This is a genomic window from Streptomyces sp. BJ20 (assembly GCF_022869105.1).
In the GTDB taxonomy this organism is placed as follows: Bacteria; Actinomycetota; Actinomycetes; order Streptomycetales; family Streptomycetaceae; genus Streptomyces; species Streptomyces griseoincarnatus.
This window is the reverse complement of the sequence record NZ_CP094918.1, coordinates 1937642-2168327: the sequence shown is the minus strand read 5'-3', so window position 1 is coordinate 2168327 and position 230686 is coordinate 1937642. Positions and strand designations below refer to the sequence as shown.

Below are 230686 nucleotides of genomic sequence, written 5' to 3'. Positions count from 1 at the left end.
AGGTGGTCGAGCAGCAGCGCGAAGAACTCAGGGTGCCGGTCGAGCAGTTCGGCGGGGAGGAGGTCCCGCAGCGCCTCCGCCTCGCGTACGGCGTCCTCGGCGCGGCCGGGCGCGCCGGACAGCCGGGCGACGAGGGCGTCCAGGAGGGCGCAGCCCATCCGGACGGCCGCCGCGCCCGTCTCGCCAGCGGGGCCGTCGTACCGCGCCGTCCGCTCCCGTGCCCGCCTCAGCCGTACGGCGCCTCCGGCGAGGTCGCCCCGGGAGAGCCGGGCTGCGGCGCGGACGAGTTCAGGCGCGGGTCCGTCGCCGCCCCGCGGCCCCATGCGGGAGAACAGCGCGTCGAGGATGTCGGCGCGCGGGCCGGTGAAGAACTGGCCGAGGGCGAGGTCGTCGACCAGGGCGGAGGCGGTGAACTCCCAGTCGTCGGCGGCGGCGCCGTGCCCGAGCGCCGCCGGGAGCGCCCCGGCCGTGCGGAGGCAGACGGCGGCCCGCCGGTGCAGTTCGGGCTCCAGTCCCGGGCGGCGCATCCGCAGGTGGGCGCGGAGGATCTCCGCGAACAGGGGGTGCAGCCGGTACACGCCGTGGCCGACGTGCTGGACGAAGGCGTTGCCGCGGTGCAGCCGGGCCAGCACGGCCTCGGCGTCGGCGCGTCCCGTGACGGCGTTGGCCAGCCGCGGGCCGAACCGGTCGAGGACGCTGACCCGCAGCAGCAGTTCCTGCGTGCCGTCGTCCTGCCGTTTGAGCACCTCGGCCAGCAGGAAGTCGGCGACGGCGCTGCGGTCGGCCTCGAACTCCTTGAGGCAGAGCTCCGGGTCCGGGGCCTCCTCCGCCGCGAGCGCGCACAGCCGCAGTCCGGCGGCCCATCCCCGGGTCCGCTCCACGACCCCGCGCACCGCGGCCGGGGACAGCCGCAGGCCGTGCGCCTCCATCAGCCGGGCCGCCTCGCCGGGTGTGAAGGCGAGCTCCGCGTCGCGGATCTCGGTCAGCTCGCCCGCGGCCCGGTAGCGGTGCAGGGGCAGCAGCGGCTCGGTGCGGGTGACGAGGACCAGCCGCAGCCCCGGCGCGGAGTGGCGCAGCAGGAAGTCGAGCTGGGCGGCGATCTCCGGGGCGGTGACCCGGTCGAACTCGTCCAGCACCAGGACCACCGGCCGGTCCCGCCCGCCGAGGAGAGCGGCGAGCCGGGTCGGCAGGGCGTCGCCCACCCGGTTCGCGTCGGCCGGGGAGGCGATGTCCCCGGGCAGCGGCACGCCACAGGTGCGCAGCGCCTGGAGGAGGTGCGCCCAGAACATGCCGGCGCCCTGCCCGTCGGTGTCGGTGGTGAGCCAGGCGACGGGCAGCTCCGGGTGCCCGGCCGCCCAGTCCGCGACCAGCAGCGTCTTCCCGGCGCCGGCGGAGCCGTTCACCATGGTCAGAGGGGTGCGCAGAGCGCCGTCGAGGTGCCCGGCCAGCCGCTCCCTGCGCAGGAAGGTGTCCGGTGGCGCCGGGACGGCGAAGCGGGTGCTCAGGAACGGGTCGCCGTGGGGGTCGTGGGGGCCGGTCTGCGGGTCGTAGGAGCCGGGCTCGGGGGCGTGAGGGCCGGGCTCGGGGGCGTCAGGGCCCGTCCGAGGGTCGTGAAGGCCGGGCTGCGGGACGTGGGAGCCCGTCCGAGGGTCGTGAAGGCCGGGCTGCGGGACGTGGGAGCCCGTCCGAGGGTCGTGAAGGCCGGGCTGCGGGACGTGGGAGCCCGTCTGCGGCTCGTGCGGCCCCGCGTGGTGCTCCACGGCCGGGGGGCCGCCGCCCTGTGCTGATGTCACGACACTCACCACCCTTGTCGGGCCGCGTGTGCCTCCAGCATCCCAGCAGCCGGACCGGGGGGCGCGCCGAGCCTTTGGCCTCGGTTAACGTCGCCGTATGAGCACCACGGAGTCCCTCGCCGCGGCCCTGGCGGACGGCCCGGTCGTCCTGGACGGCGGCATGTCCAACCAGCTCGCGGCGGCCGGTCACGACCTGAGCGACGAGCTGTGGTCGGCGCGGCTCCTCGCGGACGAGCCGGAGGCGGTCACGGCGGCACACCGCGCGTACTTCGAGGCGGGCGCGGATGTGGCGATCACGGCGAGCTACCAGGCCACGTTCGAGGGGTTCGCGCGGCGCGGCGTCGGCCGGGAGCGGGCCGCGGAGCTGCTCGCGCTGAGCGTGGAACGCGCCCGTACGGCGGCCGGGGGCGCCCCGGGTGCGCGCCGCCCGCGGTGGGTGGCGGCCTCCGTCGGCCCGTACGGCGCGATGCTCGCGGACGGCTCCGAGTACCGGGGCCGCTACGGACTGTCGGTCGCGGAGCTGGAGCGGTTCCATCGTCCCCGGCTGGAGGTCCTGGCGTCCGCCGCCCCGGACGTGCTCGCACTGGAGACGATCCCCGACACGGACGAGGCCGAGGCGCTGCTGCGAGCGGTGCGCGGGCTGGGGGTGCCCGCCTGGCTGTCGTACTCGGCGGCCGACGGCCGTACACGGGCGGGCCAACCGCTGGAGGACGCGTTCGCACTGGCCGCGCGGGCGGACGAGGTGATCGCGGTCGGCGTCAACTGCTGCACGCCTCAGGACGCGGACCACGCGGTCGCCGTCGCCGCGCGGGTGACGGGCAAGCCGGTGGTGGTGTACCCGAACAGCGGCGAACGGTGGGACGCCCGGGCCCGTGCCTGGACCGGCGAGCCCACGTTCTCGGCGTCCCGGGTGACGGGCTGGCGGGACGCGGGGGCGCGGCTGATCGGTGGGTGCTGCCGGGTCGGTCCGGACACGATCACGTCGATCGCGCGGACGCTGCGGGGGTCGTAGGGCGCCGCGGGCCGCCCTTGCCCCGGCGCGGCACCGTGGTACGGTGCCATGAGTGCCGTGCAGCGCCCCGCCGGGCGCCGGGCCGGTCCTCACCGCCGAAACCTTCTTCGCTTCGGCGTCTCTCCCAGCCGTCACGTCGGCTCTCGCATCGCCCGCGTACGGCTTTCCCCCACGGTCGCACGGCGACCGCAGTGAGGTTCCCCACCGCTGTGAGGCGCGCACCCGCCCTCCCTGAAGACCGCGGTTCCCCCCTTCTCGCTTTCCCCTTCTTCTTTCCGTCCCTCGAAAGGACCGACCATATGACCACCGCTCTCGACCGCCCCGGCAGCCGTCGGACCGCCGACCGGAAGAGCGCCGACCGTCCGGCCCCGGGCAGGCGGACCTCGGACCGGCAGCAGCCCCGGTCCGTCACCGTCACCGGTGTCCTCGACGTCGACGCGACCGGGAAGGGGTACCTGCGCGGCTCCGGCCTCGTGGCCGGGTCGTCCGACCCCGTCGTCTCCTCCGCCCTGGTGCGCCGGCACGGTCTGCGCAAGGGCGACCTGGTGGAGGGCGTCCTCGGCGACCGCAGGGCGCTCACCGACGTCGCCCGCGTCGACGGCCGTACACCCGGCTCGCTCGCCGGCCGTCCCCACTTCCGCGACCTGACCCCGGTCCACCCCCACCGCCGGCTGCGCCTCGAACACCGGGCGGCCGGGCTCGCCGGCCGGGTCGTCGACCTGCTGGCGCCGGTGGGCAAGGGGCAGCGCGGGCTGCTCGTCGCGCCGCCGAAGACCGGCAAGACGGTGCTCATCCAGCAGCTCGCGGCGGCCGTCGCGGGGAACCACCCCGAGTCCCGGCTGATGGTGGTGCTGCTCGACGAGCGCCCCGAAGAGGTCACCGACATGCGGCGCTCGGTCCACGGCGAGGTGTACTCCTCGACGTTCGACCGTCCCGCCAAGCAGCACATCGCGCTCGCCGAGCTGGTCGTGGAGCGGGCCAAGCGGCTCGCGGAGGCCGGCGAGGACGTGGTGATCCTGCTGGACTCGCTGACGCGGCTGTGCAGGGCGTACAACAACGCGGCGGGCCCCGGCGGCCGTACCCTCAGCGGCGGCGTGGACGCCGCTGCGCTGACCGGCCCGAAGCGGTTCTTCGGCGCCGCGCGCGAGACGGAGGAGGGCGGTTCGCTGACGATCCTCGCCTCCGCGCTGGTGGACACAGGTTCGCGTGCGGACGAGTTCTTCTTCGAGGAGCTCAAGGGCACGGGCAACATGGAGCTGCGCCTGCACCGCGAGTCGGCGTCACGGCGACTGTTCCCGGCGGTGGACATCACCACCTCGGGCACCCGCCGCGAGGAACTCCTCCTCAGCCCGGACGAGTTGACGGCCACCCAGGGCCTGCGCCGTGCCCTGACCTCCCGCGACTCGGCGACCGACCTGGAGACGCTGCTGACGCGCCTGCGGGAGACGCCGGACAACGCGACGTTCCTGCGCCAGGTACGGCCTACGCTGCGGAACGGCTGACCCCGGCCCGGGAGTTACAGCTGCTCCCCCAGCTCCGGCGTGTCCGGCGGGTGCACCCCGCCGCCGTCCTTCATGTCGTCCTCGCAGGTCCGTCGGTCCTGGGACGACTGGTCGTTGGGGATCAGCAGGACCTCGGCGACCCGTTCGGGGCTGTCGGCCTTGAGGTAGTAGTCGCCCGTGTAGGGGCCCTCCGGGCCGAACACCTCGGAGGAGTACACCGTGTGACAGCCCAGCACCTCGCGCTTGTCGTCCACCGCGCAGACGTCGACCGCGGGTTCGCTTCCCTGCCCGGCTCCCTCGAACCGGATGCCGAAGCGTATTTCGTCGCCGTCCTCGGGCACCTGCGGATGCGGTTCCCTGCGCCAGCCGGTCACCTCGGCGGTGACGCCGACGGGCCGCCCGCCCTCGTCCACGATCTCCACCCGCACATCCGCCTCCCCGCGCTCCGCGGTCGAGTCGGTGCAGTTCCACAGGAATCCGCAGCCGGACAGGCTGAGCATCGCCAGCACCGAACCGGCTCCGGCGACTGTCCGTGCGACGACCACTCGATGACCTTCCGTCAGGAGGAGGAGGAGTCTACGCCTGGCAGTCAGTCCCGCGGCGAGAGGATCTCCAGCGTCCCCGTCTCCGTGTCGAAGCTGCGCAAGGTGGTGAGGTGGGCCGCCAGCGGGGGTGGGGGGAGGAGTTCCGGGATGCGGCGGCTGGTGAAGGCGCCGGGGCGGCGGGTGCGGCCGAGGGTGATGTGAGGGCTCCAGTTGTCCGGCGCGTGCAGGGGGTTGAGGGTCTCGGGGCGGTTGTCCGCGGTCACCGCGTCCCACACCGTCCGGTGCAGGTCGGTCAGCGCGGCGTCCAGCTCCAGCGACCAGGCCAGGACGGACGTGGGCCGTTCGAAGCGGATCAGGCCGGCGAAGCGGACCGGCAGGGGCAACGCGGCTGCCGCCTCGGCCAGTTCCCACCGGATCGGGGCCGTCAGCTCCGGGCACGCGGCCAGGGTGAGGTGCGGGCGGTTGGTCGGTGAGCGGTGGCGCGCCTGGCTCGGCAGCCCGGCGTCCGCCAGCCGCCGCCAGGCCTCCCGTACCGCCGACTCCGTCGCCTCGTCCACCAACAGTTCCACTGTGCGCACCGCCAAAGCCTACGTGTGCGCCGGTGCGCCCCCTTCCGCATCGAACGGCGCGTTGCGAGTGGGTCAACGTCCGTGACGTCCCTCCCGTCCGCGCCTTCAATGGCAGGCATGGTGCGCACATCGACAACCTCCCTCGCCCTCACTGCCGTTGCCGCGGCCGTGCTCTCCCTCGCTTCCTGTTCCTCCGGTGACGGTGACGACGGTCGTGCGGGGCGGGCCGCGGGCGGGGGTGACGCCTCCGCGACCAGCACGCCCACGCCCTCGGCCTCACCCTCACCCTCTCCCTCCCCCACCGGCCCCTGCGCCGACGGCTCCTGCGAGGTCACCGTCGGCGCCGGGGACGTCGTCGAGGTCCCGGCGTCGTACGGGCTCGGGCCCATCGAGGTCACCGCGGTCGGTGGGGACGACGTCGAGATGGTCGCCCCGGTTCACGGGTCGGGGTACAGCATCGCCGGATGCTCCGGCGGCGGCAGCGTCACGTCGCAGGGCGGCGGGGGCGTGCGGCTGCGGTGCGGTACGGGACCCGCCGCGACCGTCAACGACGTCATGCGCCTCACCGTCGTCGAGGTGCGCGGCAAGACCGCCGTGCTCCGTATCGCACCCGCTTCCTGAGCGGGCGGCGGGACGCCGGCCTGGACGAGCCCGTCGGCGAGCGGACCGTGGTCGCCACGGCGGCATGCCGATGGCGTACCAGGAGGAGAAATGCCCGCTTTGACCGTGTCATGCTGTGATTCTGTTCGATCACGGGCGTGTCGGGAGGCCGAGGTGTACCCCTCGCGTGGAGGGCTGGACGAGCGGAGCAGCCGTGGCCGGCGTGCGGCTGCCGCCGGGGCCTCGCCGAGGTGGACGCGTTGAGCGAGCAGGACGCACGGGACGAAGGGGAGCGGGAAGGGACCGGCCCCGCCCCGCAGCCGCCCCCGGCCCCCGACCTCCGGATCTACCTCGACACCGAGCTGGAACGGATCGGCACCCAGCTGCGGGCCCTGGCCGACGCCAAGGACCGGCTGCAGGGGCTGCTCGACGCCGTCCTCGCGATCAGTGGCGAGCTGGACCTGTCCGCCGTGCTGCGGCGCATCGTCACCACCGCGATGGATCTGGTCGGCGCCCGCTACGGCGCCCTGGGCGTGCTCCACGAGTCCGGTGAGTACCTGAAGGAGTTCATCACCGCCGGGCTGAACGAGGAGGAGCGCGCCGCGCTCGCCGGGATCCCCTTCCCGCACGGCCGCGGTGTGCTCGGCCTGCTGATCCAGGACCCCGAGCCGCTGCGCGTCGAGAACATCCCCGGGCACCCCTCCTCGGCCGGGTTCCCGCCCGGCCATCCCCCGATGCGGACGCTCCTCGGCGTGGCCATCAGCGTGCGCGGTGAGATCTACGGCGATCTGTACCTCTCGGAGCGGTACGACAGCCGGCCGTTCGACCGGGAGGACGAGAACGTCGTCGTCGCCCTGGCCGGCGCGGCCGGCATCGCCATCGAGAACGCCCGTCTGTTCGCGCAGGAACGTGAGAGCGCCGAGCGTTTCCAGCGGCTGCTGCTGCCGTCCCTGCCCGACCTGAGCCCCTTCGAGGCGGCCACCGTGTACCGGCCGGCCACGCAGCCCAGCCGGCTCGGCGGCGACTGGTACGACGCGATGGTGCTGCCCGACGACACGGTCGGCGTGACCATCGGGGACGTCGGCGGCCACGACCTGGACGCGGCCGCCGCCATGGCCCGTATCCACAGCATGCTGCGCGCGCTGCTCTACGACCGCCGCACCCCGCCCAGCGAGGTGCTCGTCCAGCTGGACCGCGCCCTGCAGGCCACCGCGGACATCCCGGTCACCACGGTCTGCCTGGCCAGGATCGAGCCGCACGAGACCGGCTGGGTGCTGCGCTGGAGCACCGCGGGACACTTGCCGCCGCTGCTGATCACCCCGGACCTGAAGACGGAGTACCTGGACGCCGAGCCGGGCGTGCCGCTCGCGGTGAGCACCGGCATCGCGCGGCCCGACCACACGCACGAGCTGCCCGCCGGGTCGATCCTGCTCCTGTTCACCGACGGGCTGGTCGAGCACCACGCGCACTCCATCGACGAGGGCCTGACCGCCCTGGCGGACCTCGCCGCCACCCACGCGGAGCGTCCGCTGAAGGAGTTCGTGCGGGTGCTGGCGGATCACCACCCGAGCGACGGCCAGGACGACATGGCGCTGCTCGCGCTGCGGATCCCGGCCAGTACGCGCTGCCCCGAGCCGGGTCCACCGGGGGGCCCGGCCGTCTGAGCGGCGCTGCGGGGCCTCAGGAACGGCGGAGCGCCCCGTTGCGGCGCAGGCGCCGGACGACCGAGCGGAGTTCCGGCGACTGCGGTGTCCGCGCGGCCCGCTCGGCGCCGGGGGCGGTCCACAGGGCCAGTTCGCGGTCCCGGGGGCCGTGCACGACGTGCGGGGCGCCGTCGCCGTACACCTGGACCGGGTGGTGCGGGCCCCACACCTCCCAGCCAGGGGTGCCGTCGGTGACGAACCGTGCCCACGCCCCGTGCATGGCGTCCGCCAGCTCCTGCGGGGCGCCCTCGCCGGCGAGCTTTCGGGCATCGGGGCTGTCGCCGCTGTCGAAGACGAAGCCCAGCTCCAGGGCGTGGCAGGCGCCCATGCCGGGGCGGTCGGAGGGCCAGGCGAACTCGTAGACGTACGAGGGTTCCGCGCGGCCGTCGGACAGCCGGTGCAGGGGGGCGCGCAGGAGGTGGTCGGTGACCATCTGGCCGACGGTCTCGGCGGTGCCGGCGTCGGGGTGCAGGGCGCGGTAGCCGCGCGGGACCTCGCTGCCGCAGCGGCAGCGGGCCATCGCGCCGGCCAGGGCGACCGGGCCGAGACGGTCGAGGCGTTCCGTCAGACCGCCGGGGACCAGCCAGAGCCGGTACTCGTCGCGGGTCCAGCCGGTCATCAGGGTGACGCCGGGGGCCGCGCCGTCGGTGAGGGCCTCCAGGGGGTCGCGCGGGACGAGGTCGCCGTCGACGACGATGCCGAAGGCGGAGCCGCCGAGCAGCGGGCTGCCGAGCCGGCCGACGTCGGCCTGGGCGCGCAGGAGCTGCTCCCGGTCGACGGCGGCGAAGGCCTCGGCGGTGGCGGGCACCTTGAGGCGGGTGGCCATCCGGCGGACCATGCGCCGCACCTTGTCCCGCTCCGTGGACTCGGGCGGTCCGCTCTGCAGGACGGCCCGCCGTATCAGACCCTGGGACTGCGGTGCCGCGACCAGCGCGCCCGCGCTGATCGCCCCGGCGGACTGGCCGGCGAGGGTGACCCGGCCGGGGTCGCCGCCGAACGCGGCTATGTTCTCGTGCACCCATCGCAGCGCGGCGAGCTGGTCGCGCAGGCCGGGGTTGGCGGGGGTGTCCGGGAAGAGGCCGTACCCCTCCACGCCGAGGCGGTAGTTGAGGGAGACGAAGACGACGCCGTCGCGGGCGAAGGTGCTGCCGTCGTACACCGGGACCGCGGAGGAGCCCCTGGTCAGCGCGCCACCGTGCAGCCACACCAGGACGGGCAGCCGGGCGTCCGGGGACGGGTCGGGGGTCCAGACGTTCAGGTTGAGACAGTCGTCGCCGCCGATGTCGGGGTCGGAGAGGTACTCGGCGAAGGCGGCGCTGTACGGGGGTTTCGGCGCGGTCGGCCCGAACGCGCCGGCGTCCCGCACACCGTCCCACGGCTCCGGCGGCACGGGCGGCCGGAAGCGGCGCGGCCCGAACGGGGGCGCGGCGTAGGGGATGCCGCGGAACACGGCGACGGTCTTCGCCCACCGCCCCCGCACCGCCCCGTACGCCGTCGTCACCTGGGGCATCGCCCGCTCTCCCACTGCCGTCATACGCCCACCACCTTCACCCCGCGCCGGCTGCCGGCCGCCGATGCCGGTCGGCCCGGCCGATGGACCGACCACCGCGGTCGCCGCCCGACGCCCCCGGCCGCCTGGTCCGACGGCTCGGGCCGCCGAAGACCCGAACTCGTCGGTGACAACAAGAGCACCACACCACCCCCCGCTGTTCCTCCCGGAACGGCCCGCCCCCACGTCCGCATGACGGGGTTCTTCCCGTCCCGCGGCCGTGAATCGCCGACGGGAAGGGCTTTCCATCCGGTGGGAGAGGCGGTGGGCCGTTGGGCCGAACGGGGCGTGCGCGGACGGCGGGACGACGTGGTGGAGTGCGCGCACAGTGCCGTGGCGCGAGGTCAGCGGCCCGCGGCCCAGGTGATCCCGCCGCGCAGATGGGCGCGGAAGAGCGGATCGTCGTAGGCCTCGACGGGGTGACCGAGGGCCGTGTAGAAGACGCGGCCCGCGCCCTGCGTACGGCACCAGGCCAGCGGGTGGTCGTCGCCCATGGTGCCGCCGTCGTACGACGACTCGTCGGCGGACAGCAGGACGCGCGCGGAGGACCGCGGGCTGGTCCGGAAGTCGTACCACTCGTCGGTCACCTCCCAGACGGGAGGCAGGTGCCGGGTCGCCGGGTGGTCGTGGTCCTCGACGAGGGCGCGGCCGGGCTGGACCGGGGGGTGGCCGGCGAAGCGGGCGCCGAGGAGGTCGCCGTAGTAGGGCCAGCCGTACTCCGTGCAGGCCGCCGCGTGCACGCCGACGAAGCCGCCGCCGCCCTCGACGTACGCCGCTAGCCGCTCGCGCCCGGCCGGGGTGAGCACGTCGCCGCTGGTGGAGAGGAACACGACCGCCGCGTACCGGTCGAGCGGCTCCTCCAGCGCCGCCGGGTCCTCGTGGGCGTGGATGCCGAAGCCCCCGAGGGCACGCAGGGCGGCGATGCCGGCCGGGATGGACTCGTGCCGGTAGTCGGTGGTGCGGGTGAGAACGAGGAGTGCGGGATCGGCCATGCGCCGGAGCCTACGCGCGCGTGCACGGCCCCCGGCCGCGGGGCCCGGCCGCCTACGATGACGGTCAGCGCGCCGCCGCCCGGGAAGGGGATGCCGGAGCCGATGAGCCTGCGCCAGTGCGAGTACGCCCTGGCCGTCGCCGAGGAGGGCTCGGTGACCGCGGCCGCCGAACGGCTGCACGTGGCCCAGCCCTCGGTGTCCCAGCAGATCCGCGGCCTGGAGCGGGAGCTCGGGGTGAGGCTGTTCGTCGGCGGGAAATCCGCGGAAGTGGGGAATCGGGTGCAGCGGAAAAGACCGTACGTGCGCACCGGAAGGAGAATCGAAGACGAAAAGCGAGCGGAGGGTATAGGCGCCGCCTATACCCTTCGCCGGGGCCCGTGTCCGATTCGTTCAAGACGCCCTGGCCGTCCCCGACCTACCGTCGGCCGCATGAGCACACGATTCGATGCCATCGGAATGGTCGTCCCGGACATGGCCGCCTCCGTCGCCTTCTACCGGCGGCTCGGGCTCACGTTCCCGGAAGGGGCCGAGGCGGAGGGGCATGTGGAGGCGGAACTGCCGGGCGGAATGCGGTTGTTGCTGGACACCGAGGAGATGGTCCGGTCGTTCCACCCGGGGTGGCGGCCGCCGTCGGGAGGGGGCCGGACCTCCCTGGCCGTGCGGTGCGACAGTCCCTCCGAGGTCGACGCGCTCTTCGCGGACCTGGTGGAGTCCGGCGCCCGTGCCGAGCTGAAGCCGTGGGACGCGGTGTGGGGGCAGCGGTACGCCGTCGTGCTCGACCCGGACGGCAACGGGGTGGACCTGTTCGCCCCGCTCCCGACGGGCGGCTAGCCTCCCGCGCGCGTCACGAGGCCGCGTCGGGCGGCACCAGCTCCCGCAGTGCCACCCCCGTCAAGCTCCGTACCTCGCGCGACAGATGGGGCTGGTCCGCGTAGCCGGCGCGGAGCGCGGTCTCCGCGAAGGGGACGCCCGCGCGAGCCAGGGCCAGGGCGCGGCGCATGCGGAGGACGCGGGCCAGGGTCTTCGGGCCGTAGCCGAAGGCGGTGAGTGAACGGCGGTGCAACTGACGTGCGCCCAGGCCCAGTTCGTCGGCCGTCCCGGCGACCGGGCGGCCGGCGTCGAGGGCCGCGACCAGGCGGGTCAGCAGCGGGTCGGGCGGGCCGGCCGACGCGGCCAGGCGGAGGGCGACGTCCTCCAGGCCGCGCGCCGGGTGGTGAGCGGCGTGCACACGGGCGGTCGCGCGCCGCACCTCCGCCGCCGGCCACAGATCCGCCAGCTCCACCCGCCGGTCGCGCAGTTCGTGCGCGGGCACGCCCAGCAGCGTGGGCGCGGTGCCGGGGTGGAAGCGGATCCCGGACCAGGGTCCCGCCGCGCCCGCGTCGACGTGGGCGCGGGTGTCGGGGCCCGCGACCAGCAGGCGGCCGTCGTGCCACAGCAGGTCCATGCAGCCGTCCGGCAGCACCCTGCCCGTCCCGTCCTCACCGGCGGGGACGCTGGTCCACACGGCCGCGCCCGGCAGCCGTGACGCACGCTCCCTGTACACGGGTCCAGGCTACGCGGCGGCCCGGTTCCGCCACTCCTGCGGACTGACGCCGTAGGCACGCTTGAAGGCGGTGGAGAGGGCGAAGGCGCTGCCGTAGCCGACCTGACGGGCGAGGGCGGCGAGGGTGTCGTCGGTGTCGCGCAGCCGGTCGGCGGCGAGGGCGAGCCGCCAGCCGGTCAGGTAGGACATCGGGGGTTCGCCGACGAGCCGGGTGAAGCGGCGGGCGAGCGCGGCCCGGGAGACGCCGGCCTTCTCGGCGAGCCCGGCGACGGTCCAGGCGCGGGCCGGGTCGTCCTGGAGGAGCCGCAGCACCGGGCCGACGACCGGGTCGGACATGGCCTCGTACCAGGCGGGCGGCTCAGCTTCGGGGCGGGCGAACCAGGCGCGCAGGGCGGCGATGACGAGGAGGTCGAGCAGCCGGTCCAGGACGACCTCCTGGCCGGGGGCGTCCCGCCCGACCTCCTCCATCAGCAGCGGGGTGAGCGGGCACTCCCACACGTCGGCGCCGAGAGGGAGCAGCGGCGGCAGCGCGTCCAGCAGCCGGCCGCCGATCTCGCCGCGCATCCGGTAGGTGCCGATGAGCAGCACGGTCCCGCTGTCGGGGCGGTCGCCCCAGGTGCGGACGCCGAGGTCCATCGAGCCGTTGAGGGGCCGTCCGTCGGGGTAGTGGCACCGGCCGCCGGGCAGGATCAGCGCCTGCGGCGCGGTGCCGGGGGCGTCGGCGCAGGTGTACGGGTCGGGGCCGCGGGCGACGGCGAGGTCGCCGGCGCGCAGCCGGATCCCTTCGCCCCGGTCTGGCAGCAGCCAGGCGTCGCCGCGTACGAGGAGCATCACCGTCAGCGGGGCGCGGTCCTCCACCCGCACCGCCCACGGCGGGTCGAAACACGCCCGGATCATGAACGCGCCGCGGGCGCGGGGGCCCTCCAGCAGACCGGTGAGTGCGTCCATGGGGTCAGCGTAGACGCGGGCGTATGCGGGCGCGCCGCTCGACGATGGCTCAGCGCGGACGACGGCAGTTGACTCGGGGCATGGACGGGACGACACGTACGAAGGACATGACACTGGTGGTCACCGGGGCTTCCGGGCGGACCGGGAGCCGGGTGGCGCGGGCCGCGGAGGCGGCCGGGATGACGGTGCGGCCGGCGTCGCGGGCGACCGGCTTCGACTGGGCGGACCGCACGACGTGGGAGGGCGCGCTGCGCGGGGCCGACGCGGCGTATCTGGTGCACCCTGCCGACGTCGGGGCGCCGGGGACGGCCGAGGCGGTCGGCGCGCTGGCGGAGACGGCCCTGGGGGTGGGGGTGCGGCGGCTGGTACTGCTGTCCGCACGGGGCGAGGACCAGGCGCTGCCGACGGAGGAGGCGCTGCGGGCGTCCGGCGCGGACTGGACGGTGGTGCGGTCGGCGTGGTTCGCGCAGAACTTCTCGGAGGGGCCGCTGGCCGAGGAGCTGCGGAGCGGGGAGCTGGTGTTCCCGGCGGGCGAGGTGGCGGAGCCGTTCGTCGACGTGCGGGACGTCGCGGAGGTGGTCGTGGCCGCGCTGGCCGGCGGGGAGCGGTACGCGGGGCGGACGCTGACCCTGACCGGGCCGCGGCCGCTCACCTGGGCGGAGGCGGTGGCGGAGATCGCGGAGGCGACGGGACGGCCGCTGACGTACCGGGCGGCGCCGGCGGACTCCTACCGGGAGACGCTGACCGGGTTCGGGGTGCCGGACGAGGAGGCCGCGTTCCTCGTCGAGGTGTTCGCGACCCTGCTCGACGGGCGCAACGCGCGCGTGGAGGACGGGGTGCGGCAGGTGCTGGGCCGGGAGCCGCGGGACTTCTCCGACGTCGTGCGGGAGGCGGCGGCGGACGGCACCTGGACGGAGTGAGGCCCGCCGGAACCCCTCGCGTCAGTCGCGGTGCTGGTCGTCGTGGCCCGGGCCGTCCCCGTTGCGGGGCTGGACGGACTTGGAGTGGGTGCGGAGGCGGGAGGTGACGTCCTCGGGGGGCAGGAAGCGCGACCAGCGTTCGGGGAACTCGGAGGGCATGTCGGGGTCCGCGTCCCCGGACGCGGTGGTGCGGGCGACGTACTCGGCGACCTGCGCCTGCCGCTGCCGCTCGTTGGCCTCGCGGGCCGCTGCGGTGGCGGCGGCCGGCCACACCCGGTCGATGGCCGCGTTGACGGCCGCCCCGACGAGCACGGCGAACGCGGACACGCCGATCCACAGCAGCACGGCCACGGGCGCCGCGAGGGAGCCGTAGATGGTGGGGCCCTCGACGGTGTTGGTGAGGTAGATGCGCAGCAGGAAGCTGCCGAGCACCCACATCGCGAGGGCGACCAGCGCGCCCGGCACGTCCTCGATCCACGGGGAGCGCACGGGCACGGACACGTGGTAGAGCGTGGTCAGGAAGGCGACGGACAGCAGGATGACGACGGGCCAGTAGAGGATCTGCACGACCGTCGTCGACCACGGCACGATGTCCACCACCGCGTCCGGTCCCGCGACCATCAGCGGCAGCGCGACCGAGCCGATCAACAGGGCCACGATGAACAGCAGGAAGGCGAGCAGCCGGGTCCTGACGATGCCCCGGACGCCGTCGAGGCCGTACATGACGGTGATGGTTTCGATGAAGACGTTGACCGCGCGGGAGCCCGACCACACGGCGATCAGGAAGCCGAGGGAGATCACGTCGGGCCGGCCGCCCTTGGTGACGTCTCTCAGGATCGGCTCCGCGACCTCGGTGACGCCGCGGTCGGACAGCACCGTGCGGGAGGCGTCCAGGAGGTTGCGCTGCACGCTCTGGATGGTGTCCGCGCCGGTCCACGCGTCGACGTAGCCGAGCAGGCCGACGAGGCTGAGCAGCAGCGGGGGCACCGACAGCAGCGTGAAGAACGCCGCCTCGGCCGCCAGGCCCAGGATGCGGTACTCCATGCACGAGTTGACGGTGTCCTTGAGCAGCAGCCAGGCCGTCCTGCGTTTGGACACGTTCCGGTACAGGGCGCGGGCCCGGTGGAGGCGACCGGAGGGCGCGTCGGGGGATTCACTTGCTGGCTGCACGAACCAAAGGTATCCGCCACGCCCGGCGCCACTCACCCACAGGCCCGGTCCTCGCGTGAGAGGGGGCGGGGGGCGGGGTAGGTTCGCCCCATGGCAGGCATCACGCACACCGTGACCAACCAGGTTCCGCCGCTCGTCCGGTACGACGTGTTCGGCTCGGACCGAGCCCTGGTGGAGGCGGTCGAGCGGCACCTGACGCCCGAGGCCCGGGAGGACGGGCTCGCGGAGCTGTCCGCGCTGGGGCACACGTGCGGTTCCGCGCAGGTGCAGGAGTGGGGGGCGCAGGCGAACGAGAACCCGCCGCGGCTGCGCACCCACGACCGGTACGGCCGGCGGATCGACGAGGTCGACTTCCACCCTGCCTGGCACCGGCTGCTCGGCAAGGGCGTCTCGGCGGGGCTGACGGCGGCCTGGGGGCTGCCCGGCGGGCATGTGCGGCGGGCGGCGGCCTTCCTGATGTGGACGCAGGTGGAGGCGGGCAACTGCTGTCCGCTGTCGATGACGCACGCGGCGGTGCCCGCGCTGCGCACCGACCCGGAGCTGGCCGCGGAGTGGGAGCCCCGGCTGACGTCGATGGTCTACGACCGCGCCCTGCGGCCCGCCGGGCAGAAGCCCGGCGCGCTGTTCGGGATGGGGATGACGGAGAAGCAGGGCGGCAGCGACGTCCGGGCCAACACGACGGCCGCGCGGCCGCTGGCCGAGGACGGCACGTACGCGCTGACCGGGCACAAGTGGTTCTGCTCGGCGCCGATGTCGGACGCCTTCCTGGTGCTGGCGCAGGCGCCCGGCGGGCTGACCTGCTTCCTGGTGCCGCGGGTGCTCGAGGACGGCACCCGCAACGTGTTCGCCCTCCAGCGGCTCAAGGACAAGCTGGGCAACCGCTCCAACGCCTCCGCCGAGGTCGAGTTCGACGGGACGTGGGCACGCCGGGTCGGCGAGGAGGGGGCCGGGGTCCGCACCATCATCGGGATGGTGGCGGCGACCCGGCTGGACTGCGTGCTGGGCTCGGCGGGGCTGATGCGGCAGGCCGTCGCGCAGGCGGTGCACCACTGCGCGCACCGGGAGGCGTTCGGCGGGAAGCTGCTCGACAAGCCGCTGATGCGGAACGTGCTGGCCGACCTGGCCCTGGAGTCCGAGGCGGCGACGACGCTGGCACTGCGGCTGGCGGCGGCGTACGACGACGGCGGCGAGCAGGAGCGGGCGCTGCTGCGGATCGCCGTGCCGGCGGCGAAGTACTGGGTGACGAAGCGGTGCGCGCCGGTCGCGGTGGAGGCGTCGGAGTGCCTCGGCGGCAACGGCTACGTGGAGGAGTCGGGGATGCCCCGGCTGGTGCGGGAGTCGCCGTTGAACTCGGTCTGGGAGGGCGCGGGCAATGTGCAGGCGCTCGACGTGCTGCGGGCGCTGCGCCGTGACCCGGGGACGCTGGACGCGTATCTGCGGGAGGTCGGGCAGGCGCGCGGGGCGGACCACCGGCTGGACGCGGCGATCAAGGACGTGCTGACGGATCTGGCGGACCTGGAGGGCGCCGAGGGGCGGGCGCGGCGGCTGACGGAGCGGCTGGCGCTGGTGCTTCAGGGCGCGCTGCTGGTGCGGTACGCGCCGCCGGAGGTCGCGGACGCGTTCTGCGCGGGGCGGCTGGGGGGCGACGCAGGCGCCGCGTTCGGGACGCTGCCGCACACCCTGGACCTGGCGTCGGTCGCGGAGCGCGCCCGGCCGGAGCTCTGAGCTCTGCGGGACGGGGGTGGTGCTGCGCCGACACGGCACCACCCCCGCCACCACGGACTCCCGAAGAGCCGTGGACGCCGCTCGGGGCGGCGTCGCTCAAGTTTCAATCAGTGAGCGGTCGTGTCACCAGAGTTGCAGGGGGTTGCAACTTGCTGTTTCCGTTCCGGTACTGAGCGTCCTCGTCCGGGGCAGACGGCAGTATTGGGGTCCGACAGGTTTTCTTCCGGGAGGTCCGGTGGCGCTCTCGCCGATGGACGTGTCGCATCTGGCCGCCGTCGACACGGCGCGCGCGGCGCGGGTGCTCGACGAGGTCCGTTCCGCCGCGCTGTCGGGGCGGCCCGCGCCCGTCGCTCCCCGCCCGGTGATCGGGCAGTCCTGGGAGCGGATGCTGCGCAGCGGGGTGGACCCCGACCACGGCCGGCGCAGCGGGCTGCTCTCGATGGACGAGGTGCGGCGGCGCCGGGAGGCCTCGCCGCTGCGGCACGTGCTGCCGGTGCTGCGGGAGGGGCTGTTGTCGGTCGCGGACGTCGCCCGCCACATCATGGTGGTGGCCGACGACGAGGGCCGGGTGCTGTGGCGGGAGGGCAGCGCGCCGGTGCTGCGGAAGGCGGACGGGCTGGGCTTCGAGATCGGCGCGGACTGGCGTGAGGACGTCGTCGGGACCAACGGGGTGGGTACGCCCGCGGTGACCGGGCGTCCCGTGCAGGTCTTCGCCTCCGAGCACTTCGTACGGTCGCACGCCACCTGGACCTGCGCGGGCGCGCCCCTGACCGATCCGCGGGACGGGCGGCTGATCGGCGTGGTCGACGTGAGCGGCCCGCTGGAGAGCATGCACCCGGCGACGCTGGCGTGGGTGGACTCGGTGGCGAAGCTGGCCGAGGCGCGGCTGCGGGAGATGCACGTGCGGTCGCTGGAGCGGCTGCGGGCGGTGGCCGCGCCGGTGCTGACCCGGATCGACGGCCGGGCGCTGGTGGTGGACCGGCACGGGTGGACGGCGGCGGTGACCGGGATGCCGTACCTGGAGCGGCTGGCGCTGCCCAAGTCGGTGTCCGCGGGCCAGCGGTGGCTGCCGGCGCTGGGGCGGTGCTCGCTCGAGCCGCTCGCGGGGGGCTGGCTGGTGCGGGCGGAGGACGGGCCGTCGCCGCGTCCCGCCGCACGGATCGTGCTGGATCTGGGCGGGCCGCGCCGGTCGGTGCGGGTGTCCGACGGGGCCGGCGCGTGGTCACGTGAACTGAGTCCGCGGCACGCCGAGTTGCTGTATCTGCTGGCCGTGCACCGGGCGGGCCGCAGCGCCGCCGACCTGGCCCGTGACGTGTTCGGCGACCCGGCCCGCACGGTGACGGTCCGCGCGGAGATGTCCCGCGTACGGCGTTATCTGGGGGCGTTGTTGGAGCACCGGCCGTACCGCTTCACGGAGTCCGCCGAGGTGGAGGTGGTGCCGCCGGACGGTTCCGGGGATCTCTTCCCGCGTACGGCGTCCTCCCCGGGGCTGGTCCGCGGCTCGCGCTGAGGATCTGGCCGGAAACCGCCGCGCCGACGGGGTACATCTGTACGTGGGCACGTGCCCTCGGGCGGCCCGCGCGTGAAATTGCACGGTCTTCGTCCCGTCCGGCGTCCGGCTGCCGTAGCATCCGGGGACGGGCCGCCCCACCTGCTCCACGGTCAACCCGCGGATCACCGGACGCAGTTGGCTCGCTCGGGAGGACGTCATGAAGCATCGCGGCAGACACCGCCGCCGCCGCAGAGGCAGAGCGCTGCGCGCCACGCTGGCCGGTACGGCCCTGGCGCTCACCGCGGCCGCCACCATGATCAGCACCTCGCAGGCCACCGACGCCGACGACCCCGGCGCGCTGAAGCCGCTCACCGCGACCGCCGACACCGCGCCGCTGCGGCTGACCGAACACGCGGTGCCGGGCGCCGAACTGGACCGTCTCACCGCGTCGATGGGTCCCGCCGTGGGCGTGGGCGCCGTCCTCGCCGACCCGGACGGGGCCCTGGAGGACGCCGACGACTGCAGCGACGACGACCGGCGGGCGCTGCCCGTCGAGCCGGCCGTGACGACGGCGTACTGCTGGCCACAGCGGGACACCGACGGCTGGCGGGCCGGCGCGGTCACCACGTCCGGGGACGCCGACGAGGACGGCCGATGGGGCGCGCACCGGGTGATCCTCTCCGGCTGGACCCGCGGCTCCGGCACTCCCGCCGAGCAGGGGCTCGCGCGGATCGCCTTCGTGGCCGCCGACGACGACGGGACGCCGCGCTACACCTGGGCCCTGCTCGCGGTGCCGGTGGACGGCGGGCGGGACTTCCGCGGGCTGGGCTCCGACGTGTCCGGCATGGTCTGGTACCAGGACAAGCTGCTCGTCACGGCGGGCCGGGGCGAGGACGGCGCGCTGTACGTGTACGACCTGGACCGGGTGCAGCGGGCCACCGTGGACACCGGGACCGTGGGACGGGTGCCCGGCGGCTGGTCGGCGGCGGGCGCGCGGTACGTGCTCCCGGCGGTCGCCTCCTACGCGACGGCGGGCGCGGACGCGCCGCGGCCCGGCGGGATCGCCCTGGACCGCAGCACGGTGCCCGAGAGCCTGGTGGTGCACGAGGCGACGGCCCCGGACGAGGAGGGCCCGACCCGGCTGTGGCGGTACGCACTCGGTCCGCGCCCGGGATACGGCCCGCTGCTGCGGACGGAGCCGGTCGCGGTGTACGAGACGGAGCTGACGCAGGTGCGCGGGGTGCTGGCGCACCGGTCCGACTGGTACGTGAGCCGCGTTACTGGTGCGCCGGAGGAGCGCGGCACGCTGTGGCGGCAGGACACGAAGGGCGCGAGCCCGGTGCGCTGCGGGGCGGACGAGACGTACCGCTGCTGGAGCGGGCCCGCGACGTCCCTGTCGTACTGGCAGGCGACCGGGGACGTGTGGTCGCAGTCGGGGCGGATGCTGTTCGCGCTGCCGCTGGCGGCGGTCGACGAGGCGCTGGAGCGGTAGCGGACCCACGGATGTCCGACCTGGGGGCAGGCGTTCGACACGGGTGTGCGGCGGATGGTTGTCTTTCGGACATGACGACCCTCTCCGTGACCACCTGGTCCCTGGAGCAGACCGCGCCCACCGATCTCCGTCCGGCCGCCGTGCCGGAGGGGGACGTGCGGGTGGTCCGCTCCGAGGTGCCCTCGCCCGAGTTCAGCCGGTTCCTGTACGCGTCGGTGGGCGGCGACATCCGCTGGACCGACCGGCTCGGCTGGTCGTACGCGCGGTGGCGGGAGCATCTGGAGCGGCCCGGCGTGGAGACGTGGGTCGCCTACGACCGGGGCACACCGGCCGGGTACGTGGAGCTGGAGGCGCAGGACGAGGGGGTCGTGGAGATCCTCTACTTCGGACTGCTGCCCGCCTTCCGCGGCCGGCGCATCGGCGGTCATCTGCTGTCGTACGGGGTGGCGCGCGCCTGGGAGCTCGCCGACCGTTGGCCGGGGGTGAAGCCGACCACGCGGGTGTGGCTGCACACCTGCAGCAAGGACGGCGAGCACGCCCTGGACAACTATCTGCGGCGGGGTTTCCGGTTGTTCGACACCAAGGTGGAGGACGAGCCGAAGGTGGTCACGCCGGGCCCGTGGCCGGGGGCGTACTCCGCCTGAGCGGCTCCGGCAAGACCGCGCGCACCGCATGTGACCAAGGACACCCTTGTCTCGCACACTGGGACAAGGGTGTCCACATTTCGGATAACGGTGGACTGCCTCCAGATCGCCGTGCCAGGCTTCCGTCATGCCTGGAACTGGAATCGCCTTGGTGAGTCGGCGGCACGTCGACCTCGGCCGCATGTCCAGCGCCATCTGTCCGGCGCGCTGAGACCACCCAGCAGCGCCCGACACCCCTCTCCCCTCCTTTGCTGCGCAAGGACGCGCACGATTCTGCCCGCGTGCGCGTAAACGCAGGTCAGAGACGCTCCCCCGGCATGGCGCCCCCGCGCCGAGAGACCATCCACCGCTGTCCCGAAGGACGTATCAACCATGGCCGCCACCCCGCAGAAGCCTGCCGCCGCGCAGAAGCCTGCCACCGCGACCCCCCGCCGCAAGGCGAGCCGTCACCGCGGAGAGGGACAGTGGGCGGCGGGGCACTTCACCCCGCTCAACGGCAACGAGCAGTTCAAGAAGGACGACGACGGTCTCAATGTGCGGACACGCATTGAGACGATCTACTCCAAGCGGGGTTTCGACTCGATCGACCCCAACGACCTGCGCGGCCGCATGCGGTGGTGGGGCCTCTACACGCAGCGCAAGCCCGGCATCGACGGCGGCAAGACGGCGATCCTGGAGCCGGAGGAGCTGGACGACGAGTACTTCATGCTGCGGGTGCGCATCGACGGCGGCGCGCTGACGACGCGGCAGCTGCGCGTCGTCGGTGAGATCTCGCAGGAGTTCGCGCGCGGCACCGCGGACATCACGGACCGGCAGAACGTCCAGTACCACTGGATCCGCATCGAGGACGTGCCCGAGATCTGGAACCGCCTGGAGGCCGTCGGTCTGTCCACGGTCACCGCCTGCGGCGACACGCCCCGCGTGATGATCGGCTCCCCCGTGGCGGGCATCGCCGAGGACGAGATCATCGACGGCACGCCGGCGCTGGAGGAGATGAAGCGCCGCGTCCTGGGCAACAAGGCGTACTCGAACCTGCCCCGCAAGTTCAAGACGGCCATCTCCGGCTCGCCGGTGCTCGACGTGGTGCACGAGATCAACGACGTGGCGTTCGTCGGCGTCCACCACCCCGAGCACGGGCCCGGCTTCGACCTCTGGGTCGGCGGCGGCCTGTCCACCAACCCCAAGCTGGGCGTGCGGCTCGGGGCCTGGGTGCCGCTCGAGGACGTGCCCGACGTGTACGAGGGCGTCCTGTCCATCTTCCGCGACCACGGCTACCGCCGGCTGCGCAACCGCGCCCGGCTGAAGTTCCTGGTCGCCGACTGGGGTGCGGAGAAGTTCCGTCAGGTGCTGGAGGACGAGTACCTGAAGCGCAGGCTGACCGACGGCCCGGCGCCCGCCGAGCCGGTGTCGCGCTGGCGCGACCACATCGGGGTGCACCGGCAGAAGGACGGCCGCTTCTACGTCGGCTTCGCGCCGCGCGTCGGCCGGGTCGACGGCACCACCCTCACCAAGATCGCGGACGTCGCCGAGACGCACGGCTCGGGCCGGGTGCGCACCACCGTCGAACAGAAAATGATCATCCTCGACGTCGAGGAGGCCCAGGTCGAGTCCCTGGTGGAGTCCCTGGAGGCGCTGGACCTCAGCGCCCGCCCCTCGCCCTTCCGGCGCGGCACCATGGCCTGCACCGGCATCGAGTTCTGCAAGCTCGCCATCGTCGAGACCAAGGCGCGCGGCGCCTCGCTGATCGACGAACTGGAGCGCCGCATGCCGGAGTTCGACGAGCCGATCACCATCAACCTCAACGGCTGCCCGAACGCCTGCGCCCGTATCCAGGTCGCGGACATCGGTCTCAAGGGCCAGCTCGTGCTGAACGACCGGGGCGAGCAGGTCGAGGGCTACCAGGTGCATCTCGGCGGCGCGCTCGGCCTGGAGGCCGGGTTCGGCCGCAAGGTGCGCGGCCTGAAGGTCACCGCGGACGAGCTGCCGGACTACATCGAGCGGGTGCTGAAGCGTTTCGAGGCGGAGCGCGAGGACGGCGAACGGTTCGCGTCCTGGGCCACCCGCGCCTCCGAGGAGGCCCTGTCGTGAGCGAGCGCGCGGCGCCGTTCTACTGCCCCTACTGCGGCGACGAGGACCTGCGCCCCAGCGAGGAGGGGCACGGGGCCTGGGAGTGCGCGGCCTGCAACCGCGCCTTCCGGCTGAAGTTCCTCGGGCTGCTGGCCCGGGGTCTGGACCGATCCGACACGGGAGGGGACCCGGCATGACGGCCGTATCGGACGAGCGCGGCACCGTCGAGTTGCGGGAACTGGCCGAGCAGGCGGGCCGGGACCTGGAGGACGCGTCCGCACCGGACATCCTCCGGTGGGCGGCCGACACGTTCGGCAAGCGTTTCTGCGTGACCTCCTCCATGGAGGACGCGGTCGTCGCCCACCTCGCCTCCCGGGCGCTGCCCGGGGTGGACGTGGTGTTCCTCGACACCGGCTACCACTTCCCCGAGACCATCGGCACCCGGGACGCCGTGGAGGCCGTGATGGACGTCAACGTCATCACGCTCACCCCCCGGCAGACGGTCGCCGAGCAGGATGCCGAGTACGGCCCGAAGCTCCACGACCGCGACCCCGACCTGTGCTGCAAGCTCCGGAAGGTGCGGCCGCTGGAGGAGGGCCTGAAGGACTACCTGGCCTGGGCGACCGGCCTGCGCCGCGACGAGTCCCCGACCCGGGCGAACACCCCGGTGGTCGGCTGGGACGAGAAGCGGCGCAAGGTGAAGGTCTCCCCCATCGCCCGGTGGACCCAGGACGACGTGGACGCCTACGTCGCCGAGCACGGCGTCCTCACCAATCCGCTCCTCCAGGACGGTTACGCCTCCGTGGGGTGCGCTCCCTGCACCCGCCGCGTGCTGGAGGGCGAGGACGCCCGCGCCGGCCGCTGGGCGGGCCGCGCCAAGACCGAGTGCGGACTGCACGGCTGACCGCCATGACCGCGCCTTCGACGAACCAGGAGAACCACGTGACGACCGGAGCCACCGTCTGGCTCACGGGTCTGCCGAGTGCGGGCAAGACCACCATCGCGCACGAACTCGCCGCCCGGCTGCGCGAGCAGGGCCGGCCGACCGAGGTGCTCGACGGCGACGAGATCCGCGAGTTCCTCTCGGCGGGCCTCGGCTTCAGCCGCGACGACCGGCACACCAACGTGCAGCGCATCGGCTTCGTCGCCGAACTGCTCGCCCGTAACGGCGTGCTGGCGCTCGTCCCGGTGATCGCCCCGTACGCCGACAGCCGCGAGGCCGTCCGCGCCCGCCACGAGGCGAACGGCACGCCGTACGTGGAGGTGCACGTGGCGACGCCGGTGGAGGTGTGCTCCGTCCGTGACGTGAAGGGCCTGTACGCCAAGCAGGCGGCGGGTGAGCTGTCCGGGCTCACGGGCGTCGACGACCCGTACGAGGAGCCCGAGAAGCCCGATCTGCGCATCGAGTCGCAGCACCAGACCGTGCAGGAGTCCGCGGCGGCCGTTCACGCCGTGCTCAGCGAAAGGGGACTGGCATGACGACGACCGTCGCCACCGTCGAGGAAGGTACGGACAGCCCGTACGCCCTCTCCCACCTGGACGCCCTCGAGTCGGAGGCCGTGCACATCTTCCGTGAGGTGGCGGGTGAGTTCGAGAAGCCGGTGATCCTGTTCTCCGGCGGCAAGGACTCCATCGTCATGCTGCACCTGGCGCTGAAGGCGTTCGCGCCCGCGCCGGTGCCGTTCGCGCTGCTGCACGTGGACACCGGGCACAACTTCCCCGAGGTCCTCGACTACCGCGACCGCACGGTCGCCGAGCACGGGCTGCGGCTGCACGTCGCCTCCGTGCAGGACTACATCGACCGCGGCGTCCTCAAGGAGCGCCCCGACGGCACCCGCAACCCGCTGCAGACGGTGCCCCTCACGGACACCATCCGCGAGGAGCGCTTCGACGCGGTGTTCGGCGGCGGCCGGCGGGACGAGGAGAAGGCCCGCGCCAAGGAGCGGGTCTTCTCGCTGCGCGACGAGTTCTCCCAGTGGGACCCACGCCGCCAGCGCCCCGAGCTGTGGAACCTCTACAACGGCCGGCACGCCCCCGGCGAGCACGTGCGCGTGTTCCCGCTGTCCAACTGGACCGAGCTGGACGTGTGGCAGTACATCGCCCGCGAGAACATCGAACTGCCCGAGATCTACTACGCCCACGAGCGCGAGGTGTTCAAGCGCAGCGGGATGTGGCTGACCGCGGGCGAGTGGGGCGGCCCGAAGGACGGCGAGACGGTCGAGAAGCGTCTGGTGCGCTACCGCACCGTCGGCGACATGTCCTGCACCGGCGCGGTCGACTCCGACGCCGACACCATCGAGAAGGTGATCACGGAGATCGCCGCCTCCAGGCTCACCGAACGCGGCGCCACCCGCGCCGACGACAAGCTGTCCGAGGCCGCGATGGAAGACCGCAAGCGCGAGGGGTACTTCTAAGCATGAGCACCATCACGACCGAGGAGCTCTCGGCCACCACCCTGCTGCGGTTCGCCACCGCCGGCTCCGTCGACGACGGCAAGTCCACCCTCGTCGGGCGGCTGCTGCACGACTCCAAGTCGGTGCTCGCCGACCAGTTGGAGGCGGTGGAGCGCGCCTCGGCCAGCCGCGGCCAGGACGCCCCCGACCTCGCGCTGCTCACCGACGGTCTGCGCGCCGAGCGGGAGCAGGGCATCACGATCGACGTGGCGTACCGTTACTTCGCCACGCCCCGGCGGCGGTTCATCCTCGCCGACACCCCCGGCCACGTGCAGTACACACGGAACATGGTCACCGGCGCCTCGACCGCCGAGCTGACGGTGATCCTGGTCGACGCCCGCAACGGCGTGGTCGAGCAGACCCGCCGGCACGCGGCGATCGCCGCGCTGCTGCGGGTGCCGCACGTGGTGCTCGCCGTGAACAAGATGGACCTGGTCGGCTACCGGGAGCCGGTGTTCGCGCAGATCGCCGAGGAGTTCACCGCCTACGCCACCGAGCTGGGCGTCCCCGAGGTGACCGCGATCCCGATCTCGGCGCTGGTCGGCGACAACGTGGTGGACCCGTCCGCGAACATGGACTGGTACGGCGGCCCCACCGTGCTGGAACACCTGGAGACCGTGCCGGTCAGCCACGACCTGACCCGCTGCCACGCACGGCTGCCCGTGCAGTACGTGATCCGGCCGCAGAGCCCCGAGCTCCCCGACTACCGCGGCTACGCCGGGCAGATCGCCGCCGGCACCTTCCGCGTCGGCGACGAGATCACCGTGCTGCCCTCGGGCCGCTCGACCACGATCACCGGCATCGACCTGCTGGGCAAGCCCGTCGACGTGGCGTGGACGCCGCAGTCGGTGACGCTGCTCCTCGCCGACGACATCGACATCTCCCGCGGCGACCTGATCGTCCCCGCCCAGGACGCCCCGGCCACCACGCAGGACCTGGAGGCGACCGTCTGCCACGTCGCCGACGAACCTCTGACGGTCGGCCACCGCGTCCTGATCAAGCACGGCACCCGCACGGTCAAGGCGATCGTCAAGGACATCCCGTCCCGGCTCACCCTGGACGACCTGTCCCTGCACCCGCACCCGGGCCGGCTCACCGCCAACGACATCGGCCGCGTCACCATCCGCACCGCCGAACCGCTGCCCGCCGACACCTACGCCGACTCCCGCCGCACCGGGTCGTTCATCCTGGTCGACCCCAACGACGGGACCACGCTGACCGCGGGCATGGTCGGCGAGTCCTTCGCCTCGCCCGACCCGGTCGACGACCGGGCGGACGACGACGGGTGGGACTTCTGACCGTCCGCCGGCCTCCCGCCGCCTCCGTACTGCCCTGAACCCGCCGACGGCCCGGCCGCGCGACCACCGCGCGACCGCCGGGCCGCCACCGAGAGGATCGTTCCCCTTGCCTGCCACGACCGCCCTGCGCCGCGCCCTCGCGGTGACGGTCTTGCTGCCGTTGCCGGCCCTGGCCGCCTGCGGTTACGGGTCGCAGGCCAAGGACACGGGTACCGCGCGGGTCGCCTCCGGTGCGAAGACCGACGGTCTGGACGCCGTCAGGATCGGCTACTTCGGCAACCTCACGCATGGCACCGCCCTGGTCGGCGCCGAGAAGGGGTTCTTCCAGAAGGAACTCAAGGGCACCGAGGCGAAGTACGCCGTGTTCAACGCGGGTCCGTCGGCGATCGAGGCGCTCAACTCCGATTCCCTGGACGTCGCTTTCCTCGGCCCGTCCCCCGCGGTGAACGGTTGGACCAAGGCGGACGGCAAGAACCTGCGCATCGTGGGCGGTTCGGCGTCCGGCGGGGTGAAGCTGGTCGTGGACCCCGACAAGGTGAAGTCCGTCGCGGACGTCGAGGGGAAGCGGATCGCGACCCCGCAGCTCGGCAACACCCAGGACGTGGCGTTCCTCAACTGGGCCGCCGAGCAGGGCTGGAAGGTCGACCCGCAGAGCGGCAAAGGCGACGTCACCGTCGTCCGCAGCGACAACAAGGTCACCCCGGACGCGTTCAGGTCCGGTTCGGTGGACGGGGCGTGGGTGCCGGAGCCGACCGCGTCGCGGCTGGTCGCGCAGGGCGGCAAGGTGCTGCTGGACGAGTCGTCGCTGTGGCCGGACGGCAAGTTCGTGATCACCAACATCGCCGTCCGCCAGGAGTTCCTCGACAAGCACCCCAAGGCCGTCGAAGCCGTGCTGCGGGCGTCCGTCGAGGCCAACCGGTGGATCAACGCCCACCCCGACGAGGCCAAGGAGGCCGCCAACGCGCGGCTCGCGGCCGACACCGGCAAGCCGCTGCCCGCCGACGTGCTCGACCCGGCCTGGAAGTCGATCACGTTCCTGGACGACCCGCTGGCCGCCACCCTCAGGACCCAGGCGGGCCACGCCGTCGAGGCGGGCCTGCTGGAGCAGCCGGACCTGAAGGGCATCTACGACCTGTCCCTGCTCCGCAAGGTCCTCCAGGCGGCCGGCCGGCCCGCCGTCGACGACGCCGGACTCGGCGTCTCCTGAACCGGATCACGCACGCTTCCCAGGAGGTGACGACCATGGCCACGACTCTCGCCAAGGCCGCCGACGGCACGCAGTCGGCCACGCACGCGGCCCGTATCGAGCACGTCTCGAAGTCCTTCGCCGGACCCGCCGGGCAGCAGCTCGTGCTGGACGACATCAGCCTCGACGTCGCCCCGGGCGAGTTCGTCACCCTCCTCGGCGCCTCCGGCTGCGGCAAGTCCACGCTGCTCAACCTCGTCGCCGGCCTCGACCGGCCCACCGCCGGCGCCGTCACCACCGACGGCCGCCCCGCCCTGATGTTCCAGGAACACGCCCTCTTCCCCTGGCTCACCGCCGGCAAGAACATCGAACTCGCGCTGAAACTGCGCGGCACCCCGAAGAACGAACGGCGTGAGCGCGCCGAACAGCTGCTGGAGCTGGTCCGGCTGGGCGGCGCCCACGGCAAGCGGGTGCACGAACTGTCCGGCGGCATGCGCCAGCGCGTCGCCCTCGCCCGCGCCCTGGCGCAGGAGAGCCGGCTGCTGCTGATGGACGAGCCGTTCGCCGCGCTCGACGCCATCACCCGCGACGTCCTCCACGACGAACTCACCCGCATCTGGCGCGAGACCGGCCTGTCCGTCCTCTTCGTCACCCACAACGTCCGCGAGGCCGTCCGCCTCGCCCAGCGCGTCGTCCTGCTGTCCTCCCGCCCCGGCCGCATCGCCCGGCAGTGGACCGTGGACATCCCGCACCCGCGCCGCATCGAGGACACGGCCGTGGCCGAGCTGTCCGTCGAGATCACCGAGCAACTCCGTGGGGAGATCCGCCGACATGGCCAGCACTGACACCACCCCCAAGGACCCCGGGGACCTCGCCGGACTCGAAGCGGGCCTGGACGCGCTGGAAACGGTGCAGACCACCCGCAAGCCGCTGCGGCACACCCTCACGCAGAAGGTGCTCCCGCCGGTCGTCGCCGTCGCGCTCGTGCTGGCCGTGTGGCAGTCGCTGATCACCTTCAAGATCGTCGACGACCCCACCAAACTGCCCGCGCCCGCCGACGTCTGGGGCGTGCTGGAGAAGGCCTGGCTCCAGGGCGAACTCCTCGGCTACATCTGGACCTCCGTCTCCCGCGGCCTGCTCGGCTTCTGCCTCGCCCTGCTCATCGCCACGCCCCTCGGCCTCCTCCTCGCCCGCGTCAAACTGATCCGGGCGGCCATCGGCCCCATCCTGTCCGGCCTGCAGTCCCTCCCCTCGGTCGCCTGGGTCCCGCCCGCCGTCATCTGGCTCGGCCTGAACAACCAGATGATGTACGCGGTCATCCTGCTGGGCGCGGTGCCGTCCATCGCCAACGGACTGCTCTCCGGCGTCGACCAGGTCCCGCCGCTGTTCCAGCGCGCCGGACGCACCCTCGGCGCCACCGGCATCAAGGGCACCTGGCACATCACCCTGCCCGCCGCCCTCCCCGGCTACGTCGCCGGTCTCAAGCAGGGCTGGGCCTTCTCCTGGCGCTCCCTCATGGCCGCCGAGATCATCGCCTCCTTCCCCGACCTCGGCGTCGGCCTCGGACAGCTCCTGGAGAACGGCCGCAACGCCAGCGACATGGCCATGGTCTTCGAGGCGATCCTGCTCATCCTCACCGTCGGCATCGCCATCGACTTGCTGATCTTCAGCCCCCTCGAACGCCGGGTCCTGCGCACCCGCGGACTCCTGGTGAAGAGCTGAGGTGCCTGTGATGCGTCGTCCCGTCCTGCTCGTCGTCGCACACGGCAGCCGTGACCCGCGGCACGCCGCGACCGTCCACGACCTGGTGCGCCGGGTGCGCGCGCAGCGGCCCGGACTGCGGGTGGAGACCGGGTTCCTGGACTTCAACGTGCCGTCCGTCGGCGCGGTGCTCGAGTCCCTGGACGCGGAGGGGGTGCGGGACGTGGTCGCGCTGCCGCTCCTGCTCACCCGGGCCTTCCACGCCAAGGCGGACATCCCCGCGGTGCTGTCCGAGGCGCCGCCGCGGCTGCGGATCCGCCAGGCGGACGTGCTGGGCCCGTCCCCGCTGCTGCTCGCGGCCCTGGAGCGCCGCCTGTACGAGGCGGGCCTGACGCCCGCCGACAAGTCCTCGACCGGGGTCGTGCTGGCCTCGGCGGGGTCCTCCGACCCGGAGGCGATCGCAGTGATCGCAGACGTCGCGCGGGAGTGGCGGCACACCGGTTGGTGCGCCGTGCGGCCTGCGTTCGCCTCCGCATCCCTTCCCCGCACCGAGGACGCGGTGCGGGAACTGCGGGAGCTCGGCTGCGCCCGCGTGGCCGTCGCCCCGTACGTCCTGGCCCCGGGCCGCCTCCCGGACCGCATCGCCCGGGGCGCGTCCGAGGCGGACGTCCTGGCCGACGTCCTGGGCCCGGCCCCCGAGGTGGCCCAGGTCCTCCTGGACCGCTACGACGCGGCCCGGACGCCGCTGCTGACGGCGCTGGGGGCCTGATTCCGCGCGGGGCTCAGGCCTCGGTCATCTCCACCAGCTTGCGCACCGTGTTCCAGTTGCGGCTCGTCGCGACGACGCCCTTGCTCAGGCGGGGCTTCGACAGGTGCTCGGCGAGCTTGGAGCGGCCGAGGCCGTCGGGGACGTACAGGTACAGGCAGCGGTCGCCGAGGCGGAAGTCCTCGGGGACGTACGCCTCGCGGTCGATCTCCGCGAACCGGCCCTCGGTGACGGGCGCGGAGAAGTAGGTGACGTGGAGCTGCTTCGGCTCCAGATCGGCGGCCGGGAAGGGGCAGGCGTCGAGCACGCCCTTCAGATAGGCGTGGTCGCGGACGATCACCTCCACGTCGAAGCCGAAGCGGCCGGCGAGCGCCCCGGACAGGTCGGCGGCCAGCGACTCCTCGTCGCCGTGACCCGCGGTGAACGCGGCCTGGCCGCTCTGCAGGTACGTGCGTACGTCCCCGAGGCCGAGGCTCTCCAGCAGGGCACGCAGCTCGGCCATCGGGACCTTCTTGCCGCCGCCCACGTTGATGCCGCGCAGCAGCGCCGCGTATCTCGTCGCCATGGCCCCGACTGTAGTGCGGCCGTCGTGCCCCGTGGGGGTGGGCACGACGGCCGGGGCCCGCGCGCGGCGGGCCTCGCAACTCTGGCCGACGGGCGGCTCCCGAAGCAACCCGAACACGCTGCTGTGACTTGTTCGACAAGGCTGCGGAATGGCTGCGACCGGCTCCTGCACCTCCGCCCTCGGCCCTGATCCACCGTGCCGATGGCCCGGACATGTGTAGGGGGCCACGGTCCTCCCCAGTGGGGAGGCCGGGCGCACCGTCGGGATGAGCCGGGACCCGACGGCTTCACCGGGCAGCACGACGAGACGCGCTCACGCCGCCCATACCGTCGAAACGTCAGGTGGCGGCAGGGGGTCGCCGCCGCGGACGAGGGAGCGAACCCGTCATGGGGAACGGAGACGCGCGGGTACGGGGGCTCGCCGCCCGCGCCGGCGGCTGGAGCGCGCGGCACCGCTGGGCGGCCGTCGGCATCTGGGTGCTGTTCGTGGTGCTGGCGATGGGGCTCGGCTCGGCGGCGGGCCGGGTCGACGTCGAGGACAGCGAACAGCTCAAGGGGGAGACCAGCACCGCGGCCGGCATCATCGAGGAGGCCGGGATCGAGGAGCCGGCCTCGGAAACCGTGCTCGTCCAGGCGAAGGACGACGGTCTCACGTCCACGGACGCGGACTTCCGGTCGGCGGTCTCCGCGGTGATGACGGCCGTGGAGCGGACCGGCGAGGTCACGGACGTCACCTCGCCCTACGACAGCGGCACCGTCTCGGAGGACGGGCGCAGCGCGCTGGTCCAGTTCGACGTGCGGGGCGACCCGCGGACGGCCGGGGAGCGGATCGAGCCGGTGCTCGAGGCGGTCGCGGACGTCCAGAAGGAGCACGACTCGCTGCGGATCGAGGAGATCGGCGGCGCCAGCATGATGAAGACGTTCGACGACGCCTTCGGCGACGACTTCAAGAAGGCCGAGTACTCGGCCGTTCCGGTCGCCCTCGGCATCCTGCTGATCGCCTTCGGCGCGCTGGTGGCGGCGCTGCTGCCGGTCGCCCTGGCGATCACCGCGATCGTGGCGACGATGGGTCTGATGGGGCTCGTCAGCCACCTCCAGCCGATGAGCGACACCGCCAACTCGGTGATGCTGCTGGTGGGTCTGGCCGTCGGCGTCGACTACTGCCTGTTCTACCTGCGCCGCGAGCGCGAGGAGCGGGCGGCCGGACGGGACGCGCGGACCGCGCTGCGGATCGCCGCCGCGACCAGCGGCCGGGCGATCGTCGTCTCCGGTGTCACGGTGTGCGTGGCGATGGCGGGCATGCTGTTCACCGGGATCGCCGAGTTCGAGGCGATGGGCCTGGCCTCCCTGATGGTGGTGGCCGTCGCGATGGTCGGCTCCGTGACGGTGCTGCCGGCGCTGCTGTCGCTGCTGGGCGAGCGGGTCGAGAAGGGCAGGGTGCCGTTCTTGCGGCGGCGGACGAGCGGCCGGAACGACAGCCGGTTCTGGTCGGCGGTGCTGAAGCGGGTGCTGGCCCGGCCGGTGCTGTCGGTGGTCGTGGCGACCGGTGCGCTGCTCGCGGTGGCCGCGCCCGCGCTCGGCATGAAGACCGAGAACCTCACGCTGGACCAGGAGTTCGGCGACTCGCTGCCGATCGTGCAGACGTACAACCGCGTCAACGAGGCGTTCCCGGGCGGCTCGGAGCCGGCCGAGGTGGTCGTCAAGGCGGACGACATCAACGCCCCCGAGGTGAAGGCGGCGCTGGCCGACTTCCGTGAGCAGGCGGTCGGTTCGGGCGCCTCGCGCGGCCCGGTCGAGATCAAGCTGCACGACCAGCAGAACCTGGCGTTCGTCTACGTGCCGCTGGTGGGCGGCTCCGACCAGGACGCGGCGGGCGCCAGCCTGGAGAAGCTGCGCGACGAGGTGCGGCCGGCGACGCTCGGCAAGGTCGACGGGGTCCAGGCGCCGATCACCGGCCAGGTGGCGGGCAACAAGGACTTCAACGACCAGCTGGTCGGCTCGGTGGTCCCGGTGTTCGCGTTCGTGGTGGTCTTCGCCTTCCTGCTGATGCTGCTGTCGTTCCGCTCGCTGACGGTCGCGGTCACCTCGATCGTGCTGAACCTGCTGTCGGTGGGCGCCGCGTACGGCATCCTCGTGGCGGTCTTCCAGCACGGCTGGGGCGCCTCCCTGGTGGGCGCGGAGGGCGTGGGCGCCATCATCACCTGGCTGCCGCTGTTCCTCTTCGTGATCCTGTTCGGCCTGTCGATGGACTACCACGTGTTCGTGGTGTCCCGGATCCGTGAGGCGCGGGCGCGGGGCCTCGAGACGCGGGACGCGATCCGGCACGGGGTGGTCACCACGGCCGGCGTGGTCACCAGTGCCGCGGTCATCATGGTCGCCGTGTTCGCGATCTTCGGGACGCTGTCCATGCAGTCCATGAAGCAGATGGGCGTGGGCCTGGCGGCGGCGGTGCTGATCGACGCGACGGTCATCCGGGGGGTGCTGCTTCCGGCGGTGATGGCGCTGCTGGGCGAGCGGAACTGGTACTTCCCGAAGTGGCTGCACCGACTGCCCGACCTCACGCACGACGAGGCGCCGACGGCGGCCACGCCGAGGACGCGGGACGACGAGCCCGAGAAGGTGCCGGTCTGACCGGCACGGTCACCACGGACCGGGGCCCGGCGGCTGCCACCGCCGGGCCCTGCCCGTGTGTTGGTGCCGTGCGGCCGGACCCGAGCGATCGGCCCCACGCGGTCGGGCCCGTGCCGCCGGGCCCACGACAGGCGTCGCGAGCCGCAGGGACCGCCCCGGCAGCCATACGCCGTCGGATCCGGGCCGTCGCGCCGGGCCGTCGCGCCGGGCCGTCGCGCCCGGGCCGTCTCGCCCGGGCCGTCGCGCCCGGGCCGTCGCGCCCGGGCCGTCGCGCCCGGGCCGTCGTGCGCGGGCCGTCTCGCCCGGGCCGTCGTGCGCGGGCCGTCTCGCCCGGGCCGTCGTGCGCGGGCCGTCTCGCCCGGGCCGGGCAGCCGCGAGCGGCGAGTCGTCAGGCGGCCGTCAAGCCGTCAGGGCTCAGGCCTCAGGCCTCGCCCCGTCAGGCCTCAGGCCGTTAGGCCATCGCGCCGTCAGGCCGTCAGGGCCGTGTCGGTGAGCACATGGCTCAGGCGCGGTCCGGGAGTTCCGCCTCGATCAGGTCGGCCGCCCTCCGCGTGCCGCCCTCCTTCGCCATCTCCGCCTGGACGTTCTCCAGTCGGCGGGCGACCTCCGGGTCGTCGACGAGGGCGAGGGCCGCGGTGCGCAGTGCCTCGGGGGTCGCCTCCTGGGTGGGCAGGTGGCGGGCCACGCCGAGCGACTGGAGCATGTCCGCGTTGCCGAACTGGTCGACGGCCTGCGGCACCGCGATCATCGGGGTGGCCGTGGCCAGCCCTTCCTGGCTGCCACCCGCACCCGCGTGGGTGACGAACAGGTCGGCCTGCTTGAGGATCGCGAGCTGCGGCACCCAGGACCGCACCTCGACGTTCGACGGTACGTCGCCGAGCTCGGCCGGATCGACGTGCTTGCCGATCTGCAGCACCAGGTGCCAGCCGGGCAGGCCGGCGAACGCCTCGACGCACGCCCGGTAGAAGGCCGGCTGCTTGGTGAAGGACGAGCCGAGCGACACCAGGACGACCTTCTCCGCCCCGGCCGGCCGCTGCCAGTCGCCCTCGCCGCCGCGGTCGCCCTGGCAGGCGCCCACGAAGGAGTACACGCGCTCGTCGACCCGGTCGGCGTTCGGCTGGAGCGCCTTCGGGATCAGCACGACGGAGCGGTCCGGGCGGCCCCCGAAGTCCTCCGGGCTCATGGTGATCCCGTTCTCCTCCAGCCACGCCCGGAAGCGGGCCTGGTACGCCTTGCCGCGTGCTGTCCTGTTCGGCTCCTCCCACATCGGCTCGGCGACCTCCTTCTCGTAGCCCTCCCAGGCGACGAGGTTCGGCGAGAGGGAGATCGCCCGCACGCCCCAGCGGTGGGCGAGCACGCGGGCCGGGTAAGAGGTGATGTCGTGCAGCACGAGGTCGGGGGTGTCGCCCTCGTACGCCTCGATGAGCTGAGGGAGCGCCTGCACGGCGTCCGCGAGGAACGGCTCGACGTTGTCGAGGAGGGTGGTGCCCCAGGCCTCGGGGTCGTCGTCGGGGCCGGGCAGGATCGAGTTCCACAGCCTGGGCTCGGCGCCGGTCGCGGCGACCTTGTCGGCGAACAGGGGCGGGATCGCGTACGTCACCCGGTGCCCGCGTGCCACCAGCTCCCGGATCACCTCGATGCTGGGGTTCACGTGCCCGTGGGCGGCGATGGAGAACATGGCGATGTGCGCGGGAGCGGTCATGCGCCGACCTTAAGCGAGACGATACGTCTCGTACAACTGGATAAGGCGGCGCGCCCCGCTCACCGCTGGTACCGGGCCAGCACCAGGTTGCCGTCCTCCTCCAGTCGCTTCCGCAGCTCACCGAGGCCGATCGCCCCGCTGTAGTACTCCTGGAGCGCCGGGGTGGCGACCTTGTCCTTCCACTCCGGGTAGCCCCGCACCGACTGCGCGGGGGCCGGGCGGAGGTGGGACGCGAGGGCCGCTCCGACGGCCCAGCCGTGTTCGGGGGTGCGCAGGGCCGGGTCGGCGAGGGCCTGGCGGCCGGTGGGCAGCATCCAGTCGCCGAGCGCGAGGCGCACCATGTTCCGCGGCTGGAGCAGGAAGTCCAGGAAGGCGACGGCCTCCTTCTTGTGCGGGCAGTCCTCGGCGACGGACAGCGTCTGCGGGCTGACGCCCTGGGCGAGTCCGCCGGCCCCGGCGGGTGCGGGCAGCACCTGCCACTCGAAGCCCTCCGGCGCCTGCTGGACGATCTGCTGGCGGTACGAGAAGCCGAGCGGCACCATCGCGTACTTGCCGGCGAACAGGCCCGGCAGGGTGTCGGAGCCGCCGCTGCCGAGGGTGATGGGCGAGGCGCTGCGGTCGGTGTTCACCTGCTCGTGGACGGTGCGGGGGACGACCTCGTCGCCTTCCTCGAACCGCACGGTGACCTTCCCGTCGGCGCCGCGGTGGAAGAGCCGGCCGCCCGCGGAGAGTGACAGGTTGAGCGTCGCGGACACCGGCTCCTTGAGCGGCCAGGCCACGCCGTACCGGCCGTCGCCGGACAGCTCCTTCGTCACCTGGCGGAACTCGGCCCAGCTCCAGGGGTGTTCGGGGGTGGGGACGCGGACACCGGACTCCCTCAGGCGGGCGGCGTCGGCGATGAGGACACGCGGCTCCTGGAGGAAGGGCACACCGTAGACGCCGTCGCCGAAGGTGACGGACTGCCAGGAGAGCGCCGGGATATCGGAGGTGAGCCGCTCGGGCAGCAGGTCCGTGAGGTCGGCGAGGTGGCCGCCGTACGCGAAGTCGGCGAGGTCGTCGGAGGCGTCGTGGACGATGTCGGGGGCCTCGCCGCCCTCGAAGGAGGTGAGGAGCTGGTCGTGGACGCTGTCCCAGCTGCCCTGGACGTACTCCACGCGGATGTCGGGGTGGAGGGCGTTCCACTCGTCGACGAGTTCCCTGGTGGCCGCCACCGACTCCTGCTGCCAGGCCAGGGACTGGAAGCGCAGGGTGACCCGGCCGTCGTCGCGGGCGGGTCCGGAGGAGCAGCCCGCGAGGAGCAGAGCGAGGGCGATCGCCCCGACGAGCGTCCTGACGCGTGTCATGCGGTTCATCAGCCCTTCACCGCCCCGGTGAGGAGGGAGCCGGTGATGCGGCGCTGGATGAGCGCGAACACCAGCAGGGACGGAAGCGTGGCGAGGAACGCGGCGGCGGCCAGCGGGCCGAGGTCGGCGACCCCTTCCGCGCCGATGAAGCGGGTGAGGAGCACCGGCAGCGTCTGCCGTTCCGGCGTCTTCAGCAGGACGAGGGCGAAGAAGAACTCGTTCCACGCGGTGACGAACGCGAACAGCGCGGTCGCGGCGATGCCCGGCGCGAGCAGCGGCACGGTCACCGACACCAGGGTGCGCAGCCGCCCGGCGCCGTCCACGGCCGCCGCCTCCTCCAGCTCGGCCGGCACGGCGCGGACGTAACCGGTGAGCATCCACAGGGCGAAGGGCAGCGACCAGACGACGTGGACCAGCACCAGGCCGGGCAGCGAGTCGATCAGCCGCAGGTTCTTCAGCACCAGGAACAGCGGGATGATCAGCAGCACGAACGGGAACGCCTGGCTGACGACCACCCAACCGGTCGCCGCCCGCGCCAGGGCGCCGCGGTGGCGGGCCATGACGTACGCCATGGGGGTGGCCACGGCGACCGCGACGAGAGCGGCGGCGGACGCGGTGAGCAGGGAGTTGAGGGCGGCGCGGAGCAGCGGCTGCTCGTCGAAGGCCTGACGGAAGTTGGCCAGGGTGGGGTTCTGCGGGATCCAGGTGGGGTGCAGCCCGGCCAGCTCGGCGGCCGGCTTGAACGCGGTGGACGCCAGCCAGACGAACGGGAAGGCCAGGAAGACCAGGTACGCGAGCAGGGCCGCGTACTGGCCCGCGCGGGCGGCGGGACGGGTCCTCAACGCTCGTCGCCTCCCCTCAGCCGGCCCACGAGGAACACGGCGAGCAGCACCGAGATCACGGCGACCATCACACAGCCCATGGCGGCCGCGTAGCCGAACTGCCCGTACCGGAAGGCCTCTTCGTAGGCGAACAGCATCGGTAGGCGGGTGCGTCCGCCGGGGCCGCCGCTGGTGAGCACGTAGACCAGGGCGAAGGAGTTGAAGTTCCAGATGAGGTTGAGCGCCGTGATGGCGAGGGCGACGGGCCGCAGCGCGGGCCAGGTGACCGTGCGGAAGCGGCGCCAGGCCCCGGCGCCGTCCACGGCCGCGGCCTCGTGCAGCTCGCGCGGGGTGCTCTGGAGCCCGGCGAGCAGCGCCACCGTGGTCTGCGGCATGCCCGCCCACACGCCGACGACGATCACCGCGGGCAGGGCGGTGGCGAGTCCGCTCAGCCAGTCACGGTCGCCGCCGAACCCGAGGTCGCGCAGCGTCTCGTTGAGGATGCCGGCGTCCGGGTTGTAGGTGAGGCGCCACATGATGCCGACGACCACCTCGGGCATCGCCCAGGGCACGATCGCCAGGGCGCGGGCCGCCCAGCGCAGCCGCAGATCCTGGTTGAGCAGCAGGGCGAGGCCGAGCGCCAGCAGGAACTGCGGGACCGTCACGCCGACCGCCCACACCAGCCCGATCCGGAACGACTCCCAGAACAGGGTGTCCTGGAGCAGGTCCTGGAAGTTCAGCGTGCCGATCCAGCTGGTCGGCGCGGTACGGCCGGACTGGGCGTCGGTGAAGGCCAGCAGGATCCCGTACAGGAGCGGGCCGACGCTGAGCACCAGGATCGGGATCAGCGCGGGCAGGACCAGGAACCACGGGCCGTGACCGACGGCATGCCGCCCGGGGCGGCTCGGGTCGGGCGCTCGGGGCTCGGACCGCCTCGCCTCGGTCACCGACGTCACGGCATCAGCCCCTTCGCGGGTGGGGGTGGGCCCCGTCATGGTCGTGAACGCGACAACGCGCGTCAAGGGCCCGCGCACACCGCCCGACCTGTGCGAATGCGAGACTGACCGGCGAACGGCCGGACGGAGGCGCCCGGCGGGGCCCGGGACGGACACGGAGGCGGAAGCGATGGACGAGGCGCGGGCGCGGGAGGTTCTTCAGACCGCGGGGGTGCTGCCCGGGGACGCCGGGGACGCGCGGCTGCTGGCGCTCGGCGAGAACGCGGTGTTCGCCGCCGGGGACCTGGCGGTGAAGGTGGGCCGGGACGCGGAGCTGCTGGAGCGGGCCCGCCGCGAACTGGCCGTCGCCGGATGGCTGGCCGAGCAGGGCGTGCCCGCCGTGCGTCCCGCCGTGTCCGAGGCACTGCTGGTCGAGGGGCATCCGATGACCGTGTGGCACCGGCTGCCCGACCCGGTGCGGCCGACCGAGCCGAGGGACCTGGCCGTGCTGCTGCGTCAGGTGCACGCGCTGCCCCCGCCGCCCTTCGCCCTGCCGCCCCGCGCGCTGCTGGACGGTGTCGAGCGCTGGCTGCGGCTCGCGGGCGACGCGGTCGACCCGGCGGACGCGGCGTATCTGCGGGAGCGGCGCGACGGGTTCGCGGCGGCCGCGGCCGCGCTGACGCCCCGGCTGCCGCGCGGGCCGGTCCACGGCGACGCGCTGCCGCGCAACGTGCACGTCGGACCGGACGGTCCGGTGCTGATCGACCTGGAGACCTTCTCCTCCGACCTGCGCGAGCACGACCTGGTGGTGATGGCCCTCTCCCACGACCGCTACGGCCTGCCGGACGAGGCCTACGCCTCCTTCACCGAGACCTACGGCTGGGACGTGCGCGAGTGGGAGGGGTGCTCGGTGCTGCGCGGGGCGCGGGAGACCGCCAGCTGCGCCTGGGTCGCCCAGCACGCCCCGGGCAACCCCAGGGCGCTGGCCGAGTTCCGCCGCCGGGTGGCGTCCCTGAGGAACGGGGACGAGACGGTGCGCTGGTACCCGTTCTGAGCGGATCCCGCGGGGCCGGGGGCGGCTTTCGCACGGCTCGTCCCGGCGCAGCGGGGCCCGGCACGCGCTCCCCCACTGCCCGTCGCCCTCCTCCGCCCTACGGCCGCACCGCACCGCCCCGCGCTCGGATCGACCGAAGGCGCACCGCGCCTCACAGCCGGCCTGAACCGGACGGACGGCCCCGGGTGAGCCCGGGTCAGACCGGCTCCTCCGCCGGTTCGCGCAGCGGCCATGTGCCGTCGACGAGGGCGGCCGGATCGCCCTTGCGGCGCAGGAAGTCCTGGAAGTCCGCCGCCCAGGCCGCGTACCACTCGATCTGACGGCGGTGCAGCTCCGCCGGGCCGAGGGCCGCGACCTTCGGGTGGCGGTCGGCTATCGCGCAGGCCAGACGGGCGGCGGCGAGGGCGTCGGCCGTCGCGTCGTGCGCCGCGTCGAGGCGGACGCCGTACTCCGCGCAGACAGCCTCCAGCGTGCGCTTGCCTCGGCGGTAGCGGTCGACGGCGCGGTCGATGGTGTACGGGTCGATCACCGGGCCCGGGTCGGCGCCGCCCAGACGGTCACGCAGCGACGGCAGTCCGTACCGCCGCAGCTCGGCGGAGAGCAGGCTCAGGTCGAACGAGGCGTTGTAGGCGACGACCGGGACGCCGGTCTTCCAGTAGGCCGCCAGGACCCCGGCGACGGCGTCGGCCACCTGGTCGGCGGGGCGGCCCTCGGCGGCCGCGCGCTCGTTGCTGATGCCGTGGACCGCGACCGCGTCGGCGGGGATCGGCACGCCCGGGTCGGCCAGCCACTCGCGGCGCCCCAGCGTCTCCCCCGCGCGGAGCTCGATCACGGCTCCCGTGACGATCCGCGCCTCGCGCGGATCCGTCCCCGTCGTCTCCAGGTCGAAGCCGATCAGCAGCTCCCGGTGCCAGCCCATGGGCTGCCCCCCTTCTGTGCGGTGCGTTCCCCCAGTGGCTTCACCCTCGCACGCGCCACTGACAATCAGAGGATCGCATTCCGTTTCCGGGGCGGACCGGGCAGCCCCCGGAAAACCCACGGATCCGGAGGTTCAGGACACCGGCCGCGCATCCGCCCACATCTGCTCGAACTCCTCGCGGTAGGTGGGGAACAGGCCGCCTTCCTCGATCTCGCCCGGCTTGACCACCTTCGTCCCGTTGCGCAGGACCAGCACCGGCGCCTCCATGCCGCGGGTGCGGCGCAGGTGGTTCTGCACCACGGCGATGCCGTCGGAGCCGTCGCCGTCCACCAGGTAGGCCGTGCAGCGCGGCGTCTCGTCGTAGACCTGGATCTCGAAGGCGCCCGGGTCGCGCAGCCGGGACCGTACGCGGCGCATGTGGAGGATGTTCATCTCCACCGACCGGCCCAGCTCGCCCCGCTTGATGCCCAGTTCGCGCTCGCGCCGCTTGACCGCGCTGGAGGCCGGGTTGAGGAACAGCAGCCGCACCCGGCAGCCGGACTCGGCGAGCCGCACCAGCCGGCGGCCCGAGAAGTTCTGCACGAGCAGGTTCAGGCCGATGCCGATGGCGTCGAGCCGCCGGGCCCCGCCGAACATGTCCTCGGCGGGGAACTGCCGCAGCAGCCGCACCCGGTCCGGGTGCACCGCGACCACGTCCGCGTACCGGTCGCCGACCAGGTCCTCGACCGCGTCCACCGGAAGCCGGCGCGCCGAGGGCACGTCGCCGCCCGCGCCGAGCATCTCAAGGAGTCGCGCGGAGGCCCGCTCCGCCTGGTTCAGCACCGCCTCGGACAGCGCCCGGTTGCGGGAGACCACGTTGCGGGTGACCTCCAGCTCGTCCAGGGCCAGCTCTACGTCCCGGCGGTCGTCGAAGTACGGTTCGAAGCACGGCCAGTGCTGCACCATCAGCTCGCGCAGCTGCGGCAGGGTGAGGAACGACAGCACGTTGTCGTCCGCCGGATCGAGGAGATAGCCCTTGCGGCGGCTGACCTCGCGCACGGCGACCGCGCGCTGCACCCACTCCTGTCCGGCGGGCCCGGCGGCGGCGACCACCCAGTCGTCGCCGTGCACGGGTTCGTAGATCGGCCGCAGCACGGCGGCGACGACCGCGCGCAGCCGCTGCTCGACCAGGTTCAGCCAGATGTAGGCCCGGCCGGCCCGCTGCGCGCGCGTGCGCACCTCGCGCCACGCGTCCGCGCCCCAGTCCAGCTCCGGTCCGATCGCACCCGCGTCCATCGGCCGCGCCAGGGACACCGCACCGGGCGGGACGTCCGTGGAGCCGCTCCCCTCGTGACCCTCGTCACCAGGGGGCAGTTCCAGCCCTCCCGAGCCCACCCGCGCACCGCCTTCCAGTCCCCCGAGCACTCCCCGTCCAACGATCAAGGAGAGTACTCCGCATGCGGTGCGGGATGCAGCCCGATGGACAGGGTCGTTTCCCAACTTCCCCCGACCAAGCGACCGTTCCGCGCTCCGTGGTCCGGCGAGTGAGCAGGTTCATAGCGGAAATCCCGGGAGGTGCGGTCGGCGGAGGCCGGGGCATGGGTATGAGGTGGACCCGCCCTTGATCCCGCCCGTTCGGGGAGACACGGGGACACTCGGAGCCAAGGCGTCCCCACCGGCGCCGTACACCTGAAAGAGTCGTGTCCATGCAGGTCTGGCCTGGCGAGGCGTATCCGCTCGGTGCCACGTACGACGGCGCCGGAACGAATTTCGCGGTCTTCACGGAGGCCGCGGACAGAGTAGAGCTGTGTCTGCTGCACGACGACGGCTCCGAGACCGCGGTCGAACTGCGGGAGAGCGACGCGTTCGTGCGGCACGCGTACCTGCCCGGGGTGATGCCCGGGCAGCGGTACGGCTTCCGTGTGCACGGGCCGTACGCCCCCGAGCGGGGGCTGCGCTGCAACTCCGCGAAACTGCTGCTCGATCCGTACGCGCGTGCGATCAGCGGCTCGATCCAGTGGGGCGAGGAGGTCTACGGCTACCACTTCGACGACCCGGAACGGCGCAACGACCTGGACTCGGCGCCGCACACGATGACGTCGGTCGTGGTCAACCCGTACTTCGACTGGGGGGACGACCGGCGCCCCCGGACGGAGTACCACCACACGGTGATCTACGAGGCCCACGTCAAGGGCCTCACCATGCGCCACCCGGGACTGCCCGAGGAGCTGCGCGGCACGTACGCGGGTCTGGCGCACCCGGCGATCATCGAACACCTGACCGAACTGGGCGTCACCGCGCTGGAGCTGATGCCGGTGCACCAGTTCGTGAACGACCACCGGCTGGTCGACATGGGGCTGAACAACTACTGGGGCTACAACACCATCGGCTTCTTCGCCCCCCACAACGCCTACGCGTCCTGGGGCGACCGGGGCCAGCAGGTGCTGGAGTTCAAGTCGGCGGTGAAGGCGCTGCACGAGGCCGGGATCGAGGTGATCCTCGACGTGGTGTACAACCACACCGCCGAGGGCAACCACCTGGGCCCCACGCTGTCCTTGAAGGGCCTCGACAACCCCTCGTACTACCGCCTGGCCGAGGACCCCCGGTACTACATGGACACCACGGGCACCGGGAACTCGCTGCTGATGCGGTCCCCGCACGTACTCCAGATGATCATGGACTCGCTGCGGTACTGGGTCACCGAGATGCATGTCGACGGGTTCCGCTTCGACCTCGCGGCCACCCTGGCCCGGCAGTTCCACGAGGTGGACCGGCTGTCGTCGTTCTTCGACCTGGTGCAGCAGGACCCGGTGGTCTCCCAGGTGAAGCTGATCGCGGAGCCCTGGGACGTCGGCGAGGGCGGCTACCAGGTGGGCAACTTCCCTCCGCTGTGGACCGAGTGGAACGGCAAGTACCGGGACACCGTGCGGGACCTGTGGCGCGGCGAGCCGCGCACGCTCGCCGAGTTCGCCTCCCGGCTGACCGGCTCCTCCGACCTCTACCAGGACGACGGACGGCGCCCGCTCGCCTCGATCAACTTCGTCACCTGCCACGACGGCTTCACCCTGCACGACCTGGTGTCGTACAACGAGAAGCACAACGAGGCCAACGGGGAGGACAACCGGGACGGCGAGAGCCACAACCGGTCCTGGAACTGCGGGGCCGAGGGCGACACCGACGACCCGGACGTGCTGACGCTGCGGGCCCGGCAGATCCGGAACTTCATCGCCACGCTGATGCTCTCCCAGGGCGTGCCGATGATCAGCCACGGCGACGAGCTGGCGCGCACCCAGCGCGGCAACAACAACGCCTACTGCCAGGACAACGAACTGGCCTGGCTCGACTGGCCGGACGAGGAGGACGGGGCCGAAGAGGGCGACCTCCGGCGGCAGCTGCTGGAGTTCACGCGCGCGATGGTGTGGCTGCGCAAGGACCACCCCGTCTTCCGGCGCCGCCGCTTCTTCCACGGCCGTCCCGTGGAGGGCACCCACGACGACCTCTCCGACATCGCCTGGTTCACGCCCGAGGGCGCGGAGATGACCCAGCGGGACTGGGAGTCGGCGCGGGCGTCGGCGCTGACCGTGTTCCTCAACGGCAACGCCATCTCCGAGCCCGGGCAGCGCGGGGAGCGGATCACCGACGACTCGTTCCTGCTGATGTTCAACGCCTCGCCCAGACCGCTGGACTTCGTGGTGCCCGTGGACCACGGCGCGCAGTGGCAGGTGGTGGTGGACACCGCCCGCGAGGACGGCGTGCCCCCGGGCACGGGCCCGAAGGTGTCGGCGGGGACACGGCTGACGCTGGCGGACCGGAGCCTTACCGTGTTGCAACGGCCGGCGTAGGAGGCGCGCGGGCCTGAGAGTCAGCCCCTCCGGCGTTCGAGGGGCGGGGTCAGGGGCGGAGCCCCGGTTTCGGGACGGGAAGGGGCGGCGGGGGCGGGAAAGCCTCCCGCTCGCCCCCGAACGGAGCAGCGAGCGCACGAGTGGCGACTTCGCGGGTACGTACGTCCCATGACCACCCCTGAGCGTCCTGACCCGACGGTGCCCACGGCGACCTACCGGCTGCAGCTCCAGCCCGGCTTCCCGTTCGCGGCGGCGGCCGAGGCCGTGCCGTATCTGGCCTCGCTCGGCGTGTCCCATCTGCATCTGTCGCCCGTGCTGGAGGCGGTGCCCGGCTCTCAGCACGGCTACGACGTCGTGGACCCCACGCGCGTACGGGAGGAGCTGGGCGGCGAGGAGGGGCTGCGCGAGCTGTCCGGCACAGCGCGGCGGCACGGGCTCGGGCTGGTGGTGGACATCGTCCCGAACCACATGGCGATGTCCCCGCGCCACAACCCGGCCTTGTGGGAGGTGCTGCGCGACGGCCCGTCCTCCCGCCGGGCCCGCTGGTTCGACATCGACTGGGAGGCGCAGGGCGGGCAGGTGCTGCTGCCGGTGCTCGGCGGGCCGCTCGGCGAGGAGGCAGGCCGGCTGAAGGTCGACGGGGACGTGCTGCGCTACTACGACCACGCCTTCCCGCTGCGCGAGGGCACGGCGTCCCTGCCGCTGCCGCAGCTGCTGGACGCGCAGTGGTACCGGCCCGTGTGGTGGCGGCTGGCCCGCACCGAGCTGAACTACCGGCGGTTCTTCAGCATCTCCGAGCTGATCGGGGTGCGGGTGGAGGACCCCGAGGTGTTCGAGGCGACGCACGCCAAGATCCTGGAGCTGCTGCGCGAGGGCGTGGTCGACGGACTGCGCGTGGACCACCCGGACGGGCTCGCCAACCCCGGGACCTATCTGCGGCGGCTGCACGAGGCGACGGACGGGCGCTGGACCGTGGTGGAGAAGATCCTCGCCGACGGTGAGGTGCTGCCCCCCTCCTGGCCCGTCGCCGGCACCACCGGCTACGACGCCCTGCGCCACGTCGACGGGCTGTTCCAGGACCCTGGCGGATTCGGGGCGCTGGTGGACCGCTACCGGGCCCACGCGGCCCCGCAGACGGACCGGGGCGGCGACTGGGAGGCCACGGTGCGGCGAGCCGCGTACAAGGTGCTCAGGCACGAGCTGGCCACCGAGCTGGACCGGCTGACCCGGGTGGCGAGCCGGCTGTGCGCGACCGCCCCCGAGACCGCGCTGCGGGACCGTGCGCCCTGGGCGCTGCGCACCGCGCTGACGGAGCTGCTGGTGCGGCTGGAGGTGTACCGGCCCTACTCCCCCGAGGACGCGGCCACGGTGGTGACCGAGGAGGCCGCGGCCGAGGCACGGCGCGCGTTCGCCGTCCCGGAGGAGGCGGGCGCGGTCGACGTCGTACGGGGCCTGCTGCTCGGGCGGTACGGGGACGGGCCCGCCTACGTCGAGTTCCGTACGCGGTTCGCGCAGACGGCGTCGGCGCTGCGGGCCAAGTCCGTGGAGGACACGGCGTTCTACCGCTACGTGCCGCTGCTGTCGGCGACGGAGGTGGGCGGCGAGCCGGGCGACCCGGCGGTGGACCCGGTGCGCTTCCACGCGTACTGCGCGCGCGTGCAACGCGACTGGCCGGCCACCGGGACGGTGCTGTCCACGCACGACGCCAAGCGCAGCGCGGACGTGCGGGCGGCGCTGCACGTGCTCACCGAGTGCCCGGAGCGCTGGGCGGACGTCGTCGCCGAGGCGTCCCGCGCCGGGGAGGCGGTGCCCGACGGACAGACGGCGTGGGCGGCCTGGCAGACGGTGTTCGGGCTCGGCCCGGCCGAGGAGGAGCGGGTGCGGTCGGCGCTGCTGAAGCATGTGCGCGAGGCGGGCCTGTTCACCAGCTGGACGGAGCAGGAACCGCCGTACGAGGAGGCGGTGGCACGGTTCGTGACGGCGGGTCCGTGCGGGGTGCCGGGGCGGAAGGTCGCGGAGCTGCGGGAGGCGCTGGAGCCGCACATCCGGGCGAACGTGCTGGGCGCGGCCCTTGTGCACCTGACGATGCCGGGCGTGCCCGACCTCTACCAGGGCACGGAGCGCGAGTACCGGGCGCTGGTCGACCCGGACAACCGGCGGCCCCCGCAGTTCGGCGAGGACGGCGGGGACAGCGGTGACGGCGGGGAGAAGGAGGCCGTGACCCGGGCGGCGCTGGCGCTGCGGGCGCGGCGGCCGGACGTCTTCGGCACGACGGCGTCGTACGAGCCGCTGACGGCCGAGGGTCCGGCGGCGGACCACTGCCTGGCGTTCGCCCGCTCCGGCACGGTGGTCACGGCGGTGACCCGCCTCTCGCTGCGTCTCGCGGAGGCCGGCGGCTGGGGCGACACCCGGCTGCCGCTGCCCCCGGGGCGGTGGGCCGATGTCCGTGCGTCGGGGCGGGAGTTCGAGGGGGACGTGCGGGTGGCGGAGCTGTTCGCCGCGTCGCCGGTGGCGCTGCTGGAGCGGGTGCCCGGGTGACGGTGACTCCGACCGCGGGGCGCTGTGCAGGACGGTGCGCGGTCGCCGCACGGCCGGTGCGGAGCCCGCGGGACGCGTGGTGGGCTCGGGACGGCCGACGTGCGGGAAGAGGGCCGCGGCGTGCCTCTGAGCGCCCCCTGGCGGCTCCCCCGCACCGCCCTTGACACCGTCTCGCGGCCGTGGGGTACTGCGCAGTGCGAGTGCGGGCGGTGACGGGGGGTGGGTCCGCTGCGGGAGTCGCGCTATCCGACGGTGGCCGAACTGGTCTTCTCCGCCCGGGCGCTGGCGATCCAGTGGCCGGGTCTGTGTGTGCTGCGGCAGGTGGGGGCGTCCCGCGGGGGACGGCCGCTGCACCTGCTGTCCGTGGGACGCGCCCGGCACGCCGTCCTGGTCGTGGCCGGCGCCCACGCCAACGAGCCCGCGGGCAACGGGACGCTGCTGGCGCTGGCCCGGCGGACCCTGCTCGAGCGGGAGCTGCGCGACGGCGTCTCCTGGCACTTCCTGCTGTGCGCGGACCCCGACGGGGCGAGCCTGCACGTCACGCCCGCGCCGCGCAGCCTGTACGACTACCACCTGGGCTTCTTCCGCCCGGCAGGCTCCGAGCAGCCGGAGTGGGCGCCCTCGGTGCTGCCCGCCGACCGGCTGCCCCCGGAGACGCGGGCGCTGACCGGGGTGATCGACGAGCTGCGGCCGTTCCTCCAGGTGTCCCTGCACGGCACGGAACTGGGCGGCAGCTGGGTGCAGTTGACGCGGGACGTGCCCGGGCTCGCGGAGCCGTTCGCCAAGTCGGCGGCCGAGCTGCACATCCCCGTCGAGACGGGCGCCTCGGACGCGGCGGGCTGGCCCGCGTCGGGTCCCGGCGTGCACGTGATGCCCGCGCCGGAGGCGGCCCCGGCCTATCCGAGCCTGAGCGACGACGCCCGGCACAGCACCTGGTACCACGCGCACCGGTACGGCGGTCTGACGGCGGTGGTCGAGGTACCGATGTGGGCGAGCGACCTGGTCGACGACCCGGCCCCGCACCCGGCGCCGGACACCGCGATGCACGCGCTCGCGGAACGGCTGTTGCGGGACGCGGACGCGGTGCGGCACGTGCTGGAGGACGTACGGCCAGGGCCGCCGGCCACCGAGGCCGACGGTCCGCTGCTGCGGGCGGCCGCCTGGGTGCTCGAGCTGGTGCCGGGACTGGCCGCCGACCTGGTCCGCACCCCTCCCGCGGACGGCACCCGCGCCTACGTCGGCAGCGTGGACGCCTTCGCGCGCCGCGTGCCGCTGCGGGCGGCGGCGATGCTGCGGCGCGCGCTGCGCGACACCGACGCCCAGGCGGCGGCCCGCCTGGACCACCTGGTCGCCCACTGGAGCGACGCCTTCGCCACCCGCTTCCGCGCCCGCTGGGTCCCGGTCCGCCACCAGGTGGAACACCAGTCCCGCACGGTGGTGGCGGCGGCGCGGCAGGCGCGGGCGGGGCTGATGTGAGGGGGCCGGGGCGGCACGCCGCCCCGGCCGGGCGGGACGCGGGGCAGTCGTCCCGCGCCCTCGGGTGCGGGGCGCCGCCCTACGGGCCCGGCGACCCGGTCGTCACGGCCGGGCTGGCCCTGTGCAGGCGCCGTCAACCCCGCCCCGGCCATCCCGGCAAGGCGAGCCGGAGCACCCAGCGCGAACCGGGAAGCACGCCAGTGCGAGGCGCCGCCCTACGAACCCGGCCACCCGGCTGTCACGGCCGGGCACCGTGCCCCATGCAGACGCCATCAACCCCGCCGGCAAGGCGAGCCGGAGCACCCAGCGCGAACCGGGAAGCACGCCAGTGCGGGGCGCCGCCCTACGGGCCCGGCCACTCGGCTGTCACGCCCGGGCTCCGTGCCCCGTGCAGGCGCCGTCAACCCCGCCGGCCACCCCGGCAAGGCGCGCCGAAGCACCCAGGGTGAGCCGGCGCGAGCCGGGCAGCAGGGCGGGCCGTCGGCTGTCCGACGCCCCATGGCCCCGGCGTCGGGCGGCGCCCTGGGTGGCCTGACTCACCGTCAGGGTCAGCTCCCCCTCACCGAGGAAAGCGGCACGCCGGCCGGTGTGTCCTCCCGCGCCTGTCGGACGGCACCCTGCGTCTCACGTCCCGTCGAGCGCGAACAGCGCCCCCGTGTGGGCACGCAGGGCGCAGGTGTTCGGGAAGGTCTCCGACCAGGTGACCGGGCGGTCGCGCCACACGCCCTCCGCGTGGGCCGTCACCGGGGCGTGGATCATCGGGCAGAGGGTGTTCTCCGCGGGGAGGGTGGTGATGCGGCCGTCCGCGGCCGACAGCTGCGCGCAGGCCTCCTCCGCGTGCGGGTGGCCACCGCCGGGCGGGTCGCACCGCAGCAGCGTGCCGCCCTCCGCCCCGGCAGCCGGGGCCTCCCCGTGACTCACGCTGAGCATCAGCCAGTTCCCGGGTTCCGGCGAGGTGTCCGCGTGGGCGGCGGGCGTCGCGCCGGCGAGCACGAGGAGGGCGGCGGCGGACAGCCCCGCCCCTACCGTCTTCACTGAGGTGTGCGTCATTCCCGGTGCATCGGCACGGCGGGCCCGGGGCCCCAGCCCGGCTCACCCGAACGGGAGGCTCCGGGTGTCCTCCGTACGGCCAGGGCGCACACGGCGCGGACCACCCGGGCCTGGTACTCCGCCTGGCGGTCCACGGGGATCCAGCGGGCGCCGAGCGTGTCCCGGAGATCCGCGCAACGCGCGTCCATCAGCCGGTTCAGCTCGGGCAGCGCGTCGGCCGGGTCGCGTCCGGCGCGGGTGACGAGCTGGTGCAGCAGACCGGCGGTGCGCAGGGCGAGGCGCCTTCCCGCGAGGCGCAGCGCGGCCAGGCGGGCGGTCGTCATGGGCGGCAACGGACGCGCAGAATCGTTCCCGCAGTCGGGGTCCCAGGCGTCCGCGAGGCCCGGGCAGACCAGGAGGTAGTCCTCGACCGGGGCGAGCAGCCGGTCCGCGTCGGGCACGCCCGCGACGTACGGGCGGATCCGCGCCGCCAGCTCACCGAGCAGCCCGGTGTCCCGGCGCAGGGTGCGGCTGACGGACCGCAGCTCCGCGTCCGGGTCGGGGTGCGGGGCGCCGTTCCCGACGGCGGCGACGCCCCACATCGGCGCCTCCACGACCGCGGTGACCGTGCCGTACCCGTAGGGGTGGTACCACGTCGACTCCACGGCCGCCTCGGTGATGGCGGCGGCCAGGTCCCGGCGCCGCGGTGGCGGTATGAGGTAGACGGCGGGGCCGAGACCGGGCCAGTACAGCGCGTCGTACGCGCCGAGTTCGCGCGGCACGCCGAGGCGGGCGGCGACGGCGGCGACCCGGCGGTCGAGGCCCGGCAGCTCGTGGGTGAGCTCGACGAAGCCGCCGCCGACGTCCACGCCGTGCAGAGAGCACTGGAGGAAGGGGCGCAGCTCGTCCTGGAGGGCGAGCAGCGCGCGGGTCTCCGGCAGCGCGGCGGACGCGGCGCCGTCCGGCAGCCACTCGGGCTGTTCCAGGAAGCCGGGGCGGTAGAAGTGACGGAAGTGGCGGCCGAGGGTGTAAGGGCCGGTCAGCCAGCGCTCGTTGTGGCGCAGGCCGTCGGGGTCGAGGCAGAGCAGCAGGTTCCAGGTGACGTCGGCGCCGTCGGTGAAGCGGCGGTCGGCGAGGGCGTGCTCCGCCAGCCGCAGCACGGTGGCGCCGCCCACCGGTTCGTTGGCGTGGGGTCCCGCGACGACGAGGGCCTGGCGGCTTCCGTGGCCGACACCGAGCAGCCACAGGGGGGTGCCCGCGCGGGAGACGCCGACGCGGCGCAGACGCGCGTCGCGGGGATGGCGGGCGGCGAGGGAGGCGGCCCGCGCGCCGAGTTCGTCGACGGTCGGATAGCTCAGGAGGGGCGTCAGGTCACACCTCCACGAAGCGACGCCGTCGTCCACCGGAAGTACAGGCCGTGCGGGAAGCGCGGAGGTCTTCGAGCAGGAAGTACGGGGAGTGCGAGGTACCCCTACAGTCAGTCACGCGCTCGGGGCGGCGTCAACACCGTTACCCACCAACAAGGTGTATACGCCCGTCAGTTGACGGAGAGACGGTAGACGATCCGGCCGAAACCCACCTGGTCCCCCTCGCGGACCACGGCCGCGCCGACCACCCGACGGCCGTTCACCGTCGTGCCGTTGGTGGAGCCGAGGTCGCGCAGCACCCACAGGCCGCCCTGACGGGTGAGTTCGGCGTGCACGCGGGAGACCGTCTCGTGGGTGAGCCGCAGTCCGCTGGCCGGGTCGCGCCCTATCCGCAGCGGGTGTCCGTGCGCGGGGTGCGGCAGCAGCAGCTTCGGCAGCTTCTCGGCCCGCCAGGCACGGCGCAGCCGCACGGTGAACCCGGATACCGCCTCCACCGAGCCGAACACCACGCGCGAGAAACGGTTCTCGCGCGGGAGGTCGGCGGTGAGCGCGGTGAGTTCGTCGGCGCGCCGCGCCACGAGCGCCAGTTCCATGCGCCGGATGAACGTGTCGTGGGAGAGGCGGCCCTTGGCGACGCCGTCCCGCAGCACACTCAGCGCCTTGTCGCGCTCCGCGTCGGAGAGCCGCGCGGGGTACGTGGAGAACTCGAAGGACGACGTCACGCGGTCGATTGTCGGACAGCCGGGGGCGAGCTGTCCAGAAACCCCGTAAACGGAGGACAGGACCCCGTCTGTGAGGGGGTACGCCCGCTCCCCCACGGCCCCGGCACGCGCACCTCGGGCGACACCCGCCGCAAAACGGCGGATCCCCCGGCGTATTGATCTCCGATGCCGCACGATGGAGGCGCTTCATCACGGTGAGCAGACGAAGGGGAACCGTCCGTGCAGTTCGAGGTGTGGGCACCACAGGCCGGCCGAGTGACGCTCCGGTGCGACGGCGTCACGCGCGCGTTGGAGCGCGATCCCGAGCGGGAGGGGTGGTGGCGGGGGGAGGCCGAGGCGCACGACGGCTCCCGGTACGGCTTCGCCCTGGACGACGGTCCGGTGCTGCCGGACCCGAGGTCGCGCCGCCAGCCCGACGGCCCCGACGGGCTCAGCGCCGTCGTCGACCACGACCGCTTCGAGTGGAGCGCCGAATGGACCGGACGCCCGCTGCCCGGCGCGGTGCTGTACGAGATGCACGTCGGCACCTACACCCCCGAGGGCACCTTCGACGCCGCCGCCGAACGGCTCGGCCACCTCGCCGACCTGGGCGTCACCCACGTGGAGTTGATGCCGGTGTGCCCCTTCCCCGGCCGGCACGGCTGGGGGTACGAGGGCGTCTCACTGTGGGCCGTGCACGAGCCGTACGGCGGGCCCGAGGGGCTGAAACGGTTCGTCGACCGGGCGCACGGGCTGGGGCTCGGCGTCGTCCTGGACGTGGTGCACAACCACCTGGGCCCGTCGGGCAACTACCTGCCGCAGTTCGGCCCGTACTTCACCGACACGCACCACACGCCGTGGGGCGTGGCGGTCAACCTGGACGCGCCCGGCTCGGACGAGGTGCGCGCGTACCTCGTGGACAGCGCGCTGGCGTGGCTGCGCGACCACCGGATCGACGGGCTGCGTCTCGACGCGGTGCACGCGCTGGTGGACACCCGCGCGCGCCACTTCCTGGAGGAGCTGTCGCAGGCCGTGGACGAGCTGGCCGCCGACACCGGCCGGCCGCTGTTCCTGATCGCCGAGTCCGACCTCAACGACCCGCGGGTCATCACCCCCCGCGACCGGGGCGGCCTCGGCATCCACGCCCAGTGGAACGACGACTTCCACCACGCCCTGCACACCGCCCTGACGGGCGAGTCGCAGGGCTACTACGCCGACTTCGCACGCGCCCCGCTGGCGGCCGTGGCCAAGACGCTCACCGGGGGCTTCTTCCACGACGGCACCTACTCCAGCTTCCGCGGCCGGCACCACGGGCGTCCGCTCGACCGCACCCGCGTGGCCGCGCACCGGCTGCTGGGCTACAGCCAGACGCACGACCAGGTGGGCAACCGGGCCCAGGGCGACCGACTGTCCGCGCTGGTCTCCCCCGGCCTGCTGGCCTGCGCGGCGGCGCTGACACTGACCGCGCCGTTCACCCCGATGCTGTTCATGGGCGAGGAGTGGGCGGCGGGCACGCCGTGGCAGTTCTTCACCGACCACACCGACCCGGAGCTCGCGAAGGCGGTCAGCCAGGGGCGGCGGCGGGAGTTCGCCGCGCACGGGTGGGCGGAGCAGGACGTGCCCGACCCGCAGGACCCGGCCACCCGTGACCGCTCCTGCCTGGACTGGTCCGAGCCGGAGCGGGAGCCGCACGCCCGGATGCTGGCCTGGTACGGACAGCTCCTCGCGGTGCGCCGCGAGCAGCCCGACCTCACCGACCCGGACCTCGCCGACACCAAGGTGGCCTACGACGAGGACCGGCGCTGGCTGGCCTTCCGCCGCGGCGACGTCCGCGTGGCCGTGAACCTGGGCGCCGAACCGGCCGACATCCCCCTGGGCTCCCGCGAGGCCCGCGTCCTGGCGGCGTGGGAGCCGGTGGACGTGCCGGGCGCGGACGGTCTGCTGCGGCTGCCCGGGGAGTCGGCGGTGGTGCTGCTTCAGGAGTGAGGCGGGCGCGGGGCGGGTCCGCCCGCTCCGCGCCCCGGGACGCCCGCGGTGTGCCGGGTCACGGCGCCGCGTCGCTGTCCCGGAGGTCGGTGACGCGTTCCAGCATGATGGGCTCCCAGGCGCGGCGGAGGCGGGTGCGGAGCAGCGGCAGGGACGCCGTGGCGTTGTGGACGAGCGCCTCGGCGAGGTGGATGACGCAGTCGCAGCGGGCCAGCCACAGGCCGCGCAGACAGGGGCGGGCGCCGTAGCCCGCCAGCGTGGCCGCGCGGACGGCGGCGGGGGCGCCGACGGCGCGGGCCAGACCCGCGATGTCCTCGGCCGGGTCGCCGACCACCGCCGTGTCCCAGCCGAGCACCCCCCTCACCCGGCCGTCCGCGCCGACGACCAGGTTGCCGCCCGTGAGGGCGTGGTGCACCAGCACCACCGAGCCGGCCTGCGCGGCGAGCTGCACCGTCGCGGCCTGGGTGAACTGGCGCAGCCGCGCCGCCTCGAACTCGTCGGCCTTGTCGAGCAGTTCCACGGCCTCCCCGGCCGCCCGCCGCAGGGTCTCCAGCGAGCGCGGCGGCACGCGGGGCACGCCCAGCGCCTCGGCCTGCCGTACGGGCACCTGGTGCAGCCCGGTGAGCAGGCCCGCCAGGTCGGTCTCGCCGACGGCGGACACGGTGTTCTCCTCCGCCGTGCCGCCGGGCAGCCGGGTCTCCAGCGTGCACGGCAGGCCGGGCGCCCACTCGCCCTGCGCCACCCCGACGGGCAGCGCCACGGACACGTGCGGGCGCACCACCTCGCGCAGCCGCTGCTCGCGGCGCCACCGCACGCCGGTCGCGCGGTCCGGGGCGAGGTGCAGCACGTACCGGGTGCCGACCAGCCAGGTGGTGGGGTCGGCGCCGTCGCCCGCGGGCCGCACGTCGAGGGCGGCGGCGGACGCGCCCGTGCCGTGCCCGCTGTCCTTGAGCAGGGACCGGGCCAGTCGGCGGACGGTGTCAACGGTGGGTGTCGGTGCCTGGGTCATGGTCGCGCCGTAGCCGTTCGGGAGAGGCAGGGTGGGGACGGGGCCGAGGGGCCGGTCGGTGCCGCTCAGTCGACTATCACCATCCCCCGCTCCGTGTCGTTCAGCCGCCGTCCGCCGTCCTCCGTGACGGTCACGATGTCCTCGATCCGCACCCCGAACCGACCCGGCAGGTAGACGCCCGGCTCGACGGAGAAGCACATGCCGGGGACGAGCGGCCGCTCCTCGCCCTCGATCATGTACGGCGGCTCGTGGGTGGTGACGCCGATGCCGTGCCCGGTGCGGTGGACGAAGTACTCGCCGTACCCGGCGTCGGCGATGACCGCGCGGGCCGCCCGGTCGACGTCCTGGCAGGCCGCGCCCGGCCGCACCGCGCGGAAGCCGGCCTCCTGCGCCTCGCGCACCAGGTCGTGCACCCGGCGCTCCTCCTCGGTGGGCTCACCGACGTGCACCGTGCGGGAGGTGTCGGAACCGTAGCCGTCCTTCAGGCCGCCGAAGTCGAGGACGACCATGTCGCCGCGCTCGATACGGCGGTCGCCGGCCTCGTGGTGCGGGTTGGCGCCGTTGGGGCCGGAGGCGACGATGGTGAAGTCGACCTGGGAATGGCCGAAGCGGCGCAGCAGCGCGGCGAGGTCGGCGGCCACCTCGGACTCCGGACGGCCGGAGAAGCGGACTTTCCTGATCTCCTCGAACGCGGCGTCCGCGGCGGCGCCGGCCGCGGCGAGCCGCTCCAGCTCCGCGGCGTCCTTCACGGCGCGCAGCATCGGCAGCGCGTCGGTGAGGGAGACGTACGAGGTCCCGGGGAGCGCCTGCTGGAGTCCCAGCAGGTGCAGCGCCCAGGCGTTGTCGCTGACGCCGAACCGCCCCCGGTCGCCGAGGAGGGCGGCGGTGAGGGCGTAGGGGTCCTTGCCGTCGGTCCAGTCGCGCAGGGCGAGGGCGGGCGCGCCGGTGGCCTTCTCGGCGTCCGGGGCCTCCAGGGTGGGGACGACGAGGACGGGTTCCCGGCCGGCGGCCAGGACCAGCAGGGTGAGCCGCTCGGTGACGGCGGGCGGCGCGTACCCGGTGAGCCACACCAGGTCCGGGCCCGGCGCGACGAGCAGCCCGGCGAGCCCGGCGTCGGCGGCCTGCCGCGCCGCCCGGTCCATACGGTCCTTGTAGTCGTCGGCGGTGAAGGGCACGGGCGCGGTGCCGGTCATCCGGGTGCCTCCCAGGGGCGGACGTCGGGGCTACGGGCAGCATCCTGCCCGCCGAACGGGTACGGCGCGAGCCGGTTGCCGGGGTTGCCCCCGCAGTCGCCCCGCCCGGGGGCGGGATCGCCTGTACCGCTTCCGGTACGGCGCGGGGGCCGGACGCCCCGGAGCGCCTGCATAGCCGCGCATTCACGGGCGCACCCCCGCGGCGCACCGGTGTGCACGCGGGGCGCTCCGCCCCGACCCCACGCCGGTCACCACCCGCCGCGCCCGCCGGACGCGCCATGCGCCGCGGCAGGGCTGTCGCCGCCGCCCGGGAAGCCGGAGCGCCCTCCCGGACCGCCCGGCCAGGCACGCCGTGCCACCCCGGAGCACCGGACGGCTCACCGGACGCCCGGCACGCGAGGCAAGCGGACATGCCCGTCCCACACATTGCCGCCGACGGACACACCGCGCACCGGCGGCGCCGTCCGCGAAGGGGTGGGCGCACGGAGGCCCTGGCCCACGGACGTCGCCGCGTCCGGCAGGCACGCAGCAAGCCGTGTGGCACCGGACAGCACGCGGACGAACCGCGTACGCCCACTCTCCCCGTCCGTCCTGCGTGCACCGGCGTCCGCAGGCGACGGCACGGCTCCCAGTTCCCGTGGGCGGGACACGCGCGCCGGAGGCCGCCGCCGCGGGCCCCGCGCCTCGCGGCAGCGCTACGTGAGGATCCCGGGAACCGCCGTCAGCTGCTGGTAGCCGCCCGTGGGATGCCGGACGGTCAGGCGGACGGGGGTGCCCGGTGGGATGCGGAAGACCTCGTGGGCCAGGTCCGCTGCCGTGTCGACGCGGGTGGCGCCGACGGCGAGCAGCAGGTCGCCCTCGCGGAGGCCGGCCGTGTGTCCGGGGCCGGGGTTCTGCACGCCGACCACCAGGGCGCCCGGCCGGCCGGCGTCGGTCACCTCCACCCCGAGCCGGGCGGAGAGGGCCGGCCCGGACGGCGGGGCGGGGCCGGCCCACGCGGCGGCCAGGACGCCCAGGGCGGCTCCGGTCAGCAGCAGGGCCAGCCCCGCCGCCGCCCGCCGGCCTCGCGGGCGCCCGGCGGGCGGATCCTCGGGGACGGCGGGAGCGGGGTCCGGCCGGGGCCCGGCGTGGTCGCCGGGCATCGGCCGGGGGCGGAGCGCGGGGGGTTCCACGGCGGCCCGCCGTCAGACGAGGACCGGGGGCGCCGGGGACCGGTGCGGCAGGAAACCGTGCACCCGCCCGGACAGGTACTCGTCCTTGTACCGGTCCACGCTGCGGTGCCAGTTGAGGATGCCCGCCATCCAGTTCTGCAGGTCGGTCACATAGCCCCGCATGACCGCCCGCGCCTCCTCGGAGAGCTGGAAGTCGTCGTAGACGACGGGAAGTTCGTGCTCGACGACATGCTCGAACTGCCGCATGCGCTGGTTCATCAGGTCCGCGACCACGGGCAGCGCGGTCGCGTAGTCGATGCCGAAGAAGTTCTGCACGACGAGGACCGCGTTGTGCATCTCCCCCTCGAACTCGATCTCCTTCTGGTACGAGAACACGTCGTTGAGCAGGCAGGCGAAGTCGATCGCCGCGTTCTCCAGGGAGCGCACCGGACCCGTGCGGTACACCTCCGGCGGGACCGCGGGGCCGTGTCCGGCGCGGCACAGGCCGAGCGTGAGGTCGGAGCCGAAGGTGGCGCGGCGCATCTCCAGGTAGTCCACGGGGTCCGGGACGCGGTTCTGGATCTGGTTGGACAGCTCCCACACCCACGACTCGGTCATCGTGTCGACGGCCGTCCGCAGCGGGCGGCGCTGCTCGGGCGTCATCCCGGCCGTGGTGCGGGCCCACAGGTCGATCAGGGACCGCTCCATCGCGTTGGCCGGCAGGGGCACCTCCTCGCCGTCGAGCGGCATGCAGGCGGACAGCCGGGCGGTGGTGAGCCGGGCGGCGGCCAGGTCGCGGCGGTGGCCGTGGACCAGCGGGTAGTAGTCGTCGCCGTAGGTGCCGAAGGCCAGCCAGCCGGAGGCGAGGTCGAGCTGCTCCTGGGTGGCGTCAGGGTCCAGGCCGGCCGCGCACAGGGGCAGGTCGCAACTGGCGAGCTTGTCCTCGTCCCAGACGCCCTCACCGAGGATGCCCATGCGGTGCGACCACTCCAGCAGATGCCGCCGGGAGCCCTCGAGGGCGGGGCTGAGGGACAGCGGGAAGGGCATCCGGATCTCCGGGACGACCGACGGTCCGACCTTCCGGTACGGCACGTGCCGGTAGGGGCGCAGCCGCTCCGAGGCGGCGCGGGCGAGCAGCGCGCCGACGTCGGCGGCGGACGCGCCGGGGCCGGTGACAGACTGCCAGGGGGCGCCGGGCCGGGCGTTCTCGTTCATGTAGCGGCTGGAGCGCATGTGCCATTCGTGGCCGCCGGACTGCCAGTCCTGCAATCCCTTCGCGTACGCGGCGACGGCCGCGGTCTCGGGCGGGGTGAGCCCGTTCTCCAGGGCGACGGCGGGCACCTCGGTGAACGCGGTGTGCTCGAACTGGTGCAGCCGCGAGGTGAGGACGTCGTTGACGAGGTCGGCGGCCTCCTGAGTGGTGCAGCCGAAGAAGGTCTCCAGGACGAGCACGCCGTTGCTGAGCTCTCCCTCGTCCTCGACCTCCCGCTGGTAGGAGAACAGGTCGTTGCGCAGGTGCACGGCGTCGGAGAACGTCTCCATGAGCACCCGTAGCGGACGGGTCCCGGCGACGGCGGCCGGCACCTCGGCGGTGGCGTACTCGACGAGACCGGCCGACCAGGGGGCGCCGCCCACCTTGCGGCGCATCTCGATGTACTCGACGGGGTTGGCGATCCGCCCCTCGTTGATGTTGGACAGCTCCCACAGGGACTCGTTGAGGAGGTGCTCGGTGGCGACGGCGAACCGGCGGCGCCAGTCGGCGGACATCGCCGGCACGGTCCGCGCCCACAGGTCGGCGAGGCCCGCCTCGACCGGGTTCTCCGGCTCGGGCACGGGCGTCCCCGGCTCCAGCGGCATGAACAGCGGCAGCCGGTCCAGGTGGGCCTTGCCGCCGACGCGGTCCTGGGTGCGCTTGTACTTCTCCAGGAAGTGGTCGTCGAAGAAGAACACCCACACGTACCAGTCGGTGATCAGGGACAGCGCGGGGCCGTCGCAGTCGGGGTGCGTGTAGGCGCAGAGCAGGCCGTAGTCGTGCGCGTCGAGGTCGGCCTGCTCCCAGACCCCGCTCCCCTCCAGCATGCCCATCTCGCGCGCCCAGGCCGTGGAGTGGGCCCGGGCCTGGTCCACGTGCGGATTGAGGCGCGCGGGGTGCGGCATGTAGAAGTGCGGGAGTTCGAAGGGCTGCGTCATGGCCGGGGGCTACCCGTGCCGCTCCGGCCGCATCCGCGGCCCGCCCGGTGATCACACCTTCGCGTGAAACCGTGCGGAAACGGGAGTTGGGGGCTCAGGTCCGTACCTGGATCAGCGCGTGGGTGCCGCTCGTGCGCCAGCGCCCGCTCTCCTCCGCGTCCAGCGCCGCCTCCGTCTCCGGGGCGAGGCCGGTGATCACGTCGGACTTGAGGGTGCGCAGGGCGGCGACCGCGCCCGGGAAGTAGGCGGTGACGTCGGCGAACGGGGTGGTCGGGGGCCAGTACCGGTCGCCCACGAGACGGCGGTAGTTGAGGTCGCCCTTGAGGACGGTGAGGGTGGCCTCCGCGAAGTCGGCACGCAGGTCGTCCGGCATGTCGGCGTAGGGCAGGGGCGCGCACGAGAACGGGTGGGCGCGCAGTTCGAGCCGGCCGTCGGTGAGGGCGGCGCGCAGGGCGTGTCCGTACGCCCCGGCGGCGCCCTTGGCGGCGGTGAGGCGGCGTACGGCGTCGAGGACGTCGGCGGTGGTGGCGTCGGAGACGTAGTACGGGTGCGGTTTGACGTGCAGAACGGCCCGGGTGACACGCCCGTGGGCGAGCAGGTGGGCGATCAGCAGCAGGTCGGGGACGAGTTCGCGGCCGGCGTTGTCGGCGACCAGGCAGAGGGTGCCGTCCGGGGAGCCGTCGAGCAGGGACCACAGGCGCTCGCCGTCGTCGGCGACGAGGGCGGGGACGGCGGCGGTCTCCTCGGCGCCCTCGGCGGACATGCGGAATCCCAGGTCGGCGCGGTTGCCCCAGAGGGAGCCGTGCAGCAGGGCGCGGGCGCGTTCGTCCTCGGGGAGGTCGTCGAGGGCGTCGAGCGCGGCGAGTTCCTCGTCCGTGGCGGGCGCGTCGAGCTCGGCGAGCTTGGCGGGGCGGAAGGGGTCGACGCCCTGCCAGGGACCGGGCTCGAAGTAGCCGACGGCCTGGAGCAGTTGGCGGTAGAACCAGCTCTCGGACCACAGCCAGGGCACGTCGTGCCAGGAGCGGCCGGCGTGGTCGTCCATGCCCCAGGCGGCCCAGCGGTCGCGGTCGTGGGCGCCGGCGGGCAGGGGCGTGACGGCGCCCTCGGTGCAGTTCGCCAGCAGGGCGTCGAGCGCGCGGCGCCGCTCCGGGCCGTAGGGGGTGTCGGCGGCGACCTGGCGGAGGATCGCGGGGTGACGCTCGGCCAGCACGCCGTACGGGAAGGTGCCGGGCTCGTCGGCGACGATCACGGGACCGGCGGGGGTGTCGGGCATGGGTCTCACCGTAACCCGCCGGGCGCCCGCGCGCCGGGCGTCACAGCGGGGCGGGCTCCCGTTCCAGCCGGGCGGCGAGGGACAGGTAGCGGGCGCGGCGGGTGACGGGGACCAGGCCGCGGATGAGGAGCTGCCACATCTCGGCGGTGCGGCGGGGCTGGCGGGTGACGGGTTCGCGGGCGCGGCCGACGACCCGGGTGCCGACGAAGAAGCAGACCAGGGAGTGGGCGACGACGTCGATGTCGGCGTCCGGGTGGACGTCGGCCTCCTCGACGGCGGCGGCCAGCCGGGCCGAGACGATGTCGAGCCACTCGGTGAAGGGGTGGCTGAGCGGCGGGCGCGGCCGGGTGACGCCGGTGGCCAGCCGGAGCCCGGCCCGCAGCACGGGGTCCTCGGCGGACATGCGGGCCAGGCAGAAGGTGAGGCGCATCAGCGCCTCCAGCGACGTGCGGCCGCGGGCGCCGGTGTCGCGGGCGAGCCGGTGGCAGGTCACGGACTGGAGTTCCAGGATGGCGTGGGCGAGGTCCTCCTTGGCGGCGAAGTGGAAGTAGAGGGCCCCTTTGGTGACGCGGGCGTGCTCGACGATGTCGCTGAGACTGGTCGCTTCGTAGCCCTGCCGGTCGAACAGGTCGGCCGCGGCCGTGATGATCGTCGCGCGGGTCTTCTCGGCGCGTACCTGCCTTGCCATCGACTGCACTCCTATGGCCGGAAAGCTACGGCCCATGCCGTTTGTTTTTAACGCCCTGTACACGATAACTCACGGTGCGCTGACGTTCATCACCCAGATGAACAGGCCCAGTTGAACACAACCGGCATACAGGGCGTACGCCGCGGGGTGAAACAGCACGCGAGGTATCCGTGTGCGCGCCCTCCTCGCGCCGTACGGAGCCCGCACTTCCGCTTCGCAGGTTCTCACGGTTCATCACAATGCGGCAGCGGCACCTCACTTCGCGTGGATGTTCACTTGACGACCAGTGGTTCCACGCGGTTGGCTCCGGCCAGCGAGGGTCACCCGGACGGCCGCACCTCACGGTGGCGTCCGTATCCACCGGTGTCCCGCCCCTGCACTTAGCTCTGCCGCACAGCGAGGTCCGCGCTCTCCATGAACACTCGTCCCCCGTCCCGCCGCACCCCGAGACGCCGAACCGCGGTCCTGGCGGCCGCGACCGCTCTGCTGATGGCGGGTTGCTCCTCCTCCGGCGCGGACGAGGGGGACGACGGCACGGGCTCCGTGAGCGGCTCAGGGGACCTGCGGGTCGCCCTGGTCACCCACGGCAGCGAGGGCGACGAGTTCTGGGACCGGGTACGCAAGGGCGCCGAGGCCGCCGCCGCGAAGGACGGCATCGAACTGACCTACCTCAGCGACCCCGACGGGGCCGGACAGGCCGACCTGGTGCGCCAGGCCGTCCGCGACGGCGTCGACGGCATCGCGCTCACCCTGGCCAAGCCGCAGGCGATGAAGGGCCCGGTCAACGAGGCGCGGGCCGCGGACATCCCCGTGGTCGGCCTCAACTCGGGTCTGGACGCCTGGAAGAAGGCCGGCCTGCTGACGTTCTTCGGCCAGGACGAGAGCCTGGCGGGCCGCGCGGTCGGCGAGAAGCTGAACCAGCTGAAGGCCGAGCACACGCTGTGCCTGGTGCACGAGCAGGGCAACGTCGGTCTCGAGGCCCGCTGCGCCGGTGTGAAGAAGACGTTCCGCGGCACGAGCGAGAACCTGTACGTGGACGGCACCGACGAGCGGGCCGTCTCCGGCATCCTCACGGCCAAGCTGCGCCAGGACCCCTCCATCGACCAGGTCGTCACCAACGGCGCCGATTTCGCGCTCCTGGCCGTGGACGCGGCGGCCGAGGCGGACAGCGGGGCGGAGGTGGCCACCTTCGACCTGAACGAGGAACTGGTGGACGCCGTGCGCGGCGGCAACGTCCGCTTCGCCGTCGACCAGCAGCCCTACCTCCAGGGCTACCTCGCCGTGGACGCGCTGTGGCTGTACCGGACCAACGGCAACGTCAGCGGCGGCGGGGCCGCGCCCGTCCTCACCGGGCCGGCGTTCGTCACGAAGGCGGAGGCGGACTCGGTCGCCGGTTTCGCCGCCGCCGGTACCCGCTGACGGCCGCCGTGCGTACCGTTCCCACCACCCGACAGCTCTAGGACCACGATGTCTCGACGGACAGGTGCCCGGCGCCGTCTCGGCTCCATACGCCTCTCGCTGATCCTGCTCGCCCTGGTGCCCTGCGTCACCCTCGCCGCGCTGTGGGCCCTGACCACGATCCGCATGTTCTCCGAGGGCCTGGAGCTGCGGTCGCAGACGCAGCTGAGCCGGTCCACCGGCGCGATGGGCACGTATGCCGCGCTCGACCTCCAGCGGGAGCGGGCGCTCACCGCCGACTGGCTGGCCGGACCGGACGGTTCACGGTCCGCGCTGGTCACCCAGCGGCGCGCCACCGACCGGTCCGTGGCGCGGCTCATGGGGCAGGCCGACGCGATCGCGCAGGCTCCGGCGCGCATCTCGGACCGGCTGTACTCGGTGCTCGGCTCGGTGGGCAGCCTCGAGTACTACCGCGACCAGATCGACGACCCGCGCGACATCACCGCCGAGGAGGCGCTGGAGCAGTACACGTCGGTCATCGACGACCAGATCCACGCCTTCCAGGAGCTGTCCCAGGTCGACGACGGCGACCTCACCTCCCAGGCGCAGCCGCTGGTGTCGCTGGAGCACGCGGCGGAGCTGATGTCCCGGGAGGACGCGCTGCTCACCCTCGCCTGGCCGTCCGGGCGTCTGGAGGCCGAGCGCCGGCAGGAGTTCGCCGAGCTGGTGCACACCCGGCGCTGGCTGGTCGCCGACCAGATCAAGCCGGCACTGGGCGGCGACCTGAAGACGCAGACCGAGCGGATCCTGTCGAGCCCCGAGTGGCGCGCGCTGGAGGCGGTGGAGGACCAGGTGCTGGCCACCCCGGCCGAGGGGGAGGCCCAGGAGGTCGAACTGCCGGACCTGCGTGACCGGTGGGCCGAGGCCATGGACAAGGTCACCCCGCAGTACAGCGCGATGATCCGGCAGCAGACCGACGCACTGCTCACCCGCAGTGCCGACGAGGCGGGCGGCCTGCTGGTGACGGCCGGCTCGCTGAGCGCGGCGGGGCTGCTCGCGCTGCTGCTGTGCGTGGTCCTGTCCTGGCGCATCACCCGCTCGCTGTCCCGCCGGCTGCGCGGACTGCGGCTGGCCACCCTCGGCCTGGCCCAGGAGCGGCTGCCGGACGTGGTGGCCCGGCTGGAGCGCGGTGAGAAGGTCGACCCCGAGTCGGCGACCACGCCCCTGGACTACGGCCACGACGAACTCGGCCAGGTGGCGCAGGCGTTCAACACCGCGCAGCGCACCGCCGTGCACACCGCCGTCGAACTCGCCGACACCCGGCGCGGCTTCCAGAAGATCATCCTGGGCATCGCGCGGCAGAGCCAGAACCTGGTCAACCTCCAGCTCAGCAAGCTCGACGCGCTGGAACGCCGGCACACCGACCCCGAGGTCCTCAAGGGCCTGTACGAACTCGACTCCGCCGCCAGCCAGTTGCGCCGGTACGAGGAGAACCTGGTCATCGTCAGCGGGGAGCGCCCCGGCCGCACCTGGAGCGAGCCGGTCGCGCTGATCGACATCCTGCGCAGCGCGGTGGGCGAGGTCGCCGAGTACCAGCGGGTGGAGGTGTACGCCGACGAGGAGGTGTCGCTCGCGCCGCCCGCGGTGGCCGACGTGATCCATCTGCTCGCCGAGCTGATCGACAACGCGACGGTGTACTCGCCGGCGCCCAGCCCCGTCACGGTGCGGGCGGCGATGGTCGCCAAGGGCCTCGCCGTCGAGATCGAGGACCGGGGGCTCGGCATGTCCGAGGAGGACTACGCCTCCCTCAACGCCCACCTGGCCGAGCCGCCGCAGTTCGACGTGGTGGCCCTCGCCGACGACCTGCGGCTCGGCATGTTCGTGATCTCCCAGCTCGCGCACCGCCACGACATCGCGGTCACCCTGCGTCCGTCGCCGTACGGCGGGACGACGGCGATCGTGCTGGTCCCGCACGAGGTGGTCGTCGTGACCGACGAGCCGTCGGACGCGCCGCGGGAGGCGTCCGCCGCCGAGGGCGCCTCCCCGAGGGATGCCTCGTCCCCGCTGCGTCCCCTCCCGACCCGGGACCGTGCGGGCGCGGCGCGCAAGGCCGCGGCGGAGGGCGCCGCGGCCGGGGCGAACGACGCCGGGTCCGCACCGGACGGCTCCGGCACCGCCGGCGCCGACGGCGCGGCGGGACGGTCCGGCGTGACGCGTGGCGGCTCGGGCACCACCGGCGAGGACGCCCCTGCCGGCCGGGACGACACCACGGACGGGCCTGGGGCCGCCGGGGACGGGTCCGCGGCCGGCGGGAGCGACATGGGTCCCGCGGCGGCCGGTCCCGCGGCCGCGCGTGCCGGCTCCCGCCCTACGCGGGGCATTCCCGGCTCGGCACGGGTCGGATCCGCCCCCGCGGACGGAGACACCGCGATGCCACCGACCGCCTCCGCGACCCCGCCGGGCGGCGCCGGCACCCCGCACAAGCCCGCCGCGCCCGAGCCGAACGGCAGCGGCACCGCCCGCAAGGGCGGTCTCGCCCCGCTCCCCCGGCGCGTGCCGCAGACCAGTCTCGCCGCCGAGCTGCTCGAGGAGCCCTCCGTCGAGGACCCGTGCGACGACGAGTTCACCGCCGAGCACGCCTCCTCCTCCCTGGCCTGTTTCCAGCAGGGCACGCTCCGGGCGCGGGGCGCCGTCGACGACGGGCCCGAGGACGGGCCGCCCCGCGTGCCCGCGCCCGCCTCCGGGCACCCGACCCCGACCGCTGACGCCGACCGCTGACCGCCCGACCGCCGACCGCCGACGAAGGAACACCGCCATGACACGCCCCCTGCCCGCCACCCACACCCAGCTGGACCAGCTGCTGACCGGACTCGTGGAACGGGTCGCCGACGTGAACCAGGCCGTGGTGCTCTCCGAGGACGGCCTGGTGGTCTCCAAGTCCACCGGCTTCCTTCGCGACGACGCCGAGCGTCTGGCCGCGACGGCGTCCGGTCTGATGAGCCTGAGCAAGGGCGTCAGCATGGACTTCCGCGGCGGCCCGGTGCGCCAGGCGCTCATCGAGATGGCGCACAGCTACCTGATCCTCACCTCGGCGGGACCCGGCGCCCATCTGGTGGTGCTGACCGGCCCGAAGGCGGACGTCGGCGTGGTCGCGTACCAGATGAACATGCTGGTGAAGAAGATCGGCGAGCACCTCAGCGCGGCCCCGCGGGAGACCAGCGGTCCCGCCGAAGACCCCGGCGTGTGAGGTGGGCGGGAGCGACCCTTCGGGCCGGCTGGTACGGCCGTTCACCCTGACCGGGGGCCGCACCCGGCCGAGCCGCGCCGACTTCACGCTCATCACGACGGTGACGACGGCCGACCCGCAGCCCGAGACCGCCGCCCGGCCGCAGCCCGAGCACACGCGGATCCTGCGGCTGTGCGTCCGCCCCATGGCGGTGGCCGAGCTGGCCGCGCGGCTCGACCTGCCGGTGAGCGTGGTCGTCATCATGCTCTGCGACCTGCTGGAATCGGGCCGGATCACCGTCCGTCCCCCGCGTCCCGTCACCACCCCGGATCCGGACCTGCTGCAGAAAGTGAGGGAAGGCCTTGGCCGGCTCTGACACCGTCTCCCGGGCGTCCGCCGACGGCGGCGCGCCCGACACGGTCAAGATCCTGATCGCCGGCGGTTTCGGCGTGGGCAAGACGACCCTGGTCGGCTCGGTCAGCGAGATCAGGCCGCTGCGCACCGAGGAGCCGCTGACCATGGCGGGCCTGGACGTCGACGACCTGGAGGGCGTCGAGGAGAAACGTGTCACCACGGTGGCCATGGACTTCGGCCGGATCACCGTGTCCGGCGACCTGGTGCTGTACCTGTTCGGCACGCCGGGGCAGCAGCGGTTCTGGTTCATGTGGAACGACCTGGCTCACGGCGCCCTGGGCGCGGTGGTCCTGGTCGACGTGCGGCGGCCCAAGTCGAGCTTCGCCGCGATCGACTTCTTCGAGCGGCGGGGCATCCCGTTCGTGGTGGCCGTCAACGGCTTCCACGGCGAGCACCCTTACCCGGTGGAGGACATCCGGGAGGCGCTGACGCTGCCGGCGGACGTGCCCGTGCTGCTGTGCGACGCGCGGGAGCGCGAGTCCTCGCGGGACGTGCTGATCGCGCTGATCGACCTGCTGATCGCGCAGGCGGCGGCCGCCGCCGGATGAGCCCGCGGGGTGCGGCGGACCGCTCCGCCGCACCCCGTGACGGGTCTCACACGAGACCGGCGGACTTCAGCCAGGCCTTGGCGACGTCCAGCGGGTCCTTCTTCTCCAGCTGCACCTGGGCGTCCAGGTCGAGCAGCGTCTTGGTGTCCAGCTTCGCGGAGACCGCGTTCAGCGCCTCGACGCCCTCCTGCGGCAGCCCGTCCTTGCGGACCAGCGGGGTGACGTTGGCGTACCCGAAGAGGTTCTCCGGGTCCTTCAGGACGACGAACTTCTCCTTGAGGATGGTCGGGTCCGTGGTGAACACGTCCGCCGCTTGGACCTCGTTCTGCGCGAGGGCCGCCTGGGTCAGGGGGCCGCCCGCGTCCAGCGCCTTGAAGGACTTGAACGTCAGCCCGTAGACCGCCTCCAGGCCCTTGAGGCCCTGCTGCCGGGTCTGGAACTCGGGCGAGCCGCCGATCACCAGCTCGGGCGCGGCCTCCTTCAGGTCGGCGAGGGTGGACTCGGCGGTGAGGCCGTACTTCTTCGCCGTCGCCGCGTTGAGGGCGACCGAGTCCTTGTCCTCGGCGGGCGAGGACTCCAGCAGGGTGAGCTGCTTGTCCAGCTTCGCCTTGACCGCCTCGTTGACCGCGTCGGCGGAGGTCTGCTCGGCCTTCTCGTCGAGGTAGGCGAGGAGGGAGCCGTTGTACTCCGGAAGGACCGTCACCGAGCCGTTCTTCATCAGGCCGTAGGTGGTCTCACGGCTGCCGATGTTGTGCTTGTAGGAGACCTTGAGGCCCTTGGCGCGCAGCGCCTCCCCGTAGATGTCGGCGAGCAGGGTGGACTCGGCGAAGTTGTTCGAGCCGACGACGACCGTGCCCGCCTCGGCCTTGTCACCGTCGAGCGGGTTGTCGGAGGTGTCCCCGGAGGAACACCCGGTGAGCAGCGCCGCCGCGGCGGCGAGCGCGACCGCCGCCGCTCCGTGGTGCCTCGTCCTCGATCTGCTGCTCTTCGCCGTGGAAGTCATTCACCGATCCAATCCAGCCGTCTCACGCCCGGTCAAGAACGTCAGGGTCACATTTGTCGTACAACTGATCGAATGTCAGCGGCGTCGCACTCCGGGCGACACCGCGAACCGCTCCACGGCCCGGAACAGCGCGAGCGTGATCAGCGCAAGCACCGCCACCAGCGTCGCCCCGCCGACGACCTTCTCGTAGTTCCGCTGGTAGAGACCGTCGATGACGTACCGGCCCAGCCCGCCGAGGCTGACGTAGGCGGCGATGGTGGCCGTGGACACGATCTGGACGGCGGCGGACCGCAGACCGCTGAGGATCAGCGGGAGCGCCACCGGCACCTCCACCCGGAACAGGACCCCGGACTCGGGCATACCCATCCCGCGGGCCGCGTCGACGGGGGCGGGGTCGACGGTGCGGACCGCCTCGTACGTGGTCACCAGGATGGGGGGCACGGCGAGCACGACCAGCGGGATCATCACCGGCAGCAGGCCGAAGCCGATGAGCAGCACGGAGAGCACCAGCAGGCCGAAACTGGGCAGGGCGCGGGCGGCGTTGGCGACGACGGCGATCGCGTTGCCGCCGCGTCCGGTGTGCCCGGTCAGCAGCCCGACGGGCAGGCCGATCGCCGCGGCGACCGCGAGGGCCAGCAGGGTGTACCGGACGTGCTCCAGGAAGCGGGACGGGATGCCGTCGTAGCCGTGCCAGTGCGCGCTGTCGCTGAAGAACGCCTGGACGAAGTTGAGGACGTTCACCGGGCGGCGCCCTTCGTGAGGAGTTCCTCGCGCGGGGCGGCGGTCCGTTCCCGTCCCGAGCGGGGCATCCACGGGGTCAGCGCGCGGCGCAGGGCGACCAGCGCGGCGTCGCACAGGACCGCCAGGACCGCCGTGGTCAGCACGGCGTTCGCCGCGAGTTCGGGCCGGTCGTACTTCTGCGCGGCGGCCATCAGATTGCCGAGGGCGCCCTGGTTGCCGATGAGGGCGCCGACGCTCACCAGGGAGATGCTGGACGCGGTGGCGACCCGCAGGCCCGCGACGATCGCGGGCGCGGCGATCGGCAACTGCACCTGGAGATACCGCCGGACGGGGCCGAATCCCATGGCGGTGGCGGCGGAGAGGGTCTCGTCCGGCACCGAGCGCACGCCGTCGGCGATCGCCGGGACCAGCACCACCAGGCTGTAGAGGGCCAGCGGGATCATCACGGTCAGCTCGGTCTGGCCCGTCCAGTCGATCAGCACGACGAAGAAGGCGAGGGACGGTACCGCGTAGAGGACGGTCGTCACACCGAGCACGGGCGGGTACAGCCAGCGGAACCGGTTGCACAGCAGCGCCAGCGGCAGGGCGAGCAGCAGGCCCGCGGCCACCGGCAGCAGCGCCTCGCGCAGATGCACCCCGATCAGGCCGGCCCAGCTGTGCTGGAGGTCGCTGGGGATGTCGAAGAAGCCGTTCATCCGGCGACCTTCTCGTCCTCGCCGCGCGCCGCGTCGGCGTCCGGGTCCGGTGCCGCCTGGGTGTGCGCGGCGCGGATGGCCTCGCCGATGGTCTGCTGGGAGACCACGCCGGTCACCCTGCCGTCGGCGTCGACGGCGACCGCCCAGCCGGTGGGCGAGAGGACCGCGCAGTCCAGCGCGGCGCGCAGCGAGTCCGTGCCGGGCCGGAACGGACGCCCGTACGACAGCAGCCGGTCGCCGCCGCTCCCCCGCTCCCGCCAGCCGAGCGGGCGGCCGTCGGCGTCGGTCACCAGCAGGTACGGCGCGTCGGAGGCGGCGAGGCGTTCGGCGGGCGCGTCGGCCGAAACGACCGCGTCGGTGGTCAGCTCCAGCGCGTCCGAGGGGAAGAAGGACAGCCGGCGGATGCCGCGGTCGGCGCCGAGGAAGTCCTCGACGAAGGCGTCGGCGGGGTGCGACAGCAGGTCGGCGGGCGGCGCGTACTGGGCGAGCCGGCCGCCCTCGCGCAGCACGGCGACCATGGTGCCGAGCTTGACGGCCTCGTCGATGTCGTGGGTGACGAAGACGATGGTCTTGCCCAGTTCGTCCTGGAGGCGCAGCAGCTCGTCCTGGAGGCCCTTGCGCACCACCGGGTCGACGGCCGAGAACGGCTCGTCCATCAGCAGCACCGGCGGGTCCGCGGCGAGCGCCCGCGCCACTCCGACGCGCTGCTGCTGGCCGCCGGACAGCTGGTACGGGTACCGCCCGGCCAGGGCGGCGTCGAGCCCCACCCGCTCCATCAGCTCCGCCGCCCGCTCCCGGGCGCGCCGCTTGCCCCAGCCGAGCATGCGGGGCACGGTCGCGATGTTGTCGGCGATGGTGCGGTGCTGGAAGAGGCCCGCGTTCTGGATGACGTAGCCCATGGAGCGGCGCAGGGTCGTGACCGGCTGCCGCTGGACGTCCTCGCCGTCGAGGAGGATCGTGCCCTCGGTGGGCTCGACCATTCGGTTGATCATGCGCAGGGTGGTCGTCTTGCCGCAGCCCGAGGGGCCGACGAGGACGGTGATCGAGCGGTCGGGGATCTCCAGCGACAGCCGGTCGACCGCCACCGTGCCGTCCGGGTACCGCTTCGTGACTGAGTCGATCCGTATCAAGACGCCGCTTGCCCTTCGGGTGGCAGAAGTTTGGTCGGCCGAGGTCGCCCGCGCCGTGTGCCGGTCGAGTGTAGACGTCGGCACCGACAGGGCCCCGGGACGATTCACGGGACCCCGGCGTCGGGGCGGCCTGGGGCCACGCCGCCACCTGCCCGGATCCCGGCGCGCCAAACCACCCGCCTCACATCGACCGCATGCCGGACGTCACTCGGTTTCCTGTCGGTTCGCTGTCGATCGGGCTCCGGCCGGGCAGCGGCCTCGGGCCTGAGGGGGACGGTGACGCAGTATGGGCGGGTGGACAGAGTGCGACTGCTCGTGGTGGACGACGACCCTCCGATAGCCGACCTGGTGGCGACGGTCGCCCGGTACGAGGGGTGGGAGGCGGTCACCGCCCACACCGGCGAGGAGGCGCTGCGCCGCGCGGAGGCGTTCCGCCCGGACATAGTGGTGCTCGACCTGATGCTGCCGGACGTCGACGGGTTCGGCGTGCTGGACGGGCTGCGCCGCTCCGGGCAGATGGTGCCGGTGGTGTTCCTCACCGCGCGGGACGGGGTCGCCGACCGGGTGGCGGGACTGACCCGGGGCGGGGACGACTACCTGGTCAAGCCGTTCGCGGTCGAGGAGCTGATGGCGCGGCTGCGGACGGTGCTGCGGCGCAGCACGGGCCCGGACTTCCCCCGGTCGGTGCTGCGCGTGGGCGATCTGACGATGGACGAGGACACCCGGGAGGTGCGGCGCGGCGACCATCTGCTGGCGCTCACCCCGACCGAGTACGAGGTGCTGCGCTACCTGATGCGCCGCTCCCCCGCCGTCCTCACGAAGGCGCAGATCCTCGACCATGTGTGGGAGTACGGCTTCGGGGGCCGGTCCAACGTGGTGGAGCTGGTGATCAGCCGGCTGCGGCGCAAGCTGGACGCCACCGGCGCGCCGCTGATCCGCACCGTGCGGGGCTTCGGGTACGTGATCCGGCAGGCGGGCGAGTGAGGGCCGCCGCCCGGCGGCTGCGGGACACCTACCGGCGGATGCGGCTCGGCACCCGCCTGGCGCTGGGCCTCGGGGTGCTGTCCCTCGCGGTGTTCGCGGTCGTCGGCACGGCGCTCACCGCGTACATGCGGGACTATCTCGAACAGCAGCTCGGCGAGCAGCTGAAGCTCATCCAGACCGTGCAGGCCAAGGACGCGGCGGCGCACGGCACGGTACGACGCAAGCCGTACTACGGGTGGTACACGGCGGTGTACGACGTCAGCGGCGGTTCGGTCTCGCTGCGCCGGCCGGCCGACGTGCCCGACGACACCCGGCCGCTGTCCGAACTCGCGCGGGCGATGGCGCACTCCGACACCGAGCTGATGCGCACCGCGCGGATCGACGGGGAGGGCACCTATCGGCTGCGCGGCTGCGAGGTCGAGCCGGGGGTGGTGCTGGTGAGCGCCGCCCCGGTGGAGGACGTGGAGGAGACCGTCGAACGGCTGGTCACCGTGCAGGTGGTGGTGTTCGCGCTGGCGCTGACGGCGCTGGTGGTGTTCGGGCGGCGGATGCTGCGGCGCGGGCTGAAGCCGCTGAGCGACATGGCGCACACCGCGCACGGCATCACCTCGCACGACCTGACCGAGGCGGCGGCCCGGCTGCCGCTGCGCGCGGACGGACGCGACGGCGGACGCGAAGTGGCGGAGCTGCGCACCGCGTTCAACACGATGCTCGAGCACATCGACGACTCCCTCGCGGTCCGTGCGGAGGCGGAGCTGCGGCTGCGCCGCTTCGTCGCGGACGCCTCGCACGAACTGCGCACCCCGCTGATGTCGGTGCGCGGCTACGCGGACCTCTTCCAGTACGCCGCCGCGAACGAACCCGCCGAGCGGGAGAGGCACCTGGCGCGGCTGCGGGCCGAGGCGGCGCGGATGGGCGTCCTGCTGGACGACCTGCTGCTGCTCGCCCGGCTGGACGCGGCGGAGGTGGAGGCGCCGCTGCGGACGGCCGGCACCGACCTCACGGAGCTGGTCCAGCAGGCGGCGGACGCGTTCCGCGCGGGCCGCCCCGCCCATCCGCTCACGGTGACCACCCGCACCACGGGTCCGCTGGTCCTGTGCCTCGACCCGCAGCGGATACGGCAGGTGCTGGACAACCTGCTCGCCAACGCGGCCGTGCACACCCCGCCCGGCACCCCGGTGACCGTCGAGCTCGACACCACCGCCGGGACGGCCCTGGTGCGGGTCGCCGACGCCGGCCCCGGCATACCGGCGGACCACCGGGACCGGGTCTTCGACCGCTTCTACCGCGTCGACAAGGCCCGCACCCGCGACCGCGGCGGCAGCGGGCTCGGTCTGGCGGTCGCCCGCTCCCTGGTCCGCGCCCACGGCGGCGACGTCGAGCTGACGAGCCGGCCGGGGGCGACGGTGTTCACGGTGCGGCTGCCGTACCGGGGTCTTACGGGGGTGTGACGTGCCGGGCGCGCAGCCGCCTCCGCGGCGGTCGCGGGCTTAGCGTGACGTCATGCGTGTGCTGGTCACCGGCGGTGCCGGTTTCATCGGATCCCATGTCGTCACGGCGCTGCGGACGCGCGGGCACGAGCCCGTCGTCCTCGACGTCCGCACCGACCCGGCGGCGGACGTCCGCGCGCCGGACGCGGTGCGGGCGGCCCTCCGAGGCGTGGACGCCGTCTGCCACCAGGCGGCCATGGTCGGCCTCGGCACCGGCTTCGCCGACGCGCCCGAGTACGTCTCCCGCAACGACCTCGGCACGGCCGTCCTGCTCACCGCCATGGCCGACGCGGGCGTACGGCGGCTGGTGCTGGCCGGCTCGATGGTGGTGTACGGCGAGGGCCGCTACGAGTGTCCCCGGCACGGCGTCGTACGGCCGGGCCCGCGCGCCCAGGAGGACCTGGCGGCCGGACGCTTCGAACCTCCGTGCCCGGTGTGCGGGGCCGCCCTCGCCCCGGGCCTGGTCGCCGAGGACGCCCCCGCCGACCCGCGCAACGTGTACGCCACGACCAAGCTGGCGCAGGAACACCTGGCCGCGGCGTGGGCGCGCGCGACGGGCGGCTCGGCGGTGTCGCTGCGCTACCACAACGTGTACGGCCCGGGCATGCCCCGGGACACCCCGTACGCCGGGGTCGCCTCCTTCTTCCGCTCGGCCCTGGCCCGCGGCGAGGCCCCACGCGTCTTCGAGGACGGCGGCCAGCGGCGGGACTTCGTCCACGTCCGGGATGTCGCCTCGGCCAACGTGGCGGCCCTGGAGGCGGATCCGCCCGCCGGCGCCCTCACCGCGTACAACACGGGCAGCGGCACACCGCACACGGTCGGCGAGATGGCCCGGGCCCTCGCCGAGGCCCACGGCGGCCCGTCGCCCGTCGTCACCGGCGACTACCGCCTGGGCGACGTCCGCCACATCACGGCGGACTCCACCCGCCTGCGGACGGCCCTGGGCTGGAAGCCGGAGATCACCTTCGAGGAAGGAATGAGAGAGTTCGCCGCCACGTCTTGAGGAACGCGGGGCACAGCGCACCTCAAGGGGCGCGGGGAACTGCGCGAGCAACCCCCACCGGCCCGCGGAGAATCCCGCACGCCAACCCCCGCCCCCTCAGGGGCGCGGGGAACTGCGCGCTCGGCCCCCACCGGCCCGCGCGGGGTGACAACGCCAACCCCACCCCCTCAGGGGCGCGGGGAACTGCGCGGCCAGCCCCCACCGGCCCGCGGTGAAGAACCCTCACCCCGCCACGGGCAACGTCACCTCGAACCGGCACCCGCCGTCGACGTTCCGCACATCCGCCCTCCCCCGGTGCGCCTCCACGATCCCCCGCACAATGGCGAGCCCCAACCCCGCCCCCGCCGGAGGCGTCCTCGCGTCGCTCCCTCGCCACCCCGTGTCGAAGACCCGCGGCAGATCCTCCTCGGGAATCCCCCCGCACCCGTCCGTGACGGACAGCACCACCCCCTTCCCCGCCCGCCGCGCGGACACCGCGACCGTCCCGTCCGCCGGCGTCCGCCGGATCGCGTTCACGAGGAGATTCCCCAGCACCCGGCTCATCTCCCGCCCGTCCACCTCCACCGGCACGGGCTCCACCCCGTCCCCGACGAGCCGCACCCCGTGCTCGCGGGCGAGCGGATCCGCACCGGCGAGGGCGTCGCCGACGAGGTCGTACACGCTCATCCGCGCCGGCGACAGCGACAGCGCCCCCGCGTGGATGCGGGACAGCTCGAAGAGGTCCCCGACCATCTCGTTGAGCCGCTCCACCTCCGTGCGGATCTGCCTGAGGTAGCGGTCGGGGTCGGCGGCCACCCCGTCCTCCAGCGCCTCGGCCATGGCGCGCAGCCCGGCGAGCGGGGTCCGCAGATCGTGCGAGATCCAGGCGACGAGTTCACGCCGCGAGGACTCCAGGGCCCGCTCCCGGTCCCGGGACTCCGCGAGCCTCACACTCGTGGCCTCCAGCTCCCGGCTCAGCGCGGCGAATTCGGCGGCGGCCGGCCCGTCGGGGGCGGCGAAGTCCCCGCCGTCCCCGAACGACCGTGCCGCCAACGCGAGTTCACGGCTCCGGGCGACGACCCACCGCCCCAGCAGCAACGCGGTGACGAGCGAGACGACCGCGGCCATGGCCACGACGGTCGTCACCACACTCAGATCGTGCGGCGACAGGAACATCGCGCGGGCGACGGCCAGCGTCCCCGCCAGCATCGCCGCGACCGCGACGGCGGCGACGACCGCCATGTGCGCGGTCAGCGACCGCCGGCGGATCAGCAGCAGGACGCCCGCGCCGAGCACCCCGGCCGTGGTGGCGCCGAGGAACGCGAACAGGGCGATGAGCAGGGCGTCGCGCACCGGCCTCACGCCTCCTCGGTCGTCGCGGGGTCGAAGCGGTAGCCGACGCCCCACACGGTGCGGATGAGCCGGGGCCGCGCCGGGTCGTCCTCGACCTTGCCGCGCAGCCGCCGTACGTGGACGGTCACGGTGGACAGGTCACCGAAGTCCCAGCCCCACACGTCCCGCATCAGCTCCTCCCGCGCGAACGCCCGTCCGGGGTGGGCCAGGAAGAACGCGAGCAGATCGAACTCCCGTACTGTCAGGGCGAGTTCGCTCCCATGCTTGGAAGCCCTCCGGGCCTCCGGATCAACGGTGAGCCCGGCCGCCCGCAGCACACCGGAGCCGGAGCCGTCACCGGACGGGTCCGTCACCGGCCGCACGCGCCGCAGCACGGACCCCACCCGCAGCACCAGCTCACGCGGACTGAACGGCTTGGTGACGTAGTCGTCGGCCCCGACCTCCAGGCCCAGGATGCGGTCGTCCTCGTCGCCACGCGCGGTGAGCATGATGACCGGCACCGGTCCCTGCCCGCGCATCCTGCGGCACACCTCGAGGCCGTCCATGCCGGGCAGCATGAGGTCCAGGACGACCAGGTCGGGCCGGTGGGCTGCGGCGCGGGCGAGGGCGTCGGGGCCGTCGCCGGCCCGGTCGACCACGTACCCGGCGCGGTCGAGGTAGCCCGTGACGATCTCGGCGACGGTGGGGTCGTCGTCGACGACGAGGACCCGGGCTCCGGCCCCGCCGCCGGTGGGTGGCTGCTCCATGCCGTCCAGCCTCGCACTCCGCGCGCGCGAACCGGCCGGTGCGGGTGCCGACGTCCGTGTTTCGTAAGAAGCCGATGCCCGGTATGCCCGTTTCGTGTTCGTAGGGTGAGAGCCGTGACCACCTCCCCCTCCTCACCGGAACCACCGCCGGACGGCCCGGCCCGGACCGTGGACGTCGTCCTGCCCTGTCTCGACGAGGCCGCCGCGCTGCCGTGGGTGCTGCGCCGGATCCCGCCCGGCTGGCGGGCGCTCGTCGTCGACAACGGCTCGACCGACGGCTCCGACCGCGTCGCCCGCGAGCTCGGCGCCACGGTCGTGCGCGAGGCGCGGCGCGGCTTCGGCGCCGCCTGCCACGCCGGACTGACCGCCGCCACGGCCGAGATCGTCTGCTTCTGCGACTGCGACGCCTCCCTGGACCCGTCGGACCTGGTGCCGTTCGTCGACGAGATCCGCTCGGGCGCCGCCGACCTGGTGCTGGGCCGGCGCCGCCCGCGGGGGCGGGGCGCCTGGCCGGCGCACGCCCGCGCGGGCAACGCGGCCCTCTCCCTGCTGCTGCGCCGCCGTACCGGACTGCGGCTGCGCGACCTGGGCCCGTTGCGGGCGGCCCGGCGCGAGGAGCTGCTCGCGCTGGACCTGACCGACCGGCGCAGCGGCTACCCGCTGGAGATGGTGGTGCGCGCCGCCGACGCCGGCTGGCGGATCACCGAGCACGACGTGCCGTACACCCCGCGCACCGGCGCCTCGAAGGTGACCGGCACCTGGCGGGGCACCTACCAGGCCGTACGGGACATGAGCCGGGTGCTCCAGGAGCCGCCCGCGCGCGAGGGGGTGACGCCGTGACGGCGCCGGAGGTGACACTGCTGGTCATCGCGAAGGAGCCGCGGCCGGGGAGGGTGAAGACCAGGCTGACCCCGCCGTTCACGCCGGAGGAGGCGGCGGCGCTCGCCGAGGCCGCGCTCGCCGACACCCTCGACGCGGTCGCCCGCACCCCCGCGAGACGCCGGGTGCTGGTGCTGGACGGGTCGCCGGGGCCCTGGCTGCCGGCCGGTGTCGAGGTCGTGCCGCAATGCGCGGGCGGCCTCGACGAGCGGCTGGCCGGCGCGTTCGCCGGGTGCGACGGGCCCGCCCTGCTCATCGGCATGGACACCCCGCAGGTGACGCCCGAGCTGCTGACGGTGGACTTCGCGGACTGCGACGCCTGGTTCGGCCCGGCCGCGGACGGCGGCTTCTGGGCGCTGGGCCTGGCCGGCCCCGACCCGGACCTGGTGCGCGGGGTGCCCATGTCGACGCCTCACACCGGTGCCGCGCAGCGGCGGCGGCTGGACGGGCTGCGGGTACGGGACCTGCCGCTGCTGCGGGACGTGGACACGGCCCGGGACGCCGCGGCCGTCGCCGGCGCGGCGCCTGACGGACGGTTCGCCGCGCGGCTGGCCCGGCTGACGGCGGCCCGCCGGTGAGCCGGGCACGGACGACGGCCGCGCCCCCGCTCGGCCCCCAGCGCACCACCCCCGCCCGTCCGCTCCCGGCCGCCGACCCCGCCTGGTCGGCCGACCCGTACGCCGACGCGCTGCACGCCGGCCGGGGCCCGCTGTTCCTGCGCCGCGCCGACGGCTGGCTGCTGCCGCTGGACGTGGAGCGCTGGTGCGCGGAGCCGGACCCGGCCGACCTCGAGGTGCTGGGGCGCTGCGAGGGCGCGGTGCTGGACGTGGGCTGCGGGCCCGGCCGGCTGGTGGCCGCGCTCGGCGCACAGGGGCGCCGGGCGCTCGGCGTCGACGTCAGCGAGGCGGCGGTGGCGCACACCGTCCGGCGCGGCGGACGGGCGCTGCGGGCCTCGGTGTTCGACCCGCTGCCCGGCACCGGACGCTGGGACACGGCGCTGCTGATGGACGGCAACATCGGCATCGGAGGCGACCCGGCCGCGCTGCTGCACCGGATGGCGCGGGTACTGACGGCGGGCGGGCTGCTGCTCGCCGAGACGGTGCCGTACCCGGACGTCGACGAACGCGTCACCGTGCGGGTCACCGGCCTTCACGACACCCCCGGCGCCCCCTTCCCCTGGGCCCGCCTCGGCACCCCGGCGCTGCTGCGCCGCGCACGGGCGTGCGGGTGGCGCGCGGCGGACCGGTGGTCCACGGACGGGCGCACCTTCGTCGCCCTCCGGGCACCCGCGACGGCGACCGCCGGCTGACCGTCACGTCGCAGGGCGGGCCGCCCACCGCGGCCCGCCCTCCGGCGTACGCGGAACCGCCGGACTCATCCCGCATGTCGTCCGCACGGGACGCGACAGCGCAGGGAAGGGGCGGCGGCGCCCCCACGGGGCCGCCCGCCCCCGCCCGACGCTCCCTGCCCCACGCTCGACGCCTCACGCCCGACGCCCGACGCTGACGCCCGACGCCTCACGCTGACGCCCGACGCCTCACGCCCGCCACTGACGCCCAACGACGCCTCACGCCCGACGCCCGACGCCTCACGCTGACGCCCGACGACGCCTCACGCCCGACGCTGACGCCCAACGACGCCTCACGCCCGATGCCTGACGCTGACGCTGACGCCCGATACCCGGAGCCTGACGCCTCTGCCCCCTCACTCCGCCGCCTCCGGCCGCCTCCTCCCCGCCCGCATCGCGAACAGCACCGCCGAGCCGCCGAACAGCGCCGCCGTGATCAGCAGCCAGCGGGCGGCGAAGCCGTCGGCGGAGAGGGCGGTGGCGGCCGCGTACCGCTCCGACACCCGGCCGGAGATCAGCGGGAACCAGACGAGGAGCAGCAGTCCGGAGAGGGCGGCCGGGACGCGGACGTGGTTCACCCACGCCGTGCGTCCGGCCGTGACGGTGATCAGGGCGCGGTCGGCCGCCGCGTACAGCGGCAGCAGCACCAGGTCGTGGATCAGCGCCGCGCCCACGAACCACACGGTGATCATCAGCCAGTCGCCGTCGAGCAGCCGCACGCCCGCGTACGCGCACAGGGCGAACGAGCACAGCAGTACCAGCAGGTGGAAGGGGCTGCCCAGCACGGGCCGGGGGATGCGCTTTGCCACGGGACCTCTCCTCACAGCTCGCCGAAGGTCAGCCGCGTGACCCACTTGGTGTTGAGCACGCCGGGCGCGGCCGGGACGATGACGCGGGCCGGATGGCCGTGGTCCGGGGTCAGGTCCGCGCCGTTGACGGACAGGGCCAGAAGGGAACGCCCGTCGGCGACCTGACCGGCGCTCAGTGCGGCGTGCCGCCAGGTGCCGCGCAGCTGCAGCGACTCCACGTACACGTCGGCCGGTTCGTCGTGGCCCACCAGCGCGGCGAGGTCCCGCAGCCGTACGCCCCGCCACGCCTGGTCGGAGGTGGACCAGCCCTCGACGCAGGCGATGGGCAGATCGGCGTCGTGCTGGTCCATGGCGAGCAGGTCGGCCCTGCTCAGCCGTACGGTGCCGGTGCGGCCGGTGACGGTCAGCCGCCAGGCCTCCTCGGTGGTGTCGTCGGGGCGGATCCCGGCGTACTCGGCCGTCTTGTTGACCTGGAAGGCGCCGGGACCGCTGCCCGGTTCGGGCCCGCCGTGCGGGGTGAGGACGGCGGTCTGGCGCAGCGGCCCGTCGAAGCTGCGCCCCGCGGAGGTGGCGACGAGCAGCAGCGAGCCCCCGCCGACCAGGCCGAGCGCCCCGCGCCGGGACACGGTCGGCGGGGCGGGCCGCGCCGCGGTCAGTTCCTCGTCCGGCTCCTCACCCCCTCCGCTCCGCATGCGCCGCAGGTTCCTGAAGGCGGCCGGCGCCTTGAGCACCACGTGCGCGAGGAACGCCCCGAAGAACACCCACGCGCCGTAGAAGTGCAGCGGGTAGAACGAGCCCGGGAAAATGTAGTCCAGCTGGATGTTGAGGATGCCGGTGACGAACTGGAACAGCGCGCCGCCGACCAGCAGGATCAGCGAGAGCCGCTCCAGGGCGTGGGTGACGGAGCGGGCCGGCGGCAGGGTGAACAGCTTCGGCACGACCGACCACAGCTTGGCCAGCAGCACCGGTACGAGCCCCAGGCCGAGGGTGACGTGGACGCCCTGGGTGAACCGGTAGAGCCACGGCGGGTCGGTGGGCCAGGAGAACAGGTAGAAGCCGAGGATCCCCTTGCCGGGGGTGCGGTCGTTCACCGGCGACAGATCCGGGTTGTACGCCGCGTACGACACCAGGCCCGTCACGAACAGGATCGTGATGCCGGCGAGCAGCACCACGCCGAGCACCGAGGTGAACCACGTGCCGCGCAGCGGACTGCGCCAGAAGTCGGGCGAGAAGGGGCCGCGCGGGAGGCGGCCGGGGAGGGAAGACCGTGCCATGTGCCGACGGTAGGTCGGCGCGGCGCCCGGAAGGGGTCCGCAACCGATGACGAAACGCTGACATCGCCGCTCGTCAGCCGCTTGCCGCAGGCCGGGGGGCCTAGCGTGTGACGTCGTGAAGCGCACTCCTCCCCGCACGGATCCCCCCGACCCGGCCGGCCGCGCCCGCGGGTCGCGGCGCGACGGGTACGCCGTCGCCGTCGCCGCGGCGCTGGTCGTGGCCGCCGCCCTGATCGGCACGCATCTCCAGAACCGCTACGGCACCCTGCGCGTCGGGTGGCCGCCGATCGTGGGCGGCTGGATGCCGCACGTCGGCCCGGGCACTCCGGCCGCGATCGTGGTCGCCGTGGCGGTCGTGGCGTACGGTCCTTCGCTCGCGGTCCGGCTGCCGTGGCGGCCGATGCTGCTCGCCGTGTGGGGCGGGGCGCTCGCCTGGACGTGGTCGCTGGCCCTGGTCGACGGCTGGCAGCGGGGCGTCGCCGGACGGCTGACCACCCGCCACGAGTACCTCCAGGTGATCGACCGGTTCCAGGACATCCCGGCGACCCTGCGGGACTTCCACGCGCACATCCTCATCGGCGCGCCTGACAACTGGCCGGCGCACGTGGCGGGACACCCGCCGGGCGCCACCCTCACCTTCGTGCTGCTGGACCGGATCGGGCTGGGCGGCGGGGCGTGGGCCGGGGCGTTCGTCCTCACGGCCGGCACCACGGCGGCCGTCGCCGTCCTGGTCACCGTGCGGCGGCTGGCCGGCGAGGATCTCGCCCGCCGGGCCGCGCCCTTCCTCGTCCTCGCCCCCGCCGCGATCTGGACGGGCACCTCCGCCGACGGCTGGTTCGCGGCGGTCGCCGCCTGGGCGCTCGCCCTGCTGTCCCTCGCCGTCACCGGCCGCCGCCCGGCCTGGACGGGCCTCGGCGCAGGGCTGCTGTTCGGACTGACGGTGTACCTGTCGTACGGGCTCACCCTGATCGCGGTGATCGCCGCCGCCGTCCTGCTGCTGGGCACGCGGCGGCTGCGGCCGCTGCTGTACGCGGCCGCCGGCTTCCTGGTGGCGCCGACCGTGTTCACGGCGCTCGGCTTCGACTGGTGGGAGGCGTACCGGCTGCTGGTGACCCGCTACTACCAGGGCGCGGGCGGCGTCCGCCCGTACGGCTACTGGGTGTGGGCGAACCTGGCGTGCACGGTGCTGATGGTGGGCCCCGCGACGGTGGCGGGGCTGCGCCGGGGCGGCGCGGAGCTGTGGAGTTCCGGCCGCGCGGCCGTCCTCCGGGATCCGGCGACCCGGCTCGCGCTGCTGGTGGGGTCCGCGCTGCTGGCACTGCTGGTCGCGGACCTGTCCGGGATGAGCAAGGCGGAGACGGAGCGGATCTGGCTGCCGTTCGCCCTGTGGCTGCTGCCGGCCTGTTCCTTCCTGCCCGGTCCGCGTGGCTGGCTCGCCGGGCAGGCGGCACTGGCCCTGCTCCTCAACCACCTGGTGCTGACCGGGTGGTGAGGAGCGGGCCTGGCCGGGGGGTCAGGACCCGGCGGGCCGCAGGTTCAGCGAGATGCTGTTGATGCAGTACCGCTGGTCCGTGGGCGTCGGGTAGCCCTCGCCCTCGAAGACGTGCCCGAGGTGTGAGCCGCAGCGGGCACAGCGCACCTCGGTGCGCACCATGCCGTGCGAGCGGTCGGCGACCAGCTCGACGGCGTCGGTGTCCTTCGGGTCGAAGAAGGACGGCCAGCCGCAGTGCGACTCGAACTTGGTGTCGGAGGTGAACAGCTCCGCGCCGCAGGCACGGCAGGCGTAGACGCCCTCGGTCTTGGTGTCGGTGTACTCACCGGTGAAGGCCGGTTCGGTCGCCGCCTGGCGCAGAACCGCGTACTCGGACGGCGACAGCTCCGCGCGCCACTGCTCGTCCGGCTTCTCCACGTCGTACGGCATGAGGTTCCAGCCCCTTAGTTCGACAGACGGTCCAGGATGCGCGGGCCGAGGTCGGTGACGTCGCCCGCTCCCATGGTGAGAACCAGATCGCCGGGCTTCGCCATTCCCGCCACCGCCCCGGGGATCTCCGCCGCGTCGTGGACGGCCGTCACGTCCGCGCCGGCCGCGCGGGCCGCCTCGATGATCAGCTCGCTGGTGACCCCGGGGATCGGGTCCTCACGGGCCGGGTAGATGTCGAGGACCAGCGAGGCGTCGGCGAGGGTGAGGGCCTGGCCCATCTCCTTGCCCAGCTCGCGGGTGCGGGAGAACAGGTGGGGCTGGAAGACGACGAGGATGCGGGCGTCCCCGGCGGCGGAGCGCATCGCCTCCAGGTCCGCGGTCATCTCGGTGGGGTGGTGCGCGTAGGAGTCGATCACCTGGACGCCGGCCGCCTCCCCCTTGAGCTGCAGGCGGCGCTTGACGCCGGTGTACGCGGCCAGCGCGGGGGCCAGCTCGGCGGCCGGGACGCCCAGCGCGACGCCGGCGGCGAGGGCGGCGACCGCGTTGTGCGCGTAGTGCCTGCCGGGGACCGACACGGTGAAGGTGAGCGGGGCGCCGTCCAGCTCGACGGTCACCTCGCTCTTCAGGCCCTGCGGGACGACCGACAGCACCTTCACGTCGGCGTCCGCGGACTCGCCGTACGTCACGGTCCGCACGGAGCCGTCCAGGCGGCGGGTCAGCTCGCGGGCGCCCTCGTGGTCGGCGGAGATCACCAGGGTGCCGCCGGGGACGATCCGGCCGACGAACGTCTCGAAGGACTCGTGGATCTCCTCCATCGACGCGTAGTTCGCGTGGTGGTCCAGCTCCACGTTGAGGATGATCGCGACCTCGGGCGCGTACGTGTGGAAGCTGCGGTCGGACTCGTCGGCCTCGGCGACGAAGATCTCGCCCGCGCCGTGCAGCGCGTTGGAGCCGGGGGCGTCGAGGTCGCCGCCGATGGCGTACGACGGCTCGCGGCCCAGCTCGGTGAGGGCGACCGCCAGCATGGAGGTGGTGGTGGTCTTGCCGTGGGTGCCGGCCACCGCGATCGGGCGCAGGCCGTCCATCAGGGCGGCGAGGGCGTCGGAGCGGTGCACCGCGGGGATGCCCAGCTCGGCGGCGCGCCGCAGCTCCGGGTTGTCCTCGCGGATCGCGGAGGAGACCACGACGCAGCTGGCGTCGTCGGCGAGGTGGGCCGCGGCGTGCCCGAGGTGCACGGTGACGCCGAGGGCGCGCAGGGCCTCGGCGGTCGCCGAGTCCTTGGCGTCGCTGCCGGCCACCTTCGCGCCGCGCTGGGCGAGGATCTTGGCGATGCCCGACATCCCGGCGCCGCCGATGCCGATGAAGTGCGGTCGGTCCATGGCGGTAGGAAGGCCGGGTGCCATGCGTGTTCTCCCAGTGGTGCGACGAGCGGGACGGCGGTCTTCGCGCCCTCGCGTGCCGAGCCGGGAGGGCGCGGCCCCAGCCTATGCCTTGCTGTGGGAGAAGAGTTTCAGCACCGGCACCCCGACCTTGTGGCGGGCCCGGGAGGCCCAGTCGCGGTGGAAGAACTCCTCCACGTAGTGCGGGTCGGTCAGGACGATCACCTCGTCCGCGTGCACCTCTTCGACGAGCTTCTTCAGCGCGTCCAGCGGGTGGTCCTCGACGAGGCGGCCCTCGGCGGTGTCGCCGGTCGTGCGCAGCGCCTTCAGGGACACCTCCAGCGCCCGCTCCCCCATGCTCCGGGCCTCGTCGCCCTCGGGGGTCTCGCCCTCGCGGACGGCCTCGTCCAGCTCGCCCAGGGCGACGTCGTCGATGGCTCTCAGCAGCCGGTCGGCCTGTTCCCCGCGTGGCTGGAGCAGGACGTGGAAGGCGACCGGCTCGTCCCCGTGCAGGGTGGTGACGAACTCCACGTCGGCGGACGTCAGGGCTTTCTCGATCATCAGTACGCTTGTGAACACCAGGCGCCCCTTACTCCTCGGAGGGCCCGCGGGCCCTCGCTGCTCCGTGGGCCGAGCCAGGCCCCCGCGGAGATCATCCTTCCCCGTGCGGGCGCGTGTACGGCCAATTCAGTCTCGCCCGTCACCGTGCGGGACGGGCGGACGGTTCCGCCGATCGCCGGACCGGCGGCGGCTTCGGTCGTCGTACCGGTTGTCCTCCCTCCGGGGGTTGCACACCCGGCCGGGCCGGTCAGGCCCGCCGGTAGCGCGTGAACAGGAATCCGTCCTCCTCCAGCATCGACGACAGCGTGAACCGCCGCGGAAGTGTCACTGAGGGCCCACCAGCAATGCGTTGGGCTTCACCCGCGGTGAGCATCGGCGAGACGGTGAGGCAGAGCTCGTCCAGCACGTCGGCGGCGATCAGCTGACCCAGCAGCCGGGGCCCGCCCTCGGTCAGCAGGCGGGTGTGCCCGAGTTCGGCGAGGGCGTGCACGGCCCGGGCGGGGTCGACCCCGGCGCCCTCCCCGGCGACGACCACGCGGGCGCCCGCCTTCTCGGCGGCGGCCACGCGCTCCGGGTCGGCGCCGGCGCCGGTGAGGACCAGGGTGGGCACCAGCGGGGAGCTGAACAGGGGCAGCGAGAAGTCGAGGTCGAGGCTCGCCGAGACCACCGCGATCGCGGGCGCCGGGCCCTGGCCCGCGGCCTCGCGGGCCGCGGCGAACCCGGCGCGGGCGCGGGCCGGGCGGTAGCCCTCCTGCCGTACCGTTTCCGCACCGACCACGACCGCGTCCGCGAGGGCCCGCAGCACGCCGAAGACCCGCATGTCGGCCGGGCAGGAGATGGGCTGCGAGCGGCCCTCGTGCTGGGCGGCGCCGTCGAGGGTGGAGACCATGTTGCCGCGCAGCCAGGACGCGGGGCCCTCGGGACCGGGCTCCGGGTAGGCGTAGGCGGCGGCCAGCTCGGCCAGGCTCCACTCCCGGCCGGCCGCCCCCTCGGCGGCTGCCGTCTCGTCTGTCACGTCGGTCACGGGGAACAGGCGTCGCATGTCAGGCAGTCTTCCACGCCCCGTACGATGGGGGACCGTGTCATCCTCCGCAGCCTCCCGTCCCGGTCCCATGGCCGACGTGACCCCGCTCTCGCTGTGCGCCCGCGAGCCGCACGTCCCCGCGGACCGGCTCGTCGCCGAGATGGTGCCGCCGCCGCGGTTCGACGCCGTCCGCTTCGAGACGTACATCCCCGACCCGGACCAGCCGAGCCAGACCGAGGCCGTGCGCGTCCTCGAGGGCTTCGCCGCGGGTCTCGACGGGAAGCCGGGCGGAGGTCCGGGCCGGCGTCGGCTGTTCGGCTTCGGCAAGGCGCGGGAGAAGGCCCCGTCCGGGCCGCGCGGCGTCTACCTGGACGGCGGCTACGGCGTCGGCAAGACGCACCTGCTGGCCTCCCTGTGGCACGCCACCCCGGCCGAGCCGGCGCTCAAGGCCTTCGGCACGTTCGTGGAGCTGACCAACCTGGTGGGCGCGCTCGGCTTCCAGCAGACCGTGCGGACGCTCTCCGGGCACCGGCTGCTGTGCATCGACGAGTTCGAGCTGGACGACCCGGGCGACACCGTGCTGGTGTCCACCCTGCTCGGCAAGCTGGTCGAGGCGGGCGTCGCGCTCGCCGCCACCTCCAACACGCTGCCGGGCAAGCTCGGCGAGGGCCGGTTCGCGGCGGCCGACTTCCTGCGCGAGATCCAGGGCCTGTCGGCGCACTTCCGCGCCCTGCGGATCGACGGCGAGGACTACCGGCACCGGGGCCTGCCCGAGGCGCCGCCGCCGTACTCCGACGACGAGGTGACCCGGGTGGCCCACACCACCGAGGGCGCGTCGCTGGACGCCTTCCCCGACCTGCTCGACCACCTCGCCCGGGTCCACCCGAGCCGCTACGGCGCTCTCACCGACGGCATCGGCGCGGTGTGCCTCACCGGGGTGCGGCCGGTGCCGGACCAGTCGACCGCGCTGCGGCTCGTGGTCCTCGCGGACCGGCTCTACGACCGCGAGGTGCCGGTGCTCGCGTCGGGACAGCCGTTCGACCAGCTGTTCAGCGAGGAGATGCTGAAGGGCGGCTACCGCAAGAAGTACTTCCGCGCGATCTCCCGTCTCACCGCTCTGGCCAGGGACGCCAAGAGGCTCGCCGACACCGTCTGACCCGGACGGCACCACCCGACCGCATAAACGTTCGACACTCGAACAGACCATCGGCGCCCACGGAAGTGATCCCGCCATCCCACGTGTTCTTTTCGGGCTGAGTGCGGCGTGGCCCTCCGATGGGACGGTGCGAACGGCGACGCAGGGTTACCGTGTTCTTGACCAACCGTTGACCTTGCGCGGACCTGCGACACCGGGTGCGAACCACCTTGTCAGGTACGCGCGTTGCGAGGTCGGGCGACCGACGGCCGCACCCCGGGCCTTGCCGTCGCTTTACCTCGGCCACCCCGTCCCGCACCTCTCACGTATACGGTCCGTCACAACGCGGGCCAGTGATCAGCGGGGCCGGTCCTCGTCGTGCCCGTCCGACGCGTCCCCACACGCGCCAGGAGGAACAGATGCACCGCCCTTCCGTCGACCACCCCCGCTCGTCCGGCCGCCGCCCCCAACCGTCCGGCCGCCGCGCCGGAACACCCCCCGGGCCCCGCACCCCCGGCGCCGTACCGCCCCCCGCCGACGCCCAGTGCCGCGCCCGCCGCGCGTGCCGGACCCGGTGAGGGCCCGCGTGCACCGCTTCCCCCATCTGCGGCAGGACGCCGCCGCCTCCCTCGTCGTGTTCCTGGTCGCCGTCCCGCTCTGCCTCGGCGTCGCCGTCGCCTCCGGTGCCCCCGCCGAACTCGGCCTCATCACCGGCATCGTGGGCGGCCTGGTCACCGGTCTGCTGCCGGGCAGCAGCCTCCAGGTGTCCGGCCCCGCGGCCGGACTCACCGTGCTGGTCTACCAGGCCGTGGACTCCTACGGGCTCCCCGCGCTCGGCGTGATCGTGCTCGCCGCCGGGCTGCTCCAGCTCGCCATGGGGGCGCTGCGGCTCGGCCGCTGGTTCCGGGCGATGTCGTTGTCGGTGATCGAGGGGATGCTGGCCGGCATCGGCCTGGTCCTCATCGCCGGACAGCTCTACGCCGCCGCCGGCCTGGAGGCGCCCGCCGGGGGCGTCGACAAGCTCCTCGGGCTGCCCGGGGCCGCCGCGGACGCGCTCGCCGGCCGGGAGACGCTCGCCTCGCTGGCGGTCGCCGCCGGCACGGTGCTGGTGATGGTGCTGTGGCGGCGGCTGCCGGGACCGGCCGGGGCCGTGCCGGGCGCGCTCGCCGCGGTGCTGCTCGCGACGGCGGTCACGGCGGCGTTCGCCGTGCCGGTCGCCACGGTGGAGGTACGGGGGCTGTTCGACTCGGTCCAACCGCCCGGCACGGACACCTTGGGCGTCCTCACGGACGTGGGCGTGCTCGGCACGATCGTCGCGTTCGCCCTCATCGCCTCCGCGGAGAGCCTGTTCAGCGCGGCGGCGGTGGACCGGCTGCACACCGGTCCGCGCACCCGCTACAACCGGGAGCTCATGGCGCAGGGCGCGGGCAACACGGTCTGCGGGCTGCTCGGCGCGCTGCCCATGACGGCGGTCATCGTGCGCAGCTCGGCCAACGTGCAGGCGGGCGCGAGGACCAAGGCGTCCCGGGTGCTGCACGGGGTGTGGCTGCTGCTGTTCGCCGCGCTGCTGCCGTCCGTGCTCGCGCTGATCCCGCTGCCCGCGCTGGCGGGCATCCTGATCCACGCCGGCTGGAAGCTCATCCCGTTCCGGGGGCTGGTCACGCTGTGGCGCGGCCAGCGGGGCGAGGCGCTGGTCCTGGTCGTCACGGCCGTGTCGATCGTCGCGGTGAACATGTTCGAGGGCGTGCTGATCGGGCTGGCCCTGTCGGTGGTGAAGACGGCCTGGGAGTCCTCGAAGGTCAAGCTGGAGGTCACGGACAAGGGCGCGGGGCCCGTCCAGGTCCACCTCTCCGGCAACGCGACGTTCCTGCGCCTGCCGAAGATCCTGGACACCCTGGAGTCCCTCCCCCAGGACCGCCCGGTCGAACTCGACCTCACCGCGCTCCACCACCTGGACCACGCCTGCAGCACGGCACTGAGCCACTGGGCGGAACGCCACAGCGGGACGGACACACCGCCGGTGCGGCTGACGACGCGGTGAGCCGCCCTCGGGGCGGGGCCCTGCCCGGCCCCGACCCGGCGCGCGTGGTGCCACCGGGGCCGGAAGCACCCCTTGGGTCCACGGGGGCGGGCCCGGGTCCCGGGACACGTGCGGCTCGCGTGGTTCACGGGATCGGCGGCAGGTGATAGACACGGCGGGGTCACAGTTCCTGTCCGCCAGCAGGAAGGTTTCCCCATGTCGGAAAACGGGTCTCCCCACAGCTCCGCGGCGACCACCCGACGCCAGATGCTCGCCCGTTCCGGTGCCGTCGGCGCCGGCATCGCCTTCACCGGCGCCCTCTCCGAACTGTTCACCGACAGCGCCGCCGCGCAGAACCTCGGCCACTACGGCTACGGCGACCTCGTCCCCGACCCCGACGGACTGCTCGACCTGCCCAGGGGCTTCCGCTACAAGGTGCTCTCCAAGGAGGGCGACCGGCTCCGCTCCGGCGAGGGTCCCGTCCCCTCCAACCACGACGGCATGGCCGCCTTCGCCGGCCGGCAGGGCCGTACCCACCTGGTCCGCAACCACGAGAACCGCAACACCGGCAGAGTCCCGGTCCCGGTGATCGACGGCCTGACGTACGACCCGGAGGGCAAGGGCGGGTGTACCGCGCTGACCCTCGACCGGAGCGGCCGCGTGGTCGACGAGCGGGTCGCGATCGCCGGTACGGCCGTCAACTGCGCGGGCGGGCCCACCCCGTGGCACACCTGGCTGACCTGCGAGGAGACCGAGGACAAGGCCGGCACCAACGGCTACACCAAGGACCACGGCTTCATCTTCGAGGTCGACGGCGCCGACCCCCGGCGCACGGGCGCCGTGCCGCTGACCGCGATGGGCCGCTTCCAGCACGAGGCGATCGCGGTGGACCCGCGGCGCGGCGTGGTCTACGAGACGGAGGACGCCTTCGAGCGCCCCTTCGGCCTGTTCTACCGCTTCCTGCCGAGGAAGCCGCTGGGCGGCACCGGCTCGCTGCGCGCGGGCGGCAAGCTCCAGGCGATGCGGGTGCCCGGCGTGCCGGACCTGTCGTCCATCCAGGAGATCGGCGCCCGTTTCGACGACGTCGAGTGGGTCGACGTCCCCGACCCGCTGGCCGTCGAGACCCCCATCCGCTTCCAGGACTTCGGTCCGAAGGGCATCACCCACGCGCAGAAGCTGGAGGGGTGCTACTGGGGCGGCCGTTCCGTCTACTTCGTGTCGTCCTTCGCCCACGCCTCGCAGGGTTCGGCCGCCGACCACTACGGCCAGATCTGGCGCTACGACCCGGACCGCCGCCGCCTCACCCTGGTGATCGTCTTCGGCCCGGACACCGACATCCAGCTGCCCGGCGAGTCCCCGGACAACATCTGCCTCGCGCCCAGCGGCGGTCTCATGGTGTGCGAGGACGGCGGCGGCGCCCAGCACGTCTACGGCGTCACCCGGCGCGGCGAGGTCTACCCGATGGCCCGCAACCGCCAGAACACGGGGACGGCCGAGGAGCCGGAGTGGGGCGAGTTCGCCGGCGTCACGTTCTCCCCGGACGGCCGCACGATGTACGTCAACGTCTACGACCCGGGCACGACGTTCGCCGTGACCGGCCCCTGGCGCCGATAGCCGCGGAGGCGGTGAGGGCGGGCGCGGCACGCGCCCGCCCTCACCGCCTCGGCCGCCTCAGCCCTCCAGCAGCGCGTCCATCTGGCCGGCGGCCTGGCTCATGCCCTCGACCATGCCCATCTCGGCCAGCCGCTCCATCTGCTCCCGGGTGTCGAACACGGACCGCAGTTCCATCCGCGTGCCGTCCTCGCGCCCGGTGAGCGTCATCCGGACCGTGGTGACCGGCATCTCCGGATCCGGCTTCCCGTCCTGGTCGGCGAACCCGTCACTGAACTCCAGGGAAGTCGGCGGCGCGACCGATGCGATCCGCCACCAGCCGCCGTACTTCTCGCCGTCCGGCCCGGTCATGTGGTACTTCACGCCGCCGCCGGGGGTGAGATCGTGCTCCTCGACGGTCGCCGGGTATCCGGGCGGCCCCCACCAGCGCTCCAGCAGCCGCGGGTCGGCCCACAGCTGCCAGACCCGCTCCACCGGTGCGGTGAAGTCCGCGACGAGGGTGAGCGTGAGGGTGTCGACGTCCTTGTCGACACGGGTGACAGTCATCCGTCCGGTCCTTTCCTGTCGCTTCCGTACGCGGGCCTCAGCCGGTGTCCGGGGCCTCCTGCCCGCCTTCCTCCTCGGAAAGCAGGCCGGTCATCCGGTCCACCCGGGCCCGCCAGGCCGACTCCAGCGCGTCGAGCGCCCGCCGCGCGCGGGCCACCGCGTCGGGGTCGGTGCGCACGAGCTGCTCCCGTCCGCGCCGCTCCTTGGTGACCAGCCCCGCCCGCTCCAGCACCGTGACGTGCTTCTGCACCGCGGCGAAGCTCATCGGGTACGCGGCGGCCAGCCGTGACACGGACAGCTCACCGCGGCCGCAGCGGCGCAGCATGTCGCGCCGCGTCGCGTCGGCCAGCGCGTGGAACAGCCGGTCCACGGCCCGGTCGGCCTCGTCCAACCCATCTACAACCATTTGGTTGTACGTTACGCCCGCGCCCGCACTCCGGCAACCGCACGCCGCCGTGAAGCCCCCGCGGCGGGGTACTCGCCCCCGCATGACGGAGAAGCAGCACTCGGGTGACTCGTACTGGCTGAACACCGCGCCCGGCGGGGAGCGCCGCCCCGCACTGGCCGACAACCTGGACGTCGACGTGGCCGTGATCGGCGGCGGCATCGCCGGTCTGTGCACGGCGTGGGAGCTGGCCCGGGCGGGGCGCGATGTCGCGGTGCTGGAGGCGGACCGGCTCGCGGCGGGCGTCACCGGGCACACCACCGCCAAGGTCACCGCGCTGCACTCGCTGGTCTACGACAAGCTGCGCCGTACCCGCGGCAGCGAGGGCGCGCGGCTGTACGCCCGGTCGCAGGCGGAGGCGATCGAGCGGACCGCCGGGGTGGTGGAGGAGCTGGGCGTCGCGTGCGAGTGGGAGCGGCGCGGCTCGTACACGTACGTGACGGACGCGGACCGGGTGGACGAGGTGCGCGCGGAGGCGCGGGCCGCGCGGGAGGCGGGGCTGCCCGCGTCGTTCGTGACGGAGACGGGGCTGCCGTTCCCGGTGGCGGGCGCGGTGGAGGTGCCGGAGCAGGCACAGTTCCATCCGCGCAAGTACCTGCTGGCGCTCGCCGACGACATCGAGGCGCACGGCGGCCGCCTGTACGAGGACACCACCGTGCTGGGCCTGGAGGAGGGCGAGCCGTGCCGGCTGTCGACGTCGACCGGGGCGTTCGTGACGGCCCGGGACGTCGTGGTCGCCACGCACTACCCGGTGTTCGACCGCGCGCTGCTGTTCACCCGCCTCTCCCCGCGCCGTGAGCTGGTCGTCGCGGGACCGGTGCCGGCGGAGCTGGACCCGGAGGGCATGTACATCACCCCCTACGGCGGCTCCCGCTCGGTGCGCACCGCGCCCTACGGCGACGACGCCTCCCGCCGGCTGCTGGTGGTCACCGGTGAGCACTTCACGCCGGGCACCGGCGACACCCGCGCCCGCTTCGACCGACTGGCGCAGTGGGCGCGCCGGCACTTCCCCGGCGTGGAGCTGACGCACTTCTGGGCCACGCAGGACAACGACCCCACCGACACGGTGCCGCTGGTCGGGCCGCTGCACCCGCGCGCCGAGCACACCTACGTGGCCACCGGCTTCGGCGGCTGGGGCATGAGCGGCGGCATGATGGCGGGCCGGCTGCTCACCGCGCGGATCACGGGCGGGGAGTGCGCGTGGGCCGGTCTGTACGACCCGCGGCGCCTGGCCTCGGCCGTGCGGGAGGCGCCGGCCTTCCTCAAGCACCAGGCCCAGGTCGCGGGGCACTTCGTCGGGGACCGGCTGCGCCCGTCGCCCCCGGTGGAGGCGCTGCCGCCGGGCGAGGGCGCGGTGGTGCGCACGGAGAGCGGCCGGATGGCGGTGTACCGGGACGACGACGGCGCCCTGCACGCGGTGTCCGCCCGCTGCACCCACATGGGGTGCCTGGTCGACTTCAACGCGGCCGAGCGCGCGTGGGAGTGCCCGTGCCACGGGTCCCGTTTCGACACCGACGGGAAGGTCGTGCAGGGGCCGGCGACCAAGCCGCTGGAGCGGCGGGACATCTGAGCCCGCACCGGGCCGGAGGGCGCGCCGGGGCGGGGCGGGCCCCCTCCGACCGGGTGAGCGTGCCGCCGCCTCCGCCCGAGCCGCGACGGCCACCGCCGCCCACCGCCCTACTGTCATACGGTGATCACACTTTCACCTCGTGTTATCGCCGCCTGTGCCCTCGCCGCCGCCCTCACCGCCTGCGGTTCCTCCGCCGGTCCCGCGGCGCGCCCTCCCGCCCCCGCGCCCTCCCCCGCCGCCCCGTCGGCGCCACCCACGCTCGCCGCGGGTCCCGCGGGTCTCACCCCGGTCTTCGAGCACGGCCCCCGGGACGCCGGGAAGACCGTCGCCCTCACCTTCGACGCCGACATGACCGCCGACCAGGGCCCGCGGGCCGCGGCGGGCGAGCGCTTCGACCACCCGCGGCTGATCGGGACGCTCCGGACGCTGCAGGTGCCGGCGACCGTGTTCATGACGGGCCGGTGGGCCGAGGAGTACCCGGACCAGGCCCGCGCCATCGGCCGCGACCCGCTCTTCGAGGTCGCCAACCACTCGTACAGCCACTACGCCTTCACCGGCGACTGCTACGGCCTGCCCACGGTGCCCGAGGAGCGGATGCGGGCCGACGTGGAGCGGGCGTACCAGGCGCTGCGCACGGTGGGCGTCCCCGCTCCGATGCCGTACTTCCGCTTCCCGGGCGGCTGTTACGACCGGCGGGCCCTCAAGGCGCTCACCCCGGCCGGCGTCACGGCCGTGCAGTGGGACGTCGTCGGCGGCGACGCCTTCGCCACCGATCCGGACGCGGTGGCCCGGCAGGTGCTGGACGGGGTGCGGCCCGGCTCGGTGGTGGTCCTGCACTGCACCCGCAGCGCCGCCCCGACGACGGAGGAGGCGGTACGCAAGGTCGTCCCGGAGCTGCGCCGCCAGGGCTACCGCTTCGTCAAGGTCTCCGAGCTGATCGGCGCGGCGAACGGACGAGGCTGAGCGTTTCGCGCGGCGTCCTACGCTGAAGACATGAGCGACGACGTGACCGACCGCGACTACTGCCTCGTCGGCACGGACCGCCCGCCGAAGGCGGACGGTCCGCCCTACGCGGCCTGCGTCCAGTGCCAGGAGCCCACGGAGTACCCGGAGGCGTACAAGGGCATCACGCTGTGCCCGGTCTGCGAGTGGCGCGAGGCGGAGCGCACCTCCTGCTCCGGCTGACCGCCGCCGCCGGGCGGAGGCCGGCCGGTGAGGGCTGCGCCCCTCGCTACCGGCGCCTCGGTTCCTGACGCGCCTGCTGGAAGGCCTCGGAGACGGTCTCCACGGCGCCGGACAGCAGCCCCTTGGCCGCCCCCTTGGAGCCCGACTCGCGCATCTTGTCGGGGAGTTCGGTCAACCCGGCGGGCTTGCGCGGACCGGACTCCAGGTCCAGCCGGTTGCACGCCTCGGCGAAGCGCAGGTAGGTGTCGACGCTCGCCACCACGATGCGAATGTCGATCTTGAGTATCTCGATCCCGACCAGCGACACCCGCACGAACGCGTCGATCACCAGCCCTCGGTCGAGGATCAGCTCCAGCACGTCGTAGAGACCGCTGGAGCCTCCTCCGCCACGCTGCGGCACCGCCTGAGTCATCGCGCATCAGTCCCTTCCCCACCCTGATGCCCCCTCCACGCCCCTTGATGTCCGCAGGTGCCGCCCGGCACCGCCCCCGTCCCGCTTGGCACACTGGGCGGGTGAACGACGACCGGACGACACCCGCCCCCGACAGCCCCTTCCGACCCGACCCGGGTGACCGCGACGCGGCGCCGCAGTTCGTGCTGCCGCTGGTGGTCCGTATCGAGCGCGGCTCGCCGCCCGCGCGGACGGACGCGCTGGAGACGGCGGCCCGCGCGGTGCTGGTCATGCTGAGCGACGAGCGTTCCGTCGGCGAGGGTGAGTGGGCGCGGGCGATGCGCGACTGGCAGGACGCGCGGATCCGCAAGGTGGTGCGGAGGGCACGCGGCGCGGAGTGGCGCCGCGCGGAGGCGCTCCCCGGGATCACCGTGACCGGGAAGTCGGCCGAGGTGCGCGTCTTCCCGCCGGTGCCACTGGACGGCTGGCCCAGGGACCTGGCCCGGCTCCAGGTGTCCGGCACCGACCTCGACGACCCGGACCCGGTGCCGCCCGCGGACCCCGGCGTGCCCACCCTGTGGATGAACCCGGAACTGCAGATGTCCGCGGGCAAGGCGATGGCCCAGGCCGGGCACGGCGCCCAACTCGCGTGGTGGGAACTGCCGGACGCGGCCCGCGAGGCCTGGCACGCGGCCGGGTTCCCGCTCGCCGTGCGCAGCGCCGACCCCGCCGACTGGCCCGCGCTGACCGGCGGCGGCCTGCCCACGGTGCGCGACGCGGGCTTCACGGAGATCGCCCCCGGCTCGTGCACCGTGGTGGCGGACCACCCCGCGCTGCGCTGACCCCGGGGGCGTCCCCCGGATGGGTTGCGCGGCCGTGCGGCTGCCGTGGGCCCGCCGGAGGCTGGGCCCATGCCGACACGACGTACGACAGCCGCTGCCCTGCTGTCCGGCGCCGTCCTGCTCTCCGCCTCCCTGGCCGCCTGCGGCCCGGCCGGCGAGGGCGGGGCCGGAGGCGGAGGCGGCGAGGAGGACGACCGCGGACGGATATGGGCGCAGTCCCTGAACTGGAAGGACTGCCCCGCACCGTCCCCCCTGCAAGGCGGCGGAGAGGCGCCCGAGCCGTTGCCGGACGGCACCCGCTGGCAGTGCGCCACCATGCGCGCGCCCCTGGACTGGGACAGACCCGGCGGTGAGACCGTCGACGTCGCCCTGATCCGGGCGGCGTCCCGCGCGGACGCCGCAGACCGCATCGGCTCGCTGCTGTTCAACTTCGGCGGGCCCGGCGAGTCCGGTGTGGTCACCCTGCCCGCCCTCGCCCCCGACTACGAGCAACTCCGGTCCCGCTACGACCTGGTGAGCTTCGACCCGCGCGGGGTCGGGGCGAGCGCCGGGGTCACCTGCCTGGACGCCGAGGCGGCGCAGGCGATGACCCAGCAGGACGACACCCCCGACGACGGCGACGACGAGGTGACCGCGCTGCTCCAGGCGCGGCAGCGGTACGCGGACGCCTGCGAACAGGAGTCGGGCCGCGTGCTGCCGCACGTGGGCACCGAGGACGCCGCCCGCGACATGGACCTGCTGCGCCATCTGCTCGGCGACGACAAGCTGCACTACTTCGGGATCTCCTACGGCACCGAACTCGGCGGCGTGTACGCCCACTTGTTCCCCCGGCACGTCGGTCGTGCCGTCCTGGACGGCGTCGTCGACCCGACGCTGGACCAGATGGAGGGGGCGCTCGCGCAGGCGGGCGGGTTCCAGCTCGCCTTCGACCACTTCGCCCAGTGGTGCGTGGACACCGGCTGCGCCCTCGGCGACACCCCCGAGGAGATCACGCGGCTCGTCATGGAGCTGGAGGAGACGCTGGACGACGAGCCGCTGTCCGTCGACGGGGAGAGGGTGTTCACCGGCTCCCAGCTGATCGACGCCGTCGTCCAGGCGCTCTACCTGGAGACCGCCTGGCCCGCGCTGGAGGTGGGCCTTCAACTCCTCGCCGCCGACGAGGGCCGGACCCTGCTCGGCCTCGCGGACGCCCTCAGCGGCCGGCACGCCGGCGGCTGGAGCGACCAGCAGGACGCCCGGACCGCCGTCACCTGCGCCGACCGCAGCGACCGCTACACCGTGGACGACGTGCTGGAACAGTCCGCCGCGTTCGAGGAGGCGTCCCCGCTCTTCGGCGACGCCATGGTGTGGGGCGCGCTGGAGTGCACCGACTGGCCGGTGCGGGGCAAGGCCCCGCACCCGGACGTGAGTGCGCCGGGCGCGCCGCCGATCCTGCTCGTCGGCAACACCGGCGACCCCGCGACACCGTACGAGGGCGCCGCGCGGATGGCGGAGCGGCTCGGCAAGGGCGTCGGGGTGGAACTCACCTACGAGGGCGAGGGCCACGGCGCGTACGACTCCGGCAACACCTGTGTGCGGAAGGCCGTGAACGCGTATCTGCTGGACGGCACGGTGCCGGCGGCGGGGACCGTGTGCGAGCGGGAGCCGCTCCAGGGCAAGGGGTGACGCCGCCGTCCTGAAGCGGGAGCCGGCCCGGTGGGTCCGTGGGAACACGGACCCACCGGGCCGGCCGCGTCATGCGCGCACGACTCTTGCCGTGTTCATGGCGGCCGGTGTACCAATGAGGCGCGGAACTTGAATGTTGTTCATGTTCCGTTCGCCGGGGGGCCGACCGACCCTGAGGAGCAGCGTATGACCGCGGAACGTCCTCCCTCGCGCAGCCGCCGGACCGTCCTGAGGGCGGGTGCCGTCACCGGCCTCGGGCTCGCGGGTGCGCACCTGATCTCACCCGGCGCCGCTGCCGCCGCCACGGGAAGCGGCAGCGGGTATCTCGTCGGCCGGGGCATCTCCGACGCCACCGGTGAGGTCGCCGAGGTCGGCATGATGGGGTACGGCCGCTTCGACCAGCAGGCTGCGGGGCTCCACACCCGGCTGCGGGCGCGGGCGTTCGTCGTGGCCGAGCAGGCGAGCGGGCGCCGTGTGCTGCTGATCGTCGCCGACTCCCCCATGATCTTCGAGAGCGTGCACCGGGCGGTGCTGCGACGGCTGAGGCAGGCGTACGGCGATCTGTACACCGCGCGGAACGTCCTCATCACCGCCACCCACACCCACGCCGGCCCCGGCGGCTACTCGCACCATCTCCTCTACAACACCACGACGTTCGGCTTCCACGAGGCGACCTTCGAGGCCGTGGCGGACGGCCTGTTCGAGGCGGCGCGCAACGCGCACGAGGACCTCGCCCCGTCCGGTCTCCTGCTCAGCCACGGCACGTTGACCGGCGCCAGCGTCAACCGCTCGAAGACCGCCTTCGACCGCAACCCGAAGGCCGACCGCGACCACTTCCCGGACGGCGTGGACACCCTCACCACCCTGCTGCGGGTGGAGCGGCGGGGCCGCACGGTCGGGGCGGTCAACTGGTTCCCGGTGCACGGCACCAGCATGTCCGGCGACAACCGCCTGATCAGCGCCGACAACAAGGGCTACGCGGCCTACCACTGGGAGCGCGAGGTCCACGGCGTGGACTATCTCGCCGACGGCACACCGGAGTTCGTTTCGGCGTTCGCCCAGACCAACAGCGGCGACATGTCGCCCAACCTGGACCTGGTGCCTCCCACCACGCCCGCCGACTTCGAGGCCACCCGCACCAGCGGGCTGCGGCAGTACGAGGCGGCCGCGGCGCAGGCGGACACGCCGGGCGTGCGGCTGTCCGGGCCGGTCGACTCGCGGCTGGTGTACGTGGACCTCTCCGACGTCACCGTGCGCCCGGAGTTCACCGGCGACGGGAAGACCCACCGCACCTCGAAGCCGTGCGTCGGTGCGGCGATGGCGGCGGGCAGCCTGGAGGACGGGCCCGCCTTCCCCGGATTCGACGAGGGCGACAACCCCTTCTGGGACGCGATCTCCAACTCGGTCGTCTACACGGTCTCCCCCGAGCTGAAGCAGGCGCAGGCGCCGAAGGACGTCTTCGTGCCGATCGGGGAGATGAACCGGATCTACCCGTGGGTGCAGGAGCGGGTGCCGGTGATGCTGGTGCGCATCGGCGGCCTGTACCTCATCGGCATCCCCGGCGAGGTCACCGTCTGCGCGGGCCTGCGGCTGCGGCGCACGGTCGCCGGGATCGTCGGCGCGGACCTCGACGACGTCCTGGTCGCCGGGTACAGCAACTCCTACTTCCACTACGTGACCACGCCGGAGGAGTACGACGCCCAGCAGTACGAGGGCGGCAGCACCCTGTTCGGACGCTGGCAGCTTCCCGCGCTCCAGCAGACCGCGGCCGAACTGGCGGTCTCCCTGCGCGACGGCACGGACCTGCCCCTCGGGCCCGAGCCGCCGGACCTGACCGGCAAGGCGTTGTCGCTCCAGCCCGGTGTGGTGCTGGACGCGCCGCCCCTCTTCAGGAAGTTCGGCGACGTGCTGGTGCCGCCGCGGGAGAACTACCGGACGGGGGAACGCGTCGAGGTCGTCTTCGCCGGCGCCCACCCGGGCAACGACCTGCACCGGGGCGACACCTACCTGCGGATCGAGCGGCGGGACTCCGCCGGCGCGTGGCGCACCGTCGCCGACGACGGCGACTGGGCGACCCGCTTCCACTGGGCCCGCGACGGCATCGCCGCGTCGAAGGTGACCATCACCTGGGACGTCCCCCAGGGCACCCCCTCGGGCACCTACCGCGTCGTCTACCGCGGCGACGCGAAGAGCCTGGGCGGGAAGATCTCGTCGATCGAGGGTGTGTCGACGGCCTTCCAGGTGCGGTGAGCCCGCCCGAGACGTTCCCCGACGGTCCTCCCCCAACCTCAAATGTTCCTCTGAAGGCGGCCCGGAGACGGTTCGGTCGCCGGGCGCCGGGTCATATCCCCGGCACGTCCGGTGCGGACGGATCGGGGGGCCGGGCGGGAACGCCGGGGTGAAGGAGGGGACGGGGATGACGACGGTGCGGCTGGGGACCGGGATCGGATGGCGTCCGGAGATCGCGGACGCGGTGGAGGCGATGCCGGGCATCGACTGGGTCGAGGTGGTGGCGGAGAACGTCTGCCCCGGCCATCTGCCCGCGTCGCTGCTGCGGCTGCGCGAGCGCGGCGCGACCGTCGTGCCGCACGGTGTGTCCCTGGGGCTCGGCGGCGCCGAACGCCCCGACGGGCGGCGGCTCACCGCGCTCGCCGAGCGGGCCGCGGCGCTGGGCTCGCCCCTGGTCACCGAGCACATCGCGTTCGTGCGGGCGGGCGGCCCGCTCACCGCGTCCCCCGGCATCGAGGCCGGGCACCTGCTGCCGGTGCCGCGCACCCGCGACGCCCTGGACGTGCTGTGCGAGAACGTCCGCATCGCCCAGGACGCGCTTCCCGTGCCGCTCGCCGTGGAGAACATCGCCGCGCTGTTCTCCTGGCCCGGCGAGGAGATGACCGAGGGACAGTTCCTGTACGAGCTGGCCGACCGCACCGGCGTACGGCTGCTCATCGACGTCGCCAACCTGCACACCAACCACGTCAACCGCGGCGAGGACCCGGCCGAGGCGCTCGCCGCACTGCCCCTGGAGGCCGTCGCGTACGTCCATGTCGCGGGCGGGTTCGAGCGGGACGGCGTGTGGCACGACAGCCACGCCCACCCGGTGCCGCGGCCGGTCCTCGACATCCTCACGGACCTCGCCTCCCGGGTCTCGCCGCCGGGCGTGCTGCTGGAACGGGACGAGGACTTCCCGCCCACGGCGGAGCTGGAGCGCGAACTGGACGCGATCCGCGGGGCGGTGGAGGCGGGCGACCGGGTCCGCGGGGACGCGGCGCCGGAGCGCGTGCGGGAGCCGGCCGCCGCCGGGCCCGTGGCCGGGGCCACCCGTGAGCGGCTGGCGCTGGCCCAGACCGCGGTGCTGTCCTCGCTGGTCGCGGGGACGCCGGTGCCCGAAGGGTTCGACCGGACGCGGATGCGGGTGCAGGCTCGGGCGCTGGCCGCCAAGCGGGCGGACGTCGTCGCGAAGGTGGCCCCGGAGCTGCCGGAGATCCTCGGCGACGGCTACCGGCCGGCCTTCCTCGCGTACGCGCAGACCCGCCCGATGACGGGCGGCTACCGGCATGACGCGATGGCCTTCGTGGAACACCTCCTGCGCCCCGGCCGCCTCGACGACCCCCGCACGCGCCGTGCCCTGCGCGAGTGGCACCGCGACCGCTCGGGCCCCCGCCCCCGCTCCCACCGCCCGACGACCCGCCTCGCCCGCGCCACCCGCCGGGCACTGCTGCGCCGCTGACACCCTCCGGGACGCCGGCCGGGGACGACGTCCACCCCGACCGGAACCTCACATACCCGCACCACCGTGTCCGGATCGTGAACAAGGCATGGTGTTCCTGCGGCCGCGTCCCTTACAAACAACTCATGTTCTGGGTTCCTCTCCTGCTGCTGGCCTGGGCGATCGCCGGGACCGCCGGGTTGCGGCTGTGCCGGGCCGCGGTACGTGAGGCGGCGGCCGCCGGTGACGGTGCGGGAGAGCGGCGTGGGCTCACGCTGTACGAGGCGGCGTTCCTGTCCGGCGGGCCCGCGCGGGTCGCCGATCTCACGCTCGTCGCGATGGCCCGTCAGCGGCGGCTGCTGCTGGCGCACACCGGCTGGGCCACCGTCGTCGACCCGCGCGGGCGGGACGCCATGGAGCGCACGGTGATAGGGGCGATCGGACCGGAGGGCCAGTCGCGCATAGCGCCGGTGCGGAAGGCCGCGGCGACCGCGGAGGCGGTGCGCGTGCTGGCGGAACGGCTGGTGCGGGCCGGGCTCGCGGTGCCGGAGGGCGACGGGCGGACCGTCGCGGAGGCGCTGCGCCGGCTGCGGCTCGCCGTACCGGCGGTCGCGGGTCTCGCCGCCGTCGCGCTGCTCATGCCCGTGCCGTCACAGATGCCGCGCCCGCTGGTCGCCCTGTGGTTCGCGCTGCCGCTGGCGTTCACGCTGGGCTGTCTCGCCATCGCCCGCTTCGAGCTGAGCCCCGCCTCACCCTGGGCGTCCCCGGCGGGTCAGCGTCTGCTCGCCTCCGTGCGACGGGCGGCGGCCGGCGACACCGACGACGACCGCGCGTACCTGACCACCGTCGCCGTGCGCGGGGTGCACGCAGTCGGCGAACCGCAGGTGCGGGCGGCCTTCGCGCACCGGGGACCCGACCCTCGGTGGTGACCGGGCGGTGAACCGGTCGCCGACACCCGGCGAGCGGTCCTTGCCCGGCACCACGCGTACCGAAAACATCCCTTTTGTCGCCGCAGCGCACCGAAGGGATCGCCTCACCGATGAGAACCGCCGCCGCCCTCGTGGCCGCCGGGTCCTTGCTCCTCACCACCCCGGCGGCCGCCGCCCGGACCCCCGCGGCGGCCTCCGTGTCGGCCCCCGGGTCCCCGTCCGCGTCCGAGGCGCGCGGCACCGCGGTGGCCGCCGCGCGGGCCGCCTCCGAGGGCATCGGCTTCGGCCCGTGCGCCGAGGAGCAGGAGCTGCCGCCCACCGTGGAGTGCGGCACGCTGAGCGTCCCGCTCGACTACGCCCGCCCGGACGGAGAGCGCATCCGGCTCACCGTGAGCCGCTCCCGGGCCACCGGGATGGACTCCGCGACCGGACGCGCGGTGCCCCGTCAGGGCTCCCTGGTGAACAACCCGGGCGGGCCGGGCGTCAGCGGCATGTACTTCCCGATGCTCGGCGTGGTCCCGGGCTGGAAGCGTCTGGCGGCGGCGTACGACCTGGTCGGCTACGCGCCGCGCGGGGTGGGCCGCTCCGCCCCGCTCTCGTGCACCGACCCGACCACCTTGCAGCAGGGCCCCGCGCCCGCGCCCCAGCACCCGTCGGCGGCGGTCAAGCGGGAGCGCGCGGCCCGTGCGGCGGCGTACGCGCGGGGGTGCGCCGAGCGGTCGGGCGACGCGCTGCGGCACTACACCTCGCTGAACAACGCCCGCGACCTGGACGTGCTGCGCGCCGCGCTGGGCGAGACCCGGCTGACCTTCCTCGGCTCGTCGTACGGCACGTACATCGGGGCGCTGTACGCGACGCTGTTCCCCTCGCACGTGCGGCGGATGGTGTTCGACTCGGCCGTGAACCCGGCGCCGGAGCGGATCTGGTACCGCAACAACCTCGCCCAGTCGGCCGCGTTCGAGGACCGCTGGGCGGACTTCCGGGCGTGGGCCGCCCGCCATCACGACGTGTACGGGCTGGGCGACACCGCGCGGAAGGTGGGCGACAGCTACGACGTCGTGCGGGAGCGGCTGGCGCGGGAGCCGGCGGGCGGGAAGGTCGGTCCGGCGCAGCTGCACGCGGCGATGCTGAAGGCGGCGTACTACGACGACCACTGGCCGCAGCGCGCGCACGCCCTGTCGGCGTATCTGAAGGGCGACCCCGCACCGCTGGCGGAGCAGGCGGAGGAGCAGCCCGAGGCGGCGGCGGAGGCGGAGAACACGCGCGCGGTGTACCTGGCCGTGGAGTGCAACGACGCGCCCTGGCCGACGGACTTCGCGGTGTGGGACCGGGACAACACCCGGCTGGCGCGGCGGGCGCCGTTCGAGACGTGGGACAACGTGTGGACCAACCTGCCCTGCGCCTACTGGCCGGCGCCCCGGCAGCGGCCGCTGGACGTGCGCGCCGGGCAGGACGCCCTGCCGCCCACGCTCGTCCTGGCGGCCGAACGGGACGCGGCCACCCCGTACGACGGGGCGCTGGAGCTGCATCGGCGGCTGGCCGGGTCGGCGCTGGTGACGGAGCGGGACGCCGGCAGCCACGGACTCGCGGGCGGCGCCAACGCGTGCGTGAACGCGCACCTGACGGCGTATCTGCTGGAGGGCCGGGTGCCGGGGCGGCGCGCGTCCTGCGCACCGCACCCGGCGCCCGCTCCGGCGGCTCCCGCGTCCTGACCGGCGTCAGGCCAGACCGGCGACCAGGTCCGCGACGTCCTTGCGGCGGCCCGTGTAGAACGGGACCTCCTCACGGACGTGCATACGGGCCTCCGAGCCGCGCAGGTGACGCATCAGGTCGACGATGCGGTACAGCTCGTCGGCCTCGAAGGCGAGGATCCACTCGTAGTCGCCGAGGGAGAAGGAGGCGACGGTGTTGGCGCGCACGTCCGGGTAGCCGCGGGCCATCTTGCCGTGGTCCGCGAGCATCCGGCGGCGGTCCTCGTCCGGCAGCAGGTACCAGTCGTAGGAGCGCACGAACGGGTAGACGCTCACGTAGTCGCGGGGCGTCTCGTCGGCCAGGAACGCCGGGATGTGCGAGCGGTTGAACTCGGCGGGGCGGTGCAGCGCCATGTTCGACCAGACGGGCTCCAGCGCGCGGCCCAGCTTGGTGCGGCGGAAGAGGTTGTAGGCCTCCTGGAGCTGGTCGGCGGTCTCCGCGTGCCACCAGATCATGAGGTCCGCGTCCGCGCGCAGGCCCGACACGTCGTAGGTGCCGCGGACCGTGACGTCCTTGGCGGCGAGCTGGTCGAACAGCTCCTGGACCTCGTCGGCGTAGCCGGTGCGGTCCTCCGGCAGGACGTCCTTCAACTTGAACACGGACCACAGGGTGTAGCGGATGACCTCGTTGAGGTCCTTGGCCAGCTTGCCCTTGTTGGGGATCCGGTCGGGCGCGGGGGTGGTGGCGTCGTCACTCATGTCCCTTATTCTCCCGCTCCTCCGTGAAGGCTTTGCACCGGGTGCGCGGTGAGCTGCTGCACAGCGCGCAGGTCACCCTGGACCTGGTCGGCGGCGGCGTACGCGCTCGCGATGCACGCGGGGACGCCGACGCCGTCGTACGCGGCGCCGCACACGGCCAGCCCGGACAGGCCGGCGAGATGGGCGCGGACGCGGGCGACGCGCGCGTGGTGGCCGACCGGGTACTGCGGCAGGCCGTCGTCCCAACGGGTCACGCGGGCGGCGACCGGGGCGGCGGCCAGGCCGGTGGCCGCCTTCAGGTCGCGCCGGGACAGCTCCACCAGCTCGTCGTCGTCGCGGTGCAGGAGCTCCGTCTCGCCGTGGCGGCCCACGGAGGTGCGCACGACGGCCAGGCCGGGGTTCTCCTCGGCGATCCAGCCCCACTTGCGGGAGGCGAACGTGGACGCCTTGATGCCGCGGCCCTCGACGGGCGGCACCAGGAACCCGCTGCCCTCGGGCAGCCGCGCCTCGTCGCGCCGGTAGGCGAGGGTGATCAGCGCCATCGAGGCGTACTCGACGGCGGACAGCTCGGCGGCGGCGCCCGGGGCCTCGGCGCGCAGCAGGCCCGCGGCGGCCGGGGCGGGCACGGCGACGACGACCGCGTCGGCGTGCAGCACCTCGCCGCCGGCGACGAGCCGCCAGCCCTCGCCGGGTTCGCGGCTCAGTCCGGTGACCGGGGTGCCGGTGAGGATGCGGACGCCCCGGGAGCGCAGGGAGTCGGCCACCGCGAGCGGCAGGGTGCCCACGCCGCCCGCGACGCCCGTGAAGACGGGGCCGGTCTGCCGGCCGGCGGCGGTCTTCGCCTGCACGGCGCGGACCGCCTCGGTCAGGGTGGGGTGCGCGCGGGCGGCCTCGAAGAGCTGCGGGACGGCCGAGCGCATGGAGATGCGGTACGCGTCCCCCGCGTACACCCCGCCGAGCAAGGGCTCCACGAGCCGGTCGACGACCTCACGGCCGAACCGCTCGGCGACGTACTCACCGATGGCGACGTCGTCGCCGATCTCGGTGGGCGGCAGCTCGGCGTCCCGCTCGATCCGGGCCAGGCCCTCGTCGGACAGCACGCCGGCGAGCGCGGCGGCGGTGCCGGGGACGCCCATGACGTGCCCCTTCGGCATGGGGCGCAGGGCGCCTCGGGTCCACAGCGCGGCGGAGGCGGTGGCGGGCGGCTGGAGCCGGTCGGCGAGGCCCACCGCGCGGGCGAGTCCGACCGCCTCGGGCCGGCGGGCCAGCAGCGACTCCGCGCCGAGGTCGACGCGGGCGCCCGCGATCTCGCCGGGCAGCAGCTTGCCGCCGACCCGTTCCGAGGCCTCCAGCACGGTGACCCGCGCCCCGTGCTCCAGCAGCCGGTGCGCGGCGGCCAGCCCGGCGATGCCCGCTCCGACGACGACGGCGTGCCCGCCGCCGCCCGTGTGTGATCCGCTCATGCCCTCCACCTTCTCAAACGCCGCGCGCCGGTCCCCCAGGGCCGTGTGGCCCCGTCGAGTCCCTACCGTGACCCCATCGCGACCGTCCGGGCCGAACGCCCGCTCCCCTCACGGCGTCTGAGGAACGTCAGCCGTCAGGACACGAGGGGGAGCCCCGCATGCGCACACGACGATCCGTACGATCCGCCCACACCCTCGCCGGGGCCCTGCTGGCGGCGGCCCTCCTGGTCACCGGGTGCAGCGGGGCCGGCGACGAAGGCGCGAGCAAGGCCGGAGGCGGGCAGGGAGTGGCGGCGGACGAGAAGGGGGCCGCGGGCGCGGCGCCCGAGTCCGGGAAGCAGGGCGCGCCGGGCGGCACGGCGGACCGGTCCGCCCCGTCGGCTCCCCGGCTCGCGACGGAGCACATCATCCGCACGGCCTCCCTGACAGTGCGCGTCAAGGACGTGCCGACGGCGCTCGACGAGGCGCGCACCGCGACCACGAACGCGGGCGGCTACGTCGGCGACGAGACGACCCGCCGGGACGCCCGTGGCCACGAGCGCACGCGGGTGGTGCTGCGCGTGCCCGTCGACGCGTACGACAAGGTGCTGGCCGCGCTGGAGGGCACGGGCACCCTGGTCGAGCGCGACGCGAACGCGGAGGACGTCACCGACCAGGTGGTCGACGTGGAGAGCCGTGTCCGGTCGCAGCGGGCGAGCGTGGCGCGGATCCGCGAGCTGATGGACCGGGCGACGCGGCTCAGCGACGTGGTGACCCTGGAGGGCGAGCTGAGCACCCGCCAGGCCGACCTGGAGTCGCTGCTCGCCCAGCAGGCGTCCCTGAAGGACCGCACGAGCCTCGCCACCATCACGCTCACGCTGTCCGAGACGCCGGTGAGCAAGGAGGCGAAGGAGGACGGGGAGCCCGGTTTCCTGGACGCGCTCGCGGGCGGCTGGGGCGTCTTCGTGACCCTGCTGCGCTGGCTGATGCTGGCGCTGGGCGCGGTCCTGCCGTTCGCGGCGGTGGCGGCGCTGGTCGTGCTGGTGTGGAGCAGGCTGATCGGCCCCCGGGTGGCGCGCCGCCCGCGTCCCGAGCCCGCGGCCGAAGGCGGCACGGGCGCGGGCTCACCGCCTGTCGCCCCGGCGGTCCCGAGGCGCGCCCCGGACGCCGGGAACGGTGACGCCTGAGGAACCGTGCCCGACCCTCCCCCGTAGCGTGGGCGGCATGAACACGAGTGCTGCGCACGGGGTGAGGGAACGGCTGGTCGTGATCGGCGGCGACGCCGCGGGCATGTCCGCGGCGTCGCAGGCCCGGCGGATGAGGGGCCCGGACGAGCTGGAGATCGTGGCGTTCGAACGCGGCCACTTCACCTCCTACTCCGCCTGCGGCATCCCCTACTGGGTGGGCGGCGACGTCGAGGACCGGGACGAGCTGATCGCCCGCACCCCCGAGGAGCACCGCGCGCGCCACATCGACGTGCGGCTGCGCACCGAGGTCACGGAGATCGACGTGGAGCGGGGGCGGGTACGCGCCCGTGACCTGGAGTCCGGCGCCGAGTCGTGGACGTCGTACGACAAGCTGGTGATCGCGACCGGTGCCCGGCCGGTCCGCCCGGACCTGCCCGGGATCGACGCGGCCGGGGTGCACGGGGTGCAGACCCTGGACGACGGGCAGGCGCTGCTGGACACGCTGACCCGTACGGAAGGGCGCCGCGCGGTGGTCGTGGGGGCGGGTTACATCGGTGTGGAGATGGCCGAGGCGCTGATCAACCGCGGCTACGAGGTGACGGTCGTCAACCGGGGCCGGGAGCCGATGGCGACGCTCGACCCCGACATGGGCCGGCTGGTGCGCGAGGCCATGACAGGGCTGGGCATCACGATGGTCGACGACGCCGAGGTCACCGCGTTGCCCACCGGCGCCGACGGCCGGGTGCGGGCGGTCGCCACCGCGGACGCCGAGTACCCCGCCGACGTCGTCGTCCTGGGCATCGGCGTACGGCCCGAGACCACTCTCGCGCGGGCCGCCGGGCTGCCCCTCGGCGACCACGGCGGGCTGCTCACCGACCGGTCGATGCGGGTGCGCGGCCAGGAGAACGTGTGGGCGGGCGGCGACTGCGTGGAGGTGCTCGACCTGGTCTCCGGGCAGCTGCGGCACATCCCGCTCGGCACCCACGCCAACAAGCAGGGCCAGATCATCGGCACGAACGCCGGCGGCGGCTACGCGACCTTCCCCGGCGTGGTCGGCACGGCGGTCAGCAAGGTGTGCGACCTGGAGATCGCGCGCACCGGCCTGCGCGAGAAGGACGCCCACCGGGTGGGCCTGCGCTTCGAGACGGTGACGATCGAGTCGACCAGTCGCGCGGGCTACTACCCGGACGCCGCGCCCATGACGGTGAAGATGCTGGCGGAACTGGGCACGGGCCGCCTCCTCGGCGTCCAGATCGTCGGCCGCGAGGGGGCGGGAAAGCGCGTGGACATCGCGGCGGTCGCCCTCACGGCGGGCATGACGGTTTATCAGGTGGCGGCGCTGGATCTGGGCTACGCCCCGCCGTTCTCCCCGGTCTGGGACCCGGTCCAGGTGGCGGCCCGGAAGGCGGCGGCGAAGCTGGGGGCACGGTGACCGCCGTCGCCCCGCCGACGCGACCGACGGGGCGGTGCGGGCTCACGGCGGGGGGACGCGCCTGACAGCGGTCACCCACGCCGGACGCCTGCCGGCGTACCCCGCACGGTCCGGTCCGCGCCTCCGGCTCCGACATGGCCTGGGCGGGCGGGGGCCCGACCCCGGCGGCGCGGTGGGGCACGGGCCGTCCGGAGCGCGCCCGGCGCACGGCTCGAACCGGCAGGCGGGTCGCAGTCGGCGTGCGTCGCGTCTCACGTGCCCCCCGTGCACGGCCGCCGAGCCTCGCCGCCCCCCTCGACGGGACGGCGTCACGCCGTCCCGTTGATGCGTTCGATCGCCTGGCGGGCCTGCTCGCTCGGGGGGCGGGAGGGGAGGGAGGAGACCGAGCCGGTCGTCGAGGTCGCGGAGGCGGTGGCCGGCGGGACGGCCGGGGGCTGTTCGCCGGCCGTCGGGCGGGCGTGGGCGGCGGTGGCGCGGGGAGAGCGGAGGCGGTGGCCGACCGCCTCGTCCAGCGTCACCGGCCGCTGCATCTGCGCGGCGAGCCGCCCCGCCTCCTGGCCGAGCCGGGCGACGTCCTCCCAGGAAAGGCGGACCACGAGCGTCAGCTCGGCCTCGCCGTCGGGCAGCGCGTGCACGGGGACGGTCACTCGGTCGTTCATCGCCTGTGTCCTCACGTCGGCCCCGCGGCGCCTTCCCCGCGCCGCGGGCGGTTGAGGAGACATACGCACGGCGGACGGGCGGCGTTCAGGGGCCCGTTGATTCACCGGCGGCCGTCCGGGCACAAGTGGAACGTGGTCATCCCCGTCCATGACGTGAACCCCGCGCGCCGCACCCCCTGGGTGACGTACGCGCTGATCATCGCCAACATCGTCGTCTTCGTGGCGCTCACGCCCGGTGTCGTCGGCTCTCTGACCGGGGGCGGCGGCAGCCTGGCGGACCTGTGCCACCTCCAGGCGTTCCTGGAACGGTGGGCGGTGGTGCCCAGGGAGCTGATCCACCACCAGCTGCCGGACCTGGTGCCGACCGGCGCCACCGGCGTGGGCCCGCAGGGCGCCGGATGCGTGATCGCCCCGCCCCGCTACGACAAGTCGCCGGAACTGAGCGCGCTGACGGCGATGTTCCTGCACGGCGGCTGGCTGCACCTGCTGGGCAACATGCTCTTCCTGTGGGTCTTCGGCAACAACATCGAGGACCGCATGGGGCACGTCCGCTTCCTGCTGTTCTACCTGGTCTGCGGCTACGCGGCCGCCTACGGCTTCGCGCTGCTGAACGCCGGCTCGGGCGAGCCGCTGATCGGCGCGTCGGGAGCCGTCGCGGGCGTCCTGGGCGCCTACCTGGTCCTGTATCCGAAGGCACGCGTCTGGGTGCTGGTGCCGTTCCTGGTCTTCCTGCCGCTGCGGCTGCCCGCGTGGACCGTGCTGGGCCTGTGGTTCGGGCTCCAGGCGGTGTACTCGGCCGGCCAGGGCGTCACGGACGCGGGCACGGTGGCGTACGCGGCGCACGTCGTCGGTTTCGCCGTCGGCATGCTGCTGGCGTGGCCGCTGAAGCCGGGCACTCCCCCGCCCCCCGAGCCGCGCGGCATCCTCTTCGGCCGCCGGGCCCGGCCCGGCTGGTAGGACGACCGCCCGCTTGATCGCCTCCGGGCCTAGACTCCCCCCAGCGGCCCGCCGTTCGATGGGGAGGACCATGTTCGACCACACGTACGACAACCCGGTGATCAGCGGTTTCCACCCCGACCCGAGCGTGTGCCGGGTCGGCGACGACTACTACCTGGTGTGCTCCAGCTTCGAGTACGTCCCCGGACTGCCCCTCTTCCACAGCCGGGACCTGGTGCACTGGGAGCAGATCGGCAACGTGCTCGACCGCCCCGCCCAACTGCCGCTGCCGCTCCCCGGCTCGAAGGCGTCCGGCGGTCTCTACGCCCCCACGATCCGGCACCACGACGGCCGCTTCTGGGTCGTCAACACCAACGTCGACGGCGGCGGCAACTTCGTCGTCACGGCCGAGCGGCCCGAGGGCCCGTGGAGCGACCCCGTGTGGATCGGCCTGGAGGGCATCGACCCCGACCTGGCGTGGGAGGAGGACGGCACCTGCTGGTGCGCCTTCTCCGGACCCGCGGGCGGTGTCAACCTGGCGCGGATCGACCCGGTCACGGGCGCGGTGCTGGAGGGCCCCTTCCCCACCTGGTCCGGCAGCGGCCTCAAGTACCCGGAGGCGCCGCACCTCTACCGCGTCGGCGACTGGTGGTACCTGCTGATCGCCGAGGGCGGCACGGAGCGCGGCCACGCCGTCTCGGTGGCCCGCGCCCGCTCCCCGCGCGGCCCTTGGGAGGGCGCGCCCGGCAACCCGCTGCTGTCGCACAGCGGCACCGGCAGCCCGATCCAGAACACCGGCCACGCCGACCTGGTGCAGGCGCCCGACGGCAGCTGGTGGATGGTGCTGCTCGGCGTCCGCCCGCGCGGGTTCACGCCCGACGTGCACGTCCTGGGCCGGGAGACGTTCCTGACGCCGGTGGAGTGGGACGAGGACGGCTGGCCGGTCGTCGCGCCCGTGCCGGAGCGCCACCTGGCGCCGGGCGGCGCCTGGCACCCCGTGCAGGGCCCGCCCGCCCGCGACGACTTCGACGGGACCGCGCTCGCCCCGCACTGGATCTCGCCGTTCACCCGCCCGGAGGGCTCCTGGTCGCTCACGGAGCGCCCCGGATCGCTGGTGCTGCACGCCACCGGCCCCACCCTGGACACCCCCGGCTACACGTTCGTCGGCCGCCGCCAGCAGCACCACGACTGCCGCGTCACGGCCCTGGTCGACCCGGGCACCGGACGCGGCGGGATCTGCGTACGGCTGGACGAGGCGCACCACTACGAGGTGGAGGCCGGCGACGGGGAGGTGCGCGTCGTGGCGCGGATCGGGCCGCTGAGCGAGACCGTGGCCCAGCGGTCCGCCCCGCCCGGACCGCTGTTCCTCGGCGTGACCGTCCGCACCTCGGACCTGGTGCCCGCCTCGCCCCTGCTCACCGACGGTCACACCACCGGCCCCGACACCCTCGCCTTCTGGCTGGGCGACCCCGGCGCCCCGGGCGCCCACCCGCTCGCCGAACTGGACGGGCGCTATCTGTCCACCGAGGTCGCCGCGGGCTTCACCGGCCGTGTCATCGGCATGTACGCCACGGAGGGTTCGGTCGCCTTCGACTGGTTCGAGTACGTCCCGGCGTCCGCCGTGTGAGGGCGGCCCTGGGGCCGGAGGGCCCGTGTGCCGGTTCGGCTAATCTGTCCCCCATGCCACCCCGACCAGCCGGAACACGTCCCACCCTGTCCCTGGTCGCCGAGACCGCCGGTACGAGCGTGCCGACCGTGTCGAAGGTGCTGCGCGGCGGGACCGACGTCTCGGCGGAGACCCGCGCGCGGGTCATGGAGGCCGTACGGGCCGTCGGCTACACCCGCAGGGCCGGGGGCAGGAGCGAGGGCGCGCGGGACGAGAAGAGCCGGTCCCAGGTCCTCGACCTGGTGGTCACCCACTTCGAGGGGTCGTGGGCGAACCTCCTCATCGCCGGGGTCGGCCGCGAGGCCGCCGCGGCGGGGCTCGACGTCGTGCTGACGCTCGCCGAGCCGCACGGCGACTGGGTGTCGCGGGTGCTGCGCAGGCGCGCCCTCGGCGTGGTCGGCACGCTGGTGGACCCGGCGTCGCCGCAGTTCGGCGCGCTCTTCGCGGCGGGTGTCCCGGTGGTGCTGATCGACCCGATGACCACACCGCCCGCGGGCGTGACGAGCGTCGGCGTGGCGAACTGGGAGGGCGGCCGCATGGCCGCCGAGCATCTGCTGTCCCTGGGGCACGAGCGGCTGGGCGTGGTCGCCGGGCACGCCCGCCATCTGTTCAGCCGGGCCCGCGTGGACGGGTTCCGCGGTGCGGCCGACACCGAGACCGGCGGGCGGGCCACCGTGACGGTGACCCACGGCGGCTGGAACCGCGCGAAGGCGGCGGCCGCCACCCACGCCCTCCTCGACGAGGATCCGGAGATCACGGCGGTCTTCGCCTGCGCCGACTCGATGGCGCTCGGCGTCTACGACGCGCTGGGCGATCGGAGCCTGCGGGTCCCCGACGACATCAGCGTCATCGGCTTCGACGACCTGCCGGAGGCGCAGTACATCACCCCCGGTCTGACGACCGTCCGCCAGCCCAGCACCGAACTGGGCGCGGTGGCGGTCAAGCTGCTGCTCGAACTCTCCCGGGGCGAGGACGGCGCGGCCCGGCCCCCGGCCCGGATGAAGCTGGCGACCGAACTGGTCGTGCGTGCCTCGACCGGCCCCGTCTCACACCGGTGACGCGACCACGTCGAGGAGGAGCCGGCTCGGCCGGGCGGCGCCCTGGAGGATCGTGTGCTCGGCCGTGACCGGGGGTGCGAACTTGCCTTCCGGCGCGTAGGTGTTGGTGCCCACGTCCCAGCGCGGTGACGAACTGGGGGCGATGTCGACGCGTATCCGGTGGCCCGGCAGGAAGGTGTGCGCGGTCGACCAGAGGTCCACGGTGATCTCGTAGGCCCGGCCCGGCTCCAGCGGCCCCCTCCCGCCCCGGCCGGTCACCGGGTCGACGGACCGCGCCGATCCCCGCCGCACGCCGTCGGCGACGACGCGGCTGGCGCCGTCGGGGTGTTCGTCGCACAGCCGGACCACCACGTCGGCGTCCGTTCCCGTGGTGACGAGATGGACGACGGCACCAACCGCGCCCATCACCGTGAGGGGCTCCTCCAGCGGACCGGTGCGCCAGGAGACGACGTCCGGCCGTGCCTCGACCGCCGTCTGGTCGGCGGGGCCCGCCCCGAACGGCGCGAAGAGCAGGACCGCGCCGCCGCACGTCGGCACCGGGGACGCCGGGTCGCTGACAAGCCGCCGGCCCCCGCTCCCGGACGGCTCGGGTGCGAGCGCGCCCTCCGGGGTGAGGTACAGCTCGAGCGGCCGGGCGTCACTCGGCGGGAACTCGGCCGTCTCCACCCACCGGTCGGCGCCCATCAGGAACACCCGCACCGGCGGGGAGTCGGGTGCGTCCCCGCGCAGCACCGCGTCGAACCAGCGCAGGTGCAGCGCGGTGAGGTCCACGGACCCGGCGGACGCGTCCGGGCCGAAGTCGAGGCCCGCCGCCCGGCCGGAGAAGTCGTCGTGCGTCCACGGGCCCACGACCAGCCGGGGCGCCGGCCCGCCCGTGTCCTCCGCGCGGCGACGCAGCCGCCGGTAGAGCTCCAGGGTCGGGCCGAGGAACACGTCGAACCAGCCGCCGGTCAGCAGCACCGGCACGCCGACCGCGTCGGTCCGGTCGACGATCTTCCCCGCGCGGTGACGCGGCGAGTCCAGCGGCTCCCGCAGCCGGTCCAGCCCCCACCGGACACTCCCCTCGGCGTCCCGTCCCGCGTGCAGGGCTCCGGCGCCGTACGCCTCGCCCGTGGTGATCGCGCGCTCGGTCGCCTCCTGGCGCCGGCGCTCGGCCTCCCGTTCGCGTGCGGAGGGAAGACGGGTGATCGCGTCCGGGGCGATGGCGTAGTGCGTCCAGGCGAGGGTGCTGCCGAGCTCCGGCACGCCGCCGCGGAAGCGGAAGCCGTCGAGCGCCGACAGCGCCGGCGTCATGGCGGGGGCGAGCGCCCGCAGCGCCGGGGCGCCGCCGAGCAGGGCGGCGAACTGGGTGTCGGAGGCGTAGGACGCGCCCCACATGCCCACGGTGCCGTCGCATTCGGGGCGTGCCGCGAGCCAGGCCACGGCGTCGGCGCCGTCCGCCTCCTCCTGGGCGCAGGGGTCGAAGACGCCCTCGGAGCCGAAACGGCCCCGCACGTCCTGGAGCGCGACCAGGTAGCCGGCGGCGACCAGGCGGCGGACGTCCAGGTACCCGTCGTCCTCCTCCCGGGTCACGTCGTAGGGGTGGCGGGTGAGGAGGGCCGGCCAGGGTCCGGTGCCGTGCGGGAGGAGCAGGAGGGTCCGCAGCCGTGTTCCGTCGCGCAACGGGCAGGTCACCTCCCGGCGTTCGGCGACCGGGTCCGGTGTCGGCCGGGAGGTGACGGGCACGGCTGCGGTTCCCTCCCCTCAGCCCTTCACCGCGCCGGTGAGGCCGCCGACGATGCGCTTCTCGAAGACCGAGAAGAACACCAGGGCGGGCAGCATGGCGAGCGAGGTGAAGGCGAGCACCTTCGCGGTGTCCGTGGAGTACTGCGAGGAGAACACCTGCACGCCCAGCGGCAGGGTGAAGTTGGCCTGCGAGTTGAGGACGTACAGGGGCAGCAGGTAGTTGTTCCAGCTGCCGACGAAGGCGAGGATGCCGACAGTGACCACGCCGGGCACCGACAGCGGGATCACCATGCGGAAGAAGAACCCGAGCCGGCTCATCCCGTCGAGCGCGGCGGCCTCCTCGATCTCGTTCGGGATGGCCCGCAGGAACGGCACCAGGATGATGACGGTCGTCGGCAGGCCGAAGGCGATCTGCGGGACGATCACGCCGAGCAGGTTGTCGACGAGACCGAGGTCCTTGATCACCAGGTACAGCGGGGTGATCGCGATGACCATCGGGAACATCAGGCCCGCCGCGAACAGCGAGTACATGGCGCCCTTGAACCGGAAGTCGTAGCGGGCGATGACGAAGCTGACCATCAGCCCGAGCGCGACGATGCCGGCCGTACTGGCGAGCGCGACGATCAGCGAGTTGGCGAACTCGCCCCAGAAGACGGACGACTTGAGGACGGCCATGTAGTTGACGCCGACCCAGGGGTCGGGCAGCGCGGCCGGGTCGGTGGTGATCTGGGCGTTGGTGCGGAAGCCCCCGAGCACGATGTACACCACCGGCGCGACGCAGACGCCGACGAGGAGCAACGCGACGAAGTAGGTGACCGGACCGCCGTCGCGCCCGGTGGGCTTCCGGGAGATGGTGGTGCTCGCGCTCATCACACGGTCCCTTCCGTGACGGCGCCCCTGAGGTCGCGGCGCAGGACGAAACGCTGGTAGATCAGCGCGACGGCCAGCGAGATCACGAACATCACGACGGCGACGGCGCTGCCGTAGCCGTAGTTGCCCGCGTTGCGGCCCTGGGCGAGCATGTAGATCGCCATGGTGGAGGTCCCGGCGGTGCCCGAGACGTACTGGCCCCAGATGATGTAGACGAGGTCGAACAGCTGCAGCGAGCCGATGATCGACAGGAACGCCCAGATGCGGATCGTCGGTCCGAGCAGCGGCACGGTGATCCGGCGCTGGATCTGCCAGTAGGAGGCGCCGTCGATCTGCGCGGCCTCGAAGATCTCGTCGGGGATCGACTGCAGGCCGGCGAGCATCAGGATCACCGCGAAGCCGAGGTACTTCCAGGTGATGACGGCCATCAGCGTCCAGATGGCCAGATCCGGATCGGATATCCAGTCGGCCTCCAGCGAGCCGAGGCCGATCGCGCGCAGCAGGCCGTTGACGGCGCCGTCGCTCTGCAGCATCAGGCTCCAGCCGGTGCCGACGATCACCTCGGAGATGATGTACGGCACGAAGACGAGGACGCGGATCGTGGAGCGGCCGCGTATCCGCCGGTTGAGCAGCAGGGCGAGACCGATGGCCAATGGCCCCTGGACGGCCAGGGACAGCACCAGGATCAGGCCGTTGTGCCACAGGACGTCGTGGAACGCGGGGTCGGTGAGGATCAGCCGGTAGTTGTTCAGGCCGACCCAGTCGGTGGGGTCTCCGTAGCCCTTCCACCGGTAGAACCCGTAGTAGGCGGCGAGCGCGACCGGGAAGATCACGAAGGCCAGGAACACGATGACCGCCGGCGCGGACAGGACGGCGATCTCCAGTCGCGTCCTGCCCCGGCGGCGTGCGGCCGCGCGCCGCGGGGCGAGGGTGTCGCTCATGTCTGTCCGGTCAGCCCTTCTCCGCCGCGGCCTTGACGTCCTTGACGATGTCGGCTGCGGAGCCCTTGCCGGCCAGCAGGTTCACGACGGCGACGTTCATGGCGTTGCCGACGTTCTGGCCGTACACGGTGTCGAGGAACTGCATGGAGTAGGCGGCCTTGTTGAAGGCCTGGAGCGCCGAGATGTTGTACGGCTCGGTGACGACGTCCTGGGCCGCCTTGTTCACCGGGATGGTGTCGAACGCCTCCGCGTAGGCCACCTGCTGCTCCTTGGTCACCACGAACTGGAGGAAACCGAGGGCCTCTTCGGGCGCGTTCTTGGACAGGGAGTAGCCGCCGGCGCCGCCCATGATGGCGGTGGGGTCGCCCTTGCCGCCGGGGACGGCCGGGAAGGGGAACCAGCCGAGGTCGGGGAGCGGCTTCTTGTCCGGGGTCAGGTCGGCGATGACGCCCGGGTTCCAGTTGCCCATGAGTTCCATGCCGGCCTTGTGGTTGGCGATCAGGCCCGCCGACGATCCGGCGCCCTGCTGCGAGGTCGCCGTGAGGAAGCCCTTCTGGAAGGGGTCGGCGCCCAGGAGTTCCGCGAGGTCGTCGCCGGCCTTCGTCCAGCAGGGGTCGTCGAAGGCGAGCGACTTGGCCGACTCCTGCATGGTCTCCTGGCTGCACTCGCGCAGGGCGAAGTTGTAGTACCAGTGGGCGGCCGGCCAGGCGTCCTTGGCGCCGACCGCGATGGGCGCGACCTTGATCGCCTTCAGTTTGGCGACGGCGTCCTTCAGCTCGTCCAGGGTCGTCGGCGGCGCGGTGATGCCGGCCTTCTTGAACAGGTCCTTGCTGTAGTAGATGCCCTCGGGCTGGGTGTCGAGCGGCATCGCGTAGACCTTGCCGTCGATGGAGGCGCCCTCGAGGGCCGCCTCGCCCACGTTGGCCCGGTCGGTGTCGGTGAGCTCCAGCTCCTTGATCTGGCCGGCGTCGACCATGGCCTGCATCTTGCCGCCGCCGCGCTGGAGGAAGACGTCCGGCGCCGAGCCCGAGTTGAGGGCGTTCTGCAGCTTGCCGTCGAGGTCCTCGTTCTGCACGGTCTGGATCTTGATCGTGACGTCGGGGTGCAGCTTGCGGTACTCCTTCGCGGCGTTCTGCCAGAAGACCAGGCCGCGTCCCTCCATCGCGTTCGTCCAGACGGTCACCGTCGCCTCGCCGCCGACCGCGCCGTCGTCGCCGCCACCGGCGCATCCGGCGGCGGCGAGTGCGAGGCAGCACAGGCCGATCGCGGCAGCCGTCGCGCTGCGGGTCTTCCTCGTCATCGGGCGCTCCTGATCTGTCGACACAAGTGATCCCAAAACTGATTAGTTTGCGCAAACTAATGAGCCATCCGCGAAGTTGGGCAAGGTCTACCGCCGAAAATGTCGGTGGAGCAACAGAAAGTTTTCGCAAGTTGCCCAATCGTTACCGACATAGCGACCGCCGTTCGGAGTGCCGAACAAGGCAAGGAGAGGTCGCGTGCGACGGGTGCCCGGGAACGCGAAAGGCCGGTGCGGCGCGCGGGAGAGCGCGGCACCGGCCTCACCGGCGGCCCGAAGGCCGCCCGTCGACGGTCAGTCGTATACGGTCAGCGGGCGGAAGCCGTGTGGACGTACTCCACCAGCCGCGTCAGGGCGTCCGGGTCGGTGGACGGCATGACTCCGTGGCCGAGGTTGAAGACATGGCCCTCGAGGCCGGCGGCCGAGTCCAGGACCTCCTGGGCCTTGCGCTCGACGGCCTCGCGCCCGGCGAACAGCACGGTCGGGTCCAGGTTGCCCTGGAGCGCCTTGCCGGGGCCGACCCGGCGGACGGCCTCGTCCAGCGGGACGCGCCAGTCGACGCCCACGACGTCCGCGCCGGCCTCGCCCATCAGCCCGAGCAGCTCACCGGTGCCGACGCCGAAGTGGATGCGCGGCACCTCGTAGCCGGCCACCGCGTCGAACACCTTCGCCGACGCGGGCAGCACCGAGCGGCGGTAGTCGGCGGGGGCGAGCGCGCCGGCCCAGGAGTCGAAGAGCTGCACGGCCGAGGCGCCGGCCTCGATCTGCACCTTCAGGAAGGCGGCGGTGATCTCCGCGAGCCGGTCCAGCAGGTCGGCCCACAGCTCCGGGTCGCCGTACATCATCGCCTTGGCGTTCTCGTACGTGCGGGACGGACCGCCCTCGACGAGGTAACTCGCGAGGGTGAAGGGGGCACCCGCGAAACCGATCAGCGGGGTGGCGCCCAGTTCCCGGGTCAGCATCCCGATCGCCTCGGTGACGTACGGGACGTCCTCGGGGGTCAGGTCGCGCAGCCGGTCGAGGTCGGCGCGGGTGCGCACCGGCTGCCCGACGACCGGGCCGACGCCCGGCTTGATGTCGAGGTCGATGCCGATGGCCTTGAGCGGCACGACGATGTCGCTGAAGAAGATGGCGGCGTCGACCTGGTGACGGCGCACCGGCTGGAGCGTGATCTCCGTGACCAGGTCGGGGCGCATGCAGGAGTCGAGCATGCCGATTCCCTCGCGTACCTTGCGGTACTCCGGCAGGGAGCGCCCGGCCTGCCGCATGAACCACACCGGGGTGTGCGGCACCGGCTCACGCCGGCACGCCCTGAGGAAGGCACTGTCGTACGTCGAGGTCGGCTGGCTGCCCGTCGGGCTCACGTTGGCGCTCACACCGGCCAGTCTCGCATGTCGCCGGAACCGTCCCGGCCGCCGGTACACCGGTCCCGGGGAGCGGGGGCGCGCGGCGGGGGTGCGGCGTGATCCGGACACCCCCGGACGGCACGGGTGTCCCTCCCTGCACCGACGGCCCGTTCCGCTTAATCTTCCCCGCATGGCTGCGGCTCAGGGACGACTGTCGGACGGCGCTGGCGGAATGGACGAACCGAAGGAGGCAGGGGGCACCACCGGACCCGGGGGTACGCCCCCGCTGCCCTTCCGGGCCGCTGTCGACGCGCTGCGCGGCGCGCGGCTGCGGCCGCAGATCGAGGTCGATCCCACCCCCGCGCCGAAACGCCTCGCGCCGTTCGCGTACGCGCTGGAGGCGGCGGTCGTGGACGGCGAGGAGGACCTCGCCGACGGCCGGCTGGTGCTGCTGCACGACCCGGCCGGGCACGACGCCTGGCACGGCACGTTCCGGCTGGTGACCCTGGTCCGCGCGGAACTGGAGCCGGAGATGGCGGCGGACCCGCTGCTGCCGGACGTGTGCTGGTCCTGGCTGACGGGAGCGCTCACCGCGCGCGGGCTGGCGTTCGGCGAGCCGAGCGGGACCGTGACGCGGGCGAGCTCCCACTACTTCGGCGGGCTGTCCGAGCGGCCGGCCGCCTCGCAGATCGAGATCCGCGCCTCGTGGACCCCGCGGGAGGGGCCGGGCGGGGTGCCGGACACGGCGACCCATCTGGTCGCCTGGTGCGATCTGCTCGCGCAGGTGGCGGGGCTGCCGCCGACCGCACCCGGGGACGCGTCGGTGGTGACGCTGCCGCAGCGTCGGGGGCCGCAGTCGCGCTGAGGTTCGCCGGGTGGTCGGGTTTCGGCCAGTCGCAACTGTCGCTCTTCGGGCGTCCCGCTCGAACCGCACGGATGCCTCGTTGGCCGTCTCTTTGTCGATACGGCCACATTCGAAAGCGTTGCGCCGCAGACCGAAACCGTTCGATCTTCGAATGATCGATCGTGCGTCCGAATTGCCCGGATTGTTACTCACCAGATCGTGATCATTTCCTAAAGGACATCAGGTTTGGTGCCGAAGACGACTGTGACCTTGAAAGCACGGTTCGTCCCGGCTTCACCCCCACGAGCCGGCCCCGTCCCGCACCCCAGGAGGCCTGGTGTCCGTTCTCCTCGAGCAGCCCTCAAGCCTGGTCGCCTACCGCCCGAACAAGCCGACCGCCATGGTGGTCGTGGCCGACCCCCGCGTCCGTTCCACCGTCACCCGCCATCTGTGGGCGCTCGGTGTGCGCGACGTGATCGAGGCCTCGTCCGTCGCGGAGGCTCGTCCCCGCATCGGCAACCCCCGCGACATCTGCGTCGCCGAAGTCCACCTGCCGGATGGTTCCGGCCTCACCCTCCTCTCCGAGACCCGCGCCGCGGGCTGGCCCAACGGCCTCGCCCTCTCGGCCGCCGACGACATCGGCGCCGTGCGCAACGCCCTCGCCGGCGGCGTGAAGGGCTACGTCGTCACCGGCACCCGCACCAACCTCGGGCTCCCCACCCGTCCCGGTGCGGCCCCCATCGGCGCGGCTGCCGCCCGCCTGCACCGTCGCCCCCCGGGTGCCCCGAGCCACCCGGGTGGCTACCGCGAGCTGTCCGGCCGTGAGGTCGAGGTGCTGCGGCTGGTTGCGGAGGGCCAGTCGAACAAGGCGATCGGCGTCTCGATGGGCCTGTCCGCCCTGACCGTGAAGAGTCACCTCGCCCGCATCGCCCGCAAGCTCGGCACGGGCGACCGCGCCGGAATGGTCGCGGTGGCCCTGCGCACCGGCATCATCCACTGACCCCTCCTCCCGCCGAACCGTCCCCGCACCTCCCCGAGCCGTCTCCCGACCCGTCCCGACCGCCTGCTGCCCGCGCCCGCCGATGCCCCCGCGTCGGCGGGCGCTCTCGCGCCCCCGCCCGCGCGAGGAGACGCGCGGGAACCGGCGGCGGCCTGTTCTCGCTGGTCGGCGCGGTCACCGGGTGGAGGGGCGGGCCGGGTAGCGGCCCGTACGGATACTCTTGACAGGTGACCGACGCCCACGACACCGCAGCAGACAGTTCACTGCGCACCACCGGAGGCGCCCCTCCGGACGACGGCGGATCCTCTGCTGAACAGGCGCCGATCCCCCTGCTGGAGCCCCGCGAGGGCATCCCGCCCGTGGTGGCCGACGAGGCCGCGCTCGCCGAGGTGGTCGCCGCCTTCGCCGCTGGCCGCGGACCCGTCGCCGTGGACGCCGAGCGCGCCTCGGGCTACCGCTACGGACAGCGCGCCTACCTCGTCCAGCTCCGGCGCGAGGGCGCGGGCACGGCGCTGATCGACCCGGTCGCCTGCCCCGATCTGTCCGCTCTGAACGAGGCGCTGTCCGGTGTGGAGTGGGTGCTGCACGCCGCCACCCAGGACCTGCCCTGCCTGCGCGAGATAGGCATGGCGCCGACGCGGCTCTTCGACACCGAGCTGGCGGGCCGCCTGGCCGGGTTCCCCCGGGTCGGCCTCGGCGCGATGGTGGAGAGCGTGCTCGGCTACCTGCTGGAGAAGGGCCACTCGGCCGTCGACTGGTCCACGCGCCCGCTGCCCGAGCCGTGGCTGCGGTACGCCGCCCTCGACGTCGAGCTGCTGGTCGACCTGCGGGACGCGCTGGAGAAGGAGCTGGACCGGCAGGGCAAGCTGGACTGGGCGCGGCAGGAGTTCGACGCGATCGCCTCGGCACCGCCGCCGGAGCCCCGCAAGGACCCCTGGCGCCGTACGTCGGGCATGCACAAGGTCCGCCGCCGCCGGCAGATGGCCGTCGTACGGGAGCTGTGGCAGACACGGGACCGGATCGCCCGGCGCCGTGACGTCTCCCCCGGCAAGGTGCTGTCCGACGCGGCGATCGTCGAGGCCGCCCTCGCCATGCCGTCCGGCCCGCACGCCCTGGCCGCGCTGAACGGCTTCGGCCAGCGGGTGGGCCGCCGCCAGCTCGAGCAGTGGCAGGCGGCCGTCGACCGGGCGAAGGCGCTGAGCGAGGACCGGCTGCCCCAGCCGGGCCAGCCGGTGACCGGTCCCCCGCCGCCGCGCGCCTGGGCCGACAAGGACCCGGCGGCCGCGGCCCGGCTGTCGGCCGCGCGGGCGGGCGTGACCGCGCTCGCGGAGCGGCTGAACATGCCCGCGGAGAACCTGATCACGCCGGACACCGTGCGCCGGATCTGCTGGGAGCCGCCGGCCCCGGCGACCTCCGGGACGGTCGCCGCGGCCCTGACGTCCCACGGCGCCCGCGCCTGGCAGGTGGAACAGGTGACCCCGGTCCTGGTGGCGGCCCTGACGGGCTGACACCGCCGCGTCCCGGAAGGACGAGCCGGCCCACGACGCCGCTCGCGCCCCCGTCCCACCCCCGGCGCGCATGCCGGGCGGGTGCTTCGCCCCCGTGCCACGAGCTCGTAGGCACCGCTCGGCGGGGCGTCCAAGGTGATCCTCGGTGCGCTGATGCTGCTCGGCCGGATCGAGATCGTGCCCTGGCGGTGCTGCTCCGGCGCGGTTACTGGCGCGCGTGAGCACGCCGACGGGAGGTGGCGCGTACCTTGTCCGGAATGCCCGCCGGCGACGGTCCGGGGTCGCACCCGGAGGCCGACGCCCCGGGGAAGTGAGCTGTTGACAGGGGCGCTTGACCTGAATTCCGGCGCACTGTCCGCGTGCGTCGACCGTGATCGGGAATACGTGGAACGGGGCACAGGTCCGCCTCTCGCTCCGCGGCGGGGACATGGGTTAGCCTCGTCCCGGCTGCTCTTCCTGCGAAAACGCCCGCACCCCACGTCGGAGGAGTTTCCTGCGGAGCGGCCCGAACTCCGAACGGAAAATCTCTGACAGGAACAAGGGGCACCATTTCATGGAACCCACCCAGGTCCGCCCGGCCAACCCGCAGCATTCGGACACACTCCCCCACACGTCCGAAAACTACAGGACAGCGACGATCCGCACGCCTGCGATACGTGTGGAGAAATACGGCAACTGGGAGATCGAGTACGAGTTCACACCCGCTGCGGGTGACCACGGCAACCTGCTCGTGGTGTTTTCCTCCGTCGGCTCCAAGTACGGATTCGGCGCCGCCCTTTCAGGCGTCCAGTGCAACGTACTGAGAATCCGCGACCGGTTCGACGGAGGCCCGTCGTACTACGTGGCGCGGGCCATGGACTTCTCCGTTTCGGACGCCGTCGAGGAACTGATTACCCACTACCGGGAAAAGCTGGGCCTGGCGCGGGAGACGGTGGTTCTCGCCGGTTCCTCGAAAGGCGGCAGCGCCGCCATTTTCTACGCGCTGAAGTACGGCTACCGGCACATCGTCGCCTCCACGCCGCAGTACTTCATCGGCAGCTACTCGCAGGGGCACGGCGTGCTCGGCGAGTGGGTCCTCGGCGAGGGGCAGCCGCAGGAGAACGTGGACCGGCTCGACTCGGTGCTCCCGGAGCTGCTGGCCGAGACCACCGATCTGGACCGGAACATCTACCTGTTCTCCTCGACGAAGGACTACCAGTACGAGGAACACGTCGTCCATTTCCTCCCGGCCCTGCGGAAGTACTCCAACTTCAACTCCTTCATGGTGGAATCGCCCGCCCTGGTCAAGCACGCGGAGGTGACACGGCAGGGCCTCTCGGTGATCCTCAGTGTCATCTACGCGCTGACCGAGGGCACGGTGCCGCGGTTCGGCGAGGTGCAGATCGGCTCCAACGAGGTGGACGAGGACGCCGCCACCGAGCACCTGGCGGATCTGCGGGCGCGGGACGCGGCGGCGGGCGTGCTGACCGCCGCGCAGCTCACCCCCGAGCAGGCCACCCTGTCCGGGCACGCCTTCCTGCCCGGTGTCTCCGCCGAGCAGGGCGAGGAGGCCGGCGCGCGGGAGACCAAGCAGCTGGTGCTGGTCCGCGACGAGCAGGCGTGGGTGGCCGACGCGAAGACGGTGCCGGTGGACCAGCTGTACCTGAAGTACTTCGACACCCACTTCGCGTCCTACAAGGACGGCGGCTTCACCTGCGAGGCGCGGGAGCTGTTCGACACCCTGCCCGACGGCGTGTACGACGTGTTCGCCCGGGTGACCAGCGAGAGCGAGGACATCGACCGCAGGGTGCCGCTGGTCGCCTACCGGGCGATCGACCGGCGCGCCGCCTCCGGGGGGCGCGAGGTGGTCCTCAGAGGTGACGCGAAGAGCGTCCGGGTGATCAAGCGCGATCTCACGGCGGCCGGCCCCGGCGGGTCCGTGTTCGCGCTGAAGCGGTTCGCGATGGAGGGCCCGAAGCTCCGGGTGTACGGCATCTTCTTCCTCCCCGGCCGCAACGCGGACCGCGCGACCCACTCGACGTACTACCTCACGCTGCGCGGCGAGGCCGGCACGCACACCGTCGCGCTCAAGGCGGTGAAGCGGGAGGACAAGGTGCGCCCGCTCATGGCGCCGGGCGACTTCGGCTCGTACTCCTTCGGGTACTTCACCTCGGTGGACAAGGACGGCGTGGACCTCTCCGACGTGCCGCCCGGGACGTACACGGCTCAGATCGCGATGAGCACCGGCGGCGGGCTGTTCGCGCACCAGGCCGGTGAGCTGGAGGTGCGGGAGAACCGGGCCGCCTCGGTGGCCCGCCGGATCTCCGGCCGGAACGAGCGGGTCAGCACGCGGGCGCGGCTGCGCCGGGGCCTGCGACGGCGGCTCTGGCGGTCGTAGCACCGCCGTGGACCTCACACGACCGGCCCCCGCCCGCGGGGGCCGGTCGTGTGATGTTCGCCGCTCCGGCCGACGGGGGTGTGCAGTGACGTTACCCGCAAGTAGCATGGGCCGTAAGCAAGCGCTCAGCATCCCGTACCTGGAGGAGAGCCATCGTGCCTCGTACCGTCAGGGACGTCGTCTTCGTCGACGGCGTCCGTACCCCGTTCGGCAAGGCGGGCCCGAAGGGCATCTACCACGAGACCCGTGCCGATGACCTCGTCGTCAAGGCGATCCGGGAGCTGCTGCGCCGCAACCCGGGTCTCGACCCGAAGAAGATCGACGAGGTCGCCGTCGCCGCGACCACGCAGATCGGCGACCAGGGCCTGACCATCGGCCGTACGGCGGGCATCCTCGCGGGTCTGCCGCAGTCGGTGCCGGGCTACTCCATCGACCGCATGTGCGCCGGCGCCCTGACCGCCGTCACCACGGTGGCCGGCTCCGTCGCCTTCGGCGCGTACGACGTCGCCATCGCGGGCGGTGTCGAGCACATGGGCCGCCACCCGATGGGCGAGGGCGTGGACCCGAACCCGCGGTTCGTCTCCGAGAAGCTGGTCGACGAGTCCGCCCTGTTCATGGGCATGACCGCGGAGAACCTGCACGACCGCTACCCGAGCATCACCAAGCAGCGCGCCGACGAGTACGCGGTGCGCTCCCAGGAGAAGGCCGCCAAGGCGTACGCCAACGGCAAGATCCAGGCCGACCTGGTGCCGGTCTCCGTGCGCCGCACCTCGCCCGAGGGCGGCGAGACCGGCTGGGGCCTGGTCACGGCCGACGAGCCGATGCGCCCGGGCACCACGCTGGAGAACCTGGCGGGTCTGAAGACGCCGTTCCGCGTGCACGGCCGGGTCACCGCGGGCAACGCGGCCGGTCTGAACGACGGCGCCACCGCCTCGGTCATCGCCTCCGAGGACTTCGCCCGCGAGAACGGGCTGCCGGTGAAGATGCGCCTGGTCTCCTACTCCTTCGCCGGGGTGGAGCCCGAGGTCATGGGCTACGGCCCGATCCCGGCCACGGAGAAGGCGCTCGCGCAGGCGGGCCTGTCCATCGACGACATCGGCCTGTTCGAGATCAACGAGGCCTTCGCCGTCCAGGTCCTCGCGTTCCTGGAGCACTACGGCATCGCCGACGACGACGCCCGCGTCAACCAGTACGGCGGCGCCATCGCGTTCGGCCACCCGCTGGCCTCCTCCGGCGTCCGTCTGATGACGCAGCTGGCCCGCCAGTTCGAGGAGCAGCCGCACGTCCGCTACGGCCTGACCACCATGTGCGTCGGCTTCGGCATGGGCGCGACCGTCATCTGGGAGAACCCGCACTTCGAGGGGGACAAGTGAGCACCACCGCTGAGCTTTTGAAGGGTGCGGCCGAGCTGTTCCCGGGCGAGGTCGTCACGCAGGCGCACGTGCGCCACTTCGACCTGCCGCTGGGTGCTGGGCGCTTCGCCCTGATCACCCTGGACAACGGCCACGACCACACCAAGCCGACCACCCTCGGCCCGCAGTCGCTGGCGAACATCGACGCCGCGATCGACCAGGTCGAGAAGGAGGCCGCGGACGGCGAGATCGTCGGCGTCGGCGTCACCGGCAAGCCGTTCATCTTCGCGGTCGGCGCCGACCTCAAGGGCGTCGAGCTGCTGAAGCGCCACGAGGACGCGCTGGCCATCGGCAAGGGCGGCCACGACGTCTTCAAGCGGCTGTCGAAGCTGGCCGTGCCGACCTTCGCGTACTACAACGGCGCCTCCATGGGCGGTGGCGTCGAGGTCGGTCTGCACTGCACCTACCGCACGGTGTCCGCGGCGCTGCCCGCGTTCTCGCTGCCCGAGGTCTTCCTCGGCCTGGTGCCCGGCTGGGGCGGCTGCACCCTGCTGCCGAACCTGATCGGCGCGGAGAAGGCCGTCTCGGTGATCATCGAGAACAGCCTCAACCAGAACCGTCAGCTCAAGGGCAAGCAGGTCTACGAACTCGGCATCGCGGACGCGCTGTTCGAGGGCGCGGACTTCCTGGAGCAGTCGCTGATCTGGACCGCGTCCGTCCTCAAGGGCGAGATCACGGTCGAGCGTCCGGCGATCGACCGCGGCGAGGCCTGGGACCAGGCCGTCGCCAAGGGCCGCTTCATCGCCGACTCCAAGGTGCACGGCGCGGCCCCGGCCGCCTACCGCGCCCTGGACATCATCGCCGCCGCCAAGGACGGCGACCTGCAGAAGGGCTACGACGCCGAGGACCAGGCGCTCGCCGACCTGATCATGGGCGGTGAACTGCGCGCCGGCATCTACGCGTTCAACCTGGTGCAGAAGCGCGGCAAGCGTCCCGCGGGCGCCCCGGACAAGAACCTGGCCCGTCCGGTCACCAAGGTCGGCGTCGTCGGCGCCGGTCTGATGGCCTCCCAGCTCGCGCTGCTGTTCCTGCGCCGCCTCGAGGTGCCGGTCGTCCTGACCGACATCGACCAGGAGCGCATCGACAAGGGCGTCGGCTACGTCCACGCCGAGATCGACAAGCTGCTCGGCAAGGGCCGGATCAACCAGGACAAGGCCAACCGTCTGAAGGCCCTGGTCACCGGTGTGCTGGACAAGGCCGAGGGCTTCGCGGACGCGGACTTCGTCATCGAGGCCGTGTTCGAGGAGATGGGCGTCAAGCAGCAGGTGTTCGCGGAGGTCGAGGCGGTCGCCCCGGCGCACGCGATCCTCGCCACCAACACCTCCTCGCTGTCGGTCTCGGAGATGGCGTCGAAGCTGCGGCACCCCGAGCGGGTCGTCGGCTTCCACTTCTTCAACCCGGTCGCCGTCCTCCCGCTGCTGGAGATCGTGCGCGGCGAGAAGACGGACGACGCGTCACTGGCCACGGCGTTCGGTGTCGCCAAGAAGCTGAAGAAGACCGCGGTGCTGGTGAAGGACGCCCCGGCGTTCGTCGTCAACCGCATCCTGACCCGCTTCATGGGCGAGATCCAGAACGTCATCGACGAGGGCACGCCCGTCGAGGTCGCGGAGAAGGCGGTGGAGCCGCTCGGCCTGCCGATGTCCCCGCTGGTCCTCCTCGAGCTGGTCGGCCCCGCGATCGGCCTGCACGTCTCGGAGACGCTCAACCGGGCGTTCCCGGACCGCTTCACGGTCTCCCCGAACCTGAAGGCGGTCGTCGAGGCCGGCAAGCGCGGCTTCTACGTGTACGACTCGGGCAAGCCCGAGCTGGACCCGGAGGTCGCCGCGCTGCTGAAGCAGGGCGACACCGTCCTCACCGAGGAGCAGGTCCGCGACCGGGTGCTGGACGCGGTGGCCCAGGAGATCGGCCTGATGCTCGACGAGGGCGTCGTCGCCGAGGCCCAGGACATCGACCTGTGCCTGATCACCGGCGCCGGCTGGCCCTTCCACCTGGGCGGCATCACGCCGTACCTGGACCGCGAGGGCGTCTCCGAGCGGGTGAACGGGAAGCGGTTCCTGGAGCCGGGGGTCGCTTCGGTTCCGGCGTGACGCGGGTGTGACACGCGGACGTGACGCGTGAAGGGGCCTCCGCCTTGGGCGGGGGCCCCTTCGTCGTCAGTGTCAGCGTGCGCCGTCGTAGGAGAGGGGGGAGGAAGCTCCCGCCGAGAAGCCGAGGACCGTGAAGGGAACCGGGGTGGCCGGCGACTCCGCGCCGCTCGCGGTCACGGTGAACACCTCGACGAAGTGGGCGCCCTCACCCCACGCCCAGCCGGAGTCCCAGGACCACATCCCGTCGGGCGCCACCATCGCGCCGCCAAGGAGCACACCGTTCTCACGGAAACCGACCTGCGCCGCGCCCGGAGCGGACCCCCTGAACACCACGCGGGCGTCCATGACCTGTTCATGCACCCCCGGCACCGTCACCGTCGGCGCCGCGCCGTCGCCCGCAGGCGCCCCGCCGCCCCGCGGCATCACGGGCGCGTCGACGACGACGAAGGAGACCTCGGTCCGCTCGGAGTGGAAGCCCTGCGCGTCCACGGAGAACAGCCGGACCAAGTGCTTGCCCTTCTTCCAGGGGTTGTCCGCCTCCCAAGACCAGCTGCCGTCGGGGGTGACGGGCGGCGAGGCCAGGAACTTGCCGTTCTCCCACAGGCTCACCCGCACGGCGCCCGGCGCGACACCGGCAAGACGCACCGCCGAGACGGGGACCTCCTCGTTGAAGGCGGGGGTGCGGACCATGGGCGACGGGAAGGTCTCCTGGCCCTTCAGCTGGGACGTCGAGGCGAGGTACGCGTCGATGGCGGACCTGTCCCGGTCGGGCTCCTCGTAGCCGTTGCGCACGAAACCCAGACGGGGAGGTGTGCCGTCGGCCAGCAGGTTGACGATGCCCATGAGGGCGGGGACGTTGCGCCGGGTGACCTGGGTGTGGTCCGTGATGAACGGCGACTCGCTGAACAGGAAGTTGAAGTTGCCGTAGTTCCGGAACAGTCCGAGGAACGGCTCCACCTGCACCGGGTACTGCTCGTCCTGCGGCGACGAGAGCAGGTAGATGTTGGCGTCCCGGTTGACCTCGGCCCGCACCAGATCCGGCAGGAGGGCGTCCAGTGCGCGGACGTTCTCCTGCGGTACGCCCTCGCCCAGCATGTACGCGGCGACCTTCGGGCGCACGGTGCTCACGTACGTTCCGATCAGGAACTGGGGCACGATCGAGACGATGTTCCGGAAGCCGTAGCGCAGCCCGAAGTACAGGGCTGCGCTCCCCCCCTTCGAGCCGCCCCACATGGTGACATCGGCGGGAGTCAGCGACAGCGCCTCCATGACGTTGAAGATCAGGGTGGCGACGGACTGCTCCAGGGAGTAGTCCATCTCCTTGCACAGGTAGTAGCTGTTCGTCCCGTCGAACCGGTCACGGATCCAGAGAATGTTGGCGCGTACGTTGTCGAACACGCCGTTGGACCATCCGTAGTCGTCGGGCGCGGAGAAGTTGGCGAAGACGACGACGAGGTGCCGGTTGCCGTTCTTGGCATGGGCAAATCGGTACTCGACGGGGAACGTCCCCGAGGCCTCGATCCCGTTGAGCAGGGGCCGCCCGGTCGAAGGTGCCTTGGACATGGTACGGACTCCACTTTCAGGGATGCTGCGTGTTTTGGCTGGTCATGGGTGGATCGGTCATGATGGCGGGATGCTCCGACGCCCCGCTCCCGTGTTCCGCGCGCCGGGACGGCGACTGCTCGCCGCCCTCTTGCCGGCGGTCGCCCTGGCGGGGCTCGCCATGTCGGGAGACGGGCGGACCGGGACGGCCCCCTCTCTCACCGAGGCCGGTCCTCTCACCGTGGCCACCTGGAACATGTGCGGGGTGCCCCGGTGGAACTGCGCGGGAACGGGCGACAGTGACGCCAAGCGGGAGCAGATGGAACGGCTCGCCACCGAGTCCGGCGCCCGGGTGATGTTGCTGCAGGAGACCTGCGCGGCCGATGTGGAGGCGGTGCGCGACGTCCTCGGGCCGTCGTGGCACTCGGCGTTCCAGCCCTACACGCGGCGAGATTCCGAAGGGCACCGATCCACGGTCCGCTGCGGTGCGTCCGGCCGAGGGGACGCCGGCTACGCCCTGCTGTCGGCGTACCCGCTGACGGACGTGCGCGCGGTGTCCTCGCCGCAGCCGGATACCGGGGTGCAGCGCGGCATCCTCTGTGCGTTCGTCGCGGCGTACAACGTCACGGTGTGCACCGCCCATCTCACCCCGCACGGGGGCGAACACCCGCCTGCGGAGCGGGACTTCCGCAGTGATCAGCTGGCGGCGCTGGCGGACGCGGTGCCCGAGCGGCGGACCGTGTACGGCGGCGACCTCAACGTGGTCCCGCCCGGGGAACACAACCCGGACTCCTGGGTCTGGCCGGAACGGCCGTACGGCACACATCGGGAGTGCGACGAGGGATCGGCCCGGGCGACCCACGACTCGCGGCACAAGCTGGACTACCTCTTCACCGGGCTGCTCCGCACCGGGTGCCGGGTCATCGACACAGGCGTCTCCGACCACCGGGCCCTGGTGATCCAGGTCGACAGCCGCGTCGGCTGAGGCGGCGCGGCGGTGACTGCCGCCCGGCCCGCCGAATACGGCACCGAGCGGAGCCGTCGGGGTCACACGATCACGCCTTGGTGATTCCGGTCGTCGGCGGGCGGGGTGTGCTGCCCCGGAGAGGACTGGGAGGGTACCGCCCCCATCAGACCCGTCGACGGATGCCGCCCGGTGAACCACTGCGGCTTGCCCCGCTGCACGGGAGTCATCGGACGCCCCGCCTGCCGCACGTCGACGGTGCCGACCGCGGGCGCCCGCGCCGCCTCGGACCGTAGGTCTCCGCCCGCGACGAGCATCCGGTCCGCGAGCCGCGCGGCGGCGTACCCGTCGTCCAGGTCGCAGAACTCGCGCTGGAACCACTCGTAGCGCTCGGCGTAGAAGTCCTGGATACGGTCGATGTCGCGGATGGCCGCAACCAGTTCCTCGGACGTGTAGAGGAGCGGTCCGGGGGCGCTGCTCTCGAAGTCGAAGTAGAAGCCGCGCAGTGTGTCGCGATAGTGGTCCAGGTCGTAGGTGAAGAACAGGATGGGCCGCCCCGTGTTGACGTAGTCGAACATCAGGGAGGAGTAGTCCGTGATCATCACGTCGGTGATGAGCGACAGATCGGCCATGTCGGGGTAGTCGGAGACGTCGAAGACGAAGCCGTCACCCGCGCCCGGGACCGGGTCCACCACGTTGGGGTGGCGGCGCACCATCAGGACGTGGTCGGGCCCGAGCTGCTCACGCGCGGCCTCCAGGTCGATCCGGAAGTCGAGCTTGTACTTGCCGGGCGCGTAGAACTGGTCGTCGCGCCAGGTCGGCGCGTACAGCACGACCCGCTTGCCCTTCGGCAGACCGATCCTTCGGCGGATCTGCTGCTCCTTCGCCTCCATGCCGGGCCGGCGCAGAATGTCGTTGCGCGGGTAGCCGCTCTCCACCATCTCGCCGGGGAAGCCGAAGGCCCGCTTGAGGATCGGGGTGGAGAAGCTGTTGGGCGACACGAGCATGTCCCAGTTCTGCACCTCCTTCTCCACGCGCTCCAGGTAGCGCTGGTCGGCGAAGTGGATCGACTCGATGTCGTGGCCGATCTTCTTGAGGGGCGTACCGTGCCACGTCTGCACGACGACCTGGCCGTCCCGCTTCTTGAACCAGTCCGGGAGGTGGTTGTTGGCGACGACGTACCGGCTGGTGGCCAGGGCCTCGTACCACTCCGGCGACCACATGCGGACGGGCGTCGCCGTGGGCGGCACCTGCACTTGGTCGTCGCGCACCACCCACAGGTGTTCGAGGCCGACGCGGCGGCGCACGAGTTCCTCGTGCAGGGCACGGGGACTGTCGGAGTACTGGGTGCCCTTGAAGGCGTCGAACAGCACGGCGTCGCGCACCGGCTGTCGGCGGGCGTCGGGGTAGGCCTTGGTGCGCAGCAGCTTCTGCCGGTACGGACCGCGGGCGTGGTCGGGCATCGCCGAGTGGACGAGCAACGACAGCCTGTCCCAGGCCTCGGCTTGCATCTCATAGCGGCGTTCGCTGCGCTCGTACTCCAGCGGGAAGGACCTGACGAGGTCCTGGTCGATCTTCACCATGAGGTCCTCGAGGCGGTCCTCGCGCGCCACGGCGGACAGATCCTGGCGGCGCAGGAAGAAGTCCCACCGCCCGGACGCCAACGGGATGTCCCCGGCCAGGGTCTGCATGGCGGCGGGCGTCAGCACGGAGCGGAACTCGTAGCCGTTCCAGGTCAGCGGCACGGCGCGCTCCGCACCGTGCGCACGCGAACGGACCACTATGTGTGCGGCCCGGTACTGGTCCTCGGCCAGCCGGTCGGCCGCCGTGTAGCGGCCCCGGATTTCCAGCGATCCGTCCTCGTGCCATTCGCACAGCGTCGCGACGGGCAGGGTGGCGCGCTCGAAGAGCACGAGATACCCGGACCCGTTGCGGTGGACGACGACCTCGCGGTCGCCCTCCCCGGTCTGGAGCGACGCGGGCATGCGGTAGTGCCCGTCGGTCGCCTCCTCCGCCATGACCGGGTACATGGTCATCTTGCGGCCCTCGACATGGAAGGTCGTCTTCCACCCGTTGCTGCCCATGCCCCAGGACTGCGGGACGTCCGCGTCCGTCGCGGCGTGCGCACGGGACTTCGGCACGAGGCTGCTGAGCGGGACCCTGGTGGAGAAGGTGCACCATCCGTCGCCGCCGGGCGTGAAGGACACCCGGGCGTCGTGCCGGCCGGCTCCGTTCAGGCTGGTGACGCGGAACTTGCCCCATTCCGGCACCTTGGGGCCGAGGTAGACGCCGCGCAGCTCCAGCTGGTCGCCCACGAGGCGGTGCTGGGTGATGCGGCAGCGCACGACCTCGACGCGGAGCTTGAGCTTGCCCTGGACGAAGACCGGAAGGACCCGCGTGTTCTTGTCCACGTACCGGTAGGGCGGGTTGGCGGCGGAGCCCGCGCCCCCACGGTCGATGCCCCGGTAGCGGAAGAGTCCGCGGCTGAGCACGCCGGCGGCCACGTCCCAGGTGCCCTCGACCCACTGGCCCTTGCGCTTGAGACGCGTGGTGTCGATCCGCGACTCGAATCCGGCCCAGTCGTAGCAGTAACGATTCTGCTTGCTGTCCTCGGTGGCACGCGGCGCATAGACCGTCTTCGCCGGGGTGACCAGCATGCGGCCCTGCTTCTTGTTCCGCAGGGCGATCGCCTTGACCGACATGTGCTTCTTGTGCACGTTGATGAAGCGGACGTAGGCCGTTCCTGACAGCACGAGCGTGTCGGCCTGACCGTCCCACCGGGCGTCCGACAGACCGCCATGGAGGGACAACTCTTTGTCCAGCCGATAGGCCTTCTTGTCCAGACCCACCGCCCTGTCACCGAGGTAGGGGTAGTTCAGATAGCGCCGGAACCGCCGCTGCACCGGCATGGGACCGCCGCGGCGCTCGAACTCGATGACCTCGAGGAGCTCGGCCAGACACCGCTCGCGCACCAGCAGCCACTTGACGCGGGCGTCCGCGGGCAGTTCGTCGATGATGGTGAGATCGGTCTCGTCCAGGAACTCGTTGGCCCACTGCACGAACGAGTCGCGGTACTCCTCGTCGGCGTCCGGCAGCACCTTCAGGTGCAGCATGAGGTCCGACTTCAGGCAGGCGAGGTCGTACTTCCGCTTGCTCTGCGCGTACACCTCGGCGTCCTGCTCGCCGAGGAGGCGGCTGACGGACTTCACCGCCGCGACCCGGTCGCGCAGGTTCGACAGCTCCGAGTGGCGCTGGGTGATGGACGGCGCCGCACCGCCCTCGCGGCGACGCCAGAAGTAGACGACGTCCGATATGACGTCGACCTTCGTGGCGCTGAAGTGGGCGTACATGTTCACCCACGAGTCCTCATACATCACGCCTTCGGGGAACCTGATGGCGCGGGCGTCCCAGAAAGAGCGGCGGAACAGCTTGTTCCAGACAGTGCGGTCGTAGATCAGCGCATCGAACTTCGTGATGTGCGTGCCGCGGCGGTTCTTCTGCATCGGGCTCTTGTGCAGGGGCGACTGCCACTTCTTGGTGGAGTTCATCATCTGCACGTTGCCCGAGACGAAATCCGCCTCGGATTCCTCGAGGGTGCGCACGAGAAGTTCGTAGGCGTACTCGGGGATGACATCGTCACCATCCACGAAGGCCAGGAACTCCGACGCGGGGTGGGTGTTGCGCAGCCCCACGTTACGGGCGTGGCCCGGGCCGTGGGCGTGCTGGCGCACTAGCCGGAAGCGCGGGTCGGCCGCGCAGAAGTCGCCGGCTATCCGCACCGAACCGTCCGTGGACCCGTCGTCCACGAGGACGACCTCGAAGTCGCGGAACGACTGGCGTGCGATCGACTCCAGGCATTCGGCCAGATAGGCCTCGACGTCCTGAAAGGGCACGACGACACTCAGGCGCGGCCGAACCACCAACTCGTACTCCTACCAAGACAATTCGCCCATCGGACATCAGCAGCCCGCACTGGACGCCCACCCCGTCACGCGGCCGACGCACACACTGCCGCCACGCCGATCCGACACCTGTCGACCTTGTGAAAACGCTTGACCGTGTAGTCACAGGATGCGCACATCTTAGGCCAACCTTAAACAAGGTCAAGACCGGTTCACCGTGCACTCAACGTCCTGATGCGGGACAACCCCACTGGCCACGCGGCAGGAACCGCTGTTTATAGTTCTCCCTCTGACGTGATCGCATCAGTGGGCCGGTCCTCCCCCCACCCGGGCCCTGCCACTCCGCTGGGCGGAGCCCGCGAGGAGAGGAACCGCACACATGGCACACAGCACCACCACGGAGTCTCGGCATGCCCAGCCGGAGGACGGCGGCGGACGCCGCAGGTCCGAACGGCCCCGCCGCCGCTGGGGCCGCATCGTCCTGCTGTCGCTGGTGGTACTCCTCCTCGCCGCGGGCGGCACGGGCTACTGGGTCTACAGCGGCCTGAACGGCAACATCACGGGCCTCGACCTGGACGAGGCGCTGGGGGACGACCGCCCGGAGAGACTGCCCACGTCCGGGCAGAACCTCCTGGTCCTCGGCTCGGACTCACGCGCCGGCAAGAACGGCGAACTGGGCGTTGGCAACGTGCCGGGCGCCCGGTCGGACACCGCGCTGGTCGTACACATCCCTGAGGGTCGGAGCGAGGCCGTCGCCGTGAGCATCCCGCGCGACACGCTCGTCACGCGCCCGGAATGCACGAAGTCGGACGGCTCGACCCTGCCCGCCGCCGACCGCGTCATGTTCAACTCCGTCTACTCCACGGCCGGTCCGGCCTGCGTGGTCAAGACGGTGGAGAAGATGTCCGGTGTCCGAATGGACCACTACATGGAGATCGACTTCGCCGGTTTTAAGGGACTGGTCGACGCGATCGGCGGCGTGACCGTGACCGTCGACGAGCCCATCAAGGATGAATCTAGCGGCCTGGACCTGAGCGCCGGCACTCACAAGCTGGACGGCACCCAGTCCCTGGCGTTCGTGCGTACCCGGCATGGCATCGGCGACGGCAGTGACCTGGGCCGCATAGGCCTACAGCAGCAGTTCATGCTGGCCCTGCTGTCCGAGGTGAAGCGGCAGGACCTGTTCGGCAGCCCCACCAAGACCTACAAGATCGCCGACACTCTGACGTCGGCGCTGACCACCGACGCCGAACTGGCCTCGCTGACCAGCCTGGCCGAGTTCGCGCGCAGCATGAACGGGGTCGACCCCTCCACCATGGAAACGATCATGCTCCCGGTGGCGTACGACAAGGTCGACCCGAACCGTGTCGTGGCCGCCCAGCCCCAGGCCGAACAGCTGTGGGAGGCCGTCCGCACCGACTCGGACATCCCCGAGTCCGCGAAGAAGTCGCCTGCCACGGGCGGGTGACCCTCCACGGCGTCCCGGCGGCGAGGCCGTTCAGCTCTCGAGCGTGGTCCAGCGTGTGAGCGCGAGGCCTTCGCCGTCGCCCTGCCGGGCGACCCGCGGCCGCCCGTCGGCGCCGATCAGGGCCATCACCACACGGCCCCGACCGTCCAGCGTCAGGGCCGGGGCGCCCTGGCCTGTCTCGGCCAGCTCGTACCACCAGAACCCGTCGCCCTCCTGCTCGGCGCCACCCGTGCCGAGCACGGCGGCACCGCCACGGCTGCGGTAGGCGAGGACGACGCAGTCGTAGCCGTCGATGGTGGTGCGGAGCGCCGCGTACGGACGGTCGGCCGGGGTGCCGCCCAGGGCAGCCGGCCAGCCGCCGACCCGCCAAGCCGTGGCGCCGTCGCTCTCGGCGTCCGTCCAGAAGAACGTGGCGCGGCCGGGGCCCGTCTCAAGAGCCGCCACCGTGCCGGGCTCCGGCTGCAGCGAGAAGGCGCGGGGACCGGCGAAGTCACCGCCGGGTTCGGCCTGTCGCCAGACCAGCACGCCCGTCTCCGCGGCGGCGCACATCTCGACGCGCCCGTCGGTCAGCGCGATCGCCGCGGGCGGGTGGTGGACGGCACCTCCGGGTAGCACCTCCCAGTTCCGCCATTTGCCGTTCGGCGCCTCGCGCCGGAGTCGCAGTCCGCCCCGGTCGCCGTGGACGACGACGTGCACGCTGCCGTCCCGTGCGACGGCCCCCGCCGGTGCGGCAGGCGCGGCGGAGGCGTCCGCGTACGGGTTGCCGAGCGAACGCCAGTCGGAGAAGGCGAGGCCCGTCTGGTACTGGACGGCGTGCACGAGATCGGCGCTCCGTGCGCCGTCGGCGCCGACGCGTTCCCTGCGGCCGAGGAAGTGCACGTAGGTGTTGGCTCCCTGGAGCACCGTGAGATGTGTGAGGCCGGGGGCCGGGACGACCTGCGGGCCCGTCCAGTCCGGGCCTCCGACGCTGGTCTCCGACCAGCGCACCACGCCGTCCTGAGCGAGCGCGTACAGCGTCAGCTTGCCGTCCTTGCCCCGGGTGAGCCACTGCCCGTTGGCCGCTCCGACGGCGGGCCCGGAGTGCTCACCAGTGTTGCGCCCGCCCTTGCCGGGAGTACCCGTGAGACGTGTCGGCCTCTTCCCCATCGCCTGGTGAAACCTTCCTGCAGCCCGCCGCGCCACCGACACGGAACCTCGGCATTTTGCACATCATATGTGCACGGTTCACCGGTAGTACTTGGTGCGTCCGTCGGCTCCGCCTGCGCCCCTTCGGCGCATGGCCTCCGTGTGGAACTGGTCCGTCCGGGGATGCGGGGGCTGCGGGGCCGGCCCCTCCAGGCGCTCAGACCTCCCGCCACCCCTCCAGCGCCAGCCCCGCCTCCTCCTTGCGCCGGGTGACGCGGAGGGTGGCCGTCGCGGGGTCGAGGGTGGCCGCGACCAGGGTGCCCTGGGCGTCGACCGCCAGGGCCACCTCCGCCGTGGACGGGAGGGGCGGGCCGGACTCGGTCCACCAGGCGCCCGCCTGCTCCTGCTCCGTGGGGTACGCCGCGAACGCCACCCGGCCGCTCGCCGAGCGCTGCGCCAGCACCGTGCAGTCGTGCCCGTCTATCTCGCAGCGCACCGCCGCGACCGGGCCGGGGCCCGCCGCCCGGAGCAGCGGCACCGGCTTGCCGCCGGGACGCCAGGCGCACAACTCCCCTTCCTGGTCGGTGAAGAAGAGGGTGGTCCGCTCGGCGGACGTGCGCAGCCCGCGCAGGGTGCCGGGGCGGGCGGCGACGTCCGCCGTCTCGCCCGAGGTGGGCGTCCTGCCGGGCTCCTCCTGACACCAGTGCAGGATCCGGTCCGGCGTGGACGCGTAGACCTCGACCAGGCCCGACTCCCGGCTCACGGCGACCAGTTGGTCCTGGACGCCGGAGCCCTTCAGGTCCCGCCAGGGGTACCAGCCGCCCCGCTCCTTCTGCACCAGCAGGCTGACCCCGCCGCCCGCGTTGCGCACGAAGACGTACGCGCGCCTTCGGTCGTCCACGGCCACGGCGGGCGTGCCCGTTCGGTCGCCCTTGCCGTTGGGGTGTCCGACCGGGGACCAGTCGAGCGGGGCGAGCAGCGGGCGGAAGTGCGTGCAGTGCACCAGCCGGGACTCCCCCGACCCTGCCTGCCGCCACGCGGCCAGATGCGCGTACCCGTCCGCGCCCTGTCCCACGGCCGCGGGTCCCTGCCGGAGCCCCAGGTCGCCGCCGGCCCGGCGGAAGGGCTCCCAGGGGCCGCCGGGAGCTGTTTCCGCGCGGCACAGGACGGCGTCGTCCGATTTCAGATAGACGGTGAGGCGGCCGTCGCGGCCGCGGAGAAGCCAGTCGCCGTTCACCTGTTCACCTTACGCACTGCGGTCCGTGCCGTGGGCGCGGGGATCCCGCCGTACGGCCTCCCCCGCGGGGGGATTGCCCGGGCTTGCGTGGGACCCTGACCGTATGGAAGAGGCCGGTTCCCTGCTCGTGATCGTCGACGCCGCGAACGTCGTGGGGTCGGTGCCCGACGGGTGGTGGCGGGACCGCCGGGGCGCCGCCGAGCGGCTGCGGGACCGGCTGGCCGCCGACGGGCTGCCCGGCCTCCCGGGCCCGGTGGAGATCGTCCTCGTGGTGGAGGGCGCCGCCCGGGGCGTGGAGTCCGTGCCCGGGGTGCGGGTCGACCCGGCTCCCGGCAGCGGGGACGACCGGATGGTGGACCTCGTGGCGGAGGCGGGCCGGCGGCCGGTCCTGGTGGTCACGGCCGACCGCGAACTGCGGCGCAGGGTGACGGAGCTGGGGGCGGAGGTCGCGGGGCCGCGTACGGTGCGGCCCGCGCCGCGCCCGGACTGACCACCGGTCACGGGCCGGACGCTCCCCTCCGGGCATCGAGCCGCGCTCACCTCGTGCCCCGCGTCACACGGACGCGGAGCCCCGGTCGCACCGGCGCGCCCGGCGGAGACTGTTCCCGCTCACACTCCGGCCCCGCCTCCCGGCACGTCCGGGAGGCGGGGCCGGAGGCCCGTGGAGCGCGCGCCGCGTCAGGGCTTCGGCGGAGCCGGGGATTCCGACCCCTCGCCGCGCGCCAGGCGGCTGTGGCTGCGGCTGTACAGGAAGTACACGACGACGCCGATCGCCATCCAGACGCCGAACCGGACCCACGTCTCGGCCGGCAGATTGAGCATCAGCCACAGCGAGGCGCCCACCGACACGATCGGCAGCACCGGCACCCACGGGGTGCGGAACGCGCGGTGCAGGTCGGGGCGGGTGCGGCGGAGGATGATCACGCTGATCGCGACGATGACGAACGCGAACAGCGTGCCGATGTTCACCAGCGCGGCCAGTTCGTTCAGCGGGGTGAAGCCGGCCAGCACGGCGATGAGCACGCCGAGCAGGATGGTCGGCCGGTGCGGGGTCTTGAACCGGGGGTGGACCCGGGAGAAGAACCGGGGCAGCAGCCCGTCGCGGCTCATCGCGAAGAAGACCCGGGTCTGGCCGAGCAGCAGGATCATGCAGACGGTCGTCAGGCCGACGGCGGCGCCGAAGCTGATGAAGCCGGCGAACCAGGGATGCCCGGTGGCCTTGAACGCGTCCGCGAGCGGAGCGTCCACGGACAGGTCCCGGTAGTTCTGCATGCCGGTGACGACGATGGACACCAGGACGTACAGCAGGGTGCAGATGAACAGCGACCCGAGGATGCCGCGCGGCATGTCGCGCTGCGGGTTGCGGGTCTCCTCGGCGGCCGTGGCGACGATGTCGAAGCCGATGAACGCGAAGAACACCACCGAGGCGGCCGTGAAGATGCCCATCACGCCGAAGTTGGCCGGGGCCCAGCCGAACATGAGCTGGATGAGCGGGGAGTCGAGGCTCTCACCGGCAGGCACGGGCTGGGCGTCCGGGATGAACGGGTCGTAGTTGTCGGCGGTGATGAAGAAGGCTCCGGCGATGATCACGACCAGGACGACGGTCACCTTGATGGCGACGACGACCGAGGTGACCCGGGCGGACAGCTTCATGCCGAGGACGAGGATGCCGGTGAGGACCAGCACCAGGACGGCGGCGAGGATGTCGAAGCCGAAGACGTCGGAGCCCTCACGGCTGCCGAGCGCGGCGGGCATCTCCCACCCGGCGTTCTCCATGAGCGACTGGATGTAACCCGACCAGCCGACCGCCACCACCGCCGTGCCGAGCGCGAACTCCAGGACCAGGTCCCAGCCGATGATCCAGGCCGGCAGCTCGCCCAGGGAGGCGTACGAGAACGTGTACGCGGAGCCCGCCACGGGGACGGTGGAGGCGAACTCGGCGTAGCAGAGCGCGGCGAGCGCGCAGACGACACCGGCCACCACGAAGGCCAGGGCGGTGGCCGGGCCGGCGTTGTCCTTGGCGACCGTGCCGGTGAGGACGAAGATGCCGGTGCCGATGATGACACCGACGCCGAAGACGGTCAGATCCAGCGCGGACAGGGATTTCTTGAGGGCGTGCTCGGGCTCCTCGGTGTCGCGGATGGACTGCTCTACCTTCTTCGTCCGGAAGAGGGGGCTTGTCACGGGTACCTCCCACGCTTGTCGTCCTCGACATGATCGAGAGGGGGCGTGGTTCGTCTGCCCCGGCGCGGGCGCCTTCACGCGAACGGGCCGCGCGCGCCACACTTCACAGTGGCACGCGCGGCCCGTTCGGACCACGTGCGCGCGGCCGGACCGGTGACGGCGGGTCGCGCGCGGACGGCGGGTCAGTCCCTGGCGGGCTCCACCGAGTCGACGGCGTCCGCGGAGGAACGCTCGGCGGGGGTCCCCCCGCTCGAGCGGAGCCGAGAGTGGGGGAGGCCGTCCAGCTGGGCCACAAGGCCGGTGACCTGACGGGCGACGTCCGGGGCGGTCAGCCCGATCTCCGCCATCACCTCGGCGCGCGAGGCGTGGTCGAGGAAGCGCGGCGGGATGCCGAAGTCGCGCAGCGGCATGTCCACCCCGGCGTCCCGCAGCGCCTGGGCGATCGCGGAGCCGACGCCGCCGACGCGCGAGTTGTCCTCGACGGTGACGACGACGCGGTGCTTCGCGGCGAGCGGGGCCATGGCCTCGTCGACGGGCTTGACCCAGCGCGGATCGACGACGGTGGTGGAGATGCCCTGGCGGTCCAGCAGCGAGGCGATCTCCAGGCACATCGGGGCGAGCGCGCCCACGGAGACCAGCAGCACGTCGGGGGTGTCGGTGCCGGGCTCGCGCAGGACGTCCATGCCGCCGACGCGGCCCACGGCGGGCACGGCGGGGCCGACGGCGCCCTTGGAGAAACGCACCACGGTGGGGGCGTCCTCGACGGAGACGGCCTCGCGGAGCTGGGCGCGGACCTGGTCGGCGTCGCGCGGGGCGGCGAGCCGCAGGCCGGGCACGACCTGGAGGATCGACATGTCCCACATGCCGTTGTGGGAGGCGCCGTCGGTGCCGGTGACGCCGGCGCGGTCGAGCACGAAGGTCACGCCGCACTTGTGCAGGGCCACGTCCATGAGCACCTGGTCGAAGGCGCGGTTCAGGAAGGTGGCGTACACGGCGAAGACGGGGTGCACGCCCGCGTGGGCGAGGCCGGCGGCGGAGACGGCGCCGTGCTGCTCGGCGATGCCGACGTCGTAGACGCGGTCGGGGAAGCGCTTGGCGAACTTGTCCAGGCCGACCGGCTGGAGCATGGCGGCCGTGATGGCGACGACGTCCTCGCGCTCCTCGCCGAGCTTGACCATCTCCTCGCCGAACACGGACGTCCAGTCGGCGCCGGAGGTGGCGATCGGCAGGCCCGTGTCGGGGTGGATCTTGCCGACGGCGTGGAAGCGGTCCGCCTCGTCCTGGAGGGCGGGCTGGTAGCCGCGGCCCTTCTCGGTGATGCAGTGGACGATGACCGGGCCGTTGAACCGCTTGGCGCGGGCCAGCGCGGACTCCAGGGCCTCGATGTCGTGTCCGTCGATCGGGCCGACGTACTTCAGGCCGAGGTCCTCGAACATGCCCTGCGGGGCGATGAAGTCCTTCAGGCCCTTCTTCGCGCCGTGCAGGGTGTCGTAGAGGGCCTGGCCGACGACCGGGGTGCGCTCCAGGAGGTCCTTGGTGCGGGTCAGGAAGCGCTCGTAGCCGTCGGTGGTGCGCAGGGTCGCCAGGTGGTTCGCCAGGCCGCCGATGGTCGGCGAGTAGGAGCGCTCGTTGTCGTTGACGACGATGACCAGCGGACGGTCCTTGGCGTCGGCGATGTTGTTGAGCGCCTCCCAGGCCATGCCGCCGGTGAGGGCGCCGTCGCCGATGACCGCGACGACGTGGCTGTCGTCCCGCTTCATGAGCTGGTTGGCCTTGGCGATGCCGTCGGCCCATCCGAGCACCGTGGAGGCGTGGCTGTTCTCGATGACGTCGTGCTCGGACTCCTCCTGCGAGGGGTAGCCGGACAGGCCGCCCTTCATCTTCAGCTTGGAGAAGTCCTGCCGGCCGGTCAGCAGCTTGTGCACGTAGGACTGGTGGCCGGTGTCCCAGAGGACCTTGTCCTTCGGGGACTCGAACACCCGGTGCAGGGCGATGGTGAGCTCCACCACACCGAGGTTGGGGCCGAGGTGGCCGCCGGTCTTCGAGACCGCGTCGACGAGGAAGGTCCGGATCTCCCCGGCCAGCTGGTCGAGCTCCTCCAGGGTGAGCCGGTCCAGATCGCGCGGTCCCCTGATGCGGGTCAGCAGCGGCACCCGTGCCTCCTTGCAGTAGAGCTGATCGAGCTGTTGCCGGGCGGGTCGAGTCTAATCTTCCGCTCAACCGATCGTTCCCAGGGCGGTGCGTCGTACATCACCCGTTCGGGCAGTACCCCCATGAGACGCCCCTACGACACGACTGTGCCCGGCACCTGTGAAGGCACCGGGCACGGTCACACCCGAAAGGGGCGCGGGACGGTGTCGACATGCGGCTCCGCCGCGTGGGCGCGACCAGCCACGAACCGGCCCGCGGCCAGGCGACCAGGGCTAAGCCCGCCCGGCGCTCTTCTGCGTCTTGCGGGTGACGGCGTCGATGACGACCGTCGCCAGCAGCACACCACCGGTGATCATGTACTGCACCGGAGAGGCGATGCCCTCCAGCGCCAGCCCGTACTGGATGGACACGATGACCATCACACCGAGCAGCGCGTTCCACGTGCGGCCACGACCGCCGAAGAGCGACGTGCCACCGATCACCGCGGCGGCGATGACGTTCATCAGGAACTCACCGGTACCGGCGCCCTGGTTGGCGGAGGCGATCTTCGACGCGACGAACAGACCGCCCATCGCGGCGAAGGTGCCGGCGATCGCGAAGACCGAGATCCGGACCATCTCCACGTTGATGCCCGCACGGCGGGACGCCTCGACGCTGCCGCCGAGCGCGAACACCTTGCGGCCGTAGGAGGTGCGGCGCAGCACGAAGTCGGTGAGGACCAGGAAGGCCAGGAAGATCACCACGGCCAGCGGCAGGCCCTTGTACTGGTTGAACACGATCGCCACGGCGAAGGCCAGGACCGCGAGCACCACCGTCCGGACGATGATCTCGTTCAGCGGGCGGGAGGGCACCCCGGCGGCCTCACGGCGGCGGTTGTCGAAGAACGCCGACAGGAAGTACGCCGCGGTCGCGAACAGCGCCAGACCGTACGCGGCGGCCACGTCGCTGAAGTAGTAGCTGGTCAGCTTGACGACCAGGCCTTCGGAGTCCAGGTTGATGGTGCCGTTGCTGCCGAGGACCTGGAGCATGAAGCCCTGCCAGAACAGCAGGCCGGCCAGGGTGACGGCGAAGGCGGGGACGCCGATCTTGGCGAAGAAGAAGCCGTGGATCGCGCCGGCGACCGTGCCGGTGAGGATCGCCAGCACGAGCGCGAGTATCTCGTTCATGCCGTGCGTGATGTTCAGCACGGCGAACATGGCGCCCGCGACACCGCTGACGGAACCGACCGACAGGTCGATCTCGCCGAGCAGCAGGACGAAGACGATGCCGACGGCGATCATGCCGGTGCCGACCATGGCGACGGACATGTCGGAGAAGTTGCCGGCGGTGAGGAAGTTGCCGTTCAGGCTGGTGAAGATGGCCCAGATGACCAGCAGGCCGATCACCACGGGAATGGAGCCGAGGTCACCCGCCTTCATCTTCCGCTTGAACTCGTTCCAGTAGCCGGCCAGGCCCTGCTCGCGCACCAGCAGCCGGGGGTCGACCGCGGTGACGGCCTTGGCGGCCGCGCCGGGGTTCGTCACGGAGTGGTCCTCGGCGGTGGGGGTGGAGGTCTTCTCGGTGCTCACTTCTTGATCTCCCCATTGGTGCGCGCCGCACGACGGGTCACGGCGTTGTCCGTGGCGCCCGTGATGGCGGAGATGATTTCTTCCTGCGAGGTCGACTTGACCTCGAAGATGCCGTTGTTGCGCCCGAGGCGCAGGACGGCGACCTTGTCCGCCACGGCCTTCACGTCCGCCATGTTGTGGCTGATGAGGATGACCGCGTGGCCGCGCTCGCGCAGCCGCTCGACCAGGTCGAGGACCTGCGCGGTCTGCTCGACGCCGAGGGCGGCGGTGGGCTCGTCCAGGATGACCAGCTTGGGCTCGCCGAGCATGGACCGGGCGATGGCGACCACCTGGCGCTGACCACCGGACAGCGAGGCGATCGGGATGCGGACGCTGGGGATGCGGATCGACAGGGTGTCGAGGAGCTCGCGGGAGCGGCGCTCCATCTCCACCTCGTCCAGGACGCCGCGCCTGCGCAGCTCCCGGCCCAGGTAGAGGTTGCCGACGACGTCGATGTTGTCGCAGAGCGCGAGGTCCTGGTACACCGTCGCGATGCCCAGGTTCTGGGCGTCGTGCGGCCTGTTGATCTGGACGGCCTTGCCGTCCCACTCGATGACGCCCTCATCGATGGGATGCACGCCGGCGATCGTCTTGACCAGCGTGGACTTTCCGGCGCCGTTGTCGCCCACCAGGGCGACCACTTCACCGGCGTGGACCTCAAGCTCGACGTCGGTGAGCGCCTGGACGGCACCGAACCGCTTGGAGACCCCGCGCAACGCCAGCACGGGCGTAGCGGACACGTGAACCATCTCCTTCGCCGCCTGACCCGGCGGGAGGTTGTGCAAGGAATTTGGGGGGGTGTTCCGTCCGGCGCCCCGCGTAGCTTGCGGGGCTGGTGTGTGCGGGGCGCCGGCGGAAGCGCTGGGCAGTCGTCCCGTCGGGGGAGTCCGGGTCTGCGGACTCCCCTCGGTCACGGGATGCGGGACTGCGCCTACTTGAGGCCGATCTTGTCGCAGGCGGCCTTGTACCTGTCCGTGCAGATCTCCTGGACGGTGTAGATGCCGTCCTTGATCACGGTGTCGTTGATGTTGTCCTTGGTCAGCGAGACGACCGGGACGATCACCGACGGGATGCCCTTGTCGGTGGGGCTGTCGACCTTGTCCTTGGCGATGGAGTCCAGCGACTTGCCCTGGGCCAGCGCGACGGCCATCTCCGCGGCGACGTTCGCCTCCTGCGGGTACGGCTTGTAGACGCTCATGTACTGCTCACCGGTCACGATGCGCTGCACGCCCGCGAGCTCGGCGTCCTGGCCGGTGACCGGGATGTTCTTCAGGCCGGCGGCCTTGAGGGCGGTGATGATGCCGCCCGCCATGCCGTCGTTGGCGGAGTAGACGCCGACGATCTTGTCCTTGCCGAGGGCGGAGATGGCGCCCTCCATGTTGGCGTTGGCGTTCTCGGGCTTCCACTCCTTGGTGTCGTACTCGCGGCCGATCTTGACCTTGCCGTCGAGGACCTCGTGCGCGCCCTGCTTGAACATGGCGGCGTTCGGGTCGGTGGAGGAGCCGTTCATCATGACGATCTGGCCGCTCTTGGCCTTGTCGCCCAGCGCCTGGAGCAGGGCCTCGCCCTGCGTCTTGCCGACGGTCACGTTGTCGAACGACGTGTAGGCGTCGATCGGGCCCTCGGCGAGGCGGTCGTAGGCCACGACGGGGATGCCCGCGTCCTTGGCCTTCTTCACGGAGCCGGCGATGGCCTTGGAGTCCACCGCGTCCACGATGAGGACGTCGACCTTGTTGGTCACCATCGTGTCGACCTGCTGGTTCTGCAGGCTGGCGTCCTGCTTGGCGTTGGCGTAGACGACCTCGCCCTTGTTGTTCGTGAGCTCCTTGACCTTCTTCTCGATCAAGGGCTTGTCGAGCTTCTCGTACCGCGCGGTCTGGTTCTCCGGCAGGAGCAGACCGACCTTGATGTTGTCGCCCTTGGCGGCGGAGTCGCCCGAGTCGCTCTTGTCGCCGGACTCGGCGGCGCTGCCACAGGCGGCGAGCGAGACGGCCATCGCACCCGCGGCGATGGCGAAGGCGGCACGACGCATACGCGTGTTCACTTCTACAAACCTCCCTGACGAGGCCGCGTCGTTGCGGCCGAGGTGGCTGGAAGTCAACTCGGCCGCACGTGCGACGTCAAGAAGTAAATCCTTAACGAGATGGCAACGGTGCCATCCGTTCTCTAAGTGAAGGCAGGTGTGGACGCGGCGAGGGACCCCGTCGCGGTTCCGTCCAGAAGGGTCGAATCGCCCATCTCGCTCAGTGCCAGCGCGAGGGCGCCGAGCACCTCGGCGCGACCCCCAAGTGCCCCCGGAAGGACGGAGAGTTGGCGCGCGGCACTGGGGATGGCGTAGCGTCCCACGGACTCCCTTATGGGGCCCAGGACCAGCTCCCCGGCCTCCGCGAGGTCGCCGCCGAGCACGACCCGGCTCGGGTTCAGGAGGTTGCACAGATTGGCCACACCGCTGCCGATGTGGCGGCCCACGTCGGCGATCACCCGACGGCATCCCGGGTCACCGTCCCTGGCCGTCCTCACGACGCCCTCCATGGTCAAGTCCGTGCCGTGGCTGGGCTGGAGCAGCGGCAGCACGTAGCGCGCGGCCGTGAAGGTCTCCAGGCAGCCGCGGTTGCCGCAGCGGCAGACCGGACCGGACTCGTCCAGGGTGATATGTCCGATCTCGCCCGCCGTGCCGCCCGGGCCGCGGTAGATCTTCCCACTGATCACCAGGCCGGCGCCGACACCGCTGGCGACCTTGATGTACGCCAGGTCGCGCACGCCCCGGCCGCTCCCCCAGACCATCTCGCCGAGGGCGCCCAGGTTGGCGTCGTTGTCCACGTGCACCGGCACGCCGAGCCGCCCCCGCAGCTCCTCGGCGGGACGGGTCCCGGACCAGCCGGGCAGGATCGCGGTGGACCCGAGGGTGCCGGACTCCACGTCGATCGGTCCCGGCACGCCGAGACCGACGCCCGCGACCTTGGACCGGTCCACGCCGGTGGCCTCGATCAGCCGGTTGACCAGCTGTTCCGCCCGGTCGAAACCCTGGGAGGAGGAGGCGTCCACGTCGAGCGGCTCGGACTCCTCCGCCAGCACCTGGTGGGCGAGGTTGCCGACGGCGACCCGCAGGTGGGTGTGCCCGAAGTCGACCCCGATGACGATGCCGGCGTCCCCGCTCAGCGATACGCTGCGGGCCCGGCGTCCGCCCGACGAGGTGGGGGTGACCTCGACCGTACCGCTCTCCTTCAGTTCCCGGACGATGTTGGAGACCGTGGCCGCGGACAGGCCGGTCGTCCTCGCGATCTCCGCCTGGGTCAGGGAACCCGCAAGACGTACTGCTCGGACGACCCGCTCCAGGTTGGCTCGGTGCAGCGACGACTGCGACCCCGGAGTCTCCATTGACTCTCACCCTCATCCCTGGCCCGCGTCACCTTGGGTGACGAGGCCTTGTACAAGTTATGAAGTCCAAGCTCCGCTGAATCGCCCAGTGCCGTCAAGACCTTGACAGAAATCGGTTCCAGGCCGTGTCCGGCCGACTACGTGCGGTGCGTCACAGGGGTCCGGCCCCGGAGAGGTGTCTCTCCGGGGCCGGACCCCTGTGTACGACGGGTGGAGCGGCGGTGGGCGTCGCCCCTGTGGAGCGGCGGTGGTCTCAGCGGAAGGTTCCCTGTGACACCGAACCGGCGATCCGCCGCTGGAAGACGCAGTACACGATCAGTACGGGCACCACCGTGATCACGATCGCCGCGAACAGGGCGCCGTAGTCGATGTCGTAGACCTGCGAGGACGCGTAGGCGGCCATGCCCTGGGTGAGGACCCACATGTCCTGGTCGGTGTTGAGCGCCACCGGCAGCAGGAACTGGTTCCACAGGCCCAGGAAGTTGAAGATCGCCACCGCCGCCATGCCCGGACGGGCCATCGGCAGCATCACCTGGAAGAACGCCCGCCAGTCCCCGGCACCGTCGATCAACGCGGCCTCGTACACGTCGTGCGGCAGCGACCGGAAGAACGCGTAGAGGAAGAACATCGTGAACGGCAGCGCGAACGCGACATAGGTGAGGATCAGTCCTGGACGCGTGTTCAGCAGCCCGAAATTCTGCAGCTGGAAGAAAAGCGGAACGATCGCCAGGAAGACCGGGAAAGTGAGGCCGGCGAGCATGACGTAGTAGATCAGCCGGCGGCCGGGGAACTCGAACCGGGCGAGAATGTAGGCGCACATCGCGCCGAGCAGCATCACCAGGATCAGTGCCGAGACCACGACGATCACGGAATTCAGGAAATACCGTCCGATGTTCGCGTCGGTCCACGCGTTCGCGTAGTTCTCGATCCGCCAGTGATCCGGCAGCGAGAACGGCGACGAAAGGATCTCGCCGGTCGATTTGAACGACGACATCAGCACCCACAGCATGGGCACGATCACGATCACCGACCACAGGATCAGCAGGGCGTGCGAGATCGCCGCGAATCTGCGGTCGCTGCCCGCGGCGACGCGCGTCAGCCTCCGGTCTCTCGCCGGTTCACGGTCACTGGCCGGCTTCCGGTCGGCGGCGATGACGCTCACCCGGCACCTCCCTTGGCTGCGGCACGCCGAGCTGCGGACCCAGGTGCTTTCCTCTTGCTCTCGCCCTCGCCGCCGCCCGTGAGGCGGTTGACGAGGAACACCAGCGCCGCGAACACCAGGGTGACGACGGCGAGGACGACGCCCATCGCGGTGGCGTAGCCGAACTGCTGCTTGGCGAAGGCGACGTTGAACAGACGCTGGCTGATCGTCAGGGTCGAGTTGTCCGGGCCGCCGTTCGGCACCATCGCCTGCACGTAGACGAACGCGTCGAGGGCGGCGATGCCCAGGTAGATGTACGCCGTCTGCACGCTGTCCCGGATCGCCGGCAGGGTGATCGAGATCGTGGTGCGCAGCCGGCCGGCCCCGTCGATCCTCGCCGCCTCGTACAGCTCGGCGGGAACGCCCTTGATCGCGGCGACGAAGAGCACCGCGTAGAACCCGACGAGTCCCCAGATGATGACGAACATCACGGCCGGCATCGCCGTCGCCTTCTCGCCCAGCCACGCGAACGTGTCGAACCGGTCGAGGCCGAGGCCCGTGAGGACGCCGTTGAGCAGCCCGGCGTTCGGGTCGTACATCTGCGCCCAGATCAGACCGACGATGATCGCCGGCACGACGTAGGGGAAGAACGAGACGATCCGGTAGAACGACGCTCCCCGGATCCCTCGGACGGGGCCCTTCCCAGGCCCTCCCAGGGTGATGGCCACGGCGACCCCGAGGGCGAGCGTCAGCGTCACCAGCGGCACGAAGACCGCGAGGAGTGCGACGTTGCGCAACGCCTTCAGGAAGATGTCGTCCTGGAACATCTTCGTGAAGTTGTCGAAGCCGACGAAGTTGTAGTCCGGGCTGAAGCCGCGCCAGTCGGTCATCGCCCAGAAGATCGCCTGGCCGAACGGGATCAGGACGAAGATCACGAAGATGGCCAGCGGGACACCGAGGAACGCGAGGAAGAACGTCACCCGGTCGAACGTGAGCTTGCGGCGCCGTGGCCGCCCACCGCGAGCGGCCGGCTCGGGCCGGCGGCTCGCGGTTCCGGCAGTGGGGATCGTGTCCTTCATCGCGGTGCTAGCTGACCTTGACCTTGTCGACGGAGTCGTCCTCCCGGACCTTGTCGGAGATCCTCTGCAGGGCCGAGGTCAGCCCCTTGCCGTCGAGGTCACCGGCGAGGAACGAGTTCCACGGCACCAACTGGTCGGTGTTCATCCCGTAGGTCTCGACGAACATGTAGTTGAAGATGTTGGTGCCCGCGGCCTCCAGCATCGTCGTCTGCGAGACGAGGGCCGTCGATCCGTAACCGTCTGCGGGCACGGTGCCCTTGACGATCGTCGGGGCCAGCTTCGTCTTCGAGAAGTTGGCGGCCGACTTCTCCGACAGCATCGCCCGCAGCACCTCCTTGGCGCCGGCCGGGTTCTTGCCCTGCCGGGGCACGATGAACGGCTCGCCGGCGGCCGCGCGGAGCGACTCCCAGGGCAGCGCCGGCTTGTCGGTGAGCGTCATCGACGGGAAGCCGGTCATCTGGAAGTCGGCCTTCGTGGCCTTCTTCATCTCGTTCTCGATCCAGCCGCCGGAGGGGTAGAGCAGCGCCTTCTGGTCGTTGCTCCAGATCGCCTGCGCCTTCTGGAACTGGGTGCCGGAGCCGCCGGGGACGAACATCTTCTGCCTGACCATGGTCTCCATGACCTTGATGACGCCCTGGACGGCCGGGTGCGACCAGCAGCCCTTCTCCAGGTTCTCCAGGCCGAGCCGGACCTCGTCGCCGCCCTCCTTGATCGCCGAGTCGATCAGGAGCGTGCGGTAGTAGGTCGCCGCCTCCTTGCCGTGGACGAAGAGGTACTTGCCCTTCTTCTTCGCCTGCTGGCCGAGGTCGAGCGCCTCGTCCCAGGTCTTCGGCGGGGTCCAGCCGTTCTCCTCGAAGAGCGTCTTCGAGTACCAGACGCCGTACACGGTCATCACGTAGTTGAGAGCGACGAACTTGTCCTTGAACGTGCCGGGGGCCTTGACACCGGGGTAGACGATGTCGGCGATCTTCTTGCCCTCGTAGGTGTTGGCCTCGAAGAGGTCGTCGAGCTCCTCCAACTGGTCGAGGATGCCCAGGAAGCCGATCTGGTCCTCACCGGAGTTGTCGATGAGGTCCGGCGGGTTGCCGCCGACGAAGCGGGGCTGGAGCTGGGGGGCGATGTCGACGACCGGGTCGACCTTGACCTTGAGGCCCTTGACCTGGCTCCCGAGCACCTGGTTGGTGTAGTCGACGTAGTCGGTGCCGTAGCCGCCGTCGAAGATGGCCGCTTCGACCGTGGAGTTCGCGGCGACGCCGAACGGGTTCGTGGCGCTCTTCTCGCCCTTCGGGCCGCCGGCGCCGTCGCCGTCCTTGCTGGAGGGAGAGCTGCACGCTACCGCGAACGATCCCACCGCCGCGGTGGCGATGGCCCCGCGCAGGAGCGTCCGCCTGTCAAGAGAGCCGGCACGAATGGTCATCTCTGCATCCTCACTGATCGATTGGCTCTGTACGGGTGTGCTGCGTGTGCGCCCGCCGTGGCCGGACCGATCCTGCGCCGGCCGCACGGGGGGCGTTGTCGCCGTCTCGGAGCCGCGGTGCGGCTCCGGTGATCAGCTGAGCGATGCCGGCACCACAGTCGCCGGGGCCGGAGCGGCGGTCGCACTCCGCCTGATCAGTTCGCCATGGCCTACGCCGGAAGTGGATCCCATGCTCAAGTCCTCGCCTTCTCCAGGACTCAGGCGGTGAACCGGATCCATCCCGGCACCGCGTTCGGGTCAAGCTGGGTCGTGCAGGAAGTGCGGCTGGTACTGGTCGGGTGCGGTGAAGACTGCCCCGGAGTGCCGACAGGTATAGTCCACTTCACGCCGACGGAGCAAGATCGAATGCAAGGTTCCCCGTACGTCTTTTCCGAGTTGAGACCTCGCGGAAATAAGAGCCTCGGGCACCTTACGCAACGGAAAAGTCAGCGCCATCGCTTGCGAATGCCACAATCAACCCCTTGACATCGCAGTCCACTTGACCCACTACTGTTCCTTGCGCACTGCAATTGACAACGTTGTCCAGCGCAGGGAGGGTGCTCGCGCATGCAACAGAGGGTTCGGCACAGATGGGGAACGGCGGTCGTCGCGACGACCGCCTTCGCTTTGGCCGCGGGCTCACAGGGCGTCGCCGTGGCGCTCCCCGAGGCGCCGCCGAGGACCGACCGGGAGTTCTCCTCGTCGTTCGAGTCCGGGGACCCCGCCCCGGACTGGCTGAACACCGTGGAGACCACACGCGGCGGCGGCAAGCGCGCCTCCGACGTGAACGGCGGGTACAGCGCCGGCATCCCCGGCAACGTCACCGACCATGTCACCGAGGTCCGCGCGAGCGCGGAGAACACCGACGGCCGGGAGGTGAAGGAGCACCTCGTCGACAGCCTGTCCAGCACCAAGTGGCTGGCCTTCGAGCCCACCGCCTGGGTGGAGTTCGACTTCGACGCGCCGGTCGAGGTGCAGCGGTACGCGCTCACCTCCGCCAACGACCACGAGGAGCGCGACCCGCGCGACTGGGTCCTCAAGGGCTCCGCCGACGGCGAGGAGTGGACGACCCTCGACAGCCGCACGGGCGAGACGTTCGAGGAGCGCTTCCAGACGAAGACGTACGCGCTGGACGCGTCCGTGGCCGGCGAGTACCGGCACTTCCGGCTGGAGATCACCAAGAACGGCAGCGGGAACATAGTCCAGCTCGCCGATGTGCAGTTCGCGGCCGGCGGCGAGGACGAGCCGGAGCCCGAGGACATGCTGTCGCTGGTCGACCGCGGTCCGACCGGCTCCCCGACCGCCAAGGCCCGGGCCGGCTTCACCGGCGTACGGGCGCTGCGTTACGCGGGCCGCCATCTCGCCGACGGGCGGGCGTACTCGTACAACAAGGTGTTCGACGTCAACGTGAAGGTCGAGCGGGACACCCAGCTGTCCTACCGCGTCTTCCCGTCGATGGCGGACGGCGACCTCGACTACGACGCCACGAACGTCGCCGTCGACCTCGCCTTCACCGACGGCACCTATCTGAGCGACCTGCGCGCCACCGACCAGCACGGCTTCCCGCTCACCCCGCGCGGGCAGGGCGAGTCCAAGGTGCTGTACGTCAACCAGTGGAACAACGTGGTCTCCCGGATCGGCTCCGTGGCCAGGGGCAGGACCGTGGACCGGATCCTGGTGGCGTACGACTCCCCCAAGGGCCCGGCGAAGTTCCGCGGCTGGCTGGACGACGTGGCGTTGAAGCAGGTGCGGCCCGAGCGTCCGAAGGCGCATCTGTCGGACTACGCGGTGACCACCCGCGGCACCAACTCCAGCGGCAGCTTCTCGCGCGGCAACACCTTCCCGGCGACGGCGGTGCCGCACGGTTTCAACTTCTGGACCCCGGTCACCAACGCCGCCTCCAAGAGCTGGCTGTACGAGTACGCGGCGGGCAACAACGACGACAACCTGCCGATGATCCAGGCGTTCAGCGCGAGCCACGAGCCGAGCCCCTGGATGGGCGACCGGCAGACCTTCCAGGTGATGCCGTCGGCCGCGGAGGGCGCCCCGGAGACCGGCCGTGACGCGCGCGAGCTGGCCTTCCGGCACGAGAACGAGACCGCCCGGCCGTACTACTACGGGGTGCGGTTCGAGAACGGCGTGAAGGCCGAGATGGCGCCGACGGACCACGCGGCGATGATGCGGTTCACCTTCCCCGGTGACGACGCGAGCGTGATCTTCGACAACGTCACCGACGAGGCGGGGCTGACGCTGAACAAGGAGGACGCCTCCTTCACCGGCTACTCGGACGTCAAGTCCGGCCTGTCGACCGGCGCGACCCGCATGTTCGTCTACGGCGAGTTCGACAGGGAGGTCGTGTCGGGCGACTCGAAGGGCGAGCGCGGCCATCTGCGCTTCGACGCGGGCAAGGACCGCACGGTCACCCTGCGCCTGGCCACCTCGCTGATCAGCGTGGACCAGGCGAAGGACAACCTGCGCCAGGAGATCGGGCGCAAGACCTCCTTCGACAAGGTCAAGCGGGACGCGCGGCGCCAGTGGGACCGCGTCCTCGGCAAGGTCGAGGTCGAGGGCGCCACGCCGGACCAGCTGACCACGCTCTACTCCAGCCTGTACCGGCTGTACCTGTACCCGAACTCGGGCTTCGAGAAGGTCGACGGGAAGTACAAGTACGCCTCGCCGTTCTCGCGGATGCCGGAGCCGGACACCCCGACCCACACGGGCGCGAAGATCGTGGACGGCAAGGTGTACGTCAACAACGGCTTCTGGGACACCTACAGGACGACCTGGCCCGCGTACTCCTTCCTCACCCCGTCCAAGGCCGGTGAGCTGGTCGACGGCTTCGTGCAGCACTACAAGGACGGCGGCTGGACCTCCCGCTGGTCCTCCCCCGGCTACGCGGACCTGATGACCGGGACCTCCTCGGACGTCGCCTTCGCGGACGCCTACGTCAAGGGCGTCGACGGCTTCGACGCGAAGGCCGCGTACGACGCGGCGGTGAAGAACGCCACCGTGGTGCCCCCGTCGTCCGGTGTGGGCCGCAAGGGCATGGCGACCTCGCCGTTCCTCGGCTACACCAGCACCGAGACCCACGAGGGCCTGTCCTGGGCCCTGGAGGGCTACCTCAACGACTACGGCATCGCCAAGATGGGCGAGGCGCTGTACGAGAAGACGGGCGACAAGCGCTACCAGGAGGAGTCGGCGTACTTCCTCGACCGGGCGCAGGACTACGTCAACCTGTTCGACTCCGAGGCCGGCTTCTTCCAGGGCAGGAACCTCAAGGGCGACTGGCGGGTGGAGTCCTCGAAGTACGACCCGCGCGTGTGGGGCCACGACTACACGGAGACCAACGGCTGGGGCTACGCGTTCACCGCCGCCCAGGACAGCCGGGGCCTCGCCAACCTGTACGGCGGGCGCAAGGGCCTCGCCGACAAGCTGGACGAGTACCTCTCCACGCCGGAGACGGCCTCCCCGGACCTCAAGGGCTCCTACGGCGGCGTCATCCACGAGATGATCGAGGCGCGCGACGTCCGCATGGGCATGTACGGCCACTCCAACCAGGTGGCCCACCACGCCCTGTACATGTACGACGCGGCCGGGCAGCCCTGGAAGACGCAGAAGAACGTGCGCGAGGTGCTGTCCCGCCTCTACACCGGCAGCGAGATCGGGCAGGGCTACCACGGCGACGAGGACAACGGCGAGCAGTCCGCCTGGTACCTGTTCTCCTCGCTCGGCTTCTACCCGCTGGTCATGGGCAGCGGCGAGTACGCCATCGGCTCCCCGCTGTTCACCAAGGTCACCGTGCACCTGGAGAACGGCCGCGAATTGGTCGTCAAGGCGCCGAAGAACAGCGCGAAGAACGTGTACGTGCAGGGCCTGAAGGTCAACGGCAAGCGGTGGAACTCCACGGCGCTGCCGCACTCGGTGATCGCCAGGGGCGGTGTGCTCGAGTTCGACATGGGCCCGCGCCCGTCGTCGTGGGGCACCGGCGAGAACGCGGCGCCGGTGTCGATCACCCAGGACGACGAGGTGCCCGCTCCGCGCGAGGACGCGGTGAAGGGCGAGGGCCCGCTGTTCGACAACACGTCGGAGACCGCCGCCGCGGTGACCGAGGTCGAGCTGCCCGTGGAGAAGGCCGCCGCGACGGTGCAGTACACCCTGACCTCCTCGGACGCCGCGAAGGCGCCCACCGGCTGGGTGCTCCAGGGCTCCGCGGACGGGAAGACCTGGCAGGACCTGGACCGGCGGACGGACGAGTCCTTCCGCTGGGACCGGCAGACCCGCGTCTTCTCGGTGGCGAAGCCGAAGCCGTACGAGCACCACCGGCTGGTGCTGACCGGTGAGGCGACGCTGGCGGAGGTGGAGCTGCTGAGCTGACCCGCGCCCACCTGGCGGGTCCGGACCTGGTCCGGGCCCGCCTTTTCCTTGCCGTTCCCGCTCGGCTTCCGGATCACCACGGGTACCTCCGGAGCGGCCGGTGCACCAGAATGGAACCATGACGGACTCGGGGGACTTCGACGCCGCCTGGCTGCCCGGCACCGCGTTCCGCGCGGTCGGCGCCCGCCGTTCACTCGTCCGGAGCGGCCCGGATCCGCTGGCGGACACGGTGCGCGGTGAACTCGCCGACGCCTGTGCCCGGTTCGGCGGGGAGGTGATCCGGGACGGGGGCGCGGCCGAGTTCCTCCTGGAAGTGACCGGCGGCAGCCCGGACGACGAGAGCTACACACTCCGACGCGCGGACGGGATCACGTCGTTGACCGCGCCGAGCGGGCGCGGGCTGCTGTACGGGCTGTTCCACGTCGTGCGGCTCGGCGAGGGCGCCTTCTCCGGGGACCTGGCGCCGCGCACGCACCGGCCCGCCCTGGCCACCCGCATGCTGGACCACTGGGACAACGTGGCCGTGCACCCGGTGATGGGGCAGGTCGAGCGCGGTTACGCGGGCGGCTCCCTGTTCTGGTCGGACGGCGAGGCGCGCGGCGACCTCGGCCGGGTGCGGGCGTACGGCAGGCTGCTGGCCGCGTGCGGGATCAACGCCGTCGCCGTCAACAACGTCAACGTGCACGCCACGGAGGCGCGGCTGCTGACCGACCGGATCGGCGACGTGGCCGCGATCGCCGGCGCGCTGCGGCCGTACGGCATCCGCACGCACCTCTCCGTCAGCTTCGCCGCGCCGATGCTGCTGGGCGGGCCGGACACCGCCGACCCGCTCGACCCGGCCGTGCGCGGCTGGTGGGCGAGGGCGACCGCCCGCGTGTACGAGGCGGTCCCGGACTTCGGCGGGTACGTGGTGAAGGCCGACTCCGAGGGCCGGCCGGGCCCCTTCGCCTACGGCCGCTCGCACGCCGACGGCGCGAACATGCTGGCCGCGGCGCTGGAGCCGCACGGCGGCACGGTGCACTGGCGGGCCTTCGTCTACGACCACCGCCAGGACTGGCGGGACCGCTCGACCGACCGCGCGAGGGCCGCGTACGACCATTTCACCCCGCTGGACGGGGAGTTCGCCGACAACGCGTTGCTCCAGGTGAAGCACGGGCCGATGGACTTCCAGGTGCGTGAGCCGGTCTCGCCGCTGATCGGCGCGATGCCGGACACCCGGCTCGCGGTGGAGCTCCAGGTCACCCAGGAGTACACCGGGCAGCAGCAGCACGTGTGCTGGCTGGGACCGATGTGGAGCGAGGTGCTGCGGTTCCGTCCGGACGGCGAGGTGCCCGTCGGGCGGCTCGCGGACGGTCTGGTCGCGGTGTCCAACGCCGGCGACGACCGGTTCTGGACCGGTCACCCCCTCGCCCAGGCCAACCTGTACACCTTCGGGCGGCTGGCGTGGGATCCGGCGGCGGACCCGAGGGCCGTGCTCGACGAGTGGATCGCGCTGACCCACCCGGACGCCCCGCACCGGCTGGCCGGGGGACTGCACGCGATCCTGGACGGCTCCTGGAGGACGTACGAGAAGTACACGGCGCCACTCGGGGTGGGTTTCATGGTGCAGCCGGGCCACCACTACGGGCCGGGCGTGGACGGCTACGAGTACAGCCCCTGGGGCACCTACCACTTCGCCGACCGGGACGGCGTCGGCGTCGACCGCTCCGTGGCGACCGGCACCGGCTTCGCCGGGCAGTACGCCGAGCCGTGGGCGAAGCTCTACGAGTCCCCCGGCACCTGCCCCGACGAGCTGCTGCTGTTCTTCCACCACGTCCCGTACGGCCATGTGCTGCACAGCGGGAAGACGGTGATCCAGCACATCTACGACACCCACTTCGAGGGCGTGGAGGAGGCAGAGGAGGCCCGTCGGGTGTGGGCGGGACTCTCGGATCTCGTGGAGCCGGAGCGGCACGCGCGGGTGGCGGAACGGTTCGCGGAGCAGCTGCGCGGTGCCCGGGAGTGGCGGGACCAGATCAACAGCTACTTCCTGCGCAAGTCCGGGGTGCCGGACGCGCACGGGCGCACGATCCACTGAGCGCCCGTGCGGCCTCAGGCCGTGAAGTGCTCCCGGGTCTCCTCGATCACCGGGCGGCCGGCGTGCAGCAGGGACAGCAGCAGCGGCGCGGAGAGCAGGGCGGGCAGCGCCTCCGTGAGCAGCGCGGTGCCGGCGGCCGTGAGGATCAGCAGCGACAGGGCGCCCAGGGTGGCCCGCGGCCGCTTCGCCAGGAAGTACGCGGCGAGGCGGGCGGTGTCGCGGGCGCGGAAGGCGAACAGGGCGGTCAGCACCAGCGCGTGGGCGCCCCACAGCAGGCTGCCCACACCGGTCACGGCGAGCAGGGAAGCCCACCAGCCGGGCAGTCCGGTGGCCGGGAAGTGGGTGAGGGTGAACGCGATGACCGTGAGCCAGGCGAGCAGCGGCGCCCACAGTTTCAGCGCGGGGCCGGCGCCCAGCCGCCAGCCGCGCAGGAAGGCGCGGGCCGGGCGGAGTTCGGTGAGGTCGCCGCTGCGGTGGTGCAGGGCGTAGAGGGCCGCGACGGCGGACGGGCCGAGCGGCAGCAGGCAGAGGGCGGCGAGGGGCAGGTTGGCGGGTTCGGGGGCGAGCAGGAAGAGGCCGGCGAGGCCCGGTGCCGCGGTGAGCAGCAGCAGGGCCTCGACGGTGACGAGCGTGTGGATCAGGGCGGCGGCCCGGGACAGCGGGCCGGTGCCGAAGGCGTCGGCGCGTACGGTGCTCATGCCGGTTCCCCGCCGAGCAGCCGCCGCTCGTCCCACCAGGGCGGGGTCTCGTCGTCCACCGGGGTCAGCTCGACGAGGGTGATCTCGTGGCGAGCCAGGGTAACGGCGAGGTCCGTCCGGCCGTTGTCGACAGGCAGCCGGGAGTGGCTGCGGGCAGGCTCGGAGGCCTCCTGCAGCATGGCGAGCTGCCCGGGGCGCGGGGAGCGGGGGGAACCCATGTGCCGCCAGGCGGTGTAGGCGTTGCCGCGCTCCTCGTCGACGGAGGAGCGGCGCACGAACACCTCGCCGCCTCCCTCGCCGGCCACGGGGAGGGACAGGCGCAGGGTGTGCCCGTCAGGACCGGGGGTTTCCCCTGTGGGGTCGACGGGGGCCCAGGCGAGGACGGTGATCCGGCCGTCCGCGTGCCGGGTGACCAGGTGGTCGTCACCGCGCGCCAGTTGCTGCTCACCCATGCGCGCCATGAACGCGTACAGGTGGTAGGTCGGCTTGCGGATCTGGCGGTGGGTGAGCAGGCCGAAGCCGCCGTGGAACAGGGCGGTGGGGATGCCGGTCTCCTCGAAGACGTCGCTGAACGTCCAGTAGGAGAAGGAGTCGGCGTGGTCGCCGCCCGCCGTCACCACCGGGGCGAGGTAGGCGGCGTGGAACGCGGTGTCGTGGATCGGGTTGTCCGGCCGGTAGGAGGAGTTGAACTCGGTGATGTGGACGGGCAGTCCGGCCAGAGGGGTGCCCGCGAGGGCCGTGTGCGGCTGGGCGAACTGGTCGAGCAGGGTGCTCGCCGGGGCGAGGGTCTGGTGGGTGCCGAACGGGACGTTCCGCGCGGGCCCGGAGGCGTAGGCGTGCCGGGACACGAAGTCCACGGGCACGTCACGGCGTTCGGCGAACTCGGCGAACCGCTCCAGCCATCCGTCGGCGGCCGGGGACAGCGCGGGCCCGCCGACCGCCAGCTCCGCGTCCACCTCCTTCACGGTGTGCGCCGTCGCCTCGTACAGCCGGTGGTAGGCCGCCTCGTCCGCGTCCTGCCAGAACGGTGGCAGATCCGGCTCGTTCCACACCTCGACGGGCCAGGTGCGCACCTCGTCGAGGCCGTAGCGGTCGATCAGGTGGGTGAGGACCGCGCGCACCAGGCGGGTCCACTCCTTCTCGTCGGCGGGCGGGGTGACGTTGCCCTCCCACCAGAACACCGTCTGCGTGCCGGACGCCATCTCCCGCGGCATGAAGCCGAGTTCGAGGAAGGGGCGGATGCCGGTGCCGAGGAGGGCGTCGAAGACCTGGTCGAGGTAGGTGAACGAATGGTGGGTGCGGCGGGAGCCCTGCCACTCGTAGGGCCGGTGGACGCCCATGTCGTCGCTGAGCAGGCCGTGGCCGCGCAGACGGCGGAAGCCGATGTCGCGCTGGAGCAGGGCGAGGGAGTCCTGGTAGTCGCGGCGCAGGGCGAGGCCGAGCCGGCCGGTGCCGACGCAGGCGCGCCAGGCGTCGGACAGCCGGCCGGCCGGCTCCGCGGGCACGTGGATCACGCGTTCTCCTTCTGGAAGCGCTCGTACGCCTGGTTGTGCAGCTCGATGAGACGGTCCATGTTCTTCGCCTTGAGCTCCTTGACGTAGTCGTCCCACTCGGAGAGGGGACGCTTGCCGAGGACGAAGCGCAGGGCGTTCTGGGTGACGTGGTCCTTCAGCGGTGTGTCCCAGAGGGTGGCCTGCTCCTGCTCCTCGGCGCGCAGCGGGTGCGGCGGGTCGGTGGGCAGCTCCTCGCGGGCTGCCATCGCGTCGGTGAACTTCTTCTCGTCGGGGCTGAACGAGGAGGACACCAGCGCCCAGCTGCCGCCGTAGGTGAACACGCCGTTGAAGAAGCCGAAGTCCTTCTGCAGGTCCTTCGGGGCGCCCGGGTCGGAGCCCATGAGGGAGATGCCCGGCTGGAGCCGGTATCCCGCGTCGCCGGAGCGGGTGAACGTGGTGTTCTCCACGCCCCACTTGCAGAACTCCTGGCCGGCGTCGGAGTACCAGAGCCAGTCCACGAACTGCATCAGGGCGACGAAGTCGTCCCGCTCGAGCGCCTTGCTGGAGATCATCATGCCGTTCTCCAGGCGTCCGCCGCCCATGACGACCTCGCCCGCCGGGCCGAGCGGCACCGGGACCATCTCGATGGTGGCGCCCTTGACCTGCCGCTGGAGGTTGTAGCGGTAGTTCTGCACCAGCTCCTGCGCGTTGGCGCTGATCGCGAAGGACTTCTCCCCCAGCAGCTTCCTCACCGCCTCCTCGTCGGTCTGGGTGAAGCTCTCCGGGTCCATCAGCTTCTCCGCGACCAGCGTGCGCAGGTACTCGACGACCTGACGGAACGCGTCCGTGGCGCCGGTGAAGACGAACTTCTCCGCCGTGGCGTCCCAGGTGGTGTTGAGGTACGACCAGCCGGCGCGGACGCCGTGCGCCTGCCCCAGGTACTGGAACAACGCGCCCGCCGGGAACGGGGTGTTGGTGCTCCAGCGGTCGGTGAGGGGGTAGCGGTCCGGGTACTCCTCACGGAGCGCCTTCAGCGTCGTGTACACCTCGTCCCAGGTGGTGGGCAGGGTGAGGCCGTGCTGGTCCAGGACGTCCGTGCGGAAGGACAGCGAGTACTGCTGGCGCACCTTCTCGTGCAGGCCGGGGAGCAGGTAGTAGCGGCCGTCGGACTGGCGCAGCGAGTCGATCTCCGGCTGGAGGTTCCATCTCTTCACCTTCTCCCGGAAGTTGGGCATCAGGTCGGTGTACTCGCTGACCGGAAGGATCGCGCCGGAGGAGACGAAGGCGGTCTCCGCGCCCGGGTAGGTCTTGGGGATGAGCAGGGGGGCGTCGCCCGCGCCGATGAGGAGGCTGCGCTTCTTCTCGTAGTCGCTCAGCGGGACGGGGGTGGCGTCCAGGGTGACTCCGGTGCGCCGGGACAGCTCCTTCCAGAACAGCCAGCTCTTCTTCATCGGGTAGACCGGGTTGTCGTTGTGCAGCACGGTGAAGGTGAGCGGCTCGGTGGCTTTGAACTGCGCTCCCGCGCGGTAGTTCTTCATGGCGCCCGTGCGCTTCTTCGACAGGTCCTTGGTGTCCTCGCCGCCGCTGCCGCAGCCGGCGAGGGCGGCGAGGCCGATGAAGCCCGCTGCGGCGAGTATCTGGCGCCGGGAGAGCTGTCCGTCGTTCTTCACGGGGACTCCTGTCGTGGGGGTGGATTTGGGGGGAGTGCCTTCGGCCGTCAGCCCTTGACCGCGCCGAGCATCACGCCGGAGACGAAGTAGCGCTGCACGAACGGGTACACGCAGAGGATCGGCAGCGAGGTGAGCACGATCGTCACCGCCTGGATGTTGGCGTTGACCTGCGTGAGGTTCTCGGTGCCCGCGCCGGCGGCGGTGCCTCCGGTGGCGCCGGCGAGGAGGTTGCGCAGATACACCGTGACCGGCATCAGCTCGCTGCGGTCCATGTAGAGGAACGCCGAGAACCAGGAGTTCCAGAAGGACACCGAGTAGAACAGCACCATGGTCGCGACGACCGCCTTGGACAGCGGCAGCACGATCCGCAGCAGGGTGCCGTAGGTGCTGAGGCCGTCGATCTGCGCGGCCTCCTCCAGTTCCGACGGCAGGCTCTCGAAGAAGGCCTTCATCACCAGCAGGTTGAAGACGCTGATCGCGTTCGGCAGGGCGATGGCCCACACGCTGTTCTTCAGCCCGAGGCTGGTGATCAGGACGTAGTTGGGGATGAGGCCGCCGGTGAAGAACATGGTGAACACGGCGATCCCGACGAGCGCGCCGCGGCCCTTGAGGTGGTGCTTGGACAGGACGTAGGCGTAGCAGGTGGTCAGCACCATGGCGACGGCGGTGGCGACGACCGTGTAGAAGACGGTGTTGCCGTAGTTCCGCCAGAACATCGAGTCGGAGAAGACGATCTCGTAGGTGGTGAGGTCGAAGCCCTTGGGCCACAGCGTCACGTCACCGGCGCGGATCTCCTTCTCACCGCTGAACGAGCGGGCGACGATGTTGACGAACGGGTACAGCGTGATCAGCACGACCAGGGTGAGGATCACTCCGTTGACGCCCTGGAAGACGCGGTACCCCCGGGAGGGGCGGATCGTGCTCACCACAGGCTCGTCCCCACCGTGCGGCGCGACAGCTGGTTGGCCGAGGTGATCAGCACCAGACCGATGACCGCCTCGAACAGGCCGATGGCGGCGGCGTAGCTGAAGCTGTTGGACTCCACACCCGTGCGGTAGAGGTACGTGGAGATCACGTCGGCGGTGGGATACGTCAGCGGGTTGTACAGCAACAGGACCTTCTCGAAGCCGACGGCCAGGAACGTGCCGATGTTGAGGATCAGCAGCGTGATCATGGTGGGGCGGATGCCGGGCAGGGTGACGTGCCAGATCTGCCGCCAGCGGTTCGCGCCGTCGATCCGGGCGGCCTCGTACAGGTCCTCGTCGATGGTGGTGAGCGCGGCGAGGTAGAGGATCGTGCCCCAGCCGGCGGTCTGCCAGATCTCGGAGCCGACGTAGATGGTGCGGAACCAGTCGGGCTCCTGGATGAACCGGACCGGGTCGTGGCCGAACCAGCCGAGGACGTGGTTGACCGGGCCGTCCGTGGCGAGCATCTGCATCGTGATGCCGGCGACGATCACGATGGACAGGAAGTGCGGCAGGTACGACACCGACTGCACGAATCGTTTCAACGACCTGCGGCGGACCTCGTTGAGCAGCAGGGCGAGCACGATGGGGACGGGGAAGCAGAAGACGAGCGTCAGCCCGCCGATCCACAGGGTGTTGCGGAAGACCTGCCAGAACGTCGGGTCGGACAGGAACATCTCGACGTAGCGCAGGCCCACCCAGTACTCGCCGAGGATCGACCCGCCCGGCTCGAATCGGCGGAACGCGATCACGTTGCCGATCATCGGCAGATAGCGGAACACCAGGAAGAACAGCAGCGGCAGCACGGCCAGCGAGTAGAGCTGCCAGTCCTTGCGCAGGGCGCGCCGCCAGCCGGTGGGCGAGGGCGACCGGAGGCGCCTGCGGGGCGGGGGCGCGGGCGGCGGCTCCTGGGTGCCCGGAGGCGGAGCCGACGTGGTGGAGCTGCTCATTGCCCGGGCCTCCCGTGCCTGACGGAACCGAAACTTTCGAGCGCCTGTCGGTAACTTCGCGGCAACTTATGAGTCGTAGTAAGCGGTGTCAATGGGTGGTGCGCAGGAGCCTTTTGCCTACGTCACGGCCGCACGGAAGTCCGGAACGGACCGCTGTGGAACCCCGCCGTGATCTGTTACCGTCCACCGAAATTTCCTGCGGTCCGCCCGCAACGATCGGTGGTGCCGCCCGCCCGAGCCTGCGAGGTGCCGCGTGCCCGCGTTCGACCTGCCCCCGGCCGACCTGGAGCGCTACCGTCCGGACGTCGCCGAACCCGCGGACTTCGACGCGTTCTGGAAGCGCACGCTGGGCGAGGCGGCCGGCGCGGGCGACGTCCTGGTCTCCGCCGACCCGGTGGACAACGGGCTGCGGCTGACCGAGACCTGGGACGTGACGTTCCGCGGGTTCGCGGGCGATCCGGTGCGGGGGTGGTTCAGCCGCCCCGCCGGAGCGGGCGAACCGCTCCCGGCCGTGGTGGAGTTCGCCGGGTACGGACGCGGACGGGGTCTCCCCCACGAGCGGCTCACCTGGGTGAACGCCGGGTACGCGCATCTGCTGATGGACAACCGGGGCCAGGGCGGCCAGTACGGGTGCGGCGGGGACACCCCCGACCCGCACGCCGGCGCGCCCGGCGGTCCCGGACCGGCCGCGCGGGGGCTGTTCGACCCGCACGACCACCACTACCGCCGGCTGATCACCGACGCGGTACGCGCGGTGGACGCCGTCCGCGCCCTGCCCGGCGTGGACGCCTCCCGGGTCGCGGCGGTGGGCAACAGCCAGGGCGGAGGCGTCGCGCTGGCGGTCGCGGGACTGGTCCCGAGCCTCGCGGCGGTCCTGGTCACCGCGCCCTTCCTGTGCGGGATCCGCCGCGCGCTGGACCTCACGGACGCCTCCCCGTACGGCGAGATCAGCGCGTATCTCGCCGTGCACCGGGGCGTGGAGGAGGCGGCGTACCGCACCCTGTCGTACGTCGAGGGCATCTCCTTCGCCCGCCGTGCCCAGGCGCCCGCCCACTTCGGCGTGGGCCTCCGCGACACGGTGTGCCCGCCGAGCGGGGCGTACGCGGCGTTCAACCGGTACGCGGAACTGACGGGCGGCCAGGAGGAGAAGGTGCTGCACGCCTACCCGTTCAACGGGCATGAGGGCGGGGACGCGGTGCATGTCCGGCGGCAACTGGGATGGCTGCGCGCGGCGCTGGGCTCGTGAGTGCGCCGGGGGCGGTGAGCGGGCCCGCCCGGCAGAGCAGGGCGCGCAGTTCGGAGCGCGGCAGCGTGTCGGGACGGGTGTGGGTGACGGCGCCCGAGGTCAGGGCCAGGCCGGCCGCCGGTACCGCGGCCAGGACACAGACGAGGACGACGAACAGGACCCTGTCGCCCTTGCGCCGGGCCGTCCCCGCGCCGACGCGGTCGCTTGATGGCGTGGTCATGACACTCCCGTCCGCGACTGTGGGGGCGGACGAGGCGGTGGCACCCCGGCGACGGGTTCCGGTCCGCCACGCTCAATGGGAGCGCTCCCACCTCGTCCGTGGAAGGGACCGTAGCGCCGGGGGGCGGGGATGTAAACGGTTATCGCGCGTATCGGCCGCGGGCGCCGGCGCGGAGCGGGAAGCCGCCGCGGAGAACGGCCCGGGAACTCCGAGGGCCGCATCCCCGCGCGGGGATGCGGCCCTCGGTCACGCCCTGCCTGCCGCCTACTTGCGGATCAGGCTGCGCAGCACGTACTGCAGGATGCCGCCGTTGCGGTAGTAGTCGGCCTCACCAGGGGTGTCGATGCGGACGACAGCGTCGAACTCGACACCGGTGTCGGTGGTGACCTTGACCGTGCGGGGCGTGGTGCCGTCGTTCAGCTCGGTCACGCCGGAGACGGAGAAGGTCTCCTCGCCGGTCAGGCCGAGGGACTCGGCGGTGTGGCCCTCGGGGAACTGCAGCGGCAGGACGCCCATGCCGATGAGGTTCGAGCGGTGGATGCGCTCGTACGACTCGGCGATGACGGCCTTGACGCCGAGGAGCGCGGTGCCCTTGGCCGCCCAGTCGCGGGACGAGCCGGAGCCGTACTCCTTGCCGGCCAGGACGACCAGCGGGATGCCGGCGGCCTGGTAGTTCTGCGAGGCGTCGTAGATGAAGGAGACGGGGCCGCCGTCCTGCGTGAAGTCGCGGGTGTAGCCGCCCTCGGTGCCCGGCGCGATCTGGTTGCGCAGCCGGATGTTGGCGAACGTACCGCGGATCATGACCTCGTGGTTGCCGCGGCGGGAGCCGTAGCTGTTGAAGTCGCGGCGCTCGATGCCGTGCTCCGTGAGGTACTTGCCGGCCGGGGTGTCGGCCTTGATGGCTCCGGCCGGGGAGATGTGGTCGGTGGTGACCGAGTCGCCCAGCTTGGCCAGCACGCGGGCGCCGGTGATGTCCTCGACCGGGGCCGGCTCCATCTGCATGCCCTCGAAGTACGGGGGCTTGCGGACGTAGGTGGACTCGCCGTCCCACTCGAAGGTGTCGCCGGTCGGGACGGGCAGCGCCTGCCACTGGGCGTCGCCGGCGAAGACGTCGGAGTAGGACTTGGAGAACATGTCCTCGCCGATGGCGTTCGCCACGACGTCGTTCACCTCGGCCTCGGAGGGCCAGATGTCCTTCAGGAAGACCGGGTTGTTGTCCTGGTCGTAGCCGAGGGCCTCGCGGGTGATGTCCACCTTCATGGAACCGGCGAGCGCGTAGGCGACGACCAGCGGCGGGGACGCCAGGTAGTTCATCTTGACGTCGGGGTTGATCCGGCCCTCGAAGTTGCGGTTGCCGGACAGCACCGAGGTGACGGCCAGGTCGTGCTCGTTGACGGCCTTGGAGACCTCCTCCGGCAGCGGGCCGGAGTTGCCGATGCAGGTCGTGCAGCCGTACCCGACCAGGTTGAAGCCGACCTTGTCGAGGTACGGGGTCAGGCCCGCCTTCTCGAAGTAGTCGGTGACGACCTTGGAGCCCGGGGCGAGGGTGGTCTTGACCCACGGCTTGCGGGTCAGGCCCTTCTCCACCGCCTTCTTGGCCACCAGCGCGGCGGCGACCATGACGTACGGGTTGGAGGTGTTGGTGCAGGAGGTGATGGCCGCGACCGTCACCGCGCCGTGGTCCAGGGTGTAGGTGGTGCCGTCGGGGGCGGTCACCTCGACCGGCTGGGAGGGGGCGCCGTTGGAGATGGCCGGGGCGTCGGAGGCCGGGAAGGACTCCTTGCTCGCCTCGTCGACGTCGCCGCCGTCCTTGACGTAGTTCCGCACGTCCTGGGCGAACTGGGCCTTGGCGTCGGCGAGGACGATACGGTCCTGCGGGCGCTTCGGGCCGGCGATGGACGGGACGACCGTGGAGAGGTCCAGCTCGAGCTTCTCGGAGAAGTCCGGCTCGGCCTTCGGGTCCAGCCAGAGGCCCTGCTCCTTGGCGTACGCCTCGACCAGGGCGACCTGCTGGTCGCTGCGGCCGGTCAGGCGGAGGTAGTTCAGCGTCTCGTCGTCGATCGGGAAGATCGCGGCGGTGGAGCCGAACTCCGGCGACATGTTGCCGATGGTGGCGCGGTTGGCCAGGGAGGTGGCGGCCACACCCTCGCCGTAGAACTCGACGAACTTGCCGACGACGCCGTGCTTGCGCAGCATCTCGGTGATCGTGAGCACCAGGTCGGTGGCGGTGGTGCCGGGCTTGAGCTCACCGGTGAGCTTGAAGCCGACGACGCGCGGGATCAGCATGGAGACCGGCTGGCCGAGCATGGCGGCCTCGGCCTCGATGCCGCCGACGCCCCAGCCGAGGACGCCCAGACCGTTGACCATCGTGGTGTGCGAGTCGGTGCCGACCAGGGTGTCGGGGTACGCCTTGCCGTCGCGGGTCATGACGACGCGGGCCAGGTGCTCGATGTTCACCTGGTGGACGATGCCGGTGCCGGGCGGGACGACCTTGAACTCGTCGAACGCGGTCTGGCCCCAGCGCAGGAACTGGTAGCGCTCCTTGTTGCGGCCGTACTCCAGCTCGACGTTCTGCTTGAAGGCGTCGTTGGTGCCGAACTTGTCGGCGATCACGGAGTGGTCGATGACCAGCTCGGCCGGGGCCAGCGGGTTGATCTTGGCCGGATCGCCGCCGAGCTCCTTCACGGCCTCACGCATCGTGGCGAGGTCGACGACACAGGGCACGCCGGTGAAGTCCTGCATGATCACGCGGGCCGGCGTGAACTGGATCTCCTGCGACGGCTGCGCCTGGGAGTCCCAGCCGCCCAGGGCGCGGATGTGGTCGGCGGTGATGTTCGCGCCGTCCTCGGTGCGGAGGAGGTTCTCCAGCAGCACCTTCAGGCTGTAGGGAAGGCGCGCGGAGCCCTCGACCTTGTCCAGCCGGAAGATCTCGTACGACTCGTCGCCCACCTGCAGCGTGCTGCGGGCGTCGAAGCTGTTCGCCGACACGACAGTCTCCTTCATTGATGTGCGCGTACCACCGTCAATCGTGCCGCCACGCCGGCTTGGCCGTTCCGGTGAGGTCAGGCTAAGTTAGGTAGGCCTAACTCGCGTGGCGACCGCGGTGCGCCTCGGCAGATATCTCGATGTCGAGATAACTCTAGTACACGGGCGCGGAATGGTCATGCCCGGGTTCCGTTGACCGCTCTCATCCAATCGAGTCGTTTACTCAGCGAACCCAGTCATTTGGCCTTCCGTCTCAGTGAACCTAGCCGTACGGGCTAAACGAGCTGGGGGTGCTGGTGGCCGTACCGGCTGGGGTGGATCTCACAGAGCCTTACGTCGAGCTGTCGTACGTGGACGCCGTACGTCAGTGGCAGCGCCGGCCTCTGCTGGACTGTGTGACGGCTCGGTTCGAGGACGTGGCACCGGTACGGCCGTTCCGGTGGTCCCGTGGTGAGCGTCACTTCGCCGGCTGGTACTGGGCGGCGACGACTGGGCAGCACGTGGGCTTCGAGTCCTGGCTGGAGCGGGACCGGCTCGTGCTCATGGACTTCGATCCGCAGGTGGCGGGGATCGCCTCGCAGCCGTTCTGGCTGCACTGGCACGACGGGGCACGGGAGCGTCGGCATGCTCCGGACTACTTCGCACGCCGGGTAGATGGCTCGGCGGTGATCGTCGATGTCCGCGCAGACGAGCGGATCGAGCCGAAGGACGTGGAGGCGTTCGAGGTGACGCGGATGGCCTGTGCTCAGGCGGGTTGGCACTTCGAGCGGGTCGGGGTGCCGGAGCCGGTGTTGCTGGCGAATGTCCGGTGGCTGTCCCGCTACCGGCACCCGCGATGCCTGCATCCCATGGCTGCGGACCGCCTGCGGGAGGTCTTCGCGGCGCCGGGACCGCTGCTGCCCGGGGCTGATACGGCGGGTGACCGGCTCGCGACGCTGCCCGCGCTGTTCCATCTGCTCTGGCGTCAGGAACTGGTTGCCGAGGACCTGCCGATCCATTTGCTGGGTCCGCGCACGGTCGTGGGCCGGGTCGAAAGGGGTGGCCATTGAACAGGCAGGGGCGGAAGGTCCCGCCCACAGCCCGGCTCGCGGAGTTTCCCGAGACAGCGGCTGAACAGGCACTTTGGTGGGAGGATCACATCCTGGAGGTGCTGCACGGGCTGCCGCCGGGGGCGTCTGATAAGGCAGTGGCCCGGTCGGAGTTCGACCCGAGACAGCACTCGTTGGCTGAGCGCGAGCGGGCCAAGGCGGCCGAGTTGACGGCGGCCGGGCACAAGGTGACGGCCAGCGGGATCAAGCAGCGGCGCCAGCGCTACCAGCGTGACGGGCTGGTCGGACTGGCCGACGGCCGGTCGGCCAAGCAGATGCCGGCCTTCGGCAAGGTCGATGCGGCAGTGGTGGAGGCGATGCGGCAGGCGATCGACGAGACGGCCGAGGACTCGTCGAAAACGATCGGATTCATCGCCTGGCGGACCAAGGAGATCCTGGCAGGCCGTGAGGACACCGCAGGTGTCGAGGTTCCTTCCCGGGCCACTCTCTACCGGCTCTACAGCAAGTTAGCAGCGGGCACGCATGCGACGGGTTCGGCCCGCACACGCCGGTCGATCAAGGCACGGCCGTCCGGTCCGTTCGGGGAGGTTCCGGCCAGTGCCCCGGGCGAGCTGATGCAGATCGACTCGACCCCGCTGGATGTGCTGGTGCGCTTGGACGACGGGATCGCTGAGAAGGTCGAGTTGACGGCGATGGTCGACATCGCAACGAGGTCGATCACGGCGGCGGTGCTGCGGCCGACCACGAAGGCTGCGGACGCGTCCGCGCTGCTGGCTCGCAGCGTCACCCCGGAGGCGATGCGGCCCGGCTGGTCAGAGGCCCTGCGAATGTCCCGTTCGGTGCTGCCGCACCGGCGGTTGCTGACGTTGGACGAGCGCCTGGAGCACGCGGCGGCACGGCCGGTGATCGTGCCGGAGACGATCGTCTGCGACCACGGCAAGGTGTTCGTCTCGCGGAACTTCCGGGCCTCCTGCCGGTATCTGGGCATCAACCTGCAACCGGCCCACAAGGCGACGCCGACCGACAAGGGCACGATCGAGAAGACTCTGGGCTCAGTGGCCACGCTGTTCGCCCAGTTCGTCGCGGGCTACACCGGCTCGACCACGGACCGCCGTGGCCGGAAGCTGGAGGACGGGCCGCTGTGGTCTCTGCCTGAACTCCAGAACCTGCTCGATGAGTGGGTCATCGCCGTCTGGCAGACCAGGCCGCATGACGGGCTGCGTGATCCGCAGGCGCCGAGGCGAGCGTTCTCGCCGAACGAGAAATACGCAACACTGCTTCAGTCCTGCGGCTACGTTCCGGTTCCGCTGAACGGTGAGGACTACGTCGAACTGCTACCCGAGCGGTGGCAGGCGATCAACAGCTACGGCATCCGGATCAAGCACCGCACCTACGACGACGGCGAACTAGGCCCGCTACGCCGCCAGCACTCCGGGGTGATGGAGAAGAAGGGCTTGTGGGAAATTCACCACGATCCCTACGACATCTCCCGCATCTGGGTACGCGACCGCCGACGCAATCGGTGGATCACCGTTTTCTGGAAGCATCTCCACCGCGTCGGTGTCCCGTTCGGGGAACTGGCCTGGGATCACGCCTGCGAGCAGGTGCCCGGCGGCACCGAGGAGCAGATCGCGGACGCTGCCGCCGCGCTGCTGCGGCGGGCCCACGACGGCCCCGCCCCGAAGAAGGGGCCCGCTGCGAAACGGTCCCGCCGCGTCGCCGCACGGACCCGGGCCACCGCCCCTGAACGGCCGGCCCCCGATCCATCCGCCGACGAGACCGTTCAGGAAGACCAGGCGGACACCGAGCTGGCCGAAGTCATCCCGCTAGGTCTGTTCGACCCGCTCGCGAATCCCTGGAGGCGTCCGTGACCATCTCCCAACCGGCAATCCGGCACACCATGCTTCGGAAAGCAGATGCCGAGGCCAACCGGCAGTTGACCACCCTGGATGGATGGCGGAAGTTCGCAGCCGGCCCACCCAGCCCTCCCGTCCTGCTCACTCCCGCCGAACTGGCCAGGCTCACTCCGACCGAGCGGGCGCTCTATGACGACGATCGGCTCGACCACCACGCACGGATGCTGGTGGTCGCCACCTCGTTCGTCGAGAAGACCGTGGTCTGCGGCCGACGGCTGGTCCTGCTCAACCGGCACGCGATCAGCGCCCGCCGCGGCCTGATGGTCTCCGGGCTCCCCGGAACGGGTAAGACCAGCGCGATCACCCAGCTTGGGCTCGCCCACGAACTCCTCGACCGGGCCCGCCACCCGAACGTCACCGACCGCATCCCAGTGCTCTATATCACCGTCCCGCCCGCGGCGTCCGCCCGCATGGTCGCGGCCGAGTTCGCGCGCTTCCTGGGGCTGCCGGTCCGGGCCAGATCAAACATGACCGACATCATCGAAGCGGTGGTCGGCGTCTGCATGGACACCCGCACCGGTCTGGTTCTCGTTGACGAAATCCACAACGTCTCGCAGGTCACACGGGCCGGGGCCGAGGTCTCCGACACCCTGAAGTACTTCTCCGAGCGCATCCCCGCGACGTTTGTCTACGCAGGCATCAACCTCGACAGGAGCGAGCTCTTGGCTGGCACCCGGGGCGCCCAGATCGCAGGCCGATTCACCCTCGTCCCGACCCGCCCATTTCCCTACGGCGCCGAGTGGAAGGGGCTGGTCGCAACCATGGAGAAGACCCTGCTGCTCCATGATCACCCGCCGGGTAGTCTGGTCAAGCTGGACCGCTACCTCCACAAGCGGGCCGACGGCATGATCGGCGCGCTCTCCCACGCGATCCGGGGCGCCGCGATCGACGCGATCCTCAGCGGCACAGAACGCGTGACCAAGGCAGGGCTCGACGCAATCCCCCTGGACCATGCCGCAGAAGCGGCGAAGAAGGGCCGCTGAAGTGTCCCGCCCGCTGCCAGAGCTGCCTCGCCCGCTGGCTCCGCTGCCCGTCCGGCTGCGCCCCTGCGTCGGCGAGATCACCGACTCCTACGTCCGTCGTCTGGCGCGCGCGAACCATCTCAAGCCGAGCTACCTCCACTGCTTCCTCAGCGGACCACCCTTCTGGTTCGGCAAGCCCCAGCTGGACCGCCTGGCTGCGGTTTCCGGCCGCTCCGAGCAGCATTTGGACCGGGCGCTCGCTGACGCCAGCTCCCCGCGCGGCCGCATGAAACCCAATCCGCGCACTGCTAGAACCGAGCTGTTCCCCGGCCAGCCCCATCTCGCCTTGCTCATCTACATCGACGCCCGCAGAGGCCACACCATTCAGGACCTGGCCCTGCGGCACGGTCTCCCTCGCCGTCTTATCCGCCTCGCCCTAGACACGATGCAGCCGCCTCCCCGAGGAGTCGAACGGGACCATTCGCATCTCGATGCCGACCTCATGAAGCCCATCCAGGCCATGCTGGATCAGGGCCTCGGACCGAAACAGATCTGGCTGCACCTCATGGACGACCACGACGTCTCCGTGTCCTACTCACTGCTCCGCCACTACGTCCGCTTGCGCTGCCCTCAGCGCTACGCTCCGACATGGCAGTCCTGACCCCGCCTAGCACACCGCCGCGAAGGCCGATCAACTCCCCTACTCATTACGGAATTGAGGTCCTTTGCGTCGGTGCTCACTGATAGCGTGGTTCCTGGCGATGGTTCGCCGGGAAAACCGAACGCGCCGTTTCGCGAAAGCCATTCGCGGCCGACGAGACCAGCATGGCTTCTCCATGGCTGCCGAACGTTCCGGTGACACCGTGCGCGCTCCGTCCGTCAGGTCCGAGACTGTCTCGCTCCGTCCGGTCGGCACGCCGAGGCTCAGATGTCCGCGTCTGCCCGTGCGTTGATCGCACGCCCACCGGCGTGCCACGCCCGCACGCCCTGAGCCCTCAAGAGGGTGGCAGATGAGCGATCAGCTCCCATTCAACGATTCCACCGGCCACATCCCGGAGACCTTCACCAACACCACCGACGCCACGGAGTCGGAAACCGATCGTGAGGGACGCAGCGACGAACTGCGGGTCCGCGCCGGCCAGATCACCAATCTGTCCTGGAAGCAGTACCAGGCCATCAGGCAACTCGCCGTCGGACTTGGTCTGTCCGAGGAGGTCGCGGCTACCATGCCGCTGATGGCCGCCGATCCTCAGGCCCTGATCGACCAGCTCAAGCGTCCACGGCGTGAGGTACTCTCTCCCGGCGTCACCGGCATCACGGCGCAACTCGACGCCATGATCGCCTCACTGATCCGGGCACCGGAGAACCTGCGCATGGGCGAAGCCCGCTACAGCGGAGGTTTCCGCCTCCCGCGTTATACAGCAGCCCCGGGCAACCGGGCGTGCGCCTTCGACCTGCGCGCCAGCAAGGATCTCGACACCGCCCACCAGGCTCTGTTTTCCGAACTCGCCAAGATCGACAGCCTGATCGACAACACCAACCCCTACGGCAGCGACATCAAGGACAACGGCGTCCGGCAAGGCGGCATCCTCTTCCCCCTCCTGATCGGCCTACCGGGACAGCCCTGGCTCGGGGGGTTCGAGACGGCCGACTGCTACGGCCGCACCTACTTCGTCCAGCAGTCGGAAGGCATCCTAGCCAGCACTGTCTTGGAGTGGCTGCGGATGGTGCCCACCACCGCCCAAGAACTGCGGACGCACCCACTGCAGCAGCGTCGGGCGGAACTGCTGTCGATCGCGGGCAAGGTGATCGCCGCCAACACATCCGTCACCAAGGCCGAAGAAGCCAAGCTGATGCGGGCGGTGATGCCGAACTGCAAAGTCGTCCTGACCGTGGACGGCACCACGACGATGGACGAAGCGCGCCGTCGCCTGGTGGCCCAGCAACACCTCGACCGTCCGACCACGTTCACCCCCGACACCGAGTGGCAGACCCGGGCGGAGGCGGTCCTGGAGGCCCTGCAGCTAAAGAACCTCCTGGCCACACCACCGGGCGTTCAGCCCGCTACGGTCAGGCAGTGGCTCGACCACCCGAAGGACGCAGCCAACACGGACCTGTACGCGGACGACATCGCGGCGCTCGGGGTGTCTTCGCTGCTGTCCACCCCGAACACCCCATCAGACCGGGTGATCCGCAACGCTCTCAAGACCCGAGGTGTCACTGGTGCCGCGCGCTCCCAGGCCCGCTCCGAACTCACCGCCCATGTCGTGGCCCGGGCCATCACCTCCGACCACTCACGCGAAAGCCGCCGCTCGGCCCTGGAGCGCGCCCTGCGAATGACCGACCTGCGCGGCATGGGTGTCGACACGAGGCCAATCGAGGAAATCCTGGCCGACGCCCGCCAGGAGCAGACTGCGGCCGTCGAAGAACGATCCCGAGGACGAAACCCCGGCCTCGGCCCGGCCACTCAACAGATCGCGGTGCGTGCCGCCTTCTACCTCACCTGCGGCAAGGGCAACGATGGACCGGTCCTTCAACGCAGCGCGCACGGCGCTGGCAAGGGCGAGGCGCAGGAACCCGCCGAACTGCTGCGCAGGCTCGCGCGTACCCCACAAGGACTCGAGCAACTCGCCCAGGCCATCCTTGATGGACGCCAAGGCCATCCGATTCGCCGCGTGGGAGAGGACCGGAAAGCCCAGACACACACAGCTCGCGCCGCAGACCAGGACCTGTTCACGGGCAAGGGACTGAGGGAACTGGCCCTGGCCAAGCCGGAAAAGATCGAGGATCCGTCCGCCTCCGCGCAGGTCGCCGAGGACACCGACGTCATCAGAGACGCGGTGGAGGAACTCGAAAGCAGCGTCGACCGCATGGGGGGCCGCAAGGACGACGACGCCGTGCTCCCGTATGTCGAAGACTGCGGCTGGCCCGACACACACAAGAGCGTCGAGAAGCTGGAGACGATCACCAAGAGGCTCGAGCGTTGGACGATGACCCACCGCATCGTGAACCGTGCCCGCGTTGACGATCAGGGCGTCCAGTGAGGGCCCCCGTGCGGTTCGACGCCGACCTGGCCGATCATGTCGACCGTCTCATGAGCATTGAAGTGCCCGGCCTGGGTGATCTGGGCAAGCCCAGCCCCTACGGGGTCGTTCGCGGATGGTCACTTCCCCGGCTCGTCCCCATGGCCGAGGTCTTGAACCGGAAACACTGGGCGCAGGTGCGCACCGGCGTCTACGCGGCGCTCACCAATGATGCGTTCGTGGCCTACGTCGGAAGTGTGCGCCGCCAAGAAGCCGCTCTGGCTCCCCGCATGCGACATCACTTCCGTATGGACCCCCGACGGCGCGAAACCTGGACCCAGTTAGCCCTGATAGAACTTCCCGACTCCCTGGAGGCCAAGGCGGTGCTGCGCTGCGAGGGCCGTGTCGGGCGTGCGCTGGACCCGCTCGACAACGAACGGCTGCCCGCCGTTCCGGGACGACGCCCCTGGCTGCCACGCGCTCGACAGGGATAGCAGAACCTCAACCGCCCGTGCCCGTCGCGGCCCAGACCAGTCCGAACTCAGGAAGTCGATCCAGTGTTCGGACGTGTGGGTGGCGCGGCGGGCGCGGGCCGCGTGCAGCCGCGTCGATCGCGCCGCGGGGTGCGATGGTTGTCTAGAGTTGTCAACCTCATCCCAAGGTCAGCGGACTCAGAGCCGTTCTGGCGCCACCGGCCGGCGTTGGGCCCTTTAGCTCGTGATCTATCTCCATGCGCGAAGCCTAACGACGGCCGGTGTCGAGACCGCGGTGGTGCTCTGCCCGTCGGGTCACGCCGTACCTCAGGCCGGCTTCGGCTCCTCGGCGAATCCCTCCATGGCGAACTGGGAGAAGCGGCTGCGTGCTTGTTCGGTCAGCGCTGTGCGATGTGCTGCGGCCCGGGACAACTTCTCGGGTACCTGCGCCCGCGCGGCGCCTAGGTACTCGCCACTGAAGTCGTTCAGAGCCCGCTCCAGAGGATCGTTCTGGACCGCGCGGCGGCCGGCGGCGTCGAGCCGGGCGTGCACGGCGCTGATCAGTGCCGCGTCCAAGTCGGCCTGCATACAGCGTGGCCTGCACGTCACTGTGCCCCGAAGCTGTCCTCGCGTCGCACGGTGTACGTGACGGTGATGTCCGAGTCCGGTACGTCGGCCAGACCGCACGGGGAGTCCTCGCGCAGTTCCCGTCGGACGTTTTCCTCCATCCCCCGGTAGCCGCCGCGAGCGGACACGAGGTCCGCGGCGGTGCCCCGCTCGTGCTCGTGCACGACTGACGAGGTGGTCACAGGCTTCAACTTGTTCTCCAGCAAGTCGGGTCAGCCGGCCGGGCCGCGCGTCGGCTTCTTGGCCAACTCTCCCAGGACCTTCTCCAGTTCATTGGCGAGCTTTGCGGCGCGCTCCATCTTGCCCTCGATCTCTAGGTCCCCGAATGCCGTAGGCCAGGGGTGAACGGCGAACAGTGCCCTCCAGAACGATCTGCTCAGGTCGTGCAGCCGTGCGGCCAGGTCGTCGGCCTGGACGGGGTTGCCGCCGAGCGTCATCCACTTCGCGGCAGCATCCAGTTCCCGGTTCGCGCTCCTGAGGGCGCCGATGATGTCCGGCTCGCGTGTCCAGAAGTCCGGCTCGGGCTCCTCGGCGCTGGAAGACATTCTGTCTTCCGGCTCTGGGGCTCGACCCCAGGCGCCGCGCGCAGTCTCATCTGTCACGCCGCGAGCCTACCGGTGGCCGAGATCAAGAACCGGACAGACCGGCATCCCGCCGAGATAGGAAAATCCCTAGACGTGAGGAAAAACTCAAAGATATCCTGTGTTCAGGGCTTTTCTTTCACTCTATGAGGGGAGATTCAGCATGGGCGAGCCGTACGCGTTCGACGGGGAGTCGTGGGACGAGCTGCGCAAGGCCGTCGAGGACAACGGCGGAGTGCTCCGCATCTACATGGCTGACCTGAGGGAGTTGCAGAACGCAGGGCGACTGGGCATCCACGTCCGCAACGAGATCAGCCGCCGCCTTGCTGGCGTCGGCCTGGGGCATCTCCCCGCCGAGCTGCCCTCGTATCAGGAGAACGAGGTGGTCCTCTTCCAACTCGGCACCCCGGCCGCCGACGTCGTCGAAGCCGTACGCGGCGACAACTTCGCCCGCGCTGAGGACGCGCTGCGCCGCCTGAACACCAAGGGCGATGCCGAGAAACTCGCGGCCATCGCGGCCATCCTCAGCGGCGACTGACCCTGCCCCTGGCCATCCCGGCCAGCACACCACAACCCAGATCCGGGGGGACCGGCATGACCGACGAGCAGCACGATCACGATCCTGAGGCGTCCGCGGAGCCACACGGCGGGCAGGCCTCGGGCGCCGACCAGGAGAACGAAGAGCAGGAACCGCTGCGACGGCCGCACCACACCATCCGGGATGTGTCCGAGGAGATCGAGAAGGCCATCGGCAAGCCCCTGCTGGACGAGGCCGCCATGGAAGCCAAGTTGCGTCAGGCGATGGAGGACCCCGTCCGCCGCGTGGCCCTGAGCCGGGGCCTGACTACTCTGGCCGCTGCCCTGGAGCAATTCATTCCGATCCGGGAGAACACGGTCAGATCCGCAGTGCAGGCGAGCCTGGCCATGCAATCCGCACTCAGCAACCTGGACCTCCGGAACCTCATGCCCGGCGGGGCCCTGAGCCGCAACGAAGCCTTCCGTCTCGCCGGTTCGACACTATGGGAACGCCTGCAGGAACTCGACCCGGAGAACTGGCGCGAGGAACAGCTGAGGCGCCTCGACATGCTCTCTATCATGGAAGAGGGCATCCCCCTGGTGTGGACGCCCTCGGCGGACGTGATCCGCGACCTGCTCGACGCGCCGGACGCTCCAGCCCGCCGCAAGGTGCTGGAGCAAAAGGCGGCCGCCGTCGTCGAGCACTGCCGCACCGTCCTAAGCAGCGTCGTCCGCAACGACCTCGCGGCAGAAGCCGACTTCCTCAACGACTGCCTGGACTTGATCGGCAGCGGCAAGCACGCGGCTGCCCAAGTCCTCGCCTCCTCCGTCCTGGACACCGTGCTGCGAGCCATGGTCCGAGCGGACCCCCGCCTTCAGGGCAAGAAGGGCCAGTTCCACTTCAAGAGCCTGGCCGCGCAGCTCCCGAAGGCCTCGTCGGACACCCAGGTCGGCCGGTTCCGCGCGTACTGCATCAACAGCAGCATCCACAAGGCGTACGAGCAGTACTACGGGCCGCCAGTACCCGAGGAGTACAACCGTCACGCGACTGCCCACGCAGCAGGCCCGACGCAGATCACGCTCGCCAACGCTCTCGCCGCGGTGATGCTAGCTGTCGGCATGGTCCGGGAACTGGAGGAGACGCAGCGGCCTCTCATTCCGGCCGGATGACCACGGCCATCGCCGACAGACGGCGGCCGGGGAAGACAGACTGTCTTCCCCGGCCGCGTCCGGCACTCATGCCTGCCGCCCGCGGTCAGGCGTCAGCTCGTGCGGGTAGCCACCGGGGTGACCACGCTCACGCCCGGGGACGTTCCGTGGATCGAGGCACCGGACGCAGTGCTGGGAGCCGACCGGCCGCTGGGCACCTGGCTACGCGCGCGCCCGCAGGCCATGGTGTACTTCAACGTACTGTTTCCGGAGGCCGACCAGTGCAAGACCGACGAGGTCACCGACGAGCAGCGTATCCGTCTCGACCTCGTCGACCGCGTTGCCGTCGCCCCCGCGACAGACGGCTCCCGCATCACCGCCTCGCATCCGGGCGGCGGGGCGCACACCTTCGTGGTTGACACGGTGCACAGCAACATGAGCTCCACGCCCGCTGCCCTGCCCGGCCTGATCACTGGGGCAGATGGATACTGCCCACCGGACAAGCAGAATCCCCGCATCCTGGTCGCCGGCGACCTGAAGAGCGCGAGGATGCAGCGCATCACCGTAGTCATGAGGGACGGCGGACGGGCCAGTCTCATCCCGTACTACGAGGCCCAAGCCGTGCTGAGCTGATCAGCCACCGCCGTTGGTGTCCCTGGTCACCGAGCGCGCTTCGCTGCTGACCTAAAGCTCTCTCGGTACTGGCTGTTGGCGTACCACAACCCCAGCGGTGACGCTCACACCCGCAAGCGCGATCGCCACGACGGCATGCAGCCCGAATCTGGGCCGTGACCCGCCTGTCAGCAAGGAAGGGCGGCTCTCCCCACTGCCGGATCAGGAGGGCTGCAGGTGAAACCGCCAAAGGCGGAGGACACGCTCCCGCCCTTTGTCCCAGTAGTCGTCGGGGACAAGCTGGGTCATCAATGCTGGGCTGGGTTCCTGACGGAGAGCGGTGATGTCACCGTTCTCGGTGGTCGTGCTCATAAGAAAGCGCCGTGTGTAGACGCTGCTGAGCGCTCCAAAGACGGCGAAACCCTGCTGGGTGTAGGTGGCGAAGGCTTCCTCATCACCGTCAGGGGAAAGGTTGTAGTCCAGTCTGACGATGCGGCCGTCACCATCAGTGTGAGTTGCTTCCTCTGGCACCCATCCGGCGTACTGGGCGAGAAACCAAGCCAGTTTCTTTTCCACGGGATCGGTGATGACCTGTCCCGCGTTGGCCAGCTGAAGGCCAGTGACCGCGACCAGGCGCTCGCCCTCCTGGGCATCTGGTCCAGTCGCCGACTGCTCCTGTTCGGGGTCGAAGAGTACGGAGATGGTCAGTGGCCACGTCCCTGCGAGCGTAGCGTCACCGAGGAGAACCATCTCGTTTCCCTTCATGGCGGAAGAGATTGAAAGGCGCCGCTGCGCTCCCGCCTTCTCGAACCTGGAGGGATCGACAAGGGTCCACAGATTGGGCCCGGCCCAGTAGTGGGCGTACAGCAGGCGCCCGCCTGTCATACGGGCGTAGGCCTGTGCGGCGGCCATGTCATCGGCCCGTACTTTGACCTTCTTCTCCATGCCGGGCGCCACCGTCTTGACCTCGACCAGGAGCACAGTGCCGTCACGCAGCACGATCCTAAAGTCGGGCGGCAGCAGCTTGCCCTGGGCATCATCGAAGTAGTACAGCCCAGCATCCTCAGTCTTGATGAGGCGGACCGCACCCAGCGCCACGGTCACTGCTTCAAAGGCGTACTGCGTCTGGTGACCCTGGAGCCGGGAAACGTTGTCCAGCGACTCACGCAGCGCGCGGCTGATAGCCGCGATGGTCTCCGGGTGCCGGTCTCGCAGGAGTGCTGCTGTCTGGCCGTCCGGTGGTTCACCCAGGGCCAGCTCGATCAAGGGCAGAACCTCGATCCCCAGCTCACCTTTCCGGCCCCGTTTCAACACCATGGTTCGGCCCCTCCCAGTCTCCGGCCGAAAGCCATTCTGCCACTGACGGCAATGGACGAAGGCTGCCCGCCCGCCGGGGGGGATGAGTGTTGCGGTGTTCCGATCGGAACACCGCAACACTCATCCGTGCCTCATGTGCCTTCATGCCCTATGGAGCCCTGAGCTGTGTTGATGTGCTTGTTCCCCTAGATAGTCGTCGCGGCTGCTGTCAGCGTCGGCTTGGTGGCACCTCCATCCGTCACTTCAAATGTGTCGTGGGTGGCATGCCGCTGCTGCTGAACATCGCCGTGCCCGTTACGGAAGCTGTTGGGCGGGTCTTGCGCATCGAATCGAACAGCTACTCGTAACGCCCAGCAGTGAGGTATCGGACGAAGACGAACCGTCGTCGCGACGCTCACGACGACGAAGCCCTGTCCGCACGGCGCGCCTGCGGCGTGTCGCGGCATCTTTCCGCCCACCGTCCCGTCTCAACGAAGACAGTCCGCACAGGTCAACGCCCAGGAGTCGACAAACTTCGATGAGACAGGACATCCGTGCCCGGGTTCCGGTGCGCCCTTCCCGTGCCCTCTCGGGCACGCCTTCACCCTTCGCTTCCCTTGCTTCCCCCACCCTCCCGCCACGGAGGGCTCGGCGCCACGGCTGACACGGCCGACATGGCCGACATGGCCGCCACGGCTGACATGGCCGACGGGGCGCCTCGGCGAGCGGCGTCATGACGGGCGGATGCCATGACAGACGGCGGCCATGACGGGCGGGGGATGCCATGACAGGCGGCGGCCGTGACAGACGGCGGATGCCATGACGGCGGCGGCCGTGACAGGCGGCGGCCCTCGACAGGCGGCTGCCATGACGGACGAGGACCGGGGTATCCGACTGAGACACAGTCAGTCACGGCAGGCCCGAGCAGGGAGGCGAGGATGCCCCTCACGTTCCGTAAGAGTTTCCGGATCCTTCCGGGGGTGCGGCTGAACATCAACAAGAAGTCGTGGTCCATCACCACCGGGGGCGGGAAGAACAGCCCCCGGTACACACGCAGCAGTACCGGACGTCGTACGACATCGATGGATTTGCCCGGACCTTTCGGATGGCGGCGCACCACCCGCAGCCGTCGGACCAGCGGATGACCAGGGCACATTGACGTCACATCACCCGACTGTCACCCGAATGGACCCCACAAGAGGTGCCATCTCATATCTGAGATAGCCTCAACCTCATGGCAGACGACTACCTCGTACGCATCGGCAAGCTCATCCGTGACGCCAGGCAGCACCGCGGCTGGACACAGAACCAGCTCGCGGAGGCTCTGGGCACCAGTCAGAGCGCCGTCAACCGGATCGAGCGCGGCAACCAGAACATCAGCCTTGAGATGATCGCCCGCATCGGCGAGGCGCTGGACAGTGAGATCGTCTCCCTCGGCTACGCCGGTCCGATGCATCTGCGGGTGGTGGGCGGCCGGCACCTGTCCGGCTCCATCGACGTCAAGACGAGCAAGAACGCGTGCGTGGCACTGCTGTGCGCCTCGCTGCTCAACAGCGGGCGCACGGTGCTGCGCCGCGTCGCCCGTATCGAGGAGGTCTACCGCCTCCTGGAGGTGCTGAACTCCATCGGCGTGCGCACCCGCTGGATCAACGACGGCGTCGACCTGGAGATCGTGCCGCCGGCCGAGCTGGACCTCGCGGCGATCGACGCGGAGGCGGCCCGCCGTACCCGCTCCATCATCATGTTCCTCGGCCCGCTGCTGCACCGCACGGACCGCTTCATGCTGCCGTACGCCGGCGGCTGCGACCTCGGCACGCGCACGGTGGAGCCGCACATGATCGCGCTGCGCCGTTTCGGCCTGGACATCGCGGCGACGGAGGGCCAGTACCACGCGGTGGTCGACCGCGCCGTCGCTCCGGACCGCCCGATCGTGCTGACCGAGCGCGGGGACACGGTCACCGAGAACGCGCTGCTGGCCGCCGCGCGGCACGACGGCACGACCGTCATCCGCAACGCGTCCTCCAACTACATGGTCCAGGACCTGTGCTTCTTCCTGGAGGCGCTGGGCGTCAAGGTCGACGGCATCGGCACGACGACGCTGACCGTGCACGGCGTGCCGAAGATCGACGTGGACGTCGACTACTCCCCCTCCGAGGACCCGGTCGAGGCGATGAGCCTGGTGGCGGCCGCGGTGGTGACCGAGTCGGAGCTGACGGTCCGCCGGGTGCCGATCGAGTTCCTGGAGATCGAGCTGGCGGTCCTGGAGGAGATGGGCCTCGACCACGACCGCACCCCCGAGTACTTCGCGGACAACGGCCGTACGCGGCTGGTGGACCTCACCGTCCGGCCCTCCAAGCTGGAGGCGCCGATCGACAAGATCCACCCGATGCCGTTCCCGGGCCTGAACATCGACAACGTGCCGTTCTTCGCGGCGATCGCGGCGGTGGCGCAGGGCCAGACCCTCATCCACGACTGGGTCTACGACAACCGCGCCATCTACCTGACCGACCTCAACCGCCTCGGCGGACGCCTGCAGTTGCTGGACCCGCACCGCGTCCTGGTCGAGGGCCCGACCCGCTGGCGCGCGGCCGAGATGATGTGCCCGCCGGCCCTGCGCCCGGCCGTCGTCGTCCTGCTCGCCATGATGGCGGCGGAGGGCACGTCGGTGCTGCGGAACGTGTACGTCATCAACCGCGGCTACGAGGACCTGGCGGAGCGGTTGAACTCGATCGGGGCGCAGATCGAGATCTTCCGGGACATCTGATCGTCGTGGTGTCGTGCCCCTTGGAGGCAAGGGGCACGACACCACGACATGTAAGCCCGCACGGGACAAGGCCCTCGCGTTCGGCCCGGGCGATCGTGTCGGCGGCCCGGGCTTCGTATGGTGGGCAGCCGCAGCAGGCGGCAGGCGCAATCCCTCGTTCTGGATCAGCCGATCGCCGCAGCCGACCGCAGAGCGGTGCGGAGCCTCCCCTTCCTGGCGTGGAGCGGTTTCGGACAGCGAGCGGGCAGGTCGATTTCGTTGAGTTTCGGAAGTGGAACCTTGCGGGAGCGCCGACAGCCCGGTAACCATCTCCCGCATCGTCGGCTCCCGCTTCGGATTTCGTTGGTATTTCGTAGCTCCTCACGCTCCACTCAAGAGTGACCTCTTCGAACGTCACCTCAGAGCCGCGCCAAAAGTGACCGTAAGGCGCCACATCCCGCGATTGACACCCCATCAGCCCCAACCTACTCTCCGTTCAGGTCGGCGAACATTGAACGATATCTCGAACAATCGTCAGGCGGGTCGGTGGGACGTCCCAAGAGACGATTGCTCACATCGGTTCCAGCGTCGGTCAAGAGCCGCCCCCGACACTGCTGGACTCCGAACCGTGGTCCACCAGAACGCGTCGCCCGCCCGTACACCTCCACTGATCGCCGCCTTCCGCACCTCAGCGCCAGCGCGAACACAGAAGAGGAATCCCATGGGTCGCATCACACGCCGTCACACGATGTCATCGCCGCCCGGGCCGCGCACGCGGCCAACGTGGCGCGCCACGGCGCTCTCCACCTCGTCGGGGCCGCCGGCGCACGGAGTCCGGCGTTCCCCGGCTTCACCGACCGGACCATGACCATCGGGCCCTGAAACGTCCAGCTCCTTCACCAGGGTCTGAAACCCGGACGGCGGCGACCACACCCGACTCCCCTGCCGTCCCGGGCTCGCCACCACCCGCTCTCCCTGCTGGAGACGGTCGCCCGATACGGCTGCCCGCTCGTGAGAGCAGACGCGATCGGCCGGGCGGCGGCTCCGCTCTCCGTTGGTGGAAGCCGGCGAATTCCCACCGAGGGAGGCTTCAACCGCTGGCCCGCGGGCCCGCTCGCCTCCTGGCAGACCCGCCGCCCCGGAACTCCCCTGTCCACCCACACCATCGACAAGGAGCACAACATGGCCATGAACAGGCGTACCTTCCTGGGACTGGGCGCAGCCGGAGCCGTGGCCGCCGTCCATGCGTACGGCACCACCGCGGCAACGGCATCCTCGCTCGCCCCGGCAGACGCGCCGACCCAGCGCTTCGCCATCGGGGTGAGGGAGTACGCCTGGAGCCGCGGCAGCCGTCGGCTGACCACCCGGATCTTCTACCCCGCCACCGGCACACCGGGCGGCAATCCCGTCGTCAACGCCCCCATCGCGGACGGCGTCTTCCCCATCTGCGAGTTCAGCCACGGCCTCGGCGGCAACCCGGAGAGCTACGCACCCCTGGTCCGGCCCCTGGCCGAGGCCGGATTCGTCGTCCCCGCACCCGTCTTCCCCACCACCTCCAGCGGCACCCAGGGCAACGTCCAGGACGTCTACAACGGCAACCAGTCCATGGACGTCTCCCAGGTCATCACCAACACCCTCGCCCTCAACACCACGGCCGGCGACCCGTTCGCCGGGCACCTCGACACCACCACCGGCGTCGGCGTCGCGGGCCATTCGCTGGGCGGCATGACCACCCACGGGCTGCTGACGGCCTGGCCGGACAGCCGGATAGCCGCCGCCGTCCCCTTCGCCTGTGTCGACATGGGCAACCCCAGCAGCACGGTCGCCGCCAAGGTCCTCTTCGTCCACGGCGATCAGGACACCCTCACCCAGTACTCCTCCGCCCGCCAGGCGTACGGGGAACTGCCCGCGCCCAAGGCGTTCCTCACCCACCGCGGCACGGGCCACGACCAGTACATATGGAGCGGCTACAACCACACCCAGACCGTCGCCACCTACGTGGACTGGATGCGCTGGAGTCTCTACGCGGACACCGCCGCCCGCGACCGCCTCCCCGCCGACGCCACCTCCAACACCAGCACCACCACCTGGGAAGCCGTCCTCACCCCCCTCCCCACCGGGCCGATCGTCAGCCTGCGCTCCCGGGCCAACAACCAGTACGTCTGCGCGGAGAACGCCGGAACCGACCCACTCATCGCCAACCGCACCGCCATCGGCGACTGGGAACGATTCGACCTGATCGACCTCGGTGGAGGCGCCGTCGCACTGCGCGCCCGCGTCAACGGCCGATACGTCTGCGCCGAGAACGCCGGTGCCAACGCGCTCATCGCCAACCGCACCGCCGTCGGTCCCTGGGAGACCTTCCAGCGCGTGAACAACTCCGACGGCACCACCAGCCTGCGCGCACAGGCCAACAACCTGTACGTCAGCGCCGGGAACGCCGGAACCGCCCCGCTCAGCGCCAACCGCACAACGATCGGCCCCTCCGAGTCGTTCGACCTCATCAACGGCTGACCGGCCGCGGAGGAGGAGCGCGAACCCCTGCGGGCGATCCGTCGTACGCATACTCAGAAGCTGTTGTCCCACTCCGCTTCATGTCCTGGAGCGGGTGGACAACAGCTTCTCGCGCAACGGACGGGCACGCCTCTTCGCGGCCCACTGAGACCACGGGCATCCAGCCATGCGCACACCCACCCCGACCTGCTGCTCATTACGCGTCGGATGCGTTCTACTGGAGTTCCGCGCCGGACATGCTCCTGGGGCGCCCCACGAGAGCGACTTGTCATGACCGGCTCGACAGGTCGGGCAGGTCGTGACGGGGAACACGAACCGCCCCAGCCCGTGGACGTGCACCGTCTCGAGGTCACCCACGTCGAGCAGGACGCCTACACGGTGGACGTCCGTGGACACCGCCTCCGGGTCGACCAGCCGCTGGAGGCGGGAGGCACGGACACCGCGCCGACCCCCACGGAGCTCTTCGCGGCCTCCCTGGCCACCTGCGTGGCCTTCCACGCGGGCCGTTACCTGCACCGGCACGGCCTGCCCCGCACCGGACTCCGGGTCCGCACCGAGTTCACCATGGCCACCGACCGGCCGGCCAGGGTGTCGGCCCTGCGCCTCGTGATCGACCCGCCGCCGGAGCTGCCCGAGCAGCGCCGCGCGGGTCTGCTGGCCGTGGCCTCGCACTGCACGGTCCACAACACCCTGCACCAGCCGCCCGAGACCGCCGTCGAACTGGCCCCCTGACGGGGCACCGGCTGCCCTCCCGTCCGTGTCCCCCGCCCTCTCGCCCCAGGTGGCATGCTCACGAACAGCGTCTGCCCGCCGTCCCTTCGGCCCCGGGTCGTAGTCCCTGGCCGGCAGGCCCAGTGACGTTCTTGCCGCCGCGTGCGCAGGAAGGATCATGAACGTCATGGAATGCTCCTCCCGGACAGACGACCGCGAGCGACCTGGTGAGGGTGCCGGGGCGGTCCGCCGAGCGCGAGGACGTGGCTGAGTGTTCCGCGCTTCCCTGCGTTCCTGGCTGGTCCTCGCCGTGCCCGTCGTGGGTGTGCTGGTACTGACGTACTCCGCCACAACGCCCGAGCCACGCGCGGACGGGGACTGGCGGGTCGCTGCCGAGCCGTTGCGGGACGGTCCGCTCTCCTCGGGCGGTACGGCTCAGCTCTCCAGATGCGGGGTGGACGAGTGGCCGCGCCCCGAACCCCGGGGCAAGGCCGAGCAGAGCAAGGACCCCCGGCTGGCGCTCACCAGCTGGGGCTACTACGACCCGGGGCCGAAGATGCCGGGTGGACCCCGCTTCACCGTCCACGCGGCCCTCCGCACGGGCGACCGCCCGCTGGTGCTCGACGCACCGGTGGCCGAAGGCCGGGTCACGCTCGACTTCTACGGCCCCCACGGGGAAGGCGTCCGCGCGTCCGCCCGCGGTCTCACCGCGACCGTGGTGGACGGCGGTTACACGGGCAAGCCTCTGGACGTCCCGGCGTCCGGCCGTTTCCGTGTCGATCCTGGCGAGGAGCTGCTCCTGGAGGTGGAGTTGCCCGCCGGGGCCGTGTGTCCGGGCCACAGCCTGCGCGACGTCAGCACGTGCTTCCCCGAGGGCACCAACGACGCCGCGGACTGCCCGATGGTGACGCTCACCCTCAGCGACCCGGCGATCCGTGCGTACCGTGCGGGGACGGCGGACGCCGACGCCGCCGGCTCTTTCAGCGACCGGCTCGTCGCGGTCTTCCTGGAGCCCGACGTCTCCCGGGTGTGAGCAGGGGCTCGCTCGGGGCGGGCCACGCGCTCTGCGAGCGCCTCGTCGTCGGCGGGCGCCGCGTCATGCGCTACGGCCTGCGTGACAGCGGGGAGTCGACGACGGCGGGTCCGAAGGCGCCCGCCTGCGCCCTGCGCGACCTCGCCCCCGGCGCGGCGGTCCTCGCTCGCGCAGTGCAGTGCTCCGGCACCGTCCCCCGCGGTTCCGGTTGGGCGCGGGAACAATACCCCGCCCACGCCCCCTCCACCCCTGGTTGACTCCACGACCTCCCGTATCGGCGTGATCGACGTATGTGAGTGGAGTTGTCGTGGAGTTCTACGAAGCGGAGCGTCTGCGGCTGGGGGTGGGGCTGCGGGTCGGCGTGCGGATCGCCGTGGTGTGGCTGGTGTACGTGGCGGGCGCCGCGCTGGTGCCCGGGATGTACGGCACGGACGTCCTCGGTGGCCTGAGTCTCGGGGCGCTCGCGGCCCTGGTGCCGCTCGGGGTCGGGCTGCACGGGGTTCTCGTGTACGGGCGGCGGGTCGACCGGCGGATCGCCGCGGCGAACGAGGCGGACGACCGGAGGTGGGCATGACCGCGTTGCTCGACTCCTCCTCACGGTCGCTCGTCTTCGCCGTGTTCTCCGTGTTCGTCGTCATCTGCCTGATGCTGTGCGTCATCACCGGCGCCGACGAGGACGACCGCGCTCTCGTGCGGTCCGACAGCCGGCGGCTGCGCTCCTGGCAGCAGGGCATCGCGATGGGCGGCGACACCACGACCGTCGCGACCGTCACCGTGCTGGTGGGCATGGTCGCCACGACCGGGTTCGACGGACTCGGCGTCATGCTGGGCAGCCTCGTCGGTGTGCTCCTCTTCCTCGTGCTGGTCATCGAGCCGTTGCGGGCGCACGCCTCGCTGACCGCGCCGGACCTGCTGGACGCGCGTGGCAGCGGCGGGTCCGCCGTGCGGGTGGCGTGGGGTGTGGTGACGCTGATGGTCTGTTTCCCGCTGCTGGTCGTGCAGTTGGTGGTCGTCGGGAACGTCGCCGCCGCGCTGCTCGGGCAGCCGGGAGCCCGGACCGGGTGCATCGTCGTCATCGGCTGTGTGATGACCGCGCTGGCCGTCAGCGGCGGCATCCGGGGCACGGGGGTGGTGATGATCACCAAGTCGGCGATCGCGCTGCCCGTGCTGGTGGTCGCCGCCGTGCTCGTCCTCCACCGTTTCGGCGGGGACCTGGGGCGGCTGCTCGACGCGGCCTCGCTCGGGTCGGGGACGGGAGAGGCGTTCCTGCGGCCGGGTGGCTACACCGGTGACGGGTGGGTCGGGGCGGTGAACCGGGTCGGCCAGATCTTCGGCATGACCATGGCCACGCTCGCCATGCCCGCCGTGCTGATGCGGGCCATCGCGACCAAGAGCCCGCGCGGGGCCCGTACCGTCGGCCGCTGGATGCTCGGTGAGCTGGTCCTGCTGTACGGGGCTCTCGCCGTCGTCGGTGTGGGGGCCGCTGCACTGGTCGGCACGGTGCTGCGGGAGGCCGGTCCGTCGGCGCAGGTGTTCACGCCGCTGCTGCTGGGGCGGGCGCTGGACGACGGCGGCCTCCTGGTCGCCGCCCTCGCCTGCGTCCTCTTCCTCACCGCCCTTGCAGCCGTCGTGGACGTCACCCTGGCCGCCGGGATCACTCTCGGCCGGGACGTACTGGCCGCCACCGGTGACCGGCAGGCCGGGCGGCTCGACGGCACCGCGTCGCGCTGGTCGGCCGCGCTGACCGGGCTGGCCGCCGCGGCCGTGGCCGTCGTGTGCGCCGACTGGAACCTGGTCGTGGTCTCCACGCTCTGGCTGGCCCTCTGCGGCGCCGCCCTCGCTCCGGTCCTGCTGTACGCCCTGTACTGGCCCGGGTTCACCGCCCGCGGCGCCCTGTGGTGCCTGTGGGGCGCGACGGCGGTGTGCGTGGTCGCGCTGGTGGTGTCGCCGTACGCCTCGGGCACGCCCACGTCGATCATGCCGGGCCACGATTTCCGGCTGTGGGACGTGACGATCCCGGGGGTGGTGACGGTGCCGGCCGGGTTCCTGCTGGGCTGGCTGGGCAGTGTCACGGACCGGCGTCACCGGACGGGCGGGGCGGGGCGGCCGTCCGGAGTCACGCATGCGCGTGCCGTCCAGCGATGAGTTCCGGGGACTGCCACGGTCGTAACCAGTACACGGACCGACACCTCAGGAGGGCCCCATGTCCCGCAAGATCGTGGCCAGCGTGTTCATCTCGCTCGACGGCGTCGTCGAGGCGCCCGACCAGTGGCACTTCCCGTACTTCAACGACGAGATGGGCGCGGCCGTGGGCGCGGGTCTCAGCAACGCCGACACCATGCTCTTCGGCCGCGTGACCTACGACAGCTTCGCCGGCGCCTGGCCGGAACGGGAGGCGGCGGGAGGGGAGGACGCGGGCTTCGCCAAGCAGCTCGGCGACATGCGGAAGATCGTGTTCTCCCGCAGCCCTCTCGACTTCCAGTGGCGCAACTCCGAGCAGGCGCAAGGTGACGTGGCCGAGGTGGCCGCCGCGCTGAAGCGGGAACCGGGCGGCGACATCGGGCTGAGCGGCTCGATCTCGGTCATCCGGCAGCTCCTCGCGGCCGGGCTGCTGGACGAGCTGCAGCTCCTCGTACACCCGATCGCCGTGCGCAAGGGGATGCGCCTGTTCGACGAGGGGGAGCCCTCCATCCCGCTGAAGCTGCTGAAGTCGGAGACGTTCGGCACGGGGGTGCTGAACCTGGTGTACGGGCCGGACACGGCTCCGCCGACGGGGGGTTACGAGGAGGCGGTGGCTTCGCTCGGGGAGTAGGGGGACCGACGTCACGCCCACCCGGGCCCCAACTTCGTACACGCCTGCGAAGTTCACGCGCGAGCAGTGTGTTGACACCTTCAACACGTAGACGCGGACCGCTCGTGCGGGCGATCTCGGTGACCGTTTCATCGACCGCGCGGCCCTCGGGCACGGCCCCGCGAACGAGACACGGTGAGGGCGTGCCGCCCGCCACTCAAGCGGACGGCGCGCCCAGAAGTCGCTCAGCGTTCCGACGCGAACCGCACGAACTGCCCCCAGTCTTCACGGCCGACGGCGAAGGACGGGCGGGTCACATCCTTGGAGTCCCGGACGTGAACCGCCTGTTCGGCGATCGCGACCTCCACGCAGCTGTCACCCTCACGTGGTTTCAGGTCGCTCCGGAATCCGGGCTACGCGCCGGGGCGGACGCCGGCCGCGAGGCTGTGCAGGTGCGCGGTGGTGCCGTTGCGTCGTGCGCGGCGCAGTCCCTGTTTGGCCAGCAGGCCGTTGGCCACGGTCATGACCGTCCTGCTGGGCGGCGCTGCCATGCCGACCGATGTGTGGGGGGCGTACAACGCCTCTCCGTCGTCGACGGTCAGCCAGCCGGTGGCGGTGCGCATGCTCACACCGACGCACTGCGGCCGGAACGCATGGGCGAGGAATCCCGCTCGGCGTCCGCCTGGTGGCAGGAGTTCGGGTGGTGCGCCGAGGCGCAGCCCGGTCTCGTCGTGTCCGGTGACCGTCACCGGGAGGATGACGGGGCTGCCGTCGGCCCCCTCGTACGCCAGCAGACGATGCGGGAGGGCGGCGATCCGCCGGGCGAGCCGGGAGACGGGTATCCGGGGTGTCGTGCCGTTCTTCGGGGGTCGCTGTCCGGCGGGGTGCTGTGGCCAGGACGGGCCGGTCACGGTGGCCGGTCCGTGTGCCGAGAGGTGGGGCCAGGTGGTGATGCGTTCCAGGCCGACGTCGACGAAGACGCGCTCCTGGTGGTATTCGCGCAGCAGCCAGTCCCACACTCTTCCGTGCTTGGTCTTCCCGAGGAACGGCTCTGTGGCGTCCATCAGTTCTGCCAGCCGCTGTGCCGAGGGCTGAAGGTCCACCGACGCCTTGCCTTGGGCGAGGACGTAGTGGCTGTGGGCGGCGAATCCGTGCGTGCGCGTGTGATAGGCGAGGGCGACGCGGGGGTTGTTCAGGATGCGTTCCAGCTTCTTCGGGAAGCCCAGCGAGGTGGTGAAGCTGACCTGGTTGGCTGCCCGGTTCGCGAGCCCTACCGGTGAGACGCTGGTGACCACCGCCCCTCCGGCGGGGGTGAGGTAGGCGACCGCGACGGTCAGGTCGCCCGTGAACGCCTCGTACGCCGTGTCCATCCAGGTGAGGTGTGTGTCCGTCACGAGCCGGTACCTCGCAGCACTCGCAGGTCGGCGGCGGCCTGGTCGCGCAGGGCGGGCAGCAGCGACTTCACCGGCGCCGGCATGTTCACGAATATCGACTCCACCTCGGCCGGTGTGCCCACTTCGTCGAGGAGGCCGATCATCAGATGCCCGGCCACCGGGGGCGTGGTGGCGATGACCTGTTGGGCGAACTCCGCCCACTGCGCGGGCGTGATGTGCGCCCGCAGGGCGGGGAACAGAACGGGTTCCTCGTGGTCCAGGTGGTCGCGCACGCTGTCGCGCACCGCGACGGCCGCCTCGCGCAGTGCGTGCCGGTCGTCTTCGTCCAGATGGCCGCCGTCATGGTCCTTCGCGCCGGTGAGGCCGATGCCGGCGAGGCGGTCGAGCGCGGCGTCCAGACGTTCGTGTTCTTCGCTCAGGTCGTCGAGTGCGCGCTTCACATCGGGCGCCGCGGTCAGGATGAGCGGCCACAGCCATTCGTCCTCGGTCTCGTGGTGGTGACGCAGGTTCACCACGAGGAAATCCCTCAACTGCGCGAGCGCTTGGCGAGGCACGGAGGGGCGGCCGGCGGCGTCCACGAGCAGCCCGGTGGCCAGTCTGTGCGTCTCATGGGTGAGCCGCGTTTCCACGACGGCTTGTGAGTCACGCCCGGCGTTCATGTCCATGGGGTGCGAAACCTTCGGGTTGAGGGGTGCATGGTGCGCGGTCTCCCCGTCCGGAAGGGAAGTCCCATTTTGAAGTTACAGCATCTGCAATGAATACGCCTGCCCTTACCTCGGGGTAAGGTGGAGGCATGTCCGCACCGACCCGCAGTTACCGATCGCCACGGCGTGAGCGGGGCGCGGCTCAGACCCGGCAGGACATCCTGGCGGCCGCGCGTGAGCTCTTCATCGCGCAGGGCTACGCACAGGTGACGATGGGGCACATCGCTCGCGCGGCCGGCGTCGCGACCAAGACGCTGTACGCGAGCGTGGGGACCAAGACGGAACTCCTGCACGCCCTCCTGGCCACGGACGTGGCGGACTCACGGACCACCGGACTCCTCGATGAGGTGTTCCGGAGCGAGGACCTCGCCTCGGCGGTCGCATGCCTGGCGCACGGCATCCGCGACAACACCGAACGCTTCGCTCCGTCCATCGACCTGCTCTACTCCTCCATGGCGAACGACGCCAAGGCGCGGGAGGTGTGGGACTACGTCGTCACGCAGTACCGCCAGGCACTTCGGGAAGCCGCGGAGCACCTGGTCTCCATCGGCGCAGTGGCTCCGCATCTCGACGTGAACGGTGCGGCGGACCGTCTGTGGCTGTGCTTGGGGCTGTCGGCATGGCGATCGCTCGTCGTCGACTGCGGCTGGAGCTACGACGCCGCGGAGCGCCTGCTCTCCCGCCAGGCCCTGAACATGCTCGAGGACCCTGTCCCGGCATAGGCGAGGGGCGTTCCCCTCTCGCGCCGCGCCGTCACCCGCCTCGTTCACGAAGGCGCGCGGCGGCCCTGTACGGAAGGGTGCGTGACCCTGGCACGGATCGGCGAGGACGCCTGGGCGCTGGGCGACAGCAAGCGGCCGGACGCAGCGCCACTGCGGTTCACCACAGAGGAACTGGACGCCGCCGGTATCGACCCGGCCCGCTTCGGCCTCGGCGCCTGACCCTCCCGCCTCCCTCCCCTCCCCTGTCGCCGGCCGGACCGGGTCCCTCCCCGCGTCCGGCCGACGCACCGCCCTCCGGGAGCAGCCCGTGCACCACCACGCCTACCTCTGGACCGGCCCCAAGGCACGCTTCGGGGCGCCACCGTCGGGGCGGACCACCCGCAGCACGGAGTCCATCTGCCGGGTGAACATAGGACGCGTGGCCGGAAAGGCCGAGCAGTTGCTGCGCCTCATGGAGCGCCGCGGCTTCTCGTTGACGGAAGAGACCCGGCAGCGCGTCACCACCTGCTCGGACATGCCGCTCCTGGATCTCTGGTTCGACCGCGCCATCGACGCCACTACCCTCGATGAGGTCTTCGCCGCCCCTTCCTCCACGGACCGCGTCCCCGCCCCCGCCCAGAGGCCGGAACACGCAGCAGTCCCCAGCCAAGGACTGACGGACCCCGAGTCCTCGGCCAACTGACACCAAGGACACCCACCGGGCCGCACCCCCCTCCGGGGTGCGGCCCGCCCGGTTCACGGCCCGGGTCAGCCGAGGCGCCACGCCGCCGCGAAGGCTTCCCGCTGGCCACCGACCACCGAACCGTTCGGCCGACCCGGCCACGGACGTGCTCCGGGGACACCGGGAACCCGCTGCCGCCTTCCTGCGTTCCTCACACGACGGCGCGGGAATCCGGCGTACCGCCTGCCTTCCCCCTCCGTACGCTCACTTCCGTACGGGGCGCCACACTCGCCCCGCCCGCGTCCGGCCGCCACTCTGGCGCCATGAACCACGCAACACCCCACGTCGGCGCGCCCGTTCACACTTTCATCCAGTTGCTGTCGTCCACGCGGCGCGGCGCCCGTCTCGCCCGGCTCCTCTCGGTGACCGAACTGCGCTCCCGGGGCGCCTCCCCGGACCTCACCGAGCGCGCCGAACTCGTCGTCGCGGAGCTCGCCGCCAATGCCGTACTTCATGGCCGCGTGCCCGGCCGCTGCTTCCGGCTCAGGCTCGTCCTCGACCCGGCCGCCGACCGCCTCCGCATCGAGGTCAGCGACGCCCGCGGAGACCTCCGCCCGCTCCCCCGCCCCACGGACGCCGCGTCCGACCCGCTCAGCACGACCGGACGCGGCCTGACCCTCGTCGCCTCCCTCACCGACCACTGGGACTGCGTCCCCTGCCCGCCCAGCGGCAAGACCGTCCGCGCGGACCTGCACGGCCCCGTCGCGTGAACGCATCGGCGGAGAGTGCCGCCCGGGCACGGCGCGTTGAGTCCCGCCCGCACCGTCGGAGTTCCGCACGTCGGACCTCCGGCCCCTGAAGACGGCGTACCGGCTCGTCAAGCCCCGCTCGCTGGTGCGGGGCACCCGGCAGGAGGCCAAGGAGGCGGCGGCCTGGCCGGGTGGGCGTTCCGGACGTCGTGAAGGACGTCATCCTCCGAGCCGGTGCTCGTCCCGCTCCAGCGATGCGGATCCGGTCCGGTCCGCCTCCGGCCAGGTGTCCAGCGCCGCCCGGGCCGCGTGGTACCCGCACATCCCGTGGACCGAGGGACCCGGCGGCGTCGCCGAGGAACACAGCCACGTGCCGGGCAGAGGCGTCCGGTAGGGGTTCCAGCGCGGGACGGGACGGGCCAGCGTCTGCCACAGGGTCATCGCGCCGGAGGCGATGTCGCCACCGACGTAGTTCGGGTTGTACGCGCCCAACTGGGCCGCCGACACGCCGCGTTCGGCGATCACCGTGTCGGTGAAGCCGGGGGCGTGGCGTTCCAGGGCGGCACGGATCATCTGCAGGGGGTCGCGGGGATCGCCCTGGGGTACGTGCGCGTAGGCCCACACCGGTCTTCTGCCGCGGACGGCCCGTGCCGGGTCCGCCGCGGCCGGGTCGACCACGATGACGTACGGGTGCGGGACCCTCACGCCCTGGGCCGTCGCGGTCTCGGCTCGGGCCAGTTCCGATGCCGTGCCGTGGGCCCCGCCCAGGTGGATCGTGGCGGCTTGGGTGAGGCGGGGGTCGGCCCAGGGGATCGTTCCTTCGACGAGGAAGTCGGCCTTGGCCGCTCCCGGTCCGTACCGGTAGCGGGACAGTGCGCGGAGGTACCCCTTGGGCAGCGGGGCGATGCGGGCCAGTTCGCGGGGCGAGACGTCCAGGAGGGTGAGTCTGCGGGGCGGCAGGTCCCGCAGGCTGTTCACCCGGACCCCGGTGTGGATCCGGCCGCCGAGCCCTTCGATCTGCCGGGCCATGACGGCGGCGATTGCCTGGGAGCCGCCCTGGGGGACGGGCCAGCCGGTGGTGTGGGCGAGGTGCCCCAGCAGCAGGGCGACGGCCGCGGACGCCGGTGAGGGGAGCCGGCCGATGCCGTGGGCGGCCACACCGGTGAGGAGCGCCCGGGCCGCCTCCGTGCGCAGGCCTCCGCCGACGCGCAGGGCCTGGGCAGGCAGGCGGGTGGCCAGGAGGGCCAGGGCCTTCGGGTTCGGCGGGGTGCGCAGTGTGGAGAGCATCAGGTCCACCACGTCCGCGGAGTGCTCCATCAAGGGGAGCATCAGCCGCCGCCATCGCTGCCCGTCCCGGCCGAGCCCGGCGCAGGTGGCGTCGAGGTCGCGCCATGCCAGGGCGGCCGGGCGGCCCTTGAGGGGGTGGCCGTAGGCGGCGGGTGAGTGCAGCAGCGCGACGCCGTGCGCCTCCAGGTCGAGTGACCGCATGAACGGGGACGCCGGTGCCATGGGGTGGACGGCCGCGCAAATGTCGTGGAACACCTCGGAGTCGAACAGCGCTTCCGTGCGCAGCCCCCCGCCGATGCGCTCATGTGCCTCGAACACTTCGACCCGGAGCCCGGCACGGGCAAGGGTGAGCGCGGCGGCCAGACCGTTCGGCCCGGAGCCGACGACGACGGCGTCCGTCATGAGCGTCCTTCTCTCAGTGGAAGGCCAGCCATCCGATGCCCAGGGCGCAGGTGAGGCCGGCGGCGGCCATGGCGGCGGGCCGGTTGCGGTGCAGCGCGAACCAGAACAGCGCGGCGGTCACCAGCACCGCGCCCGTTCCGATCGAGGCGCGCAACGGCCCGTCGCTGTAGCCGAACTCGTCGACGTGCTGTGCCAGCCAGGCGAACCAGGTGATCCTCACGACGCCTCCCGTGGCCCTTTCGTGGTGGTGGTGTTGGTGTTCAGGTCCCGCCGTGCGGCGCGGGAGCCGCGAGGAGGGCATCTCTGGCGAGGCGGTCGGTGCGGTCCGCGGCGCCCAGGCGGTGCAGGACGATCCAGCGGCCGTCGTCGTGCGCGGCGGCCACGACGGACGAGCCGCGCGTGGCGCCGTTGCGCCACGTGATCGGGGCGCTCCGCTGCCAGCTGGGGGCGGGCGAACCCAGCCGGCGTTCGACGAGCAGCCCGACCACGATGTAGGACAGGGTGCGGCAGGTGGACCACAGCCCGCCGGCCGGAAGGATCGGCCCGGTCAGCGTCCAGAGGGGGCGGGGCCGGCCGAACAGCCCCCGTGGCACGAGGCGCCCTTCCTGCGGGGGCAGCGCGGTCACGGCACCCGCGCCGAGACCCAGCGGCAGCAGGACGTGATCGTCCACGAGTTGCTGGTACGAGCGTTCCGTGACCGTCGTGAGGGCGTGCCCGAGGACGGCGTACCCCAGGTTGGAGTACTCCTCCTTGCCCAGCGGGCCCGTGGCCACCCTGTCCAGCTCGCGCAGCGAGGCGCGCAGAGCCTGCTCGGTGAAGGTGGCGTACGGGTCGTCGGGCGGACCGGCGGGACCGGGCGGCAGACGCGGCAGGCCCGAGGTGTGCTCGGCGAGGTGCCGAAGGGTGATGCCCGTCCCGGCGGGCACCTCCTCCAGGCAGTCCTCCAGCGGAGTGTCGAGGCCGACGACTCCTTCCTTCGCCAGTTGGGCCAGGACGGTTCCCGTGAACACCTTGCTGAGAGAACCGATTTCCACGAACCGGTCCCGGTCGTGGCCGTGGGCGGCCCGGTCCTCGACACCGGCACCGCCCAACAGGCAGAGAGGGGTGGGCATGCTGTCTGTCGCTCCTGTCGGTCAGACGAGTTCGGCTTGGGGCGCGGACGGCTGCGTCGTGTTCTCTCCGCTCGGCCGCTCCGCCGTCGCGGGGTCCGCCGGCGCCGCGTCGGCCTGAGACGTCCGGCCCGACCGGGACGCCCGGGACCCGGGGAGCCTGCCCCGGCCCCACAGCAGCGCACGGTCGAGTGCGCCGGACAGGAAGACCAGATCGCACGCGATCATCGTCAGGGCGAAGCCGGTCAGCCCCATGAAGAACGCGATCGACAGGTGGAAGCAGATGGATGCGGCGGCCGCCCAGGGGCGGAGTGCCGGAACGAGCACGCCCACGGGGAAGTAGACCAGGAAAGCCACCGTGCCGTACGTGCCGAGGACGACCAGGGCGTCGTTCTCGTACACGAGGTGCGACCAGCCGGGCAGCTCGAATTCCGCGACGCGCATGATGTAGAAGAGCGCGGTGCCGTCCTGCCACTCCTCACCCATGACCTTGTAGAGGCCGGAGACGACGTATACCAGGCAGATCTGTGCCGCGACCATGAGGACGCCCAGGTTGTGGAACGGCACGGACAGCGCCCGCAGGTGTCCGGGGACCCGTCGGGTGAGACGGCTCGCGAGACCGACGGGCAGGGCGAACCGGTCGTAGCAGCGGGTCAGCAGCAGGAAGGGGATGACGACGTACGCGAGGTTGTCGCCGCCGTCCAGGAGACCCGGCTGCCGCTGGTAGACCGACCACAACAGGGCCCAGTGCACGGCCAGTCCGGGCCGGCCGCCGACTCCGAGCATCACCGCCAGCGCGGCAGCGATCCCCAGGTGGTAGACGAGCTGGAAGTACCAGGGCGACGCCGACAGGGTGTACAGGCTGAAGCCGGTCAGCTGTGCCTTGAAGTCCTCGTGCGGGAGCACCCCGTCGGGGCCGAACAGGTAGTTCCGTTCCTGGTACTGGCTCACGTAGTACATGAGCCCGACGAAACCCAGCAGCACCCGTGTTCCCGAGACACCGGTGACGGCCACGGGACGCAGGGACCAGAAGTCCAGCCGGTCGGTGATGTTTCCGAGGGACTTCTTCATCGCAGATCCCCCGTCTTCTGCCAGGCGAAATCGTGCACCAGGACTTTCCCCTCGGCGGAGGGGTCGTGACGCTTCGACCACGGCGGCAACTCGTGCACGTACATACGGATCTGGATTCTCTCCGTCTCACCGTCGCATACGGCGGGCAGCTGGTCGTAGGCGTACCGGGACAGCCCTTCAATCGAATCGGCCTCGGTGGCCTTCTCATAGGGCAGCGGGGGCAGCAGGGGCTTCTTGTCGTTGGTCTGCTGCTGGCGAATTCTCCTGAGGAGCTCCTCGCTGCTGGTGAGGTTCTGGAGATGCGCGGAGACGATGCGATTCTCCCGCGAGGGGAAGAAGCGGGAACTCTGCACCTTCTGCACGCCACGAGCCGACACGTCGTAGTACTGCGTCACCGATCCGTCCGCACAGGCCGCCCTCGCGAGGACGCCACGGTCGTCGGAAAGGGGTGTCGGGGCGAAGAGCTGCCAGTTCTGCGAGAAGTACGGGTCGAGGTATTCCGCCACCCGGTCGCCGTAGACGAGTTTCGCCGGGTTGAGTGGCGCCTGGGACAGGGCTGCCATGGTCATGTGAGCGCACAGGAGGGCGCCGCCGACAACGAGCGCCGCCCTCCTGGTGGTGCGGTACGAGTGCGTCACGTGGTGCTTACCGGTCGAAGACCGTGTCGGCCGAGACGCCCTGCGGCAGATCGGCCGGAGGGGCGAAGATGCTGCCGTGCGACAGCATGTTGTCGGCGTTGCTCTTCGCGACCACGGCCATGCCCTTGCCGACGGCCGTGGCCTTGTTGGCCCCCTTGGTGGCGGCCTTGCCGACGGACTTGGCGGCCTTGCCCACGAGCGAGGCGAGGGCCTGCGGCGCCTTCCCCTGCGACGGCTGGGCGGCGGCCACGGGCGCGGCCGGCTGCGCCGGGGCGGCCTGGGCGCTGCCCTGAGTGGCGACGAAGAGGGCGACACCGGCGGTGGCGGCACCGGCGGCGGTGACGATCTTCTTGATGTTCATGCGGGTTTTCTCCCGAGGACGGTAATCCAGGTGTGGATACGGCCGCGCGCCCGGTCAGGTGTTCCGGGTGTGTATCGACGCGCGGCCAACAACGGCGTCGAGCCTGCCAGTCTGTGGCGGACTCTTCCATTGCCTCTTGCGGCAATGCCATATACGGCGATGCCATATGCGGCAATGCCTCAGGAGGCGGTTGCCTCCTCGGTGAGGGCTTCGTAATGATGGAACGCCAGCAGACTGGCCTCGAACCTGGATCCCACGCCCAGCTTGCGCACCACACTGGTGACATGAGCTCGGACGGTACGTTCAGCGATTCCGAGTTGCCGGGCGAGTACGCGGTTCGTCTCACCTCTGGCAAGACAGCGCAGCACCTCACGTTCCCGGGCAGTCAGGCTCGCCAGCGTCTCCACATCAACGGAAACGTCGAACGGCCGGGTCTCTACGACCGTGGTCAAGTGAAATCTCCCCCTGCGTACGTACCCCTGCCGGACCGGAAGCGGCGCAGCAGGGCAAAGCGGTCACGCACTCAGGCAGCGGTGGTCAATCGCTGCGCCGACGCGTCACCCGGATCTTTTCTTTACTCGCAGTTTAGTGTCGCGAGGCGAGCGGACAGACGCTCCACGGGTGAATTGAATCACAGTCAACTTGTGTCAATAATATGAAAGTTGAACCACTCGGCCGACCCGGCTGCGGGCATGCTCAGGAAGCCGGGAGGTGTTTGACGGTGCGGGCGGGACTGATGAGATGTTTCCGTCCCCCGTGCGCTCTTCCTGGCCGTGGTGACGTGCTCCCCGAACCGCGCGATTCCCGAACCGGCGTGCGTGGTGGCGGAGTCGGCGGTCCGGACGCGTCGCCGGATCCCGTGGGCGCCGGTCACCACGCGGCGACGACCGGTGCGTCGCTCCCGTGCTGCCGCCAGGCCTCGTCGAGACGTGCGAGCCGGTCCGCGGCGGCGATGCCGCACAGCGACGCGACCCTGCCGTCCCTGACGTCGAACACCACGGTGCCCACGACCCGGTCGTCGACCACGGCAAGGACCGCCGGGGAGCCGTTGAGCACCGCGATGTGGAACACGGGCGAGCCGCCGGCCAGCCGCCGCTTCACCGGCGTGGCCTTGAACCCCGCCCGCACGTAGGAGGCGACGCGCTCGCGCGTCGTGAGCCGCAGCAGCCGCTTGGCCCGCCCCGCACCGTCCGAGACCGCCGTCACGTCGTCGGTGAGCAGCGCGACCAGCCGCTCGGTGCGCCCCGACGTGGCGGCGGCGAGGAACTCCTCGACGACCCGGCGCGCGGACGCGAGGTCCACCTCCTCGCTGCCGCGGCGGCGCTCGGCGGCGACCCGGACCCGGGCCCGGTGGGCGTGCTGCTGACTCGCGGACTCGGTGACGTCGAGGATCCGGGCGATCTCGGCGTGGGTGTACGAGAAGGCCTCGCGCAGGACGTAGACGGCACGCTCGACCGGCGAGAGGCGCTCCATCAGGGTCAGCACGGCCAGGGACACCGATTCACGCTGCTCGACGGTGTCCGCGGGGCCGAGCATCGGATCGCCCTCCAGGAGCGGCTCGGGCAGCCAGGCGCCGGCCGCGCGCTCGTGGCGTGCCTGCGCCGAACGGAGCCGGTCGAGACAGAGGTGGGTGACGACCTTGGTCAGCCACGCCTCCGGTACCTCGATCCGTTCGCGGTCCGCTGCCTGCCAGCGCAGGAACGTGTCCTGCACGACGTCCTCGGCGTCGGCGGCCGAACCGAGCAGACGGTACGCGAGCGAGGCCAGCCGGCCCCGGCCGGCCTCGAAGCGTTCGACGGCTGCGCTGTCCATGTGCGGCAGCCTAGGCGGTGGTCCTCGCGCCGGCGCGGTCGGACGCACCGGCCGGGTCGGGCACGGTGGTCAGGCGGCGCCTGCGCTTCGGCATGCCGAAGGTCGGGTGGGCGACGCCCCACCCGGCCCCCTTGAGCACGCCCGCCTTGAGCCGCGCGGCCGTTCGGCCGCCCAGGTACCAGGACTTCGCCCGGACGTCCCCGTCCACCACCTGGAAGATCGCGTCCCGCCGCCCGAGGCTGATGTGGTTCCCGTAGTACTTCAACTCGGTGGTCGGGACCTCTCGGCCCGTCAGGCGCGCGACGATCGCGGCGGTCGCCTGCATGTTGGTGACGCCGGCCGAGGCGCAGGACATCGGCAGCGGTCGGCCGTTCTCGCCGATCGCGTACGCGCAGTCACCGGCGGCGTAGACGTCCGGGTGGGAGAGGGAGCGCATGGTGCGGTCGACGACGATCTGACCGGTCTCGGCGACCTCCAGGCCGCTGGCGGCCGCGATGGGGTGCACGGCGAAGCCGGCCGACCACACGGTCACATCGGCCGGGAGGGACGTGCCGTCGGCGGCGACCGCCCGTGTCGGCTCGACGGCTTCGACGGCGGTGTGCTCGTGGACGGTGATGCCGAACCGGTCGAAGGCCCGGCGCAGGTGGCGGCGGGCCTTCGGGGAGAACCAGGCGCCCAGCTCGCCGCGGGCGGCGAGCGCGACCGAGAGGTCGGGCCGGGACTCGGCGAACTCGGTGGCGGTCTCGATGCCGGTCAGCCCCTCGCCGACGACCAGCACGGTGCCGCCCCCGTCCAGGCCGGCCAGGCGCTCGCGCAGACGCAGCGCCGAGGACAGGCCGGTCACGTCGAAGGCGTGCTCGGCCACGCCGGGGACGCCGTGGTGGGCCACGGAGCTGCCGAGCGCGTAGAGAAGGGTGTCGTACGCGAGCTCGCCGTCGCCGTCCTCTCCGGTTACGGAGACGGTCCTGCGCTCGGGGGCGACGCCGGTGACGCGCGCCAGACGCAGCCGCACCCCGGTGCCCGCGAACACGTCGGCGAGCCTGCGGAACGTGAGGTCACGGCCGACCGCGAGCTGGTGGAGCCGCATCCGCTCGACGAACTCGGGCGCGGCGTTGACGACGGTGATCTCGGTGTCCGCGGGGGAAAGCCGGCGGGCCAGGTTCCCGGCGGCGAAGGCCCCGGCGTATCCGGCACCGAGTACGACGATGCGGTGCTTCATGGCGATGCTCCTGTCTCGTTCGCGTGCCCCTTGAACGAGACGGCGCCGCGGTTCCTGACAGCATCCGGATGTGACGTGGGTCACCTGATCGGCGCGCCGGCGGGTGAGGGATCGGGCGGAGGTCGACGGCCGTGCGACTCCCGCCCACGTCCGGCCTCTCGGGACGGGACGAAGGAGGGGGCGGCGTTGTCAGTGGGGGGTGCCACCATCGGCGCATGGACGACAACGGGTTCGACTGGGGGACGTTCCTGCGGCGTTGGCAGGACGAGTGGGTTCCGAGCGAGGACGAGGCCGAGGAGCTGGCGGAGGGGGACCTGACCCTCGCCGACCTGGCGCTCGCGTGCCCGCCTGCGTCCGAGGCCGAGGTGGCCGACGCCGAGCGGCGCCTGGGGACCCGGCTGCCGCCGTCCTACCGGGGGTTCCTCCTGGCGAGCAACGGCTGGAGCCTCCGCGACGACTCGATCCACCAGCTCGGAGCAGCGCACGAGATCGGCTGGTTCGGGGATCCGTTCGGCATGACGCCGATGTACCGGGAGAGCCTGGACGAGCGGGCGACCGAGCAGCAGGTGCTGCTCGCCGGGATGTGGGAGCGCGCACTGCAGCTGGAGACCGACTCCGACATGTCCTACGCGCTGCTGGACCCTGGCGACACCGACGAGGACGGCGAGTGGGCGCTGTACGTCTACCACGGCTGGAGCGGTGAGTACCCGACCCGCTATCCGTCGTTCCGTGCCTATATGCAGCGGCGGTACGAGTCCTTCCACGCCGAACGGGCGCAGCTGCCGGAGTTCGTCAACGACACCACCCGCGCCCGGGACGCCGACGTCGCGCGGGCGCGGGAGGAGGCTCTGAGCGGCAGGTGGGAGGCCGCACGGGAGCTGCTCGCCGCCGCGAAGCGCTACGGGCGGCCGGGGGCCTGGGGCATGCTGGGGCAGCTCGACGTCCTGGCGCAGGGCGTCGGGCACGGTCGTGCTTATTTCGGCGGGCTCGTCGCCGATCCGCGCTGCACGGACGAGCTGGTGCCCGTGATGGCCGTCGCCCACGTGCGGGACAGCCGCCCCGGCCGGCCCGAGCGGCCGTTCGTGCTCGGCGTCGAGACCGACGACGGCGTCCGGGCGGCCGCCGACGCGATACACGCCCGGGTGCGCGACGGCTCCTACCGCTACGCACCGGACGGTGACTTCGGGCGGGCCGTCGCCGAGGCGCGGGAGGTGGCGCGTTGGGGGGACACGGACGGCGCGTGGCGGATGCTCCGTGCCGCGATGCCCTCCTGGTCACCGCCCGCACCGGGCCTGCTGGCGCCGCTCGGGCTGCTGGCCGACCCGGTGCTGGGGCCGGTGGTGACGCAGGAGCGAGGGCGCGAGTTGCTGGCGACGCCCCGGGCCGGACGGACGGGCACCGTGCCCGAGCCGGTGCCGGACCTGGACCCGCCGGGGCTGGGCTGGCTGGCGGAGTCCCGGCGGTGGAACGCCCCGTACGGCTCCTATCGGTGCCTGTGGGTGGAGGGCGTGGAACCGGAGGCCCTGCCCGGCCTCGTCGGGGAGGAAGCGGGTGCGGGTCTGACCGCCCCACCCGTCCGTCCCGCCGGGTGGTTCCCCCACGACGTCAGGCGGCAGCGGGACGAGTCGGCGCCGTGGGAGGACCGGGCGGTGGTGGCGGTGGGCCGGACGGGTTCGGGGTGGGCGTTCGGCTTCGACCCGGCCGCACGGACTCGGGGGCCTGGGCACTTCTTCGTCTCCCCCGCCGCCGAGGCCTCCCGCGGCGGCGGACGCGCCGTGGTGCTGTGGATACGCCGCGGTCGCGACGACCTCCCGGCGGTGTTCCATCTTTCCGTCGCCGAGCGGGGTGAGGCGCTGTACGCGTTCACGGTGCGCGGCACGGATGTCGAGCGCTCGGGGCCGGTGCCCGAAGCCCTCGACCCGGCGGGGGTGCTGAGCGGTGCCGACGGCACGGACCACGAGCGGCGCCTGCTGGCCGCCCTGGAGGAGGAATTCGGGCTCTCCCTCCCCCGGCACGCGCTGGCCGAGGGCATCCTGCCGGAGCTGACCACCCGGTCCTGGAACCGCGCACCCCGGGAGGGGGAGGCCTTCGCGTACGCCACGGTGACCATCAGCCCGCGATGACCCCGGCCAGGGATGGTCACGGCCGGGAACGGCCCCGGTCGGCGCCAGTCCCCGACGGGGCGGTCCCGGCCGGGCACGTCACGCCGGGGGCGGTCCCGGCCGGGGGCACGTCACGCCGGGTGTGTCAGGCGGCCTCGTGGATCACCAGCTTGAACTCCGCCAGCACGATCTTGCGCGCCACGCTGTCGTCATGGGTGGCGCGTACGGCGAGGGGGACGGCCGGGTCCACGAAGATGCCCCAGCTCTTGGTCCAGCACTGCATGCCGGGGCTGGGCGGCCGGTGTTCCGTGGCCGTGGTGTCATTGGGGTTGGGGGTGAGACCGAGAGGGTCGCGGACGAACTGGTCACGGAGTTCGTCGTAGGCGCCGGCCTCCCACTGGATCATCGCGTAGAGGGTGCCCCAGCCGGTCACGCTGGGCCATATCAGGCCGGAGCGGGGGTCGGAGTCCCAGTTGGTGATCACGTAACCGTCGGGCTGGTTGACCTGGTGCATGGCGAAGGCGTCACTGGACTCGGCGGACCCGAAGGGGAACCGGATGACCGTGTACGGACTGTTCGCCGGGATCGTCTGCGGAGTGTCCCGTTTGAGGGAGCAGACCTGGACTCCTCCGGCGGCCGTGGTGTGAGTGGACATGGTCCGGTTCTTCCCTGCGTGCGGGCCGGTGAGTCGGGCGCGGGCCGCATCCGTGCGCGTTTTCTCCGGTGAACTTGCTTTTGCCATACAACCGTTCGACTTGTTCGGTCGTCTGATATGTCGACCAGACCGGTCGCTTGACAAGGAGATCGTCATTTTCGCCCTGCGCAAGACCCTGACCACCACCGCCGTCGCCGGCATGGTCCTCGCCGGCACCGCCGCCTGCGGCACCGTGGAGAACCTGTCCGCCGGACAGAAGCTGGACAACGCCTTCGAGAAGCTCGGCGAGGAGCGTTCGATCGCCTTCGAGCTGGACCTCGACACCGACGCGAAGTCGCTGATGGCGCTGGACGCCGAGCAGTCGGAGCCGGGCGAGGAGATGCCCGCCGAGATCGCCGAGTTGCTCAGCGAAGGGACGATCAGCGTCTCCATGCACTCGAAGAAGCCCATCAAGGAGTCCGAGGAGAAGGACTTCACGGCGATGGCGATGAAGCTCAGCGGTCCGGACGGCGCCCTCCTCGAGTACCGGCTGGTCGGGGACTGGATCTACGCCCGTGTCGACGCCGCGACGCTCGGCGAGATGTCGGGCAGCCCGCTGCCGCCGGCCAGTGAACTGCCTCCGGAGGCGGGGGCGTTCAAGAAGCTCCTCGCCGGCGAGTGGATCAAGCTCTCCAAGAAGGAGATGGAGGAGACCGGCAAGAACATGTCCGGCGCGGAGGGCCTCGGGGCGGAGGAGCCGTCCGCCGAGCCCAGCCTCGACGCCAAGACGCAGAAGAAGCTGACGGACGCGCTGAAGAAGGCCGTCGCCGAGAACGTCGACTTCACCACCTCCGGCGGTTCGGACGGCACCGAGCACATCAAGGCGACCGCGCCGTTCCGCACGCTGGTGACCGAGATGTTCGAGGCGCTGAAGCCGCTGCGGAACGACCTGCCGATCGGGGACGAGCTGCCCACCGCCAAGGACTTCGCGGACGCCCCGAACAAGAAGGTCAGCGCCGACTTCACGCTGAAGAACGGCGAGCTGACCGAGGTGTCCGTCGATCTCGCCAAGCTGGCGGAGACGGCGAAGGTCAAGAAGTTCGCGCTGGTGCTGCGCGTGAGCGAGGGCGAGAAGCCCGAGGCGCCCGCCGGGGCGACCGAGCTGAACATCGAGGAACTGATGACCAGCATGCTCTCCGGCGCCTTCGGCGGGGCAGTCGCCGACGAGGAGTTCGGGGACGCCTCGTTCGAGGAGGGAGACCTCGCGGGCGACGTCCAGATGTGGTGACCCGTTCCCCCGGAGGCGGACCCGGGCCGCCCGGGCCTCAGCCCGCGGCCACCGCCTCCCAGGGCACCGTACGGTCGCACCAGCGGGTCAGCAGGGTGCGGTCGTGGCCGACCGACAGCAGGCCCGCGCCCGTCGACGCGCGGTAGTCCTCCACGACCCGCACCAGCGCGGCCGTGGTCGACGCGTCGAGCATCGCCGTCATCTCGTCGCACACCAGCCAGCGGGGCTTCAAGGACAACGCCCGCGCCAGGCAGGCGCGTTGCAGCTGGCCGTCGCTCACCTCGTGCGGGCGGCGGCCGAGCAGGTCCGGGGTGAGGCCCACGGTGCCGGCCAGTTCCCGCACGCGGTCGGCGGCCGAGGCGCGCCGGCCCGTCGCCCGGAGGGGTTCGGCGATCAGGTCGGCGAGGCGCAGCCGGGGGTCGGCGGCGAGGCGGGGCTGCTGGAAGACCACGCCGATCGCGGTGCGCTGTTCGCGGGGGGCGCGGTGCCGGAAACCGCGGACGGGCGTGCCGTCGAGGACGACCTCCCCGGCGTCCGGCCGGTGCAGCAGCGCGGCGACCCGGGCGAGGGTCGACTTCCCGCAGCCGCTGGGGCCGAGCAGGCCCACCGCCTCGCCCGGGGCGACGGTGAGGTGCGCGTCGCGGACGACGGGGGCGCGGCGGTCGTAGCCGGCGGTGACGGCGCGCAGCTCAAGCACGGGTGTCCTCCGGGGTACGGGTCGCGTGAGGGGCGGCGGGGGCCGGTACCGGGTGGTGGCAGGCGACGGTGTTCTCGAAGAACGGCAGCGCGCCGCAGATGTCCGTCGCGCGGTCGCAGCGGGGGGCGAAGGCGCAGCCCTCGGGGAGACTGCCCAGTTCCGGGGGCAGGCCGGGGACGGGTGTGAAGGACCGCTCGGGGAGCGCCTCCAGCAGGCCGCGGCTGTAGGGGTGGCGCGGGCCCGGGGAGCCGAAGAAGGCGCCCGCGTCGGTCAGTTCGACGATGCGGCCCGCGTACATGACCGCGACGCGGTCGGCGATGCGCTCGGCGGCGGCCAGGTCGTGCGTGATCATCAGCAGGGCGTGGCCGTCGTCCACGTGGCGGCGCAGTTCGTCGACCGTGCGGTCCACCAGGTCGCGGTCCAGGCCGGTGGTCGGTTCGTCGGCGAGCAGCAGCGGGGCGTCGCCGATCAGCGCGAGTGCGGTCGCGGCGCGCTGGGCCAGCCCGCCGGACAGTTCGTGCGGGTGCCGGTCGAGGTGGTCCAGGGGGAACTCGGCACGCAGCGAGGCCTGTTCGGCCGCCTTGCGGCGGGCGGAGCGGCCGCGGACACCGGTGAGGCGGGTGACCGTCTCCTCGATGTGCGAGCGGATCGTGCGCACGGGGGTGAGGTGCGCCGCAGGTGACTGCGGGACCAGACCGACACGGCGCCCCCGTACGGTGCGGGCGAGGGTGGGTTCGTCCGCCGTGAGCAGGTCGAGGTCGCCCAGGTGGGCGTGGCCGGCGGTGCGCGCGTTGGCCGGGAGCAGGCCGAGCAGGGCGGACGCCAGCACGGACTTGCCGCAACCGCTCTCCCCGATGAGCGCGAGGCACTCCCCCGGGGCGACGTCGAACGACGCGTCGGACACGGCGTCGACGCGGCGCCCTCCCGGGAGCAGGAAGCGGACGGACAGGTCGCGTACCGAGAGCAGGGGCTCGGGTGTCACAGCATCAGCTCCGATCGGCGGCGGGGGTTGATCCGTTCGCGCCAGACGCCCGCCAGGCCGGCGATCGCCAGGGTGGGGAGGATCAGGAACAGGCCCGGGAAGAGGGTGGGCCACCACTGGCCGGCGAGGAGGGAGCCCCGGGCGCCCTGGATCAGCGTGCCGAGGCTCGCGGTGTGGGTGGGCAGGCCGAGTCCCAGGAAGGACAGGGCCGACTCGTGCCACATGGCGTGCGGGACCATCAGCACGGCGGCGAGACCGGCCTGCGGCAGCACGCCGGGCAGCAGGTGGCGTACGGTCACCCGCCACCGGCTCGCCCCGCCGGAGACGGCCGCGTCGACGAACGGCCGGGACCGCAGCGACAGCACCTCCGCGCGGACGATGCGCGCGGTGGACAGCCAGTGCGTGAGGGCGACGGAGATCACCACCGGCCAGACGCCCGGACGGAACATGGCTACGATGAAGATGCCGAGCAGCAGGTGCGGCACGGAGGACAGGGTGTCGACCAGGCGCATGACCAGGCGGTCGGCCCAGCCGCCGAGGGCCCCGGCGGCGGCTCCCACCGCCGTGCCGATCACCGTGGCGGTGAGCGCGGCCACCACGCCCACCAGCAGGGAAACGCGCAGTCCGTAGACGCAGCGCAGCAGGAGGTCGCGGCCCACGTCGTCGGTGCCGAACGGGTGTGCCCAGCTGGGCGGTCGAAGCTTGGCGGCGAGGTCGACGGCCTGCTGGTCGAGCTGGACCAGCGGCGGGACCAGCAGCACGGCCAGCACCGTCACGGCGACCAGGGCGGCGGAGACACGCAGCCGCAGGACGTGCGTGGAGCGGCGGGCGGCGCCGTGCGCGCGCCAGGCCGGCTTCCTGTCCGCCACGTCGACGTCGGTCGTCACATCTCCTCCAGCTTCACTCTCGGGTCGATCAGCCCGTAGAGCAGGTCGGCGAGCAGGTTGCCGGCGAGGACGGCGGCGGTGGCGAGCGTGGTCAGCGCGGCGAGCAGCGGGAAGTCGACCGCCGTGGCCGCCTCCACCGTGGCCGAGGCGATGCCGGGCCAGCTGAAGACGGTCTCCACCAGCAGGGCGCCGGTGATGAGTTCCGGCACCCGGGAGCCGATGAGGGTCAGCACCGGCAGCAGCCCGGAGCGCAGGGCGTGGCCGAGCAGCACGGTGCGTTCGCTCAGGCCGCGTGCCCTCGCCCCGCGCACGGGATCCTCCGCGAGGGCGTCGCCGACGCCCTGACGGACGTAGAGGGTGAACCAGGGCAGCTGGGAGACGGCGAGGACGCCGGCGGGGAGGGCCAGGTGCTCGATCAGGCCTCCGAAGGTGACCCGGTCGCTGCCGGTGTCGGTGAGGCCGCCCGCCGGGAGGACGTCCAGCTGGAGGGCGAACAGCCACACCGCGAGCAGCGCGATCCAGAAGACCGGGGCTGCCTCCAGGACGTACGCGGCGGAGGTGACCGCGCGGTCCACGAGGGAGCCGGGGCGGCGGGCCGCGAGCACGCCGAGGACCGTGCCGAGCAGTACGGCCGCGGCGAACGCGACGGCGCACAACAGCGTGGACCACAGCAGCCGTTCGCCGATGACCTCGGCCACCGGCTGGCGCATGACCGCGGACTGGCCGAAGTCGCCGCCGAGGGCGGAGGTCAGCCAGTCCCACCACCGGGCGGTGAACGGCCGGTCCGCGCCGAGGTTCTCCCGCAGCCGGTCCAGGGTCTCCTGGTCGGCGCCGAGCGCGGCGGTGCCCGCGTACGCCTTCACCGGGTCGAACGGGGAGGCGGCGGCGACGGCGAACACGCCGAAGGTGACGACGAGGAGCACCGGCACGGCGTACAGCGCGCGGCGCGCCGTGAGCCGTGCCATGGGGCGCCAGGGGGCGTGGGTCATGCCGCGGGCTGCCAGTCCTCGACGTTCCACCAGGGGCCGGCGGCGAAGCCGTGCTCGTGCGGTTCGGTCTGGGTGGTGAGGCCCTTCCAGCGGTCGGCGAGCACGTACAGGTGGTCGATGTGGGTGAGGAAGGTGTATCCGGGGTCCTTCACGAGGGCGCGCTGGAGGGCGTCGTAGGCGGCCCTGCGGGCCTCGGGGTCCTGGGCGCGGCGGCCCGTCTCCAGGGCGCGGTCGACGGCCGGGTTGTCGTAGTGCGCCATGTTGTTGAAGCCGTCGCCGGCGAGGGAGGAGTGCAGCATCGTGTAGAGCCCGAAGTCGGGGTCGCCGGTGCTGCCGAAGCCCGCGAGGACGGCGTCCCGGTGCATGCGGGGCTCGATGACCTCCCAGGTGGCGCTCTCCACCCGGACGTCGATGCCGGCCTTCTTGGCATCGGAGGCGTAGGCCAGGGCGTGGTCCTGGCGGACCTTGTCGCCGGAGGGGTAGTACAGCGTGAAGCGGGCGGGGCGGCCGTCCTTGGCGCGGATGCCGTCCTCGCCCTTCGTCCAGCCGGCGGCGTCGAGGACGCGGCCGGCCTCGGCGAGGTCGCGCGAGCGCTCGACGTCCTTGGCGAACCACGGGTCGTCCACGGGCAGCGGGCCGTAGGCGGGGCGGCCGGCGCCGTCGAGGATCTTGTCGACCATGGCCTGCCGGTCGACGGCGAGGTCGAGGGCGCGGCGAATCGCGGTGTCACCGGTGACGGGGTTGCCGCTGGGGAGAGTGACGACGCGAACGTCGTAGGAGGTGGCCCGGTAGGTCTTCTTGTCGTCGTCGCTCTTGAAGGTGGTGGCGAGGTTGGGCGGGAGGACCGCGCCGTCGAGGTCGCCGGAGCGGAGCCGGGTGGCGCGGACGTCGTCGTCGGCGACGATCGCCATGGTGAGCTTCTTCACCTTCGGGGTGCCGCCCCAGTAGTGCGGGTTGGCCTTGAAGGTGAGCTTCTCGCCCTTGCGCCAGTCGGCGAGGACGTACGGCCCGGTGCCGACGGGCTTCGTGTTGAAGGGGCCGGTGTTGGGGTCCTGCCCGCCGGCGGCGTGTTCGGGGACGATCGGCAGCACCGTGCGGGCGGCGAACGGCGCGTAGGGGTGGTGGAGGGTGAAGACGACCGTGTCGTCGCCCACCGCCCGGACGTCCTTGACGGCCGCGAGTTCGCTTCTGGCGGTGTTGTTGGTGTCGTCGTCGAGGACCGTGCGGTACGTGAAGACGACGTCCCGCGCGGTCAGCGGCTTGCCGTCGCTGAACTTCACGCCCTTGCGCAGGGTGTACGTGTAGGTGCGTCCGCCGTCCGTGATCCGTGGAAGTGCCGTGGCCAGCGCGGGTTCCAGGGTCATGTCGGCCTTGCGGGCGAGGAGGCCGTCGAACAGCTTGGAGTTGCCGTCCTTGCCGTAGCCGAGGAGCGGGCTGAGGGTGTCGGGCTCGGTGGAGACGCCGATCACCACGGACTCGCCGGCCGCCGCGCCGTCCGTGGTGCCGGAGCCCGGCGCCGAGCAGGCGGAGACCGCCGCGGCCGTCGCCAGCACGGCGGCGGCACCCCGTATGCGTCGTCGGGTCGTCATCGAACCTCACATCCCTCTTGCCGGAAAATCGCTCCTGCATATTAGTTGCAGGAAGACCTTGCCCAGGACGGAGGCCCCCCAGTCACCCCGGTCGCCGCGCTGCCCGAACGCGCAGGTGCGCGCCGGAGTCCGAGCCGCCGGGCGCCCTCCGCGCGCCCCCGTCGCCGCTTGTCAGGGGGCCGCGACGGGGACTACTGTCACCACGCCTTGGTGACGGGAAATCGGTGCGATACCGGTGCGGCCCTCGCCACTGTGATCGGGAAGTCCGGCTCCAGCCCTCACGGGCAGCCACTGGGTTCTTCGGGACCCGGGAAGGCGGAGCACGGGCGGTGGTACCCGTCAGCCAGGAGACCGGCCAAGGCGCGTCAACCATCCACGAGGTGCTGGAGAGGGTCTGCTGAGCCATGCACATTGCCGAGGGTTTCCTGCCTCCGGCGCACGCGGTCGCCTGGGGCGTCGCGTCGGCGCCGTTCGTCGTCCACGGGGCCCGGTCGCTCGTCCGTGACGTCAGAGAGCATCCCGAGAGCACGCTGCTGCTGGGCGCGTCGGGAGCGTTCACGTTCGTCCTGTCCGCGCTGAAACTGCCCTCGGTGACCGGGAGTTGCTCCCACCCCACCGGCACGGGGCTGGGCGCGATCCTGTTCCGGCCGCCGGTCATGGCGGTGCTCGGGACCATCACCCTGCTGTTCCAGGCGCTGCTGCTCGCCCACGGCGGGCTCACCACGCTCGGCGCCAACGTCTTCTCCATGGCGGTCGTCGGCCCCTGGGCGGGGTACGGCGTGTACCGGCTGCTGCGCCGGTACGGCGTGCCGCTGATGGGCGCGGTCTTCTGCGGCGCGTTCGCCGCCGACCTGTCGACGTACTGCGTGACCAGCGTCCAGCTCGCGCTGGCGTTCCCCGACCCGGGCAGCGGGTTCCTGGGCGCGCTGGGGAAGTTCGGCTCCATCTTCGCCGTCACGCAGATCCCGCTCGCGGTCAGCGAAGGTCTGCTGACCGTGCTGGTGATGCGCCTGCTGGTGCAGTCCAGCAGGGGCGAGCTGACCCGGCTCGGGGTGCTGGTCACCTCGGTGGGCGGCGGCAAGCGCGCCGAGTCGGCCGAGGCGGTGGCCCGATGAGCCGCAACGCGAGGATCAACACCCTGCTCCTGCTGCTGGTCGCCGCCCTCGCCGTGATCCCGCTGGCGCTCGGGCTCGGCGACCACAAGGAGGAGCCGTTCGCCGGGGCGGACGGTGAGGCGGAGACCGCGATCACCGAGATCGACCCGGACTACGAACCGTGGTTCTCACCGCTGTACGAACCGCCGTCCGGGGAGATCGAGTCGGCGCTGTTCGCCCTCCAGGCGGCGCTCGGCGCGGGCGTCCTGGCGTACTACTTCGGGCTGCGGCGCGGGCGTCGGCAGGGTGAGGCGCGGGCCCGTGAGGCGGCCGGCGCGCAGGACGCGGACGCGGGAGTGCCCACCGGCGCCGACGGCGGACGGGACTGACAGGCCTGTGCTGCCGATCGACGCGGCGGCGCACAGCAGCCGCTGGCGCCGCCGCCATCCCGTGGACAAGGCCGTCCTCGGTCTCGGCCTCACCGTCCTCGCGATCTCGCTGCCCCCGTGGCCGGGCGCCGCACTGGTACTGGTCACCGCGCTGGTGCTGCTGCTCGGCCCGGCGGGCGTGCCGGCCGGGCGGCTGTGGCGGGCGTACCGGGTGCCGCTGGGGTTCTGCGTCACCGGGGCGCTGACCCTGCTGGTGCGGGTGGGCGGGCCCGGTGGTTTCCTGTCGCCCGCCCCCGACGGGCCCTTGCGCGCCGGGGAGTTGCTGCTGCGCACTTCGGCCGCCTCGCTGGGCGTGCTGCTGTTCGCGTTCACCACGCCGATGTCGGACCTGCTGCCACGCCTGGTGCGCGCCGGGGTGCCCGCGCCGCTCGTGGACGTGGCGCTCGTGACGTACCGGATGAGCTTCCTGCTGCTGGACTCGGTGCGCCGGGTGCACCGGGCACAGGCGGCGCGGCTCGGCCACACCACCCGCGCGGCGACCTGGCGTTCGCTCGGCGGGCTCGGCGCGACCGCGTTCGTCCGGTCCTTCGACCGTGCCGCGCGGCTGCAGACCGGGCTCGCGGGCCGCGGCTACGACGGCGCCCTGCGCGTGCTGGTGCCGGAGGCCCGGGTGTCCGTCCGGTTCACGGCAGCGAGCGGAACGCTTCTCGCGGCGCTGGCCGCCCTCACCTTCGTACTGGAAAGGCCCCTGTCGTGAGCGGATCCGGGCTGGTGTCACTGCGGGACGTGTCGTTCGCGTACGAGGAGGGGCCGCCGGTGTTCACCGGGCTCGACTTCGAGGTGCGCGAGGGGAGGGCGCTGGCGCTGCTGGGGCGCAACGGCAGCGGCAAGACCACCCTGATGCGGCTGCTGAGCGGCGGACTGCGGCCGCACGGCGGGGAGTTGCTGCTGTCGGGCCGTGCGGTACGGCACGACCGGAAGGGGCTGACGGTGCTGCGCAGCACCGTGCAGCTGGTGGTGCAGGACCCGGACGACCAGCTGTTCGCGGCATCCGTGGGGCAGGACGTGTCGTTCGGGCCGCTGAACCTGGGGCTGCCGGACGCGGAGGTGCGTGCGCGGGTCGCGGAGGCGCTGGAGGCGCTGGACATCGCCGCGCTCGCCGACCGGCCCACGCATCTGCTGTCGTACGGGCAGCGGAAACGGACGGCGATCGCCGGCGCGGTCGCGATGCGGCCGCGGGTGCTGATCCTGGACGAGCCGACGGCGGGCCTCGACCCCGACGGCCAGGAACGCCTGTTGGCCACTCTCGACGGTCGGCGGGCGGGCGGTACGACGGTGGTGATGGCCACGCACGACGTGGACCTCGCCCTGCGCTGGGCCGACGACGCGGCCCTGCTGACCCCGTCGGGCGCCCACACCGGCCCGGTGGCCGCGATGCTGTCCCGGCGGGACCTTCTCACGGCGGCGGGGCTCAGGCTGCCGTGGGGCGTGGCGGCCGGGCTGTTCCTGCGGGCGCACGGGGTGCGGACGGACGGGGACGCCGGTCCCCGCACCCCGGAAGAACTGGCGGCGGTGGCCGCCCTGCCGGAGTACGGGGACCGGAGGCGGGGTTAGGGCCTAGCAGCCGCCGCAGTTGTAGTAGGTGACGTCCCAGTGGTTGCCCTCGTCGGCGTAGACGTTGCCCGAGCCGGACCGCCACTGCGGGGCTCCGTCGCCGCGCACGCCGATGTAGGTGAAGGTGTTCTTGATGTAGTTCCCGACGCAGGTGGTCTTGGAGTAGTCGAGCTTGTAGCCGTTCCAGTGCGAGTACGTGCCGGAGGCGTGCCCGGTCTCGGTGCCGCCGGTGATGTTCAGGGCGCAGCCGGTGGCCCGCTTCAGGGTCTGGGCGCCCTGGGCGGTGGCCAGGTTGAGCTGGTCGAACGACGTGCAGGTGGACACGTTGCGGTTGGAGCAGCCTCCGGAGGACGACCACGTGATGCCGACCTGGCTGAACATGGAGGTCGCGGTGGCGTGGCTGATCTTGGTGACGGCGGCGGCCTCCCCCGCGGTGCCCACGACGGCCGCGCCCGGGGCGACGACGAGGGCGAGGGCGGTCAGGACCGAGCGGAGTTTGGGGGCCTTGAGGGTCTTCATGTGGGGGACCTTCCTGCTGCGGGGCCAGGGTTCGTGGGGGAACGGCTGTGCAGGCGGAGCAGACAGATGATGCCCGGGGTCTACGCGCGTCTGCCAGAGGACAAATCGGAATGCCGCCGCCTGCGCGTGCCGCTGGTGTTCCGTCAGACCGCCGACCGGAAGGCGGGGAGGTAACCGGAGGACTGGCCGACGGCCTTCGGGTGGTAGGAGTTGCCGATCGGGATGGTGACGCTGTGCAGCCAGGCGTCGCCCGAGCAGATCTCGTGGCCGGTGAACTCGTCGACCACGCCGGACCAGGCGAACCCGGCGTCGGCCGCGCGCTTCGCGATCACCCCGTTGAGCGTGTCGCCCGCGCTGTTGATGGCGCTGCGCTCGGTTTCGCTGAGTCCGACGACGCAGCTGCCGGACAGCTTGTAGAAGCGCGGGTAACCGAGGACGACGACCCGGGCCTGCGGGGCACGGGAGCGGATCGCGGAGTACAGCGAGTCGAGCCTGCCCGGCAGGGAGTTCTGCATCTGCGAGACGGCGCTGTTCACGGCGGAGACGCAGGTGGCCTCGCTCTGCAGGACGCAGGTCTGCATGACGTCGGCGAAGCCGATGTCGTTGCCGCCGGCGGTGACGCTGACGAGGGTGGTGGTGGAGGACAGCGCGCCCAGCTGCGTGGAGGCCACGCTCGTGCTCGTCGCGCCCGAGCAGGCGACGAACTTGAACGACGCGGGGGCGTTGGCGTTGCTCCACAGCTGCGGGTAGGCGGCGGTGCTGCGTTTGCAGTCGCCGCTCTCGGAGGTGTAGCTCCCGGCGCCCACTCCGGAGGAGTAGGAGTCGCCGAGCGCCACGTAGTGGTGGCCGGCGGCCGCGGCAGGGTGCGCCAGGCCGAGGACGGTCGCCACACCGAGGACGAGGGTGGCGAGCGTTGTTCCCAGTGAACGCGTTGACACGTGTATCCGCCTCTCACGACGAAACTCGCGACGGTGGTTGAGGGAGCAACAGGTGTTGTAGCAGGACGGAATACCGCGCGGTAACCACCAGTTGAAAAGTCATCCACTATGACCCGAATACTGATCCGGGCGATCCAGCTCCGCGCGTAGATAAACCTTGGCTGCGCCATGTTCACGCCAACGTTGTGGCCAAAAAAGTGCCGGGCCGCCCCCCGCGCGGCCCGGCATCCGGTGTGGCCGAACGGCCCTTCCCGACGCCCCCGTTCAGTCCTCCCCCTCCTGCCGCGGCGAGGTCGCGAGGAGGCGCCGGGGATCGGCCGCGCGCGTGATCGCCGACTCCACCGCCGCGATGCGGTCACCGAGCAGGGCGAGCGCGGACACCGCGCGGGCGAGGGCGTCGTCGTCCGGACCGCCCAGGGTGAGGGTGCGGAGGTGGGCCGCCTTCACCTCCGCCCAGCGAGCCGCCAGTTCGGGCGTGAGCGTGCCGCGCAGTTCGGCGAGCTTCAGCAGGTTCGCCTCGGCGCCGCTGGTGAGGGTCTGGGCCTCGGCCGTGTAGTGGTCCTCGATCACGGCGGACAGCTCGGCGTCGTTCATCACGGGCTGGATCCGCTGGGCGATCTTGTTCATGTTGCGGTACGAGCCCTGGAGCAGGAACGGCGGCTCGGTGCGGGCGTGGTCGGAGCGGGCCGCGGACGCGATGTAGGCCGCGTTGACCGCGAGCACCGTGCGGCGTGCGGTGAGCAGATGGCGCAGCACCGCGAGCACACGGTCGAGTTCGGTCGGCGCGTACGGGTGGAGCAGACGGTCCGGGCGGGCCGTCGGGTCGTCGGAGGCGAGCCGGATCAGCAGGTCCAGGTCGGCACGGTCGCGTCCGGCGAGCGGCGCGAGCACCGGGTTCGCGGTGAGCGCGTTCTCGACGAAGCTGAGCGCGAAGACGTCCTCCTTCCCGGTGAGGACGTCGCCCAGGTTCCACACGTCGGCCCGGTTGGCCAGCATGTCGGGCACCCGGAAGACCTCGCCGGACTCGGTGTAGGGGTTGCCGGCCATGCACACCGCGAACCGCTTGCCGCGCAGGTCGTAGGTGCGCGGTCCGCCCTGCCAGACGCCCTCCACCCGGCGGGTGGCGTCGCACAGCGGGATGAACTTCTGCAGCAGTTCTGGCGAGGTGTGCTGGATGTCGTCCAGGTACAGCAGGGTGTTGCTGCCCGCCGCCAGCGCGAAGTTGATCTTCTCGATCTCCTGGCGGGCGGTGGCGTTCGGGGCTTCCGCCGGGTCGAGCGAGGTGACGCCGTGGCCGAGCGCGGGGCCGCTGACCCGCACCAGGACCAGGCCGAGGCGGTGGGCGACGTACTCCATGAGGGTCGTCTTGCCGTAGCCGGGCGGGGAGAGGAGCAGCAGCAGTCCGCCGGCGCCCGTGCGGGCGGACTCGCCCGTGGTGCCGAGCTGCTTGGCGAGGCTGTCGCCGATCAACGGCAGGTACACCTCGTCGACCAGCCGGTTGCGGACGAACGACGCCATCACGCGCGGCCGGTGGTCGTCCAGGCGCAGCCGGGCCCGCTCGGCGGTGACGAGGGCGGCACGGCGGCGCTGGAAGGCACGGAAGGCGGGCACCTCGCGCGCCCGGAAGGCGTCGGTGCGGGCGAGGAACTCGTCGAGGCGGAGCGTGAGACGGCGGTCGGTGATGCGCGGGTGGGTGGAGACCAGGCCCTCGACGGTGACGGTGAGGGGCGCGTCCGACTCGTGGCGGTGCACGTCCGGGCACAGCTCGGCGGCCACGGCCTCCGCGAGGTCCCCGGGGTCCGCCTGCTCACCGGCCGCCCGCGCGTAGGCGGTGAGCCACGCCTCGACGAGCTGACGGCGCGCGCCGAGGTCGCCGAGGGCGGTGAGGTCCTCGTCGTACGCCTCGCCGGCGACGGTGCGGCGGAACTTGTCGAGCAGGGAGCGGGCGCGGGCGCTGACCACGAACCCCTCGGGCCCGGTGGTCAGTTCGTCGAAGAGGTACGCGGCGCACGCCTCCGGGCGGACCGGGGCGTCCGGGTCCCACTCCCCCACCACGCGTGCGAGTTCGTCCCGCAGCGCGTCCAGCGCGGGCGGCGCGCCGAAGGCGTCCCGGACCCGGGCCAGCGAGCGAGCGCGGCGGGCCCAGCCGGCGCGCTCCGGCTCCGTGGTGGCGTGCGCCCAGAACAGCAGGGCGTGGGCGCGGGCGGCGGAGGCGTGGCGCAGGGTGCCGGCGCCGTCGAACAGGGGCAGCAGGGCGGTGAGGAGCGTGGTGGCGTCGTGGTCGTGCACGCCCCGCTCGCAGCCCTCGTCGTACGCCTCCTCGGCGGCCGTGCGGACCAGTGCGGCGAGGTCGTCGGCGGCGGCGAGCGCGTCCGGGCCGTGTTCGTGCAGCAGCCGTGCGGCGAGGTGTTCGGCGCGGCTCACCCGCGGCGACTCGGACGGCAGGTGCCGGTCCCACAGGGGGCGGTCGGCGAGCAGGGCCGGGTCGGTGACGGGAACGCGGTAGTCGGTGCCGGTGAGGGCGAGGGCGAGGCCGTCGTCGTGCGGCACGACGGTGAGGTCGAAGGGCTGGGTGGAGACGGCGAAGCGGTGGGCGCCCAGGCGGATGGTGCGGCCGCCGTCGGCATAGAGGTCGGTGCGGTCGCGCAGGGCGCGGGCGGCCTCCTCGCGGGCGGAGCGCAGCTTGCCGTCGAGTTCCTCGGCGCGGACCCGGTCACCGAGGGCGCGCAGTTCGTCGGCGCTGCGGCGGACCTTGGCGACCAGCGGGTCGGAGGCGAAGTAGGTGCTCACCGCGTCGGCGTCGGCGAGCGCCGCGCTGCGGCGGGCGATCGTCTCCAGCACCCGCTCGGCGGCGGACGCGAGCTGCCCCGCACGCCGGGCGCGGGCGTCGGTGAGGCTCTGCTTGCGGGCGGAGAAGGCCTCGTGGATCTCGGTGCGCCTGTCGGCGAGTTCGCCGAGGACGTCGTCGAACTCGGCGAAACGCGACTCCAGTTCCTCGAGCTGGGCGAGGACCCGGGCCATCTGGTCGTCGCAGGCGTCCGGGTCGTCGGCGGCGGTGAGGGCGCCGGTGACGGTCTGGCCGAGCAGGGTCAGCTCGGCGGCGAAACCGGCGCGCGCCTCCCGGTCGAGCAGGGCCCGGCGGCGGGTGTCGAGGGTGGCGCGGGCTCGGTTGACTCCGCCCATGGCGTCGGCGACGCGCTCCAGGACACCGGTGCGGACGGTGGCGTCGGCGATGTCGAGCCCGGCGACCACCTCGGTGACCGTGCGCAGTCCGTCGGCGAGTTCGTCGAGCCGGGCGGCGAGCGGGACGGCCTGGGCGGTGGTGGTGACCGCCTCGATGTCGGTGTGCAGCCGCTCCAGGCCGGTGTGGTGGGCGGCGAAGGCGTCCTCGCGGGCGAGGAACGCGACGGCGCGCTGTCCGAAGGAGCCGAGGTCGTCCTCGGCCTCCACGGCGAGCGCGTCGATGCGCTCATGGTCCGCGTACCGCATCTCCTTGAGGGTCAACAGGTGACCCTGCGCCTGGCGGAGTTCGGTGAGGCCGCGCACCCAGGCGGCGGCCTCGCGCGGCTGTTCGCCGCGCAGCCGGCGCACCACGGCGGCGATGCGCCCGGCGGCCTCGTCGAGCGCCTCGGCGGCCCGGCGGGTGAGGTCGGTGACCGTCTCGAACTCGGCGAGCACCTGCTCGGCGGTGGCGCGCACCTCCTCCAGCGGGGAGCGCAGATCGCCGACCTCGGGGTCGCCCAGCCAGTGGTGGGTGTCCAGGGCCCGCACGCAGGCAGCGGCCAGGGTCGCATAGATCTCGGCGGTGGGGGTGGTCTCGGCGGCGGAGCGGGCCAGCGACAGGCAGTCGGAGATGCCGCGGACGAGGTCGGCGTTGCCCACCCGGGCCAGCGGCCCCTCCCCCACCGGCCGGGCGGCGGCGCGGGCGTCGGACAGGTACGGCGTGTCCCACAGCTGCACCGGGTGCACGCGGGCGGGTTCGTCGCCCTCGGGGCGCAGCAGGGTGAGGTGGCCGTCGTCGAAGAGGGCCCAGCCGTGGCAGGCCATGGGGGTGGCGACGGCCTCACGGATCTGGTTGTAGGAGAGCAGCAGGGCGCGTCCCCGCGCGGGCGCGTGGAAGGCGTAGAGCACGTCCTCTCCGTACGGGGAGCGCACCTCCCGCTCGAACTCCATGCCCTCGGTGTCGAGGTCGTAGGTCTTGTGGCTGCCGGCGGCGAGGCAGTAGCCGCCGGGGAAGACGATGCCCTGGTCCTCGGGCAGCCGGCGGACGCCCTGTCCGATGCCGTCGAGGCGGACGACGGTGCGGGTGAGGGTGTTGAAGACCAGGTGGCGGTGGGCGGTCTCCTTGTACGGGAGGATCCGCAGCAGGATCAGCGGGCCGACGCGGGCGTGGGCGATGTCGGCGTCGGCGAGGGACTGCAGGGGCTCGTCGACGGGCTCGCTGTGGATGCCGTCGGGCGTGCCGGTGTCGTTCTCCGCCTTGACGGTGAGGGTGCCGCCGAGGGTGTCGACGAACACCTCGCCCCGCACGGAGACGTGCGGGTGGCGGCCGAGGACGTGGTCCTCGCGGGTGGCGGGCGTCCACTCCACGTCGGCGGGCGGGACGCGCGCGTGGTCGCGGTCGCCGCGCGCGTCGAGGAAGGCGGCGCGGCCGTCCTCGGACACCGACCAACGCAGGACGCGGATGTCGCCGGGCTTCTCACCGGTCTGGAAGACGGCGAGCAGCCTGCCCTCGACGCGGCGCAGCCGCAGCAGGCGGGCCTGCCGGTAGTAGCGGTGCAGGGCGGCGAACTCCCGCTGGAAGGCGGGGTCGTCGAGCAGGCCGGGCACGGCGTCGTCGGGCAGCCGGTTCAGGTCGCGGTCGTGTGCGGCGAGGACGTCGCCGACGGTGGTGTCCCGCTCCGGGCGGGGCCGGGTCTCGTAGCCGAGGAGCAGCACGTCGCCGACGGCGACGACGTCCCGGGGCACGGCGGTGCGCTCGGTGCGCAGCCGCTCGGTGCCGGTGAGGCGCAGCTCGGGCGCGCCGAACTCCTCGGTCCGGCGCCGGTTCAACGCCTCTGCCCGGCGCGCGAGTTCGGAGGCGCGGTCGGTGAGGCGGTCGCGCAGCACCTGGTAGGCGCCGCCGTCGACCGCCGTGCCGGGCCGCCGCGGGGTCGTACCGGCGGTCGTCTCCGGGGCGGCGCCGGGGCGGGCGCTGTCGTGGTCGGTCTCGTGGGTGCCGGTGGTCATGGCTGCCTCTCGGGAAGGTGCCGGCCGGGAGCCGCCGTCCCCTGTGCGGCGGCTCCCGGCCGGGTGGTGGTCAGGCCCTGGTGTGGCCGTTCAGCACGGCCAGCGGAGTGTCCGCCAGGCCCAACTCACCCGCCTTGTCGAGCAGTTGCTTGAACTGCCCGGTGTTGTCGCCGCCCTGCTTCATCAGCTTCATCAGCAGGGCGGACACCGTGAGGTTCTGGACGTCGGAGGTGGAGACGGAGCCGAGCATGCGGCTCAGGTCGTCGGTGAAGCTCGCGGAGCCGTCCAGCCAGGGCCCGGCGAGGGCCTGCGCGGTCTCGGAGTTCTTGACGAAGCCGTCCACGCCCTTGCCGAGCGCGATGGACGACACCAGGCGGTCGAAGAAGACCGAGTCGCCGCCGACGATGTTGATGTCCGCGTTCTCCAGGCCGGTGGCGAGCACGGTGGCCTGCGCCTCCGCGACCTGCCTCTGTACGTCGAGCCCGGCGAGGCGCACGTCCTTCTCGGCCTCCAGCCGCAGGCGGTACTCCTCGTGGCCGCGGGACGCCTCGTCGAGCGCGGCCATCGCAGCCGCCTTCTCGGTGAGGCCGGCCGCCTCGGCGCGCAGCTTGCTGCCGACGGCCTCCGCCTCGGCGAGCGCCTTGGCCCGGGCTCCCTCGGCCTCCGCGCGCAGCCGGGCCTCGGTGGCCTCGGCCTCGGCGCGGCCCGCCTTCTCGATGACCTCGGCCTCCTTGTCGCGCACCTGGACGGCGGCGAGCCCTTCGGCGGCGGACTCCGCCTGGACGCCCTCAGCGAGCCGCAGCTTGGCCTTGGCGTCCAGGTCGGCCGTCTTCAACCGGGCCTCGGCGAGGGTGAGTTCCTCGGCGGCGCGGTGCGCGGCGGCCTGCTCGGCGGCCTCGGCGGCCTTGATGTCCTTGACCAGCTTCTCCTGCGCCTCGGCCTCCGCCGCGATGATCACGGCCTGGCGCCGGCGCTCCGCCTCCTCGACGGCCCGCAGCTTCTTGATGGACTCCTCCTGCTCGGCGACCGTGCGGTCCACCGCGACCCGCTCGCGGATGACCTCGGCGATCTCCCGCTTCTCCGCCTCGACCTCCTTGTCGGCGGCGATCCTGGTCAGCGAGGTCTCCCGTTCGCGGGCGATGACCTCCAGCAGGCGGTCCTTCTCGATGCGCTCGCTCTCCACGGCGATGACCCGCTCGCGGTTCTTCGCGGCGACGGCGACCTCGCGGGCCTGGTTCTCCCGCTGCACGCCGAGCTGTTCCTCGGTGCGCAGGAAGGCGCTCTGTGCCCGCAGCCGCTCCTCCTCGACGACCCGCGCGGTCTCCGCCTCCTCGCGGGCGCGCACGGTCTCGATCTCCCGCTTCTGCTTGATCTCCGCGTCGGCCTGCCGGCGCTGGAGTTCCAGGATCGCCTCGCGCGCGTCGACGTCCTGCCGGGTGATCTCCTTCTCCTCGTTGCGCTGCGCCTCGTTGGTGCGGACGTGCTCCACCGCGGTCAACTCGGTGATCTTGCGGATGCCCTGCGCGTCGAGGACGTTGCCCGGGTCGAGCTGGGTGAGCGGCGTCTGCTCCAGGTAGTCGATCGCGGCGTCCTCGAGGTGGTAGCCGTTCAGGTCGACGCCGATGACCTCGATGATGCGGTACCGCAGCTCCTCACGCTTGGTGTAGAGGTCGGTGAAGTCCATCTGCTTGCCGACGGTCTTCAGCGCCTCGGAGAACTTCGCGTGGAACAGCTCCTGGAGCGTGTTGCGGTCACTGGCGCGGGCTGTGCCGACGGCCTGCGCGACCTTGATGACGTCCTCGACGGTCTTGTTGACCTTGACGAAGAACGTGATGCGGATGTCCGCGCGGATGTTGTCCCGGCAGATCAGTCCTTCCTTGCCGGCGCGGGTGATCTCGATGGTCTTCACCGAGATGTCCATCACCTCGGCCTTGTGCAGCACGGGGAGCACGACCGAGCCGGTGAAGGTCACGTCGACCTTGCGGAGCTTGGAGACGATCAGCGCCTTGCCCTGTTCCACCTTGCGGAACAGTTTGGTGACGAGCAGCAGGCCGATGAGCACGAGCAACAGGGCGGCGCCGACGAGTACGGCGATGCCCACGGTGGCGGCATCCATGGGACACGTCCTTCTGGGCTGACTTACGGGCAGAAGTCGGATGTGTGCGGCGCCTCGCGGGCGAGGGCCTCAAGGGTGTGGGGCCTCGCTCCGGAGCGAGGCGGTGACGTCCGGTGGTGATGGAGACGGCTCAGCCGTCGACGCGGTTTCGCGCCGGGCGCGGAGGGTTGCCCTCCGTGCGGAGGCGTGTCGCACCGCCCCGGTCCGCGCCGCGCGTGCGCGGGGACCGGGGCGGCCAGGGTTCGTCGGGGGCGCTGCGGTGCAGCGGTCCCGTGCGACGGGAGGCGGCCGGGCCGTGGGCGCGGTTCACGAAGGTCTTCATATGCCCGCCCCCTCTCCGTCTTTCCGTCCGTGCGTGCGACGGTCGATGTCGTCGGGCAGCACTGCTCCCCTCCGGGCCCGGTGCCGGACACCTGCCGGTGTCCGGCACCGGAACCTCCGCAGTGCTCCCCGCGAGCCATGCTGCCCGGCCCGGCCCGTATCGCGCATTGCCGGATTCCGGCAAAGTTCACTAGGGTCTGCATGCCGGTGTGCCGCCATGAACGCATCAGGACGGCGTCAGGAACGTGAGGGGACGATGTGTCGGAACGAGAGATTCCGGAGCAGTATCTGGAGGGCTACGCCCAGATACTGACCGAGGTCGCCGCCACGGGCCGGCGCCTCACCCGCGACGAACTCGCCTCCCGCCGCGCCCTCGGCGAACAGGCCGCGGAGGCCGGCTTCGGACTGCGCTCCCTCGTCATCGCGCATCTCGAAGCCGCGCGCGGCGCCTGGCCGGCCCGCGGCACGGACGCGGCCGACGGCGCGCTCGCCGCCGTGCAGCAGGCGGTGGACGCGTTCGCCGAAGGGTACGAGCGTGCACAGCGTTTGGCGGTCCGTCAGGAGGAGGCGGCGCGACGGGAGTTCATCGACGACCTGTTGTACGGCCGCAGCGACCTGGGCCGACTGGCCGAGCGCGCCGAACGGTTCGGGCTGCGGCTGTCCCACGAGCACGCGGTCGCCGTCGCCCGGGGCCCTGTCGCCTACGAGGAGGGCGACCCGGTGCCCCGTCAGGTGGAGCGTGCCCTGATCACCCGGTTCGGCAACCGCAGCATCCTGCTCACCACCAAGGACGGGCGGCTGCTGTGCATCGCGCCCGGCCACCAGCGAGAGGTGCTCATCCACTTCGCCAAGCAGGCGCACGCCGCCACCGACGGCGGCCAGGTCGCCCTCGGACGCCCGCAGCCAGGACCGGGCGGGGTGGTCCAGTCGTACGAGGAGGCGCTGAACGCGCTGGAGATCGCCGAGCGGCTGGGCATGGACGACCCGGTGCTGCGCGCCTCCGACCTGCTGGTGTACCCGGTGCTTGCCCGTGACCGTCAGGCCATGGCCGACCTGGTGCACAACACCCTGGGCCCGCTGACCGAGGCGCGCGGTGGGGCCGGGCCGCTGCTGGACACGCTCACCGCCTACTTCGACTCCGGCTGTGTCGCCGCCGAGGCGGCCCGGCGGCTGTCGCTGAGCGTGCGGGCGCTGACGTACCGGCTGGAGCGCATCCACCGGCTGACCGGCGCCGATCCGGGCGACCCGGCGCACCGTTACATGCTGCAGACGGCGGTCATCGGGGCGCGGCTGCTGGACTGGCCGAACTCGGCGGCGGCATAGCGCCTACGGCTCGGAGAGAAACCTACGGCCCAACTCCTCGCCCCCCAGGGCCGTCAACTGCGGAACCCCGGCGCTCCAGTCGCCCAGACGGCGACCATCGGACCCGCCCCCCGGACCGACCCGACGCGCCGACGGCACAGAGCCTACGGCTCGGAGAGAAACCCACGGCCCAACTCCTCGCGACCCAGGGCCGACAACTGCGGAACCCCGGCGTTCCAGTCGCGGGCGGCGTCGTCCACGGCCTCGGCGACCGCGCGGGCGAGGGGACGGCGGGCCAGGCCCAGGCCGAGCGACACGAGGGGGCGCAGCGGGCCGCGGCCGCGCAGGCGCACGGTGACCGTGACCTCCCAGTCCTCGTGGTCATGTCCCGGACGGGGGACCGCCGTCAGATCGGCGCGGGCCGGACCGCACGTCAGCCGAGCCCGCAGCGGCGGCCTACGGGCGCCGCCGTCCTGTTCTGCCGCCTGCCACCAGTCCCCGCACCGCAGTTCGGCCTCGGCGTCGAACCGGGACAGCGGTGACCGGACACCCGTGAGCGCCGCACGGCCGGACAGCTCGACGCGGTCCGGCCGGTCGGGCCCGATCAGCGCGGCCCGCCCGGTGACGTCGCCGTCGGACCCGGACCCGGTGAAGGCGACCCGCAGGGCGCGGGTACGGCGCCACTCCTCGACGGTGATCCGTACCGTGTCGGTGCGCCTGCCGGCGTCGGCCCCGCTCTCGCGGGCGCCGGCTTCCCCCTTGCCGGCGTCGGCGTCCTCGGTGCTCTCGTACACCGCGCCCGGCCGCAGATGGCGTCCCTCGGCCAGTCGCAGCTCCGGAACCTGCCGGCCGTCGGGCAGCAGGAGGCGCCCGTCCTCCGCCGTCGTGCTCTCGGCGAGGTCGGTCAGAGCTCCGAGGGCGTCGACGAGCCAGGGACGCGGGACGGGCGCGAGGGCCACGGTGCGGGCGATACGGACCATGCGGACACGGTGATGCCCGGGCGGTGCTCCGGTCCATGCCCACGCCCGGCAGCACGTCGGCGGAGGTGCTTCCGGCTCCCGGCAGCGGTACCGCGCGCGGTCAGCTCTCGACGAGGGTGACGTCGTGGTGGCTGACGGCGTGCGGGACGGGGATGATCAGGATGCCGCTGCCGCGCAGCTCCAGCAGGGTCGCCTCCACCTTGGCCGGGCCCGCCTTCAGGGCGTTCTGCGGGGCCTTGCCGCTGTTCTGCCAGCGGTGTTCCGCGCCGTCGCACACCGCGACGGAGCCGCCGATGCCGTAGTTCACGTTGGGCGTGCTCTGGTTGACCGAGGAGCCGACGTAGACCCGTCCGGTGCCGGCGACACAGCGGTAGGTGCCGGTGAGGGTGACGGTGCCGTCGGAGGCGATCCGGCCCTCGGGGTCGACGGTGACGTACTCCGCGGGGGTGGACGGCGCGGCCGCCGCCGAGGGGGCCGCCGCGGCGGCGCCGAGCAGCAGCAGCGCGGCGCAGGACGCCGTGCCGAGGAGGGGGCGTACGGGCATGAGGGGGACCTCCGAAGTGAGCGGAAGGGGACCCTCCAGCAGTACCCGCCGCGCGGGGACGCGGCCACTCGTCGTCACCCTTCCGGCTCCACACCCCACGCCGCAGTGACCGTTCGCGCGGTTCCCCGCGCGCCCATGGGGGCGTGGGGACTGCGCGAACAACCCCCCACCGGACCGCGGGCGCCGGCCGGCGCGCATCCTCCACGCGGGTGGTGCGCCCAGCCCCGGCACGCCGAGCGAACCGCTCACCCGTCCGCCACGAACCACCGCAGCAGCGAGGCCAGCCGCTGGGGGCGGTCCTCCGCGATCAGTGTCCGGGTGTTCCTCAGCTCCACCAACCGCCCCCGCGGCAGCAGTTCCGCCAGCAAGCGCCCGTGCTCCCGCGGCATCATCACATCCTCCGTGGCCCAGACGACCAGAGCGGGCCGCTCGAAGCGCCGCAAGCCCTGCGCCGCCTCCAGGAGTTCCGTCCGCCGCACATGCGTGTGGTAGTGCCGGAAGTCCCGGCGGATCGCCGGGTCCGTCCGCAGCGGCCGGAGCCACCGTGCGACCACGTCGTCCGGCAACGGCCGCTTCGTCAGCGCGCCGAAGCCGACCGGAAGCCGGCGCAGCGGCTTCCAGCCCAGTACACGGACCATCAGCGGAACACCGCCGGGCACCCGGCACGCGAGCCCGATCATCTTGCCCGGGAGCCCCGGCGGGTAGTTGTCGAAGGCCTCGCACGAGATCAGCACCAGCCGGGCCAGCCGCTCGGGGTGCCGGGCGGCGACCGTCTGGGCACGCCCGCAGTCGCTCTCGACGAGCGTGACGTCCCGCAGGTCCAGCCGTTCGAGGAACTCGACGATCAGCTCGTTGACCAGGTCCGGCGTGGGCGGTCGGCTCATCGGCCGGCGGTGGGCCCCGTACGGCAGGGTCGGCGCGACGAGGCGGTGGTCGGTGCGCAGTTCGGCGACGACATGGCGCCAGACGGAGGCGTCGTGCAGCAGGCCGTGCAGAAGCACGACCACCGGCCCCTCGCCGCCCGTGTCCTCGTACGCGACGGTGCCCGCGCTCAGCTCGATCTCCGGCATCGCTCCAGGCTAGGAGGAGCGGGCGGGCCGCGCCCGGCGGCTCACGGGAGGACGGCGAACCCGTCGAGCTCGACCATCGCCTCCTCGTCCCACAGCCGGACCACCTCCACCACCGCCATCGCCGGGTAGTCACGTCCCGCCACGTCCCGCCAGATCCGCCCGAGTTCGCGCGCGTGCCCGCGGTACGCGGCGACGTCGGTGGCGTAGACCGTGACGCGGGCCAGGTCGGCGGGGGCGCCGCCGGCGCCGCGGAGGGCGGTGAGGAGGTTGGTGAGGGCTCGGGTGAACTGTTCGGGGAGCGTGTCGCCGACGACCTTCCCGTCGCCGTCGAGGGCGGTCTGCCCGGCCAGGAACACCACGCGGGAGCCGGTGGTGACGACGGCGTGGGAGAAGCCTGCGGGCGGGGACAGGTCGGGCGGGTTGACGCGCTCGGCGGTCACCGGGCCTCCAGGGTCTTGTACAGCTCCTTGGCGATGATGCCGCGCTGGACCTCGCTGGCCCCCTCGTAGATGCGGGGCGCGCGGACCTCGCGGTAGAGGTGTTCGAGCAGATGGCCCCGGCACAGGGCACGCGCGCCGTGCAGCTGGACGGCGGTGTCGACGACGAACTGGGCGGTCTCGGTGGCCAGCAGCTTCGCCATGGCGGAGCGCCGTGGCACGTCGTCCGCGCCCTCGTCGTACGCGGTGGCCGCCGCGTAGACCATCAGGCGGGCGGCCTCCGTGCGGACGGACATCTCGGCGACCTGGTGGGCGACCGCCTGGAGGTCCCTGAGCCGGCCGCCGAACGCGTCCCGCGTGGCGGTGTGGGCGACGGTCGCGTCGAGGGCGGCCTGTGCCATGCCCACGGCGAACGCGCCGACGCTGGGCCGGAACAGGTTGAGGGTGTCCATGGCGACCCGGAAGCCGGCGTCGGGCTCGCCGAGGACGTCGGCGGCGGTGACCGGCACGCCGTCGAAGCGCAGGGTCCCGAGGGCGTGCGGGGCGATCATGTCGAGGCGGCTGCCGGTGAGGCCGGGCCGGTCGGCGGGCACCAGGAAGGCGGTGACGCCACGGGCGCCGGCGCCGGGGGTGGTGCGGGCGAAGACGGTGTAGAGATCGGCGTCGGGGGCGTTGGAGATCCAGCACTTCTCGCCGGTGAGGCGCCACCCGTCGGGCCCGTCACGCTCCGCGCCCAGGGACAGGGCGGCCGCGTCGGAGCCGGCGCCCGGTTCGGAGAGGGCGAAGGCCGCGACCGCCGTGCCGTCACTCACCCGGGGGAGCCACCGCTCCCTCTGCCCGGGCGTGCCGTGGGCGTGCACGGGGTGGGCTCCGAGGCCCTGGAGGGCGAGGGCGGTTTCCGCCTCGGTGCACGCCTGGGCGAGCGACTCGCGCATCAGGCACAGGTCCAGCGCGCCGGAGGTGAACAGCCGGGAGAGCAGTCCGAGGGCGCCCAACTCGGCGACGAGCGCGCGGTTCACGCGGCCCGGCTCGCCCTTCTCGGCGAGTGGCCGGAGCCGTTCGGCGGCCAGGGTGCGCAGTTCCGCGCACCGGGCGAGTTGTGACGGTTCGAGCGAGAATGCGGTCATCGCCGGTCCCTTCCCTCGCCGGTGGGCCACCCGCCGAGGTTATCGCGAACCGTTGACTGCCGTCACCAACACGATACGCTCCTGTTGCGAGCCCACCACGCCAAGGGGGCGGATCGACATGAATCCACGGTCCACCGCACACGTCGACACCTTCGCCCGCGACCATCTCCCGCCACCGGACGAGTGGCCCGAGCTCCGCTTCGACCTCCCGGAGCTGCGCTACCCCGAGCGGCTGAACTGTGCCGCCGAGCTGCTCCGGGGCCAGCCCGGCGACCGCCCGGCGTTCCGCACGCCCGACGGCGGCGTCTGGACGTACGGGGAGCTGCGCGCGCGGGTGGACCGGCTGGCGCATCTGCTCACCACGGACCTCGGGGTGGTGCCCGGCAACCGGGTGCTGCTGCGCGGGCCCACCACGCCCTGGCTGGCCGCCTGCTGGCTGGCGGTGCTGAGGGCGGGCGCGGTCGCCGTCACCGTGCTGGCCCAGCAACGGCCGCACGAGCTGGCCACCATCTGCGCGCTCGCCCAGGTGCGGCACGCCCTGTGCGACGTGCGCTCCGTCGACGACCTCGTGAAGGCGGAGGTCCCGGAGCTGCGCATCGCCGTGTTCGGCGGCGACTCACGCGACGACCTGCTGCGCCGCCCGGCCCCCGACGGGCCGTTCGACGCGGTGCCGACGGCCGCCGACGACGTCGCCCTGATCGCCTTCACCTCCGGCACGACCGGGAAGCCCAAGGGCTGCACGCACTTCCACCGGGACGTGATGGCCATCGCGGACACCTTCTCCCGGCACGTCCTCGAGCCGGTCGCCGACGACGTGTTCGCGGGCAGTCCCCCGCTGGGCTTCACCTTCGGCCTCGGCGGTCTGGTGGTGTTCCCGCTGCGTGCGGGCGCGAGCGCCCTGCTGCTCGAACAGGCGCATCCCGCACAGCTGCTGGCGGCGATCGAGCAGCACCGGGTGTCGGTCCTGTTCACCGCGCCCACCGCCTACCGGGCGATGCTGGCGGAGGCGGACGGGCACGACCTGTCCAGCCTGCGGCGCTGCGTGTCGGCGGGCGAGAACCTGCCGGCCGCGACCTGGCAGGCCTGGCACGACCGCACCGGACTGCGCATCATCAACGGCATCGGCGCCACCGAGCTGCTGCACATCTTCATCTCCGCCGCCGACGACGACGTCCGCCCCGGCGCCACCGGCGTCCCGGTGCCGGGCTGGCAGGCGCGCGTGCAGGACGCGGACGGCGTCCCCGTGCCCGACGGACAGCCGGGGCTGCTCGCGGTGCGCGGGCCCGTCGGCTGCCGCTACCTGGCCGACCCGCGCCAGCGGGACTACGTGCGGGACGGCTGGAACGTCACCGGCGACACCTACGTCCGTGACCCCGACGGCTACTTCCGGTACGTGGCCCGCGCCGACGACATGATCATCTCGGCCGGGTACAACATCGCGGGACCCGAGGTCGAGGACGCGCTGCTGCGCCACCCGGACGTGGTGGAGGCCGCGGTGGTCGGGCGTCCCGACGAGGCACGCGGCCAGGTCGTGGTGGCGTACACGGTCCTCGAGGAGGGCGCCGAGCGGGACGCGGAGGCGCTGCGGGCGTTCGTGAAGGAGGAGCTGGCGCCGTACAAGTGCCCTCGGGAGATCGTCTTCCTGGACGCGCTGCCGCGCACAGCCACCGGCAAGCTCCAGCGGTTCCGGCTGCGCACCGGCGCCGGAGACGACCAGGGCTGATGCCGGGGAAGCGGGCCCACGGGCACGACCTAAGATGATCAACGTGTCCGACCAGCATGCTCCACGGTCTCTCATCGTCACGCTCTACGGCGCCTACGGCCGGTTCGTGCCGGGCCCGGTGCCCGTCGCGGAGTTGATCCGGCTGCTGGCCGCCGTCGGCGTCGACGCGCCTTCCGTGCGCTCCTCGGTGTCGCGGCTCAAGCGCCGCGGACTGCTGCTCCCGGCCCGCACCGACCGGGGCGCGGCCGGCTACGAACTGTCCCCCGAGGCGCGCCAGTTGCTGGAGGACGGCGACCGGCGCATCTACGCCACCGCGCCGCCCGGCGACGAGGGCTGGGTGCTCGCGGTGTTCTCGGTGCCGGAGTCGGAGCGGCAGAAGCGGCACGTGCTGCGCTCCCGGCTGGCCGGTCTCGGTTTCGGCACGGCGGCGCCGGGCGTGTGGATCGCTCCGGCCCGGCTGTACGAGGAGACCCGGCACACCTTGGAGCGACTGCGGCTGGACGGGTACGTCGACCTGTTCCGGGGCGAGCACCTCGGGTTCGCGGCCACGGCGGAGGCGGTGGCCCGCTGGTGGGACCTGACGGCGATCGCGGAGGAGCACGAGGCGTTCCTGGAGCAGCACGCGCCCGTGCTGCGCGCCTGGGAGCGGCGTACGGACACCCCGCCCGAGGAGGCGTACCGCGACTACCTCCTCGCCCTGGACTCCTGGCGTCACCTCCCCTACGTCGACCCGGGCCTGCCCGCCGGTCTGCTGCCGGCGGACTGGCCGGGCACCCGCTCGGCGTCCGTCTTCCGGGCGCTGCACGAGCGGCTGCGGGACGCGGGCGCGGTGTTCGCGAACCCGGCCTCGGATTCCGAGGCCGGCTGAGGTACCGTCCGGAGTCAGGCGCCCGGTGCCTCCGCGAACGGCAGGTCGGACAAGGTGAGCCGGGGCTTGGGGGCGTCGGTGCGGCCGGTGCGGGGCGGGCGGCTGCCCGCGCGGTACTGCGGCGGCCAGACCACGCCCGGGCCCTCGTACCCCTGCTCGGCGGCCGCGTGCAGCGTCCAGTGCGGGTCGTACAGATGCGGGCGGGCCAGCGCGCACAGGTCCGTACGTCCGGCCAGGATGAGGGAGTTGACGTCGTCCCAGGAGGAGATCGCGCCGACCGCGATCACCGGGACGCGGGCCTCGTTGCGCACCCGGTCGGCGAACGGCGTCTGGTACGAGCGGCCGAACTCCGGCTCCTCGTCGGCGACGACCTGCCCGGTGGACACGTCGATCGCGTCGGCCCCGTGGTCGGCGAAGGCGCGGGCGATCGCGACGGCGTCCTCCGCCGTGGTGCCGCCCTCCGCCCAGTCCGTCGCGGAGATCCGCACGGTCATCGGCCGGTCCTCCGGCCACACCGCCCGCACCGCGTCGAACACCTCCAGCGGGAAACGCAGCCGCTTCTCCAGCGTGCCGCCGTAGGCGTCGGTGCGCCGGTTGGTCAGCGGGGAGAGGAAGCCGGAGAGCAGATAGCCGTGGGCGCAGTGCAGTTCGAGCAGGTCGAACCGGGCCCGCGCGGCGCGCACCGCCGCGGCCGTGAACTGCTCACGCAGATCGGTCAGCTGAGCCCGGGACAGCTCGCGGGGTGTCTGGCTCCCCGGCTTGTACGGCAGCGGGGACGGGGCGACCAGGGGCCAGTTGTCGTCGTCGAGCGGCTCGTCCATGCCCTCCCACATCAGCCGGGTCGAGCCCTTGCGGCCGCTGTGGCCGAGCTGCACGCCGACGGCGGTGCCCGGGGCGCGGGTGTGCACGAAGTCCGTGATCCGCCGCCACGCCTCCGCCTGCCGGCCGCTCCACAGCCCGGC

At 72.4% G+C, this 230686-nt stretch carries 195 protein-coding genes, 1 pseudogene and 1 riboswitch (2 of these 197 cut by a window edge); of the genes and pseudogenes, 98 read left to right on the top strand and 98 right to left on the bottom strand.

Annotation, left to right across the window (positions count from 1 at the left end; all coding sequences use genetic code 11):
- Positions 1-1505: the 5' portion of a LuxR C-terminal-related transcriptional regulator gene (locus MTR79_RS09890; protein WP_244793105.1), read on the bottom strand. Its footprint begins 1081 nt before the window's first position; the window shows 1505 of its 2586 coding nt (coding positions 1-1505); the start codon lies at positions 1503-1505; the stop codon falls past the left edge of the window.
- Positions 1506-1890: 385 nt separating this feature from the next.
- Here MTR79_RS09890 and mmuM point away from each other — a divergent pair, with 385 nt between their 5' ends.
- Together mmuM and rho are read left to right on the top strand one after the other, a co-directional pair.
- The gene (gene mmuM / locus MTR79_RS09885; protein ID WP_244789770.1) at positions 1891-2805 is read left to right on the top strand and encodes a homocysteine S-methyltransferase; all 915 of its coding nucleotides are present in this window, start codon (positions 1891-1893) and stop codon (positions 2803-2805) included.
- Between the two features lie 299 nt (positions 2806-3104).
- Complete coding sequence (gene rho, locus MTR79_RS09880; protein WP_244789769.1) at positions 3105-4307, top strand: transcription termination factor Rho; 1203 nt, start codon at positions 3105-3107, stop codon at positions 4305-4307.
- A gap of 14 nt (positions 4308-4321) precedes the next feature.
- On the opposite strand, the gene MTR79_RS09875 is transcribed toward rho, so the two are convergent.
- Positions 4322-4852: a hypothetical protein gene (locus tag MTR79_RS09875; RefSeq protein ID WP_189363445.1), complete on the bottom strand. Its 531-nt coding sequence runs from the start codon at positions 4850-4852 to the stop codon at positions 4322-4324.
- Between the two features lie 44 nt (positions 4853-4896).
- Positions 4897-5430 carry a 2'-5' RNA ligase family protein gene (locus MTR79_RS09870; protein WP_244789768.1) on the bottom strand — a complete coding sequence of 178 codons (534 nt, stop codon included), beginning with the start codon at positions 5428-5430 and terminating at the stop codon, positions 4897-4899.
- Positions 5431-5538: 108 nt separating this feature from the next.
- Here MTR79_RS09870 and MTR79_RS09865 point away from each other — a divergent pair, with 108 nt between their 5' ends.
- Both MTR79_RS09865 and MTR79_RS09860 read left to right on the top strand, forming a co-directional pair.
- On the top strand, positions 5539-6042 hold the full coding sequence (locus MTR79_RS09865) for a hypothetical protein (RefSeq protein ID WP_244789767.1): 504 nt from the start codon (positions 5539-5541) through the stop codon (positions 6040-6042).
- Between the two features lie 323 nt (positions 6043-6365).
- Positions 6366-7685, top strand: coding sequence for a GAF domain-containing SpoIIE family protein phosphatase (locus tag MTR79_RS09860; protein ID WP_244793103.1), 1320 nt, complete (start codon positions 6366-6368; stop codon positions 7683-7685).
- A 16-nt stretch (positions 7686-7701) separates the two neighbouring features.
- Here the strand turns inward: MTR79_RS09860 and MTR79_RS09855 are convergent, their stop codons facing one another.
- Entirely contained in the window at positions 7702-9258 is a 1557-nt protein-coding gene (locus MTR79_RS09855) for a carboxylesterase family protein (RefSeq protein WP_244789766.1), read from the bottom strand.
- A gap of 359 nt (positions 9259-9617) precedes the next feature.
- Positions 9618-10265: a ThuA domain-containing protein gene (locus tag MTR79_RS09850; protein WP_189363442.1), complete on the bottom strand. Its 648-nt coding sequence runs from the start codon at positions 10263-10265 to the stop codon at positions 9618-9620.
- Between the two features lie 429 nt (positions 10266-10694).
- Between MTR79_RS09850 and MTR79_RS09840 the strand changes: the two genes are divergently transcribed.
- Positions 10695-11096 carry a VOC family protein gene (locus MTR79_RS09840; RefSeq protein WP_189363656.1) on the top strand — a complete coding sequence of 134 codons (402 nt, stop codon included), beginning with the start codon at positions 10695-10697 and terminating at the stop codon, positions 11094-11096.
- A 13-nt stretch (positions 11097-11109) separates the two neighbouring features.
- Here the strand turns inward: MTR79_RS09840 and MTR79_RS09835 are convergent, their stop codons facing one another.
- Together MTR79_RS09835 and MTR79_RS09830 are read right to left on the bottom strand one after the other, a co-directional pair.
- A complete protein-coding gene (locus tag MTR79_RS09835) occupies positions 11110-11808 on the bottom strand; it encodes a helix-turn-helix transcriptional regulator (protein WP_244789765.1) in 699 nt (232 codons plus the stop codon).
- Between the two features lie 9 nt (positions 11809-11817).
- Positions 11818-12756 carry an AraC family transcriptional regulator gene (locus MTR79_RS09830; RefSeq protein WP_244789764.1) on the bottom strand — a complete coding sequence of 313 codons (939 nt, stop codon included), beginning with the start codon at positions 12754-12756 and terminating at the stop codon, positions 11818-11820.
- 80 nt (positions 12757-12836) lie between these two features.
- Here MTR79_RS09830 and MTR79_RS09825 point away from each other — a divergent pair, with 80 nt between their 5' ends.
- On the top strand, positions 12837-13676 hold the full coding sequence (locus MTR79_RS09825; protein WP_244789763.1) for an NAD(P)H-binding protein: 840 nt from the start codon (positions 12837-12839) through the stop codon (positions 13674-13676).
- A 21-nt stretch (positions 13677-13697) separates the two neighbouring features.
- Here the strand turns inward: MTR79_RS09825 and MTR79_RS09820 are convergent, their stop codons facing one another.
- Complete coding sequence (locus MTR79_RS09820) at positions 13698-14846, bottom strand: YihY/virulence factor BrkB family protein (RefSeq protein ID WP_086702060.1); 1149 nt, start codon at positions 14844-14846, stop codon at positions 13698-13700.
- Between the two features lie 90 nt (positions 14847-14936).
- Here MTR79_RS09820 and MTR79_RS09815 point away from each other — a divergent pair, with 90 nt between their 5' ends.
- The 15 genes from MTR79_RS09815 to MTR79_RS09750 all read left to right on the top strand — a co-directional run bounded on the left by MTR79_RS09815 (position 14937) and on the right by MTR79_RS09750 (position 29673).
- The gene (locus MTR79_RS09815; protein ID WP_244789762.1) at positions 14937-16571 is read left to right on the top strand and encodes an acyl-CoA dehydrogenase family protein; all 1635 of its coding nucleotides are present in this window, start codon (positions 14937-14939) and stop codon (positions 16569-16571) included.
- A gap of 250 nt (positions 16572-16821) precedes the next feature.
- Entirely contained in the window at positions 16822-18081 is a 1260-nt protein-coding gene (locus tag MTR79_RS09810) for a helix-turn-helix domain-containing protein (RefSeq protein WP_086702076.1), read from the top strand.
- 199 nt (positions 18082-18280) lie between these two features.
- Entirely contained in the window at positions 18281-19555 is a 1275-nt protein-coding gene (locus tag MTR79_RS09805) for a hypothetical protein (protein ID WP_244789761.1), read from the top strand.
- Positions 19556-19626: 71 nt separating this feature from the next.
- Positions 19627-20199: a GNAT family N-acetyltransferase gene (locus MTR79_RS09800; RefSeq protein WP_244789760.1), complete on the top strand. Its 573-nt coding sequence runs from the start codon at positions 19627-19629 to the stop codon at positions 20197-20199.
- Positions 20200-20326: 127 nt separating this feature from the next.
- Complete coding sequence (locus tag MTR79_RS33690) at positions 20327-20410, top strand: putative leader peptide (RefSeq protein ID WP_310887545.1); 84 nt, start codon at positions 20327-20329, stop codon at positions 20408-20410.
- 161 nt (positions 20411-20571) lie between these two features.
- Entirely contained in the window at positions 20572-22287 is a 1716-nt protein-coding gene (locus MTR79_RS09795; protein WP_086702066.1) for a nitrite/sulfite reductase, read from the top strand.
- Complete coding sequence (locus tag MTR79_RS09790; protein WP_019523376.1) at positions 22284-22463, top strand: hypothetical protein; 180 nt, start codon at positions 22284-22286, stop codon at positions 22461-22463. The genes MTR79_RS09795 and MTR79_RS09790 overlap by 4 nt, the downstream gene beginning before the upstream one ends.
- Positions 22460-23170, top strand: a complete 711-nt coding sequence (locus MTR79_RS09785) for a phosphoadenylyl-sulfate reductase (RefSeq protein WP_086702068.1) — start codon at positions 22460-22462, stop codon at positions 23168-23170. Before MTR79_RS09790 ends, MTR79_RS09785 begins: the two co-directional genes overlap by 4 nt.
- A gap of 5 nt (positions 23171-23175) precedes the next feature.
- The gene (gene cysC / locus MTR79_RS09780) at positions 23176-23745 is read left to right on the top strand and encodes an adenylyl-sulfate kinase (RefSeq protein WP_078894951.1); all 570 of its coding nucleotides are present in this window, start codon (positions 23176-23178) and stop codon (positions 23743-23745) included.
- Complete coding sequence (cysD, locus tag MTR79_RS09775; RefSeq protein ID WP_086702070.1) at positions 23742-24680, top strand: sulfate adenylyltransferase subunit CysD; 939 nt, start codon at positions 23742-23744, stop codon at positions 24678-24680. Before cysC ends, cysD begins: the two co-directional genes overlap by 4 nt.
- 2 nt (positions 24681-24682) lie before the next feature.
- Entirely contained in the window at positions 24683-26017 is a 1335-nt protein-coding gene (locus MTR79_RS09770) for a GTP-binding protein (protein WP_048455522.1), read from the top strand.
- A 106-nt stretch (positions 26018-26123) separates the two neighbouring features.
- Positions 26124-27224 (top strand): ABC transporter substrate-binding protein, encoded by a 1101-nt coding sequence (locus MTR79_RS09765; RefSeq protein ID WP_244789759.1) that lies wholly within the window; start codon positions 26124-26126, stop codon positions 27222-27224.
- 35 nt (positions 27225-27259) lie between these two features.
- Entirely contained in the window at positions 27260-28048 is a 789-nt protein-coding gene (locus MTR79_RS09760; RefSeq protein ID WP_086702073.1) for an ABC transporter ATP-binding protein, read from the top strand.
- Positions 28035-28925 (top strand): ABC transporter permease, encoded by an 891-nt coding sequence (locus tag MTR79_RS09755; protein ID WP_048455525.1) that lies wholly within the window; start codon positions 28035-28037, stop codon positions 28923-28925. The genes MTR79_RS09760 and MTR79_RS09755 overlap by 14 nt, the downstream gene beginning before the upstream one ends.
- 10 nt (positions 28926-28935) lie before the next feature.
- The gene (locus MTR79_RS09750) at positions 28936-29673 is read left to right on the top strand and encodes a sirohydrochlorin chelatase (RefSeq protein WP_048455526.1); all 738 of its coding nucleotides are present in this window, start codon (positions 28936-28938) and stop codon (positions 29671-29673) included.
- 13 nt (positions 29674-29686) lie between these two features.
- Here the strand turns inward: MTR79_RS09750 and MTR79_RS09745 are convergent, their stop codons facing one another.
- The gene (locus MTR79_RS09745; RefSeq protein ID WP_086702048.1) at positions 29687-30235 is read right to left on the bottom strand and encodes a DUF1697 domain-containing protein; all 549 of its coding nucleotides are present in this window, start codon (positions 30233-30235) and stop codon (positions 29687-29689) included.
- A 386-nt stretch (positions 30236-30621) separates the two neighbouring features.
- Between MTR79_RS09745 and MTR79_RS09740 the strand changes: the two genes are divergently transcribed.
- A complete protein-coding gene (locus MTR79_RS09740) occupies positions 30622-32865 on the top strand; it encodes an MMPL family transporter (RefSeq protein WP_086702046.1) in 2244 nt (747 codons plus the stop codon).
- Positions 32866-33367: 502 nt separating this feature from the next.
- On the opposite strand, the gene mgt is transcribed toward MTR79_RS09740, so the two are convergent.
- Genes mgt through MTR79_RS09720 form a run of 4 tightly spaced genes read right to left on the bottom strand, consistent with a single transcriptional unit; the run spans position 33368 to position 37687 of the window.
- Positions 33368-34567, bottom strand: coding sequence for a macrolide-inactivating glycosyltransferase (gene mgt, locus MTR79_RS09735; RefSeq protein ID WP_086702045.1), 1200 nt, complete (start codon positions 34565-34567; stop codon positions 33368-33370).
- 59 nt (positions 34568-34626) lie between these two features.
- Positions 34627-35910, bottom strand: coding sequence for a sugar ABC transporter substrate-binding protein (locus tag MTR79_RS09730; RefSeq protein WP_086702049.1), 1284 nt, complete (start codon positions 35908-35910; stop codon positions 34627-34629).
- An 8-nt stretch (positions 35911-35918) separates the two neighbouring features.
- A complete protein-coding gene (locus MTR79_RS09725; protein ID WP_086702043.1) occupies positions 35919-36752 on the bottom strand; it encodes a carbohydrate ABC transporter permease in 834 nt (277 codons plus the stop codon).
- Positions 36749-37687 carry a sugar ABC transporter permease gene (locus tag MTR79_RS09720; RefSeq protein ID WP_086702042.1) on the bottom strand — a complete coding sequence of 313 codons (939 nt, stop codon included), beginning with the start codon at positions 37685-37687 and terminating at the stop codon, positions 36749-36751. Before MTR79_RS09720 ends, MTR79_RS09725 begins: the two co-directional genes overlap by 4 nt.
- Positions 37688-37856: 169 nt before the next feature.
- Between MTR79_RS09720 and MTR79_RS09715 the strand changes: the two genes are divergently transcribed.
- Positions 37857-38720: an aminoglycoside phosphotransferase family protein gene (locus MTR79_RS09715; RefSeq protein WP_086702040.1), complete on the top strand. Its 864-nt coding sequence runs from the start codon at positions 37857-37859 to the stop codon at positions 38718-38720.
- Between the two features lie 196 nt (positions 38721-38916).
- Here MTR79_RS09715 and MTR79_RS09710 read toward each other — a convergent pair whose 3' ends face one another.
- On the bottom strand, positions 38917-39639 hold the full coding sequence (locus MTR79_RS09710; protein ID WP_048455531.1) for a 3'-5' exonuclease: 723 nt from the start codon (positions 39637-39639) through the stop codon (positions 38917-38919).
- A 132-nt stretch (positions 39640-39771) separates the two neighbouring features.
- Positions 39772-41013: an SAV2148 family HEPN domain-containing protein gene (locus MTR79_RS09705; RefSeq protein WP_048455532.1), complete on the bottom strand. Its 1242-nt coding sequence runs from the start codon at positions 41011-41013 to the stop codon at positions 39772-39774.
- A gap of 311 nt (positions 41014-41324) precedes the next feature.
- Between MTR79_RS09705 and glgX the strand changes: the two genes are divergently transcribed.
- From glgX to MTR79_RS09690, 3 genes are all read left to right on the top strand, one after another.
- Positions 41325-43460: a glycogen debranching protein GlgX gene (glgX, locus tag MTR79_RS09700; RefSeq protein WP_189363433.1), complete on the top strand. Its 2136-nt coding sequence runs from the start codon at positions 41325-41327 to the stop codon at positions 43458-43460.
- A 168-nt stretch (positions 43461-43628) separates the two neighbouring features.
- Positions 43629-45998 carry a malto-oligosyltrehalose synthase gene (gene treY, locus MTR79_RS09695; RefSeq protein WP_244789758.1) on the top strand — a complete coding sequence of 790 codons (2370 nt, stop codon included), beginning with the start codon at positions 43629-43631 and terminating at the stop codon, positions 45996-45998.
- Between the two features lie 219 nt (positions 45999-46217).
- Positions 46218-47474 (top strand): M14 family zinc carboxypeptidase, encoded by a 1257-nt coding sequence (locus tag MTR79_RS09690; RefSeq protein ID WP_244789757.1) that lies wholly within the window; start codon positions 46218-46220, stop codon positions 47472-47474.
- Positions 47475-48098: 624 nt separating this feature from the next.
- Here MTR79_RS09690 and MTR79_RS09685 read toward each other — a convergent pair.
- From MTR79_RS09685 to MTR79_RS09675, 3 genes are all read right to left on the bottom strand, one after another.
- Positions 48099-48524, bottom strand: a complete 426-nt coding sequence (locus MTR79_RS09685) for an SSI family serine proteinase inhibitor (RefSeq protein ID WP_244789756.1) — start codon at positions 48522-48524, stop codon at positions 48099-48101.
- Positions 48521-49906, bottom strand: a complete 1386-nt coding sequence (locus MTR79_RS09680) for a M14 family zinc carboxypeptidase (protein WP_244789755.1) — start codon at positions 49904-49906, stop codon at positions 48521-48523. The genes MTR79_RS09685 and MTR79_RS09680 overlap by 4 nt, the downstream gene beginning before the upstream one ends.
- A gap of 134 nt (positions 49907-50040) precedes the next feature.
- On the bottom strand, positions 50041-50592 hold the full coding sequence (locus MTR79_RS09675) for a DUF1707 and FHA domain-containing protein (RefSeq protein WP_086700555.1): 552 nt from the start codon (positions 50590-50592) through the stop codon (positions 50041-50043).
- A gap of 219 nt (positions 50593-50811) precedes the next feature.
- Between MTR79_RS09675 and treZ the strand changes: the two genes are divergently transcribed.
- Positions 50812-52557, top strand: coding sequence for a malto-oligosyltrehalose trehalohydrolase (treZ, locus tag MTR79_RS09670; RefSeq protein WP_086700554.1), 1746 nt, complete (start codon positions 50812-50814; stop codon positions 52555-52557).
- 58 nt (positions 52558-52615) lie between these two features.
- On the opposite strand, the gene MTR79_RS09665 is transcribed toward treZ, so the two are convergent.
- From MTR79_RS09665 to MTR79_RS09640, 6 genes are all read right to left on the bottom strand, one after another.
- Positions 52616-53566 carry an aminoglycoside phosphotransferase family protein gene (locus MTR79_RS09665; protein ID WP_086700552.1) on the bottom strand — a complete coding sequence of 317 codons (951 nt, stop codon included), beginning with the start codon at positions 53564-53566 and terminating at the stop codon, positions 52616-52618.
- 65 nt (positions 53567-53631) lie between these two features.
- Positions 53632-54759: an aminopeptidase P family protein gene (locus MTR79_RS09660; protein WP_189363429.1), complete on the bottom strand. Its 1128-nt coding sequence runs from the start codon at positions 54757-54759 to the stop codon at positions 53632-53634.
- Between the two features lie 695 nt (positions 54760-55454).
- Positions 55455-55931 (bottom strand): PDZ domain-containing protein, encoded by a 477-nt coding sequence (locus MTR79_RS09655; protein WP_244789754.1) that lies wholly within the window; start codon positions 55929-55931, stop codon positions 55455-55457.
- A gap of 12 nt (positions 55932-55943) precedes the next feature.
- Positions 55944-58100 carry a germacradienol/geosmin synthase Cyc2 gene (gene cyc2 / locus MTR79_RS09650; RefSeq protein WP_244789753.1) on the bottom strand — a complete coding sequence of 719 codons (2157 nt, stop codon included), beginning with the start codon at positions 58098-58100 and terminating at the stop codon, positions 55944-55946.
- 94 nt (positions 58101-58194) lie between these two features.
- Entirely contained in the window at positions 58195-59373 is a 1179-nt protein-coding gene (locus MTR79_RS09645; protein WP_244789752.1) for a damage-control phosphatase ARMT1 family protein, read from the bottom strand.
- A gap of 40 nt (positions 59374-59413) precedes the next feature.
- On the bottom strand, positions 59414-60061 hold the full coding sequence (locus MTR79_RS09640) for a ScbR family autoregulator-binding transcription factor (protein ID WP_048455543.1): 648 nt from the start codon (positions 60059-60061) through the stop codon (positions 59414-59416).
- Between the two features lie 414 nt (positions 60062-60475).
- On the opposite strand from MTR79_RS09640, the gene MTR79_RS09635 reads away from it, so the two are divergent.
- Genes MTR79_RS09635 through MTR79_RS09615 form a run of 5 tightly spaced genes read left to right on the top strand, consistent with a single transcriptional unit; the run spans position 60476 to position 65647 of the window.
- Positions 60476-61480 (top strand): substrate-binding domain-containing protein, encoded by a 1005-nt coding sequence (locus MTR79_RS09635; RefSeq protein WP_244789751.1) that lies wholly within the window; start codon positions 60476-60478, stop codon positions 61478-61480.
- 48 nt (positions 61481-61528) lie between these two features.
- Complete coding sequence (locus tag MTR79_RS09630; RefSeq protein ID WP_244789750.1) at positions 61529-64237, top strand: nitrate- and nitrite sensing domain-containing protein; 2709 nt, start codon at positions 61529-61531, stop codon at positions 64235-64237.
- Positions 64238-64274: 37 nt separating this feature from the next.
- Positions 64275-64706 carry a roadblock/LC7 domain-containing protein gene (locus MTR79_RS09625; protein ID WP_048455546.1) on the top strand — a complete coding sequence of 144 codons (432 nt, stop codon included), beginning with the start codon at positions 64275-64277 and terminating at the stop codon, positions 64704-64706.
- Between the two features lies 1 nt (position 64707).
- The gene (locus MTR79_RS09620; RefSeq protein WP_244789749.1) at positions 64708-65061 is read left to right on the top strand and encodes a DUF742 domain-containing protein; all 354 of its coding nucleotides are present in this window, start codon (positions 64708-64710) and stop codon (positions 65059-65061) included.
- Complete coding sequence (locus tag MTR79_RS09615) at positions 65048-65647, top strand: ATP/GTP-binding protein (RefSeq protein ID WP_086702540.1); 600 nt, start codon at positions 65048-65050, stop codon at positions 65645-65647. Before MTR79_RS09620 ends, MTR79_RS09615 begins: the two co-directional genes overlap by 14 nt.
- Positions 65648-65693: 46 nt before the next feature.
- Here the strand turns inward: MTR79_RS09615 and MTR79_RS09610 are convergent, their stop codons facing one another.
- The 4 genes from MTR79_RS09610 to MTR79_RS09595 form a co-directional block, all read right to left on the bottom strand.
- Positions 65694-66650: an ABC transporter substrate-binding protein gene (locus MTR79_RS09610; protein ID WP_086702542.1), complete on the bottom strand. Its 957-nt coding sequence runs from the start codon at positions 66648-66650 to the stop codon at positions 65694-65696.
- A 75-nt stretch (positions 66651-66725) separates the two neighbouring features.
- Positions 66726-67391, bottom strand: a complete 666-nt coding sequence (locus MTR79_RS09605) for an ABC transporter permease (RefSeq protein ID WP_086702543.1) — start codon at positions 67389-67391, stop codon at positions 66726-66728.
- Complete coding sequence (locus MTR79_RS09600; RefSeq protein ID WP_048455551.1) at positions 67388-68086, bottom strand: ABC transporter permease subunit; 699 nt, start codon at positions 68084-68086, stop codon at positions 67388-67390. The genes MTR79_RS09605 and MTR79_RS09600 overlap by 4 nt, the downstream gene beginning before the upstream one ends.
- Positions 68083-69216, bottom strand: coding sequence for an ABC transporter ATP-binding protein (locus MTR79_RS09595; protein WP_244789748.1), 1134 nt, complete (start codon positions 69214-69216; stop codon positions 68083-68085). The genes MTR79_RS09600 and MTR79_RS09595 overlap by 4 nt, the downstream gene beginning before the upstream one ends.
- Positions 69217-69510: 294 nt before the next feature.
- Here MTR79_RS09595 and MTR79_RS09590 point away from each other — a divergent pair, with 294 nt between their 5' ends.
- Genes MTR79_RS09590 through MTR79_RS09580 form a run of 3 tightly spaced genes read left to right on the top strand, consistent with a single transcriptional unit; the run spans position 69511 to position 72693 of the window.
- Complete coding sequence (locus MTR79_RS09590; RefSeq protein ID WP_244789747.1) at positions 69511-70200, top strand: response regulator transcription factor; 690 nt, start codon at positions 69511-69513, stop codon at positions 70198-70200.
- A gap of 38 nt (positions 70201-70238) precedes the next feature.
- Positions 70239-71651 carry a HAMP domain-containing sensor histidine kinase gene (locus tag MTR79_RS09585; RefSeq protein WP_086702551.1) on the top strand — a complete coding sequence of 471 codons (1413 nt, stop codon included), beginning with the start codon at positions 70239-70241 and terminating at the stop codon, positions 71649-71651.
- Between the two features lie 52 nt (positions 71652-71703).
- Positions 71704-72693, top strand: a complete 990-nt coding sequence (locus MTR79_RS09580) for an NAD-dependent epimerase/dehydratase family protein (RefSeq protein WP_244789746.1) — start codon at positions 71704-71706, stop codon at positions 72691-72693.
- A 222-nt stretch (positions 72694-72915) separates the two neighbouring features.
- On the opposite strand, the gene MTR79_RS09575 is transcribed toward MTR79_RS09580, so the two are convergent.
- Both MTR79_RS09575 and MTR79_RS09570 read right to left on the bottom strand, forming a co-directional pair.
- The gene (locus tag MTR79_RS09575; protein WP_122214202.1) at positions 72916-74025 is read right to left on the bottom strand and encodes a HAMP domain-containing sensor histidine kinase; all 1110 of its coding nucleotides are present in this window, start codon (positions 74023-74025) and stop codon (positions 72916-72918) included.
- 5 nt (positions 74026-74030) lie between these two features.
- Positions 74031-74771 carry a response regulator transcription factor gene (locus tag MTR79_RS09570; RefSeq protein ID WP_086705335.1) on the bottom strand — a complete coding sequence of 247 codons (741 nt, stop codon included), beginning with the start codon at positions 74769-74771 and terminating at the stop codon, positions 74031-74033.
- Between the two features lie 114 nt (positions 74772-74885).
- Here MTR79_RS09570 and MTR79_RS09565 point away from each other — a divergent pair, with 114 nt between their 5' ends.
- From MTR79_RS09565 to MTR79_RS09555, 3 genes are read left to right on the top strand one after another with little or no spacing between them, the layout of a single operon-like run.
- Positions 74886-75611, top strand: a complete 726-nt coding sequence (locus MTR79_RS09565) for a glycosyltransferase family 2 protein (RefSeq protein ID WP_189363425.1) — start codon at positions 74886-74888, stop codon at positions 75609-75611.
- A complete protein-coding gene (locus MTR79_RS09560; protein ID WP_048455558.1) occupies positions 75608-76228 on the top strand; it encodes a DUF2064 domain-containing protein in 621 nt (206 codons plus the stop codon). Before MTR79_RS09565 ends, MTR79_RS09560 begins: the two co-directional genes overlap by 4 nt.
- Positions 76225-76959 (top strand): class I SAM-dependent methyltransferase, encoded by a 735-nt coding sequence (locus MTR79_RS09555; protein WP_244789745.1) that lies wholly within the window; start codon positions 76225-76227, stop codon positions 76957-76959. The genes MTR79_RS09560 and MTR79_RS09555 overlap by 4 nt, the downstream gene beginning before the upstream one ends.
- Before the next feature lie 395 nt (positions 76960-77354).
- Here MTR79_RS09555 and MTR79_RS09550 read toward each other — a convergent pair whose 3' ends face one another.
- Both MTR79_RS09550 and MTR79_RS09545 read right to left on the bottom strand, forming a co-directional pair.
- Positions 77355-77807, bottom strand: a complete 453-nt coding sequence (locus MTR79_RS09550; RefSeq protein ID WP_244789744.1) for a hypothetical protein — start codon at positions 77805-77807, stop codon at positions 77355-77357.
- Positions 77808-77818: 11 nt separating this feature from the next.
- Complete coding sequence (locus tag MTR79_RS09545; RefSeq protein ID WP_244789743.1) at positions 77819-79081, bottom strand: molybdopterin-dependent oxidoreductase; 1263 nt, start codon at positions 79079-79081, stop codon at positions 77819-77821.
- A 115-nt stretch (positions 79082-79196) separates the two neighbouring features.
- Between MTR79_RS09545 and MTR79_RS09540 the strand changes: the two genes are divergently transcribed.
- A complete protein-coding gene (locus MTR79_RS09540; protein WP_244789742.1) occupies positions 79197-80573 on the top strand; it encodes a hypothetical protein in 1377 nt (458 codons plus the stop codon).
- A 21-nt stretch (positions 80574-80594) separates the two neighbouring features.
- Here MTR79_RS09540 and msrB read toward each other — a convergent pair whose 3' ends face one another.
- The 4 genes from msrB to MTR79_RS09520 all read right to left on the bottom strand — a co-directional run bounded on the left by msrB (position 80595) and on the right by MTR79_RS09520 (position 83984).
- Positions 80595-81002, bottom strand: coding sequence for a peptide-methionine (R)-S-oxide reductase MsrB (gene msrB, locus MTR79_RS09535; protein ID WP_048455563.1), 408 nt, complete (start codon positions 81000-81002; stop codon positions 80595-80597).
- Between the two features lie 14 nt (positions 81003-81016).
- Complete coding sequence (gene murC, locus MTR79_RS09530; protein WP_189363420.1) at positions 81017-82405, bottom strand: UDP-N-acetylmuramate--L-alanine ligase; 1389 nt, start codon at positions 82403-82405, stop codon at positions 81017-81019.
- 81 nt (positions 82406-82486) lie between these two features.
- The gene (locus tag MTR79_RS09525; RefSeq protein WP_048455565.1) at positions 82487-82942 is read right to left on the bottom strand and encodes a hypothetical protein; all 456 of its coding nucleotides are present in this window, start codon (positions 82940-82942) and stop codon (positions 82487-82489) included.
- A 247-nt stretch (positions 82943-83189) separates the two neighbouring features.
- Positions 83190-83984 (bottom strand): pyrimidine reductase family protein, encoded by a 795-nt coding sequence (locus tag MTR79_RS09520; RefSeq protein WP_086705106.1) that lies wholly within the window; start codon positions 83982-83984, stop codon positions 83190-83192.
- Between the two features lie 70 nt (positions 83985-84054).
- Here MTR79_RS09520 and zapE point away from each other — a divergent pair, with 70 nt between their 5' ends.
- The 3 genes from zapE to MTR79_RS09505 all read left to right on the top strand — a co-directional run bounded on the left by zapE (position 84055) and on the right by MTR79_RS09505 (position 88735).
- Complete coding sequence (gene zapE, locus MTR79_RS09515) at positions 84055-85122, top strand: cell division protein ZapE (RefSeq protein ID WP_244793101.1); 1068 nt, start codon at positions 84055-84057, stop codon at positions 85120-85122.
- A gap of 565 nt (positions 85123-85687) precedes the next feature.
- On the top strand, positions 85688-87142 hold the full coding sequence (locus MTR79_RS09510) for a SulP family inorganic anion transporter (RefSeq protein ID WP_189363417.1): 1455 nt from the start codon (positions 85688-85690) through the stop codon (positions 87140-87142).
- A gap of 195 nt (positions 87143-87337) precedes the next feature.
- Complete coding sequence (locus MTR79_RS09505; protein ID WP_086705328.1) at positions 87338-88735, top strand: PhoX family protein; 1398 nt, start codon at positions 87338-87340, stop codon at positions 88733-88735.
- Between the two features lie 57 nt (positions 88736-88792).
- Here MTR79_RS09505 and MTR79_RS09500 read toward each other — a convergent pair whose 3' ends face one another.
- Both MTR79_RS09500 and MTR79_RS09495 read right to left on the bottom strand, forming a co-directional pair.
- On the bottom strand, positions 88793-89278 hold the full coding sequence (locus tag MTR79_RS09500; RefSeq protein WP_048455570.1) for an SRPBCC domain-containing protein: 486 nt from the start codon (positions 89276-89278) through the stop codon (positions 88793-88795).
- A pseudogene (locus tag MTR79_RS09495) lies at positions 89275-89684 on the bottom strand (metalloregulator ArsR/SmtB family transcription factor). The gene MTR79_RS09500 and the pseudogene MTR79_RS09495 overlap by 4 nt, the downstream one beginning before the upstream one ends.
- Positions 89685-89766: 82 nt before the next feature.
- Between MTR79_RS09495 and MTR79_RS09490 the strand changes: the two are divergent.
- The 3 genes from MTR79_RS09490 (at position 89767) to MTR79_RS09480 (ending at position 92478) form a co-directional block, all read left to right on the top strand.
- On the top strand, positions 89767-91293 hold the full coding sequence (locus MTR79_RS09490; RefSeq protein ID WP_086705327.1) for an FAD-dependent oxidoreductase: 1527 nt from the start codon (positions 89767-89769) through the stop codon (positions 91291-91293).
- Between the two features lie 120 nt (positions 91294-91413).
- Positions 91414-92256 carry a polysaccharide deacetylase family protein gene (locus tag MTR79_RS09485; protein ID WP_244789741.1) on the top strand — a complete coding sequence of 281 codons (843 nt, stop codon included), beginning with the start codon at positions 91414-91416 and terminating at the stop codon, positions 92254-92256.
- Positions 92257-92286: 30 nt separating this feature from the next.
- A complete protein-coding gene (locus MTR79_RS09480) occupies positions 92287-92478 on the top strand; it encodes a hypothetical protein (RefSeq protein ID WP_086705074.1) in 192 nt (63 codons plus the stop codon).
- 46 nt (positions 92479-92524) lie between these two features.
- On the opposite strand, the gene MTR79_RS09475 is transcribed toward MTR79_RS09480, so the two are convergent.
- Positions 92525-92890 carry a gas vesicle structural protein GvpA gene (locus MTR79_RS09475; RefSeq protein ID WP_086705075.1) on the bottom strand — a complete coding sequence of 122 codons (366 nt, stop codon included), beginning with the start codon at positions 92888-92890 and terminating at the stop codon, positions 92525-92527.
- Positions 92891-92991: 101 nt separating this feature from the next.
- Between MTR79_RS09475 and MTR79_RS09470 the strand changes: the two genes are divergently transcribed.
- The 6 genes from MTR79_RS09470 (at position 92992) to MTR79_RS09445 (ending at position 101723) form a co-directional block, all read left to right on the top strand.
- Complete coding sequence (locus tag MTR79_RS09470; protein ID WP_244789740.1) at positions 92992-93711, top strand: peptidyl-tRNA hydrolase; 720 nt, start codon at positions 92992-92994, stop codon at positions 93709-93711.
- 69 nt (positions 93712-93780) lie between these two features.
- Entirely contained in the window at positions 93781-95376 is a 1596-nt protein-coding gene (locus tag MTR79_RS09465) for an alpha/beta hydrolase (RefSeq protein WP_244789739.1), read from the top strand.
- Between the two features lie 186 nt (positions 95377-95562).
- Positions 95563-97626: a neutral/alkaline ceramidase gene (locus MTR79_RS09460; RefSeq protein WP_189363412.1), complete on the top strand. Its 2064-nt coding sequence runs from the start codon at positions 95563-95565 to the stop codon at positions 97624-97626.
- Between the two features lie 166 nt (positions 97627-97792).
- Entirely contained in the window at positions 97793-99103 is a 1311-nt protein-coding gene (locus MTR79_RS09455; RefSeq protein ID WP_189363411.1) for a DUF692 domain-containing protein, read from the top strand.
- A gap of 125 nt (positions 99104-99228) precedes the next feature.
- Positions 99229-100011, top strand: coding sequence for a TIGR04222 domain-containing membrane protein (locus MTR79_RS09450; RefSeq protein WP_086704867.1), 783 nt, complete (start codon positions 99229-99231; stop codon positions 100009-100011).
- Positions 100012-100121: 110 nt separating this feature from the next.
- Complete coding sequence (locus tag MTR79_RS09445; protein ID WP_244789738.1) at positions 100122-101723, top strand: alpha/beta hydrolase; 1602 nt, start codon at positions 100122-100124, stop codon at positions 101721-101723.
- A 6-nt stretch (positions 101724-101729) separates the two neighbouring features.
- Here MTR79_RS09445 and hemQ read toward each other — a convergent pair whose 3' ends face one another.
- A complete protein-coding gene (hemQ, locus tag MTR79_RS09440; RefSeq protein ID WP_048456006.1) occupies positions 101730-102461 on the bottom strand; it encodes a hydrogen peroxide-dependent heme synthase in 732 nt (243 codons plus the stop codon).
- A gap of 5 nt (positions 102462-102466) precedes the next feature.
- Positions 102467-103924 (bottom strand): protoporphyrinogen oxidase, encoded by a 1458-nt coding sequence (gene hemG / locus MTR79_RS09435; protein WP_189363409.1) that lies wholly within the window; start codon positions 103922-103924, stop codon positions 102467-102469.
- A gap of 158 nt (positions 103925-104082) precedes the next feature.
- Between hemG and MTR79_RS09430 the strand changes: the two genes are divergently transcribed.
- Both MTR79_RS09430 and MTR79_RS09425 read left to right on the top strand, forming a co-directional pair.
- On the top strand, positions 104083-105090 hold the full coding sequence (locus MTR79_RS09430) for a DUF4349 domain-containing protein (RefSeq protein ID WP_086704864.1): 1008 nt from the start codon (positions 104083-104085) through the stop codon (positions 105088-105090).
- A 37-nt stretch (positions 105091-105127) separates the two neighbouring features.
- Positions 105128-106522 carry an FAD-dependent oxidoreductase gene (locus tag MTR79_RS09425; RefSeq protein ID WP_189363407.1) on the top strand — a complete coding sequence of 465 codons (1395 nt, stop codon included), beginning with the start codon at positions 105128-105130 and terminating at the stop codon, positions 106520-106522.
- Between the two features lie 308 nt (positions 106523-106830).
- Here the strand turns inward: MTR79_RS09425 and MTR79_RS09420 are convergent, their stop codons facing one another.
- A complete protein-coding gene (locus MTR79_RS09420; RefSeq protein WP_048456010.1) occupies positions 106831-107181 on the bottom strand; it encodes a hypothetical protein in 351 nt (116 codons plus the stop codon).
- A 132-nt stretch (positions 107182-107313) separates the two neighbouring features.
- Here MTR79_RS09420 and MTR79_RS09415 point away from each other — a divergent pair, with 132 nt between their 5' ends.
- The 3 genes from MTR79_RS09415 (at position 107314) to MTR79_RS09405 (ending at position 110841) form a co-directional block, all read left to right on the top strand.
- Entirely contained in the window at positions 107314-108138 is an 825-nt protein-coding gene (locus tag MTR79_RS09415) for a rhomboid family intramembrane serine protease (protein WP_086703622.1), read from the top strand.
- A gap of 70 nt (positions 108139-108208) precedes the next feature.
- Positions 108209-109744 carry a glycoside hydrolase family 43 protein gene (locus tag MTR79_RS09410; RefSeq protein WP_244789737.1) on the top strand — a complete coding sequence of 512 codons (1536 nt, stop codon included), beginning with the start codon at positions 108209-108211 and terminating at the stop codon, positions 109742-109744.
- A 53-nt stretch (positions 109745-109797) separates the two neighbouring features.
- Positions 109798-110841, top strand: coding sequence for a LacI family DNA-binding transcriptional regulator (locus MTR79_RS09405; RefSeq protein ID WP_086703617.1), 1044 nt, complete (start codon positions 109798-109800; stop codon positions 110839-110841).
- Here the strand turns inward: MTR79_RS09405 and MTR79_RS09400 are convergent.
- The 5 genes from MTR79_RS09400 to hemE form a co-directional block, all read right to left on the bottom strand.
- Complete coding sequence (locus MTR79_RS09400) at positions 110830-112566, bottom strand: CocE/NonD family hydrolase (RefSeq protein ID WP_244789736.1); 1737 nt, start codon at positions 112564-112566, stop codon at positions 110830-110832. The genes MTR79_RS09405 and MTR79_RS09400 overlap by 12 nt on opposite strands.
- An 18-nt stretch (positions 112567-112584) precedes the next feature.
- Complete coding sequence (locus MTR79_RS09395; RefSeq protein WP_244789735.1) at positions 112585-113436, bottom strand: carbohydrate ABC transporter permease; 852 nt, start codon at positions 113434-113436, stop codon at positions 112585-112587.
- Entirely contained in the window at positions 113436-114377 is a 942-nt protein-coding gene (locus MTR79_RS09390; protein WP_048456016.1) for a sugar ABC transporter permease, read from the bottom strand. Before MTR79_RS09390 ends, MTR79_RS09395 begins: the two co-directional genes overlap by 1 nt.
- A 10-nt stretch (positions 114378-114387) precedes the next feature.
- Entirely contained in the window at positions 114388-115677 is a 1290-nt protein-coding gene (locus tag MTR79_RS09385) for an extracellular solute-binding protein (RefSeq protein WP_048456017.1), read from the bottom strand.
- A gap of 305 nt (positions 115678-115982) precedes the next feature.
- Complete coding sequence (gene hemE / locus MTR79_RS09380) at positions 115983-117050, bottom strand: uroporphyrinogen decarboxylase (RefSeq protein WP_086703613.1); 1068 nt, start codon at positions 117048-117050, stop codon at positions 115983-115985.
- Positions 117051-117210: 160 nt separating this feature from the next.
- Between hemE and MTR79_RS09375 the strand changes: the two genes are divergently transcribed.
- The 6 genes from MTR79_RS09375 (at position 117211) to MTR79_RS09350 (ending at position 126248) form a co-directional block, all read left to right on the top strand.
- Positions 117211-117885 (top strand): DUF3000 domain-containing protein, encoded by a 675-nt coding sequence (locus MTR79_RS09375; RefSeq protein WP_078894998.1) that lies wholly within the window; start codon positions 117211-117213, stop codon positions 117883-117885.
- A 316-nt stretch (positions 117886-118201) separates the two neighbouring features.
- Positions 118202-118864 carry a response regulator transcription factor gene (locus MTR79_RS09370; RefSeq protein WP_006130493.1) on the top strand — a complete coding sequence of 221 codons (663 nt, stop codon included), beginning with the start codon at positions 118202-118204 and terminating at the stop codon, positions 118862-118864.
- Between the two features lie 227 nt (positions 118865-119091).
- Positions 119092-120372, top strand: a complete 1281-nt coding sequence (locus MTR79_RS09365) for a ribonuclease D (RefSeq protein WP_086701014.1) — start codon at positions 119092-119094, stop codon at positions 120370-120372.
- A 553-nt stretch (positions 120373-120925) separates the two neighbouring features.
- Positions 120926-122749, top strand: coding sequence for a hypothetical protein (locus MTR79_RS09360; protein ID WP_244789734.1), 1824 nt, complete (start codon positions 120926-120928; stop codon positions 122747-122749).
- A 155-nt stretch (positions 122750-122904) separates the two neighbouring features.
- Complete coding sequence (locus MTR79_RS09355; protein ID WP_086701017.1) at positions 122905-124122, top strand: acetyl-CoA C-acyltransferase; 1218 nt, start codon at positions 122905-122907, stop codon at positions 124120-124122.
- On the top strand, positions 124119-126248 hold the full coding sequence (locus MTR79_RS09350; RefSeq protein WP_244789733.1) for a 3-hydroxyacyl-CoA dehydrogenase NAD-binding domain-containing protein: 2130 nt from the start codon (positions 124119-124121) through the stop codon (positions 126246-126248). Before MTR79_RS09355 ends, MTR79_RS09350 begins: the two co-directional genes overlap by 4 nt.
- 72 nt (positions 126249-126320) lie before the next feature.
- Here the strand turns inward: MTR79_RS09350 and MTR79_RS09345 are convergent, their stop codons facing one another.
- On the bottom strand, positions 126321-127811 hold the full coding sequence (locus MTR79_RS09345; protein WP_244789732.1) for a hypothetical protein: 1491 nt from the start codon (positions 127809-127811) through the stop codon (positions 126321-126323).
- A 70-nt stretch (positions 127812-127881) separates the two neighbouring features.
- Here MTR79_RS09345 and MTR79_RS09340 point away from each other — a divergent pair, with 70 nt between their 5' ends.
- The gene (locus MTR79_RS09340) at positions 127882-128775 is read left to right on the top strand and encodes an endonuclease/exonuclease/phosphatase family protein (RefSeq protein ID WP_244789731.1); all 894 of its coding nucleotides are present in this window, start codon (positions 127882-127884) and stop codon (positions 128773-128775) included.
- A 62-nt stretch (positions 128776-128837) separates the two neighbouring features.
- Here the strand turns inward: MTR79_RS09340 and MTR79_RS09335 are convergent, their stop codons facing one another.
- On the bottom strand, positions 128838-132674 hold the full coding sequence (locus MTR79_RS09335; RefSeq protein ID WP_280518312.1) for a bifunctional glycosyltransferase family 2 protein/CDP-glycerol:glycerophosphate glycerophosphotransferase: 3837 nt from the start codon (positions 132672-132674) through the stop codon (positions 128838-128840).
- Positions 132675-133035: 361 nt separating this feature from the next.
- Here MTR79_RS09335 and MTR79_RS09330 point away from each other — a divergent pair, with 361 nt between their 5' ends.
- Entirely contained in the window at positions 133036-134124 is a 1089-nt protein-coding gene (locus tag MTR79_RS09330; protein ID WP_086701025.1) for an LCP family protein, read from the top strand.
- A gap of 30 nt (positions 134125-134154) precedes the next feature.
- On the opposite strand, the gene MTR79_RS09325 is transcribed toward MTR79_RS09330, so the two are convergent.
- A complete protein-coding gene (locus MTR79_RS09325) occupies positions 134155-135270 on the bottom strand; it encodes a hypothetical protein (RefSeq protein WP_244789729.1) in 1116 nt (371 codons plus the stop codon).
- 196 nt (positions 135271-135466) lie between these two features.
- On the bottom strand, positions 135467-136486 hold the full coding sequence (locus MTR79_RS09320) for a hypothetical protein (RefSeq protein WP_189363398.1): 1020 nt from the start codon (positions 136484-136486) through the stop codon (positions 135467-135469).
- 103 nt (positions 136487-136589) lie between these two features.
- On the opposite strand from MTR79_RS09320, the gene MTR79_RS09315 reads away from it, so the two are divergent.
- Entirely contained in the window at positions 136590-136976 is a 387-nt protein-coding gene (locus tag MTR79_RS09315) for an NTP pyrophosphohydrolase (RefSeq protein WP_086698656.1), read from the top strand.
- Between the two features lie 188 nt (positions 136977-137164).
- Here the strand turns inward: MTR79_RS09315 and MTR79_RS09310 are convergent, their stop codons facing one another.
- The 9 genes from MTR79_RS09310 to ngcE form a co-directional block, all read right to left on the bottom strand.
- Positions 137165-138670 (bottom strand): amino acid permease, encoded by a 1506-nt coding sequence (locus tag MTR79_RS09310; RefSeq protein ID WP_086698658.1) that lies wholly within the window; start codon positions 138668-138670, stop codon positions 137165-137167.
- Between the two features lie 182 nt (positions 138671-138852).
- Positions 138853-140823: a 1-deoxy-D-xylulose-5-phosphate synthase gene (gene dxs / locus MTR79_RS09305; protein WP_086698659.1), complete on the bottom strand. Its 1971-nt coding sequence runs from the start codon at positions 140821-140823 to the stop codon at positions 138853-138855.
- A 270-nt stretch (positions 140824-141093) separates the two neighbouring features.
- Positions 141094-142389 (bottom strand): sugar ABC transporter permease, encoded by a 1296-nt coding sequence (locus MTR79_RS09300; RefSeq protein WP_122213968.1) that lies wholly within the window; start codon positions 142387-142389, stop codon positions 141094-141096.
- A complete protein-coding gene (locus MTR79_RS09295; RefSeq protein ID WP_048456135.1) occupies positions 142386-143177 on the bottom strand; it encodes an ATP-binding cassette domain-containing protein in 792 nt (263 codons plus the stop codon). Before MTR79_RS09295 ends, MTR79_RS09300 begins: the two co-directional genes overlap by 4 nt.
- Before the next feature lie 182 nt (positions 143178-143359).
- On the bottom strand, positions 143360-144460 hold the full coding sequence (locus tag MTR79_RS09290; protein ID WP_048456036.1) for a sugar ABC transporter substrate-binding protein: 1101 nt from the start codon (positions 144458-144460) through the stop codon (positions 143360-143362).
- A gap of 134 nt (positions 144461-144594) precedes the next feature.
- Positions 144595-145806: an ROK family transcriptional regulator gene (locus MTR79_RS09285; RefSeq protein WP_244789728.1), complete on the bottom strand. Its 1212-nt coding sequence runs from the start codon at positions 145804-145806 to the stop codon at positions 144595-144597.
- 253 nt (positions 145807-146059) lie between these two features.
- The gene (locus MTR79_RS09280) at positions 146060-146968 is read right to left on the bottom strand and encodes a carbohydrate ABC transporter permease (RefSeq protein ID WP_048456038.1); all 909 of its coding nucleotides are present in this window, start codon (positions 146966-146968) and stop codon (positions 146060-146062) included.
- The gene (locus MTR79_RS09275) at positions 146965-148026 is read right to left on the bottom strand and encodes a sugar ABC transporter permease (protein WP_086698665.1); all 1062 of its coding nucleotides are present in this window, start codon (positions 148024-148026) and stop codon (positions 146965-146967) included. Before MTR79_RS09275 ends, MTR79_RS09280 begins: the two co-directional genes overlap by 4 nt.
- A gap of 7 nt (positions 148027-148033) precedes the next feature.
- The gene (gene ngcE / locus MTR79_RS09270) at positions 148034-149377 is read right to left on the bottom strand and encodes an N-acetylglucosamine/diacetylchitobiose ABC transporter substrate-binding protein (protein WP_220450258.1); all 1344 of its coding nucleotides are present in this window, start codon (positions 149375-149377) and stop codon (positions 148034-148036) included.
- Positions 149378-150049: 672 nt separating this feature from the next.
- On the opposite strand from ngcE, the gene MTR79_RS09265 reads away from it, so the two are divergent.
- On the top strand, positions 150050-153856 hold the full coding sequence (locus tag MTR79_RS09265) for a GH92 family glycosyl hydrolase (RefSeq protein WP_244789726.1): 3807 nt from the start codon (positions 150050-150052) through the stop codon (positions 153854-153856).
- Positions 153857-153974: 118 nt separating this feature from the next.
- Positions 153975-155933 (top strand): alpha-glucuronidase, encoded by a 1959-nt coding sequence (locus MTR79_RS09260; RefSeq protein ID WP_244789725.1) that lies wholly within the window; start codon positions 153975-153977, stop codon positions 155931-155933.
- Between the two features lie 14 nt (positions 155934-155947).
- Here MTR79_RS09260 and MTR79_RS09255 read toward each other — a convergent pair whose 3' ends face one another.
- Genes MTR79_RS09255 through MTR79_RS09235 form a run of 5 tightly spaced genes read right to left on the bottom strand, consistent with a single transcriptional unit; the run spans position 155948 to position 161709 of the window.
- The gene (locus MTR79_RS09255; protein WP_189363395.1) at positions 155948-156631 is read right to left on the bottom strand and encodes a hypothetical protein; all 684 of its coding nucleotides are present in this window, start codon (positions 156629-156631) and stop codon (positions 155948-155950) included.
- Positions 156628-158145: a xylan 1,4-beta-xylosidase gene (locus tag MTR79_RS09250; protein WP_244789724.1), complete on the bottom strand. Its 1518-nt coding sequence runs from the start codon at positions 158143-158145 to the stop codon at positions 156628-156630. Before MTR79_RS09250 ends, MTR79_RS09255 begins: the two co-directional genes overlap by 4 nt.
- Positions 158142-159794, bottom strand: a complete 1653-nt coding sequence (locus tag MTR79_RS09245; RefSeq protein WP_189363393.1) for an extracellular solute-binding protein — start codon at positions 159792-159794, stop codon at positions 158142-158144. The genes MTR79_RS09250 and MTR79_RS09245 overlap by 4 nt, the downstream gene beginning before the upstream one ends.
- Positions 159795-159841: 47 nt before the next feature.
- On the bottom strand, positions 159842-160723 hold the full coding sequence (locus tag MTR79_RS09240; RefSeq protein ID WP_048456045.1) for a carbohydrate ABC transporter permease: 882 nt from the start codon (positions 160721-160723) through the stop codon (positions 159842-159844).
- Positions 160717-161709, bottom strand: coding sequence for an ABC transporter permease subunit (locus MTR79_RS09235; RefSeq protein ID WP_086698679.1), 993 nt, complete (start codon positions 161707-161709; stop codon positions 160717-160719). Before MTR79_RS09235 ends, MTR79_RS09240 begins: the two co-directional genes overlap by 7 nt.
- A gap of 253 nt (positions 161710-161962) precedes the next feature.
- On the opposite strand from MTR79_RS09235, the gene MTR79_RS09230 reads away from it, so the two are divergent.
- Positions 161963-162955: an acetylxylan esterase gene (locus MTR79_RS09230; RefSeq protein ID WP_244789723.1), complete on the top strand. Its 993-nt coding sequence runs from the start codon at positions 161963-161965 to the stop codon at positions 162953-162955.
- 484 nt (positions 162956-163439) lie between these two features.
- On the opposite strand, the gene acnA is transcribed toward MTR79_RS09230, so the two are convergent.
- The gene (gene acnA / locus MTR79_RS09225) at positions 163440-166163 is read right to left on the bottom strand and encodes an aconitate hydratase AcnA (protein WP_048456048.1); all 2724 of its coding nucleotides are present in this window, start codon (positions 166161-166163) and stop codon (positions 163440-163442) included.
- Between the two features lie 293 nt (positions 166164-166456).
- Between acnA and MTR79_RS09220 the strand changes: the two genes are divergently transcribed.
- The 6 genes from MTR79_RS09220 to MTR79_RS09195 all read left to right on the top strand — a co-directional run bounded on the left by MTR79_RS09220 (position 166457) and on the right by MTR79_RS09195 (position 173604).
- Complete coding sequence (locus MTR79_RS09220) at positions 166457-167209, top strand: TnsA-like heteromeric transposase endonuclease subunit (protein WP_244793099.1); 753 nt, start codon at positions 166457-166459, stop codon at positions 167207-167209.
- 356 nt (positions 167210-167565) lie between these two features.
- Positions 167566-169080, top strand: a complete 1515-nt coding sequence (locus MTR79_RS09215) for a Mu transposase C-terminal domain-containing protein (RefSeq protein WP_244793097.1) — start codon at positions 167566-167568, stop codon at positions 169078-169080.
- Positions 169077-170108 carry an ATP-binding protein gene (locus MTR79_RS09210; protein WP_244789722.1) on the top strand — a complete coding sequence of 344 codons (1032 nt, stop codon included), beginning with the start codon at positions 169077-169079 and terminating at the stop codon, positions 170106-170108. Before MTR79_RS09215 ends, MTR79_RS09210 begins: the two co-directional genes overlap by 4 nt.
- A 1-nt stretch (position 170109) precedes the next feature.
- Positions 170110-170748, top strand: a complete 639-nt coding sequence (locus tag MTR79_RS09205) for a TraK family protein (RefSeq protein WP_244789721.1) — start codon at positions 170110-170112, stop codon at positions 170746-170748.
- Between the two features lie 349 nt (positions 170749-171097).
- Positions 171098-173131 carry a hypothetical protein gene (locus MTR79_RS09200; protein WP_244789720.1) on the top strand — a complete coding sequence of 678 codons (2034 nt, stop codon included), beginning with the start codon at positions 171098-171100 and terminating at the stop codon, positions 173129-173131.
- 8 nt (positions 173132-173139) lie between these two features.
- Entirely contained in the window at positions 173140-173604 is a 465-nt protein-coding gene (locus tag MTR79_RS09195) for a hypothetical protein (RefSeq protein ID WP_244789719.1), read from the top strand.
- A 306-nt stretch (positions 173605-173910) separates the two neighbouring features.
- Here the strand turns inward: MTR79_RS09195 and MTR79_RS09190 are convergent, their stop codons facing one another.
- Genes MTR79_RS09190 through MTR79_RS09180 form a run of 3 tightly spaced genes read right to left on the bottom strand, consistent with a single transcriptional unit; the run spans position 173911 to position 174755 of the window.
- Complete coding sequence (locus tag MTR79_RS09190; RefSeq protein ID WP_244789718.1) at positions 173911-174159, bottom strand: hypothetical protein; 249 nt, start codon at positions 174157-174159, stop codon at positions 173911-173913.
- Between the two features lie 29 nt (positions 174160-174188).
- On the bottom strand, positions 174189-174392 hold the full coding sequence (locus tag MTR79_RS09185) for a hypothetical protein (RefSeq protein ID WP_244789717.1): 204 nt from the start codon (positions 174390-174392) through the stop codon (positions 174189-174191).
- Between the two features lie 30 nt (positions 174393-174422).
- On the bottom strand, positions 174423-174755 hold the full coding sequence (locus tag MTR79_RS09180; protein WP_244789716.1) for a hypothetical protein: 333 nt from the start codon (positions 174753-174755) through the stop codon (positions 174423-174425).
- Positions 174756-174954: 199 nt separating this feature from the next.
- Here MTR79_RS09180 and MTR79_RS09175 point away from each other — a divergent pair, with 199 nt between their 5' ends.
- The 3 genes from MTR79_RS09175 to MTR79_RS09165 all read left to right on the top strand — a co-directional run bounded on the left by MTR79_RS09175 (position 174955) and on the right by MTR79_RS09165 (position 177089).
- On the top strand, positions 174955-175329 hold the full coding sequence (locus tag MTR79_RS09175; RefSeq protein ID WP_244789715.1) for a hypothetical protein: 375 nt from the start codon (positions 174955-174957) through the stop codon (positions 175327-175329).
- A 56-nt stretch (positions 175330-175385) separates the two neighbouring features.
- Positions 175386-176477 (top strand): hypothetical protein, encoded by a 1092-nt coding sequence (locus MTR79_RS09170; protein ID WP_244789714.1) that lies wholly within the window; start codon positions 175386-175388, stop codon positions 176475-176477.
- Between the two features lie 117 nt (positions 176478-176594).
- Positions 176595-177089 (top strand): hypothetical protein, encoded by a 495-nt coding sequence (locus tag MTR79_RS09165; RefSeq protein ID WP_244789713.1) that lies wholly within the window; start codon positions 176595-176597, stop codon positions 177087-177089.
- A gap of 201 nt (positions 177090-177290) precedes the next feature.
- On the opposite strand, the gene MTR79_RS09160 is transcribed toward MTR79_RS09165, so the two are convergent.
- A complete protein-coding gene (locus MTR79_RS09160) occupies positions 177291-178334 on the bottom strand; it encodes a hypothetical protein (protein WP_244789712.1) in 1044 nt (347 codons plus the stop codon).
- 968 nt (positions 178335-179302) lie between these two features.
- Here MTR79_RS09160 and MTR79_RS09155 point away from each other — a divergent pair.
- The 8 genes from MTR79_RS09155 to MTR79_RS09120 all read left to right on the top strand — a co-directional run bounded on the left by MTR79_RS09155 (position 179303) and on the right by MTR79_RS09120 (position 188177).
- Complete coding sequence (locus tag MTR79_RS09155; protein WP_086698684.1) at positions 179303-179509, top strand: DUF4236 domain-containing protein; 207 nt, start codon at positions 179303-179305, stop codon at positions 179507-179509.
- A gap of 89 nt (positions 179510-179598) precedes the next feature.
- Positions 179599-181128 (top strand): UDP-N-acetylglucosamine 1-carboxyvinyltransferase, encoded by a 1530-nt coding sequence (locus MTR79_RS09150; RefSeq protein ID WP_086698686.1) that lies wholly within the window; start codon positions 179599-179601, stop codon positions 181126-181128.
- Between the two features lie 1161 nt (positions 181129-182289).
- A complete protein-coding gene (locus MTR79_RS09145; RefSeq protein WP_244789711.1) occupies positions 182290-183621 on the top strand; it encodes an alpha/beta hydrolase in 1332 nt (443 codons plus the stop codon).
- A gap of 333 nt (positions 183622-183954) precedes the next feature.
- Positions 183955-184353 carry an OsmC family protein gene (locus MTR79_RS09140; protein WP_244789710.1) on the top strand — a complete coding sequence of 133 codons (399 nt, stop codon included), beginning with the start codon at positions 183955-183957 and terminating at the stop codon, positions 184351-184353.
- Positions 184354-184603: 250 nt separating this feature from the next.
- Positions 184604-185365 (top strand): hypothetical protein, encoded by a 762-nt coding sequence (locus MTR79_RS09135; protein ID WP_086698690.1) that lies wholly within the window; start codon positions 184604-184606, stop codon positions 185363-185365.
- A 307-nt stretch (positions 185366-185672) separates the two neighbouring features.
- Positions 185673-185939, top strand: coding sequence for a hypothetical protein (locus tag MTR79_RS09130; RefSeq protein ID WP_053076919.1), 267 nt, complete (start codon positions 185673-185675; stop codon positions 185937-185939).
- Entirely contained in the window at positions 185936-187510 is a 1575-nt protein-coding gene (locus tag MTR79_RS09125; protein WP_244789709.1) for a transporter, read from the top strand. The genes MTR79_RS09130 and MTR79_RS09125 overlap by 4 nt, the downstream gene beginning before the upstream one ends.
- Before the next feature lie 58 nt (positions 187511-187568).
- A complete protein-coding gene (locus tag MTR79_RS09120; protein ID WP_048456052.1) occupies positions 187569-188177 on the top strand; it encodes a dihydrofolate reductase family protein in 609 nt (202 codons plus the stop codon).
- Between the two features lie 224 nt (positions 188178-188401).
- Here the strand turns inward: MTR79_RS09120 and MTR79_RS09115 are convergent, their stop codons facing one another.
- Genes MTR79_RS09115 through MTR79_RS09105 form a run of 3 tightly spaced genes read right to left on the bottom strand, consistent with a single transcriptional unit; the run spans position 188402 to position 190215 of the window.
- Positions 188402-188551 carry a DUF397 domain-containing protein gene (locus MTR79_RS09115; protein WP_244793095.1) on the bottom strand — a complete coding sequence of 50 codons (150 nt, stop codon included), beginning with the start codon at positions 188549-188551 and terminating at the stop codon, positions 188402-188404.
- Between the two features lie 18 nt (positions 188552-188569).
- Entirely contained in the window at positions 188570-189550 is a 981-nt protein-coding gene (locus MTR79_RS09110; RefSeq protein WP_244789708.1) for a hypothetical protein, read from the bottom strand.
- Positions 189547-190215 carry a hemerythrin domain-containing protein gene (locus MTR79_RS09105; protein ID WP_244789707.1) on the bottom strand — a complete coding sequence of 223 codons (669 nt, stop codon included), beginning with the start codon at positions 190213-190215 and terminating at the stop codon, positions 189547-189549. Before MTR79_RS09105 ends, MTR79_RS09110 begins: the two co-directional genes overlap by 4 nt.
- A gap of 128 nt (positions 190216-190343) precedes the next feature.
- Here MTR79_RS09105 and MTR79_RS09100 point away from each other — a divergent pair, with 128 nt between their 5' ends.
- The 4 genes from MTR79_RS09100 to MTR79_RS09085 all read left to right on the top strand — a co-directional run bounded on the left by MTR79_RS09100 (position 190344) and on the right by MTR79_RS09085 (position 192407).
- Positions 190344-190976, top strand: a complete 633-nt coding sequence (locus tag MTR79_RS09100; protein ID WP_189363387.1) for a TetR/AcrR family transcriptional regulator — start codon at positions 190344-190346, stop codon at positions 190974-190976.
- An 81-nt stretch (positions 190977-191057) separates the two neighbouring features.
- Positions 191058-191195, top strand: a complete 138-nt coding sequence (locus MTR79_RS09095) for a DUF397 domain-containing protein (RefSeq protein WP_244789706.1) — start codon at positions 191058-191060, stop codon at positions 191193-191195.
- An 88-nt stretch (positions 191196-191283) separates the two neighbouring features.
- Positions 191284-191658: a hypothetical protein gene (locus MTR79_RS09090; RefSeq protein ID WP_244789705.1), complete on the top strand. Its 375-nt coding sequence runs from the start codon at positions 191284-191286 to the stop codon at positions 191656-191658.
- Between the two features lie 302 nt (positions 191659-191960).
- Entirely contained in the window at positions 191961-192407 is a 447-nt protein-coding gene (locus MTR79_RS09085; protein ID WP_244789704.1) for an ATP-binding protein, read from the top strand.
- A 198-nt stretch (positions 192408-192605) separates the two neighbouring features.
- Here MTR79_RS09085 and MTR79_RS09080 read toward each other — a convergent pair whose 3' ends face one another.
- The 9 genes from MTR79_RS09080 to MTR79_RS09040 all read right to left on the bottom strand — a co-directional run bounded on the left by MTR79_RS09080 (position 192606) and on the right by MTR79_RS09040 (position 200285).
- The gene (locus MTR79_RS09080) at positions 192606-194075 is read right to left on the bottom strand and encodes an NAD(P)/FAD-dependent oxidoreductase (RefSeq protein ID WP_244789703.1); all 1470 of its coding nucleotides are present in this window, start codon (positions 194073-194075) and stop codon (positions 192606-192608) included.
- A gap of 13 nt (positions 194076-194088) precedes the next feature.
- A complete protein-coding gene (locus MTR79_RS09075) occupies positions 194089-194295 on the bottom strand; it encodes a hypothetical protein (protein WP_086698708.1) in 207 nt (68 codons plus the stop codon).
- A gap of 40 nt (positions 194296-194335) precedes the next feature.
- Complete coding sequence (locus MTR79_RS09070; protein ID WP_244789702.1) at positions 194336-195187, bottom strand: serine hydrolase domain-containing protein; 852 nt, start codon at positions 195185-195187, stop codon at positions 194336-194338.
- A gap of 21 nt (positions 195188-195208) precedes the next feature.
- On the bottom strand, positions 195209-196255 hold the full coding sequence (locus MTR79_RS09065; RefSeq protein WP_244789701.1) for an HTTM domain-containing protein: 1047 nt from the start codon (positions 196253-196255) through the stop codon (positions 195209-195211).
- Complete coding sequence (locus tag MTR79_RS09060) at positions 196252-196824, bottom strand: DUF5819 family protein (protein WP_189363381.1); 573 nt, start codon at positions 196822-196824, stop codon at positions 196252-196254. Before MTR79_RS09060 ends, MTR79_RS09065 begins: the two co-directional genes overlap by 4 nt.
- Positions 196825-196900: 76 nt before the next feature.
- Positions 196901-197254: a hypothetical protein gene (locus MTR79_RS09055; protein ID WP_048456059.1), complete on the bottom strand. Its 354-nt coding sequence runs from the start codon at positions 197252-197254 to the stop codon at positions 196901-196903.
- Between the two features lie 179 nt (positions 197255-197433).
- A complete protein-coding gene (locus MTR79_RS09050; protein WP_244789700.1) occupies positions 197434-197706 on the bottom strand; it encodes a helix-turn-helix transcriptional regulator in 273 nt (90 codons plus the stop codon).
- A 418-nt stretch (positions 197707-198124) separates the two neighbouring features.
- Entirely contained in the window at positions 198125-199066 is a 942-nt protein-coding gene (locus tag MTR79_RS09045) for a sigma-70 family RNA polymerase sigma factor (protein ID WP_244789699.1), read from the bottom strand.
- Between the two features lie 10 nt (positions 199067-199076).
- The gene (locus MTR79_RS09040) at positions 199077-200285 is read right to left on the bottom strand and encodes an FAD-dependent oxidoreductase (protein WP_244789698.1); all 1209 of its coding nucleotides are present in this window, start codon (positions 200283-200285) and stop codon (positions 199077-199079) included.
- Positions 200286-200500: 215 nt separating this feature from the next.
- Here MTR79_RS09040 and MTR79_RS09035 point away from each other — a divergent pair, with 215 nt between their 5' ends.
- Positions 200501-202408 carry an SMI1/KNR4 family protein gene (locus MTR79_RS09035; protein ID WP_189363377.1) on the top strand — a complete coding sequence of 636 codons (1908 nt, stop codon included), beginning with the start codon at positions 200501-200503 and terminating at the stop codon, positions 202406-202408.
- Between the two features lie 124 nt (positions 202409-202532).
- Here MTR79_RS09035 and MTR79_RS09030 read toward each other — a convergent pair whose 3' ends face one another.
- A complete protein-coding gene (locus MTR79_RS09030; RefSeq protein WP_189363376.1) occupies positions 202533-203042 on the bottom strand; it encodes a hypothetical protein in 510 nt (169 codons plus the stop codon).
- Between the two features lie 199 nt (positions 203043-203241).
- On the opposite strand from MTR79_RS09030, the gene MTR79_RS09025 reads away from it, so the two are divergent.
- A complete protein-coding gene (locus MTR79_RS09025) occupies positions 203242-204309 on the top strand; it encodes a hypothetical protein (protein WP_086704783.1) in 1068 nt (355 codons plus the stop codon).
- A 37-nt stretch (positions 204310-204346) separates the two neighbouring features.
- Here MTR79_RS09025 and MTR79_RS09020 read toward each other — a convergent pair whose 3' ends face one another.
- From MTR79_RS09020 to MTR79_RS09000, 5 genes are read right to left on the bottom strand one after another with little or no spacing between them, the layout of a single operon-like run.
- Positions 204347-205006: an ATP-binding cassette domain-containing protein gene (locus MTR79_RS09020; RefSeq protein WP_086704774.1), complete on the bottom strand. Its 660-nt coding sequence runs from the start codon at positions 205004-205006 to the stop codon at positions 204347-204349.
- Positions 204999-205988: an ABC transporter ATP-binding protein gene (locus MTR79_RS09015; protein ID WP_086704775.1), complete on the bottom strand. Its 990-nt coding sequence runs from the start codon at positions 205986-205988 to the stop codon at positions 204999-205001. Before MTR79_RS09015 ends, MTR79_RS09020 begins: the two co-directional genes overlap by 8 nt.
- The gene (locus MTR79_RS09010) at positions 205985-206875 is read right to left on the bottom strand and encodes an ABC transporter permease (protein WP_086704776.1); all 891 of its coding nucleotides are present in this window, start codon (positions 206873-206875) and stop codon (positions 205985-205987) included. The genes MTR79_RS09015 and MTR79_RS09010 overlap by 4 nt, the downstream gene beginning before the upstream one ends.
- Complete coding sequence (locus MTR79_RS09005) at positions 206872-207840, bottom strand: ABC transporter permease (RefSeq protein WP_086704784.1); 969 nt, start codon at positions 207838-207840, stop codon at positions 206872-206874. Before MTR79_RS09005 ends, MTR79_RS09010 begins: the two co-directional genes overlap by 4 nt.
- Positions 207841-207860: 20 nt before the next feature.
- Complete coding sequence (locus MTR79_RS09000) at positions 207861-209453, bottom strand: ABC transporter substrate-binding protein (RefSeq protein WP_244789697.1); 1593 nt, start codon at positions 209451-209453, stop codon at positions 207861-207863.
- 191 nt (positions 209454-209644) lie between these two features.
- Positions 209645-209828, top strand: a riboswitch (cobalamin riboswitch).
- Between the two features lie 29 nt (positions 209829-209857).
- Between MTR79_RS09000 and MTR79_RS08995 the strand changes: the two genes are divergently transcribed.
- The 4 genes from MTR79_RS08995 to MTR79_RS08980 are packed head-to-tail and all read left to right on the top strand — an operon-like array spanning position 209858 to position 212550.
- Positions 209858-210568, top strand: a complete 711-nt coding sequence (locus tag MTR79_RS08995; RefSeq protein ID WP_086704778.1) for an energy-coupling factor ABC transporter permease — start codon at positions 209858-209860, stop codon at positions 210566-210568.
- Positions 210565-210936 (top strand): energy-coupling factor ABC transporter substrate-binding protein, encoded by a 372-nt coding sequence (locus tag MTR79_RS08990; RefSeq protein WP_086704779.1) that lies wholly within the window; start codon positions 210565-210567, stop codon positions 210934-210936. The genes MTR79_RS08995 and MTR79_RS08990 overlap by 4 nt, the downstream gene beginning before the upstream one ends.
- Before the next feature lie 7 nt (positions 210937-210943).
- On the top strand, positions 210944-211693 hold the full coding sequence (gene cbiQ, locus MTR79_RS08985; protein ID WP_048456070.1) for a cobalt ECF transporter T component CbiQ: 750 nt from the start codon (positions 210944-210946) through the stop codon (positions 211691-211693).
- Positions 211690-212550, top strand: coding sequence for an ATP-binding cassette domain-containing protein (locus tag MTR79_RS08980; RefSeq protein ID WP_244789696.1), 861 nt, complete (start codon positions 211690-211692; stop codon positions 212548-212550). Before cbiQ ends, MTR79_RS08980 begins: the two co-directional genes overlap by 4 nt.
- Before the next feature lie 3 nt (positions 212551-212553).
- On the opposite strand, the gene MTR79_RS08975 is transcribed toward MTR79_RS08980, so the two are convergent.
- From MTR79_RS08975 to MTR79_RS08960, 4 genes are all read right to left on the bottom strand, one after another.
- Positions 212554-213069 (bottom strand): hypothetical protein, encoded by a 516-nt coding sequence (locus MTR79_RS08975; protein ID WP_048456072.1) that lies wholly within the window; start codon positions 213067-213069, stop codon positions 212554-212556.
- Positions 213070-213212: 143 nt separating this feature from the next.
- Positions 213213-214007, bottom strand: coding sequence for an SGNH/GDSL hydrolase family protein (locus MTR79_RS08970; RefSeq protein ID WP_280518310.1), 795 nt, complete (start codon positions 214005-214007; stop codon positions 213213-213215).
- Positions 214008-214271: 264 nt separating this feature from the next.
- Positions 214272-219236 (bottom strand): DNA repair ATPase, encoded by a 4965-nt coding sequence (locus MTR79_RS08965; RefSeq protein ID WP_244789695.1) that lies wholly within the window; start codon positions 219234-219236, stop codon positions 214272-214274.
- A 70-nt stretch (positions 219237-219306) separates the two neighbouring features.
- On the bottom strand, positions 219307-221352 hold the full coding sequence (locus MTR79_RS08960; RefSeq protein WP_086705205.1) for a hypothetical protein: 2046 nt from the start codon (positions 221350-221352) through the stop codon (positions 219307-219309).
- A 579-nt stretch (positions 221353-221931) separates the two neighbouring features.
- Between MTR79_RS08960 and MTR79_RS08955 the strand changes: the two genes are divergently transcribed.
- Positions 221932-222996 (top strand): helix-turn-helix domain-containing protein, encoded by a 1065-nt coding sequence (locus tag MTR79_RS08955; RefSeq protein ID WP_128127808.1) that lies wholly within the window; start codon positions 221932-221934, stop codon positions 222994-222996.
- 143 nt (positions 222997-223139) lie between these two features.
- On the opposite strand, the gene MTR79_RS08950 is transcribed toward MTR79_RS08955, so the two are convergent.
- From MTR79_RS08950 to MTR79_RS08930, 5 genes are all read right to left on the bottom strand, one after another.
- Positions 223140-223955, bottom strand: coding sequence for a hypothetical protein (locus MTR79_RS08950; RefSeq protein WP_244789694.1), 816 nt, complete (start codon positions 223953-223955; stop codon positions 223140-223142).
- Between the two features lie 100 nt (positions 223956-224055).
- Positions 224056-224499, bottom strand: coding sequence for a DUF6299 family protein (locus tag MTR79_RS08945; protein ID WP_086704144.1), 444 nt, complete (start codon positions 224497-224499; stop codon positions 224056-224058).
- Between the two features lie 245 nt (positions 224500-224744).
- Positions 224745-225569 carry an alpha/beta hydrolase gene (locus MTR79_RS08940; RefSeq protein ID WP_244789693.1) on the bottom strand — a complete coding sequence of 275 codons (825 nt, stop codon included), beginning with the start codon at positions 225567-225569 and terminating at the stop codon, positions 224745-224747.
- Positions 225570-225610: 41 nt separating this feature from the next.
- Positions 225611-226009: a RidA family protein gene (locus MTR79_RS08935; protein WP_086704140.1), complete on the bottom strand. Its 399-nt coding sequence runs from the start codon at positions 226007-226009 to the stop codon at positions 225611-225613.
- On the bottom strand, positions 226006-227133 hold the full coding sequence (locus MTR79_RS08930) for an acyl-CoA dehydrogenase family protein (RefSeq protein ID WP_189363370.1): 1128 nt from the start codon (positions 227131-227133) through the stop codon (positions 226006-226008). Before MTR79_RS08930 ends, MTR79_RS08935 begins: the two co-directional genes overlap by 4 nt.
- A 118-nt stretch (positions 227134-227251) precedes the next feature.
- Between MTR79_RS08930 and MTR79_RS08925 the strand changes: the two genes are divergently transcribed.
- Both MTR79_RS08925 and MTR79_RS08920 read left to right on the top strand, forming a co-directional pair.
- Positions 227252-228856: an AMP-binding protein gene (locus MTR79_RS08925; protein WP_189363369.1), complete on the top strand. Its 1605-nt coding sequence runs from the start codon at positions 227252-227254 to the stop codon at positions 228854-228856.
- A 34-nt stretch (positions 228857-228890) separates the two neighbouring features.
- Entirely contained in the window at positions 228891-229724 is an 834-nt protein-coding gene (locus MTR79_RS08920; protein WP_189363368.1) for a PaaX family transcriptional regulator C-terminal domain-containing protein, read from the top strand.
- A 14-nt stretch (positions 229725-229738) separates the two neighbouring features.
- Here MTR79_RS08920 and MTR79_RS08915 read toward each other — a convergent pair whose 3' ends face one another.
- A protein-coding gene (locus MTR79_RS08915; protein WP_244789692.1) for a bifunctional salicylyl-CoA 5-hydroxylase/oxidoreductase crosses the window boundary here: on the bottom strand, positions 229739-230686 show its end. Its footprint extends 1407 nt past the window's final position; the window shows 948 of its 2355 coding nt (coding positions 1408-2355); its start codon lies off the right edge, out of view — the gene reads right to left on this strand; the stop codon is at positions 229739-229741.

Bases quoted from the DNA above. Each gene is read 5' to 3' on its own strand.
- mmuM (WP_244789770.1), top strand. From the start codon at position 1,891: ATGAGCACCACGGAGTCCCTCGCCGCGGCCCTGGCGGACGGCCCGGTC.
- rho (WP_244789769.1), top strand. From the start codon at position 3,105: ATGACCACCGCTCTCGACCGCCCCGGCAGCCGTCGGACCGCCGACCGG.
- MTR79_RS09865 (WP_244789767.1), top strand. From the start codon at position 5,539: ATGGTGCGCACATCGACAACCTCCCTCGCCCTCACTGCCGTTGCCGCG.
- MTR79_RS09855 (WP_244789766.1), bottom strand. From the start codon at position 9,258: ATGACGGCAGTGGGAGAGCGGGCGATGCCCCAGGTGACGACGGCGTAC.
- MTR79_RS09850 (WP_189363442.1), bottom strand. From the start codon at position 10,265: ATGGCCGATCCCGCACTCCTCGTTCTCACCCGCACCACCGACTACCGG.
- MTR79_RS09840 (WP_189363656.1), top strand. From the start codon at position 10,695: ATGAGCACACGATTCGATGCCATCGGAATGGTCGTCCCGGACATGGCC.
- MTR79_RS09830 (WP_244789764.1), bottom strand. From the start codon at position 12,756: ATGGACGCACTCACCGGTCTGCTGGAGGGCCCCCGCGCCCGCGGCGCG.
- MTR79_RS09825 (WP_244789763.1), top strand. From the start codon at position 12,837: ATGGACGGGACGACACGTACGAAGGACATGACACTGGTGGTCACCGGG.
- MTR79_RS09815 (WP_244789762.1), top strand. From the start codon at position 14,937: ATGGCAGGCATCACGCACACCGTGACCAACCAGGTTCCGCCGCTCGTC.
- MTR79_RS09810 (WP_086702076.1), top strand. From the start codon at position 16,822: ATGGACGTGTCGCATCTGGCCGCCGTCGACACGGCGCGCGCGGCGCGG.
- MTR79_RS09805 (WP_244789761.1), top strand. From the start codon at position 18,281: ATGAAGCATCGCGGCAGACACCGCCGCCGCCGCAGAGGCAGAGCGCTG.
- MTR79_RS09800 (WP_244789760.1), top strand. From the start codon at position 19,627: ATGACGACCCTCTCCGTGACCACCTGGTCCCTGGAGCAGACCGCGCCC.
- MTR79_RS33690 (WP_310887545.1), top strand. From the start codon at position 20,327: ATGCCTGGAACTGGAATCGCCTTGGTGAGTCGGCGGCACGTCGACCTC.
- MTR79_RS09795 (WP_086702066.1), top strand. From the start codon at position 20,572: ATGGCCGCCACCCCGCAGAAGCCTGCCGCCGCGCAGAAGCCTGCCACC.
- MTR79_RS09785 (WP_086702068.1), top strand. From the start codon at position 22,460: ATGACGGCCGTATCGGACGAGCGCGGCACCGTCGAGTTGCGGGAACTG.
- cysC (WP_078894951.1), top strand. From the start codon at position 23,176: ATGACCGCGCCTTCGACGAACCAGGAGAACCACGTGACGACCGGAGCC.
- cysD (WP_086702070.1), top strand. From the start codon at position 23,742: ATGACGACGACCGTCGCCACCGTCGAGGAAGGTACGGACAGCCCGTAC.
- MTR79_RS09770 (WP_048455522.1), top strand. From the start codon at position 24,683: ATGAGCACCATCACGACCGAGGAGCTCTCGGCCACCACCCTGCTGCGG.
- MTR79_RS09760 (WP_086702073.1), top strand. From the start codon at position 27,260: ATGGCCACGACTCTCGCCAAGGCCGCCGACGGCACGCAGTCGGCCACG.
- MTR79_RS09755 (WP_048455525.1), top strand. From the start codon at position 28,035: ATGGCCAGCACTGACACCACCCCCAAGGACCCCGGGGACCTCGCCGGA.
- MTR79_RS09750 (WP_048455526.1), top strand. From the start codon at position 28,936: ATGCGTCGTCCCGTCCTGCTCGTCGTCGCACACGGCAGCCGTGACCCG.
- MTR79_RS09745 (WP_086702048.1), bottom strand. From the start codon at position 30,235: ATGGCGACGAGATACGCGGCGCTGCTGCGCGGCATCAACGTGGGCGGC.
- MTR79_RS09740 (WP_086702046.1), top strand. From the start codon at position 30,622: ATGGGGAACGGAGACGCGCGGGTACGGGGGCTCGCCGCCCGCGCCGGC.
- mgt (WP_086702045.1), bottom strand. From the start codon at position 34,567: ATGACCGCTCCCGCGCACATCGCCATGTTCTCCATCGCCGCCCACGGG.
- MTR79_RS09730 (WP_086702049.1), bottom strand. From the start codon at position 35,910: ATGACACGCGTCAGGACGCTCGTCGGGGCGATCGCCCTCGCTCTGCTC.
- MTR79_RS09715 (WP_086702040.1), top strand. From the start codon at position 37,857: ATGGACGAGGCGCGGGCGCGGGAGGTTCTTCAGACCGCGGGGGTGCTG.
- MTR79_RS09710 (WP_048455531.1), bottom strand. From the start codon at position 39,639: ATGGGCTGGCACCGGGAGCTGCTGATCGGCTTCGACCTGGAGACGACG.
- glgX (WP_189363433.1), top strand. From the start codon at position 41,325: ATGCAGGTCTGGCCTGGCGAGGCGTATCCGCTCGGTGCCACGTACGAC.
- treY (WP_244789758.1), top strand. From the start codon at position 43,629: ATGACCACCCCTGAGCGTCCTGACCCGACGGTGCCCACGGCGACCTAC.
- MTR79_RS09685 (WP_244789756.1), bottom strand. From the start codon at position 48,524: ATGACGCACACCTCAGTGAAGACGGTAGGGGCGGGGCTGTCCGCCGCC.
- MTR79_RS09665 (WP_086700552.1), bottom strand. From the start codon at position 53,566: ATGACCCAGGCACCGACACCCACCGTTGACACCGTCCGCCGACTGGCC.
- MTR79_RS09660 (WP_189363429.1), bottom strand. From the start codon at position 54,759: ATGACCGGCACCGCGCCCGTGCCCTTCACCGCCGACGACTACAAGGAC.
- cyc2 (WP_244789753.1), bottom strand. From the start codon at position 58,100: ATGACGCAGCCCTTCGAACTCCCGCACTTCTACATGCCGCACCCCGCG.
- MTR79_RS09645 (WP_244789752.1), bottom strand. From the start codon at position 59,373: ATGCCCGACACCCCCGCCGGTCCCGTGATCGTCGCCGACGAGCCCGGC.
- MTR79_RS09640 (WP_048455543.1), bottom strand. From the start codon at position 60,061: ATGGCAAGGCAGGTACGCGCCGAGAAGACCCGCGCGACGATCATCACG.
- MTR79_RS09635 (WP_244789751.1), top strand. From the start codon at position 60,476: ATGAACACTCGTCCCCCGTCCCGCCGCACCCCGAGACGCCGAACCGCG.
- MTR79_RS09630 (WP_244789750.1), top strand. From the start codon at position 61,529: ATGTCTCGACGGACAGGTGCCCGGCGCCGTCTCGGCTCCATACGCCTC.
- MTR79_RS09625 (WP_048455546.1), top strand. From the start codon at position 64,275: ATGACACGCCCCCTGCCCGCCACCCACACCCAGCTGGACCAGCTGCTG.
- MTR79_RS09610 (WP_086702542.1), bottom strand. From the start codon at position 66,650: ATGACTTCCACGGCGAAGAGCAGCAGATCGAGGACGAGGCACCACGGA.
- MTR79_RS09600 (WP_048455551.1), bottom strand. From the start codon at position 68,086: ATGAACGGCTTCTTCGACATCCCCAGCGACCTCCAGCACAGCTGGGCC.
- MTR79_RS09585 (WP_086702551.1), top strand. From the start codon at position 70,239: ATGCGGCTCGGCACCCGCCTGGCGCTGGGCCTCGGGGTGCTGTCCCTC.
- MTR79_RS09580 (WP_244789746.1), top strand. From the start codon at position 71,704: ATGCGTGTGCTGGTCACCGGCGGTGCCGGTTTCATCGGATCCCATGTC.
- MTR79_RS09570 (WP_086705335.1), bottom strand. From the start codon at position 74,771: ATGGAGCAGCCACCCACCGGCGGCGGGGCCGGAGCCCGGGTCCTCGTC.
- MTR79_RS09545 (WP_244789743.1), bottom strand. From the start codon at position 79,081: ATGGCACGGTCTTCCCTCCCCGGCCGCCTCCCGCGCGGCCCCTTCTCG.
- msrB (WP_048455563.1), bottom strand. From the start codon at position 81,002: ATGCCGTACGACGTGGAGAAGCCGGACGAGCAGTGGCGCGCGGAGCTG.
- murC (WP_189363420.1), bottom strand. From the start codon at position 82,405: ATGGCACCCGGCCTTCCTACCGCCATGGACCGACCGCACTTCATCGGC.
- MTR79_RS09525 (WP_048455565.1), bottom strand. From the start codon at position 82,942: ATGATCGAGAAAGCCCTGACGTCCGCCGACGTGGAGTTCGTCACCACC.
- MTR79_RS09520 (WP_086705106.1), bottom strand. From the start codon at position 83,984: ATGCGACGCCTGTTCCCCGTGACCGACGTGACAGACGAGACGGCAGCC.
- zapE (WP_244793101.1), top strand. From the start codon at position 84,055: ATGGCCGACGTGACCCCGCTCTCGCTGTGCGCCCGCGAGCCGCACGTC.
- MTR79_RS09505 (WP_086705328.1), top strand. From the start codon at position 87,338: ATGTCGGAAAACGGGTCTCCCCACAGCTCCGCGGCGACCACCCGACGC.
- MTR79_RS09500 (WP_048455570.1), bottom strand. From the start codon at position 89,278: ATGACTGTCACCCGTGTCGACAAGGACGTCGACACCCTCACGCTCACC.
- MTR79_RS09490 (WP_086705327.1), top strand. From the start codon at position 89,767: ATGACGGAGAAGCAGCACTCGGGTGACTCGTACTGGCTGAACACCGCG.
- MTR79_RS09480 (WP_086705074.1), top strand. From the start codon at position 92,287: ATGAGCGACGACGTGACCGACCGCGACTACTGCCTCGTCGGCACGGAC.
- MTR79_RS09475 (WP_086705075.1), bottom strand. From the start codon at position 92,890: ATGACTCAGGCGGTGCCGCAGCGTGGCGGAGGAGGCTCCAGCGGTCTC.
- MTR79_RS09465 (WP_244789739.1), top strand. From the start codon at position 93,781: ATGCCGACACGACGTACGACAGCCGCTGCCCTGCTGTCCGGCGCCGTC.
- MTR79_RS09460 (WP_189363412.1), top strand. From the start codon at position 95,563: ATGACCGCGGAACGTCCTCCCTCGCGCAGCCGCCGGACCGTCCTGAGG.
- MTR79_RS09455 (WP_189363411.1), top strand. From the start codon at position 97,793: ATGACGACGGTGCGGCTGGGGACCGGGATCGGATGGCGTCCGGAGATC.
- MTR79_RS09450 (WP_086704867.1), top strand. From the start codon at position 99,229: ATGTTCTGGGTTCCTCTCCTGCTGCTGGCCTGGGCGATCGCCGGGACC.
- MTR79_RS09445 (WP_244789738.1), top strand. From the start codon at position 100,122: ATGAGAACCGCCGCCGCCCTCGTGGCCGCCGGGTCCTTGCTCCTCACC.
- hemQ (WP_048456006.1), bottom strand. From the start codon at position 102,461: ATGAGTGACGACGCCACCACCCCCGCGCCCGACCGGATCCCCAACAAG.
- hemG (WP_189363409.1), bottom strand. From the start codon at position 103,924: ATGAGCGGATCACACACGGGCGGCGGCGGGCACGCCGTCGTCGTCGGA.
- MTR79_RS09430 (WP_086704864.1), top strand. From the start codon at position 104,083: ATGCGCACACGACGATCCGTACGATCCGCCCACACCCTCGCCGGGGCC.
- MTR79_RS09425 (WP_189363407.1), top strand. From the start codon at position 105,128: ATGAACACGAGTGCTGCGCACGGGGTGAGGGAACGGCTGGTCGTGATC.
- MTR79_RS09420 (WP_048456010.1), bottom strand. From the start codon at position 107,181: ATGAACGACCGAGTGACCGTCCCCGTGCACGCGCTGCCCGACGGCGAG.
- MTR79_RS09410 (WP_244789737.1), top strand. From the start codon at position 108,209: ATGTTCGACCACACGTACGACAACCCGGTGATCAGCGGTTTCCACCCC.
- MTR79_RS09405 (WP_086703617.1), top strand. From the start codon at position 109,798: ATGCCACCCCGACCAGCCGGAACACGTCCCACCCTGTCCCTGGTCGCC.
- MTR79_RS09395 (WP_244789735.1), bottom strand. From the start codon at position 113,436: ATGAGCGCGAGCACCACCATCTCCCGGAAGCCCACCGGGCGCGACGGC.
- MTR79_RS09390 (WP_048456016.1), bottom strand. From the start codon at position 114,377: ATGAGCGACACCCTCGCCCCGCGGCGCGCGGCCGCACGCCGCCGGGGC.
- MTR79_RS09385 (WP_048456017.1), bottom strand. From the start codon at position 115,677: ATGACGAGGAAGACCCGCAGCGCGACGGCTGCCGCGATCGGCCTGTGC.
- MTR79_RS09375 (WP_078894998.1), top strand. From the start codon at position 117,211: ATGGCTGCGGCTCAGGGACGACTGTCGGACGGCGCTGGCGGAATGGAC.
- MTR79_RS09360 (WP_244789734.1), top strand. From the start codon at position 120,926: ATGGAACCCACCCAGGTCCGCCCGGCCAACCCGCAGCATTCGGACACA.
- MTR79_RS09345 (WP_244789732.1), bottom strand. From the start codon at position 127,811: ATGTCCAAGGCACCTTCGACCGGGCGGCCCCTGCTCAACGGGATCGAG.
- MTR79_RS09340 (WP_244789731.1), top strand. From the start codon at position 127,882: ATGCTCCGACGCCCCGCTCCCGTGTTCCGCGCGCCGGGACGGCGACTG.
- MTR79_RS09330 (WP_086701025.1), top strand. From the start codon at position 133,036: ATGGCACACAGCACCACCACGGAGTCTCGGCATGCCCAGCCGGAGGAC.
- MTR79_RS09325 (WP_244789729.1), bottom strand. From the start codon at position 135,270: ATGGGGAAGAGGCCGACACGTCTCACGGGTACTCCCGGCAAGGGCGGG.
- MTR79_RS09315 (WP_086698656.1), top strand. From the start codon at position 136,590: ATGGAAGAGGCCGGTTCCCTGCTCGTGATCGTCGACGCCGCGAACGTC.
- MTR79_RS09295 (WP_048456135.1), bottom strand. From the start codon at position 143,177: ATGGTTCACGTGTCCGCTACGCCCGTGCTGGCGTTGCGCGGGGTCTCC.
- MTR79_RS09290 (WP_048456036.1), bottom strand. From the start codon at position 144,460: ATGCGTCGTGCCGCCTTCGCCATCGCCGCGGGTGCGATGGCCGTCTCG.
- MTR79_RS09285 (WP_244789728.1), bottom strand. From the start codon at position 145,806: ATGGAGACTCCGGGGTCGCAGTCGTCGCTGCACCGAGCCAACCTGGAG.
- MTR79_RS09275 (WP_086698665.1), bottom strand. From the start codon at position 148,026: ATGAAGGACACGATCCCCACTGCCGGAACCGCGAGCCGCCGGCCCGAG.
- MTR79_RS09265 (WP_244789726.1), top strand. From the start codon at position 150,050: ATGCAACAGAGGGTTCGGCACAGATGGGGAACGGCGGTCGTCGCGACG.
- MTR79_RS09260 (WP_244789725.1), top strand. From the start codon at position 153,975: ATGACGGACTCGGGGGACTTCGACGCCGCCTGGCTGCCCGGCACCGCG.
- MTR79_RS09255 (WP_189363395.1), bottom strand. From the start codon at position 156,631: ATGAGCACCGTACGCGCCGACGCCTTCGGCACCGGCCCGCTGTCCCGG.
- MTR79_RS09235 (WP_086698679.1), bottom strand. From the start codon at position 161,709: ATGAGCAGCTCCACCACGTCGGCTCCGCCTCCGGGCACCCAGGAGCCG.
- MTR79_RS09215 (WP_244793097.1), top strand. From the start codon at position 167,566: ATGCGGCAGGCGATCGACGAGACGGCCGAGGACTCGTCGAAAACGATC.
- MTR79_RS09200 (WP_244789720.1), top strand. From the start codon at position 171,098: ATGAGCGATCAGCTCCCATTCAACGATTCCACCGGCCACATCCCGGAG.
- MTR79_RS09180 (WP_244789716.1), bottom strand. From the start codon at position 174,755: ATGTCTTCCAGCGCCGAGGAGCCCGAGCCGGACTTCTGGACACGCGAG.
- MTR79_RS09175 (WP_244789715.1), top strand. From the start codon at position 174,955: ATGGGCGAGCCGTACGCGTTCGACGGGGAGTCGTGGGACGAGCTGCGC.
- MTR79_RS09170 (WP_244789714.1), top strand. From the start codon at position 175,386: ATGACCGACGAGCAGCACGATCACGATCCTGAGGCGTCCGCGGAGCCA.
- MTR79_RS09155 (WP_086698684.1), top strand. From the start codon at position 179,303: ATGCCCCTCACGTTCCGTAAGAGTTTCCGGATCCTTCCGGGGGTGCGG.
- MTR79_RS09150 (WP_086698686.1), top strand. From the start codon at position 179,599: ATGGCAGACGACTACCTCGTACGCATCGGCAAGCTCATCCGTGACGCC.
- MTR79_RS09145 (WP_244789711.1), top strand. From the start codon at position 182,290: ATGGCCATGAACAGGCGTACCTTCCTGGGACTGGGCGCAGCCGGAGCC.
- MTR79_RS09125 (WP_244789709.1), top strand. From the start codon at position 185,936: ATGACCGCGTTGCTCGACTCCTCCTCACGGTCGCTCGTCTTCGCCGTG.
- MTR79_RS09120 (WP_048456052.1), top strand. From the start codon at position 187,569: ATGTCCCGCAAGATCGTGGCCAGCGTGTTCATCTCGCTCGACGGCGTC.
- MTR79_RS09105 (WP_244789707.1), bottom strand. From the start codon at position 190,215: ATGGACATGAACGCCGGGCGTGACTCACAAGCCGTCGTGGAAACGCGG.
- MTR79_RS09100 (WP_189363387.1), top strand. From the start codon at position 190,344: ATGTCCGCACCGACCCGCAGTTACCGATCGCCACGGCGTGAGCGGGGC.
- MTR79_RS09085 (WP_244789704.1), top strand. From the start codon at position 191,961: ATGAACCACGCAACACCCCACGTCGGCGCGCCCGTTCACACTTTCATC.
- MTR79_RS09080 (WP_244789703.1), bottom strand. From the start codon at position 194,075: ATGACGGACGCCGTCGTCGTCGGCTCCGGGCCGAACGGTCTGGCCGCC.
- MTR79_RS09070 (WP_244789702.1), bottom strand. From the start codon at position 195,187: ATGCCCACCCCTCTCTGCCTGTTGGGCGGTGCCGGTGTCGAGGACCGG.
- MTR79_RS09065 (WP_244789701.1), bottom strand. From the start codon at position 196,255: ATGAAGAAGTCCCTCGGAAACATCACCGACCGGCTGGACTTCTGGTCC.
- MTR79_RS09060 (WP_189363381.1), bottom strand. From the start codon at position 196,824: ATGACCATGGCAGCCCTGTCCCAGGCGCCACTCAACCCGGCGAAACTC.
- MTR79_RS09055 (WP_048456059.1), bottom strand. From the start codon at position 197,254: ATGAACATCAAGAAGATCGTCACCGCCGCCGGTGCCGCCACCGCCGGT.
- MTR79_RS09045 (WP_244789699.1), bottom strand. From the start codon at position 199,066: ATGGACAGCGCAGCCGTCGAACGCTTCGAGGCCGGCCGGGGCCGGCTG.
- MTR79_RS09040 (WP_244789698.1), bottom strand. From the start codon at position 200,285: ATGAAGCACCGCATCGTCGTACTCGGTGCCGGATACGCCGGGGCCTTC.
- MTR79_RS09035 (WP_189363377.1), top strand. From the start codon at position 200,501: ATGGACGACAACGGGTTCGACTGGGGGACGTTCCTGCGGCGTTGGCAG.
- MTR79_RS09030 (WP_189363376.1), bottom strand. From the start codon at position 203,042: ATGTCCACTCACACCACGGCCGCCGGAGGAGTCCAGGTCTGCTCCCTC.
- MTR79_RS09025 (WP_086704783.1), top strand. From the start codon at position 203,242: ATGGTCCTCGCCGGCACCGCCGCCTGCGGCACCGTGGAGAACCTGTCC.
- MTR79_RS09005 (WP_086704784.1), bottom strand. From the start codon at position 207,840: ATGGCACGGCTCACGGCGCGCCGCGCGCTGTACGCCGTGCCGGTGCTC.
- MTR79_RS09000 (WP_244789697.1), bottom strand. From the start codon at position 209,453: ATGACGACCCGACGACGCATACGGGGTGCCGCCGCCGTGCTGGCGACG.
- MTR79_RS08995 (WP_086704778.1), top strand. From the start codon at position 209,858: ATGCACATTGCCGAGGGTTTCCTGCCTCCGGCGCACGCGGTCGCCTGG.
- MTR79_RS08990 (WP_086704779.1), top strand. From the start codon at position 210,565: ATGAGCCGCAACGCGAGGATCAACACCCTGCTCCTGCTGCTGGTCGCC.
- MTR79_RS08975 (WP_048456072.1), bottom strand. From the start codon at position 213,069: ATGAAGACCCTCAAGGCCCCCAAACTCCGCTCGGTCCTGACCGCCCTC.
- MTR79_RS08965 (WP_244789695.1), bottom strand. From the start codon at position 219,236: ATGACCACCGGCACCCACGAGACCGACCACGACAGCGCCCGCCCCGGC.
- MTR79_RS08960 (WP_086705205.1), bottom strand. From the start codon at position 221,352: ATGGATGCCGCCACCGTGGGCATCGCCGTACTCGTCGGCGCCGCCCTG.
- MTR79_RS08950 (WP_244789694.1), bottom strand. From the start codon at position 223,955: ATGGTCCGTATCGCCCGCACCGTGGCCCTCGCGCCCGTCCCGCGTCCC.
- MTR79_RS08945 (WP_086704144.1), bottom strand. From the start codon at position 224,499: ATGCCCGTACGCCCCCTCCTCGGCACGGCGTCCTGCGCCGCGCTGCTG.
- MTR79_RS08940 (WP_244789693.1), bottom strand. From the start codon at position 225,569: ATGCCGGAGATCGAGCTGAGCGCGGGCACCGTCGCGTACGAGGACACG.
- MTR79_RS08930 (WP_189363370.1), bottom strand. From the start codon at position 227,133: ATGACCGCATTCTCGCTCGAACCGTCACAACTCGCCCGGTGCGCGGAA.
- MTR79_RS08925 (WP_189363369.1), top strand. From the start codon at position 227,252: ATGAATCCACGGTCCACCGCACACGTCGACACCTTCGCCCGCGACCAT.
- MTR79_RS08920 (WP_189363368.1), top strand. From the start codon at position 228,891: ATGATCAACGTGTCCGACCAGCATGCTCCACGGTCTCTCATCGTCACG.